We start from the raw sequence: 228,550 nt of genomic DNA on the forward strand, positions 1-228,550 counted from the left end.
CGAGGGGGTGGCCGCCGCCGGCTCGATCCTCGGCACCACCGCCACGCAGATCTTCTCCGACCAGGACTGCCCGGTCTACGCGACCTACCGGTGGCTGGAGTTCTACCACCACGAGTCGTGCGGCAAGTGCACCCCGTGCCGCGAGGGCAACTACTGGATGGTCCGGGTCTACCGGCGCATCCTGTCCGGCCAGGGCACCCAGGCCGACCTGGACACCCTGCTCGACACCTGCGACAACATCCTCGGCCGCTCGTTCTGCGGCCTGGGTGACGGCGCCACCAGCCCGGTGACCTCGTCCCTGAAGTACTTCAAGCAGGACTACCTCGACTATATCGAGGGACGGACCGCGCCGAAGTTGTCCGACAAGCAGTTGGTGGGAGCCCACTAATGACGGACGTTGCCAAGCAGACCGAGACGGTCACCCTCACCATCGACGGCGTCGAGGTCACCGCCCCGAAGGGGGCGCTGCTGATCCGGGTCGCCGAGCAGTTGGGCACCGAGATCCCCCGGTTCTGCGACCACCCGCTGCTGGCTCCGGCCGGCGCCTGCCGGCAGTGCCTGGTGGAGGTGGAGGGGCAGCGCAAGCCCGTCGCCTCCTGCACCCAGACGGTCGCCGACGGCATGGTGGTCCGTACCCAGCTCACCTCCCCGGTCGCCAAGAAGGCGCAGGAGGGGATCATGGAGCTGCTGCTGGTGAACCACCCGCTCGACTGCCCGATGTGTGACAAGGGCGGTGAGTGCCCGCTGCAGAACCAGGCCATGTCGACCGGTCGCAGCGACTCCCGGTTCCACGAGCACAAGCGGGAGTACCCGAAGCCGCTGCCGATCAGCACGCAGGTGCTGCTCGACCGCGAGCGGTGCGTGCTCTGCCAGCGCTGCACCCGGTTCTCCGAGGAGATCGCGGGGGACAAGTTCATCGACCTGATGAACCGCTCCTCCGCCGAGGAGATCAACATCTACCGGGACGAGGCGTACGGTGAGGAGGGCGACGAGGGGGACGTCCCCTTCAACTCCTACTTCTCCGGAAACACCGTGCAGATCTGCCCGGTCGGCGCGCTCACCGGCACCCAGTACCGCTTCCGGGCCCGCCCGTTCGACCTGGTCTCCAGCCCGAGCGTCTGCGAGCACTGCTCGGCCGGCTGCGCCCAGCGCACCGACTGGCGGCGGGGCAAGGTGCTGCGCCGGCTGGCCGGCGACGACCCGCAGGTGAACGAGGAGTGGAACTGCGACAAGGGGCGGTGGGGCTTCCAGTACGCCCGCGCCGTCGACCGGCTCACCACTCCGCTGGTACGCGACGAGCACACCGGCGAGCTGCGCGAGGCGTCCTGGAGCGAGGCGCTCAGCGTCGCCGCCGAGGGGCTGCGCGCCGCCCGGGACACCGGTCAGGGCGTCGGGGTGCTCACCGGCGGTCGACTCACCGTCGAGGACGCGTACGCGTACGCCAAGTTCGCCCGGATCGCGCTGCACACCAACGACATCGATTTCCGGGCCCGGCCGGTGAGCCGGGAGGAGGCCGATTTCCTGGCCAGCACGGTCGCCGGCAGCACCGACGTCACCTACACCGACGTCGAGAACGCCCCGGCGGTGGTCCTGGTCGGACTGGAGCCGGAGGAGGAGTGCCCGATCCTCTTCCTGCGGCTGCGCAAGGCGTACCTGAAGAACAAGCTGAAGGTGTACGCGATCGCTCCGTTCGCCACCCGTGGGCTGGAGAAGCTCGGCGCCAAGCTGGCGCGGGTGGTGCCGGGCGAGGAGGCCGGGGTGCTCGCCGAGCACGCCACGGTCGCCGAGGCGCTCAGCGTCGAAGGGGCGATCCTGATCGTCGGCGAGCGGCTGGCCACCGTCCCCGGTGGCCTCTCCGCCGCCGCCGAGGTGGCCGCCCGTACCGGAGCGAAGCTGGCCTGGGTGCCGCGACGCGCGGGAGACCGCGGCGCCGTCGACACCGGCTGCCTGCCCAACCTGCTGCCCGGCGGCCGTCTGGTCACCGAGCCGGCCGCCCGTGCCGAACTGGGCGAGGCGTGGGACATTCCGGCCGGGGTGATTCCGAGCCAGGCCGGCCGGGACACCGACGGGATCCTCGCCGCCGCCGCCGGGGGACAGCTGGGCGCGCTGGTGGTGGCCGGCGTGGATCCGGCCGACCTGGCCGACCCGAGGCTGGCCGAGCAGGCCCTGGACGCGGTGCCGTTCCTGGTCAGCCTGGAGTTGCGGGCCAGCGCAGTGACCCGCCGGGCGAACGTGGTCCTCCCGGTGGCGCCGGTGGTCGAGAAGGCCGGCAGCTTCCTGGACTGGGAGGGCCGGCTCCGCCCGTTCGACGCGGTGCTGGACACGGCCGCGATGACCGACGGCCGGGTGCTCGACGCGCTCGCCGCCCAGCTGGACGTGCGGTTGGGCACCGGGGACGTGCTGACCGTCCGGCGTGAGCTGGGCAGCCTGCCGGCGACCCGGGTGAGCCGCCCGGCCGCCCCCAGCGTCGAGCCGGGCACGGTCCGGCAGCTCGGTGCCGGCGAGGCGATCCTGGCGACCTGGCACCAGCTGATCGACCTGGGCAGCCTCACCGACGGTGACGAGCACCTGGCCGGCACGGCCCGTCCGGCAGTGGTCCGGCTGGGCAAGGGCAGCGCCGAGGCGCTCGGTGTCGCCGATGGCGACCCGGTCACGGTGGAAACCGACCGCGGGGCGCTGACCCTGCCGGCGGCGATCACCGAGATGCCGGACGGTGTGGTCTGGCTACCCACCAACTCGCCCGGCGCGACCGTGCGGCGCAGCCTGGGCGCGACCTCCGGCGCGGTGGTACGGATCTCCGCACCGGCGGTGGCCGGGTCGGTCGCCGCCGACGCGGCCGGCCGCCCGGGCCCGCTCCTCAACTCCTCCGGGGGTAACCAGTGAGTCAAACGCTCCTTGCCCAGGCGCCGTCGCTGAGCGACTTCGGCCACGACCCGTGGTGGCTGATCCTCGGCAAGATCGTCTTCGCGTTCGTCGTCGCCCTGCTCGGCACGCTGCTCGGCGTCTGGTTCGAGCGGCGGGTCGTCGGCTTCATGCAGGTGCGGCCCGGGCCGAACCAGCTCGGCCCGTTCGGCCTGCTGCAGACGCTCGCCGACGGCCTCAAGATGGCCTTCAAGGAGGACATCCTCCCGCGTTCGGCGGACAAGGTCGTCTATTTCTTCGCCCCGGCCATCTCGGTGATCTGCGCGGTCACCGCGCTGTCGGTGATTCCGTTCGGCCCGATGGTGAGCGTCTTCGGCCACCAGACGCCGTTGCAGGTCACCGACGTGCCGGTGGCGGTGCTGGTGGTGCTGGCCTGCTCGTCGATGGCGGTCTACGGCATCGTGCTGGCCGGTTGGGCGTCCGGTTCGACCTACCCGCTGCTCGGTGGTCTGCGCTCTGCGGCCCAGCTGATCTCGTACGAGGTGGCGCTGGGTCTGTCCATCGTGGCGGTGTTCATGCTCGCTGGCACGATGTCCACCAGTGAGATCGTGGCCGCCCAGGGCAGCGGGACCCAGCTGAGCCTGTTCGGCGTCGACATTCCGGCACCGGGCTGGTACGCGCTGCTGCTCTTCCCGAGCTTCATCGTCTTCTTCATCTCCATCGTCGGCGAGACCAACCGGCCGCCGTTCGACCTGCCGGAGGCGGAGTCGGAGCTGGTGGCCGGCTTCATGACGGAGTACAGCTCGCTCAAGTTCGCGCTGATCATGCTCAGCGAGTACGTCGCGATGGTGACCATGTCGGCCTTCACCGTGACGCTCTTCCTGGGCGGCTGGCACGCACCGTGGCCGATCACCATGTGGTCGGGTGCCAACTCCGGTTGGTGGCCGCTGCTCTGGTTCTTCGCCAAGGTCATCCTGCTGGTCTTCGTCTTCGTCTGGCTGCGCGGCACGCTGCCCCGGCTGCGGTACGACCAGTTCATGCGGCTCGGCTGGAAGGTGCTCATCCCGATCAGCCTGGTCTGGATCGTGCTCCTCGCCGGCCTGCGCACCATCGACGACTGGGACACCCAGAGCCGGATGTACGCCATCGGCATCCCGGCCGGCATCGTGCTGCTCGCCGCGCTGTTCTGGCCGAGCCGCAAGACGGAGCCGAAGCCGACGCTCGTCGAGCAGGTCGACAACCGGCCGCAGGGCAGCTTCCCGCTGCCCCCGATGGATCTCCAGGTACCACCGAGCCCGCGCACCCGGCGCATGGTCGCCGAGCGGGAGCCGGCCAACGCTCCCGCCGGCCAGGACTCTGAGGAGGTGTGACGTGGGCGCGATCACCGGAACGTTCAAGGGCTTCGGGGTCACCTTCTCGCACATGTTCAGGAAGGTCGTCACCACCGACTACCCGTTCTCCCCGCCGAAGCCGGCGCCGCGCTACCACGGGCGGCACATCCTCAACCGGCACCCGGACGGGCTGGAGAAGTGCATCGGCTGCGAGCTGTGCGCCTGGGCCTGCCCGGCGGACGCGATCTACGTCGAGGGTGGCGACAACACCGACGAGCAGCGCTTCTCGCCGGGTGAGCGGTACGCCAGCGTCTACCAGATCAACTACGCGCGCTGCATCTTCTGCGGGCTCTGCATCGAGGCCTGCCCGACCCGCTCGTTGACGATGAGCAACGAGTACGAGCTGGCCCGGGACAACCGCAAGGACCTGATCTTCACGAAGGAGCAGCTGCTGGCGCCGCTGCTGCCGGGGATGGAGCAGCCGCCGCACCCGATGCGCCTGGGTGACAGCGAGAAGGACTACTACATCGGCAGCCTCACCAACCCGGGCACCTCCGCCGGGGCGGAGCGTTCTCCGATGGGGCCGGGCCGTTACCAGATCGACGAGCACCCGGGCGTCACCTTCCCCGGTGCCGAGCAGGCGGCCCAGCGGGCCGCGGCGGAGAAGGGGGAGTCGGAATGAGCACCGCGACGCTGCTCGCCGCCTCCGGCGCGGTCTCCGGCGGCGAGGCGGTGACCTTCTGGATCCTCGCTCCGCTCGCGCTCGCCGGCGCGATCGGCATGGTCGCCGCCCGCAACGCGGTGCACTCGGCGCTCTGGTTGGTGCTGACCATGCTCAGCCTCGGCGTGTTCTACGTGCTCCAGGCGGGGCCGTTCATCGGCATGGTGCAGATCATCGTCTACACCGGCGCCATCATGATGCTCTTCCTGTTCGTCCTGATGCTGGTCGGCCGGGAATCGTCCGACTCGCTGATCGAGGTGCTGCGCGGCCAGCGCATCGCGGCGCTCGGGCTGGGCCTCGGCTTCGCCGGCCTGCTCGGCAGCGGGGTCTACCGGGCCACGCAGGGCAGCGTCCCGGTCGGCCTGGAGCAGGCCAACGCGGGCGGCAACGTGCAGGGCATCGCCCGGCTGCTCTTCACGGACTACGTCTTCGCCTTCGAGCTCACCGCGGCGCTGCTGATCACCGCCACCATCGGCGGCATGATCCTCGCGCACGTCGAGCGGCGCAAGGAGGACAAGCGCGACCAGGTGGCCACCATGAAGGCCCGCTTCGCGCCCGGCAACTACCCCGGTCCGAAGCCCGGCCCGGGTGTCTTCGCCACCTCGTCGTCGGTCGCCACCCCGGCCCGCCTGCCGGACGGGCGGCTGAGCGACCGCAGCACGCCGGACATCCTGCCGGTGCGGGAGCTGACCGCCGAGGAGACCACGCTGAAGGGCACTGAGAAATGAGTGACTTCTTCACGGTCGAGCCGAACTACTACCTGGTCCTCGCCGCGGTGCTGTTCACCATCGGCGCCGCCGGGGTGCTGGTCCGGCGCAACGCGATCGTGCTGTTCATGTGTGTCGAGCTGATGCTCAACGCGGCCAACCTGGCGCTGGTCACCTTCAGCCGGATGAACGGTGACCTCAACGGCCAGATCATGGCGTTCTTCGTGATGGTGGTGGCGGCGGCCGAGGTCGTGGTCGGGTTGGCCATCATCATGGCGATCTTCCGCACCCGACGCTCCGCCAGCGTCGACGACGCCAACCTGCTGAAGTACTAGAGGGGCCCACCGGTGGACGAAATCATGACGTACGCCCAGGCTGCTCCGGCCGAGACCGTCTCGTACGCGACGGCGGACGGGCTGCTGAGCAGCGTCTGGCTGCTGGTGGCGATCCCGCTGGTCAGCGCGGCGATCCTGCTGCTGCTCGGCCGGCGGGCCGATCGGTGGGGCCACTGGCTCGGGGTGGCCTCGGTCGGTGCCGCCTTCCTGCTCGGCCTGAGCTACTTCCTCGGCCTGCGCGGCCTGGAGAACAAGTCGGTCGAGCTGAGCCTCTGGGACTTCATCGCGGTCGGCGGCCTGCACGTGGACTTCGGCCTGCTGTTCGACCCGCTGGCCGGGGTCTTCGTCCTGCTGATCACGGGCGTGGGCTTCCTGATCCACCTGTACGCGGTCGAGTACATGGCGCACGACGAGCGTCGGCGGCTCTTCTTCGCATACTTCAACCTGTTCATCGCGGCGATGCTGCTGCTGGTGCTCGGCAACAACTACGTGATGCTCTACTTCGGCTGGGAGGGCGTCGGCCTGGCGTCGTACCTGCTGATCTCCTTCTGGTACACCAGGCCGGCCGCCGCCACCGCCGGTAAGAAGGCGTTCCTGATGAACCGGGTCGGCGACGCCGGTCTGGCCATCGCCATCTTCATCATGTTCGCCACCCTCGGCACCACCCAGTACGACGAGGTGTTCAACGGCGTCGGCGCGCTGGCCGGCGGCACCGTGCTGGTGCTCGGCCTGCTGCTGCTGCTCGGCGCGTGCGGCAAGTCCGGCCAGTTCCCGCTCCAGGCGTGGTTGCCGGACGCGATGGAGGGCCCGACCCCGGTGTCGGCCCTGATCCACGCCGCGACGATGGTCACCGCGGGCGTCTACCTGATCGCCCGGTCCAACATCATCTTCTCGGCCAACGCCACCCTGCAACTGGTGGTGGTCAGCGTCGGCGCGCTGACCCTGCTCCTCGGCGCGATCATCGGCTGCGCCAAGGACGACATCAAGCGGGTGCTGGCCTGGTCGACGGTGAGTCAGATCGGCTACATGTTCCTCGGCGTCGGGCTGGGCGGCGCGGCGTACGCGCTGGCCATCGTGCACCTGCTGGCGCACGGCTTCTTCAAGGCCAACATGTTCCTCGGTGCCGGCTCGGTCATGCACGGCATGAAGGACCAGGTCGACATCCGCCGCTTCGGCGGTCTGTCGAAGTACATGAAGATCACCTGGCTGACCTTCGGCGCGGGCTGGCTGGCCATCATCGGCCTCTTCCCGTTCTCCGGCTTCTTCTCCAAGGAGCCGATCATCGTCGAGGCGTTCGCCCGGGAGGGCTGGACGGCCTGGCTGTTCGGCGGGGCCGCGCTGCTCGGCGCCGCGCTGACCGCGTTCTACATGACCCGGCTGTTCGTGCTGACCTTCCACGGGCCGAAGCGCTGGACCGAGGACATCGAGCACCCGCACGAGTCCCCGGCGCTGATGACGGTCCCGCTGATCCTGCTCGGTATCGGTTCGCTGGGTGCGGGGTGGCTGCTGGCGACCTCCGTACCGGACTGGTTGACCGCCACCTACGGCCTGGGCGTGCAGGAGGAGGGCCACGAGGCGGTGCTCTCGCACCTCGCGATCACGGTGCTCGCCACGCTGGTCACCGTCGCCGGGGTGGCGCTGGCCTGGTTCCTGTTCCGGGGCGGCACGGCGACCTCGCCGCAGCCGGCCGGGGTGCTGGTCACCGCCGCCCGCAAGAACCTCTACACCGACGCGGTCAACGAGGCGGTCTTCGAGAAGCCGGGCATCTTCCTCACCCGGGCGCTGGTCTACCTGGACAACCGGGGCATCGACGGTCTGATCAACGGACTGGCCGCGGGTGTCGGCGGCGGATCGGGCCGGCTCCGGCGGCTGCAGACCGGCTTCGTCCGGTCGTACGCCACCTCGATCCTGACCGGCGCGCTGCTGGTGGTGGCCGCCTTCCTGGCCGTGCAGGCGGGGTGGTTGGCGTGATCGACCTCAAGAGGCTGTCGGCCTCTCAGGCGGCCGTCGCCGGCGGACCGCACAGTGACGACGGAGGTAAGGCCGCATAATGTCCGACTTCCCGTTCCTCTCGGTGCTCACCGTGGCGCCGCTGGTCGGCGCCGTGGTCGTCGCCCTCCTGCCGCGCAGCCGGCCGACGCTGGCGAAGCAGGTCGCGTTCGGCTGGTCACTGCTGGTGCTGGCGCTGTCGGTGGTCATGTGGGTCACCTGGCAGGTCGACGGCCAGCGCTTCCAGTTCCGTGAGACGTACCCGTGGATCCCGAACTGGGGCGTCAACTTCACCTTCGCCGCCGACGGCATCGCGCTGGTCATGCTGATGCTGATCGCGGTGCTGGTCCCGCTGGTGATCCTGGCCTCCTGGCACGACGCGGAGTCCTCGAAGCGGTCGGTGCCGGTCTACTTCGCGCTGCTGCTCGTCCTCGAATGCACGATGATCGGCGTCTTCGCCGCCGCCGACGTCTTCCTGTTCTACGTGTTCTTCGAGGTCATGCTGGTGCCGATGTACTTCCTGATCGGCAGCTACGGCGGCCACCAGCGGCAGTACGCGGCCGTCAAGTTCTTCCTCTACTCGCTGGTCGGCGGCCTGTTCATGCTGGCCGCGGTGATCGGGCTGTGGGTGGTCGGCGGTAAGACCTTCGACTGGGTGGCGCTGTCGGAGGTGGACATCTCCACCGGCGCGGAACGCTGGCTGTTCCTCGGCTTCTTCATCGCCTTCGCGATCAAGGCGCCGTTCTTCCCGTTCCACACCTGGCTGCCGGACGCCGGTGGTGCGGCGCCCGCCGGTGCCGCCGCGCTGCTGGTCGGTGTGCTGGACAAGGTCGGCACCTTCGGCATCCTGCGGTACTGCCTGCCGCTGTTCCCGGACGCGGCCCAGTGGTTCGCGCCGTGGGCGCTGGCCCTGGCCGTCATCGGCATCATCTACGCGGCACTGCTGGCGGTCGGGCAGAACGATCTCAAGCGGCTGGTGTCCTACACGTCGATCGCCCACTTTGGCTTCATCGGCGTGGGCATCTTCGCCTTCACCACCCAGGCGGGCACCGGAGCGGTGCTCTACATGGTCAACCACGGACTCGCCACCGGCCTGCTCTTCCTGGTGGTGGGCATGCTGATCGCCCGCCGGGGCTCGGCGCTGGTCAGCGACTTCGGTGGGGCGGGCAAGCTGGTGCCGGTGCTGGCCGGGGTGCTCTTCTTCGCCGGTCTCGCCTCGCTGGCGCTGCCCGGCACCGCGCCGTTCGTCTCCGAGTTCCTGGTGCTGATCGGCACGTTCACGGTGAACAAGCCGGTCGCCGTGATCGCCACGCTGGGCATCATCCTGGCCGCGGCGTACGTGCTGTGGATGGTGCAACGCACCACCCAGGGCACGCTCAACCCGGCGCTGACCGAGATCGACGGCATGAAGCGTGACCTCAACCTGCGCGAGAAGGTCGTCGTCGCCCCGCTGATCGCGCTGATCGTGGTGCTCGGCTTCTACCCGAAGCCCGTGACGGACGTGATCAACCCCGCCATCCAGGCGACCATGGAGGACGTCGGCCGGAGCGACCCGGCCCCGTCGGTAGACACCGTCCAGGAGGCGAGCCGGTGAGCGCGAGGAGTGAGCTTGCGAGCCCCGCAGTCGCGAACGAAAGGTTGGTCTGGTGACCGAGCTGGAACTGCCGCCGATCGACTACGCGGCGATCGCGCCGATCCTGATCATGTTGGGCGCGGCGGTGGTCGGGGTGCTGGTCGAGGCGTTCGTGCCTCGGCGGCTGCGACACCCGGTGCAGTTGCCGCTGGCGGTGCTGGCGGTGCTCGCGGCGCTGACCATGGTGGTGGTCAACGCCGACAAGCGGGTGATCACCATCGGGGTGATCGCCGTCGACGGGCCGACGCTCTTCCTCCAGGGCGCGATCCTCGCGCTGTCGGCGGTGGCTCTGCTGCTGCTCGGCGAGCGCGCGATCGAGCGGGGTGGCGCGTTCGTCGCCCAGGCGGCGGTGACCGCCGACTCGCCGGAGGACCGCCGGCAGGCGGAGAGCGCCGGTGGCGCGGGTGAGGTGTACCCGCTGACCACGTTCGCCATCGCCGGCATGCTGATCTTCGTCGCGGCGAACGACCTGCTGACCATGTTCATCGCGCTCGAGGTGTTCTCGCTGCCGCTCTACCTGCTCTGCGCGCTGGCTCGCCGCCGGCGGCTGCTGAGTCAGGAGGCGGCGATGAAGTACTTCCTGCTCGGTGCGTACGCCTCCGCCTTCTTCCTGTTCGGGCTGGCGCTGATCTACGGCTTCACCGCCGGCCTGGGTGACCGGGCCGCCGGTGTGGACTTCGCCACCGTCAACGCGGCCGTGGCGAACTCGACCGCCAGCCCGGTGCTGCTCTTCGCCGGCATGGCGCTGGTCTCCATCGGCCTGCTGTTCAAGGCGGCCGCGGCACCGTTCCACGTCTGGACGCCGGACGTATACCAGGGCGCTCCGACCCCGTTGACCGGCTTCATGGCGGCCTGCACCAAGGTCGCCGCGTTCGGTGCCCTGCTGCGGGTGTTCCACGTGGCCTTCGAGGGGGCCCGGTGGGACTTCACCCCGGTGCTCGGGGCTGTGGCGGTGCTCACCATGGTGGTCGGTGCCCTGTTCGCGGTGACCCAGACCGACATCAAGCGGCTGCTCGCGTACTCGTCCATCGCCAACGCCGGCTACCTGCTCATCGGTGTGCTCGCGCCGGGCAGCGAAGGCCTCTCCGGCACGATGTTCTACCTGGTCGCCTACGGTTTCACCGTGCTGGCCGCGTTCGCGGTGGTGACGCTGGTGCGCGACGCCGACGGCGAGGCGACCCACCTGTCCCGCTGGGCCGGGCTGGGCCGGCGCTCGCCGCTCTACGCCGCCGTCTTCACCTTCGTCCTGCTCGCCTTCGCGGGCATCCCGGTCACCAGCGGCTTCATGGGCAAGGTGGCGGTCTTCGGTCCGGCGCTGGACGGCGGTCAGGTGTGGCTGGTCATCGCCGGCGTGCTGACCAGCATGGTGCTGGCCTTCCCGTACCTGCGGGTCGTGGTGCTGATGTGGCTCTCCGAGCCGGGTGAGAGCACGCCGACGGTGGCCGTCCCCGGCGGGCTCACCTCGGCCGCCCTGGTCATCGGGGTGATCGCCACGCTGGTGCTCGGTGTCGCGCCGGCACCGCTGCTCGATCTCGCCTCCTCGGCGGCCGACTTCGTCAGGTAGGCGACGCCCTGCGATCGAGGGCCGGCCCACGCGCTGTGGGCCGGCCCTCGCCGCGTATCCCCGGTCCGGTGCAGGTAGAACGTGTGTGGCATGGTGGAGGCGTGGTGATTAGGGGTGGCGAGGGTTCAGGTGTCACCGGCTCCGGTGGTCGCCGGAGCCGCTCCGGCACGGCTCAGTTCGGCGCGCTCGGCCTCCACCTCGCCGACCCGCGCAGCGAGGAGTCCGTGCTCGGTGTGCTGGCGGCGGTGGAGACGGAACTGCGGGCCAGCATCGCCAGCGCCGACCCGTTCGTCACCGAGGCGGCCGGGCACCTGGTGGAGGCCGGCGGGAAGCGGTTCCGGCCGCTGCTGGTGGCCCTGGGCGCGCAGTTCGGCGACCCGACGCGGGCCGAGGTCGTCTCGGCGGCGGTGGTGGTCGAGCTGACCCACCTGGCGACGCTCTACCACGACGACGTGATGGACGAGGCGGCGGTGCGCCGGGGGGCGCCCAGCGCCAACTCCCGGTGGACCAACTCCGTAGCCATTCTGGTCGGCGACTATCTCTTCGCCCGCGCCGCGGACGTCGCGGCCGAGCTGGGCCCCGAGGCGGTACGCCTCCAGGCGCGTACGTTCGCCCGACTGGTGCACGGCCAGATCGCCGAGACCATCGGTCCCCGGGCCGGCGACGATCCGGTGGCGCACTACCTGCGGGTGATCGCCGAGAAGACCGGCTCGCTGATCGCCACCAGCGCCCATTTCGGCGCCCAGTTCAGTGGCGCCGGGCCGGAGCACGTGGCGGCGCTGGCCGGCTACGGCGAGACCATCGGGGTGGCCTTCCAGCTCTCCGACGACCTGCTCGACATCGCCAGCGAGTCGACGGAGTCGGGCAAGACGCCCGGCACCGATCTGCGGGAGGGCGTGCCCACCCTGCCGGTGCTCTACGCCCTCGCGTCGGACGACGCGGACGCATCGTCCGTACGGCTGCGGGAGATCCTGGCCCTCGGTCCGCTGACCGACGACGCCCTGCACGCCGAGGCGCTCGGCCTGCTCCGGGAGAGCCCGGCGCTCAAGCGCGCCCGGGAGACCGTCCGCAGCCACGCCGAGGACGCCAGGGCGCAGCTGGCCCCCCTGCCAGAGGGCCCGGCCCGCCGCGCCCTCGAATCCCTCTGCGACCACATCGCCGACCGCACCAGCTGACCCCGCTTTCTGATCAACTGTGTTGATCAAGAAGTTCTGGTCGCCGGAAGCGCGGATCCAGACCAGCACTTCTTGATCAAGACGGGGCAGGTCCGTGCGGGAGGAGGCGGGTGGCGGTGAGCATGAGGGCGGCGGCGACGAGCATGGCGGCGGCGGCCGTGAGCCACATCGCCGGATAGCCGGCGGTGGCGGCGAGGGGACCGAGGGAGAGCGGGCCGAGGCAGCCGCCCGCGTACACCCCGGTCTGAGTGATCGAGGTAGCGGCGGCCGGCGCCTGCGGATGCAGTCGGACCACCGCGAAGTTCATCAGCCCGGGCCAGGACCAGCCGAAACCGAAGCCGAGCACCACACCCACCACCAGCGGCCCCGGGCCGGCCAACGCGAGCAGGCCCAGCCCCACCGCGCCGGACAGCAACAGGGCGGCGATCACCGCGACATGTCCGCCGGAACGACGGTCGGCCACCCAGCCCAATCCGACCCGGGCCGCGACGCAGACGGCGCTGCCGAGGGTCAGGGTGAGCCCGGCCATTCCCGGTCCGAGACCCCGGTCGACGGAGGCGTCGACCACGAAGGTGCCGAGGGCGTTCGCCGCCCCCGCGGCCAGGGTCGCGGCCACCCCGACGAGGACAAGTCCCGGGCTCGCGCTGCCGGTCCTTCCGGCTGGCCGCCGGGTGGACCGGGTGCTGTGTGCGGGTACGACCGGCAGGGCGGCCAGCGCGGCACCGGCCGCGGCCACGAAGGCCCACCGCCAACCGACGGTCAGCGCGAGGGTGGGCACCGCCACACCGGCGAGCAGCGTGGAGAGCGGAATGGCCGCCTGCTTGACGCCGAACGACAGGCCTAGCCGGCGGGGCGGGACGTGCCGGGCGAGCAGGGCGTTGCTGGAGAGCTGACCGAGCGCGTTCGCGGTGCCGGCCACGGCCAGCAGGCCGACCAGCACCGGAAACGAGCGGGCGGCCACCGCCACGGCGAGCAGGCTGCCGGCGGAGACCAGGATGCCCACCCGGGCCACCACGGCACCGCCCCACCGTTCGACCAGCGCGCCGGAGGGAACCGAGGCGAGGGCACCGACACCGAAGTAGACCGCCACGACGAGCCCCAGGCCGGCCGGGGAGAAGCCCAACTCCTCCCGCATCTGCACGGCGAGGCCGCCGACCAGGAAGACCGGCAGGACGCAGGCGATCGTGACGGTGACGGCGACGGCGCTGGCCCGGACGGGTCGTGCGGCGGTACCGGTGGTGTGCGGAGGGGCGATGTTGGTCATGGTGCGGCCAACCTACGCCAGCCACGTTCCGGCGACGGAAAGTGCGATGGCGCTCACATGCGGTATCCGACGACCTTGGATCCTCCACCCGATCAGGCGTTTCGCGGCGGGCCACTTTTTCATATGGTGTAAGTCCCCGGTGGCGGAGGTGGTTGTGCGTGACCCCCTGGCGGAACCTTCGGACCTGATCCGGAGTGTCTCCCGCGCGCTTCGAGTGCTCGAGTCGGTCGGCCGTGCCCCACGCGGTCTGACCGTCAAACAGATCGCCCGTCGCTGTGAGCTGACCGTGGCCACCACCTACCACCTGGTCCGCACCCTCGCGTACGAGGGCTACGTGATCCGCCGGGAGGACGGCACGTACATCGTGGGGCTGGAGGTGGCCGACCGCTACCGCGAGCTGGTCGCCGCGTTCCGCGGCTCACCCGCGGTCGGGGAGAGCCTGCGTCGCGCGGCTCTGGAGACCGGGTGGAGCCACTACCTGGGCCGGTTCGTGGGTGGCCAGGTCGCGGTAACCGCGGTGGCGGAGGGAAACCGTTCGCCGTACCTGGAGGATCTCGTGCCCGGCTTCGACGAGGGCGCGCACGCCACCGCCCTCGGCAAGGCGTTGCTGGCCACGCTCACCGCTGAGCAGCGCCACCGATACCTGCGCGAGTACGGCATGCGGGCGTTCACCAGTGCGACCCTCACCACCCCTGAGGCGTTCGAGGTCGACCTGGCCGCCGGGGAGCGACGCGGGATGCAGTTGGAGCTGGGCCAGTTCCGCCAGGGGGTGGCCTGTGCCGCCGTTCTGGTCAGCCCGGACAAGGACATGGAGCGGCGGACGGTGCTGGCCTGCGCCCTGCCGGCCAGCGAGATGATGACCTCCGCCCGGGTGGTCCGGACGAAACTGCTCGCCGCCGCACGCACGATCGCCGACGGTCTCGCCGCGGACAACTGACCGCCACGTCCAGCCGAGACGGCCCTCTCCCTGGTGGGGAGAGGGCCGTCGGGTCGGCGGCCGGCGCGGTGCCGGGGCGGGGTCAGCTACCGACCGGTCCGCCGTCCAGCCGCCAGGTCACCACGACGCCCGGCTTGGCGTAGTCGCCGTCGGGCCACGTGGAGGCCGGGTTGTCGACCGTGGCCCCGGTGATCTCACCCGGGTGCTGCACGGCCACGAAGACCGAGCGGTTGTCCTCGGTGATGAACGGACCGCAGGTCTCCGCACCGACCGGTACCGTCAGGAACTGCTTCAGATGGCCACGCTCCGGGCCCTCGGTCGCCGTGGCGAAGAGGCCGTCGTTGCTGCCCAACGCGTTGCCGTCGGTGGAGATCCACAGGTTGCCGGTGGCGTCGAAGGCCACGTTGTCCGGGCACGAGATCGGCGAGACCTTGGTCTTGTCGTACCCGGCGAAGTAGGTCGACGGGTCCGCCGGGTCACCGCAGACGATCGGCAGCGACCAGTTGAACGTCTCTGCGGTGTTGTCTCCCCGGTCCTCGACCAGCTCCAGGATCTGCCCGTGCCGGTTGGCGGTACGCGGGTTGGCCTCGTCCGGCGCCGGGTTGTTGCCGACCCCACGGTTGCTGTTGTTGGTCAGCGCCACGTACACCTTGCCGGTGAGCAGGCTCGGCTCGACGTCCTCCGGGCGGTCCATCTTGGTCGCGCCCACCCGGTCACCGGCGAACCGGGTGAAGGTCAGCACCTCGGCGGCGGTCATCCCGTCCACGTACGAGCGGGTGCCGCTGACCAGCTTGACCCAGCGGCCCTTGCCGTTGAAGGCACCGTCGCTGGGCAGGGTGCCGGAGCCGTCGATCTCGCCGGCGCTGGTCTGGTCGAGCTTGGCGACGTAGAGGGTGCCCGACTCCAGCAGCGTCAGGTTGTGCTTGCGGGCGACCCAGGAGTCACCCTTCATGAACTTCTTGTCCGAGACGAACTTGTAGAGGTAGTCGAACCGCTCGTCGTCACCCATGTACGCGACCACGTGTCCGCTGCGCGCGATGATGACGTTCGCGCCCTCGTGCTTGAACCGGCCGAGGGCGGTGTGCTTGCGCGGGCGGCTCTGCGGGTCGAACGGGTCGATCTCCACGATCCAGCCGTGCCGGTTGGCCTCGTTGGGGTGCTTGGCGAGGTCGAAGCGGTCGGCGGCGCGCTCCCACTTGCGGCTGCCACTCGGGTAGCGGGCGGTGGTGCTGATGCCGTAGCGCGCCAGCCGCGCCTTCTCCGCCTCCGGCACGGCGTCGCCGCCGACGAAGTACTGGTTGAAGTTCTCCTCGCCGGACAGCACGGTGCCCCACGGGGTCACGCCGCCGGCGCAGTTGTTCAGCGTGCCGATGACCGTACGACCCTTCGGGTCGGCGGCGGTCTTCACGAACGACGAGCCGGCGGCCGGGCCGGTCAGTTCGAAGACGCTGCTCAGAGCGTCGACGCGGCGGTTGTACGGGCGGCGGCCCGAGGCGACGACCCGCCACTGACCGGTGCCGGAGACCCGCTCGATCTCCACCACCGACATGCCGTGCGCGGCCATCGCCACCTTCACCTGCTCGACGGTGAGCGCGTCCTGGCTGGTGAAGCCGGGGAACATCAGGTCCTCGTTGGTGTACTCGTGGTTGACCACGAGCAGCGCCCGCTTGCCGCCCTTGTCCAGCGGCAGTACGCCGACGAAGTCGTTGTTGTAACCGAACTGCCTGGCCTGCGCGGCGGCGGTCTGCCGGTGCAGGTTGAACGCCGGTGCCCCGGGCACCACCGGGTCACCCCAGCGGATGACGACGGCGTGGTCGTAGCCGTTGGGCACGACGAACGTGTCCAGGGTGTTCGGCGGGATCGGCTTGAAGCTGAGGGCACCGCTGCCCGGACGACGGCCGGCGGCCGCCGGCTGGCCGGCCGGGGGCACCGGGGTCACCGGGGCCGCAGCGGCGGGAGCGGCACCGGCCAGGGCGCCGGCCGCGGCGCCGCTGAAACCGAGCACCAGTGCGCCGACCGCCCCGGCGCGGACCACGCCACGGCGGCTGACCTCGGCGTTCACCACGTCACCGAAGTACGCGTTGTCGGAGGTGTTGGGTACCGGGTGGTCACAGGCGTTGCCGCAGCGGTACAGGCAGGTCATGGCGTCACGGCTGCCGTGGCGGGGGGTGCCCAGCAGCGGGAGCAGCCGAGGACGGTCGCTCATGGGGAGGATCCTCCTGAGGGTCGGTGCACGTCGGTGCAGGTCACCGACGCGTACCCGCCGGACGCTAGGGCGGCGCGGTGAGCGAGGGTCGGCCTCGATGTGAACCAGCGATGAACTCCACCCCTGGGAATCCCGGGTTTGACCTGGGAATGAACCGATCGGCGTGACAGCACGTATCTCTGGTCGTAACACCGCGCCCGCTCGCGCCGAGAGCGAGGAGAGAACCATCAGCGACCACGACGCCCACCTGCTGCGCGCCCTGCATGACGAGCATGCCGAGGCGCTGTACGCGCACGCGCTGCGGCTGGTCAACGGCGACCGGCAGCGCGCCGAGGACCTGGTGCAGGAGACGCTGCTGCGGGCCTGGCGGCATCCGGAGTCGCTCGACCCCCGGCGCGGTTCGGTTCGGGCCTGGCTCTTCACCACCGCACGCAACCTCGCGATCGACGCCTGGCGGCGGCGGTCCACCCGGGTCGGCGAGGTCTACACCGACGAACTGCCCGAGCCGCCGGAGGTCGTCGACGAGACCGAGCGCGCCGTCGAGGCGTGGACGGTCGCGGAGGCGCTCAACCGGCTCAGCCCGTCGCACCGCGACGTCCTGGTGGAGTGCTTCTACCAGGGGCGATCGGTCTCCGAGGCGGCCTCCCGGCTGGGGGTGCCGCCGGGCACGGTGAAATCCCGCACCCACTACGCGCTGCGCTCCCTGCGGCTGGTCCTGGCCGAGATGGGGGTGACCGGATGAACCGTTGCGAGTTCGCGTACGACGACGGGGCGTACGTGTTGGGCGCGCTCTCTCCCGCGGACCGGGTGGCCTACGAACGGCACCTCGTCGACTGCCCGGCCTGCCAGCAGTCGGTCTCCGAGATCGCCGTGCTGCCCGGCCTGCTCGGCCGGTTGGATCCGGCCAGCCTGGAGCAGTTCCTGCCACCGCCGGAGAACCCCCGGGTGCCCGAGCTGCTCAACGCCGCGCGGGACCGCCGGCGCCGCGAGCGGCAGGCCAACCGGCTGCGGTACGCGGTCACCGGGTTGGCTGCGGCCGCGTTCGCCCTGGTGGTCGGCTTCGGGGTGGCCACGATGCTGCCCGGTCAGGGGCCGAACCCGCCGGTGGCACAGGTGCGGATGGTGCAGATGCAACCGGTCGCCGGGTCGGTTCCGGTGCACGCCGAGATCGGGCTCACCGGCACGAACTGGGGCACCGAGGTGACCATGCACTGTGGCTACGACGAGCGGGCCGGCTACGGCAAGGCGAACACCTTCCGGCTGGTGGCACATGCCGGGGACGGTTCGCAGGAGCAGATCGGTTCCTGGCTGGCCGCACCCGGCGACGACCTGCGGATCACCGGGGCGACCCGGTTCACCAACGCCGAACTGGTCCGGCTGGAACTGATCCGCGCGGACGGCACTCCCGTGCTCGCGTACGAGGTCCGCTGATCGGAATCTCAGCGGGTGGTGGCGATCGCCGCCGTGGGTGACACGGTGCCGCCCGGGCGTTGGCGGCGGGTGTGCCGCGCCTGGCGTACGGCGTCGGCGGTGAAGATGATCAGGGCGAGCCAGACCAGGGCGAAGCCGGCCAGGCGGGCCGGCGGCATCGGCTCGTGGAAGATCAGCACGCCGCAGCCGAGCTGGAGGATCGGCGCCACGTACTGGAGCATGCCCAGGGCGGTCAGCGGCAGCCGGTTGGCGGCACCGGCGAAGAGCAGCAGCGGGATGGCGGTCAACGCCCCGGCCAGCACCAGCAGGGCGGTGTGCCCCGCCGACACGTGGCCGAACGCGGCGTCACCGGTGGCGGCGAGCCAACCGAGGTAGCCCAACGCGGGCAGCGACAACACCGCCGACTCGACGAACAGGCCCTCCGCCGCGGGCAGGCCGAGGCGCTTCTTCACCAGGCTGTACCCGCCGAAGCTGAACGCCAGGATGAGGGCGAGGTAGGGCAGCCGACCGTAGTCGACGGTGAGCACGGCCACCGCCAGCGCGCCGACGCCGAGCGCCGCCCACTGCGCCGGGCGCAGCCGCTCGCGCAGCACCAGCACCCCGAGCAGGACCACCACCAGCGGGTTGATGAAGTATCCGAGAGCGGTCTCCACCACCCGGTCGGAGTTGACGCCGTGGATGTAGGTGAACCAGTTCACGGCTATCAGGGCGGCGGCGACGCCGATCCCCGCCAGCGCCCGGGGGCGACGTAGCAGGGCCCGGAGAAAGCCGACGTTGCGCAGGGCGACGAGCAGCAGGGCGACGAACGCGACGGACCACACCACCCGGTGGGCCAGGATCTCCAACGGACCGGCCGGGCGCAGCAGCTTGAAGTAGAGCGGAAAGAACCCCCACAGCAGGTACGCACCAAGTCCGTAGAGGTATCCGAGGCGGAGCGACGTCACGGCTCCACCGTAAGGGGCGTAACCGCCTTTTGATCCTTGCCGGTGAGCGGGCTCACGGCCTGGTCGCGCTGGTCGAGCTCCATCCACCGGTCCGCGTGCACGCTGCCGAAGCCGACCTTCTCGTACACCCCGTGGGCGTCGTTGGTGGCCAGCAGGATCCGCCGTACGCCCAGCTCGGCAAGGTGGTCGCGGGCCGTGCCGGCCAGCCAGGTGCCCAGCCCACGACCCCGTTCGGTCCGGTCGACGTAGACGTCGCAGAGGTAGGCGAAGGTGGCCCGGTCGGTGACGACCCGGGCGACGGCGACCTGACGGCCGTCCGCCGGCCGGTACAGGCCGAACCCGATCGAACCGGCGAACGCCCGCGTCACCGTCGCCCGGTCCCGCCCGAGGGCCCAGTACGCGTCCAGGCTCAGCCAGGTGTGTACGAGATCCAGATCGAGCCGGGCCGGGTCGGTGCTGATGGTGTAGCCGTCGTCGCGGGTGAGGGTGAACACGCCGCCGAAGCTAGTGCCTCACCTGGCCGGGTTCAGCAGCCAATTCCCGCGATATGGCCGGACCGTCCCCGAGCCCCGGCGGTCACCGGTGCGACGGTGACCGCCGGAGGGTGGCGGCGGGTGGAGAGAAGTTCAGTCGCGGTCGAGGATGGCGCCGAGGATCCAGGTGACGATGCCGACGAAGAGCGCACCCAGCACCGCCGCCGGCCAGAAGCCGTCGACGTCGAAGGGGAGCCCCACCTGGTCGGCGATCCAGCCGGTGAGCAGGAACAGCAGACCGTTCACCACCAGCGCGATCAGGCCGAGGGTGAGCAGGTAGAAGCCACAACCGACGGTCTTGATGATCGGCTGGAGCACCCCGTTGACCACACCGAAGATGATCGCGACGAGAACCAGCGTCAGTACCGTCTCGGAGACCGAGTCCGCGTTCAACGAGATGCCGGGAATGACAAGCGTGGCCAGCCAGAAGGCCACCGCCGTGGCGCCGACCCGGATCAGTAGACCTTTCAGAAAACCCATGGCGGGCATGGTGCCACGGCGGGCGCGCGGGCGGAACCCGCGAGATCAACCAGGTCGGCGGGGGCCGCCGCGCCGACGAGCTGCGCCTCGATCGGGGTGTGGGCGACCAGCACCCAGCGCAACGCCCGCCGGTTGATCACGGCGACCATGTCGTGCCGCATCCGGGTCAGCAACTCCGCGGCGTCGCCGAGACCCAGAGCGGTACCGGCGACCGTGGCCTCCGCCCGGCTGAGCGGCTGGAACACCGCCAGGTCGGCTCGGCTCAACGCGTCCGCGTCGGCCTGCGTCAGCTCGTCGCGAACCAGCAGTGTGGTCTGCCAGGCCATGCCGGGCCGCGGACCGGCCGGCGGTGGCGCGTCCAGCACCACGAGCACCGGCGACAGCGGCGTCGCGGGTTCATCCGCGACCGGCCGGCCCGGTGGGGTCAGCGGCACGGTCCCGCCCGGCCTGCCGGTGCCCCGGACGAACCGCTCCCAGGCGTGCGGCCGGAGCGTCTGGACGACCACCCGGGCACCGAGTGCCATCGCCCGCACGGCGACCAGTTGGGCGATGGGCACCCCACCGACGAGCATCAGCCGGGTGCTCTCCGGTCGGAACAACCGGAGGGTGACGGCCTGCCCGTGCCGGTTGGCACCGAGCATCAACCCCGCCGACCCGTACGGCAGCTCCAGCTTCACGTCCTCGGTGCAGGCGGGCGGTGGCGCCCCGGGCAGCGCCAACGGCAGCGTGCCGGCGAGCCCGGCCAACTGCCGGCCGTCGAGCCGCTCCACCGCCGCGCCCGTGGCGGCCACCGCCCGTCGCAGTTGCCGGGCGGCGTCGGACAGCTCCCCGGGCGTCGTCGCGGCGAGCCGTACGGTCAGCCCGTCGGCTGTCGGCCGCTGCGTCCCGCCGTGCAGCGACACCGTGACCGCGGTCGCCGGCAACCTGCGTATCCGGGCCACGAGCTGAGACATGCCGTCGCCGGCCGGCCATCGGCTCAACCGGAAGGTGCTCTGCAGCAGACCACCGCACCGGACCGCCTGCCAGGACTCCCGTACCGGCGGCCCGTCGTGATGGGCGAACTCGGCGAGCACCCGCCGGATCGGCTGCTCGCCCAGCGGTCGTACGGTCACCGGCCGCAGCCGTCGGACGATCCGGTGGACGGTACCCGCGAGGGCCTGCCGTAACGCCTCCTCCGGCCAGCCCGGCAGCCGGGCCACCCGTACCGCCAGCACCGCCCGCTCCCAGCCCGCCAGTCGCCCGTCGTTGAGCTGACGGTAGGAAGCGGTCGCCGCGCCGCCGCCGCTGCCGACCGCCGGTGCCGCCGTACCGGTCAGGAGGAGTTGGACACGTACGGGCGGTGCCTGGTCGGCCTCGACGGGGAGCAACGACCCGGGCCACGGCAGCGACTGCTCGCCGTTACCGAGCAGGTCGGCTGGATCGCCGATCTCCAGCAACGCCACCAGGCCGCCCGGGTCCTCGAGAACCGAGGCCGGGCCACCCGCCAGCTCGACGGGACGGACCTCGGCGTGCGGGTCCACCAGGCCGAGCAGGTCGACCGGCCCACCGCCGAGTCCGGTCGTCCGCCGTCGAGCCAGGTAGCCGACGCCGGTGACCAGCCATTCGTGCAGCCATCGCTGGCGGACGCGGCACCAGGTCAGGGCGAGCACGACCGCCCCCAGCAGCGCTGCGAGGACCGTCCCGAGGGATCCCCGGCCCGACACGGCGACGAGGGCCGCCGCCGTAACCTGCGTGCTGACGATCTGGCCGGCCCGGGGGCGGATCGGCCGCCACCGTCGGCCGTTCCGTCGCGGTGGCGGGTCGGGACGGATCCGGCGCCCGGGACCCGGCGGCGGGGCGGCGGAGCGGGCCTGGATGTCCGGGTGGGCCGGAAGGGAGGTCGTCGCCACCGGACCCTCCCTTGTCAATCACTCATCGCAACCTTGCCGCCGCCCATCGTAATTACCGGCGAGCGATCCCGTTGTCCACAGGGGAGCGCTGCGGGGTAGCAGAAACGCGATGGTGTCGCTACTGTCAGCGACGAGTTCTCGTTGGCCCATCCCGCGTCGTGCTCGCCCTCCGGCGTCGTGGGTGGTGCGTTTCCGCCGTAGGGCCAGCCACGATCGAGGAGACGAGGTGACGTCCGGGGTGTCCCAGACCCAGGCAGAGGCCGCGGTGATGCAGCAGACCGCGGCGAAGTTCGAGCAGACCGACCAGTCGTTGCAGTCGATGCTCAGTGGACTGTTGGCCCAGTTGGAGATCCTCCAGCAGGCCTGGCGCGGGGCTGGCGGTCGATCGTTCGAGCAGGTCAAACGGAAGTGGGCGGAGGACCAGGCCAGTCTGCAGCAGGCGCTGCGGGAGACGGCGGGCGCGATCCGCACCGCCGGCACGCGGTACGACGCGTCGGACACCGAGGCGGCCGCCCGGGTGGCCGCCACCAACCGCGGCGGCATCCAGCTGCCGCTCTAGGCCACGACCCAGGGGAGAAATCCGATGGAACACGGTGTGCTGGTCGTCAATTTCGCCGCGTTGCAGCAGGCCGGCGCGGACATCCAGCGGGCGTTGAACACACTGGACGCGCAGCTCGGTCAGTTGGAGCGTGACGCGGCGCCACTGGTCGCCAGTTGGTCCGGTGAGGCCCAGCAGGCGTACGAGCAGCGGCAGGCGCGGTGGCGCAACGCCTCGCAGGACCTTCAGGTGATGCTGCGCGACATCAAGCTCGCGGTGGACGAGTCCGCAGCCGACTATCTCGACACCGAGAAGCGCAACGCCGTCCTCTTCCAGTGAGCACGGACCCGGGGTGACGCCGGCCGGCAGCGGTCGGCGTCACCCCGCGTCGTCGTCACGGTCGGCCGGGCGCCACCGCCGTCGGATCCCCCGGGGCGCCAGCGCCGCGGCAAGTATCACGGCGGCCACCGTCGGCACCCCGACGCCGGCCAGTTGCAGGGCGTGGGCGCGGGCGGCAGCCCGACGTTCCTGCTGCGCCAGCAGCGCCGGATCGGGCCGGTCCTCGCCGATTCCGGTAACCGGCCGAGTGCGCCGTGTCACCGGGCCGGTCTCGGTCACCGCCCGGTACGGGTTGAGCACCCCCGCGCCGTACCCGCCGCCGGGTGCCGGATCGGTGGTGACGAGGATCCGCCGGATCACCTCGACCGCGTTGAGGTCGGGGCGGTACTGGCGCAGCAGGGCCGCAGTGGCGGCGACGAAGGGCGTGGCGTAGCTGGTCCCGTCGGCACGGTGGTGCCCCTGTCCGGGGGCGGCGATCAGCACGTCGACACCGGGGGCGACCAGGTCCACGTGGGCGCCGGTCTGCGAGAAGTCGGCCCGCACCCCGTCCGCGTCGACCGCGCCGACGCCGAGCACCCCGTCGTACGCCGCCGGGTAGGGGCGCCGCTCGTCGCCGCCGGAGAGGTTGCCGGCGGCCGCCACCACGACCACGTCCCGGCTGACCGCGTACGCCACCGCCGCGCGTACCGCCGGATGGTCCGCGTACAGCACGACGGAGAGGTTCATCACGGCGGCACCCTGGTCGACCGCCCAGCGGACCGCCCGCTCGAACTCCTGGGGCGACGCCGTGCGGCCCGTCCCGTGCCCGTCCACGACCTGCTGTTCACTGACCCGGACCGGCAGGATCCGGGCCTCGGGTGCCAGCCCGCGGAAGGCGGTCCCGTGGCGTGGCGTGGCGGCGATCACGCTCGCCACGCCGGTGCCGTGGCCGACACAGTCGAGGCTGCCGTCACCGTCAGGGTCGAGCAGGTCGATGCCGGCGAGCACCTGCCCGGCCAACTGGGGATGCCGTCGATCCACGCCCGAGTCGACCACCGCCACGACCACCCCCGCGCCGGTGGCCAGGGAAGCGAGTCGCTCCGGGGCGTACCGCTGCTGTGCCCACGGTGTCGCGGAGACCGGGCGGACCGGCGCGGGCGGCGACGCGCATCCCGGAGCGGCCCGAGCCGGCACCGACAGCAGCGCGACCGCCATGACCGGGGCGGCCACCAGGGTCGCGGCCAGACCCGCCAGGAGGGTACGCGGCGAGTGCCGGAACATCGACCGCCTCCGTATCGTGTCGACACCGGAACGGGATGTTATCGGTTGCTGGTGAACCGGACGTGCCACCGCCGGCCTGACATTGTGATCTTGCCATCACCTTGTAGGTTGTATCCGATACCTATGGCCTGTGCCCGGGAGGAGGGGTGGCCGTGACCGACTGGGAGCCGGCCACCGGGGCCGAGGCGGCGATGCGCGACGCGCTGGCCGGCAATGACCAGCAGCTTTACTTCCGGATTCTGTCCGGCGTCGAGCTGTTGCTGCCGGTTTCCGCACAGGCCGCCGCAGGGCGGACACCGGTGGGCTGGGGCACCTGGACCACCGGCGGCCGGACGCACGTGTTGGCGTTCACCTCCGCCGAGGCGATGCGGGCCTGTCTCGGCGAGCATGCCGGGCCCAGCCGACGCACCGGCTACGCCGAGCTCGCCGCGAGCTGGCCGAACCACGAGTGGTGGCTGGCGGTGAACCCGGGCCTGCCCATCGAGGGATACCTGCCCGCCTGGTACGTCTCCCAGTTGTCCCGAGGCGACGTCCGGCTGCCCGGGCGTACGGTGGGCGCCCGCGCGCGGCTCGAACGAGTGGAGGCGCTGAACCGGGCCCGCGAGGCTGGCCCGACGCCGCCCGCTCCGCCCCCGCCGGGCCGGACGACGCCGAGCGCACCACCCCAACCGCGATCGCCGGGCCCGGTCCGACCCAGCCCGCTCGCCCCGGCACCGCCGGTTGTGCCGGCGGCCTTCCAGCTTCCCGAGGTGCCCCCGGCGGCGTCGGGCACGACCGCCGCTCCGCACCGTCCGGAGCCCGCCGGCTGGGTGCCTGGCCGCCCGCCCCCGTCGCATCCCGAGAGCAACGGGGCAGAGCGTGCCGGGGCTGCCGAGAGCCAGCGACCGGGCGGTCTCGGTGGCGCCCGACCGGACGGTGCGGGTGGTCTGTCGCGCCGGCGGTCGACGCCGAGCCCGAGCGAGGAACCGGCGTCCGCCGCTCCGGGCTGGTCGACGGCACCGGAGCGGACCGGGCAACCGTCCAACGGTCGTCCGGCCGACGCCGGCATCGAGCAGGCCGGCCAGCGTTCCTTCTTCGAACCCGCGAACGGTCGTACGGCACATCGCGGTGACCGCCTGGCCGAGCGGGCGGCACCACCGTCCCGGTTCCGGGGTGGTCAGCCGTTCCCGCGGCGAGGGCCGGCCGGTGAGGCGCCGTCCGACGGGCAGAGCCGCGCCTTCGTGTTCAGCGAGAACGACCAGGCCACCAGGGCGCGGCCCGACGCGAACGCGGAGGCGACCCAGCCGCTCCCGTCGCCCGACGGACCGGTCCGGCCGCTGCGGGTCAGCACCCCCGCCGGCTGGGCGGCACCGGGCGGCGGTGACCCGACGGCAGGCAACGGTGGTGATCCGACGGAGGCACTGCCCCGCCGCCGGTCGACGGAGGAGCAGCCGACGTCGGTGGCCGAGCCGGTTTCCGCTCCACCCGCGCCGCGCCGCGGTTTCACGCCGATCGTCATCGAGGGCACCATCATCGAGGCCCGTGACCTGACGCTGACCAACGGCGTCGCGCAAGGCCAGCAGCCGCGCCAGGCCGGCGGCGAAGGGTCGCCGGACGGCGGAGCGGACCACGCGACACGAGCCGCCACCCCCTTGGCACGTCCGGTACCGGAGGAGGCCGCGGTGTCGGCCCCGCCCGTGCCGTCACCGGAGCCGACGGTGCGCATCACGGCCCCCGACCCCGAGCCGACGGTGCGCTTTCCGACTCCCCAGCCAGAGCCGACGGTGTTGGGATCCGGGCCGACCGGGGCGGCTTCGTCAGCGACGCCCGAGACCACCGTCCCGGTCCGGACGGTGACCCCCGAGCCGACCGTCCCGGTTCCGCCGGTCGCCCCCGAGCCGGCTGGCCAACCCTCGACAGCGGCGACGGAGGCCGACGCCGGCACGGCGGCGCAGCCCGCGTCCGTACCGGTGACGAAGACGCCCTCGATGTTCGAGCCGGCCTCGACCGCGCAGACGGCGACCGCGCCGACCGAGACGCCCGCCTCCACCGCGCCGTCGTCGGCGGCTCCACCGGCTGACCCGGCCGGATCGTCGGCTCCCGGCGCGACCGCATCCGCCGCCGTCCCGCCCTTCCAGCCGGCCAATGAGGTGGAGGAGGACCTGTACGGTGCGGCGGGCGCCGGCAGCACGGACACCTTCCTGTCCACCTTGCTGCTGGCCCGGGTTCTCATGCCGGTCGCGGCCGACTCCGCCCCGGGCAGCCGCCCGGGTGACCCGGGATTCGTCTGGCCGACCGTGCAACTGGACGGGCAGACCTTCGTGCTGGCCTACACCTCCCCGCAGCGACTCGCCGACCACGCCGATCCGGCGGCCGAGACGGTGCAGGTGCGGTTCGTCCAGTTGATCCGCAGATGGCCGGACACCTCGTGGTCGTTCGCGATCAACCCCGGCACACCGGTCGGCGCGAAGCTGCCCGGCGAGCAGATCGTGCAGTTGGCGAACTGGGCGGCCGAACTCGGGCTCGGCGACGACGCCGAGGGTGAGCCCGATCCGGCCGCCGAGGCGCCGGCACCGGCGAGCAGCCCATGGCAGGCGGCACCGGCGGCCGACCTGGCCCGGCCGATCGTGATGCAGAAGGCGATCGCCCCGAGCCAGCTCGGCTACTACCTGGAACGCGGCTACGACCGGGTCTCCGGGTTCGTCCACCGGGCGAGCGAGCTGGCGCACCTCACCACGCCGGCCGCCCTCTACCAGGCGCTCGGCCTCAACCACCCCGAGTCGCCCTTCGCGGCGGACGCCGAGCAGATCTACGTGCTCAGGTGGCCGGCTTACCGGCCGAGCCTCTACCGGATCCCGTACGGCGGGCAGAACGAGGCGGCCATGCGAGCGATGGAGGGTTGGGTCATCGAACGGCCTCCGTTCCGGGGCAACGGCTTCGCGCCCGGCGAAGGCAGTGACGTGCTGGCCGAGTTCAAGGTGGACAGCGTACGACTGCCGCACGGCGCCCAGCTGGTACGCATCGACGCCTCGGGCACCGAGCGGCTGATCGCCGTTCTCGACACCGACACGCCCTCCTGGCAAGAGGTCGGTGAGCCGTGATACGTGACGGCTACGTGGCGCGCTGGCGCGGGCGGGAGTACCAGGCCAGCCCCGACGGCGGCGACGTCCGGCTGTACCAGCCGGAGGCGGGCGAGGGGTTCACCGAGGTGCGTCCCGGCCGGCACGTCCGGGTGGTCCCGGCCAAGGAGATCGAGGAACTGGCGTACGTCCGGACGACCTGCACCTGGAAGGGGCAGCCGTTCATCGTGCTGGCCGAGCACGACGGGTGGCTGCGGGTCGAGTACACGGGCGGCCGCTGGCCGGTCGCGCAGGCGATGCGGCTGGAGGCCTTCGACTTCGGCGTCTACCAGGGGTGGGCACCGGCCGGCGAGGTCACCGACGTACGCGAGCAGCGGGTCTGAAACCGACCGGCCGGGTCAGGACTTCGCCCACCGGAGAATCTCGCCGAGCACCAGGTCCGGCGCCTCCAGGTGCGGGAAGTGACCGACGTCGTCGAGCAGCCGCCACTCGTACGGCCCGCTGACGTAACGCCCCGATCCCTGGGCGGTGCGCGGCAACGACGCCAGGTCCCGGGCGCCGTGCAGTTGCAGGGTGGGAGCGGCCAGCGGGCGCTGCATCAGCTTCACGAACCGGTAGCCGTGCAGCCGCAGTACCGATCGGAACGCCCATCGGTAACCCTCCAGCGCGCAGAAGGCGGCCTGTGGGATCCGCATGGCCTCCCGGTAACGCCGCGCGTAGTCGGCGAAGTCCTGGCCGGCCACCCAGCGGTGGCCGCCCCAGCGGCGCAGGATCTCCTGCACCGCCCGGCCGTCATCCCGGGTGAGGAGATGTTCGTACCGGGGCAACTGGAACTTCAGCGCGGGTGTCGACGCGGCGAACTGCCCGCGCGGGTCGGCGAAGATGGCGGCGCGTAGCCGAAGCGGGTGCGGGGCACCGAGCACCACCAGGCGGCGCACCAGGTTGGGGTGGAACGACGCAGCCGTCCAGGCGATCATCCCGCCGGCACCGGTCCCCACCACGGTGGCCGAGCGTTCGCCCAGGGCGCGGATCAGCCCGGCGACGTCGGCAGCGAGGGTGTAGCCGTCGTACCCCCGGGGTGGCTTGTCGCTGGCGCCGTAACCGCGCAGGTCCATGGCGACGGCGCGGAAGCCGGCGTCGGCGACCGCCGGCAGCATCCGGTGCCACGCCCACCAGTACTCGGGAAAGCCGTGCAGGAAGAGCACCATCGGACCGGTGCCCGCCTCCACGACGTGGAAGCGGCTGCCGTTGGCACCCACGAACCGGTGCGTCCACGGCCCCTCGGTGAGCACGCAGGACTCGTCGACGGCATCGCCACGCTGCTCGGTCATGACCGACAGCCTAGGCCCCTGGTGCCGGTCACCCGACCGGGCGCTGTCGGCGGACGCCGCCGCTCGGTCACCCGACCGGGCTCATCTTGAGGATGCTGAGCTGGATTCCCGGGCCGCAGTCCACCTCGGCCGTCGCGGGTGCGGTGGTGACCCGCACCCACGTGCCGGTGACGAAGGTGCCCTTGTCGACACCGTGCAACGCGTACTCCCGGCCGTCGTCGGTGACCAGCGTGTAGCAGGGGCCGCTGCCGCCACGGCTGAGCCGGCCGGCGAGGACGTTCGTCTTGCGCAGCTCGGTGGGTTGGCTCGGCGGTGCCGTCGGGGTGCCGATCAGCGGTGGTTCGGTGGGCGACAGGGTTCTGCCGGTGCGTCCGACGGGAGGCTGCGCGGTGACGCCGTCAGCGGAGTCAGCCGGCGTACTGCCGGCCGTGGCGGGGCTCTGGTCGGCGGTCACGGCGCCTCCGTCCGGCTCGCCGCATCCGGCCAGGACCAGCAGCGTGGCGAGGCAGGCCGCCGGCGCTCGGGTGCGGATGGTGGTGGGCACGAGGGTACGACGTGACCACGGTCGCGCCGGTTCCCGGCGGACCCGGGTCCGTGACCGTGTCAGACGGGTGATGCCCCGTGCAGGTGACCTGCCCGGGGCATCACGTCGCGGTTCAGTGGCTCAGGAGAAACGGACCTTGGTGTAGATGCCGTCCTGCTCCAGCACCTTGATCTTGGTGCCGGTGGCCGGAAGCTTGACGCCGTGGTTCGGCAGCTCCGGGAACCAGTACTGCTTGGTGTCGTCGAACAGCGGCTGCGCGGCCTGCCCGCGGATGTACTGCGGCTGGCTGTTGAGGTGCAGCGTGAACGAGTCCGCCTTCTTCAGGCTGAACGGCGCGTCGTAGACCTGGATGCGGGCCCGCCAGGGCTGCCCGGTCAGGTTGTAGATCGGCCGGGGGTGGGCGTCGATGATCAGGTTCCGGCCCTCGCCCGGGTGCGCGAACGTGTCATTGTCCGCCCACCGGGTGTTCCAGTACGAGATCAGCAGACCCTCCTGGTACGGGTAGTGGTCCACGTAGTCCGGCTTGGTGTTCGCGTACCCGAAGAAGTAGGGGCCGGTCTTGAGGTACTTGTCGTAGGAGATGTACTGCCGGGTGCCCGCGATGTAGTAGTTCGCGAAGCTCCGGGTGTAGCTCTCCTCGACCACCTCGAACCCGCCGGCCAACGTCCAGCCGTCCGCACCGGACTCGGCGCCGTCGGTGAAGACCGTCTCGCCGTCGGCGGTCAGGGTGACCGCGTCGCCGAAGAAGCCGCCCTCGGAGACACCACCGTCGGTCTGGTAGCGCAACCGGAAGCCGACGCTGCCACCGGCCACCTGGTCCAGCGGGATCTCGATGTCGACCCACTCGTCGTCGGAGCTGCCGTCCAGGGCGAACCGGCCGGGGGAGATCTCCTTCAACGGCCGGCCGTCCACGGTGCCGGGCTGCGACGTCCAGCTCTGCCCGCCGTCGACGGAGGTCTCGAAGAAGAGGTAGTCGTAGTCTGCCTCGATGCTGTAGCGGCCCTTCATCGACAGGGTCGCCGACGACTTCCCGGTCAGGTCGAGCGTCCGGGTCATCGTGCTGTTCAGATCGTCGGCGTTGCCCGAGAAGAACTGCTTGTCACCCTCGAACGGCGCACCGTTGTCGAAGGTGTACTCCCGCTCGGGCAGCACCACCACGGCGGCCTGGGCCTCCTTGGTGTTGTACTCCTGGGGTCCGAGGGTCAGCGTCCGCTTCTGCCCGGCGACGATCACCTCGTAGTCGAGCCAGCCGAGCTGGAGCTTGTTCCAGGCGCCCAGGTCGCCGCCGCGCTCGCCGATGCCACCGTCGTTCTTGGCGCCGAGGCGGCTCTGGGCCATCAGCGTCCAGTGCTCGTTGTTGTTGTCCCCGCCGCTGATGACGTTGTAGTCGTCCGGCAGGCCCAGGTCGTGCGCGTATTCGTGGTAGAAGACGCTGCGACCGCCGTTCTCCGGCTGGATGGTGTAGTCACCGATCCAGACGCCGGTGCTGCCGATCTGGGTGCCGCCCGCCGGGAAGTTCGCCGGCCCGGTGCGGCCCTGGTCGGAGGCGTACGCGTACCAGCGGTGGCTCCAGATGGCGTCCTCGCCCTGGATCGGGTCGCCGTCGGCCATGTCGCCACCGGCGTGCACGATCTGGAAGTGGTCGATGTAGCCGTCGGGCTCGTTGAAATCGCCGTCACCGTCGTGGTCGTAACGGTCCCACTGGTCCATCGCCCGCACGTCGGCGGCGATCTCCTCGTCGGTCCGCCCGGCCGCCTTCTGGTCGGCGACCCACTGGTTGGCCGCGTCACGCACCAGTGCCCAGACGTTGTTGCAGACGATCCCGTCGCACGGGTAGCCGCTGGAGCGGCCGTAGCGGGCCTCGTTGTACCGGACCTTGACCCAGTCGGTGACCACACCGTCGACGCTGTACCGGCCCGAGGACTGGGCCTCGTAGTACTGCTTCAACGACTCGTCGCCGGGGCCGGTGCCGAAGTAGAGCTTCCGGTAGTGCTCGGCGTCGTAGTCCGCCTGCCAGACGGTGGAGTTGTCCACCCGCCGGTCCGGCTCGGGGATCTCGTTGCGCAGCGGCCCGTCGAACTTGGTCGGGCCGGGGATGTCCGGGTCGGTGTCCTGGTCGGGGTAGTCCGGGTGCCGGTCGTTGCCGAACTCGGCGAGGATCACGAAGATCCGGTCGGTCTGTTCCCGGGACAGCTCGACGTACTGCTTCTCGGTGGGTCCCTTGCCGCCCTTGGTGGCCTTGGCGTTGCGACCGGCCTTACCGCCTCGGACGGCTCGCTCGCCGACCTTGACCACCGTGCTGCCGTTGATCCGTTCCGCCTTGGCGCGGCCCGAGAGCACCTCGCTGAGGCCCTCCTGACGCAGGGCGCGACGCTTGGCCTCCAGCGGGTTCGGCAGGTCGTGTTCGGCGTGGGCGGGCTCCGCGCTCGACGGGGCGGCCGCCGGTGTCTCCGTCTGCGGCGCGGCGGCGGCGGATGCGCCGACCGCCAGTCCCGATGCCGTCAACGAGAGCCCGAGCAGACCCACTGCGATTTTCCGCACGTGGTACCTCCGGATTGAGGGAACCGGCCCGTCGGGGGTTGTGGGCCGGTGAAAAAGGCCCCCGTGAATGGGGCCACTGGTGAACCTAGGCACTGCTGGGGCTGGTGTGAAGAGCCGGGCCGAGATTTGTTGCAGATTATTGTTGGGACGCGTTTTCACTGTCACATCTCGACGTGGTGTGGCGCGCCCGGGCATGACGAAGGGTGGCGGTCCGCTGTCGGACCGCCACCCTTCGGGCGTACGCCTGTCGTCAGTCCTCGTCGGAGCTGCCGCCGCCCATGCCGGAGGCGATCAGGTCCATCACGGACGAGTCCTGCAACGTGGTCACGTCACCCAGCGAACGGTTCTCCGCCACGTCGCGCAGCAGCCGACGCATGATCTTGCCCGACCGGGTCTTCGGCAGCTCCGGCACCAGCATGATCTGCCGGGGCTTGGCGATCGGACCGAGCGTCTTCGCCACGTGGTTGCGCAGGTCGGCGATGAGCTGCTCACCGGCCTCGCCGGAGATCTCGGTGCTGCCCCGGGGGATGGCGAACGCGACGATCGCCTGCCCGGTGGTCGGGTCGGTGGCGCCGACCACCGCCGCCTCGGCCACCGACGGGTGCGACACCAGCGCCGACTCCACCTCGGTGGTGGAAATGTTGTGCCCCGACACCAGCATCACGTCGTCGACGCGACCGAGCAGCCAGATGTGCCCGTCGTCGTCCTTCTTGGCGCCGTCACCGGCGAAGTAGATCCACGGGCCGGTGCCGTCGCCGCCGGCACCCGCGCCGAACCGGGACCAGTACGTCTCGATGAACCGGTTGTCGTCACCCCAGATGGTGCGAAGCATCGACGGCCACGGCTCACGCAGCACCAGGTAGCCACCGCCGCCGTTGGGCACCGACTGGCCCTGGTCGTCCACCACGTCGGCGACGATGCCCGGCAGGGGCGTCATGGCCGAACCCGGCTTGGCGGCGGTCACGCCGGGCAGCGGCGAGATCATCATGCTGCCGGTCTCGGTCTGCCACCAGGTGTCCACGATGGGCAGTTCGCCGTGACCCACGTGCTGCCTGTACCACATCCAGGCCTCGGGGTTGATGGGTTCGCCGACGCTACCGAGCAGCCGCAGCGAGGAGAGGTTGTACTCGGCCGGGATCTCCTCGCCCCACTTCATCATGGTGCGGATCAGCGTCGGCGCCGTGTAGAGGATGGTCACCCGGTACCGGTCGACGATCTCCCAGAAGCGGCCCTTGTGCGGGGTGTCCGGGGTGCCCTCGTACATCACCTGGGTCACGCCGTTGGAGAGCGGGCCGTACACGATGTAGGAGTGGCCGGTCACCCAGCCGATGTCCGCCGTGCACCAGTAGACGTCGGACTCCGGCTTGAGGTCGAAGACCGCGTGCGAGGTGTACGCCGCCTGGGTCAGGTAGCCGCCGGTGGTGTGCAGGATGCCCTTCGGACGGGCGGTGGTGCCGCTGGTGTAGAGGATGAAGAGCGGGTGCTCGGCGTCGAACGGCTGTGCGGTGTGCTCGGCCGACGCCTGCTCCACCGTCTCGTGCCACCAGTGGTCCCGCTCCGTCCAGCCGACCTCCTCGCCGGTGCGGCGGACCACCAGGACGTGCTCGACCGACGGGCAGTTCGCCACCGCCTCGTCCACGGTCGGCTTCAGCGCCGACGGCTTACCGCGTCGGTAGCCGCCGTCGGCGGTGATCACGACCTTGGCCGTCGCGTCCTGGATCCGGTTGGTCAGCGCGTCGGCGGAGAAGCCGCCGAAGACCACGCTGTGCGTGGCGCCGATCCGGGCACAGGCCAGCATCGCGACCGCGGCCTCCGGGATCATCGGCAGGTAGATCGCCACCCGGTCACCGGCCGTCACCCCGAGGTCGGTGAGCGCGTTCGCCGCCTGGCAGGTCATCCGGTGCAGGTCGGCGTACGTGATGGTGCGGCTGTCCCCGGGCTCGCCCTCCCAGTGGATCGCCACCTTGTCGCCCCGGCCGGCCTCGACGTGCCGGTCGAGACAGTTGTACGCCACGTTCAGCTGCCCGCCGACGAACCACTTCGCGAACGGCGGCCGGGACCAGTCCAGCACCTGGTCCCACTGCTTGGCCCAGACCAGCCGGGCGGCCTGACGCTCCCAGAAGGCGAGCCGGTCGGCCTCGGCCTCGGCGTACGCGTCAGCGGTGACGTTGGCGTCAGCGGCGAGTTCGGCCGGCGGCGGGAACTGGCGCGTCTCGTTCAGCAGATTGGCCAATGCCTCGCTCATGCCGGCACTCCGCTTCGCTTCGTGCCGTCATGAGACACCAGCGCGCTGCGTTGATGATTCGCTCGCTGCCGCTCGCTCATGCGGTGACTCCTCGTCGCTCGGGTGACCTGGGTCTCTCCCGGGCAGGTTAGTCGCGGCGGTCGAGCCAGGCGACCGATCCCCGGCCGGCCCGTCGCCCAACGGCCCCTCCCACGCGCCGAGGTGCAAGGAAGGGCCCCCTGTTAACACTGCGCAGGTCGGTGGTGCGCGTCGCCTACCGGTGGTGCGCGCCGCCTTCCGGTGGTGCGCGCCGCCTTCCGGTGGTGCGCGCCGCCTTCCGGTGGTGCGGGTCGCGTTGCCGGCCACTCCCGCCCGGTCCAGCCGGCCCGGTCGCTAGCGTGACGGGGTGACCGCCGACCCGCTCGCGCCGCTACTCGAACTCGCCGACGTCGCCGACGCCGTCGAGCGCGCCCGTACCCGATTCGACCAGGCGCTCGGGCACCGTGCGCTACGCCGCCACGGCGGGCAGGTCGCCGCCGAGGTGAGTCTGCGCTCCGCGGTGGCCAGCGCCGCGCTGGAGGGCCGCCACCACGAGCGGGAGGCGGTCCGCGCCGGCACCGTCACCGAACCGGTGCTCCAGGGCGCGCTACGCGTGGCCGGGGCCCTGCCCGGGCTCAGCGAACTCTGGCCGAAGGCGCCCCGGCAGGTGCTGGCGAAGCTGCACGTGCTCGCCGCCCGCGAGGTGGTCGCCGAGGCCGAGCTGGGTCGCCCGATCGACGACCCGGTGGTCGCCGCCCGTCTCGACGGGCTGGCCGGACTGGTGGCCGGTGGCACCCGGGTCACTCCGCTGGTGCTGGCCGCCGTCGTACACGGTGAACTGCTCAACCTGCGTCCGTTCGCCGGCCCCTCCGGCGTGGTGGCCCGGGGCGCCGCCCGCCTGGTGCTGCTCTCCACCGGGTTCGACCCGCGCGGCCTGCTCGCCGTCGACGTCGGGCACCGCGAGCGTGAGCCGGAGTACGTCGGCGCGGCCGGCGCCTTCGCCACCGGCACGCCCGACGGGCTGCGATCCTGGCTCCGTCACTACATGTCCGCCATCGAGATCGGCGCCGACCAGCTCACCGCGATCGGCGACGAGGTGCTGACCACCTGATCGGAGCCGGACCGGCCCGCGATGGCGGTGCCGGCGGAAGGGGCCACACCTCCGGCGGCCGGGGTGCGGCCGGGATCAGGCCGGCGAGGCGCTGGCGCGGGTGCGGCGGTGCCGGCCGTACCAGGCGATGCCGATCGCGACCCCGACACCCACGCCGAGCGCGGCCGCGGCGACCGGGACGGCTGGCCGCTCCCGCAGCCGCCGGCCCAGCGGCACCGGATGCCGGAACTCCAACACCGGCCAGGCGTTCTCGACCGCCAACCGGCGTAGCTGCCGGTCCGGGTTGACCACGGTCGGATGACCCACACACTCCAGCAGGGGACGGTCGCTGTACGAGTCGGAGTAGGCGTACGAGTCGGCCAGGTCGTAGCCCCGGACGGCGGCGAGTTCGCTGACCGCCTCGACCTTGCTGGGACCGGCGGCGTAGAACTCCACCTCACCGCTGTACCGGCCGTCGACCACGCCCATCCGGGTGGCGATCACGTCGGTGACCCCGAGCAGCGCGCCGATGGGACGCACCATCTCCTCGCCCGAGGCGGAGACCAGCACCACATCCCGACCGGCGGCCTGGTGCTCCTCGATCAGGGCGGCGGCCTCCGCGTACACGTAAGGGTTGATCAGCTCGTGCAGCGTCTCCGCGACGATCTGGCGGACCTGCTCCACCTGCCACCCCTTGCAGAGAGTGGCCAGATAGTCGCGGGTTCGGGCCATGGTCTGCTCGTCGGTGCCGCCCAGCCGGAACATCAGCTGCGCGTACGCCGACTTGACGACGTCACGCCGAGTGATCAGGCCGTCCCGGTAGAACGGCCTGCCGAACGCCAGCGCGCTCGACTTGGCGATGACGGTCTTGTCCAGATCAAAGAAAGCGGCACTTCGGCCCACGGCGCGAAAGTGTAGCCCGATGGTCTATCGTCGGCGGGTGCCCGGGGCCTGAACAGCGCTCGGACCTGCGGGCCGCCCCCCACGCGCCTGCGAACAGTGACTGCGGTCACACTCTGCGAACAGGATTTCGCAGGGAGTGGAGGCTACACCACTCGACGTACACAGGTCCGCTCAGGCAGACTTGTTCACAGCACGAGCATTCATATCTCGTACAACCGGCAGACCCTCGGCGGTTGCACCCCCCGTGACCGCTGAGCGGGTTCGGCTCGACCCCCCCGGAGCCGAACCTCCGACGACCCCCGTCTCCCCCCGACGGGGGTCGTCCCTTTCCCCGGTAGGCGCTCCACCGCAGGTCACAGGTCATCCCCGCTCCCGTCGGTGGCCTCATCCTGCGGCGTTTCCGGGGTCAGAGGCAGCAGATAGGCAGCAGAGCCGTCGAAGGCAGCTAGGACGCGGGCGGCGTAGTCGTCCGGGGTGTGGGTGTAGCGGTTGAGCGTGGTGGATGCCTGCTCGTGGCCCATCACCCGCTGCACCAGGTTGATCGGCACGCCGTCGGTGACCAGCCAGGTGGCGTATGCGTGCCGCAGGTCGTGGAACCGCATCCCGCCGACTGCCTTGGCTGCGACACAGGCGACCGCTTCGCGCTCGGTGGTGAACTCCGCCGACCACTCGATGCCTTCCCGGTCGGGCCAGAGCGCCCGGTACCGGTGCGGGCCGGCGTTGACGACCTGGCCGAGCAGGCCGGCGCGGACCAGCGAGGGCAGCCAGACCCGGCGGCGGAAGTTCGACCGGCGCAGCGGCCGACCGACCCGGTCGCGGAAGACGAGCGTGCGCGGGTCCGGGTTGTCGGCGGCGGCGTGCAGCCGACGTAGCGCGTCGACGAGGAATCCGGGCAGCGGCACGGTCCGCACTCCGGCGCGACTCTTCGGGTACGGGCGCAGCACGATTCCGCCGTGGGTCTCCTCGGCGACCTGGACGACGCGCAGCGATGCCCGGTCGAGGTCGACCGACGACCAGGTGAGCCCGGCGCACTCGCCCCAGCGGAGCCCGGCTCCGGCGGCAGCGCAGACGATTGCCCGGTGGCGAGGCGGCACGGCCGGCAGCAGCTTGCCGAAGAAGTCTTCCCGGCTGATCGTGACCGGCTTGACGTCGCGGGACCGGTCCCGAGGCAGCTTCACACCCTCTGCCGGGTTGACCGCGATCAGCCGCGCCTGCACGGCGGTGCGGAGGATCATCGAGAGCAGCTGGTAGCACTTGGCCACGGTGGCGGGAGCGAGGTCGCGACCGAGCCCGGTTATCCACTCCTGCACCGACATGAAGTCGACTTTCCCGAGTGGCCAGTCACCCCACTTGGGTAGGACATGCGCCCGCAGCAGCGACACGGTCCGCTCCGTGGTGCGTGCCTCGACTGAGCGGGTAGCGAGCCACTGCTGAGCAAAGTCACCGAAGCGGGTACGCCCGGCGTGCGGGTTGACGTAGGTGCCCCGATTGAGGCTGCCTTCGACCTCCACCAGGTAGGCGTTGGCCTCCCGCTTCGTACGGAAACTCTTCGACTTCTGCTGACCGGCAGGATCGCGCCAGCAGGCACGGAAGGTGCCGGCCGGGGTCTTACGCACGAAGCCCATCAGCGCCCCCGATGGTGCTCGGTGCCGGTGGCGGCGGGTTGCTCGGCGACGCCGTCAAGCCAGGCATGGAAGCGGGTGCGGGGAATCAACCAGCGGCCACCCAGGCGGGTCGCCGGGATGGTGCCGTCGCGGACGAGGGCGTACGTGCTGCCAAGCGAGATGCCCAGCAGCTTGGCGACCTCGCGCACGGTGTAGGTGACCGGCTCGACGACGGTCGTCCCGCTACGAGGGACGAGCCGGACGACCGGAGCCGGGCGGGCGGTGGTGCTCATGACGGACACCGGCTGCGTCCACGGCGTTGCGTGGTACGCCGCCAAGCTTGGATCCACCATCACCGGCCTTGCCGTCGACGAGGGCAGGAAGCTCGGTGACGTCCTGACCGATGCCATCGGGATTACTGCACGGATGCATCCTGAGTGCGACCTGCACCACCCCGGCACTCCGTCAGCAACCACCGCGCTGATCCGGCTCACCGAAGACTCATTGCAGTACCTCGTGCTCGGTGACACGACGGTAATCGTGGAGACCACCGACGGCATCGAGGTCATCAACGACGACCGCGTCGACACGACCGCCCGGACGGAACGCGCTGAGGCCAACCGGTACCCGTTCGGCTCCGCGCAGAAGCAGGCCGCCCTGTTGCGGATGAAGCACGCCGAGCTGGCGCTGAGGAACCAACCCGGAGGATTCTGGGTCGCCGCGGCTGACCCCACCGTCGTCACGCACGCCCTCACCGGACACGTCCCGCTGACCGCAGTCCGACGGCTAGCGGTACTGACCGACGGTGCCGCACGACTGGTCACGATGTTCGACCTCCTCGACTGGCAAGGAGTGCTCGACGTCCTGGACCAGCACGGCCCGACCGAGCTGATCCGTCGGGTCCGAGCGATCGAGGCAGCCGACCCAACCGGCACCAAGTGGCCCCGCAACAAGGGCAGCGACGACGCAACGGCGGTCTACGCGCACTGACCGGCCGCCTGCCGGCAATGTGGTTCAAACTTTCTGTACGTCTTCAAGGCGGCCCTGAACGGGCCGCACGCGCCGCCGCCTGGGCGCGCGTCCGTCGCTCCGCTGGCGCTCCGACTCCGGCCACGCAACACGCCCGGCGGCTGGCGCGGAGAGCGGGTAGCCCGGTGGCCGCCGCATGACGACAGCAGCGTTGACCGGGTTGTGGTGGGCCGGCAGCCGGCCGGGCCGCGCGGCCACGAGCCCGCGCGGCGCAGGACAACGGACGCCGGCCGCGTCGGCGAGCTGGCGGCGGTCGCGGGGTTGCGGTTACTGCGCCTCCGGCGGGGGCGCTCCGGCTCCAGGATGGCCCGGGTCTGTCGGCGGGTTACGGTCCGTCGGTGGTTGCGGTAGGCCACCCCGCCTGCCATCGACCCGGGCAAGCCGAGCAGACCACCGCCCGACCCGCCAGCGTCCGAACCTGTGTCAAGGTCCGCTTGACATGGCGGGCCGGGCGGAGGCCCGCTCCCCGAATGGGCGGGTCGACGGCAGACGGGATGGCTTGGGCGCGCCTACGGAATCTGAACCGGAATCTCGACTACAGGTTGGAGTGGCTCCAGGACGGTGCCGTACTCCCTAAGCACCTGATCGTAAATCTGGGGGTCATTCCTATTGGTAACGGTGACCACGATCGCATATCGGACTGGGTCCGGACTGGCGGCGACTCCGCCACCCTCGCGCGGCACGTAGTGTATATCGAACGAGGGCTGGAAGAGTGACGTACCTCGGAATCTCTGACTCCTATGAAGAACCGTTTCCCACTTGTGCCCTCGCGAGCGCAGTTCGTTCTCCGAGGTGTAATCTTCGCGCTTGAAAAAGGGGGCCGATTTGGGCACTGTCCCATTACGACCGAAACGCTGAGCGTGCGGGCGAAAGGTGACGTCAAGTCCTGCGCGCGTATAGCTTCCTGGATCTTGCGGGTCAGTCTTAGTGGCATAGCAGATCGTTGCCGTAACGAATGTATCACCGCGCAGTTGCTCTGCCGGAAGAGGTATGGGAACCCGCAGTACCTGCGATGGCACCAGAGAGCCCTGATACACGACTCGAACGGAGCCTTCGGGACAGACGACTAGCGAAGAGACATCGTCGCCACAGCGGCCCCAACCGGTTTGTGCTGGACCGTCATCATGTCTCTCGGCTGTGTGAATCAGGAGCGTCTTGAGCGCCAGTGCACCGAGTTGCCGGCCGAAGTGGGCTCTAACACCCATAGCGAGCCGGAGCGCGGCAGGGCTCGCGAAGCTAGTGCCGAGTGTCGGCGCAGGGTCAGGAGCGTCGCTGAGGTAGGTGAAGAAGGGCTCTTGCGCACAGCCCCCGAATGCCATGACATCTGGCTTCACGATTCCAGGCCGGCGGCCAGGTCCAACGCAGCTATAGCTTGCTCTTGCCCAACCTGCCCGACTGCTGTCAGCCGCTCCAACGCTCAGAGCATTAACAGCATCGCTAGGTACCTGGATTCGGGCGTTGCCAGAAGCATGATCCAGTTCGCCGTCGTTCCCCACTGCGACCGTGGCAAGTACGTTGCCAGAGGCAAGGTGCTCATCCAGAACAGCAGTCCAGGTGTGCACCTCGTCGTCTTCAATCGGTCCAGAGGGGCCGAGGCTTAGATTAACGAACTCGTACTTGCCTCGCGCAAGAATCGCGTTTATGCGCTGGAGAACGTCATACAGCTCTACATCGATAACGCCGCTCTCGCGGTCCAGCACCCTATGGTTGTGTACCATCCCAAAAGGGCGAGGCGCAGGTTCGCCGGGCACGAGAGAGCCGAAAAGCGTGGCAGAGGTTACTTGGGTGCCGTGCTGGACGTAATCCGGTTCGGCCTGTAGGAGATCTGGACTCTCGATGCCCGAAGACCACCTTGACAGAACGCTGTCTTTCGCCAACCCGCCGTCGAGGACTGCCGCCACCAGCTCCGGGTCAACGGGATCTTCCTCCGGAGGAGGACAAGGCGCACCGGCTACCGACCGGACCGACCGCTCGATCGGGTGAACGACGCGAAGGCGAGGAATGGGACGTACGACTCGCAAGAAGGAGAACTGGGCTAATCTTGAAAGCGCTTGCGGGGTAGCCGTGATCGGTAGATAGCAGAGTCCGCCTGCGTAAAGCACCCGTGCTAGGTCTGCTTCGGCGCCAATCGCTAGGGCGTATTCCTCAAACGCCTCAGCTACATATCGCGGAGACTGAAGGCCAAACCCATGGAGAACAGCCTCGTACACCCGCTCGCGACCTTGCTTAAGGCTCCCAACACGTATACGGTCATCTTGGTCCGGACTTCGTACAACTTCTATGCGTCTAATTTCGACCGCTGCGGGTTCGTCCGGATTTATGCTGCGGACAAGCCGCGCCCATTCCTCGAAGTCGTCTCTCTGTCCCGCAACATATAACTCGTTGGTGGGCATACGCTCGTTCCCCTCAGACTTGGAGACCGAGGGGACCACAGTGACAGGCCTGCTGCCGACGGCGCGAAGGCCGAAGCTCCCAAGAAGGCTTCTAGGGAAATACGATTTGGCGGTAAAGCTTGGGTGCATCGTGATGATGCCGACAGCTTGGTTTCCCGGACACGCGATCCTGGGCAGGTTTGAGAGCTCAGTAGCAGTCCGGTCGATCTCCGGTGCAAGCCTGTCTAGTGCCTCCGCGAGCGTGTATGGGAGTTCCGCTGCCCCGCCCCGTGGTGGTCGAGCAACGGGACCAGCGAGTCTCTCCCCATGCCCCAGTAGGAATCGAGGCTCCTCTGGCACTCTGCCCCCTTATTCTGAGTGACTTCTGATCCGCTTCCTGATGGTGTCGCGACTCACCCCGGTAAGATCGTGCGCTCTCCGCTGAGATAGGCCTCTATCCAACACGAGGCCAACGGCAACGTCAATACGCTTCTGTGTCGGAAGATCTCGAAGTCGGCTTGCCAGGGCGATCTCTAGCTGTTCTGTAACGGTAGTGTCCGAAATGACGGCTCTACGCTTTACGTTAAGAATCAACCGTTCAACGTCGCTGAATGAGAACCCTTCGAGTGTCTGCGCAAGTCCCGTAAGAAGCTCGACATCTATCGGCTCGCTAGAGAGAAGCTGCGCGAGAGACAGCATAATCGAGGCATGGTCTGGAAGCGTGAAATTAACGACGTTGTCGAACCGTCGCCAAACTGCCGGATCTAGAAGGTCTGGGTGATTCGTGGCGGCAAGTAGCAATGATGTCTCTGGCCAGTCGTCGATTTCTTGAAGCAGGACAGTGACTAAGCGCTTAAGCTCCCCGATTTCGGTTGCGTCATCTCGCCTTTTTGCTACAGCGTCGAGTTCATCCAAAAGAAGGACACACGGAGCGGCTTTCGCGTAGTCAAGGACGCGGCGAACATTTACTCCAGTGCGACCAAGGAGGCTGCTCATAACCGCCGAAAGGTCAAGCACCAGTAGCGGTAGGGCTAGTTCCGATGCAAGCCAGCGAGCCGCGAGCGTCTTACCTACGCCTGGGGGGCCCACAAAAAGGCCTGTTCGGCTTGGCGCGAGGCCTGCCCGGGTCAAGCGAGCCAGATGCTGTCGTTCGTCTCGTATGGCAATCAACCGGTCATGAACGCTCGCGCCGAAGATGGGTTGGATCTCAAGGCTGGCTACGTCGTGTCTCACCAAGGGCAGCCTGCTGTCGAGGTCAACGGGAGCTGGAGCGCCGGATGCCGAGCGGAGTGGAGCATCGCGCCGTGGCGCTTCGCGCAGCAACCCGATCAGGCGCTGGCCAAGTTCCGGCTTAAGCCGACCGTAGCGGCGCGCGAGGCGTTGCACGTACGTCTGTATGTCCTGCTCACGTCCACTGAGAGCCAGACGAGCCAGGTGGACTATATCGTCACCGACGTTGGTCAGCTCGTCCGGAGGAAGGAGGGGAGAAGTAGCTGCCACAACAAGATCCTAGAGCAGCTTGGACTAGATTCAAAGACGGCGCGCCAAAGTAGTCCACCTTACGCTCGGCCATGTGATGCAGGGCGAGGGGGTCTGAGCTACGGGTTGGCGCTCGCTAAGGCCGGGACGACAGGCTGCGGCAAGCCACCGACGTTTGCTCCAGGTTGGGAACCGTTTGCGCCCTGCGGCACACTCGACAAGTAGCCAACCGTCGACGGGCTTGAGAGGCTGGCCTCATGCCACCCCCTAGGGTCTACCGTGCGGTCGGCGCGAACCGCATCACATGCTGGTTGCCGTACGAGGGAGGGTCCAACCGAGCGTGGATCCACGAGGTCCTCGGCTCCCGGATCCGACCCGAGTACAACCGTGAGACGCGGCAGTGGGAGGTCGCCCGGAACCATCTTCTGCCTCTCGTGGATGCACTAGCTGATCGGTTCGGCGAGGTGGACATCCTCCTTGAGTACTCCACCACACAGAAGTGCGACCGCCGGTGCCGAGATGCTGAAGGAGACGACTGCGAATGCTCCTGCCTCGGTGAGCATCACGCTGGCGGCATGTACATGCAGGGCTGGATCCAGGTCGGGCAGACAACGTTGATCCAGCCCGGCAGGAAGTTGAGGCATATGCGGGTTGTGCGGCGATGACCTCCGACCTCTGGCTCCGCGCACTCGGTGGCAGGTGCCCGACAGCAACGCTGACAGCAGCCGGCATGGACGAAGGCGCCCTTCGGCGGAAGCGTGCGGAAGGTCGCCCGAGGTAGCGAACGCGGACAGACGACGCCGGACGATCCGCACAGGTCTCGTAAGCGAGACGTCAAGCAGCGAGGCAGCCAGAAGGCAGCGTAAGCGTCGGTATCGGTCCGCCCCGAACACGAACCGACGACGTCCGGCACCTGCTCGCCGACGCGGACCGCCACCAGTTGGCACGGGCTGACAGCTTGAGACCGCATCCCCCCGACGGGGGTCGTCCCTTTGGGCGGGGTTGTTCCGATGCTCAGGCCGTTCCCGATCCTGCCGGTGCCCGGCCTCATCCTGTGGCGTTTCCTCGGTCAGCGGCAGCAGAGCCGTCGAAGGCCGTCAGCACACGGGTGGTGTGGTCCTCCAAATCGGCCGGGCCGCCTCAACACCAGGGGTCGCCCGGGGCGCAGGTGGCAGCCGCCCAGCTCACCACCAACAGATGGACGAGGAGAAAAGCCGGGACGGCAAATACGGTCGCCAGCCAGGCACCCGGCGATCGCCAGACCGCGACCGCGTTGCCCAGTCGACTTGATCTGCCTCAGTCCACGACGCCTACGGCAACCGCGCATCCGCCCAGCAGGAGCGCAGGGAGTAGAGCTCCGATCGGCAGGTCTGTCAGCTCAGCGAGGCCCGCGCTGACGTACAGCAGCGGAGCCAGACCCATGCAGCAGGCCACGATCGCCAAGGGGTTGTACCTTCGCTGGCTTTCGGAGAGCTGTCCGGCCATCGCACGCATCACCTTCTCTTCGCCGCTCGGAGGCTTCTGGGTGCGCTCTGGTTAGCGGATCACCGCTCGGGCGGGTCTGCTGATCGGTTCGAAGCAGACCAGGGCCCGACCTCGGCGATCAGTCACCACCCAGGGGTGGCCGACGTACGTGTGCTGCCGGTACGACTCGGACGGCCGGAGTACGGCGTACTGCCTGCGGTGCCCGCGGTGGTCCAGCCAGTAGATGATCACCGAACGTGATCGAAGGTTGACGAACTCGATGTTGGTCTCGGCGCCGCCGTTGACCGAGCGCAGCCCGTCCTCCCGCCAGGCGGGCAGGGGGGTCAGGTACTCCGGCTCGGGTGGGCGGGTGGTGGGCGGTGGATCTGCCGACCGGCTCGGCGAGGGGCTGGGTCGAGTGCTCGGCGTGGCCGGCAGGCCCGGAGTGCTGGCGTGGGAGGCCGACGGCGACGGTGACGGCGTCGCGCGGCGGCTGAGTTGCGGGCGGGAGGACGACACTCCGCCGACGGACGACGAAGCGGCCGGGGCGGACGGCGGGAGCGGTCCGGCGGACGCGACTCCGTCCCAGTTGGACCCGGGTGCGGCGGGAGGCGGAGGTATCCAGTCCGAGGGTACGTCCGGGGCCGCGACCGTGGGTGGCTCGGTCGACGGCCAGAGCACGGTGAGCATGAGGCCGAGCACGGCGGCGGCGAGGCCGGCCAGCATCAACCGGTGCGACGTCCGGCCGGGGGCGTGGTGGGCCGGTGCGGAGGCGATTGCGGGCTCCTGCACGGGCGGGAGCGGTGTCACCGGCCGGCCGTCGTCGGCGCTCGGCGCCGGTGGCAGCGCGGGTGGAACCGGGCGTGCCGGCAGCGCGAGCTGCCTGGCACGGGAACGTGGGTCGAACAGCCACGGACCGACCCGCAGCCTCGGCTCGACACGGGCATGTTCATCATCTGGCGACTGCTTCATGACCTCGATCCGGCGAGGAACGCCGTTCCGCCGACGGCACAGGACGTCGATTATGCGTGGTGCGCGTCACGTCCCGCCATGGCTGGTGCGGGTCGAGATGGGCGCGATGTGTGGCCCGTCCGCATAACAGATCAACGACGGTCGTGGGGTTTGTCCACAGAGCGGTTCGTTGTCCACAGGCCAGCCGGTCGGGGCGGCGTTCGGGGCGGCCGCGGCGGCAGGGTTCGACGCAGTGAACCCGCGCCGACTGGTTGGAGGCCGCGATGCCACCTCGTACGTCCGTCCCGCCGCACCAGCGTCTGCCGCTGGTCGTGACCTCGGACGGCGACCTGCTCGACGACCTGCTCCGGCTTGCTGCCGCGGGTGGCGTCGAGGTCGAGGTCGCGGCCGATCCGGCCGCCGCCCGCACCCGCTGGCGACCGGCCCCGCTTGTCCTCGTCGGCAGCGACCAGGCCCAACCCTGTCTACGGGCACGTCTGCCCCGGCGGCCCCGACTGGTCCTGGTGGGGCGGTCCGACGACGTCGAGTCCGGTTGGCAGGTGGCCGACCTGCTCGGCGCCGAACACGTCGCCGTGCTGCCGGCCGCCGAGCCCTGGCTGGTGGACCGGTTCGCTGACTGCGGAGGCGAGGGATCGGCCGCGGCCCAGGCCCGGTTGGTCGCCCTGGTCGGGGGTCGGGGCGGAGCCGGCGCAAGCATCCTCGCCGGTGGCCTCGCCGTCACCGCCGCCCGGGCACAGCTGCGCACCCTGCTGCTCGATGCCGACCCGCTCGGCGGTGGCCTAGATCTGGTGCTCGGTTGGGAGCAGATGGAAGGGCTGCGTTGGCCGGCCCTGACCGGGGCCGACGGGCGGGTCGACGCACCTGCCCTGGTGCGGGCGTTACCCAGCCGGGGCGATCTGGTGGTGCTCTCCTGGGACCGTGGCGAGCTGATCGCCGTGCCGGCCGAGGCGGTGGCCGCCACTCTGGACGCCGCCCGGCGAAGCCGGGACTTCGTGGTGGTGGACCTGCCCCGTCAACTCGACGATGCGGCGGTGACGGCTCTTCAGTCGGTCGACCGGGCGTACGTGGTGGTACCCGCCGAGTTGCGGGCGACCGCCGCCGCGGCCCGGGTGGTCACCGCGGCGGCCCCGCACTGTTCCGACCTGTCCGTGATAGTCCGAGGTCCCGCCCCAGGCAGACTGCGTGCCACCGAGGTTGCCAGGGCGCTCGGCCTGCCGCTGGCGGGTTGCCTGCGGCCCGAGCCCGGGTTGTGCCGGGGGCTTGAGCGGGGCGAGGCCCCGGCGGCCGGTGGACGCGGGCCGCTGGCTGAGCTCTGCCAGCGGATCGTCACCGAGCTCACCGGCCGGCCGGCGGCGGGTGCGGCATGACCGGGGAGAACCTCGCTGCCCGGGTACGGCAGCGGATCGCCGCCACCACGTCGCCGGTCACCCCGGCTGCGATCGTCTCCGCCGTACGCGCCGAACCCGACGCCGCCGTACTCGGTGACAACGCTCTGCTGCGGATCGCCGACCAGGTACGCGACGACCTGGTGGGTGCCGGCCCTCTCGCCGCGTTGCTGGCCGACTCCGAGGTTACGGACGTGCTGGTCAACGGGGCTCGCGTCTGGGTCGACCGTGGGCAGGGGCTGTACCAGGTCCCAGTGCCCGTGGGCACCCCGGACGACGTACGTCGACTCGCGCAGCGGCTCGCGGCCGGGGCCGGTCGTCGGCTGGACGACGGTTCGCCGTGCGTCGACGCCAGGCTGGCCGACGGGACGCGTCTGCACGCGGTGCTGCCGCCGGTGGCGACCGACGGGCCCTACCTGTCGCTGCGTACCTTCCGGCAGCGACCGTTCACCCTGGACGAACTGGTGACCCAGGGTGCGGTGGCCCGGCCGGTGGCGCCGGTGCTCGCCGCCGTGGTGGCGGCCCGCCTCGCCTACCTCGTGATCGGTGGCACCGGCTCCGGCAAGACGACCCTGTTGAACACGTTGCTCGGGCTGGTGCCGACCACCGAGCGGATCGTGCTGGTCGAGGATGCCGCCGAACTGCGGCCGGTGCATCCGCACGTGGTGGGCCTGCAGACCCGTACGGCCAACGTGGAGGGATCGGGTGCCGTCGGCCTCAGCGAACTCGTCCGGCAGGCGCTGCGGATGCGGCCGGACCGGCTGGTGGTCGGCGAGTGCCGGGGCGCAGAGGTGGTCGACCTCCTCGCCGCCCTCAACACCGGGCACGAGGGGGGTGCGGGGACGCTGCACGCCAACACCCCGACGGACGTACCGGCCCGGCTGGAGGCGCTCGGTCTGCTCGGCGGGCTGCCGCGTCCAGCGTTGCACGCCCAGGTGGCGGCCGCCCTCCAGGTGGTGTTCCAGATCCGCCGTACGCCCCAGGGCCGCGTGCTGGAGTCGATCTGTCTGCTGCTGCCGGAGGGGCCGGACCGGCTCGTCACCGCCGTCCCCGCGTGGATCCGTGGCCGAGGGCTCGGCCTGGCGGGCCGGGCGCTCGGCACGCTGATCCGGGGCCGAGACGTGCCGGTACCGCCGATCCTGTGCGAGCCGTGGCCCGGATCGGCGGTGCCGTCATGAGTGGCGGGTGGTGGTGGGCGCTGTCGGTGCTGGTGACAGTGCTGGCATACCGGCTTCGTGGTCGGTTGGTGCCGAGGTGGGCCGCAGCCAGCCGGAAGGTGGCCGACGATCCACTGGTCACCTGGGTTGTCGCCCTTCGCGAGGCGGGCGGTCAGCGTGACGGCGAGGGGCCGCAGAGCCTGCGACCGACCGGTGTCGGATGGCCGGCGGTGACCGGCGCCTCCACCGCGTCCGGTTTCAACGACGCGCAGGTGGGGGCACCGTCGGCTCGGCAGAACGAGCCGCCGGCGCAGACTGCGCGGCGCGTCGTGCCGAATACCGTCGGCCGGGGAAGCGCCCCGGCGGGCAGCAACCCGCTGGCCCGGTTCGACCCGCCGGTCGGGTCGGCCTGCACGGTGCGTCGTCCGGCCGGCGTACACCTGCCGGTGCGGGTGCCCGAATCAGCGACCGCGTCGGTCGCGGCCCGCCCGTCGGGACCACCGGCCTCCCCGACCGCGTCTTCCGCTGCCGGGCCGCCCACGGCACCTACCGCCTCCCGCCCGCCGGGGCCGCGAGGAAGCCGGCGGCCGAACCGGCCCGGCGGCATCACCGGTGGTGCCGTGCCGGGATCAGCACCGGGCGTGGCGGTGTCGGCGGTACGGACGGAAGGTACGTCGGCAGCAACCGGGGATCGGATCGTCGCAAGCGGAACCGGCCACCAGGAGCAGACCGGTCACCGCGTACCGAGGGCGAGTGGACCGACAGCGCGGCTGGCGACGGCACGACGCGTCCTGTTGCTGACCTGCCTGCTCGGCGCGGGGGTCGGTGGGTTGCTCGCCGGTCCGGTGGCGGCCGCGGCACTGGCCGGCTACGGCGGGCTGGGCGTGCGGGCGATGCTCCGCCGAGCAACAGCGGGTCGGGCTGTCCGGGACCGGCGGGAGCGGCTGGACCAGCTGTGCGCTCTCGCCGCGGACCTGCGGGTCGGCCTACCGGTGCCGGTTGCCGCCGCCGTGCTGACCGGCCCATGCCCGCCGGGCACCCCGGCACGACCCCAGCCGGCCCGGACAGCCGACGTCGTCACCGTCATCGGCCGGCCCGTCGGAAGCGTGCACGGCCGGCCGGGCGAACCCGCAGCCGGAGCCGTCGAAGACCGCCTCGGGCGGCTGGCCGGAGCCGCGGTACGACTCGCGGAGCGAACCGGGGCGCCGCTGGCCGAACTGGTCGAGCGGATCGAAGCCGACGCTCGGTCGACGGACCGTGGGCTGGCCGCAGCCGCGGCTCAGGCGTCCGGGGCACGGGCCACCGCCTGGTTGCTGGCTGCCCTGCCTCTGGGCGGGATCGGCCTCGGTTACGGGATCGGGGTGGATCCCCTCCGGGTGCTGCTGCACACCCCGGTCGGCGGCGGTTGCGCGATCGCGGCGGTGGGACTCCAGGTGGTTGGGCTGCTCTGGGCGGAACGTCTCGCGGTCACCCCGAGCGGGGACAGCTGATGTCCGGGTCGACCCTGCTCGTGGGTTCGCTGGCCGGTGCCGCCCTGATCGTCGTGATCGTGATCCACCGTTACCGGCCCCGGCGTCGGCTGCGGCGGCTGTCCCGCCGGACACCACCGGTCGACCAGCAGGAACAGCTTGACAGCAGCCTGCGCCCGAGCGACCCGGCCGGGCGATCGGGTGATGTCCCGTCACGGGCGGCGGCAGCACGGCGGCCGGACCTGGTTCGGCTCGCCGCCGGGCTGTCGGGCCTGGCGGTGGCGGTACTGGTCGAGGGCTGGCCCGGTGTGGTGGCGGCGCTGCCCACGGTGGTGCTGCTCGACCGGCTGCTCCGGCGGATCGAGCCGCCGGACGTGCGCCGTCGTCGGCTGCGGGCCGCCGCCGACCTGCCACTCGCCGCCGATCTGCTGGCGGCGGCGCTGCGGGCTGGATCGCCCGTGGAACGTTCGGTGCTCGCGGTGGCCGACGCGCTCGGCGGCCCGCTGGGCCGACAGCTCGCCCGGGTCGGCCGAACGCTGCAACTCGGCGGCGGGCCGCAGGAGGCGTGGGCACATCTGGCCGCGGTGCCGGGAGCCCACCGCGTCGCCACCGCCGCCATCCGTTCGGCGAGCAGTGGCGCGGCCCTGGCCGGAGCGCTCACCCGGCTCGCCGACGACCTGAGGGTGGACCGGGCCACCGCGCTTGAGGCGGCCGCCCGCCGCGCGGGCGTGCTGATCGTGCTGCCGCTGGGCCTGTGCTTCCTACCTGCCTTCATTCTCGCCGGCCTGGTGCCGGTGATCGTCGCCGTCCTCGGCGACGTGCTCTGACCCCATCGAGAAAGGACGAACACGTGCGCAGAATCCTCGCCCGCCTTCGCGGGGACGCCGGAATGAACACCGCGGAGTACGCGGTGGGAACGCTCGCCGCGGTGGCCTTCGGAGGTGTCCTGCTCAAGGTGCTGACCTCCGACGGTGTGCAGTCCGCGTTGACCGCCGTCATCGACCGGGCACTGAAGTGACCGGGCGCCGGCCGGCCGGTCGCGACCGGGGATCGTTCACGGCCGAGATGGCGGCCGGCCTGCCGGCGCTGGTGCTGCTCCTGCTCACGGGGCTGACCACTATCAACGCGGTCAGCACCAAGGCGGCGTGCCTGGACGCGGCCCGGGAGGCGGCACTCGCCGCCTCCCGGGGCGAGCCGGGCGTCGCCGCGGGACGTCGGCAGGCACCTCCGGCGGGCGCGGAGGTCACCGTCGTGCTGGAGGGCGACCTGGTCCGGGCGACGGTCCGGGCACCGGTACGGGTTCTCGGCGGCAACCTTCCTGCGACCACCGTGCTGGGTGTGGCTGTGGCGGTCGCCGAGCCGGGCGCACCGGAGCCGCAGCCATGAAAGCCATCCGAGGCTGGGGTGCCCACGCTGTTGGCCAGGACCCGGGCCAGGACCGTGACCAGGGCCAAGGCGAGGGCCGGGGTCGGGGCCAAGGTCAGGGCCAGGGGGAGGGTCGGAGTCAGGGCGAGGGTCGCGACCACGGCGAGGGCCGGGGTCGGGGCCAAGGGCGGGGCCGGGGCGCGGGCGGGGGATTGGGCGAGGGGCCGGAGCGTGGCGGGGCCACCATCTGCCTGCTGGCGGTCGGGCTGGTGTTCGTGCTGGGGGGCGTCTCCTGGGCCGGGGTCGGTGCGGCCCGAGTGGCGCGCCAACAGGCCCGCGTCGCCGCCGACTTCGGTGCCCTGGCGGGCGCGGCTCTGGCCCTTCAGGACGAGGAGGCGGCGTGCGCTCGGGCTGCGGAAATCGTCTCCGCGAACGGCGCCCGGCTGGCCTGGTGCCAGCTTGACGGGCTCGACGTCCTGGTCACGGCCGAGTTGACGATGGAACCATTGCCTGGGTTGCGACGGGTTGCCACGGCAACCTCCCGAGCCGGCCCACTCCGCGGCTGACCCCGCCAACCCGAGCCGCCTTGTCGCTGAAGATCTTGGTACGAAACCGCTCCTCCAGGGGCGGTTTCGTACCAAGATCGATGAGTGGTTCGCTGCGAGCGGAGCCGCTCCTAGCGGAGTCGGTCAGCGGCCCTGGAGGGCGTCCAGGGCGACGGCCATGGCGATCACCAGGCGCCGGTCGATCTGCGGGTGCTGAATCTCGACGACGTAGCGGTCGCGCAGGCCCCACTTCTTGATGACGGAGAAGACGGGCTGGCCGCCCGCGACGAAGTCGAAGTGGTACGGCAGCCAGGACAGCGAGTCGACGAACCGGCGGAGCAGCGCCACCGGCATGCTGCGCTCCTGACCGGTGATGTTGGGCAGGCCGGCCTGCTCGACGTGCCAGGTCGAGCGGAGCAGGGACTGCGCGAAGTCCTTGCGGAACAGGCCGATCGGGGTACCGGCGTGGTCGGTGACGTCGTACGTGGCGCCGAGGTCGAGGCGCTGGCGTGCCTTGAAGCCGAGCAGCGGCTGCTGCTTGGAGTCGTCGGTGTAGATCGTCACCTGCTCCTTGAAGGCGAGCCGCTTCTGCTGGGCGAACGCCAGCAGCCCACCCTCGGAGCCGTCCGGTGCGACACTGTGCACCTCGTACTGGTTGACCATGAAACGCACCCGCTGGCGGATGTGGAACTGCTGCTGCGCCTGCAAGCTGTCGAGCTGCATGAGAACTCCTCAACTGTGATGCGCCGGAGTGTCGCACAGCCTGGCAACGGGTGCGTCTCCGGAGCGTCCGTCAGCGGATGCCGTCGACGGTCGCGCGGTGCGTCAGGGTGGTCAACAACTGCTGGATGGTGCGCAGCCGTTCGTTGATCTGATCCAGCCGCTCGGCCTGCGCCAGGGTGGCGAGCGCGCTTCCCAGCGCGATCTGCTGGTTGATGTCGAGCTTCTCCTGGTCGATGGTGTAGAGCAGGTCGACGGTCTCGGCGATGGTGTCGGCCACGGCCTCTCCTCCATGCTGGCAAGGACAACGAACGGCAAGCACGGCGCTCGATGGAAGCGCTCCCATAATCATTGCCCGCCACTGGCGGTTTTCATACCCGGCCGATCACTCGGGCAAATTGGCGAGCACCACGTCAAGCACCCGGATCGCCTCGGGCTTGGACAGCGGGTTGTTGCCGTTGCCGCACTTGGGTGACTGCACGCAGGACGGACAACCGGCCTCGCAACCGCACTCGGCTATCGCGTCACGGGTGGCCCGCAGCCAGGACGCCGCCATGCCGTACGCCCGCTCCGCGAAGCCCGCACCCCCCGGATGGCCGTCGTAGACGAAGACGGTCGGTGCCTCGGTGTCCGGGTGCATCGCGGTGCTGAGCCCGCCGATGTCCCACCGGTCACAGGTGGCGACCAGCGGCAGCAGTCCGATGGCGGCGTGCTCTGCGGCGTGCAGCGCTCCTGGTGCGTCGGCCGGATCCACGCCGGCGGCGATCAGCGACTCCGGGGAGAGGGTGAACCAGACCGCGACGGTACGCAGCTCGCGCGCCGGCAGGTCCAGTGGACGGGTGTCGATCACCTCGCCGGTGGCGATCCGCCGTCGCTGGTAGGAGACCACCTGGCTGGTCACGTCCACCTCGCCGAGGAAGAGCCCGACCGGGCCGGCGTCGACGTAGGAACGCACCGACACCACCGACAGTGAGGTGACGTCACGGGCGTGGGTGGACCAGTCCGGTTCCTCGGGGTGCACCAGCGCGCATCCGTCGTCGAGATCGAGCGAGTCGACCACGTACGACACGCCCTGATGCAGGTAGACCGCGCCGGGGTGGAGCAGGAAGTGCGACGAGCCGCCGTCGACGGTGCCGAGCAGCCGGCCGGTCGCTGCCTCCACCACGCAGACCGGGGTACCGCCCTCGCCGCGCAGGTCCACCTGGGGCCGTTCCCGATGCCGCCAGTACCAGCCGGTCGGGCGCTTTCGCAACGCACCCGCCTCGACCAGCGTCTCCACCGCCTCCTTGGCACCGTCACCGAAGAGTTCCAGGTCGGCCTCGGTCAACGGTGCCTCGGCCGCCGCGCAGGCCAGTTGGGGGCCGAGGACGTACGCGTTGGCCGGGTCGAGCACGGTGGCCTCCACCGGCGCGCCGAAGACCGCCTCCGGATGGTGGACCAGGTAGGTGTCCAGCGGGTCGTCCCGGGCCACCAGCACCGCGAGGGCCTCCTGGCCGGAGCGCCCCGCCCGGCCGGCCTGCTGCCACAGCGATGCCCGGGTGCCCGGATATCCGCAGATCACGACCGCGTCCAGCCCGATCAGGTCGACGCCCAGCTCAAGGGCGTTGGTCGAGGCCAGGCCCAGCAGTTCGCCGTGCAGCAGCGCCCGCTCCAGTTCGCGGCGCTCCTCGCGTAGGTAGCCGGCCCGGTACGCGGCTACCCGGTCGCCGAGCCCCGGCACCGCGTCGTCGAGGCTCCGCCGGGCGCTGGTCGCCACCACCTCGGCGCCCCGTCGGGAGCGGACGAAGGCCAACGTGCGTACCCCGGCGGCGACGGTGTCGGCGAGCAGGTCGGCGGTCTCCCGCAGCGCCGACCGGCGGACCTGGGTGAGATCGGACCCCGCGGCCGGGTCCCCGGTCGGGGACGGGACACCGGAAAACGGCCCCGGCGGCCCGGTGGTGAGCCGTCGGTCCGCCTGTGCCGGATCGGCGGAGGGCTCTTTACGCGGCCCCGCCTGTTCCGATGGCAGCCGCCGATCCGCCTGTGCCGGATCGGCGGAGGGCTCCTCACGCGGCTCCGGCGGGCCCGGGGTGAGTCGCCGATCCACCTGCGCGGCGGTGAACGGTGGCGGCGTGGTGCCGGAGGCGGAGGTGCTCGGCTCCGGGGGCAGCAGCGGCGGCTCCCAGAGGGCGAAGGTCACCCCGGCCCGCGGCGAGGTGTCCTCGGTGACGGCCGACACCGGCAGGCCGGTCAGCCGCCCGGCCGCCGCGGCCGGGTCGCCCGACGTCGCCGACGCCAGCACGAACGTCGGCCCCCCGGCGCGTCCGTACCGGGCGCACTGTCTGCGCAGCCGGCGCAGCACGTGCGCGACGTGCGAGCCGAACACGCCCCGGTAGACGTGGCACTCGTCGACCACCACGTACGCCAGCCGGCGCAGGAAACCGGACCACTGGGCATGGCCGGGCAGGATGCCGTGGTGCAGCATGTCGGGGTTGGTCAGCACGAACCGGGAATGCCGCCGGATCCACTCCCGCTCGGCGCGCGGGGTGTCGCCGTCGTAGCAGGCCGGGCGTACGCCCTCGATCTCCAGCGCGGCGATGGCGCGCAACTGGTCGGCGGCGAGCGCCTTGGTCGGTGCCAGGTAGAGCACGGTGGCGCGCGGGTCGGCCAGCAGCGTGGCCAGCGCCGGCAGTTGGTACGCCATCGACTTGCCGGACGCGGTGCCGGTGGCGACCACCACATGCCGGCGGTCGTACGCCAGACCGGCCGCCTCGGCCTGGTGCCGCCAGGGTGCCGCCACCCCGCGCCGTGCGTACGCCGCGCGGAGTTCCTCCGGTGCCCAGGACGGCCACGGCGCCGGCACTCCGGCCCGGGGCGGTACCCGCTCGACGTGGGTGACCGGGTCGGCAGGGTGCCGCTGGCGTAGCCGACGCAGCAGTTCCCCCGGCGCCGCGACCGGCGGGCCGGCCGGGACGGCGCCCTGCGGTCGCTCGGGGCCGCTGCCGGCGGATACGGTGGCTGCCGAGGTCACGTCCTGCACTCTCGCACTGGTGTTCGGAAATCGGAAATCGGCGTGCCGGGTACGAGTGGGCCGACCCCGGTGAGTCGTCGGCCCGACCACGGGGTAGTGGTTAGATGCCTGGAGAGTTTACGGCTGCCCGAGGGAGGATCGATGGAGCTGTCACTGGCGACCCGTACCGTGGGTGAGCACACGGTGCTCGAGGTCGGCGGTGAGGTGGACGTCTACACCGCCCCCCGGCTACGCGAACGGCTCCTGGAACTGATCGACGCCGGGGCCCGGCACGTGGTGGTCGACCTGGGTCGGGTGGACTTCCTCGACTCCACCGGGCTGGGTGTGCTGGTCGGCGCGCTCAAGCGGCTGCGCACCGCGGACGGCACCTTCGCCCTGGTCTGTGACAAGGAGCCGTTGCTCAAGATCTTCCGGATCACCGCGCTGGACCAGGTGTTTCCGCTGTATCCGACGGTCGAAGCGGCGACCGGCGCCGGCCAGTGATGGCCACCGTCCGGCTCTCCTTCTCGCCCGCGCCGGTGCACGTGCGCACCGCCCGCCTGGTGGGCGTCGCGGTGGCCCGGCGGGCGGGGGTTCGGGAGGACCTGCTCGACGAGGTCCGGCTGGCCATCGGCGAGGCATGCACCCGTGCGGTCGCCCTGCACCGTCAGTACGGCGTCGCCGAGCCGGTGCTGGTGGAGATGTCCGACTCGGGGGCGTACTCGGTGCGGGTGGTGGACCGGGCGCCGATCGAGGCGAGCATCGGTCTGGCCGCGCTCGACGCCGACCAGTTGGCCAACGAGTCGCTGAACGAGGACGACCTGACCACCGGTGTCGGCTTCGCTCTGCTCGCCGGATTCGTGGAGGACCTTCAGGTCCGTCCCGTCGACGAGGGCATCGGCACCGAGGTGCGGATGGTCTGGCCGGTCAACCGCTGAGCCTGCCGGCGACCCGCCGCCGTGATCGTGGCGGCGATCATCGCCGCGACCATGGACCGGGCCCTATATCAGATTTCGGTTCATAACACAGCGACGGAGATCATCCAGACCCGCCGCCACCTCGGTGTGACCTCGAACACTGGGGACGGCTAGAGTACGCGGGTTGTCAGCAAGTGATCCACCCGGCGGCCAGCACAGATGGCGGAGTCGCAGGTTCGTCAGGGGTGGGTCGGCGCGCTTGCGAATTCGCATACAGGCGCCGGGCGGTGCGTCTCCACCGGCCGGCGCGTTGTTCGGCACAGGAGGACACAGATGTCCGACAGCTTGGCCGCCGAAGGCGGCGGCGCCGCCGAGGTAGGCGGCGCGATCTCCCTCACCGGAGCCAATGTCACGTACGTCGTCATCGCCGCGGTGATCGCGCTGGTCGCGCTCGCCTTCGCCGCCGCCTTGACGAAGGCCGTTCTGGCGGCCGGCAAGGGCACCACCAACATGCAGGAGATCTCCGGGGCTGTTCAGGAGGGCGCCTCGGCCTACCTGCTCCGGCAGTTCCGGACCCTGGCGATCTTCGTGGTGATCGCCGTGGTCCTGCTGTTCCTGCTGCCGGTGCACCAGACCGAGGGCAGCGAGACCGCCGTGAAGATCGGTCGTTCGCTCTTCTTCGTGGTCGGCGCCGGGTTCAGCGCCTTCATCGGCGGCGCTGGCATGTGGCTGGCCACCCGGGCGAACCTGCGGGTGGCGGCCGCCGCCCGGGAGCGCGAAGGCGGCCGGGAGTCGGCCATGAAGATCGCGTTCCGGACCGGTGGCGTGGTCGGCTTCCTCACCGTCGGCCTCGGTCTCTTCGGTGCCGCACTGGTCGTGCTGATCTTCCGGGGTGACGCGCCGACGGTGCTGGAGGGCTTCGGCTTCGGCGCCGCGCTGCTGGCCATGTTCATGCGGGTCGGCGGCGGCATCTTCACCAAGGCCGCCGACGTCGGCGCCGACCTGGTCGGCAAGGTCGAGCAGGGCATCCCCGAGGACGACCCGCGCAACGCCGCCACCATCGCCGACAACGTCGGCGACAACGTCGGTGACTGCGCCGGCATGGCCGCCGACCTCTTCGAGTCGTACGCGGTCACCCTGGTCGCCGCGCTGATCCTGGGCCGGGCCGCCTTCGGCACCGACGGCCTGGTGCTGCCGCTGATCATCTCCACGATCGGTGTGCTGGTCGCCATCATCGGTGTCTTCATCACCCGGCTGCGCGCCTCCGACCGCAACGGCCTGACCGCGATCAACCGGGCCTTCTACCTCTCCGCGGTGATCTCGGCGGTGCTGGTCGCGGTGGCCTCGATGGCCTACCTCCAGCCGTCCTGGGCGGCCCAGCTCGGCGACGACTGGCGGACCACGCTGGGCGTGACCGGCGGGGACCCGCTCTTCGGCCCGCGCGGTGTGGTCATCGGCGCGGTGATCATCGGTATCGTGCTCGCCGCCGCCATCCAGGCGCTGACCGGCTACTTCACCGAGACCAACCGTCGCCCGGTGCAGGACATCGGCAAGAGCTCCCAGACCGGCCCGGCGACCGTCATCCTCGCCGGCATCAGTGTCGGCCTGGAGTCGGCGGTCTACTCGGCGCTGCTGATCGGTGCCGGTGTCTTCGGCGCCTTCCTGCTGGGCGGCGGCTCGATCACCCTGTCGTTGTTCGCCGTGGCGCTGGCCGGTACCGGTCTGCTCACCACCGTCGGCGTGATCGTCGCGATGGACACCTTCGGCCCGATCAGCGACAACGCGCAGGGTGTGGCCGAGATGTCCGGCGACATCGACGAGCACGGCGCCCGTACGCTCACCGAGCTGGACGCCGTCGGCAACACCACCAAGGCGATCACCAAGGGCATCGCGATCGCCACGGCGGTCCTCGCCGCGACCGCGCTGTTCGGCTCCTACACCGACACGCTGCGCATCGCGTACGCCGACGCCGGGGTGACCGACGTCGGTGGCGAGATCCTGAACGCGCTGAACGTGGCCAACCCGCAGAACCTGGTCGGCCTGATCATCGGCGCGGCGGTGGTGTTCCTCTTCTCCGGCCTGGCCATCAACGCGGTCTCCCGCTCGGCCGGCGCCGTGGTGATGGAGGTCCGCCGGCAGTTCCGTGAGCTGCCCGGGATCATGGACCGGACGCAGCGGCCGGAGTACGGCAAGGTCGTCGACATCTGCACCCGGGACGCGCAGCGCGAGCTGATGACGCCCGGTCTGCTGGCGATCCTCGCGCCGATCGCGGTCGGCTTCGGCCTCGGCCCCGGTGCGCTGGCCTCGTACCTGGCGGGCGCGATCGGTGCCGGCACGCTGATGGCGGTGTTCCTGGCCAACTCCGGTGGTGCCTGGGACAACAGCAAGAAGATGGTCGAGGACGGCGCGTACGGCGGCAAGGGCTCCGAGGCGCACGCCGCGACCGTCATCGGCGACACCGTCGGTGACCCGTTCAAGGACACCGCCGGCCCGGCGATCAACCCGCTGCTCAAGGTGATGAACCTGGTCTCGCTGCTGATCGCGCCCGCAGTGGTGGCGTGGAGCGTGGGCGACGACCGCAACGTCGGCCTGCGGATCACCATCGCGGTGGTGGCGACGGCGATCGTCGTCGCGGCGGTGGTGTTCAGCAAGCGCAAGAGCGTGGTGATGGGCGACGACGCCGACAGCGGTTCCGGCAGCGCGGACCCGCGTCCGGAGGCGATCAAGGCCTGACCCGTGCGACACACCGGTCCCCGGTCGGCGCTGCCGGCCGGGGACCGCTCGCCTGTCCGGACCCGGCACCGACGACCGGTGCCGACCCGGGGGAGAAGCCGTACGCTGCAACGCATGCGTACGTGCCGGGCGGCAGCCGCCGGAAAGTTCACGGTGGTCCTGGCCACGCTGGTGCTGCTGGCCGCCTGCGGCTCCAGCGGCCCCAGCCCGCGGGCCTGGGCCGCCTCGGTGTGTTCGGCGCTGACCCCCTGGCGGGCGGAGATCAGCAAGCTGACCAACAGCACCAACCAGCAGATGACCGCGCAGACCACTCCGGCGCAGGCCAAGGAGAACCTGGTGCGGCTCTTCAGCGGCGCCGAGCAGGCCAGCGAGACCGCCCGGCGCAAGGTGGAGCAGGCCGGGACACCCGAGGTCGAGCACGGCGAGGAGATTTCCGCCGGCTTCCGTGCCTCGCTCGCGTCGATGCGGGACGCCTACGGTCGGGCCCGGAGCACCATCGAGGGTCTGGGCACCGGTGAGGCCGGCACCTTCTACGACGGCGTGCAGGCGGCGGTGGAAACCCTCCAACAGGAGTACGACGCGAGCGCGCTGGACACCAGCCGGCTCAACTCGGAGGAGTTGAAGCGCGCCTTCGACGAGGTACCCGAATGCCGTTGAGCGGTTCCGGCGAGACACCGGCGGCACAACCGCTGCCGGTGTCCTTCCCACCGCCCGCCGAGAACCCGTCGGCGTACCGCCGCCGGCCGGGCCGCCGCCGAGCCACCTCTGTCGAGCCGGTCACCGGGGCCGACCAGGACACCGCGACCCACCCCACGGTGACGCCCGCCGACGGCACCGGCACCGACCGGCAACTGGTCTTCTTCGGCGCGGAGACCGGCGAGCCCTCCGTGGCCGACCTCGCCGGACTGCTCGCCGGCCCCGGCGAGGTGCACCGGATGGGCGGCACGGCCCGGCTGTCGGTGGTGGTGGACGCCGCCTGGCGGGTGCACGTGCTCGTCGGCGAGCTGGCCCAGCGGGGTGTGCGGGCCAGTTGGGCACCCACCGAGGATCGGCGCTACGCGGTGCGTACCGCGTACACCCGGACGATCGTGCCGCTCGCGGCGGCCTGGCTGCGCGGCCCGACGCAGCATCCGCCCCCCGGTTTCCAACTCGACGGCCGGCGGCTGCGGCTCTGGCTCGCCGCGGCCGGGGTGGCCGACCCACCGGACTTCCTGCTCCACCTCGGCGGCAGCGACCCGGGACGGTGGGCGGCGGTCGGCGCCGCCCTGGCCACGGCCGGGCTGATCGGCGAGTTGACCGAGTCGGGACCGGGCGGTCCCGGGTACCGGATCGCAGGTCCCCGCGGCACGTCGCGACTGGCCGAGCTGGTCGGTGAGCGCCCGCCCGCGAGCCCGCCCACGGCCTGGCCGGTCCGGGTCTGACGCGCGGCCGGCGACCCCGGCCGCTGTCCGATGGGGGACAGCCGGGTGTCGGGGAACACAGGGAGAATCGGCCGGGTTTGACCTCCACCGACGGGCTGCCATGGTCACAGCGACCCGCTCGACACCCTACCCAGGGTGTACGGTGACGCCGTCCGGCGTGACCACAGATCGTCCCGGGCGGATCGCCGCCCGCGAAACCCGAAACACGGACGGCGCGTTACGTTGGACATCCGGACCGCCGGGTACCGGTGGGTCAAGTGCGCCCCAGAGCCGGCCAGGCGCGGCCATTGAGTGGGAATGAGGTCGAAACAGACGTGCCGAGCAACGCTGGAACCACCCGTCTGGTCATCGTCGAGTCGCCGGCGAAGGCCAAGACGATCTCGGGCTACCTGGGCCCGGGGTACGTCGTGGAGGCCAGCTTCGGGCACGTCCGTGACCTGCCCCGCAACGCCGCCGACGTGCCCGCCCGCTACAAGGGCGAACCGTGGGCGCGGCTCGGCGTCGACGTCGACAACGGCTTCAACGCCCTCTATGTCGTCTCCGCCGACCGCAAGCAGCAGATCAGCAAGCTGGTCAAGCTGGCCAAGGAGGTCGACGAGATCTTCCTGGCCACGGATGAGGACCGCGAGGGCGAGGCGATCGCCTGGCATCTGGTGGAGACGCTCAAGCCGAAGGTGCCGGTCCGGCGGATGGTCTTCCACGAGATCACCAAGCCGGCGATCCAGGCGGCGGTGGCCAACCCCCGGGAGATCGACCGGGATCTGGTGGACGCCCAGGAGGCGCGGCGGATCCTGGACCGGCTCTACGGCTACGAGGTCTCCCCGGTGCTGTGGAAGAAGGTCATGCCGAAGCTCTCGGCGGGCCGGGTGCAGTCCGTGGCGACCCGGATCGTCGTCGAGCGGGAGCGGCAGCGGATGGCGTTCCGCACCGCCGAGTACTGGGACATCCTGGCCACCCTCGCGGTGACGAACCCGGGCGAGGGGCCGCGCAGCTTCAACGCCACCCTGGTCGCGTTGAACGGCGACCGGATCGCCACCGGTAAGGACTTCGAGCCGACCACCGGCCGGGTCAGGCCCGGTGCCGGTGTGGTCCACCTCGACGAGGGCGGCGCGCGCGGGCTGGCCGCCCGGCTGGAGGGCCGGCCGTTCTCCGTCACCCGGGTCGAGGAGAAGCCGTACCGGCGTCGCCCGTACGCCCCCTTCATCACCTCCACCCTCCAGCAGGAGGCGGCCCGGAAGCTGCGGTTCTCGTCGCAGCAGACGATGCGCACCGCGCAGCGGCTCTACGAGAACGGCTACATCACCTACATGCGTACCGACTCGGTGAACCTGTCGGACACCGCCATCGCCGCGGCCCGCCGGCAGATCGTCGAGCTGTACGGCGAGCGCAGCGTGCCCCCGGAGCCGCGCCGCTACACCGGCAAGGTGAAGAACGCGCAGGAGGCGCACGAGGCGATCCGCCCCGCGGGGGACAACTTCCGCACCCCGGGCGAGGTGGCCAAGGAGCTGTCCGCCGAGGAGTTCAAGCTCTACGAGCTGATCTGGCGACGCACCATCGCCTCGCAGATGACCGACGCGGTCGGTTCCAGCGTCTCGGTGCGGATCCGGGCGACCACGACCGGTGGCGAGGAGGCCGACTTCGGCGCCACTGGCAAGACCATCACCGACCCCGGCTTCCTGCGGGCGTACGTCGAGTCCAGCGACGACGAGAACGCCGAGGCCGAGGACGCCGAGCGTCGACTGCCGAACCTGGTCAAGGACCAGCCGCTGACCGCCGACGAGCTGGCCGCGCAGGGTCACCACACCCAGCCGCCGGCCCGCTACACCGAGGCGTCGCTGGTCAAGGCCCTGGAGGAGCTGGGCATCGGCCGCCCCTCGACCTATGCGTCGATCATGCAGACGATCCAGGACCGGGGGTACGTCTTCAAGCGCGGCCAGGCGATGATTCCGTCGTTCCTGGCGTTCGCGGTGATCGGGCTGATGGAGCGGCACTACCCGCGCTTGATCGACTACGACTTCACCGCCAGCATGGAGAACGAGCTGGACGAGATCGCCGGCGGCGACCATGCGGCGGTGGACTTCCTCACCGCGTTCTACTTCGGCACCACCAACGGCGCCGGCGACCAGGACATCGCCCGTTCCGGCGGGCTGAAGAAGCTGGTCACCGAGAACCTCAGCGACATCGACGCCCGCAGCGTCAACTCGATCCCGCTGTTCACCGACGACGAGGGACGTGAGGTGGTGGTGCGGGTCGGCCGGTACGGGCCGTACCTGCAGCGTCGGGGGCCCGGCGAGGAGCAGACCCCGGTGGCCGAGGGCGAGGAGGGTGCCTCTCCGGGCGACCGGGCGCCGATCCCGGAGGGCCTCGCGCCGGACGAACTGACCCCGGAGAAGGTTCACGAGCTGTTCCTCGGCGGCGGGGGCGAACGCAAGCTGGGCGACGACCCGGCCACCGGGGAGCCGATCCTGCTCAAGTCCGGTCGATTCGGCCCGTACGTGGCCAGTGGCGAGCGCAAGTCGTCGCTGCTGCGCTCGCAGTCGCCGGACTCGCTCACCTTCGACCAGGCACTCAAGCTGCTCAGCCTGCCCCGGCTGATCGGCGTGGGCCCGGACGGCGCGGAGGTGTTCGCCAACAACGGCCGCTACGGCCCGTACGTCAAGCGTGGTGACGAGTTCCGCTCGCTGGACTCGGAAGAGAAGATGTTCACCGTCACGCTGGACGAGGCGCTGGCGTTGCTGGCCGCACCGAAGACCCGCCAGCGGCGCGCCGCCGCCCCGCCGCTGCGGGAGATGGGCGTCGACCCGCTGACCGAGAAGCCCCTGGTCATCAAGGACGGCCGGTTCGGCCCGTACGTCACCGACGGGGAGACCAACGCCTCGCTGCGGCGCGGCCAGACTCCCGAGGCGCTGAGCCTTGAGGAGGCCTCCGAGATGCTCGCCGAGAAGCGGGCGAAGGGTCCGGCGCCGAGGAAGAAGGCCGCGGCGAAGAAGGCACCGGCCAAGAAGGCTCCCGCCAAGGCCACCGCCGCCAAGGCCACGAAGGCCACCGCCACCAAGGCCACCAAGGCCACGAAGGCCACCAAGGCGACCGCCAAGAAGACCCCCGCCGCCAAGTCCACCCCGACAACCGACTGACCGCGCTCGATCTTGGTCCGAAAGCGCCTCCTGCGGGGCGCTCGCGGACCAAGATCTTGGGTGTCTTCAGCCCAGGAGGGTGGTGAGGTGGGGGGTGGTGAAGGTGCGGTGCGGGTCGAGACGGGCACGTACGGACTGGAAGTCGTGCCAGCGGGGGTAGGCGGGGGCGAGCGAGGCGGCGTCCCGCCAGTGCAGTTTGCCCCAGTGCGGTCGGCCGCCCAGCTCGGTCGCCACCTCTTCGAAGGCGCGGAAGTACGGCTCGTACGGCATGCCGACGTACTGGTGCAGGGCGACGTACGCGGACTCCCGGCCATGGGAGTGGGAGAGCCAGATTCCGTCGGCGGCGGTGAACCGTACCTCGATCGGGAAGAGCACCTTGAACGGCAGGCCGTCGATGATGCGACGTATCGCATCGAGCGCGTCGGGCAGTGCCGCGCGCGGCAGCGCGTACTCCATCTCCAGGAAGCGGACCCGGCGCGGGGTGCAGAAGACGGCGTCCGAGCGACCGGTGTAGCGGCGTTCGCTCAGCGCCCGCGCGGAGAGCGCGCTGATTCCCGGCGCCAGGCTCGGTACCGCGCGGCCGAGCCGGCAGGCCCCGGCGAAGACGGTGTTGGCCAGGAAGTCGTCGTCCAGCCACCCGCGCCAGCGGGAGAGCGGACGGTCGTCAACGGGGACCCGGTCGTTGGTCTTGAGCTGTACCCGTTCGGTGTACGGGAACCAGAAGAACTCCAGGTGGTCGTGGGCGTCGACCAGGCCGGGCAGCTCCGCCAGCACGGCGTCCAGTGCCGTCGGACGCTCGTGTGCCCGCAGGACGAAGGCGTCCACGCAGCGCAGCGTCACCTCGATCAGCACGCCGAGCGCGCCGAGCGAGACGCGGGCGGCGTCGAACACCTCCGGGTGCTCCTCGGCGGAGCAGCGAAGCACCTCGCCGGCCCCGGTGACCAGGGTCAACGCCTCGACGAAGGTGGCCAGGCCGCCGTGGGCCGCGCCTGTGCCGTGGGTGCCGGTGGAGATCGCCCCGGCCACCGTCTGCGCGTCGATGTCACCGAGGTTCGGCAGGGCCAGTCGGTGACCGGCGAGTAGCAGGTTCAGCTCCCGCAGCGTCATCGCGGCCGGTACGGTGACGAGGCGCCGATCGACGTCCACGCGTACGTCGATGGCCAGTCGGGCCAGGTCCATCCGCGGCCCGTCGCTGACCGCGACGGGGGTGAAGGAATGGCCGCTGCCGACCGGGCGGATCCGCTCACCGGCTTCGGTAGCGCGTCGGACCTGCTCGACGACCTCGTCGACCGAGGACGGGCGCAGTACGGATCTGGCCACGCTGCGCTGGTTACCGGCCCAGTTGGACCAGGCGACGGTCTCGGTGGCGGTGCTCTCGACCATGGGCCCGCTCCTCAAGATGAATATGAACCGAATTCATATCAGGAACGTTGTCCCTGGTAAACACCGCAATCGAGGTCCGCTCGTTGTACCGGTAGTCACGGACTCGTGACGTGCAGATATGTTCATCCGTCGAGAGGGGGTGGCGAGTGTCCACTTCAGCCGCCACGACCGGGCCACTGCGTCGAGTACCAGTGCAGGGTCGTAGTGTCGCGCGTGTCCAGCGGATGCTGGACGCCTGCGCCGAACTCGTCGACGAGGTGGGGTACGAGGGGCTGACCACCACCCTGCTCGCCGAGCGGGCCGAGGTGGCGATCGGGTCGGTCTACCAGTTCTTTCCGGACAAGCGGGCGATCGTGCAGGCGCTCACGCTGCGCACGATGGAGTCCTACCTCCAGCGGCTCGACGAACGCTTCGCCTCGGACGACCTGACCCACTGGTGGGACGGGGTCGACGCGGGGATCGATGAATACATCACGATGCACCGCACCGTTCCCGGGTTCCGTACCCTGCACTTCGGCGACGTGGTCGACCTGCATCTGCTCGATGAGCAGCGGGACAACAACGGGGTGATCGCTGACCAACTGGCCCGGGTGCTCACCGAGCGGTTCGGGCTGGCCGACGTGCCGGACCTGCGTTTCCACCTGGAGATCGCGGTGGAGGCGGCCGACGCCCTGATCAAGCTGGCTTTCCGGCGGAAGCCGGACGGGGACGACCGGGTGCTGACCGAGGCGAAGGCATTGATCCGGGAGTACCTGCATCGGCAGGTCAACGCCCGGGACGACGCCGGACGCCGGCCGGTGGTGCAGCCCGCGAAGCCGGCCGACGACCAGATCGTCCCCGACACCGAGCCCGCGCAGCCGGCCGCCCAACCCGCCTGACGGGTACGCCGCCAGACCGACCGGACGCCGCCCCGACCGACCCGGCGACAAGCCGGCCAGCCGGTCGACCGGTCCGCGATACGCCGGACGCGCGGCCAGCCGGCCCGGCGACGAGCCGGTCACGCGGCGAACCGGTCCGGCGACCTGCCGGAGCCGCCGCCAGCCGCTCCGCCGGTCAGAGGAAGGCTCGGCCCTCGCCCCGGTAGGTCGGCACGGTGGCCACCACCGTGTCGCCGTCCACCAGGTGCAGTTCGTTGACCCGCTCACACAGCTCGCCCGACTTCGCGTGCCGGAACCAGACGCGGTCACCGATGCGCAGGTCGGCGGCGGGTGAGCCGGTCAGTGGTGTCTGCACTTCCCCGGCGCCCTCGGCACCGAGCAGGCTGAGCCCGGCGGGCAGCCACGGCCGGGGCAGCCGGCTGCGGTCTGCCGAGCCGGAGGCGATCCAGCCACCACCCAGCACGGTGGCCAGGTCGGGTGCCGGACGGCGGACCACCGCGCAGGCGAAGTAGGCCGCCGGGGTGGGACGCCAGGCGCGGTACGCGTCGAAGAGCGTGGGTCCGTACAGGCCCGATCCCGCGGTGATCTCGGTCACCGCGGGGTCGGCGCCGGTCGCGGCCACGCTGCCGGTGCCGCCGCCGTTGACGAACTCCAGGTCGGCGTGCTCGCGTACGGCGGCGACCGCCGCGCTCCGGCGGACCAGCAGCTCGCGGTACGACCCGCGCTGAACCAGCCGGATGGCGCTGCCGAGCGCCGCTCGGCCGGGAGGGGCGTCGCCCAGCCCAGCTATCTGCGCCTCGTACGACATCAGGCCGACCAGCCGGAAGCCCGCCCGCCCGGCGACGGTGGCGGCCAGCCGGCCGGCCGCCCGCGCGGTGTGCACGGGCGAGCGGCGGACGCCGACGTGCAGACGTCCGCCCAACAGCCGCCACGAGGCGTCCAGGTCGAGGCAGATCCGAAGCTCGGACCGGCGGCCGGGAGGGGACACCGCGTCGTAGTAGTCCAGCTGATCCGGGTCGTCCACCATGAGGGTCACCGCAGCGGCGAGCACCGGATCCGCGCCCAGCTCGGCCAGCGCGCCCCGGTCTACGGTGGGGTACGCCACCAGCACGTCGGCGCTGATCCCGCTCCGGACCAGCCACAGCGCCTCGGGCAGGGTGAAGGCCATCACGGCGTGCCAGCCCGGCCGGGCCAGCGCGCGGGCGACCAGCTCGCGGCTGCGCACCGACTTGCTGGCGACCCGCAGCGGCTTGCCGCCGGCCCGGTCGACGAGCGCGGCGGCGTTGGCGTCGAAGGCGGTGAGGTCGACCACCGCGTACGGCGGGTCGAGGTGCGCGGTCGCCCGGTCCAGCCGGTGGCGCAGATTCTCGCTGTCGGTGGCCACGTGTGCACGCTAACTGTGAAACGGTTAATGCGAAATACCCTCGCATCTGCGTCGCCTGGGTCGGGCTGGCCACGGCGGCCTAGGCTCGGCGAGCAGGCGGTGCAGGGCAGGAAGACCTCCCTGCCGGGTCTAGAGTGTTCCACCGGGGGTGCCCAGCGATGGGCCGGCACGTGGAGGTACGGCCATCGAAAGCCAATTCAACGGCGAGTCGTCCGGCGTGTCGCCGTCCCACCAGCAGTCCGCCGAGGCAACCGGCCCGGTCGCCGGTGGCTCCGGTCCGTCGCCAAGCCAACCCGCCGGTCGGGCGAACCAGCCCACCGCGCCGGGCGGACAGAACCCGTCGGGCGCGCCCGCCGGTAAACCTGATCTGACCGGCTACGGAGCGATCCGCTCCGTGCTGCGCATCCGGCCGTTCCGCCGGCTCTGGATCGTGCTCGGCGCGGCCTCCTTCGGTGACTGGCTCGGCCTGCTCGCCACCAGTGTCTTCGCCGCCGCCCAGGTGGAGGGGAGCACCGCCAAGGGCGCGGCCTTCGGCGGTGTGATCGCCATTCGGCTGCTGCCCGCCCTGCTCCTCGGCCCGGTCGCCGGGGTGCTCGCCGACCGGTTCGACCGGCGCTGGACGATGGTCATCTGCGACGTGCTGCGCTTCCTGCTGTTCGCCTCCATTCCGCTCTACGCCCTGACCGGTGCCAGCGGCGCGCGGGTGGTCAGCTGGGCGGCGATCGCCACCTTCCTGATCGAGACCGTCACGCTGCTCTGGATTCCGGCCAAGGAAGCCGCCGTACCGAACCTCATTCCGCGGGCCAGGCTGGAAACGGCCAACCAGCTCACCCTGATCACCACCTACGGCCTGACGCCGGTCTTCGCCGCCATCGTGCTCTCCTCGCTCGACGGGATCATCCGCGGCGCCACCGGTGGCGAGATGCCCGACTGGGCCCAACCGGCCCAGCTCGCGCTCTGGTTCAACGCGTTCTCCCGCCTGGCCACCGCCGTCGTGGTGGCCTTCGGCATCAAGGAGATCAGCCAGGGGCAGACCGACGAACGGGACCGCACCGAGCAGAGCATGGTGCGTCAGTTCACCGAGGGCTGGAAGTACATCGGGCAGACCCCGCTGGTGCGCGGCCTGGTCCTCGGCATCCTCGGTGCCTTCGCCGGCGGCGGAATCGTGATCGGCACCGCGCGGTTCTTCGCCGACTCGCTGGGCGCCGGTGACGCCGCGTTCTATCTGCTGTTCGGCGCGATCTTCGTCGGTCTGGCGATCGGCATCGGGCTCGGGCCGATGATCGTCCGGGAGATGTCCCGGCGCCGCTGGTTCGGCATGAGCATCGTGCTGGCCAGCGCCTCGGTGATGACCCTGGCCTTCGCCATCCACCTGTCCATGGCGCTGGTCGGCGCGGTCCTGGTCGGTGCGGGTGCCGGCATGGCCTTCCTCTCCGGCACCACCCTGCTCGGCGGCGAGGTCGCCGACGAGGTACGCGGCCGGGTCTTCGCCGTGGTGCAGATCGGTACCCGGGTCGTGCTGATCCTGGCGATCGCGCTGGGCAGCCTGCTGGCCGGCGTCGGCGGATCCCGCATGCTCACCATCGCCGACCTCGGCATCTCCGTGTCCTCCACCCGGCTGCTGCTGCTCGCCGCGGGAGCGGCCGGCATCTTCGCCGGGATCAGCGCGTTCGGGCAGATGGACGACAAGAAGGGTGTGCCGGTCCTGGCCGACCTCTGGGGGTCGATCCGAGGGCGTCCGCTGATGCCGGCCGAGCCGTTCGTCTCGGCCGGGCTCTTCGTGGTCTTCGAGGGCGGCGAGGGCGCCGGCAAGTCGACCCAGCTCGCCAGGCTGGCCGAACGGCTCCAGGGCGAGGGACGAGACGTGGTGGTCACCCGGGAGCCGGGTGCCACCGGCATCGGCGCCCGGATCAGGTCACTGGTGCTCGACACCGCGACCGACGAGGCACCCTCACCGCGCGCCGAGGCGCTGCTCTACGCCGCCGACCGGGCGCATCACGTGGCCACCGTGGTCCGGCCCGCCCTGACCCGGGGCGCCGTCGTGATCAGCGACCGGTACGTCGACTCCTCCCTGGCCTACCAGGGCGCCGGCCGGACGTTGCCGGTCGACGAGGTGTCCTGGCTCTCCTCCTGGGCCACCGGCGGGCTCAAGCCGGACCTGGTGGTGCTGCTCGACGTCGATCCGCGTACGGGGCTGTCCCGGGTCGCCGCGCGCGCGGAGAGCGCCGACCGGTTGGAGGCCGAGTCGATCGCCTTCCACGACCGGGTCCGCTACGCCTTCCTCGACCTCGCCGCCGCCGACCCGAAGCGCTACCTGGTGCTCGACGCCGCCCGCCCGGCCGAGGAGATCGCCGAGCGGGTCGCCCGCCGGATCGAGGAACTGATCGGCAACCCCGACGGGGTCGAACACCCGCGTCCCGCGCACGGTCCGGACACCTCGGTGCAGCCAGAGTTATCCCCGTCGGAGCTGGTGACGACGGAGCGGACCTGATGCCGGACGCCTTCGCCGACCTGGTCGGGCAGGACGAGGCGGTGGACACGCTGCGCCGGGCCGCCGCCGCTGCCGCCGCCGTACTGCGCGCCACCGGCGAGCCCGAGGCGACCGGGGGCGCCGACCCGGGCGGGGGGATGACCCACGCGTGGATCTTCACCGGTCCGCCGGGGTCGGGGCGGTCGGTCGCGGCGCGGGCCTTCGCCGCCGCGTTGCAGTGCGCGTACGGCACCGGCTGCGGCCAGTGTCCCGGCTGCCACACCACCCTCGCCGGCACCCACGCCGACGTCCGGCTGGTGGTGCCGGAGGGGCTCTCCATCGGGGTGAACGAGATGCGGGCGCTGGTGCTGCGGGCGGCCAGCACACCGTCCGGTGGGCGCTGGCAGGTCGTCATCATCGAGGACGCCGACCGGCTGACCGAGGCGGCCGGCAACGCCCTGCTCAAGGCGGTGGAGGAGCCGCCACCGCGTACGGTCTTCCTGCTCTGTGCGCCGTCCACACACCCGGACGACATCTCGGTGACCATCCGGTCGCGGTGTCGGGTCGTACCGCTGCGGCAGCCGGCGGCCGAGGCGGTGGCCGAGGTGCTGGTCCGCCGGGACGGGATCGCGCCCGACGTGGCCCGGTGGACGGCCGCGGCCACCCAGGGTCATGTGGGGCGGGCCCGGCGGCTGGCCCGTGACCCGCAGGCCCGGGCCCGGCGGGAGGCGGTCCTCGCGGTGCCGCGTCGGCTCACCGGGGTGGGTGCCGCCTTCGACGCGGCGTCCGCGCTGATCGAGGCCGCCGAGGCGGAGGCCGAGGCGTCCGTCTCGGAGATCGACGCCGCGGAGCGCGCGGCGCTGGAGACGGCGCTCGGCGCAGGCGGTACCGGTCGGGGTGCGGCCGGCGCGGCCCGGGGAACGGCCGGGCAGCTGAAGGACCTGGAACGGCGGCAGAAGTCGCGGGCGACCCGGGCCCAGCGGGACGCGCTCGATCGGGCCCTGGTCGACCTGGCCGCCTTCTATCGGGACGCGTTGACCATGGCGCTGGGCGCACCGGTGCCGCCGGTGCATGCCGACACGGCGGAACTGGCTGAGGCCGGTGCCCGTAGCTGGCAGGCGGAGGGTGCGCTGCGGCGCCTGGAGGCGGTGCTCGCCTGTCGTGCCGCGATCGAGGCCAACGTCAAGCCGCGGATCGCCGTCGAGGCGATGATGCTCGCCCTCTGGAAGGGCTGACCGGGTTACCCCTGCCCGTCCCGCCGCCCGGACCGTTGTCCACAGCCATCGACAGGCGCAATTCGCGTGCGGTACGGTCCGGTGTGCCGTGGTGACGGTGGCGGCACGCAGAGTGATGAAACCGGGAGGAGTCCGGCGATGCCGCGGGGTGAGATCGATGAGGCATGGATAGAGGAGGCGGTCCGGCGCTACCGCCGCATCGAGTCTCTCCAGGCCGAGTTCGACCAGGCCGTGGCGACGGTCGAGGTCACGGTCCGTTCACCGGACGGCCTGGTGGAGGTGGTGGTCACCGCCGGTGGCCGGATCACCGACGTGCGCTTCCTGGGCCCGCTGCACACCCGGGCACCGCGTGACGTGGCCGACTCGGTACGGGCCGCGGTCGCCGCTGCCGCCGACGCCGCGGAGTGGGCGCGGGAAAAGCTGCACAACGAGACCTTCACCGCGTACCGACCGCTGACGGGGGCCTGAGATGGACAGCCTTCGCGCCCTGGCCGGTCGCCTCGACGAGGCGAGCGCCACGCTCACCGCACTCTCCCGGTCGGTCACCGCCAGCGACCCGGCGCAGGTGGCGTTCGGTGCCGACGCGCCGGGCCGACCCGGCGAGGTCGGACGGGCGCTGCACCGGCAGTGGGTGGCCGCCACCGGCGACCGGGCCCGCGAGGCGCACGCCGCCGCAGCCCAGGTGTCGTCCGTGGCCGCGGCGCTGCGCGAGGCCGCAGACCGGTACTCCGACACCGATTCCGCCGTCTCCCGTCGGCTCGTCGGCGAGGCCTGATGGACCTCCTCGATCGGCTCGCCGAGCCCGGCCTCGACCTGCTCGGGCGGGTCGACGCGCTACTCGCGGCCGGTGCTCCCGAGGGGCACCGGGTCTGGCCGCTGTTGCGCCGGATGCAGGTGCTGCCCGGTGACGCGCTGCGTGGCTTCCTCGACCTGCGACCGGAGCCGTTGGCCACCGCCGGGCACGCCGTGCGCCGGCACGTGCACGGGTACGACCACGCCTGCGCCGCCCTCACCGACCCGGTTCTCTGGTCAGGCTCGGCCGCCATGGCGTACGGCCAGTCCCGGGCGGCGCTGTTGCGGCATCTGGACGAGGGCCCCGAGAGCCTGGTCGGGCGGCTGGAGGCCACCGCCGGCTACGCCGACGCGCTCGCCGACTGGGTGGAAGGCAGCCGGCTCGCCGTCGCCCGGGCGCTGGCCGAGGTGATCGGCTCGGCCGAGGCGGTCGCCGTCGTGGCCGCCACCGGTTCGGTCCGCCGGATGACCCCGGACGCCGGGTCGTCCGGGTCGGGCGCGATCGCCGCCGCCGAGATCGGCGCGCGGGTGCTGGCGGTGCTCTGCGTCGCGTACGACGGAGCGGAGACCCTGTTGCGGCAGTGGTCACCCAGCCTCGCCGAGTCCCCGTGGCGACCGGGGGGTGGGCGGTTCCGCCCGGACACCGGTGGTGGCCCGGCGGGTGGCCGAACGACCCGCATCGGCTGGTGACCATTTGCCACAGGGCGCACGGCGCCGCTCGCGGGCGCCCTTTCGGGCGGTCCGCCGGCGACGCCGTGCCCTTCCCTGCACCCCCCGCAGGTCTGCTCTCCACTCAACGCGCTCGGCCCGTTCTTGTCCCGCCCATGGCCGAGGTTTCAGCCGTCCGGGCCGGCATCGTCGTACCGGTAGCCGGGATGGGGGTCGGTCGAGTCGACAGTCATGGATGGCTGCACGGCGTAGTGACGGCCGGGCCCGACCGGGCGCGCCCCCGCCCGCGCGACGTAGGGTGAGGACATGGGCATGCTCTGCGCGGTCAGCTTCCAGCGGTACGGGCGCCTCTACTATCTCGATCCCGGGGAGCTGCGACCGCAGGTGGGCGACAAGGTGCTGGTGCCCACCGACGACGGCCCCGAGGTGGCGGAGTGCGTCTGGGCGGCGCAGTGGGTCACCGAGGAGACGGCTGGTTTCCCCCGGCTGGCCGGGCTGGCACAGGAGGAGGACCTGCGTCGCGACGAGGCGCTGCGGCGGCGCAAGGCAGAAGCGAAGGTCGCGGCGAAACGGTTGATCCGCGAACACGGCCTGCCGATGAAGGTGGTGGCGGTCGACCACGTGCTCGGCAACGGTGAAAGTGGCGGAGAGCGCAGCACCATCTACTTCACCGCCCCGCACCGGGTGGACTTCCGTTCCCTGGTCCGGGACCTCGGTGCGACTCTGCACTGTCGGGTGGAGCTGCGTCAGCTCTCGGCCCGCGACTCCGCTCGGGTGCAGGGCGGCATCGGCTCCTGCGGGCGGGATCTGTGCTGCGCCACCTTCCTGAACGACTTCGAGCCGGTCACCATCCGGATGGCCAAGGACCAGGATCTTCCGCTCAACCCGCTGCGCATCTCCGGGGCGTGCGGTCGGCTGATGTGCTGCCTCAAGTACGAACATCCGCTCTATCAGAAGTTCCATGAGTCGGCACCGGGGATCGGCTCGCGGGTCTCCACCCCGAAGGGGGAGGGTCGGGTGATCGGCCACAGCGTTCCCCGCGATGCCGTCACGGTCCGCCTCGACGCCGACGGCTCCCGCTGCTCCTGTTCCCGGGCCTCGGTCTGCGGTCCCCGCCAGGCACACGACCAGCACTACGCCCCCGACCCGGGCTGATCATGAGGTTGTTGTCCCTGGTCCGAGGGGCGGGACAACGACCTCATGATCGAACGCTGCGGGTCGGCGCGGTCAGGTGATGGTGACGGGTGGTTCGGCGAGACGTGGGGTGAGCGGAGTGGTCGGGGTCAGCCAGGAGGACTCGGGGGACTGGTCCGGGTTGACCTGCCAGCCGCGGGCCACCCGGTCGACGGCGATCGGGTAGAGGGTGAGCGTGCCGTCCGCAGCGATGTGCATCCGGACGAAGCCCTTCGCGTCCTCGATGCCCTGCCCGGCGAACAGCTCGTTCACGTTCACCCCGAACGAGCTGGCCAGCAGCAGGTACGCGGCGACCAACTGGCTGGCCACCAGCCCGATCACCGGCAGGTAGACCACTGCCGCGGCCACCGCCGGCAACGGCCAGGACCAGTCGTGGAACGGCAGCGCGAGCCAGACCCAGGTGCCGGTGCCAGCCAGTCCGACATGGGCCAACCCGTGCCCGACGCCGAGGATCCAGTGCCGCGCGTGGCGCTTGCCGCTGGAACTGGGCGGCTTCGCGAACAACGCCGCCCCGAGCACCGTCACCAGCACCATCATCACCAGTGGCACGCTGAACAGCCGCTGTTCGGAAGCCTCGGAGCGGAAGTCGGTCACGCCGGCCATGGAGAGCATCAGCAGGGTGTGCAGCACGCCCAGCAGCGTCGAGAAACCCGGGTTGCGGCGCGGCAACCGGCCGAAGATCCCCCAGCCGTACCGGCGGGAGCGGGCGGCGTCGGGGTAACGGCCGGCCAGCTCGTACGTCCGGGACGGGCTGGACCGCCGGGCCAGGGTGTCGCGCGGCGGCACCTCGACGCGCTCGGGCAGCTTGTGCGTCGGGTACAGGTAGGCGCCGCCGCTGCCCGAGGTGACCAGCTGCCGCCCGTCCGGCCCGGCGTACCGCGCGTAGTGGTGCAGATCGCCGGAGATCAGCAGCCGGACCCGGGCACCGGTGGGCGCGACGATGGTCCGGATGAAGTAGTCGATGGAGTCGTACGCGGTGGGCTGGTCGACGGCCTTCACCCAGGCGGGGGCGGGCACCGCCAGGATCACCCGGCTCTGCGGTCCCAGCCTCTTCGCCACCGCGTCGAAATAGGTGAGCTGCGGGTCGTCGACGTACGAGCCGGACTGGTCGTCCAGGCCGAGCAGCCACCAGTCCGCCGGCAGTTCGGCGGCGAAGTACGACCGGGACTGTCCGGTACGCCAACCGCCGAAGTGCCGGTCCCGGGTGCGGACGAACAGCCGCAGGAACGCGGTCAGTCCGTCGTACCAGTCGTGGTTGCCGGGCACCGCGAAGATCGTCGGCTGCTCCGGCGGGGTGGCCGGCAGCGCCGCCTGGTAAGGCCCCTTGCAGCGGTCCTCGTACGCCTCGTACTCCGCCGACGGATAGACCTGGTCACCCCCCATCACCAGGGTCTGCGCCCGGGGCAGCCGGTGCCCGTCCACGGTGATCTCCCGCTGGGCGAGCAGGTAGGCCACGGAGTAGGTGGCGTTGAAGCCGTCACCGAGGTCGGCCACGTAGTCGAGCCAGAGCCCGCCGTCCGGCCCCACCTGTCGGGAGATCTCCGCGTCCAGGGCCTTCTGGAGCTCCCGCTTGTCCAGGTACGCCCCGAACAGCATCGCCAGCAGCGTCCGCAGGCCGGTGCTGATCAGCAGGAACGGCGCCAGCCACGGCACCGGCTTACGCGGGGTGAAACCCAGTTCCAGCGGATCGGTGCTGCGCGGCCGCCGGGATGCCCGACCCCCGGCGGCCTCCTCGGCGTACGGCCCCGGCGGCCGCGCCCGGCCGCCGGCCGGTGACCCGACATCGACCGGTTCGGCGCGAGAGGTGTGCTCGTCGGTCATTCGCCGCAGCCTAGTGCGGCCCGCGTGACCGGACGACCCCGGAAACTCCCCGGCTGCCCGGTTGGTTCGACTCGGGCAATCCCGTTCGGCCGTCGATCGGTGCGTGCCGTACACTTGACCACCGTTGCCGCCTTAGCTCAGTCGGCAGAGCGACGCACTCGTAATGCGTAGGTCGACGGTTCGATTCCGTCAGGCGGCTCGGTACAGAAGCCCAGGTCATCGACCTGGGCTTTGCCGTTTCCGCAGTCGTCGTCCGGGTCAGGTTGCGGGTACGACCTGGACGATGCTCATTCCGCTGGTCGTGTGGTCGCCGTCGACGATCGTGGTGGTCAGGTTGTAGTAGCCCGGTCCGGCGTCGGCGGGAATCGCGATGGGGCTGACGGGCCGATCGTCGGGTTCACCGGAGGCGCGTACCGTCTCGGCCCGGTAGGTGGCTCGCCCGGTGGGACCGGGGGTGGCCTCCATCGCGGCCTTGAGTTCCTCGACCGTCGCGTACGGCCCGGTCAACTCGGCCTCCAGGTCGACCGGACGCGGCGGCGCCGTCGTCGGCTCGTCCGACGTCTCGACCATCCAGTGCAGGGTGAACGTCTGCCCCGGCTGGTACGGCTTGTCGATGTCCGCGGTCTCGCAGCAGGTGTAGGTGACCGGCGGAGCCGTCGGTGTCTCGGTGCGGACGGTCACGCACGCCGTCATGAGCGGCACGACGAGGCAGGCCAGCAGCCAGGCACGGGACACCTTCATGCCCGGATCGTAGGTCCACCTGACAACGGTCCGTCCGGTCGCGCAGCCGCGACGGAGACGGTCAGGTGTAGAGGGTGGCGGCGTACTGGGGGCCGTAGTGGCGTTCCAGATCTGCCAGGGTCTCCGCCGGAGCCTCGACCTCCTTGATCAGACGGGCCCGGCTGGGCAGTGGGTCCGGTGGCCAGGTTTCCGGCTGCCACAGCTGGGACCGGAGGAACGCCTTCGCGCAGTGGTAGAAGATCTGCTCGATCTCGACCACCACGGCCAGCACCGGCCGGTGTCCCTTGACCACCATCTCGTCGAACCAGGGCGCGTCACGCAGCAACCGTGCCCGGCCGTTGATCCGCAGGGTGTCGGTCCGTCCTGGAATGAGGAAGATCAGGCCGACGTGCGGGTTCGACAGGATGTTGCGGTAGCCGTCGGCCCGCTTGTTGCCGGGGCGCTCCGGAATGGCGATGGTGCGGTCGTCGAGCACCAGCACGAAACCGGCCGGGTCGCCCTTGGGGGAGACGTCGCAGGTGCCGTCCGCTCCGGCGGTGGCCACCAGGCAGAACGGCGACGCGGCGAGCCACTGCCGGTCACGCTCGTGCAGCCGAATACGTTCCTTGGCGGCGGCGCGGGGCGCCGGAGTGCCGAGCAGCTCGGTCAACTCGGCCGCCGATGTGATCTCCACCGTCACTGCGTGCCTCCCCGTGGAGTTGACCGTGGTGACGGCACCCAGGGCGGGAAACCGCCACGGTCAGTGTAGTCGCGACCAGCCGTGAGGTTTGTCCCTCGTTGACCGGGGTACCGGCCCAGCGAGCGCCCGCGCGGAGATGCAGTGGAGGCCCGGAGATGGAGAGTCGACTCAAGATCCTGGGTCATCCCGTCCACCCGATGCTGGTGATGTTCCCGTTCGCACTGTTGGTCACCGCCGTGCTGTTCGACATCATCGACACGGTCGGCGGGCCCGATTTCCTCGGCGAGGTGGCGTACTGGAACCTCACCGTCGGCCTGATCGGCGGCCTGCTGGCTGCGGCGGCCGGGACGTTCGACCTGCTCGCCATCCCCTCCGGTACCCGGGCGAAGCGGGTGGCGCTGACCCACGCCGCCGCGAACGTCGCGGTGATCCTGCTCTTCGCCGCCGTCTGGGTGGTGCGGCTGAACGCCGAGTCGCGGGGTGCCGGCGGGGCGTTGATCGCCATCGAGGTGGTGGCGCTCGGCATCCTCGGTGTCAGCGGCTGGTTGGGTGGTGAGCTCGTCGACCGGCTCGGCGTCGGGGTGGACCGGGATGCGCACCTGGACGCGCCGAGTTCGTTGCGGCCGACGGCCGCCAGCCAACGGATGGGAGACGTGCGATGACCAGGCCGGGACGCGGCTGGCGGGGCGGTCAGCAGGGCTGGGACCCGATGGGCGAGTTGCAGTCGCTGCGGGCCGAGCTGAGCCGGCTGGTCGGTGGTCGACCGGGGCCACCCGAGGTGGAAATGGGCGAGACCAGTGACGGTTGGGAGGTGGTCGTCCGGCTGCCCGGCGTCGCTCCCGAGGAGGTCGCGGTGGAACTGGACGACCGCGAGCTGTGCGTACGGGCACGGTCCGAGGCCGAGGTCAACGCCGATCACGGGATCCCTGGAGGCTTCGAGACCCGGGGCTTCGAGTACCGCGTGCAACTGCCGTCGCGAGTGGATCCCGAGGCGATCGACGCGGTGATGGACCATGGCCTGCTGCGGGTACGGCTGCCCCGGGCTAACCGCCCCGCGCCGCGCACCATCACCGTCGGTCGCACCGGCCCGCGGTCCGCCGACTCCGGCGGTGGTACGCCGAGCAGTGTCGACCCGGCGGCGGACCGCGAACTGCACCAGCCGGACGTCGCCACCGGCGATTCCGGCCGGTAGCCCGCCTCGTGGCCCCGGCCCTGCTGGAGGAGGCCGCCGACCGGGTGTCCGACGTGGCCCGGATCGCCGTGCTGCGCGCCAACGCCCTCGGCGATTTCATCTTCGTGCTGCCGGCGCTGGAGGCGCTGCGGGCCGCGTACCCGCAGGCCGAGATCGTGCTGCTCGGCGCGCCCTGGCACGCGCAGCTGTGGCGCGACCGGCCGGGCCCGGTCGACCGGGTACTGGTGGTGCCGCCCGCGCCGGGAATCCGCGCGGCGAACAGCGGTGAGCCGGAGTCCAGCATGGTCGACTTCCTGGCCGCCGCCCGCGTGGAACGCTTCGACCTGGCGCTGCAACTGCACGGCGGCGGTGCCAACTCCAACCCGCTGGTCGCCGCGCTCGGCGCCCGGGTCACCGCGGGGCTGCGCGCCGAGGACGCCCCACCGTTGGACCGCTGGCTGCGCTACGTCTACTACCAGCACGAGGTGATCCGCTACCTGGAGGCGGTGGCCCTGGTGGGTGCTCCGGCCACCACGATCACCCCCGCGCTCACGGTCACCGACTCCGATCGCGCCGAGGCACGGGGCGTGCTCGGCGACCCGGAACGCCCCCGGGTGGCGTTGCATCCGGGGGCCACCGACACCCGTCGGCGTTGGCCCGCCGACCGCTTCGGGCAGGTGGCCCGAACGCTGCACGCCGACGGGTACGAGATCCTGGTCACCGGCACCCCCACGGAGCAGGACGTGGTGGACGAGGTGGTGGCCGCCGCCAGGGTGCCGGTCCGGCCGCAGGTGGGCACGCTCAGCCTGGGCGGGCTGGCCGGCTGCTACGCCGGCTGTGAGCTGGTGATCTCCAACGACACCGGGCCGCTGCACCTGGCCGCCGCCGTCGGCACCCCCACCGTCGGCATCTTCTGGGTGGGCAACCTGATCACCACCGCTCCCGTACTGCGTGGGCGGCACCGGCCGATCACCTCGTGGACGGTGCTCTGCCCGGTCTGCGGGGTGGACTGCACCCCCGGCATCTATCCGCACCGTCCAGGGGACGGCGACTGCCCGCACCGCGACTCCTTCGTCACCGACGTGCCGCTGGCCGAGGTGCTCGAAGCCGCCCGCGAACTGTTGTTCAGGTAAGGAAGGGCCCCTTGTTAACGCCTCGTGTATAGGAAGGGCCCTTTTTAACATCCGGCATCGCCGTCGGCGAGGACGACCTCCCACGCCTCCACGTCGCGCTCGGTGACCGTGGTCGGCGACTCCAGGTGGTAGGCGCCGCTGGGCAGCACGCCAGCGCCGCCGTGGCGCGCCAGCACGGCGAGCTGCGCGGCCACGTCCTCCCCCTGATGTCGCGCCGGTACCCGCTGCCAGAAGTCGAACCCGCCCGAGTCGACCAGCTTGGCCCGGTCGTAGAGCACACAGCCGCCGATCCAGGAGACCCGGTACGCCCGCCAGTCGCCGTCCCGCAGCGCCAGCGACGCGGTGACGTGCAGCAGGTTGGCCGCGGAGTGGATCTGCGCTCGGTCCCACTCGGCGGTGCCCGGCCGGACCCGCTCCGGCACCGGTCGGCCCGTCCATTCCCGGTAGTGCCGATGGGTGTCGGGTCGTACGTCGTGCAGGTAGGACAGCCCGTGCACCGCGTTGCCGACGAAGCCGCAGCCCAGTTCGCCGATGGCGGTCACCAGGCGGCGCAGCGTCCCCGGTTCCAGCCAGACGTCGTCGTCGAGGAAGAGCACGTACCGGGCGGTGGAGGCGGCGAGCAGGAAGCTGCGGTGTTCGGCGAGGCCCCGCCGGGGCAGCCGGCGGGTCAGCAGTACCGGATGTCCCCGGTGGCGCAGCGCCCGGACCATGGTGGCCGCCGCCGGGTGGGCGTACCCCGGGTCGCCGTCGGACTGGTCGCTGACCACCACGCCGAATCCCGGCACGCCCTCCTGAGCGGCGAGCCCGGAGAGGGTGACGGCGAGTTCGGTGGGCCGGTTGCGGGTGGGGACGAGCACGTCGACCAGCCGGTCGACGCGGAACTGTGCGGGCGTGCCGGCGTCGAGCGGTCGGTTCACGGCGCCTTGCCGGTCAGCGGCGGCGCGTCGGCACCGGTGGGAACGGCGGTGCCGGCCGTTTCGGGATCGGGCGTGGACACCCCGGCGGAGGGGGTCGGCCCGATGTCCGCGCCGGTCGCGCCCTCCTGGCCGTACGCGCGGATCCGGTCGATGATCTTCGAGGTGGAGCGGTCCGGCACGTACCCGAGGGTGCGTACCTGGCCGCCCAGCCGCTGCACCAGCGGTGCCTCCGGCACCAGCTCGGGTGGGTAGTCGCCGCCCTTGACGTAGACGTCCGGCCGGACGGCCTCGATCAACGCGGCCGGCGAGTCCTCCTCGAACACCACCACGTGGTCCACGCAGGCCAGTGCGCCGAGCAGTGCGGCACGGTCCTCGACCGGGTTCACCGGCCGGTCCGCACCCTTCAACCGGCGGACGCTGCCGTCGGAGTTGACCGCCACCACGAGCAGGTCACCGAGGGCGCGAGCCTGTTCCAGGTAGCGCACGTGCCCGCGGTGCAGCACATCGAAGCAGCCGTTGGTGAAGACGATCGAACGGCCGGCACGCCGGTGTTCGTCGACGATCTCCGCCAGGTGTCCGGTGTCGACCAGCACCTGCCGGCCGTCGGGCGTCGGTCGGCCCAACGCGGCCAGCAGGTCCTCGCGGCGGCACACGCAGGTGCCGGTGCCGGCGACGGTGCTCGTCGCGGCGAGCTGGGCCAGTTGAGCGGCGGTCGACAGTGGGGCGTCGGCGGCGAGCGCGAGTGTCATCGCCGCCAGGTAGGCGTCCCCGGCCCCGACGGCGTGACTGGCGGGAACGGGCGTGCTGTGACTGCGGGCAGGTTCGCCGTCGGCGCCGCCGACGATCGCGCCCTCGGTGTCCAGGGTCACCGCGACCACGTCCGCGCCGGTATGGGCGCGCAGCTCGGCGAGCCGGGACTCGGCCAGGACGGCCCGGTCCACGCCGGCACCGACCTCGGCGTTGACGGTCACCCCGGTGCCGGTCACGCTGAGCCCGTCGCGGGTCATCGCCACCCGGCTCTCGCCCGGGGTGGGTTCGCCGATCGGCCCGTCGGTACGCCGCGTACCGACGCCGCCCGGTGCCGTCCCGACGGTCAGCTCGGAGGGCCCGTCGGCCGGGTCGACCTGGGGATGCTCCAGGTGCAGTTCGTGTGCACCGATCGGGGTGCCGTCGCCGGCCGGCGGGGTGGCGACGGCAGCGGGGATCGTCGCGCTCGCCGTGGACCCGACCGTGCCCGCGCGGGCGAGCAGTCGGGTCGCCTCGGCGAAGCTCGGGGTCACCACGGTCGGGGCGAGGCCTCGCCAGTCGGCGAGGTCGTGCGCGTCGAGCGCGACCGTCGCGTACCGGTCCCGGTGCTCCACCAGCCAGGCGCGGACCGGTGCGGGTAGGGCACCCAGGCCGTAGTCGCAGACGACCAGCGTCGGTGCCTCGCCACCGCTGGCTGCCCGCAGCTCCTCGCTCGCACAGTCCAGGGCGGTGAGCAGACAGTCCACCCCCGCGTCGGTGAGCGGGTCGTCCGGGTCGCCGGAGTCCTCCCGCAGCAGGATCTGGTCGCCGGCCAACATCCGGCGCTTGACCGGGGTGGGCCGTCCGGCCTGGCTGACCGTCCGGTCCCAGACACCGGCGCGGTCGAGGCAGTCGTGCAGTTCGTCACCGGCCGCGTCGGCCCCGACGGGTGCCACCAGCACCGAGCGCCCGCCCAGGGTGGCGATGTTGACGGCGGTGTTGGCGGCGCCGCCGGCAGCCGAGATACGGCGGCGCAGGGTGAGGACCGGGGCGGGGGCCTCCCGGCACAACCGGTCGGAGTCGGCGAACCGCCACTCGTCGAGCATGGCGTCGCCGATCACCAGAACCGGACGCCCGAGCCAGCTCTGCACGACGTCGGCGAGCCGGAGCTGATCCGCTGCTGCTCGTGCCATGCCGGCGGTTCCCCTTCCGCTGGCGGGGTCAAACCTGCCGCCCGGTCACCCGGCCGCGGTGACGTGCGGTGGGCCACCGCACCGACGCGTTTCGTGATCCCGGTGCCGGGAACGGATACGGACGAACCCCGGAGAGGAGAACGCAATGGCAGCAACGTTGCAGGGCAAGCGGGTCGCCTTCCTGGCCACCGACGGTGTGGAGGAGGTCGAGTACGTCCAGCCGCGTCAGGCCGTCGAACAGGCCGGCGCGACCGTCGAGCTGGTGTCCATCAAGCCCGGGAAGATCACCTCTTTCGATCACCTGGACCCCTCCACCACGTACGAGGTGGACGTCAGCGCGGCCGACGCGGACCCCGCCCGGTACGACGCGTTGGTGCTGCCCGGTGGGGTGGCAAACCCGGACTTCCTGCGTACCGATTCCGACGCCGTCCGGTTCGTGCGGTCGTTCTTCGACGCCGGCAAGCCGGTTGGGGTGATCTGCCACGGCCCGTGGACGCTGGTCGAGGCGGACGTGGTGCGGGGTCGCCGGCTGACCAGCTGGCCCAGCCTGCGCACCGACCTGGTCAACGCCGGTGCGGAGTGGGTGGACGAGGAGGTCGTGACCGACAACGGGCTGGTCAGCAGCCGTAAGCCGGACGACCTGCCGGCCTTCTGCACCAAGATCGTCGAGGAGTTCGCCGAGGGCCGGCACTGACCGGCCGGACCCGGAGCCCGCTTCGGCGGCCCTGCCCCTGGGGGCGGGGCCGCCGGGTCATTTCAGGATGAGGCGGTTGGTCTGTTCGAAGACGTCCAGGTCGGCCAGGGTCTCCAGGACGCTGGCCGAGAGCGGCTGGGGCATCGCCTCGCGGTGGAAGAAGCCCGCGTCCATGGTCTCGTCGGTGACCCGGGCCAGGCGGCCGTCCCACTCCTCGACCCGGAACGCGGTCGTGAAGATCTGGTAGGTGTGGCCGTACATGTTGGTGTGGGTGCGGTCCGGCCCGGTGTAGAGCGCGAAGGCGCTGACCCGCAGGGCCCGCAGCCCGGTCTCCTCGCGTACCTCCCGCACGGCGCAGTCGGCGATCGACTCGCCCAGCTCCATGGCGCCGGCGGGCAACGCCCACTGGCCGTTGTCGGAGCGGCGGATCAGCAGGATGCGCGCCGAGTTGTCGCGTACGACGGCTCGCGCGCCGACGAACATCAGCGTGCGGTCCCCGGCCAGGGCACGCAGCTGCCCGACGTACGAATCAGCCCAGGAGATGCTCACCCGGACAATTTACGGGGGTTCCCAACGTGTGATCGGCGACACTAACTTGTTACCCATGCGTAGCACGATGATGGACGCCCCCCTTCAGGTCTCCCGGATCCTCGAACATGGCGCCACCGTGCATGGCACGGCCGAGGTGGTGACGTGGACCGGCGCCGAGCCACGGCGCAGCACGTACGCCGAGGTCGGGCGGGACGCCGCCCGGCTCGCGCACGCCCTGCGCGCGGAGTGCGGAGTGACCGGTGACGAGCGGGTCGCCACCTTCATGTGGAACAACACCGAGCACCTGGTGGCGTACTTCGCCGTGCCCAGCATGGGCGCGGTGCTGCACACGCTGAACATCCGGCTCTTTCCCGACCAGGTCACCTACATCGCCAACCACGCCGAGGACCGGGTGGTGCTGGTCGACTCGACGCTGATCCCGCTGCTGGCGAAGTCCATCGGCGGGATGACCAGCGTGCGGCACGTGGTGGTGGTCGGTGGTGGCGATCCCGCTCCGCTGCTGGCGGCGTCGGGCGACCGGATCGCCGTACATCACTGGGACGCGCTGCTGGCCGACCGGCCGGAGGTGTACGACTGGCCCGAGCTGGACGAGCGTGATGCGGCGGCCCTCTGCTACACCTCCGGTACCACCGGCAACCCCAAGGGGGTGGCCTACTCGCACCGCTCGATCTACCTGCATTCGTTGCAGATCTGCATGCCGGAGGGCTTCGGGCTCGGGCCGACCGACCGGGAACTGGCGATCGTGCCGATGTTCCACGCGATGTCGTGGGGGCTGCCGTTCGCGGCGTTCCTCTCCGGCGCGTCGCTGGTGATGCCGGACCGTTTCCTCCAGGCCGCGCCGATCGCCGAGATGATCGCCGCCGAGCGGCCGACCCTGGCCGGCGCGGTGCCGACCATCTGGACCGACCTGCTGGCCTACCTGGACACCCACGACGTGGACACCTCCTCGCTCAAGGAGGTGATCGTCGGTGGCTCGGCCTGTCCGCCGTCACTGATGCACGCGTTCGACGAGCGGCACGGTATCGACGTCATCCACGCGTGGGGCATGACCGAGATGTCGCCGCTGGGCTCAGTGTCGCGCCCACCGGCCGGGGCGAGCGGTGACGAGGCCTGGCGCTACCGGTACACGCAGGGCCGGGTGCCGGCCGGGGTGCGGGCACGGGTCGTGGGCCCGTCCGGGGAACCGCTGCCCGCCGACGGAACCTCCGTCGGCGAGCTGGAGGTCCGGGGGCCGTGGATCACCGCCCGGTACGTCGGGGACGACGCGCCGGACCCGGAGAAGTTCCGCGACGGCTGGCTGCGTACCGGTGACGTGGGCACGCTGTCGGCGGACGGCTACCTCACCCTGACCGACCGGGCCAAGGACGTGATCAAGTCCGGTGGGGAGTGGATCTCCTCGGTGGAGCTGGAGAACGCGTTGATGGCCCACCCGGCGGTGCTGGAGGCCTGCGTGGTGGGCGTACCGGACCAGCGATGGGACGAACGGCCGCTGGCGACGGTGGTGCTCCGGGAGGGTGCCTCGGCCACCCCGGAGGAGCTGCGCGAGTTTCTGGCCGGGTCGGTGGCGCGCTGGCAGTTGCCGGAGCGGTGGGCGTTCGTCGACGCGGTGCCGAAGACCAGCGTCGGCAAGTTCGACAAGAAGGTGGTGCGCTCCCGGTACGCCGACGGCGACCTGAATGTGCGGGAACTGGCAACGCCGTAACGTTTTTCGGCGCATCATCGCCGTTGGGAGTAGTGGCCTGCACAGACCTCTCTCCGGTGGGCGGCCCCGGCGTTCGCACCGCGCCGGGGCCGCCCGTTCCTTGCGGGGCGACCCGCAATGCCAGTATTGCGAGACTTGTTCGCCTCTGTCCTTGGGACGGCGAAATCTCCCAGGTCGAACCGCTTAGGCGCTGGCGCTGAGCAGCACCTTCCCGACCACCGAGTCCTCCACCGCCTGATGGGCGGCGGCGGTCGCGGACAACGGAAAGGGGTGCAACGGCAGGCCGGCCTCCTCTCCCACCCGGATCCCGCCCTGAGCGGCCGCCGCCGCGACGTCCACCACCGCCTGCGCCTTGGCCGCCTTCGGCATGGTGTAGACCAGCACGAACTGCCAGCGGGCGTTCGGTGCCATCAACGGTCGGACCGGCAGCGTCACCTCGTCGCCGCCGTCGTCGGCGTACACGCAGACCGCCCCGCCCGGGCGCAGCAACCGCACGTCGGTGGCGGCGTTACGCGCGGGGGAGACCTCCACGATGCCGTGCACCCCGTCGGGTGCGACCTTCCGGACCTCCTCCACCACGTCCTGTTCCCGGTAGTTGATGACCACCGACGCACCGGCCGCCGCGGCCAGCTGTGCCTTTTCGGCGCTGCTCACCGTGGCGATCACGCAGGCGTCGGCCCACGCCGCCAGCTGGATGGCCGCGTTGCCCACCGCCCCGGCCCCGCCCTGCACCAGCACCGTGTGATCGCTCAACGCTCCCGGGCGGAGGCTGTCGGGCAGGTACTCCCCGGCGGTCAGGCACCGGTGCGCGGTCAGGAAGGGAATGCCCAGGCAGGCACCCAGTTCAAAGGACCCGTCACCGAGGCGTACCGCCTGGCGGACCGGGACCACGGTGTACTCGGCGGCGGTGCCCCAGGGGCGCTGCCAGGCGGCCTCCCAGACCCACACCCGCTCGCCGATCAGCTCCCGGTCGACACCCTCGCCGACCGCCTCGACCACTCCGGCCCCGTCCTGGCCGGGCGTCTGCCAACCGGCCGGCAGCGGACCCTGCCGGCGCGACTTCCAGTCCGTCGGATTCACTCCGGACACCGCGACCCGGACCAGCACCTCACCCGGACCGGGTTCCGGCACCGGCCGCTCCACCAGCTCAAGCACCGAGGGATCGCCGGTGCGCTCGTACACCATCGCCTTCATGTCACCGACCGTAGGCGGGCAGCGGACCGCCCGGTGGCGGTTCAGGCCAGTCGGCCGACGACCTCCGGGGTCAGCTCGTCGATCGAGTTCAGCACCGTCGCGGCCAGCCGCCGCGCGTCCGGATCCAGGGGGTACGCGCCATGTGGCACCGCCACCACCGTCATTCCGGCGGCAGCCGCGGAGCGCACCCCGTTGGAGGAGTCCTCCACCGCCACGCAGCGCGTCGGGTCGAGGTCGAGCCGCCGGGCCACGGTCAGGTAGACGTCCGGCGCCGGCTTGCCGCGCTCGGTCTCCTCGGTCGAGAGGGTGCTGCGGAACGCGTCGGTCAGGTCGGTGGCGGCCAGCGCCGCCGCGATCAGCCGGGTCGGTGAGGAACTGGCCAGCCCCAGCGGCCACCGCGCGGCCAGCCGGCGTACCACCTCGACCGCACCGTCGATCACCGGGACCCGGGCCGCGTACCGTCGGGCCATCTCCTCGACCACCTCGGCGGCGACCTGGTCGGCGGTGCGCCGCACCCCCAACTCGTCGCTGAGGTACCGGGCCCACTCCCCGGTACTCATCCCCATCAGCCGGCGCTGGGTGTCGTCCTGCCAGGTGCCGCCGTGCTCTGCCACGTACGCCCGCCGCACCTCCTCCCAGACCGGCTCGGAGTCCACGATCACACCGTCAAGGTCGAAAACCACCCCACCCACCGTCACACCCCCATCCTTCCTCACCCCACCCCCACCCCACCCATCGCGGCGTTGATCAAGAAGTTTCGTCGGGCGAGGGCGAGAAATCAGACCAGAACCTCTTGGTCAACCTTGCAGGGGTGGAAGGCCGATGGGGCTGTCCGGCGGTATGACGGTGTGTGCGGCACGGGCGATCGGGTCGAGCAGCTCGCGCAGGCGCTGTGTCCGGTCGGCGCCGAGCGCCTGCCAGGGACGGGCAGCGGCGAGGTCGGTGGCGTCCTCGATCGCCTGGAAGGCCGCTCGACCGCGGTCGGTCGGCTTTGCCTGGGCGTCCAGCCAGCCGCGGACGGTCAGCCGCTCGCGCGCCTGCGACCACTCCTGCTCCGACCAGCCCCGGCCGAGCAGGTTGGCCGGCGGCATGTCGACCGCCACCCGCCAGGCGAGCGTCTCCAGCGGGTCGAGATCGGCGGCGACCAGCGCCGCGACGTGCCCGTCGCCGCGATGCTCGCGCAGTGTGGTCGCGGCCTGCCAGAGCCGGGCCAGCGGGTACTCGCCGCGCGGCAGGGCCGCGTTGGCCGCGCCCAGGACCCGTCCGGCCGTTCCGAGCCCGTCGGTGGCGGCCTCCAGCAGGTCGGCGGCCTCGGTCAGGTGCCGCTCGGGCAACTCGTAGGTCAACTCGGCGAGCGCCTGCACCGCCCCGGTCAGCCGGGCGCGCAGCGCCTGGTCCGGGGTGGCCAGCTGCCACACCGCCGGCAGGGCCCTGGTCACCATGTGCGGCGCGAAGTTGTAGAAGGCGGCGACCACCGGGGCCGGACCGGTCGGCCCGAGCGGGGCGGCCCGGCCGGCGAAGTAACCCCGCCAGTAGCCGCGCAGCCCGGCCGCCCCGTAGGCGGCGCGGGCGCGTGGGTGGAAATAGGTGACGGCGTGCACCGGTTCGTAGTGCGTCCACATCAACCGGGCGGTCCGCCCGTCCGCGTCCACTGCCGTCACATGCACCTCCGGGTTCGCTTCGACCAGCGTCCCGAACGTGGTGACCGGGACGTTGGTCGAACCTACTGCCGGTCGGTGACCGGCCGGAAGCCATCTGTGGTCAACGGCATCGATGTTCCGTGGCGGCCGGGCGACCCGGCCGGAGGCTCACTCGGCGGCTAGGACGTCCACCACGAAGCGCAGCGGGCCGGCCGGGCGGCCGCCCCCACCGTCGCCGTACGCGTCCTCGGCCGGAATGTCGAGCTGCACCCGGCTGCCGACGGTGACCCCGACCAGGCCCTTGTCCCAACCGGGGATGACCTGACCCACGCCGATCGGGAAGGTCGCCGGCTGCCCCCGCTCCCAGGAGGAGTCGAACTCCTCGCCGTTCTCGTAGAACACGCCGACGTAGTTGGTGGTGATCGACTGGCCGGCCTTGACCTCCGGCCCGGTGCCCTCGATCAACGGGGTCACGGTCAGCTTGGTCAGCTCGCCCTCGCCGCCGGTGACGGTCGGCTTGCTGCCCAGCGCCGGATCCGCGCCCTCCGGCAGTTGCGGGGCGGGCGGCGCGCCCGGCTCGGTGGCCTCCGCCGGGGCGGTCGGCGTACCGGCAGCCTGCTCGGGAGCGTCGTCGCCACCGCGCTGCCCCACGAGCACGAACACGGTGATCAGCACCGCCACCACGGCGACACCGGCGAACGCGCCGGCCCAGGCCTGCCGGCGGCGCTTGGCCTCGGCCGCCTTCTGGGCCGCGAGTTGCTCGGCCAGCCGCCGCCGTGACTTGGTCTCCTGCTCGCTCACGTCCTCGACTCCCTGCTGAGAGGTGTGGGGTGGGTCCGGCCACGGGCAGCCGTCGCCGACACACGGTACCTGGTGTCGGACGCACTTCCGACCATCGATGGCCCCGGCCGACAGGTACTACTGCGCCGATCATGGACCTCGCGTCCCGGTAAGGCCCGCAAAAGGGGCATTCGATCGGTAGGCGGCGCGTGATCGACCAGTCAGGCGGACTTGCGGGGGGTGGTCTTCTTGGCGGTCTTGGCGGGCTTCTTCTCGGCGGCCTTCTTGGCGGGTTGCGCCTTCTTAGCGGTGGTCTGCTTCGCGGCGGCCTTCTTCGCGGGAGCCTTCTTCGCCGGCGCCTTGGCGGCCTTCTTCTCTGCCGCCTTCTTCTGGGCCGAGCGCGCCGACGAGATCGGTGTGGGCTCGGCGCCACCACCGGCCGGTGCCTCGCCGCGAGCCGCCCGGGCCCGCTCCACCGAAGCCTTGAGCGCGGCCATCAGGTCGACCGCGGCGGCGGGTGCCTCCTCCACCTCCTCCGGCTGGACGACCTCACGGCCCTCCACCTTCGCGTCGATGACCTCCTGCAACGCCGCGCGGTAGTCGTCGGTGAACTCGTCCGGATGGAAGTCCCCGGCCATCGAGTCGATCAGCGAGGTGGCCATCGCCAGCTCGGGAGGCCGGATCTTCAGGTCCTCGTCGAGAAAGCCGAAGTCCGGTTTACGGATCTCGTCGGGCCAGAGCATCGTGTTCAGCAGCAGTACGCCCTCGCGGACCCGCAGGGTGGCCAACTGCTCCCGCTGACGCAGCGCCACCTTCACGATCGCCACCCGCTCCGAGTCGGTCAACGCGTCCCGCAGCAGCAGGTACGGCTTGGTCGCGGTGCCCTCCGGCTCCAGGAAGTACGCCTTGTTGTAGAGGATCGGGTCGACCTGCTCGGCCGGCACGAACTCCAGCACGTCGATCGCGTGGGAGGTGCTCAACGGTAGGTCGGAGAAGTCCTCGTCGGTGAGGATGACCATCTCCCCGCCGCCGATGTCGTAGCCCTTGGCGATGTCGTCGTAGCTGACCTCCTCGCCGCAGACCTGGCAGGTGCGCTTGTACCGGATCCGTCCGCCGTCGGCCCGGTGCACCTGGTGGAACCGGATGTCCTTCTCCTCCGTCGCGGAATACAGCTTCACCGCGATCGAGACCAGGCCGAACGACACGGCTCCCTTCCAGATGGCCCGCATGCTGCGCTCCCTTCCCCGGTATCGACCATGCTCGCATCACAGCGAACCGGGCGCGAGGTGTTCCGCCTGCTACTACAGTCGGCCTGTGCCCGGCGCGCCGCTCAAGCCGATGCTCGCGATGACCGGGCAGCTTCCGACCGGTCCCGGTTGGGCGTACGAGTTCAAGTGGGACGGCGTACGCGCGCTGGCCGACATCGCCGCCGGACGGCCGCGGCTGTACGCCCGCTCCGGTGTGGAGATCACCACCGCCTACCCCGAGCTGATCCCGCTCGGCGAGCAGGCCGACGACGTCCTGCTGGACGGCGAGGTGGTGCTCTTCGACCAGGCCGGACGGCCGTCGTTCACCGCCCTGGCCGAGCGGATGCACGTGCGCAATGCCGCGAAGGCGGCCCGGCTGGCGGCCACCGTGCCGGTCACGTACATGATCTTCGACGTGCTGCGGCTCGGCGGCCAGGACCTCACCGGCTGGCCGTACGACCGGCGCCGGGAGGCCCTCGACGGCCTGGCGCTCGGCGCGGCGCGGTGGGCGGTGCCCCCGGTCTTCTCCGACGGGCCGGCCACCTACGAGGCGGCCGGCGAGCACGGCCTCGAAGGGGTGATGGCCAAGCGGGTCGACTCGACCTACCGGCCGGGAGTGCGGTCACCGGACTGGGTGAAGGTCAAGCTGGAGGTGACCGGCGACTTCGTGGTCGGCGGCTGGCGACCCGGCGCGCGGAAGATCGGCGGTCTGCTGGTCGGCGTACCCGGTGCCGATGGACGGCTCGTCTACCGGGGCCGGGTCGGCGGCGGAATCGGTGCCGCCCTCGAACGGGAACTGCTCCGCGAGCTGGAGCCGCTGCGCACCACCGCGTCACCGTTCAGCGGCGATGTGCCCCGGGAGGATGCCCGGGGCGCGATCTGGGTAACTCCCCGGCTGGTGGTGGAGGTCAAGTACGGCCAGCGCACCCCCGACGGGAGACTGCGGTTCCCCCGGATGCTGCGGGTCCGCCCGGACAAACCGGCCGAGGAGGTCGACGATGCCAGCTGACCGGTTCCCGGTCGAGGTGCAGGGCCGCACCCTGGAGCTGTCCAACCTCGACAAGGTCCTCTACCCGGCGGCCGGCTTCACCAAGGGCGAGGTGATCGACTACTACACCCGGATCGCTCCGGTGCTGTTGCCCCACCTGCACGATCGGGCGCTGACCCGGATCCGCTACCCGAACGGGGTGAACGGCAACTCGTTCTTCGAGAAGAACGCCCCCGCCGCGACGCCGAAGTGGGTGCGTACCGAGACGCTGCCCGCACCCGGCTCCACCAAGGGCCGGGAAACCATCGACTACGTGGTCGCCGACGACCTGCCCACCCTGGTCTGGCTGGCCAACCTGGCGGCGTTGGAGCTGCACACGCCGCAGTGGAAGGTCGGCGGACAACCCGACATGATGGTCGTCGACCTGGACCCGGGTGCGCCCGCGACACTGACGCAGTGCTGCCAGGTGGCGCTGCTGATGCGGGACCGGTTGGCCGAGGACGGCATCGACTCGTACCCGAAGACCTCCGGCAAGAAGGGCATGCAGCTCTGCTGCCCGATCGCCGGCACCCAGGACTCCGAGGTCGTCTCCGGTTACGCCAAGCGGATCGCGCAGGAGCTGGAGAAGGCGCATCCGAAGCTGATCGTGTCGAAGATGGCGAAGAACCTGCGACCCGGCAAGGTGTTCATCGACTGGAGCCAGAACAACGCGGCGAAGACCACGGTCGCGCCGTACTCGCTGCGGGCCCAGGCGGTGCCGTCGGTGTCCACGCCGCTCACCTGGGACGAGGTCTCCGCCGGCGCGGCCGGCAAGCGGCCGTCGACCAAGCCGTACACCGCGACCGAGGTGCTCCAGCGGGTGGAGAAGTCCGGCGACCTGCTCGCCCCGCTCGTCGACGGCGGCCCGGAGCTGCCGGTCTGACGGCACGTCAGCTCGCCGGCCAGGTGGTGTAGGAGATCCGGGCGTTGAGGTTGGCCGGTACGCCCAGCCAGGCGTAGCAGTTGACCGAGACCACGGTGTCCACGCCCGAGCGCCACCAGCTCTCCAGGACGCAGTGGCCACGCCCCCGGTCGAACATGCCGGTGTGGGCGTTGACGAAGGCGGTACCGAAACCGGCACCCGTCCCGTGGAGGACAATCGAATATCTGCCGGTGCCGAGCAGTTGACCGCGAGCGCCGCCGTAGCCGGGGAGCGTCGAGTTGTAACTGTCCCCGGGGAGGTGCCCGCCGTTGATCCAATCGCCGTAGAGGGTGCCGCTGGCGAAGCGCGGCCCGGCCGAGTGGCCGAGCAGGTCGACCCGGGTGCCGTAGGTGACCGCGAACCGGGCGTCGACGGGGCTGCCGGCGGCATTGGCGCACCGTACGTTCCGGCTGTCGGGCCAGCCGATCTGGCAGTTCACCGCGCTGCTGCCCATCGCGGTGACGTGCATCATCGGAAAGATCGGCTCCTCCGACTCGCTGGCCGGGTTGGGGTTCATGAGAATGCGATAGTGGCCGGTGCCGAGCCGCTCGTAGGCGATCGGGCCACCGGTGGAGTCGTACCGCAGGCTGGCGGGGATGGTGCGCGGGCCCGTCGGTGCCGCCTGGTCGGTGGTGAACCAGGCCAGCCGGCCCTGGTGGATCTGCTGCCGGTTGGTGAAGGTCGCCACGAACCGGCTGTCCACCGGCGCGCCGGTGGCCGCGAAGCAGCGCACCTGGATGAGCAGATGGTTGCCGCCCAGCAGGCTCCGGTACCAGCTGGCCACCGTGCAGTGCACCGGCCCGCCGCCGTACGCCACCACGTGGGCGACGCCCGTGCTGGTCGCCGCGTGCTGCAGCTCGACGGTGTACGCCCCCGTGCCGGTGCGGCGCACGACGATGTCACCCTCGGTCGAGGACCAGCTGTAGCCGTTGTTCACGACGTATTCCGCCGTGGTCGGCTGGTTCGCCCAGACGGTCGCGACGACCGCGAAGTTGGGCAAGGGATCGGCCACCCCGGGTGCCGGCGGGGCCAGTACCGCGCCCACCATCAGCCCGGCCATCCCGGCGCGCAGCGCCCGACGCCATCGTCCTGCCCGCATGACCAACCTCCCGAGCCGCCTGTCCACATCTGATCGGATGTGCCGGCGGGACTGGAAAGTACGGCAACCCGGCGTCGGGCCGAAACCGTGCCGACCACCGGAGTGAGCGGGCCCGACCGCCTCGACAGGTCGGGGCGGCAGGAGTAAGACGTACGTATGCCTGCCGCCCTGCCCTTGCTGTCCGCCGCCGGCCTCGCCGCACGGGACCAGCCGCTGCTCACCTACCTCGACCACCGGACCGGGCACCGTCAGAACCTGACCGCTGCGGAGCTGGGCGACTGGGCGGCGCGGGCCGCCGGGCTGCTGCGGGACGGATGCGGACTGACGCCGGGCAGCCGGGTGGCGGTGCTGCTGCCGCCGCACTGGCGTACCGCCGCGGTGCTGCTCGGTGCCTGGTCGGTGGGGTTGGAGGTGTCGTTCCGGCCGCGCGCCACCGCCGGGCTGCCGGTGCTGGAGCCGGGTGCGGACCGACCGTACGACGCCGTCCTGGTCACCCCGGAGCGCCTGGACGACTGGCTGGAGGACGTGCCCGACGGGCTGCACCGATACCTGGTCGGCACCGGACCGGAGCCGCTGACCGACGTGCCGGTCGGCTGGCTCGACTGGTCGGTGGAGGTGCTGCGGCACGGCGCCGCCCCGGCCGATCGGCCGCTGCTGCACGCCACCGACCCGGCCAGCCCGGACGGCACCAGCTACACCGAGTTGGGAGCGGTGGCCAAGGTTCTGGCTGACCAACTCGACCTGCGGGCCGGCGACCGGCTGCTGGTCGACGTCGCCGAGCACGACCTGCCGCTGAAGTGGCTGCTCGCCCCGCTGTCGGCCGGTGCCTCGGTGCTGCTCTGCGCCAACCTCGACCCGGATGAGCGGGACGCGGTCGCCGCCGCCGAGCAGGTCACCCGGATCCTCTGACCCACTCCTTTCCCGCGAGGCCAACTACCGAACAGCGAAGTGGCGCCGCGTCCGGAACGCCGCGCCGCCCGGACGGCGCGTCAGTCGAACGACGGCAGGGACGGGCCGAGGACGTCGTCGGCGTCGACGATGGTGTACGCGTACCCCTGTTCGGCGAGGAAGCGCTGGCGGTGGGCGGCGTACTCGGTGTCGATGGTGTCCCGGGAGACCACGGTGTAGAAGTGCGCCTGCCGGCCGTCGGCCTTGGGGCGCAGCACCCGGCCGAGCCGCTGCGCCTCCTCCTGCCGGGAGCCGAAGGTGCCGGACACCTGGATGGCCACCGCCGCCTCGGGCAGGTCGATGGAGAAGTTGCCGACCTTGGAGATCACCAAAGTGCGCAGCGAGCCGGAGCGGAACTCGTCGAAGAGGCGTTCCCGCTCCTTGTTCGTGGTGGAGCCCTGCACGATCGGCGCGTCCAGGTATTCCCCCAGCTGGTGCAGCTGGTCGATGTACGCGCCGATGACCAGCGTCTGCTCCTCCGGATGCCGGTTGAGCAGGGCGCGTACCACCGGCAGCTTGGTGCGGGCGGTGGCCGCCATCCGGTAGCGCTCCTCGGTCTCCGCCGTCGCGTACGCCATCCGCTCGGCGTCGGTCAGGGTGACCCGGACCTCGATGCACTCGGCGGGGGCGATCCAGCCCTGCGACTCGATGTCCTTCCAGGGCGCGTCGTACCGCTTCGGGCCGATCAGGCTGAACACGTCGCCCTCCCGGCCGTCCTCCCGGACCAGGGTGGCGGTCAGGCCCAGGCGGCGGCGGGCCTGGAGGTCCGCGGTGAACCGGAAGATCGGCGCGGGCAGCAGGTGCACCTCGTCGTAGACGACCAGACCCCAGTCGCGGGCACCGAACAGGTCCAGGTGGGTGAAGGCGCCTCCGCGCCGCGAGGTGAGCACCTGGTACGTGGCGATGGTGACCGGGCGGATCTCCTTGCGCTCACCCGAGTACTCGCCGATCTCCTCCTCGGTCAGCGAGGTCCGGGCGATCAGCTCCCGCTTCCACTGCCGGCCGGCGACCGTGTTGGTCACCAGGATCAGCGTGGTGGCCTTCGCCTCGGCCATCGCCGCCGCGCCGACCAGCGTCTTACCGGCGCCGCACGGCAGCACCACCACGCCCGACCCGCCGGCCCAGAACGCCTCGACCGCCTCCCGCTGGTACGACCGCAGCGTCCACGGCTTCCCACCGTCCTTGCCGGCCTCGGCCAGCTCGATGGGGTGCGCCTCGCCGTCGACGTACCCGGCGAGGTCCTCCGCCGGCCAGCCGAGCTTGAGCAGGGCCTGCTTGAGTCGTCCCCGCTCGGAGGGGTGCACCGCGATGGTGTCGTCGTCGATGCGGTTGCCGAGCATCCCGGCCAGCTTCTTGCTCTTGGCGACCTCGACCAGCACCACCCGGTCCAGGGCGCGCAGGACGAGACCGTGCGCCGGATCGTTGGCGAGTTGGAGCCGCCCGTACCGGTCCATCGTCTCGGCCACGTCGACCAGCAGGGCGTGTGGCACCGGGTACCGGGAGAACTTGATCAGTGCGTCCACCACGGCCTCGGCGTCGTGCCCGGCGGCGCGCGCGTTCCACAGCCCGAGCGGCGTCAGGCGGTACGTGTGCACGTGCTCGGGGGAACGCTCCAACTCGGCGAAGGGCGCGATGGCCATCCGGCAGGCCTGTGCGTCGGGGTGATCGATCTCCAGCAGAAGAGTTTTGTCCGACTGCACGATAAGCGGTCCACCACTCACGCCGAAACCTCTCCTCCGTACGGCTGATCCGGCCGCCGGAGCAGGCGGCTGACCTGCCACAGGGCGACCATCCAGTGTTACACGGGAAAACCAGGGGCGAGAAAGTGCTCACCGCGCGCAACCCTGCCGGCACTCCCGAACGTCTAGCAGTAGGGGACGAGTTGTCGAGGGCCGGTGGCCCGGTTGGTCGCAGCCGGGCCACCGTACGCCCTCGCGGTCGTCACGCCGGTCGGTGCCGGTGCGTAGCGCGTTCGATCCACGGTCAGACGGGCCAGGAAGCGGGGGCCGTTCCCGTCAACCGTGGACAGCCAACGGGGGCGAGCGGCGCGCCCGGGCCGTACCGGCGACCCCACCCCTCCTTCTCGCCGTCGGACGCGGCCGGGTAGGCGTGGAGCCGGATCGGTACCCGATGGTGCTGGTCGACAGCCGTCAAGGATGACACTCTTGACGTCGAGGGCCGGACCGTACGGGGGAGGGCGCATGACCGTCGAGCAGGAAGTGATTCCCGAGCGCGAGCACGCCGAGGCGGCCGAACCCGTCTCCACCACCACGGTGATCGCGTACGCGATCCTCGGAATCGTCCTGTTCGGCTGGTTCCTCTTCGGCTGGCTGGTGCTCCAGCAGGGCTTCATCGACTCGGTCGGCGAGGCCGCCGGTACCGGGTTCGCCCTGCTGCTGCTCGTGGCGATCATCGGGTCGGTGCGGCGCAGCCGTCGCTGAACCGGCCGAGGTTCACTTCTCCAGCACCGCCGCGGTGATCCGATGCAGCGCGAAGGTGTGCAGCATCTCGGTCCGCTCGTCCTCCGCGCGCAGGTAGCCCGCGCCGAGCGACACGGGTCGCACCAGCCGGGACGCGGTCGCCCCGTGTGCGTCGACGTAACCGACCCAGACCAGCGCCTTGTCGCGTACCGCCTGCTGGAGTACGGCCAGGGCGTCGTGGTGACTGTGTACGGGAGCCGGCCCGTCGGGCGTCGCGCCCCGCACCGCCGCCGGGGCCCGCCGGGCCGCTCGCGCCGCCGCGTCACCCCGACGGATCTGCTCCACCACGCCGAGCAGGCGTGGCAGCGGCAGGCGTGGGGTGGCGAGCGGGTCGAGCGCCCGGGTCGCGACCGACACCCGCGCCGGTGCCCGTCGGCTCTTCGGCCGGGTCAGTACCGTCGACCCGGTCGCGTCCTCGGCCACCGGGGCGTAGCCGGCCTCGCGCAGCACGCTCAGTAGCCGGCCACCCTGGTACGGGGTGATCAGCACGGTCGGCGCGAGCCGACGCAACGCCAGCGCCTCGACCCGCCGGTCGGCCAGCACCTCGGCCAGCAGCGCCTCGTCGTCGCTGCGCAGGTACGCCCCGGCGGAGCCGATGCGCAGCCCGCCGTGCTTGCGGGCCACGTCGTCGACCAGGTACGTCAATCCCTGCGGCACCGGTGTGCGGGACCGACGGCGGAACAGCTCGTGCAGGTCGTCCGCCGAGTAGCCAGCGTCCAGTGCCCGCCGCACGCTGCCGGTGGTGATCCGGTGCACGCTGGCCCCGCCGGCCGACTCGGGCTCGGCGACCACCTCGAGCTCGGCGGCGAGCGCCGGCTCCGGCGGCCCGGGCACCACCACGGTCAGGTCGGCCTGGACGAGAAAGTGGTCCACCGGGGCGGGCAGCAGCGTGTCCAGCGCCCGGACCGCGCTGCCGGCCTCGCCGTCCTCGGCGTCGGCCCGCAGCCCCAGCGGGTCGTCCGTCGCGCCGTCCTCGCTCGCCGTCGCCTCCGCCAACAACAGCCGCCCGTACGAGGTGAGCGCCCCCAACCCGGTCACACCCAGCGTGGCCGCCTCGGTCAGGACCTCCCGGTGGGCGTTCTCCCGCCCCCGGCTGCGTCGGGGTGCCCGCCACTCCAGCAGCGCCAGCACCTCGTCGACGCTGGGTGCGGCGGCCGGTTCCAGATCCGCGAGCACGCCGAGCACCGCCCGCCGGGCGGCCGGCGCGCCGGCCCGTTCCGCCTCCGCCGACAACACCGTGATCGGTCGGTCCCGGTCGTCACGCTGGCCGACCAACCCGACCTGCCGCGTCATGGTCAGCCAGGCCCGGGCCAACTGCTCCCAGCGCTGAGCCAGCGAACCGGCCCGCCACATCTCGTACCCGGCGGTGGGCAGCACCTGCTGGTCGGCGCCGTACCGGCCGGCGGCGCCGGGCAGTTCCAGCTCACCGGTCAGCCCGGCCGCGTACGCCACCTCCAGCAGCAGCGCGGCGGTCGATTCGTCCAACCCGGTGGCGCGCGCCAACCGGCGCAGGTCGCGTACGCCGATTCCACCCGAACGCAGCACCGGCGCCGGTTCGGCGGCCAACTGCTCCAGCAGCGCCTCGGTGCGGCGTACCACCTCCATGGTCTGCCCGGCCCCGGCGGAGTCGGCGGCCTTCGGCTCGCGCGGCGTGGCGGTCACCGGGGGCGGTCCGCTGCGCAGCGGACCCAGCGGTCCGGTGTCGCGGCGCAGCAGCAGCCCGACCTCCCGGGGCAGCTCGACCATGCCCGCGGTGCCGCCCTTGCCGCCCGAGACCCGCACCAGCAGCCGGTGGTCGACCAACCAGCGGACCGGGGAGCCGGTCGGTGCCCCGCCGTTGGTGTCGTCCGGTGGCAGGTCGTCGTCGGCGCCGACGGCGGGCGCCTGCAACGCGCCGGGTGGCACGCTGCCGACCGGTGGGCCGGCGGCGAGCCGGTCCAGGATGGCCCGGGCCGACGGCGGCGCGGACAGCAGCGTCCGCCGCAGCTTCGCCGGGTCCGCGCAGAGCGCGGCCGTGCGCGGGTCCAGCTCCGTCGCCGGCCGACCAAGACCCGCAGGGTACGGGGAGATCTCGTCGATGCCACCGACGAGCTGGAGGGCGTTCTCGGGGCCGTACAGCAGGAACCGGGCACGCAGCCGGTCGACGGCGGCCCGGACAGCGGTGGGGGCGGGCGGGCGAGGGCCGCTGGTGGCCATGGCGAGGACGTCGTCGACCGAGGTGGTGCCGTCGGCCGGGTCCCGGGTCAACCGGGCGGCGTCCATGATCTGGAGGGTGAACTGGTCCAGCCCGTCCAGCGCGCGCGACACCGAGACGCGGGACTGCGCCCGGATGGCAAGGGCGGCGACGTCGGCGGGGACCGGCACGACGAGGTCGGGCCGTAGCTGGAGGAGCGCGGCGAGGGACTCGTCGGGCAGCGACCGCAGGTGGTCGGCGAGTGAGGTGCTCATCGTCGTTCCACGCTAGCCCGGCCGGGGCCACTCGCGCCCATCGGACGTCCCGGCCGGTCCGGCTGGCCGGGTAGCTTTCCAGGATGCCTTCGTTGACCGTCGGATTCGATCTCGACATGACGCTGGTCGACTCGCGTCCCGGCATCGCCGCGACCTACCGCGCGCTGACCGAGCGGACGGGCGTACCCGTCGACGCCGAGGCCGCCGTGTCCCGGCTCGGCCCGCCGCTGCGCACCGAGATCGCCCGCTGGTTCCCGCCGGAGCAGGTCGAGGAGGCGGTCCGGGTCTACCGCGAGCTGTACCCGGCGTACGCGATCACACCGACGGTGCCGCTTCCCGGCGCGGTGGCGGCCATCGCCGCGGTACGCGACCGGGGCGGCCGGGTGCTCGTCGTCACCTCCAAGGTCGGCAGGCTGGCCCGGCTGCACCTGGATCACCTCGGGCTGCACGTGGACGAGCTGGCCGGCGACCTGTTCGCCGAGGAGAAGGCGACGGCGTTGCGGGCGTACGGCGCGACCCACTACGTCGGCGACCACGTGGCGGACATGGTCGCCGCCAACGCGGCCGGGCTACCCGGAATCGCGGTGGCCACGGGCCCCTGTTCCGCCGACGAGCTGCGCTCGGCGGGCGCGGCGACGGTGCTGGCCGATCTCACCGGATTCCCGGCGGCACTCGACGGCATGATCCGGCTAGCCTTGAGGCAGTAGACGGCTCAAACGAAGCAGGGGTTCTCAGGTGCCTACGGGTCGAGTGAAGTGGTACGACGCGACCAAGGGATACGGGTTCGTCACCAGTGACGAGGGTGGCGACGTGTTCCTGCCGAAGGGCGCGCTACCGGCGGGTGTCACCGATCTCAAGGGCGGCCAGCGGGTCGACTTCAGCGTGGTGGACAGCCGGCGGGGTGCGCAGGCGATGGGGGTGAAGCTGCTGGACGCTCCGCCGTCCGTGGCGGAACTGCGCCGACGTCCCGCCGAGGAGCTGCACGGCCTGGTCGAGGACATGATCAAGGTGTTGGAGGCGAAGGTCCAGCCCGACCTGCGCCGGGGCCGCTTCCCGGACCGCAGGACCGCGCAGAAGATCGCTCAGCTGGTCCACGCGGTCGCCCGCGAGCTGGAGGTCTGAGGCACGAGCCCGGCGTCGGCGGCCCGGCCGAGCAGCGCCTCGACGGCAGCGAGACCCGCCTCACCCAGATCGGCGGTGAACTCGTTGACGTAGAGGCCGATGTGCCGGTCCACCACGTCGGGCTCCATCTCCTGGGCGTGCGCCAGCACGTACGCCCGACTGGCCCCCGGATCGGCCCAGGCCCGCCGTACGGAGTCCCGGATCCACCCGGCGGCCTCCTGCGGGTCGACCACGCCGCGACGGGCCAGGATGGCACCGAGCGGGATCGGCAGTCCGGTGTCGGACTCCCACCACTCACCCAGGTCCACCAGGGCGGTCAGGCCGTGCCGTGGATAGGTGAACCGCGCCTCGTGGATCACCAGCCCGGCGTCGTACCGCCCGGCGGCGACACCCGGCATGATCTCGTGGAACGGCACCACCTCGATCCGCTGTGGTGTCCGCCCGGCCGCCCAGAGCCGGAACAGCAGGTACGCCGTGGTCCGGTCACCGGGCACCGCCACGGTGGCACCGGTGAGATCGTCGCGGTCCGGCCCGTCGCCGGTCGCCCGGTCGGGCCGGGTCAGCACCAACGGCCCGCAGCCCCGGCCCAGCGCACCCCCGCAGGGCAGCAGGTGGTAGTCCTCCAGCAGCCACGGCAGCGCGGCGTAACTCACCTTCACCAGGTCGAACGCTCCGCGCTCAGCGGCGGTGTTGGTGACGTCGACGTCAGCGTACGTCACCTCCACCGGCGGAGCACCGGGCACCTGCCCGTGCACCAGCGCGTGAAAGACGAACGTGTCGTTGGGGCAGGGCGAGATCGCCAGCGAGAGCGTCACGCCCCCACCGTAGCCCCGCCGACTCCACCCGCTCCCGCCTCGCCTCGCTCCTTTCGCCTGGCGCCGGCCACCGCGACGACCGATCACCGTCCACGGGTCGCCCACCTGTGGCGCTTGTGGCGATCCGTCTACGCCCTCAGCTCGACAGGGCGCGCTCACCACACCCGGACCCTGCCGTCGGGCACAGCTCGCGAGGGACGAAGCCCGCGGGTTGTCCACAGACCTATCCACAGGTCTTCGACCGGTGTTGAGGGATCTTCGAGAGCGTTGGGAGCATCGGTGGATGGGGGAGCACCTGGATGGGTTGCCGGATCTGGGGTCGATGCTGCGGGCGTTACGTCGGCAGGCCGACCTGAGCCAGCGTGAGCTGGCAGAACGGTCGGGCGTGCCGCAGTCGACCGTGGCGCGGATCCAGGCGGGGCGGTCTGCGGATCCCCGGTTGCGGACGGTGCAGCGGTTGGTGAGGGCGGCGGGCGGGACGCTGCGGGTTCCCGAGGTGACCTATGACCTCGACCGTGACCGCCGGGACGAGCGGCGACTGCGGGAGCGGCTCCGCGATGCGGTACGGATCCGTCGTCTCACCGAGGGCGTGCCGGACGGATGCTGGCGGCTCGTGGCGGAACTGCCCGGCGGCGACGTCGTCGGCGAGCTGCGCGCCCATGAACGCAGCCTCGACCTGCTGCTCGGGGAGGACCTGGGCGATCGCCGCGAGGTGGTGCTCGACGGCGTGCTGGTGGCACCCGGCTCCGCCTGCTCGGCATCGGGCGGCGGCTGGTGGCCCGCCTCGCGGAGGAGACCCGCCGGGCCGGCTGGCACACCATCTGCGCCACGGCCGAGGTCGGCGGCATCGGCTTCCTTCTCGCGTGCGGTTACCGCATCGAGTGGAGCCGGCCGCAGAGCCTGCGGCTCGACCAGCCGGGCGCGCGGGACGGCGTCAGCGTAGGGCGGCGGCGGCAGCGGTGAGGGCGGTGAGGGCGTCTCGCATGCGCCAGGCGTCGCGGTCGCGGGGACCGATCGGGTTCGAGACGGTACGCAGCTCGACGAAGGGCACGCCGGCCTGGCTGGCGGCGACCGCCACGCCGTACCCCTCCATGGCCTCGGCCACCGCGTCCGGGTGCCGCCGAACCAGCTCGTCGGTGCTGGCGGTGGTGCCGGTCACGGTGCTGACGGTCAGCACCGGTCCCACCGTGGCGGCCGGCAGCGCCGTGCGCAGGGCGGCCAGCAGTTCCGGATCGGCGTCGAGGGACGTACCACCACCGAGCAGTTCGGCCGGCATGCCGAGCTCGTCGACCGGGATGAAGCCCTCGGGTGACTCCGCGCCCAGGTCGGCGGCGACGGCCCGGGTACCGAGCACGGTGCCGCCGACCGCAACCCGGCCGGGGAAGCCGCCGGCGACTCCGGCACTCACCACGGCTCGGTAGGGGCGGCCGGCCACCTCGGCGAGCGCCAGCAATCGGGCCGTCGCCGCGCCGGCGACCGCCGGACCCACACCCACCGGCAGCACCGCCACGGTCGGGTCGGCGAGGCCGGCCTGGATAGCCTCCGCCTCGGCGGGAACGGCGGTCACCACGAGGAGATCGCTCACGTGACCGAGCCCGGTGAGCTGCGTCGCGTCTCGTCGTCTCCACCGCTCGAACCGGTCACCGCCGAGGACGGGCGGTAGATGTGGAAGCCCGGTGGCGCCATCCCCGGCTCCTCAGGATCGTGCTCGCCGTGGAAGGGGGCCGGAGACGTGGGGGCGGTGGCTTCGGCGGCCCGCACGTCCCTCTCGGTGCGCTCCCTCTCGGCCCGTTCCTCCTCGGCCTGCTTCTCGGCCTGCTGCTCGGCGGTCAACTCGTCGTCGGTCAGCGGCCGTCCGAGCAGCTTCTCGGCCTGTAGCCGCCGGGCCATCACCAGGCCGCGGGCGGCGGCGAGGGCACCGACACCGGCGGCGACTGCGATGCCGATCCGGCCGTCGAAGGGTACGAGCCCCAGCCCGCCACCGGCGACGAAGGCGAGCATCAGCACGGTCTCGGAATGGGCGAACGAACTGGCCCGCAGCCGCTCCGGGATGCGCTCCTGGATCGAGGCGTCCACGGCCAGCTTGGCGATGCCGCTCATCATGGCTGCGACCAGGCAGAGCAGGGCGACCATCGGCAGGGAGAAGTTCAGCACGGTGAGGATCGCCACCCCGGCGACGATGACCATGCCGCTGGACTGGAGGGCCGCCGGTCGATGGATGCGCAGCCGGGTACCGATCGCGGTGGCCAGGAAGGTGCCGACGGCCAGCGCCCCGCCGACCAGGCCGAGTGCCCCCTCGTCACCCAGGTCACGCCCGAAGACCACGGTGGTCAGGTCCCCCGCCTTGATGGTGAAGGCCAGGAAGAGCAGCAGGAATCCGTAGACCCCGCGCAGCGTGGCCGCGCCGATCAGCGTCGAGATCACCAACCGGCCGGCCGGCCGGCCCCGGCCCAGCGGTCGTTCACCGCCGCCCCGCCGCAGCGCCCGTAGCGGTCGCGGTACCCGTTCCGGCGGTTCGGAGTCGGCCTTCGGTGGGAGCCGGAGGGAGATCACCATGCCGACCAGGAAGATCACCGAGGCGACGCGCAACGGCCACTGCGGTCCGAACCAGAAGGCGGCCAGGCCGATCGGGGCGACCAACGCCCCCGCGACCGTGCCGTACACGCTGGCCCGGGCCCCGACCTGGGACAGACCGAGCCCTTCCGGCAGCAACCTGGGTACGGCGGCGGACCGGGCCACCCCGTACGCCCGGGAGAGCGCCAGCACGCCGAAGGCCGCCGGATAGAGCCCGAAGCCGTGGATGTAGTCGGAGATCAACCAGGCCAGGAACGCCCGGCCCAGCATGGTCGTGGCCAGGGCGTACCGGCGGCCGTGCCGGAAGTGGTCGAGCAGCGGGCCGACCACGGGGGCGAGCATGGCGAACGGCACCATGGTCACCAGCAGATAGAGCGCGACCTTGCTCCGTGCCTCGCCGAGCGGCACGTTGAAGAAGATCGTCCCGGCCAGCCCGATGGCGATCAGCGTGTCCCCGGCGCAGGAGATCGCGTGCAGGTCGAAGAGGCGGACCATGCCGGTCTCCCCACCGGCGCCCCGGGCCCGGGCCCGCGCGGCACTGCGGGTCACCCAGCGGCCGCTGCTGACCGACCCGCGCAGCAGCAGCCGCGTGGCGCGGATGCCGGTGCCGACGGTCCGCCCGAGGAGGGACCGCTCAGCGCGGGAGAAGAGCGGCATGGCACCCATCCTGAACCATCTGCCCGAGCGATGCCGCGCCACCGGCGCAGAACACCTCTGGGGAGTGCCTCACAACCGACCCCACCGATGGGGAACAATGGTCGGGTGACCAGGCCCGCCTCCGCCCGCGCCGCCCGTCTTGACCAGGTCTGCGCCGCCGCCGTCGAGCTGGCGCGCGCCGGCATCACCGAGGTGGGCCCCGACGACGTCGGCGACCACCTCCAGGCCGTCGCCGAGGGCGACCGGCTCGTCACCCACTACTTCGAGTGCCGGCTGGCCGGCTACCGGGGCTGGCGGTGGGCCGTCACGGTGACGCGGGTGCCGCGCAGCCGTACGGTGACGATCTGCGAGACCGTGCTGCTGCCCGGGCCGGACGCGTTGCTCGCGCCCGGCTGGCTGCCCTGGCAGGAGCGGCTGAAGCCCGGCGACCTCGGCCCCGGTGACCTGCTGCCGACCCCGCCGGACGACGAGCGGCTCCAACCCGGCTACCTCCTCTCCGACGACCCGGTGGTCGAGGAGACCGCCTGGGAGCTGGGGCTCGGCCGGCCCCGGGTGATGTCGCGGGAGGGGCGGATCGAGACGGCGCAGCGCTGGTACGACGGCGATCACGGTCCCTCCGCGCCGATCTCCACCTCCGCGCCCGCCGCCGCTCGCTGCGGCACCTGCGGCTTCTACCTGCCGCTCGCGGGCAAGCTGCGGCAGTGCTTCGGTGTCTGCGGCAACTTCTACGCGCCTGACGACGGTCGGGTGGTCAGCGCCGATCACGGCTGCGGCGCCCACTCGGAGACCCTGGTCGAGGCCGAGACTGCGGTCGACGAGATGCCCACCGTCTACGACGACAGCGCCGTGGAGCCGATGGCGGTCAGCCGGGCGCCCGGGTCGGTCGAGAGCGGTGAGCCGGCGGAGCCGTACGGGCACTCCTGACCGAGGTCGACCGCCGCCGGCTCAACCGGCGGCGGCGCGACGGCGACGGCGGTTGGCGTCGTGCCGCATCATCACCGCCAGACCGGGGAAGCCCCACAGGAAACCGGCCAGGCAGATCCAGAGCCAGTCCTCCTGGCCGCTGGCGACCAGCCGGTCACGGAAGAGCAGCAGCACCAGCCCGGCGACCGCCCAGGCCGCCATCCCGGCCAGCGCGAACGGCACCATCGGCGGGTCGAGCGGCTCGGGGCGGGGTGGTGGGGTCGGCACCCGGTCAGGGTACGCGACCCCGCTTTGCCGCAGGCCGGTCATCTGCGACGATGCGCGCGACAACCCGATGATCCGCTGTGAGGTTCCTGATGGCAGTAGCGCCGCCCGACAACGGCACCCCGCCCGATCCCGGCCGGCCACGCAACGGCTTCGACCGGTACTTCGAGATCTCGGCCCGCGGCTCGACGCTCAGCCGCGAGGTACGCGGCGGCCTGGCCACCTTCTTCACGATGGCGTACATCGTGGTGCTCAACCCGCTCATCCTCGGCAGTGCCGTCGACGGTGACGGCAAGAGCCTGCCGATCCCCGCGATCGCGGCGGCCACCGCCCTGATCGCCGGTCTGCTGACCATCCTGATGGGCGCGGTCGCCCGGTTCCCGCTGGCGCTCGCCGCCGGTCTCGGCATCAACGCCCTGGTGGCGTACGAGATCGCGCCGGAGATGACCTGGGCCGACGCGATGGGCCTGGTGGTGATCGAAGGTCTGATCATCGCGGTGCTGGTGCTGACCAACCTGCGTACCGCGGTGTTCCGCTCCGTGCCGACCCAGCTGAAGACGGCCATCGGCGTCGGCATCGGCCTGTTCCTGACCATCATCGGCCTGGTCAACGCCGGTTTCGTCCGCCGGATCCCGGACGAGGCGAACACCACCGTCCCGGTCGGCCTGGGCATCGGCGGCCGCCTGGTCAGCTGGCCGATGCTGGTCTTCGTGCTGGGTCTGCTGGTGACCCTGGTGCTGGTGGTACGCCGGGTCAAGGGCGCCATCCTGATCGGCATCCTCGCCTCCACGGCGTTGGCGATGGTCGTCGAGGAGATCGGTTCGATCGGCCCGTCCGTGGTGAACGGTCAACCCAACCCGGCCGGCTGGTCGCTGAACGTCCCCGTCCTGCCGAGTGACCCGTTCCAGGTGCCGGACCTGTCGCTGCTCGGTCAGTTCAACGTGCTGGGGTCGTGGGAGCGGGCCGGCTGGCTGGTCGTGCTGATGTTCATCTTCACGCTGCTCATCACCGACTTCTTCGACACGATGGGCACGATGGTGGCCGTCGGTCAGGAGGGCGGCATGCTCGACGAGCAGGGCACCCCGCCGCGCGCCAAGGAGATCCTGCTGGTCGACTCGATCGGCGCTGCGGCCGGTGGCGCGGGCAGCGTCTCCAGCAACACGTCGTACATCGAGAGTGCCGCCGGTGTCGCGGAGGGGGCCCGGACCGGCGTGGCCAACCTGGTGACCGGAGCACTGTTCCTGCTGGCCATCTTCCTGGCGCCGCTGGTGGTGGTCGTCCCGTTCGAGGCGGCGTCGGTCGCGCTGGTGGTGGTCGGCTTCCTGATGATGACCGCGGTGCGGACCATCGACTGGTCCGACTACGAGATCGCGATCCCGGCCTTCCTCACCATCGTGCTGATGCCGTTCACCTACTCGATCTCCAACGGCATCGGGGCGGGCCTGATCGTGTACGTGGTGGTCAAGCTGGCCAAGGGCAAGTCCCGGGAAATCCACCCGCTGCTGTACGCGGTGGCGGCGCTGTTCGTGGTGTACTTCCTGCGCGGTCCGATCGAGACGCTGCTCTTCTGACAGCCCCCCGGGTCGGGCGTGTGGTCCGCGCGGCGCGGACCATGCGCCCGACCCCGGAGCAGGAGGAACGTCGGGGTGAGCATGGTCATATCCGCTGCGGCTCGGTCAGCTAATTAGTTAGGCTAACTATCGTGACGGAGCGGACGGTGACGGCTCAGAGCATGCCACCGGCGCAGCTGGCCCTTCAGCTGCGTGATGCGATCACCCGGTTGAACCGGCGGGTCCGCCAGGCCCGGCCGGTAGGTGACCTCACGGTCACCCAACTGTCCGCGCTCACCAGCCTCCGGCTGGCGGGCGCGCTCACGCCGCGGGAACTCGCCGACGTCGAACGGGTGCAGCCACCGACGATGACGAAGATCGTCGCGAAGCTGGAGGAGCGCGGCCTCGTGCGGCGCACCCCGCACCCGACCGACGGCCGGCAGGTCATCCTCGCGACAACCGAGGGGGGCCGGGCCGTGCTCGACCAGTTCGAGCGGGTCCGGGACGAGTGGCTGGCCCGCCGGCTGGCCGAGCTGAGTGACACCGACCGGGAAACACTGCACCAGGCCGCGGAGATTCTCCAGCGACTCTCCCGCGCCTGACGCCGCGCACACCTGGTGTGCCCCGCGCCGTGCCGTCCGTCGTTGACGACGCGTACGACCGCGAGGAGGCGCACCAAGAGTGCAGGCACGGCTGAGCACGATGTTCCAGTCCCTACAGGTCCGCAACTACCGGCTTTTCGCGTTCGGGCAACTGGTCAAGCTGATCGGTGTCTGGATGATGTTCATCGCCCAGGACTGGCTGGTCCTCGAGCTTTCCGGCGACTCGGCCACGGCGCTCGGTGTGGTCGTCGCCCTCCAGTTCACTCCCGTACTGCTGCTCACGCTGCTCTCCGGCCGGCTCGCCGACCGGTACGACAAGCGGATGCTCCTCTTCGTCGCCAACGCCTTCTGGACCGTGCTGTCGTTGGCCATGAGCGTGCTGGTGCTCACCGGGCTGGTTCAGCTCTGGCACGTCTTCGTCTTCGCCGCACTGCTCGGCGTGGCCAACGCCGTGGAGACCCCGGTGCGGCAGGCGTTCGTCTCCGAGCTGGTCGGCACGCCGCTGCTGCCCAACGCGCTCTCGCTCAACGCGGCCGTGTTCAACTCGGCCCGGATCGTCGGGCCGGCCGTGGCCGGTCTGGCCATCGCCGCCTTCGACGTCGGGCCGGTCTTCCTGTTCACCGCCCTCAGCTCGATCGCGCCACTGGTCACGGTGATCCGGATGCGTCCGGCGGAACTGCACCGGGACCCGCTGCCGCCGCGTGACGAGCGGGCCGCCGCGACCGTGCTCGACGGGCTGCGGTACGTCGGCCGCCGTCCCGATCTGCTGCTCCCGATGGTGGTGATGTCGGTGATCGGAATGTCGCTGTTCAACTTCCAGTTGACGCTGGCGGCTCTGGCCAAGACCGTCTTCAACACCGGAGCGGCCTCGTTCGGCCTGTTCAGCACCACTCTCGCCGTCGGCGCGCTGATCGGTGCGCTGGCCGGGACCGGGCGGCGCAGCCGTCCCTCGGTCTGGTTGGTGCTGGGTGCCGCGATCGGCTGCGCCGCCTTCGGCACGCTCGTCGGGTTGGCCCCCGCGTACTGGATGGTCGTGGTCCTGCTGCCGCCGACCGGCTTCTTCATGGTCTATTTCGCCCAGGCGGCCAACCAGCGGGTGCAACTCGGCACCGACGCCGCGTTCCGGGGACGCGTGATGGCGCTGTGGGTGCTGGTGTTCCTGGGCACCAATCCGGTCGGTGCGCCGATCATCGGTTGGGTGGCGGAGACCTTCGGCGCCGGCGCCAGCATCTGGGCCGGTGGGCTGCTCTCGCTGACCACCGCGCTGCTCGCGTTGGCCTGGCAGTTGCGCCGCGCCGGGGCCCGGCTGCGGTTCCGGATCCTTCCCCTGCCCCGCTTCTACGTCACCGAGGTGTGAGCGATCGAGAGGTGGGGCGGCCTACCGCCCCACCTCTCGGCGCACGCGACCCGGCGAATGCGGAAAATCGGTTACGTCACGGTGCGCATCGGCATAGCTTCGGTGGGTGGAGGTCCTACGCTTACTGCTCCTGGCCGTGGCGCTGGCCGGCGTGGTCTTCGTGCCGGTGCTGATCGCGCTGGTGGTGTGCACCGACGAGATCGTCGACCGACTGACCTGCGGGTACGGCGAGTGGCGGCAGCGACGTCGGGAACGGCACCTGATCGCCCGGCTGAACGAGGCCGCCGACGCGGTCGAGGTCGCCGGCCGGGTCGACCTCGACGCGTTCGACCGGGTCGACCGGCGGCCACTTGAGCAGATCGCCGCCGATCTGCGGTGCCTGCGCCGGGAGCGGGCCGGCGGCAGCAGACCGGTCGTGTGGCACAGCGGTGTGCTCGACGCGTACGACGACCGGCTCCGCCTGGCCTGCCGGGCCCTGGGCGTCACCGAGCACCTGGCCGAGCTGAGCGGGCTCGACCGGCAGATCGAACGGGTGCGGATCGAGGCCGAGCTGGACGCCGCCGGCCTGCGGCTGCCCGCCGCCCGGCCCGGGCAACCCGAGCGGAACCACTAGCTCGCACCGCACCATCTGCCACCCTGTTGCAGGTGCGACTCTTCACCGCTGTGTGGCCGTCGGCCGACGCCATCGCGCACCTGACCGCGCAGCTGGCCGGGTTGCGGCTCGGGGTGGCCGCGGCCGCCGGCACCAACGTACGGCTGGTCGACGCGGCCCGGGCCCATCTCACGCTCGCCTTCCTCGGCGAGGTCGACCCCACGCGCCTGCCCGAGGTACGGCAGGTCCTCCGGGGCGCGGTCGAGGCTGCACGCGACGGCGTCGTGGCGGGCCCGTTCGCCGAGGCGTGGGACGGCCCGCCCGTGTTGCGGCTGGCCGGTGGTGGCCGGTTCGGCTGGGGTCGCAGCACCGTGCTCTGGGTCGACGTGCAGGGTGACGTCACCCGTCTGGGTGCGCTGGCCGGTGCCGTCCGGACCACCCTGACCGCCGCCGGGTTTCCCGGCGACGAGAAGCCGTTCCGGCCGCACCTGACCATCGCCCGTCCGGGCGACCGGCTGCCGCACGCAGACATCGAGGCGGACCTGGCCGCCCTCGACGACTACCTCGGCCCACCCTGGCCGGCCCGGGAACTGGTGCTGGTGCAGAGCCGGCCCGGACCTCCGGCGCACTACCACCGCCTCGCCGCCTGGCCCCTCTGAGCCCGCCTCAGCCGGCCGGTGCGACCAGGCCGCTCTCGTACGCCGCCACCACGAGTTGCGCCCGATCCCGGGCGTGCAGCTTGGTCAGCAGCCGACCGACATGGGTCTTCACCGTGGCCATGCTCAGACACAACTGTTCGGCTATCTCGGTGTTGGACAGTCCTCGACCGATGAGGGTGAGCACCTCGCGCTCCCGCTGGGTGACCACGTCCAGGTTGGGGGACGGCGTCCGGCCGGGATGCGGACGGCGGGTGTACTCGGCGATGAGTCGCCGGGTCACGCTCGGGGCGAGCAGCGCGTCGCCACCGGAGACCACCCGGATCGCGGAGACGAGGTCGGCCGCCGCCGCTCTCTCCCAGCCGGACACGATGGCGGTCGCACACCCGCCCCTCACCCACCCCGCCCTGACCCCACCCCCGACTGCGCGTCGATCTTGCACTTTTGGTCGCTGGGATGTCCGTTATCAGACTGATGTCCCGGCAGAAAGTGCAAGATCGGCGCGACGGCGGAGGTGCGGCGGGGTGGGGTGGGTCAGGAGGACTCGCGGGCGGCGGGGCCGGTGCCGAAGAGGACGTCGTCCCAGCTGGGGAGGCGCTTGCGCGGCTTGCCGCCGGCCTCGGTGGACTCCGTGGCGCCACTGGCCGGCGCGTTCGTCCGGCGTGGCCGCAGCACCGCCAGCGACGGGACGGCCGGGACCTCCTTGGGCGCGTCCGAGTCGTCGTCGAACGCCGAGCCCTGACCACCACCGAGCAGCGCCGCAGCGCCACCGGTGACCGCCCGCTGGCGGGGCGCGTCCTGATTGCCGGCCGACGCGGCCGGCGAACGCGGGTCGAGACCGCGGCCCGAGGTCGAGCCGAGCGGCCGGTCGAGGGAGGCGAGCAGGGCGTCCCGGCCTGCTCGGATCGGGTCACGGCCCGCGCGGCCGGGCTCGGCGGGCGACGGCAGCCCGTGCCCACCCCGGCTCGGCTCGCCGCGCGACGGGCCGGGCAGGGCGTGACCGCCCCGTTCCGGTGCCGGCTCCTGGCCCAGGATCGGCGTCGGGCGCTCGGCGCAGAGATACTGCGCCATGTCGTCGTGCGGGGTGACCGACTGCCGGGTCTTGTCCAGATCCCAGATCGCCTGGGCGGTGGCCTTGCCGGACGGCCAGGTGGCGACGATCCGCCAGGTGCCGTCGTCCCGGCGCCACGCGTCCCAGGAGATCTTCTCGGTGTCGATCCCGTGCTGCGCGAGCCGGCCGTTGACCACCTCGGCCAGCGGCGTCGGCTTCTCGGCGCCCTTGAGCCGGGTGCGCCGGGCGTGCTGGGCGAGCATCGCGCGCTCCTGGAGTACCGGCCCGGCGTAGCGGAGCACCCGGTCGACCGGCACGCCGGCGATCCGGGCGACGTCCTCAGCGGACTCTCCGGAACGGATTCTGGCCTGGATGTCCCGAGGAGACAGGGACGGCGCCGGGTCGGCGGCGGCCGGTGCGACCGCGAGCGTGGGCGTACCCGGCTCGGCGTGCAGCACTCCGGCGACGCGCTCGTCTATGGGTAGGGCGAGCAGCCGCCCGACCTCGTCGGCGAGCACCAGGGCCTGGCCGTCCTCGGAGAGGGCGACGAAGCGTACTGGGCGCATCGCGTTGCCTCCGTCCCGCTTCGCTGGCCGTACGCCACGAGCCGGCCACCCGGGGCGTTGCGCTCCACGGTACGCCCATCCGTCGCCCGGTGGGAGACGCCACGCCCGGGGATGTCCCGCTGAGCAGGCCGATCCGGTCTGCCACCCGGCTGTGTGACGGATCAGTTGTGGGGGCGAGCCGTGGTGCGGCGCGCAGTTCCGCACTCGCGCGTGGTCGGGCCGTCCATCGTGTCCCGCCGGTGGCGAGTTCACCAGAGCGCGGCGCCACTGGTGAGAGGCGCCGCGCTCCGGTGGTGCGTCGTGGGCCGGTTACAGCCGCTCGACGACGTAGTCGATGGACGCGGTCAGCGCCTCGACGTCAGCCGGCTCGACGGCCGGGAAGAGAGCGACCCGCAGCTGGTTGCGGCCCAGCTTGCGGTACGGCTCGGTGTCGACGATGCCGTTGGCGCGCAGCGCCTTGGCGATCGCGCCGGCGTCCACCCCGTCGGCGAAGTCGATGGTGGCGACCACGTTGGAGCGCAGCGCCGGGTCGGTGACGAACGGGGTGGCGACGGACGAGCGCTCGGCCCAGCCGTACACGATCGCGGCGCTCTCGGCGGTGCGCTTGGCGGCCCAGGCCAGCCCGCCCTGGGAGTTCATCCAGTCGGTCTGCTCGGCGGCGAGGAAGATGGTCGCCAGCGCCGGGGTGTTGTACGTCTGCTCCAGCCGCGAGTTGTCGATCGCGGTGACCAGGTCGAGGAACGCCGGGATGTATCGGCCCGACCCCTTGATCTCGGCGGCCCGCTCCAATGCGGCCGGGGACATCAGGGCCAGCCAGAGCCCGCCGTCGGAGCCGAAGCACTTCTGCGGGGCGAAGTAGTACACGTCGGTCTCGCCCACGTTGACCTCAAGCCCGCCGGCACCGGAGGTGGCGTCGACCAGCAGCAGCGAGCCGGGGTCGGCGCCGGCCACCCGGGTGATCGGCACCGCGACACCGGTCGAGGTCTCGTTGTGCGGGGTGGCGTAGACGTCCACGCCGGCCTCGGCGACCAGGGACGGTGCGCTGCCGGCGTCGGACTTGCGGACCGTCGGCTCGCCGAGGAACGGTGCGTCCTTGACGGCCTTGGCGAACTTGGCACCGAACTCGCCGAAGCTGGCGAACTGGGCCCGGTCGCGGATCAGGCCGAACGTGGCGACCTCCCAGAAGGCGGTGGTGCCACCGTTGCCGATGATCACCTCGTAGCCCTCGGGGAGGGAGAAGAACTGGGCGATGCCGGAGCGCAGCCGGGCCACCTGGTCGCGGACGGTCTTCTGCCGGTGCGAGGTGCCAAGGTAGCTGGTGGCCACCTCGGCGAGCGCGGATACCGCCGCCGGACGGACCTTGGACGGCCCGCAGCCGAATCGGCCGTCGGCGGGCTTGATCTCGTCAGGAATCCGGATGGTCGGTGCGTCAGCCACGGTGTTCAAGATCCTTCCGCATGGGTCGGGGCCCGGGTGAGCAGAATGGGCGCGGACCGGCGGCGGGGACGTGCGCGGTCGCACGGCGAGCCTGGGTCGGAGCCCGTCCGGCAGCGCTGCCGGACTTCATCCTTGCACCAGTCGCCGCCGGTCCGGGCACTGCTCCCACGCTGAACCGTGAGGCGTCCGCCACACCCCAGCCCAGCGCCTCACAAGCGGAGTGTTAAGAAGGGGCCCCTTCTCTACGCCAGGCGTTAAGAAGGGGCCCTTCCTTGCATCTCAGACGTCGTGGGGGACGGCGTCCCAGCCGTCGACCTCGTGTGGCTTGCGGCTGCCCGGACCCACGTAGCGGGCCGAGGGGCGGACCAGTCGCTGGAGCTTCTTCTGCTCCAGGATGTGCGCGCTCCAGCCGCCCATCCGCGCACAGGTGAACATCGAGGTGAACATGTGGGCCGGCACCTCGGCGAAGTCGAGCACCACGGCGGACCAGAACTCGACGTTGGTGGCGAGGACCCGGTCCGGCCGGCGGGCCTGCAACTCGGCGAGGGCGGCCTTCTCCAGGGCCTCGGCGACCTCGAAGCGCGGAGCGCCCAGCTCCTTGGCGGTGCGGCGAAGCACCCGGGCACGCGGATCCTCGGCCCGGTACACCCGGTGGCCGAAGCCCATCAGCCGCTCACCCCGGTCGAGCACCCCCTTGACGTAGCTCTCCGCGTCACCGCTGCGCTCGACCGCCTCCAGCATGCTCAGCACCCGTGACGGCGCGCCGCCGTGCAGCGGGCCGGAGAGCGCGCCGATGCCCGAGGAGATGCAGGCGGCGGCGTCCGCACCGGTGGAGGCGACGATCCGCGCGGTGAAGGTGGAGGCGTTCAGGCCGTGCTCGGCGGCCGAGATGAAGTACGCGTCGACGGCCTTGACGTGCCGGGGGTCGGGCTCGCCGCGCCACCGCTTCATGAAGCGCTCGACGATCGTCTCCGCCTTGTCGATCTCCTTCTGCGGAACCGCCGGCAGGCCGAGGCCGCGTGCGGACTGGGCGACGAAGGAGAGCGCGGTGACCGACACCCGGGCGAGGTCCTCGCGGGCCTGCTCGTCGGAGATGTCCAGCAGCTGCTGCAATCCCCAGTACGGGGCGAGCATGGCGACGGCGGACTGCACGTCGACCCGGATGTCGCCGGAGTGCACCGGCACCGGGAACGGCTCGGCCGGCGGCAGGCCCGGGCCGAACCGGCCGTCGACCAGCAGCGCCCAGACGTTGCCGAAGGAGACCTGGCCGATCAGGTCCTCGATGTCGACCCCTCGATAGCGCAGCGCACCGCCCTCGCGGTCGGGCTCGGCGATCTCGGTTTCGAAGGCTACGACGCCCTCAAGTCCGGGTTTGAAATCGGCCATCTCACTACTCCTGGTGTGTGGTCGGTGCGCCCGCCCGGGCTCGGTGTCCCGGCCCCGGCCGGGTGAGCGCCTTAGGCGACCCTCAGGGATGTGTTCGTGACATCTTGCCTGCTGGTGACCGGGTGCGCGAGACGCTGTCGATGTGCGCCTGACGACATCCCGCTTGCCGGGCTCCTCCCGACACCGATAAGACTGGGCCGGACGGGCTGGTCGCCGGGCGCGTACCGGCCCGACGGGGGAGGAGCGGGAACGTGATGGGGGACACACCGGAACCGGCCGCCATGCGGCACGAGTACGCCGCCGGGTCCGGCCTGACCGAAAGTGAACTGGCCGCCGACTGGTACGCCCAGTTCGACCGGTGGTTCGCCGACGCGGTCGCCGCCGGGTTGCCGGAGCCGAACGCCATGGTGTTCGGCACCGCCGACGCCACCGGGCGACCGAGCGCACGGACGGTGCTGCTCAAGGGGTACGACTCGGAGGGTTTCCTGCTCTTCACCAACTACGACTCCCGCAAGGGCGTCGAGGTGACCGCCAACCCGTACGCCAGCCTGGTCTTCCCCTGGTTCCCGATGCAGCGGCAGGTGATCGTCGCCGGACCGGTGGCACGACTCGACCGGGCGGAGACGGAGGCTTACTTCGCCAGCCGGCCGCGCGGTTCGCAGCTCGGCGCCTGGGCGAGCGCACAGTCGTCGGTGCTGTCCGACCGGGCCGCCCTCGACGACGCGTACCGGGCCGCGGCGGAGCGCTTCGCCGACGTGGACCCGATTCCCGCCCCGCCGCACTGGGGTGGGCTGCGGGTGCGGCCCGACTCGATCGAGTTCTGGCAGGGTCGGGCCAGCCGGCTGCACGACCGGCTGCGGTTCCGCCGTAGCGGCGGGAGCTGGGTCGTGGAGCGGCTGGCGCCGTGACCGTCAGCAGTACGGACCGGCCGCGCGAGCAGCGCCGCTGGGCGATCGATCTGCGTCCGCTGCGGGTGCCGGCGTACCGGCGGCTCTGGGTCGGCAACGCCATCGCGATGTTCGGCTTCCAGTTCACCGCCGTCGCGGTACCGGTGGAGATGTACGCGCTGACCCAGGACTCCTTCTGGGTGGGTCTGCTCGGTGTGGCCGCATTCGTGCCGCTGCTGGTCTTCGGGCTCTGGGGCGGCGCGGTCGCCGACGCCATCGACCGACGGCGGGTGCTGCTGGGTGGCGCGGCCCTGCTCTGGGTGGCCGTGCTGGGGCTGCTGGCCCAGGCGCTGCTGGGGGTCGGCAGTCCGGTCCTGCTGCTGGCCCTGGTGGCGCTGAGTTCGGTGGCGTTCGCCATCGCCGGCCCGGCCCGTGGGGCCCTCGTGGCTCGGCTCGTCCCGACCGAGCTGGTGCCCGCGGCCACCACGCTGAACTTCACCACCGCGATGGCCACCGCGGTCCTCGGCCCACTGGCCGCCGGCCTGATCCTGGCGTTCTGGGAACTCGGGGTGGCGTTGCCGGTCGCGTACGCCGTGGACGCGACGCTGCTCACCGCGCTGGTCTGGGCGGCGGTGCGGCTGCCGGCCATGCCACCGGAACCCGATCCGGAGGGCGGCCCCCGACAGGCCGGGCTGCGCAGCGTCGTGGACGGCATCCGCTACCTGGCCGGCAGCCCCGTGCTGCTGCTCTCCTTCGCCATCGACCTGATCGCGATGGTGTTCGCCTTCCCTCGGGCGCTGTTTCCCGAGGTGGCGACCGAACGGTTCGGCGGCGGCGCGGCGGTGGGCTGGCTCTACAGTTCCATCGCGATCGGCTCGCTGCTCGCCGGCCTGGTCTCGGGGTGGATCGGCCGGGTCCGCCGGCAGGGGCTGGTGCTGGTGCTCGCCGTCGTTGGCTGGGGAGCCACGGTCGCGCTGGCCGGGCTCGCCCGCCAGCTCTGGCTGGTGGTCGTACTGCTGATCCTGGCGGGAGCGGCCGACCTGGTCAGCTCGGTGGTACGGCAGTCGATGCTGCTGATCTACGCGCCGGACCGGATGCGCGGGCGGCTGCAGGGTGTCAACACCGTCGTGGTGACGGGTGGTCCGCGCCTGGGCGACCTGCGGGCGGGTGCGATGGCGGCCGGCTTCGGCAGCGGAGTGGCCTGGGTCGGTGGCGGTGTCGCGGCGGCGGTTCTCGCGGTGCTGCTCGCGGTGGCGTTCCCGGCGTTGATCCGCTACCGGTCGCCGAGCGGGGACGGTGAGCACGAGTCCGGCGGGGGTCGCCGACCGCAGCGAGCGAACAACCGCACCGACGGCTAGGGTCTGGCGACATGGACAGCCGCGATCCGCTTCCCCTGTCGGGAGCGCAGTGGAGCATCTCAGCCGCCGGTCACGAGGCGGTCATCGTCGAGGTGGGCGGCGGGCTCCGCGCCTACCGCCAGGACGGGGTCGAGCACCTCGACGGGTACGCGACCGACGAGCTGTGCCCGGGCTCGGCGGGGCAGGTGCTGGCACCCTGGCCGAACCGGATCCGCGACGGCGTCTACTCCTTCGGTGGCCGGTCGATGCAGCTGAACCTGACCGAGCCGGAGCGGCACAACGCCATCCACGGCCTGGTGAACTGGGCGTCGTGGCAGTTGATCGAGCAGCGGCCGGACGAGGTGACGGTCGGCTACGACCTGCTGCCGCAGCCCGGGTACCCGTGGCCGTTGCGGCTGCGTACCCGGTGGAGCGTGGCCGCCGACGGGCTGCGCGGCGAGCACGAGGTCACGAACGTCGGCACCGAGCCGGTGCCGTTCGGGTTCTCCGTGCACCCGTACCTGCGGCTGCCGGGGGTGGCCGTGGAGGACATCGCGCTACGCGTACCCGGCCGGACCCGGCTGCTGCTGGACGGCCGGCTGCTGCCGGTCGGCGCGACCGTGGTGGCCGGCACCGAGTACGACTACACCGAGCCGCGCCGCATCGGCGAGGCGGTGCTGGATCACGCCTTCGGGCAGGTGGCGCGGGACGACGACGGCGGTTCCTCGGTGACGCTCAGCGGACCGGACACCTCGACCGGGCTGCGGATCTGGGCCGACGCCCAGTTCGGTTGGTGGCAGGTCTTCACCGGCGACACGCTGACCGGCGAGCGGTTCCGCCGGTCGGTGGCGGTGGAGCCGATGACCTGCCCACCGGACGCGTTCCGGTCCGGCCGGGATCTCATCACCCTGGCCCCGGGCGACACCTGGCGCGGGAGTTGGGGCATCCGCCCGGGGGTCTGACCGACCGGTCACGGACCGGGCGGGGCGAGCGAGGAGAACGGCGTGGAGTTCGCGGAGGTGGTCCGGCGGCGCCGGATGGTGCGCAACTACGACCCGGACCGGCCGGTGCCGCCGGAGGTGCTGGAGCGGTTGCTGGAGCACGCGGTGCGGGCCCCGTCGGCCGGGTTCTCGCAGGGCTGGGGCTTCCTGGTGCTGGAGTCGCCGGAGGACCGGGAGCGCTTCTGGGCGGCCAGCACGCCGGAGGGCGGCGGGACGGGGCGGTGGCTGACCGGCATGCGCCGCGCCCCGCTGATCGTGGTGCCGCACGCCAACCGCTCGGTCTACCTGGAGCGGTACGCGGAGCCGGACAAGGGCTGGGCGGACCGGTCGACCGACCGTTGGCCGGTGCCCTACTGGTACGTCGACACCGGCTTCGCGGCGCTGCTGATGATGCTGACCGCCGTGGACGAGGGGCTGGGTTCGTGCTTCTTCGGCATCCCGCCGCAGCGGTTGGAGTCCTACCGTGAGGCGTTCGGCGTGCCGGAGACGTACCACCCGATCGGTGCCCTCACCATCGGTTACCGGGCCCCTGACCACCGGTCACCATCGTTGCGTCGCGGCCGCCGCCCGGTCGACGAGGTCGTCCGGCGCGGACGGTGGAGCTGACCCGAACCGGTGGCTTCGTCCGGTTGAGAACCGGACGACCGGTGGTGAAACTGGCATCAGGGAGCAGAACGTGGGGTGCGGGGTCCGGCTACGCTGGCACGGTCATCGGCGCCGCAGGTCGCGGCGCCGTGCCGCGACCCGGCCCGGAGTCGTGGTACCGGCCGGCCACGGGGAGGGGAGCGTGCCGTCGTGATCTTCAGAGCGGTCCGGGACGGGCGTCCCTATCCGGAACACAATCTGACCCTGAAGCAGTGGGCCGAGATCCCACCCCGTCCGCTGCGCCTGGATCAGCTCATCACCACCAAGCGTGAGCTGGCGCTGGACAAACTCCTCGCCGAGGACTCCACCTTCTACGGCGACCTCTTCCCGCACGTGGTGCAGTGGAACGGCGGGCTCTACCTGGAGGACGGCCTGCACCGGGCGCTGCGCGCCGCACTGCAACAGCGCAACCAGATCCACGCTCGGGTGTTCGTGCTCGCCGAGGCGGTCGAGTGACACCGGTGGACCTGCTCGACCTGGATTCGTCGCTGACCGATGAGGAGCGGCAGATCCGCGCCGTCGTGCGCCGGGTGGTCGACGACCTCGTACGACCGCACGTCGCGGGCTGGTACGAGGCGGGCCAGGTGCCGGCCCGCGACCTGGCCCGGGAGTTCGGCAAGCTCGGCCTGCTCGGCATGCACCTGACCGGGTACGGCTGTGCCGGCTCGACGGCCGTCGCCTACGGGTTGGCCTGCCTGGAACTGGAGGCCGGTGACTCCGGCGTCCGGTCACTGGTCTCGGTGCAGGGTTCGCTGGCCATGTACGCGATCTGGCGCTACGGCAGCGAAGAGCAGAAGCAGCGCTGGCTGCCGGCGATGGCGGCCGGTGAGGCGATCGGCTCGTTCGGGCTGACCGAGCCGGATCACGGCTCCGACCCGGCGTCGATGGCCACCCGGGCGCGCCGCGTCGGCGACGACTGGGTGCTCAGCGGCAGCAAGATGTGGATCACCAACGCGCCGATCGCCGATGTCGCGGTGATCTGGGCGCGCACGGACGAGGGCGTGCAGGGCTTCGCCGTACCGATGGACGCGCCCGGGGTGACGGCGCGCGAGATCACCCGCAAGATGTCGCTGCGTGCCTCGCTGACCGGGGAGATCGTCCTCGACGACGTCCGGCTGCCGGCGGAGGCGCAACTGCCCGGCGCGACCGGGTTGAAGGCGCCGTTGAGCTGCCTGACCGAGGCCCGGCACGGCATCGTCTGGGGCGCGCTCGGCGCGGCCCGGGACTGCCTGGAGACCGCCCTGACGTACGCGTCGACCCGTACCCAGTTCGGCCGGCCGCTGGCCGGCTTCCAGCTCACCCAGGCCAAGCTCGCCGACATGGCGGTCGAGTGGAACAAGGGCTACCTGTTGGCGCTCCAGCTCGGCCGGCTGGCCGACGCCGGAAAGCTGCGTCCCGAGCAGGTCAGCGTGGGCAAGCTCAACAACGTACGGGAGGCCCTGGCCATCGCCCGGCAGTGCCGGACGATTCTCGGTGCCAACGGCGTCTCCGGGGAGTATCCGGTCATGCGGCACGCCAACAACCTGGAGAGCGTGCTGACCTACGAGGGCACCTCGGAGATCCATCAGCTGGTCATCGGGCAGCGGCTCACCGGCGTCTCGGCCTTCGCCTGACCCGGTCCGGGTTCGACTGACGGACTCAGCGAGCGGCTGTCGTACGAGGGGCTTACCGTCATCAGCAGAGACCGCGTCTGACGAGGACGGTGAGGGCGATGGCACGCGACGGCGACATCAACGAGCCCACCAGCGAGTTTGCCGACCACCGGTCGGGTCATGTGCTCACGGACGCCCCGGACGCCCCACCGCAGGCCCCGCCATCCGGTGGCGGGGCGGCCCGTGCCCTGCTGTGGGTGCTCGGTGCCGCGGCCCTCGCGGTGGTGCTGCTGTTCGGCGTGCAGACGGCCGGGATCCTGCCCGAGTTCCGCAACCCGTTCACCAAGGAGCAGACCGACCGCAGCCAGCCCGCGCTGCTGGAGTCGATGCAGGACCTCAGCCGGTACGTCGCGGCCGAGGGCAACTTTCAGGTGGTGGTCGACCTGCAGAACGACCGGCGCAACGTGCCGGACTGGCTGCTGAACCAGCGGACCTTGTTCGTCGGGTCGGGCAGCGTCGAGGCGTACGTCGACTTCGGCACCCTCACCGAGGGGGCGATCGTCCAGTCGGCCGACGGGAAGTCGGTCGAGATCAAATTGCCGGCGCCACAACTGGCCGAGACCAACCTCGACCTGGAGAAGAGCTACGTGTTCGCCGAGGAGCGCGGGCTGCTCAACCGCGTCGGTGACCTCATCGGCGGTGACCCGAACCGGCAGCAGCAGGTCTACCAGCTCGCCGAGGACCGGATCACCGCGGCCGCCCGGGAGAGCGGGTTGAGCGCCCGGGCCGAGGAGAACACCCGCAAGATGCTGGAGGGGCTGCTCCGCTCGCTCGGCTTCGACCAGGTGACCGTCACCTACACCGCCCCCTGACGGAGACGCCGACCCCGCCCGCTTCGTCGTAGAGCCTCGCGGGCGGGCGGCGTCGTGGCGGGAATCGGGCGGGGCAGCGGGTCAGCGGCCGGCGACGAGGTAGCGGTCCTCGTTGGGCATGATGATCCAGAGCGCCAGGTAGATGATCACCTGGGTGCCCGGCAGCAGCAGCGACAGCAGGAACAGCAGCCGGATGAGCCCGGCCGAGGTGCCGAACCGCTGCGCCAGCCCGGCGCAGACCCCGGCGAACATGCGCCCCTGCCGGGGCCGGACGAGTTTGCGACTCATGGGTGTCACTTCCCCTCTGCGGCGGTCCGCCGCTCCTGGAATCAACGCTAGGCACGGGCGGCCGTCCCGCCCTCGGTCCCAGGGATGAACGCCACCGCGCCGACCCGTAGGTGCATACCCGCGCAGCCACCCGACGACGCCTCCCACCTCGGTTCGGCACGGGTGTCGACCGGTTGGTGACCCGAACGCCAGGGCGGGGGGTGGTCGGGGGAGTAGGCTCGCCGGTCGGGCGCCCTCACCCGGGCGTGACCAGGGCCGGGCCACACCCGGGAACGGCCATGAACCGGCCGGCTCCGGCGGAGCCGACCATAAACGGCAGCTGTCCGGTGACACCGGCGGTGGCGAGGAAGTGCAGTCATGATCAGCGTGTTCGACCTGTTCAGTGTGGGCATCGGGCCGTCGAGCTCGCACACCGTGGGGCCGATGCGGGCGGCGCGTACCTTCGTCGCCGGGCTCAAGGCCGACGGTCTGCTCACCGGTACCGCCCGGGTGCGGGCCGAGCTGTTCGGTTCCCTCGGCGCCACCGGGCACGGGCACGGCAGCGACCGCGCGGTGCTGCTCGGCCTGGCCGGTGAAGCCCCGGAGACGGTGGACACGGACAGCGTCGAGGCTCGGGTGGACCGCATCCGGACGGAGCACCGGCTGCTCCTGCTCGACACGCACGAGATCGACTTCGACCCGGAGCGGGACCTGACGCTGCACCGTCGCCGGTCGCTGCCGTACCACCCGAACGGGATGATCTTCTCGGCGTACGACGCGAGCGGGTGCGAGGTGCGGACGCGTACCTATTACTCGGTCGGTGGCGGGTTCGTGGTGGACGAGGCGGCGGCCGGGGCGGACCGGATCAAGCCGGACAGCACCCCGGTCCGGTACCCGTTCCTCACCGGCGTGCAACTGCTCGACGTGACCGCCACGACCGGGCTCTCCATCAGCGAGGTGATGCTCGCCAACGAGCTGTCCTGGCGGGCCGAGGCGGACGTCCGGGCCGGGCTGCTCGACATCTGGCGGGTGATGCGCGAGTGCGTCGAGCGCGGCTGTACCCGTGACGGCACCCTGCCGGGTGGCCTGAAGGTGCGCCGCCGCGCCGCCGAGCTGCGTCGCAGCCTGGAGGCCGACTCCGCCGGGCTGACCGGCGGCACCCACGCCCCGGCCGCAACCACGCTCGCCGGGCCGGCCGCGGCCACGGCCGGCGATCCGCTGCACGTGATGGACTGGGTGACGCTGTTCGCGCTGGCCGTCAACGAGGAGAACGCGGCCGGCGGTCGGGTGGTGACCGCCCCGACGAACGGCGCGGCCGGGATCATCCCGGCGGTGCTGCACTACTACACCCGGTTCGTGCCGGGCGCCTCCGACGACGGGGTGGTGCGGTTCCTGCTGGCGGCCGGCGCCATCGGAGTGCTGTTCAAGGAGAACGCGTCGATCTCCGGTGCGGAGGTGGGTTGCCAGGGCGAGGTCGGCTCGGCCTGCTCGATGGCGGCCGCCGGGCTGGCCGAGGCGTTGGGTGGCACACCGGCCCAGGTGGAGAACGCCGCCGAGATCGGCATGGAGCACAACCTGGGCCTGACCTGCGACCCCGTCGGTGGCCTGGTGCAGATCCCGTGCATCGAACGCAACGCGGTGGCTAGCATCAAGGCGATCACCGCCGCCCGGCTGGCGTTGCGCGGCGACGGGGTGCACGCCGTCTCGCTCGACAAGGTCATCAAGACCATGCGGGAGACCGGCGCCGATATGAAGGTCAAGTACAAGGAGACGGCGCGCGGTGGCCTGGCCGTCAACGTGATCGAGTGCTGAGCGCTCGTGGGGCGGCGTTCACCGGCTGCTAACCTGTCGTCCGTTCAAGGCGACCGGCAGTGGGGCGGCGGAGGCGAGGCGGGAGACGGCGGTGACCTCTGGCGTCGGAGCTTTGTGGTCGCACCGCAATTCGCTGCGCATCCTGGTCAGACGCGATCTCGCGGTCAAGTACCAGCAGTCGGTGCTGGGCTACCTCTGGTCGTTGATCGAGCCGCTGGGCATGGGCGCGATCTACTGGTTCGTCTTCGGCGTGCTCTACTCCCGCGACACGAACCGGTATCTCGGCGAGGCCGCCGGGTCGTACCCGCTGTTCCTGATCACCGGGATCTTCGCCTGGATGTGGACCAGTTCGGCGCTGAGCGAGGCCACCCACGCCCTCACCGGCCAGGCCAGGCTGATCACCACGATGAACGTGCCCCGGCAGGTCTTCCCGATCGGCCGGGTCGTCGGCCGTTTCGCCGAGTACGCCGCCGGCCTGCCCATCCTCGTCGCCATCGCGATCTGGTACGCGGCCGACGGTCAGATCGAACCCGGCTGGTCGCTGCTCGCCCTGCCGCTCGCGGTGCTGGCGCAGGCGATCCTGCTGATCGGGCTGGCGTTGCTGCTGTCGGCGTTCAACGTGCTGATGCGGGACGTGGAACGGTTCATGCGGCTGGTCATCCGGGTGCTCTTCTACGCCACGCCGATCATCTACCCGCTGAGCCTGGTCCGCGACTCCGGCCTGCCGGGCTGGCTCAGGCTGGGCTACGAACTCAACCCGCTGGTCGGCATCTTCCAACTGCATCACGCGGTGTGGTACCCGGACGAGTTTCCGGGCGCCCGGATGCTCGCCACCACCGTCGGCATCAGCCTGCTGCTGCTCGTGGCCGGCTGGTGGGCGTTTCGCCGGCTCGAACCCGCCGTGCTCAAGGAACTCTGATGGGTGAGGCGATCATCGAGGCGGAGGGCCTCGGCATCCGGTTCGTCCGCAACCGCCGCCGGCAGTTGCGGCTGCGGGAACTGTTCATCCACCGGGGTACGCGAGGTGCCTCGGACGGTCGGTTCTGGCCGCTGCGCGACGTCTCCTTCTCGGTCGCGCCGGGGGAGACCGTCGGGGTGATCGGCCGTAACGGCACCGGCAAGAGCACCCTGCTGCGGCTGATCGCCGGGGTGCTGATCCCCGACGAGGGTCGGATCCGGGTCTCCGGTGATGTCGCGCCGCTGCTGGAACTCTCCGCCGGCTTCTCGAACGACCTGACCGGACGGGAGAACCTGTACCTGGTGGGTGGCCTGCACGGGCTGTCGACGGCCTACCTGAAGCGGCACTTCGACGAGATCGTCTCGTTCGCCGGTGAGCAGGTGGAACGGGCCATCGACACCTCGGTGCGGCATTACTCGTCCGGCATGAAGGTCCGGCTCGGCTTCGCGATCATCTCTCACCTGCCGCACCCGATCCTGCTGATGGACGAGGTGACGGCGGTCGGGGACGCCGAGTTCCGGGCGAAGTGCTACACGACCATCGATCGTCTGCTCGGGGAGGGGCGCACTCTGGTGCTGGTGTCACACAACGAAAAGGACCTGACCCGGTTCTGCCGTCGAGGACTCTTCCTCGACGCCGGCCGGCTGAGCGTCGACGGCACGATCGCCGAGGCGCTGGCCGCGTACCACGACGCGGTGCCCCGGTGACCCTCGCGATCGTGCTCGCCGCCGGCTCACCGGCCGGGAGCCTGCCGACGGGCACCGGCGAGACGGTGGGCGAGCGGCTGGCCGCCCAGTGGCGGCGGGCCGGCGTGGCGGAGGTACGGGTCGCCGCCGACCTGGACGAACTGGCCGACCTGGCCGGCGCGGCCGAGGGCCCCGTGGTGGTGAGCGGGGTCGACCTGGTGGCGCACACCGCCGTACTGCGGCATCTGGTGACCAGCCCGGTCGGGCCGACCGTGGCGCTGGTGCTGACCGACCCGCCTGGCGGCGGCCGGACGGCGGTACGCGAGGAACGTGGCCAGGTGGTCGACGCGGACCGCGCCGAACGGCTGGGCGCGGAGGCGACCGGCATCTTCGGTGGTGCGGTGCGGGTCGGCCGGGACGACGTACCGGCGCTGGTGGCCGCCGCCCGGGCGGTGGCCGCCGGTCGGCTGCCGGCCGTCGCGGGCGGACCGGCGACCGATCTGGAGGTGCCCGACGCGGGCCGGGTGGACGGCGTCGAGCCGGACCGGTTGACCGCCCGCGCCGAGGTGGCGGTACCGGTCGTGGACCGGGTGTTCGCCGCGCTGTCGGCCCAGGGCACGCTGGTCTTCGCGCACCGGGTACGCCTGCTCGTCGCGCACCGGGTCGACGACGCCGCCGGGCTGGACCGGGCGGAGGCGGCGGTGGCCGTCGTCGACGAGGACCGGGCCGAGCTGCGACTGTCGGTGAAGGAGAAGGACGACTTCTTCACCACCTACTTCGTCAGCACCTGGTCGCCGTACGTCACCAAGGCCTGCGCCCGGTCGGGGCTGAGCCCGACGGCGGTGACCATGCTGTCGGTGGCCTTCGCGGTCGCCGCGGCGGCGATGTTCGCCGCCGGTGGCCGACCGCTGCTGGTCGCCGGCGCGGTGCTGCTCTACCTCGGCTTCGTGCTGGACTGCGTGGACGGTCAACTGGCCCGCTACACCCGCAACTTCAGCGCCTGGGGCGGTTGGCTGGACACCATGGCCGACCGGGCCAAGGAATACCTGGTCTACGCCGGCCTCGGCTTCGGCGCGACCCAGGCCGGGTTCCGGTACGGCTGGGCCCTGGCGATCGCCGCGATGACGTTGCAGACCGTGCGCCACATGACCGACGCCTGGTACGGCGTCCTGCACGACGAGGCGGCCCGACGGCCGAAGCACACCGGGACCGGTGGCGGCATCGGGGACCGGCTGAACGCGGCGTCGGCCCGGGTGCAGGCGGACACCGGCTCGGTGTCGTACTGGCTCAAGCGCACCGTGGTCTTCCCGATCGGGGAACGGTGGGCGTTGATCTCGCTGGCGGTGGCGCTCTTCGACCAGCGGATCGCGCTGCTGGCCGTGCTGACCTGGGGTGTGCTGGCGTTCGCGTACACCGGTGCGCTGCGTACGCTGCGGGCGCGCTGGATGTGGGTACCGGTGCTGGACACCCTCGACGCGACCCTGCACCGCGACGACGGCCCGCTGGCCGTCCGGCTGCCGGTGCTGCGTCGTCCGGGGCCGCTGGTGCTCGCGGTGGTCGCGGCGCTCGGCGCGGCGGTGCTGGTGCTGGTGGCCGCGATGGCCGGTACGGGCAGCGGGAGCGCCACCCCGTCGTGGCTGCGCTGGATCGCGGTACCGGTGGCGGTGCTGGTGCTGCTGGTCGGGGCGGCGGGGGCTCGGGCGGCGCACAACGGGCCGCTGGACTGGCTGGTGCCGGCCGCGCTGCGGGCGGCCGAGTTCCTGCTCGCCATCGCGGTCGGGCTGATCGGCGGGGCACCACTCTGGCTGATCTTCGGGTACCTCTTCGTACTCACCCTGCATCACTACGATCTGGTCGCCAGGCTGGAGAAACGGCAACCGGCGCCGCCGCTGCACGCGGCCACCCTCGGCTGGGAGGGCCGCTCGGCGGTACTGGCATTGGCGGCGATCGCCGGAATCGTGAGTATTGGTCTGGCTACACTCGGTTTCTACCTTCTGGTGCTCTTCGTGGGAAGCGTGGTGCTGGCCTGGTTCGTCCAGCCGAGCCGGGCCACGCGGGTACCGGCGGGCGCGGGAGGTCGCGCGACGATCTGACGGGGGCCGGGACGATGACGCTGATCAGCTTCGTCGTACCGGCCTTCCGGGTCCAGGGCTACCTGCGGGAATGCCTTGACTCGATCCTCGCCCAACCGGTCGCCGACATCGAGGTCATCGGGGTCGACGATTGCTCGCCCGACGGCAGCGGCGACATCCTCGACGAGTACGCCGAGCGCGACGACCGGGTGACGGCCGTGCGGCTGGACCGCAACGTCGGGCTCGGCCCGGCCCGCAACGTCGGACTGGACCGGGCCGTCGGCGAGTACGTCTGGTTCGTCGACGGTGACGACTGGCTCACGGCGGACTGCCTGGTCGAGGTGGCCGCCCGGCTGCGGGAGACCCGGCCGGACGTGCTGCTCGTCGACCACGTACGCGCGCACTGGGACGACACGGTGACCCGCAGCGCGATGGCCGAGGTCTTTCCCGTTCCGCCCGGGCCGGTCACGTTCCGGCTGGCCGAGCGGCCGGAGACGGTGAAACTGCTGCACACCGCGTGGAACCGGCTGGTCCGTCGGCAGTTCCTCGCCGACGTGGGGCTGCGCTTCGCGCCCGGCTGGTACGAGGACGTCTCCTTCAGCTATCCGGTGCTGCTGGCCGCCGACCGGATCGGGGTGCTGGACGCGGTCTGCGTGCACTACCGGCAGCGGCGGGCGGGGGCGATCACGAGGACCCGGGGCGAGCGCCACTTCGAGGTGTTCGAGCAGTGGCACCGGGTGTTCCGAGAGCTGGACCGCCTCGGGGCCGAGGACCTGCGACCGGTCATCTTCGAACGGATGATGTGGCACTACCTGGTGGTGCTCGGCAACGGCGACCGGATCGGGCCCGAGCTGCGGCCGACCTTCTTCGCCCGGGTCGCCATCGAGCACGCCCGGTTCCGGCCGCCCGCCGGGCACCGGGTGCCCGGCGGGGTGGAGGGGCTCAAACACCGGCTGGTGGCCGGCGGTAGCTGGCGTACGTTCAGCGCGTTGCGGACCGCGAGCCGGGCGGGGGAGACCGTCCGCCGGGTCGCCGCCGGGACCCGCCGACGGGTGCTGCCCCGGGCTCGGCGCGGCGTGCGGCTGGCGCGTGACGTCGCGCTGCGCCAGTACCAGCGGGCTGAGCGGCGCCGGCCGGTGGAGGAGAACCTGGCCGTCTACGCCGCGTACTGGTACCGCGGCTACAGCTGCAATCCCGCCGCCATCTACGAGGCGGCCCGGCGGTTGGCGCCGCAGATCCGGGGCGTGTGGATCGTCCGGCGGGACCGGGTGCACACCCTGCCCGAGGGGGTGGAGTACGTCGTCGCGGGTACGGCCGCGTACCACCGGGTGCTGGCCCGGGCCCGGTGGCTGATCAACAACGTCAACTTCCCGGACTCGGTGCGCAAGCGGCCGGGCACGGTGCACGTGCAGACCCACCACGGCACCCCGGTCAAGGTGATGGGGCTGGACCAGCAGCGCTATCCCCTGGGCGCGGCCGGCATGGACTTCGCCGGGCTGCTGCGCCGGGTGGACCGGTGGGACTTCAGCGTCACCTCGAACAGCTTCTCCACCCAGATGTGGGAACGCGCCTATCCGGCCGGGTACACCACCTTGGAGGTGGGATATCCGCGCAACGACCGGCTGGTCACCTCCACCCCCGAGGACGTGCTGCGGCTGCGTGCGGAGTTCGACGCCGGCCTCGGCGAGCAGGTGGTGCTGTACGCGCCGACGCACCGGGAGCATCTGCCCCGGTACCGGCCGCCGTTCGATCCGGAGCGTCTGCTGGCCGCGCTCGGCCCGGCCGGGCTGCTGCTGATGCGCAGCCACTACTTCCACGACCGGGAGCGGCGGCTGCCGCCGTCGGACGCCCGCTGTCGGCTCCTGGACGTGAGCGCCCACCCCCGGGTCGAGGATCTGTACCTCGCCGCCGACGTGCTGGTCACCGACTACTCGTCGGCCATGTTCGACTACGCCGTCCTGGACCGGCCGATCGTCATCTACGCGCCGGACTGGGACACCTATCGACTGACCCGGGGTGTCTACCTGGACATCGTCGCCGAGCCGCCCGGCCCGGTGGCTCGGAACTTCACCGAACTGCTCGACGTGTTCCGCTCCGACGCGTGGCGCGCACCCGCCGCCGAGCGGGCCCGGGCGCGTTTCCGGGATCGGTTCTGCGCTCTGGAGGACGGGCACGCCGCCGAGCGGGTGGTGCGCCGGGTGTTCCTCGGCGAAACCTCCGGATGATCTGGAAGTTCCGCGCAATCGCCGCTACTCGATGGAACGTAATAGGTCTGTCACGATTTAAACATGGCACGTTTACCCGATGTGCCGCCCGCATGATCCTGGTCACAGTCATTCGGGGTTCCGACAAGCTGGGGGAGGGGACGGTGACCACCGTCGCGCTCAAGGACGTCACGAAGGTCTTCCGCGACGGCACGGTCGCGGTCGACAGCATCAATCTTGACGTGAACGACGGCGAGTTCATGGTGTTGCTGGGGCCGTCCGGCTGTGGCAAATCGACGGTCCTGCGGATGGTCGCGGGTCTGGAGGATCCAACCTCCGGCGCGGTCATGCTCAACGGGGAACTGGCAAACGACCTGCCGCCCCGAGAGCGGAGGATCGCGATGGTCTTCCAGGATTTCGCTCTTTATCCGCACATGAGCGTCAACGACAACATCGCTTTTCCGCTCAAGCTGGCCGGCGTCGAGCCGACCCCGCGCGGCGAGCGGGTCACCGACGTGGCCAGCGCGCTCGGCATCGGTGACGTGCTGGCCCGGCGTCCCAGTCAGCTCTCCGGCGGTCAGCGACAGCGCGTCGCGATGGGCCGGGCGATCGTCCGCCGCCCGGGTCTGTTCCTGATGGACGAGCCGCTGTCCAACCTGGACAGCGGGCTGCGCGCGGAGCTGCGGGCGGAGATTTCCGGCCTGACCCGGGAGCTGGGTGTCACCACCATCTACGTGACACACGACCAGGCCGAGGCGCTGACCATGGCCGACCGCGTCGCCATCATGCGCAAGGGCGTTCTCCAGGACGTGGGCACGCCCACCCAGGTGTACGGCCGGCCGGCGACCCTCTACGTGGCCGCGTTCCTGGGCAGTCCCCGGATGAACCTGCTGGAGGCGTCGGTCTACGTCCACCTCGACCGGTACGTCACCCTCACGCTCGGGGAGCAGGCGCTCTACCTCCCCTGGGACGACATCCGCAGTCGGGCCGTGGCGCACTACCACGGCGAGCGGATCGTGGTCGGCATGCGGGCGGAGGCGCTCACCCCGGTCGCGCCGGACACCCCCGGCGACGTGCTCCAGGGTCGGATCCGCTACCTGGAGCACCACGGCCACGAGTCGCTCGCCTTCCTCGACATCGGCGCGACCGCCATCATGGTGGACGACATCGGCGCCCCGGCGGACTCGGAAACCCCGCTCGGTCAACGCGGCCTGCGCCGGTTCGGCCAGGTGATGCAGCGGATCACGGGCCGGGCCAGCGAGCCGACGACACCACCGGCCAACGGCACCCGGACCAGCGTGCTGCACGACCCGGGCCGCCACCACCGCCGCCCGGCCGAACTCGCGGTCCGGCTCGCGCCGTACCCCGCCGTCACCGCCGGCCATCCGCTCGCGGTCCAGGTACGCATGGACGCCCTGCACTTCTTCGACGACAGAGGCGACCGCATCGACGTCGGCTGGCGCTGAGGTGCAGGGAAGGGCCCCTTATTAACGCCTCCGGTAGAGGAAGGGCCCCTTATTAACAAGACCCAGCGGGCGGGTCGTTGATCGCCCGGCGGTAGGGGGACCAGGCGACGAAGCGCGTGAAGAGGTCGCGGGGCGCGGGGGCGTCGTCGGGGTTGAGGCGGTAGAGGTCGCGGGTGGCCTCGTAGAACAGGCCGGCAAGGTAGATCGACAGGCCGATCTCGTTGCGGCCGTACTCGACCTTGAGCTGCAGCCGGGCCAGAGAGCAGGGCCACGGCTGGCCGCAGGCCCGGCAGCACCACATCGGACGCACCGGCGTGTGCGGCGTTTCATGCAGGGGGTACGCCCGGGGCCGCGCGGGTGCCGGTCCGTCGCCGGGCTGAGGGAGCTGATGGCTGATCACCGGCCGGCCCGATGGCACGCCGGTCACGTCGGGCCGCCCCGGGACCTGGGACTGTGCATGTCAACCTCCTCGCAGGCGGCGGTGCCGGGCCGTCGGCCGGGAAGCCGGGGCGGGCGTGGACTGGCCCCGGGGTCCGTCTCGACGGGGGAAGCCGGACGGACCCCGGGTACGGAACCCCACGATCTGCCGCAACCCGGGGTATCCGTTACGTGACAGTCTGGTGAGGACAGCACTAGCGTTGGAAGGCGATCCCGCCCTACCAGCCCGGCCGTACGACGCGGCCGGCACCGACGTGCAGAGGTGTGCAGATGGATCGGATGCCCATGCTGGAGCTGTTCGCCGGTGAGTTGCGCCGACTGCGGACGAAGGCCGGCCTCTCTCAGGAGGCGCTCGGTGAGCAGATCAACTACTCGGCGTCGCTGGTGGCCTCGGTCGAGCAGTGTCGCCGTGCGCCCCGGGAGGAGTTCACCCAGCGCTGCGACGAGGCGCTGGGCGGCGAAGGGCTGCTGGGCCGGATCCGGGAGGCGATCCTCAAGGAGAGCCTGATGCCGTGGTTCCGGGAGTGGGTGACGATCGAGCAGGAGGCGACCGCGCTGTGCAGCTTCGAGCCGCTGGTGGTGCCCGGCCTGCTCCAGACCGAGGAGTATGCCCGCGCGCTCTACGAGGGGGCGAGTCACCTCGTCGGCGACCAGGTCGAGCAGCCGCTGGCCGCCCGGCTCGACCGGCAGAAGGTGCTCGACCGGCCGAACCCGCCGCTGCTGGTGGCGGTGCTCGACTACACGGTGCTGGAGCGCCCGGTCGGTGGCCCGAAGGTGATGCGGGAGCAGTTGCGGCACCTGGTGACGGTGGGCAACCGAACCCGGGTGCACCTGCACGTGGTGCCCAGGGGTGTCGGTGCCTATCCCGGGCTCAACGGCGCCTTCGTGATCGCCACACCGCCGGAGGGCGACGACATCGCCTACCTGGACAACCAGTTGAAGGGCTCCATCGTGGAGCGCACTGTGGACGTAAACTCGCTGCGGCAGCACTGGGAGTCTGTCCGGGCCGAGGCGCTGCCCCACGGGGCCACCCTCAAGATGATCTCGGAGGCGGCGGAATCATGGACCTGACCGGCGCGATCTGGCGCAAGAGCAGCCGCAGCAGCGGCAACCAGGGCAACTGCGTGGAGGTTGCCGACAACCTGCCGCGGGTGGTGGGCGTGCGCGACAGCAAGGACCGGCAGGGCCCGGTGCTCACCTTCACCCCCGACACCTGGCGCGCCTTCGTCGAATTCACCAGACGGCACTGACCCCGGTCCGCGAGAGGGCACTGACCCGGGTTCGCGAGGCGACGCTGATCCGGGTTCGCGAGGCGACGCTGATCCGGGTTCGCGAGGCGACGCTGATCCGGGTTCGCGAGGCGACGCTGATCCGGGTTCGCGAGGCGGCACTGACCCGATCTGTGGCAGTCCAGCTGCCCCGGTGTCGGCGTGTCGGCTACCGGCACTGCCACGGAGCGGTCCTTGCCGGTCAAGTTACTGGCGGGTAGCGTCTGGGTATGACCATCGACTCGCGCCAGGTGGCGGCCGGCATGCTTGAGGCGGTGCCCTTCGCCCGTACGCTCGGTTTCGAATTTGTCGAGGTGGCCCCGGAGGCGCAGGGCTCGGTCCGGGCGGTGGTCCGACTGCCCGACTCGCCGGCCACCCACAACCACGTCGGCGGCCCGCACGCCGGGGCCATGTTCACCCTCGGCGAGACGGCCTCCGGTGCGGTGGTGCTCGCCGCGTTCGGTCACCTGCTCGACCGGGCGACGCCGCTGGCGGTGCGGGCGGAGATCGCGTACCGCAAGCTCGCCATGGGACCGGTGCGGGCCACGGCGCGGCTCGGCCGCCCGCCGGCCGAGGTGGTCGCGGAGCTGGAGGCCGGCGAGCGACCCGAATTCCCGGTACGCGTGGAGATCGCCACCGAGGAGGGCAAGCCCACCGGCGAGATGACCGTCACCTGGACCCTGCGCCCCCACTGACCCGCGCGCCTGTCCCGACCCCCGGCAGCCCGTCTGGGACACGGCGCCGCGATATGCGGCATCTCGGGCCCTCGCGCCTCGATGCCGCCCCGACTTGCGGCATCCTGGGCCATCCCGTGCCGGTGTTGGTGCGACTTGCGGCATCCTGGGCCTTCCCCGTCGGTGTTGCCCCGGTGGGGATCTCGGGGCGTGCCGCGCCGGTGTCGGCCCTACCTGCGGCATATCGAGCCCAGCCCAGCCCAGCCGCCCAGCCCAGCCAGCCAGCCCAGCCCGGCCGCCCAGCCCAGCCAGCCAGCCCAGCCCGGCCGCCCAGCCCCGCCAGCCCGGCCGCCCAGCCCCGCCCAGCCCGGCCAGCCCGGCCGCCCAGCCCAGCCCGGCCGCCCAGCCCGGCCAGCCCGGCCGGCCCGGGCCCGGCAGGTGGTGGCCTGGGGAGCGACGTCGACCCGTTTGACGGCGTGCGCTCGCTGGCCGGCTCGCGTTCTGCCTTCCGCCGCCGCTGAGGGTCGTCGATGTTGCCGGGTTGGGGTCGGGCGTGCTGGAATGGCTCATATCGCCGCAGCGCGGGGGCAAACGCGCTGAGAACGGTCAGTACGGGAGTAATGCAGTGCCCGCAGCGCACCGCTCTGGCGGACGCCTGCGCGCCACTTCGCCGGGCCAGTTCCATCCCGACGGGCACATCCGGGCAGGTGTCCCGCCGCACGTACCTGGTACGTGTCCTCGCGACGGTCGACGCGTTCGACGGCTGGCACGCACCGGAGGCGTCCCAGCGGTCCACAGCGCACAGAACCGGCGACGAGGTGAGAAGCGATCATGATTTCCCGGGAGAGTTTCGCGGGGTGGCTCCGGCACCGCTACGTATGGGCGGCGGCGATCCTGCTGACGGTGTCGGCCGGCGCTGTCGTACTGGTCAACGCGGTCGGCTCCGAGTCCGAGCCGCCGGATCTGCACGGGCAGATCGTGAACCGGATGCGTACCACGTTGGAGCAGGCCGACCCGGAGCAGCACAACCACGCCGGGCACGAGGTCCAGCAGGTGGCCAACGGTGAGGAGACCAAGCCCGCGGTGATCTGCGGGGTCCACGTCTACGGCTACGAGCCGGCCGAGGCCGCCGTGCTCGCCGACGTGCAGACGGTCTACGGCTTCCACCTCTGCGGGGTCGCCGAGCAGGGGCGTACCTGGGACTGGGCGGTCAAGCTGGCCGGTCCGGTGATCGTGGACATGTCCACCGAACCGGTGGGCATCCAGGTGGTCGAGGCGACCGAGGACACCATCTTCATCGACCGGCTGCGACAGATGTTCCCGCCCAAGTACGCGGAACTGGCGGAGAAGGAGGCGCTGGGCGCGACCGAGATGGCCGACCTGCGCCGCCGGTACGACGCGGCGGCTGGACTCTGAGGACGCTGGGCGGCTCGACGGGCACGGCCGGCTGACCGCGCCCGGCTCCCGTCGCGCCGCTGCCAGCTGTGCCCGGAGCCCGCCGCTGCCGGCCGCACCCGAACCCGTGGCGTCGCTGCCGGCCGCGCCGGTATCCACGGAAGTGCGTTTGCCGGCACGTGCCTGCGGATAGATTGATACGATGCTCGGCCTGCCTGATCATGTGACCGCTGTTCTGTTCGACCTCGACGGTGTGCTCACGCAGACCGCCCGGCTGCACAACGCCGCCTGGACCGAGACGTTCGACGACTACCTGCGCCGACGGTCGGACACCACGGGTGAGCCCTACCGGCCGTTCGATCCGGGGCCGGACTATCACCGGTACGTCGATGGTCGCCCCCGTCTGGACGGGGTACGCACCTTCCTCGCCTCGCGCAACATCAGCCTGCCGGAGGGGTCGCCGGAGGATCCGCCGGGTGCGCAGACCGTGCACGGCCTCGGCAACCAGAAGAACACCCTGGTGCTGGAACGTATCCGCACCATCGGGGTGGACGTCTACCCCGGATCGGTCGCGTACCTCAAGGCGGTGGTCGCGGCGGGGCTGCGACGGGCGGTCGTCACGGCCAGCGCCAACGGTCGCGAGGTGATCGCCGCCGCCGGCCTGGAGCCGATGCTGGAGGAACGGGTCGACGGGCTGACCGCGCGGGCCGAGGGACTGCGCGGCAAGCCGCACCCGGACACCTTCCTCGCCGGGGCGAAGCTGCTCGGTGTGGCGCCGGAGCAGGCGGTTGTCATCGAGGACGCGCTGGCCGGCGTCGAAGCCGGCCGGGCGGGCGGGTTCGGGTACGTGATCGGGGTGGACCGGGCCGGCCAGGCCGACGAGCTACGCGCACACGGCGCCGACGTGGTGGTCGACGACCTCGCGGACCTGCTCGACGCCGGACGGCCCGAGTGATCCGGGAGCGGGCGTACCCGGTCGAGCCGTGGCACGTCCGGGAGACCCGGCTGGACATGGACGTGCTGGCCCAGTCCGAATCGGTGTTCGCGCTCTCCAACGGGCACGTCGGCCTGCGTGGCAACCTGGACGAGGGCGAGCCGCACGGGCTGCCCGGCACCTACCTCAACTCGTTCTACGAGCTGCGGCCCCTGCCGTACGCGGAAGCCGGGTTCGGCTTTCCCGAGTCCGGTCAGACCATCGTCAACGTCACCAACGGCAAGCTCATCCGGCTGATGGTCGACGACGAGCCGCTCGACGTGCGCTACGGCGAGGTGCTCGCCCACGAGCGGATCCTCGACATGCGTGCGGGCACCCTGCACCGGTCGCTGCACTGGCGCTCGCCGGCCGGCCGCGAGGTCCGGGTGAACACCACCCGACTGGTCTCCTTCCGGCAGCGGTCGGTGGCCGCGATCCGGTACGAGGTCGAGGCGGCCGACGGCAAGCCGCTGCGGCTGATCATCCAGTCGGAGCTGGTGGCCAACGAGACGCTGCCGCCGCAGAGCCGCGATCCGCGCGTCGCCGCGGTGCTGGAGTCGCCGTTGCAGGCGGAGGAGGAACTGACCACCCCCGCCGGAGGGCTGCTGATCCACCAGACCAAGGTCTCCGGGCTGCGGGTCGCTGCCGCGATGGATCACGAGGTGACCTCGCCCGCCCGGACCGTCGTCGGCTCCGAGGGCTACGAGGACTGGGTGCGTACCACCGTGGCCTGCGTGCTGGCGCCCGGGCAGACGCTCCAGGTGGTGAAGTACCTGACCTACGGCTGGTCCAGTCGGCGCTCCCTGCCGGCGCTCCGCGACCAGGTCGGAGCCGCGCTGGCCGCGGCGAAGCTGGACGGCTGGGACGGGCTGGTCCGCGAGCAGCGGGAGTACCTCGACGAGTTCTGGGACGCCGCCGACGTCGTCGTCGACGGTGACCCGGAGGTGCAGCAGGCGGTCCGGTTCGGTCTGTTCCACGTCCTACAGGCGGGTGCGCGGGCGGAACGTCGACCGATCTCGGCCAAGGGGCTCTCCGGCCCCGGGTACGACGGGCACGCCTTCTGGGACACCGAGATGTTCGTCCTGCCGGTGCTGACGTACACCCATCCGGCCGCGGTGCGGGACGCGCTGTACTGGCGCCACTCCACGTTGGAGCAGGCCCGGGAACGGGCGCGCACGCTCAACCTGGCCGGTGCCGCCTTTCCGTGGCGCACCATCGAGGGTCCGGAGTCGTCGGGGTACTGGCCGGCGGGCACCGCCGCGTTCCACATCGCGGCCGGCATCGCCGACGCGTTGCGCCGCTACGTGCTGGTCACCGGGGACCGGCAACTGGAGCGGGAGATCGGGCTGGAGTTGCTGGTGGAGACCGCGCGGCTGTGGCGCTCGCTCGGACACCACGACCGCGAGGGCGCCTACCACATCGACGGGGTCACCGGCCCCGACGAATACACCGCCGTCAAGAACGACAACATCTACACCAACCTGATGGCGCAGCGGAACCTGCGGACCGCCGCCGAGGTGGCGATGCGGTACCGCGACGAAGCGTTCCACCTCCGGGTCACCGACGAGGAGGCCGCCGCGTGGCGGGACGCGGCCGCGGCCATGCACATCCCGTACGACGAGGAACTCGACGTGCATCAGCAGGTGGAGGGATTCACCCGGTTGCAGGAGTGGGACTTCGAGGGCACCCCGCCGGACAAGTACCCGTTGCTGCTGCACTACCCGTACTTCGACCTGTACCGCAAGCAGGTGATCAAGCAGGCCGACCTGGAGTTGGCCATGCACTGGCGGGGCGACGCCTTCACCGACGAGGAGAAGCTGCGCAACTTCCTCTACTACGAGCGGCGCACGGTCCGCGACTCCTCACTGTCGGCCTGCACGCAGGCGGTGCTGGCGGCGGAGGTCGGGTACACCGACCTGGCGCACAGTTACCTGCGCGAGGCCGCGTTGATGGACCTGCACGACCTGAACGAGAACACCCGCGACGGCGTGCACATGGCCTCGCTCGCGGGTGCCTGGATCGCACTGGTCGCCGGGTTCGGTGGCCTGCGGGACCATGACGGGATCCTGTCGTTCGCGCCGCGCCTGTCCAGCCGGCTCAACGGTCTGGCGTTCTCGCTCCAGTGGTGCGGCATGCGGCTGCGGGTCGACGTTCGCGGCCACGAGACGACGTACGCCCTGCACCACGCCGCCCCGGACGCGGTCATCGAACTGCGCCACCACGGCGAGCCGGTACGCGTCACCTGCGACGAGCCGGTGACGGTACCGAATCCGCCGCCGCGCACCGATCTGCCGGTGCCGGAGCAGGCACCCGGCCGTGCGCCCCTGCTCCGGCTGCCCGAGAACCCGGCCTGAGCCGCGCTCAGATGGGCTCGCCCTGGGAGGGGCGACCGGTGGCGTCGTGGGGCGTCCTCGCCCGAGGATCGTCGGCCGAACGCGCCTGGGCCGCGTCGTCCGCCCAGTCCCGTCCGCCCCGGTCGTCCTGTTCCCGCCGCTCACGTTCGGCGGCGGACTGCACGGGCTCACGCTGGTGATGCGCCATGACGGTCCTCGCGATCTGTCGGCGGCGCCGGTGACGCCGGTCCGGCTGCGGTCGCCCGTCGGCTACCCGGCGCACCCCGGCGCAAACCCTGCACCGGAGCGGCGTGCCGGCGAGCCGGCCGGGTATGCGGCCTGGGACAGCCACTGGAGGGCGAGATGGACGTACGCGGCGAAGCGGCGACGATTCCGGCGGGTGAAGCGCTGCTCCCGGCCGACCTGCTGGTGCCGGCGGAGCCGGTGGGAGCGGTGCTGTTCGCCCACGGCAGTGGCAGTTCCCGACACAGCCCGCGCAACGTCGCGGTGGCTCGACACCTCAACGGCGTTGGGCTCGGCACCGTCCTGGTGGACCTGCTCACCGAGGCCGAGGACCAGGTGGACGCGGTCACCGCGGAGCTGCGTTTCGACATCGGGCTGCTCGCCGACCGGCTCGCCGGGATCGTGGACTGGCTGGCCGCCGAGCGGCCCTTCGGGGCGAACCCGATCGGCCTCTTCGGCGCGAGCACCGGAGCCGCCGCCGCGCTGGTCGCCGCCGCGCAACGGCCGGATCTGGTGCGCGCCGTCGTGTCCCGGGGCGGCCGTCCGGACCTGGCCGGTTCCGCCCTCAGCCAGGTACGCGCCGCCACCCTGCTCCTGGTGGGTGGTCTCGACGAGCAGGTCATCGCCCTCAACGAGCAGGCGCTCGACCAGCTGACGGCGCGAGCCGAACTGCGGGTGGTTCCCGGCGCCACGCACCTTTTCGAGGAGCCGGGCACCCTGGAACAGGTCGCCGAGGCGGCGGCCGACTGGTTCCGCCACGAACTGCGGGGATGAACCGCTCCGGGGGTGTCAGACGAGCGCCGAGGCGGGGCCGGAGTCCGGCGGCGCGTCGGGGGTCGGATCCCGCTCGGATCGTTCCGCGGCGTCCTGCCGTTGGCGCTGCACGCTGTCGATGACCCGCCAGACGACGGCGGTGATCGGGACCGCCACGAAGGCACCGGCGATGCCGGCGATGAGGGTGCCGGCGGTCACCGCGAGCAGGATCACCACCGGATGCAGCCGTACCTGGCGCTTCATCACCAACGGTTCCAGCAGGTTGCCCTCGATCTGCTGAACGGCGATCACGGCGGCCAGGGTGAGCAACGCGGTGGTGGGACCGTTGGCGGCCAGCGCCACCAGCACCGCGACCGCCCCGGCCACGGTGGCGCCGACGATCGGTACGAACCCACCGATGAATGTGATCATCGCCAGCGGGAACGCCAGCGGCACCCCGAGCAGCACCAGTGCCAGGCCGATGCCGAGGGCGTCGATGCCGGCGATCATCATCGTGCCCCGGGTGTACGAGCCGAGGGTGCGCCAACCGACCCGGCCCGCCTCGGCGGCGATCTCGCGGTTGCGCCCGGCCGCGCGGCGTAGCGTCCAGTGCCACATGCCCCGGCCGTCCTTGAGCAGGAAGAACAGCAGTACCAGGGCGAGCAGGGCGGAGCCGAAGACCTCGGCCACGGTGCGGGCGCTGGCGACCGGATCCACCTCCTGTTGACTGACCGCCTGGCGCAACTGGGCGAGCAGCCCGTCGAGCTGCTGGTCGGTGACCGGCAGGGTGGAGGTGACGAAGTCGCGGGTCCGTTCCAGCCCCTGCCCCAGCTCGTCACCCAGCTCGGTGAACTGGTCGGCGGTCAGACTCCACACCAGCACGCCGGCACCGCCGAGGACGCCGAGCAGGAGCAGGACGGTGAGCAGGGCGGCGAGTGCGGCGGGCAACCGCAGCCGGCGCAACGCGAGCTGCACCGGGTCGAGCAGCGCGGCGAGGAAGAGGGTCGCGGCCACGGCGATGGCCAGCGGGGTGACCAGCAGGGTGATCCGTGCCAGCAGGTAGAGCCCGGCGGCGATCACCACCAGGCAGGCGCTCCACACCACCGCGGACCGGACCAGCCAGGGCAGGGCGGCCCAGGCCTGGCGCGGTCCGGCGCCCCGGTCCGCCGTCTCCTCGGGCGTACGCCCGGTGTCCCCTGCGGCCACGTCGGCCCTCCTCGATGTCCGCCGAGGTGGGTACCCGGCCGGCGTCCTCCCGACACCGCTTTTACGCTAGGTTCCTGGTCGCCGGGGCGGAGGCCGTTCGGCTCGCGTGCCCGGTTCAGTACGCGGCGACCGCCGCCCGACCGACGACGGCCGGGATCTCCCGGGTCTGTTCGGCGGCGGCGGGCACGCCCAGCGGCAGCAGGGACTCGCGCTCCTCGGCCGTCGGCAGCAGCGCGGCGAGCGCCTCCTCGCGCAGGCTGCGCGCCGCGGCGGCGGCGAGTTCGGCGGCTCGCCAGGCGGCCTGCTCTCGTTCCCGGGCCGCCCGCTGCCGGGCGCGCAGGTGTTCGAGTACCGCCCGACGCAGCATCAGCTCCTGCTCGACCGGGTGCAGCGTGGGATCCCAGCCGCGGTGCGCGAAGACGTCGCTGAGCTGCTCCACCGACAGCTCCCGCCGCCAGTACGCGTCCAGGGCGGCCCGGTGCAGCCAGCGCTCGCGGTCGGCGTACTCGGCGGGGGTGCGGGGAGTCTGCGGCAACGGCATGCCGGCGGCACCGGAGAGCCGCCGCACGTCCGCCTCCGCCGCCTCGTACACCCGCCAGACCTGCTCGGCCTCCTCCTGTGCGGTGAGCCATTCGTCGCGGTGCCGCCGGGCCGTCGCTTCGGCCCGCTCCGCGGCGACGGTGACCTCCTCGGCCCAGCGCTCCTGGTCGCGCCGCTGCTCGGAGCGTTCCGAGCGGCTCGGTAGCGCCGCCTCGCGGATGCGGGCGCCGGCGTCGAAGCGGAACAGCCGGGGTCGCAGCAGCAGCCCGGCGACGGTGAGGGTCACCACGCCGAGCAGGCCCAGCCAGATGGCGGCGGCGCGGGGGGCGTCGAGCAGGACGGTGGAGAGGGCGGTACGCATCATCAACACCTCGCGGTCGGATGAGGGTCGTCGACTGTGGTGGGGGCGGGTTGTGACGGCTGGCCGGGCGGCCCCGGCAGATCACCTGCCGACGGGCCGACGTGTTGGTCGGTGGCCGCTGGACCCGCCGCCGCTGGCGTGGCGGCGCGGGGTGCTGCGGCGTCACCTGGCTCGATCATCTGGCCGAGCCGCCGTCGGTCAGGCGGTTGGTGGGCCGCGCCGAGTCGCCTCACCCGCGCGCATGGCGGGAACCGTGGCGACGAGGTGAGCTGCCGGGGCGGCGTCGGCATGTCCGGTCGGGACCGGCGTGGTGGTCGCCGGCTCCCGCCAACCCTGGTCGGCGTCGACCGCCCGGACGGGCTGGACCTGAGACCGGAGGGCGACGGTCGGGGTGAACGTCGAGCCGACGGTGACCGTTGCGGCGGGCGGCGGCGCGGCGGCGGACCGGGCCGGAGGATCGGCCGCGACGGCCCCACCGAGGCCCACGGCGAGCACGAGCGAGGCCAGCGCCAACCGGGTCATCTCGCGTAGCGCGCACAGCGTCGCCGGCCACATCGGACGGGCGAACGCGAGAGACGGCACGAACCCAACCTATCCCGCCGTCGGGGTGCCCGCAGTGCCGTGCCCGATCGCGGCGGGTGAAGCGCGCCACGTCCGACCGGGACGATCGGGCGAGGGTCCGCTCAACGATCGGCGGTGCCGGTCACCGGCTCCTTGGTGAACAGGGCCAGCAGATCGCCGACCTGGTGGTCGGCCTCCGCCGGGTGGCGGAACCGCCCGGACGGGTTGAGGGTGTACTCGTTGCGTCGGCCGACCCGGGTGCGATGCAGGTAACCGCCGGCCTCCAGGTCGGCGACGATGGCCTGGGCGGCACGCTCGGTGACGCCGACCTCGGTCGCCACGTCGCGGAGCCGTGCGGTGGGGTTACGGGCGATGGCGAGCAGGACATGTGCGTGGTTCGTGAGAAACGTCCAGTTCCGGGTGGTTTCCCGTCCGTCGTTGCTTGCCATGTCCGCCATCGTAGGACCTGCCGTTCGGGTTCTCCGGGTCGCGCCGGCTGCCGGGCGTACCGCTCGACCGGGCGCAAGCGTCGACGGGATGCATGAAATGCATATCACGTATAGCTTGACGTGCGTTATGCCGCGTGTGACCGTGTTGGCAGCCCGTGACCAGCGTCGGCCGGGATGACCAGGCATTCCCTCCCAGAGAAGAGGTGCAGCCGGATGAGTCGACCCGGAACGCTCGGCCCGCAGCCCGGACCGGAACGCGAGCTGCTCACCGCGGACCTGCCCGGCGCCCCGCAGCAGGCCCTCGCCGAGTTGGTCGCCGGCAACCGCCGGTTCGTCACCGACGCCGTCCGGCACCCCAACCAGGATGCCGGCCGTCGTGCCGCAGTCGCGGCCGAACAACACCCGTTCGCGGTGATCGTCGGCTGCTCCGACTCCCGGCTCGCCGCCGAGATCATCTTCGATCGCGGACTGGGTGATCTCTTCGTGGTCCGCACCGCCGGGCACACGGTCGGACCGGAGGTGCTGGGCAGCGTGGAGTACGCGGTGGCCGTGCTGCGTACGCCGCTGGTGGTGGTGCTCGGGCACGACTCGTGCGGTGCGGTGCAGGCGGCCCGCGACGCGTTGGCCACCGCCACCACGCCCGCCGGCCATCTGGGTGCCGTGGTCGACGCCGTGGTGCCGAGCCTGCGCCGGGCGCAGGAGGCCGGGGTGCAGGACCTGGACGGGATCGTGGACATCCACATCGCGCGTACCGTCGAGACGATGCTGGCCTCCTCCGCGACTCTCGCGGCGGAGGTGGACGCCGGGCGGTGCGCGGTGGTCGGAATGTCGTACCGGCTGGCCGCCGGTGAGGTGCGGGCGGTGGCGGCGGAACCCGCCGACCTGGCCGGTGCGATGGTGTCCGCGCCCTGAACGCGCCGACGTTCCGGCCAGTTTCTGACCTCTGAGCGCCAGCCACCTGGCGCGGACCGCCTCATCCACCCGACGAGGGCCGCCCCGCCTGCTGGCGGGACGGCCCTCGGTGCGTCGCGTCGGGCGCTCAGAGCAGTGACACGTGGACGTGATCGGTGTGGTTGGACGGGCCGCTGTAGGAACTCCAGCCCGTCGCCGGGAACCAGATCTGCCGGTTCCAGATCACGTAGTAGACGCCCAGCCGGTCGGCGTTGCGGACCAGGAAGGCCGCCAGGTTGTTGCCGTAGATCCGGGTGTCGTTGTTGTGCCACGGGCTGAAGCCGCTGTTCTGCAACGACCAGTCGCAGGCCCGGCCCTTGGGGTGCTCGAACTTGTCGCCCGGGCGGAAGCAGCCGACGAACCGGTTGAAGCCGGCCCGCTTCACCTCCTTGTACATGTGCAGTGTCCGCGGGGTGATGCAACCCGACGTGGTCGGGTCGTTCTGGCTGCACGACTCCGGCTTCCAGCCGCCGTCCGCCGCCCGGTTCGGTGCGATCCGGGCCACCGGCGAGGTGGCGTCCACCAGGCCGCCGGTCAGGCCGACACCGCCGACCAGCCGGAGCGACTTCTCCGCCTCGCTCTTCTTGCGCGCCATGTCGTTGGTCAGCTTCTGCTGCTCGCGTACCTCGACGTCGAGCGCGAGCTTGGCCTGCTCCGCACGGAGCTTGATGGCGTTGACCTCACCAAGCTTCTTGTCGTTGACCAGGTTCAGCTCGTCCAGCGCCGAGGCCCGGTCGATGAACGAGTCCGGCGCGGTGCTCTGCAACAGCATGGCGATCGCGCCGACCCGGCCCGTCCGGTACGACTGGGTGGCGATCTGGGCGACCTGGGGGGAGAGCGCCTCCAGGTCGGCCTGCGCGCGGCGTACCTCCACCGCGAGTTGGAGCTGCCGCTTCTTGGACTTCTCGAGCTTGGCCTTGGCCTTGGAGAAGTCCCGGTTGGTCGCCTCGATCAGCTCGTTCAGCATCGGCGGGTCGTCGTCGTGCTGGGCGGGCTTGGGGTTGCTCGGCGCCGCCGTCGCGGGCATCGGTCCGCCGAACACGGCGAACGCGGCGAACACGGCCACCACGGGTGTCAACCAGCGGCGTAGGGGTGCCGTCACTGTTTTCCCTTCCATCGACCGCCGACCGGGTTAGCTGACGGGTTCGGGACGGAAGTGGCCCCTACCGCTTTCGCGGATTCACCCCACGTACCTGGGTCCCCGGCTCGCCTGGCGGCGATTGGGCGGTGGCACCGCAGGCGCCGCTGCGCGCCTTCGGCGGTGACCGGCAGTGAGGTTACCCGACAGTCCATCTGTGCTTCTACGCCCCGAACCCGACTAGATGCGTCATTTCGTAATCGCGTTGAGTGACCAGTGACACGGTTTGAAGCCGCATCGGCAGGGGCGGTCACGCTGAGGAGTGTCACCATGTGGTGTCCGTGCTCCTGTCCGGGTCGGGCCACCCCGAGCGGGTGGCGGGGGATGTGTTCCGGGTGGGTGGGGTGCTGAGGGCGTGGAGCGCCTCGGCCCGGTCCGTCGCCGGCCGGGGTACTACGGGGGTGGGCTCACCGGCGGGTGCGTTCGCGTCGCCGCTGGCGTCGCCGCGCCCTGCGGTGGTGACCAGCGCGGCCAGCGCGGTGGTCAGCGGTACGGCGGCGATCAGACCGAGCGTGGCCACCACGCTGCGGACGATCTCCGTGGTGAGGAACTCACTGGTCACGATCTGCCCCAGCGCGCGGGAGTCCGCGGTCAACAGGAGCAGCAGTGGCAGCGAGGCGCCGGCGTACGCCAGCACGATGGTGTTCACCACCGAGGCGATGTGCGCCCGCCCGACCCGGGTGGCCGAGCGGTACAACTCGCGACGGGAGAAGTTCGGGTTGGCGTGCCGCAGTTCGGTGACCGCGGCGGCCTGGGTCACGGTGACGTCGTCGAGCACGCCCAGTGACCCGATGATGATGCCGGCCAGGAGCAGGCCGTGCAGGTCCACGTCGGCGCGGAACATGGACAGTGTGGTGGCGTCCTCGCTGCCGAAGCCGGTCAGGTGGGTGGCCCCGGTGGCGGCCAGCCCGAGCAACCCGGTGAGGACCAGACTGGCGAGCGTCCCGAGCACGGCCACCGAGGTCTGTGCGGATATGCCGTGCGTCAGGTACAGCACCACGAACATGATCAACGAGGCGCCGACGATGGCGACGAGCAGCGGCGGCTGCCCGGCGCTGATGCCGGGCAGCACGAAGGTCAGCAGGATGGCGAAGCTGGCGGCCAGGCCGCCCAGCGCCGCCAGGCCCCGCAACCGCCCGAAGGCCACGATGGCGGCGGCGAAGAGCACGGCCAGCCACACCAGCGGCTTGCCGCGCTGGTGTTCGGCGATGTTGTAGGTGCTGATCGAGGGGTCCGCCGGGTCGATCAGCGAGACCAGGATGATGTCGTCGCCGACATCGATGCGAGGGGCGCCCGGACCGGCCGGGATGGGCGTCTGCACATCCTGGCCGGCGTCCGGGCCGGTCTGCACCCGGACGGTGACCGTGCCACACGGCCCCGCCGCTGTCGTCGGGGTGCCCTCGGGCACCGCGGGATTGGGCGGGCAGGGCTCGCTGACCACGCGGGTGACCGTGCCGTGGTAGCGGGGGGTGTCGTCGGCGGCCTCGGGACGTGGGGCGTCCCGGGGCCAGAGCACGATGGCGGCGACCAGCGTGGCGAGGAAGAGGGGGACCACCGTCACGACGAGGATCCGCCGCACCCGGGGCGGGGTGGGCGGAGCGGAACGGGTGTGATCGGCGCCCATTCAGTGTCTCCCAACGATTTCAGGGCTGAGTACGTGTCGATGGGCGAGACGGTTCAGTCTCACCGGACGACCGTGGCGAAGGGCGGCCGGATCGGCCTGAATGTGGCGGGGTGACTGCTTACCGTGAGCGACAGGTTGGCGCGCGACGGTCGCGGGAACGTGCGCCCGACAGCGGGCTCGGGCCGCGAGGCACGGATTTCGGCTGGCCATCGTGTGCGAATGGTAGCCAGCCCGACATCGCGACGCAGGTCGCGCGGGTCTGTCGGCGGGTCGGGTGCGGCCTAGCCGCGCTTCATGAGGCGGCCCACGGCGGCCATCATCTCGGTCGCCATCTCGTCGGCGCGCCCCTCGGCGGCACCCTCGTGCATGCAGTGCCGGGCGTGCCCGTCCAGTAGACCGAGGGCGACCTTGTCCAAGGCGGCCTGGACGGCGGAGATCTGGGTGAGCACGTCGATGCAGTAGCGGTCGTCGTCGACCATCTTCTCGATGCCGCGTACCTGACCCTCCACCCGGCGAAGCCGGGCGAGCAGCTGGTCCTTGCTTGCGGTGTAGCCGCGGATCGGTGCGGGTGTGCTCATGACGGCAAGAATAGCCTACCCCTGGGGGGTATGGTACGGTCGACGCATCGGATACCCCCGGCGGGTATCGCGACCGGCTGCCCGGCCCGCTCCGGCCGGGCTTGGGAGAGGAGAGTTCCGTGGTCACCACGACGTACCAGGTGCAGGGCATGACCTGCGGGCACTGCGTCAACGCGGTCAGCACGGAGATCGGCGCGCTCGAGGGCGTCCAGGACGTTCAGGTCGACCTGGCCGCCGGTCGGGTCACCGTCACCAGCGACCAGCCGCTCTCCGAGGACGCGGTGCGCGCCGCCGTCGACGAGGCCGGATACGAGCTGGCCGGCGCCTGAGTCGGTCAGCGGACGACCCGAGGAGTCAAGCATGAACACGGCGACGAAGCTGAGCGGCTTCGCACTCGGCCTCGCGGCGGTGTTCGGCGCTGCGTACGGGGTGGGACAGGTGAGCGGTCCGGTGAGCGTCGCCACGGCCGGCCACGACAGCGGGGTCGCCGACCACGGCGGTGACCTCCGTGACGAGGGCGGAGCCGGCCACGGCGAGCAGGCGGCCGGGCACCTGCCCGGCGGTCTGCTCGTCTCCGACCGTGGCTACACCCTGGTGCCGGTCGAGGCGCCGGCGGGTGAGTTCGCCTTCCGGATCAGCGGGCCCGACGGCCGTCCGGTTACCGGATACGACGTCACCCACGACGAGCGGATGCACCTGATCGTCGCCCGCCGCGACCTCTCCGGTTTCCGGCACGTTCACCCGAGGATGACCGAGGACGGCACCTGGCGGATCGCCTCGCCCCTGGATTCCCCCGGGGTGTGGCGGGCCTTCGCCGACTTCAGCCCCACCGGGGGCGAACCCTTGACGCTCGGCGTCGACGTGACCGTCCCCGGCGAGTTGGCCGAGCGGCCGCTGCCCGCTCCGGCGAAAAGCGCGACCGTCGACGGTTACACGGTCACGCTCGCCGGTACTCCGCAACCCGGGCGCACCGCGACGCTGACGCTGACCGTCAGCCACGACGGCGTGCCGGTCACCGATCTGGAGCCGTATCTCGGTGCCTACGGTCACCTGGTGGCACTGCGCCGCGGTGACCTGGCCTACCTGCACGTGCATCCCGAGGGCGCTCCCGACGACGGGCGGACCACCCCCGGCCCGCAGGTGAGCTTCGCCACCGAGTTCCCCTCGGCCGGCACGTACCGGCTCTACCTCGACTTCCGCCACCGGGGCACGGTGCGTACCGCCGAATTCACGGTGCACGTCGGTGAGCCGGGAGACACCACCGCACCGGCGGGCGAGCAAGGCACCCCCGAGCCCGAGGACGGGCACGGCACACCCGGGCACGGGCACGACTGACGGGACCAGACATGAGCACGAGCCGCCACCTGACCACCGCACCGCACCTGATCGACTTGGCCATCGGTGGGATGACCTGCGCGTCCTGCGCCGCCCGGATCGAGAAGAAACTGAACCGGATGGAGGGCGTGCAGGCCACCGTCAACTACGCCACCGAGAAGGCGACCGTCTCCTACGCCGACCCGGTCACCCCGGACGACCTGGTCGCCACGGTGGAGAAGACCGGTTACCGGGCCACCCTGCCGCCGCCGCCCTCGCCGGCCGAACCGGCGGCCGCCGCCGAACCGGTGGACCCGCTGCCCGCCCTGCGTACCCGGCTGTGGGTCTCGGTGGCGCTGAGCGTGCCGGTGATCGCGCTCGCCATGGTGCCGGCCTGGCAGTTCACCTACTGGCAGTGGCTGTCGCTGACGCTGGCCGCCCCCGTGGTCGCCTACGGCGGGCTGCCCTTTCACCGGGCCGCGCTGGTCAACCTGCGTCACGGTGCCGCGACCATGGACACCCTGGTCTCCCTGGGCACGCTGGCCGCTCTGGGATGGTCGGTGTGGGCTCTGTTCCTCGGCACGGCCGGTACGCCGGGGATGACCCATCCGTTCAGCTTCGACATCGGTCGTACCGACGGCGCCGGCAACATCTACCTGGAGGCGGCCGCCGGGGTGACCACCTTCATCCTCGCCGGGCGCTACTTCGAGGCGCGGGCGAAGCGGACCGCCGGCGCGGCCCTGCGGGCCCTGCTGGAGCTGGGCGCCAGGGACGTGTCCGTGCTGCGGGACGGGGTGGAGACCCGGGTGCCGATCGACCAGCTGGCGGTCGGGGACCGCTTCGTGGTGCGGCCCGGCGAGAAGATCGCCACCGACGGGACGGTGGAGGAGGGTTCCTCGGCGGTCGACGCCAGCCTGGTGACCGGCGAGTCGGTGCCGGTGGAGGTGGGTGCGGGCGACACCGTGATCGGTGGTTGTGTCAACGCCGGTGGCCGGTTGGTGGTGACCGCGACCCGGGTGGGGGCGGACACCCAGCTCGCCCAGATGGCCCGGCTGGTCGAGCAGGCGCAGAGCGGCAAGGCGGCAGCGCAGCGGCTCGCCGACCGCATCTCCGGGGTGTTCGTGCCGATCGTGATCGCCCTGGCCGCCGGCACGCTGGGTTGGTGGCTGGGTGCCGGCGCCGGACCGGCGGCCGCGTTCACCGCCGCCGTCGCGGTGCTGATCATCGCCTGCCCGTGCGCCCTCGGCCTGGCCACGCCGACCGCGCTGCTGGTCGGCACCGGCCGTGGTGCGCAGCTCGGCGTCCTGATCAAAGGGCCCGAGGCGCTGGAGTCGACCCGGCGGGTGGACACCGTCGTGCTCGACAAGACCGGCACCGTCACCACGGGCCGGATGACCCTGCTCGAGGTGACCCCCGCCGAGGGCGAAGGACGCGAGGAGGTGCTGCGGCTGGCGGCCGCCCTGGAGAGCGGCTCGGAGCATCCGGTCGCCCGCGCGGTGGTGGCCGGTGCGGCCGAGGTCGGCCCCCTGCCGCCGGTCACCGACTTCGCCAACGTGGCCGGGCTCGGCGTCGCCGGCACCGTGGACGACCGCGAGGTGCTGCTCGGCCGGGCCCGGCTGCTGCGTGAACGGGGCCTGGTCGTACCGGACGAGATCCTGCGGGCGGCGACCGGCGCCGAGGCGGCGGGACGTACCGCAGTGCTGGTCGGCTGGGACGGCCGGGCCCGCGGCCTGCTCGCCGTGGCCGACCAGGTCAAGCCGACCAGTCGGGAGGCGGTCCGGCGGCTGCGCGCGCTCGGCCTGACCCCGGTGCTGCTGACCGGTGACAACGCCACCGTCGCCCGGTCGGTGGCCGCCGAGGTGGGCGTCGACGAGGTGATCGCGGAGGTGCTGCCCACGGAGAAGGTCGAGGTGGTCGCCCGCTTGCAGCGGGAGGGCCGGGTGGTGGCGATGGTGGGAGACGGGGTCAACGACGCCGCCGCCCTGGCGCGGGCGGACCTCGGCCTGGCGATGGGCACCGGCACCGACGTGGCGATCGAGGCCTCCGACCTGACCCTGGTGCGGGACGACCTGCTGGCCGCGGTGGACGCCATCCGGCTGGCCCGCAGCACCCTTGGCACCATCAAGGGCAACCTGTTCTGGGCGTTCGCCTACAACGTGGCAGCCCTGCCACTGGCCGCCGCCGGGCTGCTCAACCCGATGATCGCGGGGGCGGCGATGGCCTTCTCCTCGGTCTTCGTGGTGGCCAACAGCCTCCGGCTGCGCCGGTTCCGCCCGGTTTCTTGAATTGATCCGATTGGCCGACGCCGGGCTGGGTACCTGATTACCCGTAGCGACACGAACCCCGGGAGGTTGACATGGGCGTCGAGGACAAGTTCGACAACACCGCGGAGAACACCGGCGGCAAGGTCAAGGAAGGTGTGGGCCGCGCCACCGACAACGAGCGGCTGGAGGCCGAGGGTCGCGGCGACCAGATGAGCGCCAACCTGAAGCAGGCCGGCGAGAAGATCAAGGACGCGTTCCGCAAGTAGTCCGGTACGTGACGCGACCGCCGGGCCGGCCCACGCCGGCCCGGCGGTTCGCGCATGTGCTCAGCGAGCCCGCAGGCAACTCAGGCGACCGGCGGCCGACCGGCGGTCAGGCGCAGGGTGAAGCCGTCCGCGTCGCGGTGGTGCGTCACGTGGTTGCACGACTGGTGGGTGATCCACAAGCCCAGCCCACCGGGCTCCCCGTTGGCCGACGGGAGCAGTCCCGCGTAGGGGTCCTCGGGGCCGGTGCCGGCGTCGCTGACGGTCGCCACGATGCGGTCCGTACCCGCCCACAGCCGGAAGCGGACCGGAGGGAGGCCGTGGCGCAGGCCGTTGGTGACCGTCTCGCTGACGGCGACGACGAAGTCGTCGAACTCGTCGTCGCGTAGCCCGCCCTGCCCTGCCTGGTGCACCGCCGCGCGCGCCTGCGCCGCAGTCGGGCCGAGCAGATCCACCAGCGGGGGAGCCGCCTGGATCGGGTCGGGAAACATCGGGCGAGCCTGGCGCAGGAACGTCTCCGGGGCGACGTAGTCGACACTGGGCACGTGTCGCCCGTCGGGCACGGCGAAGCACGGGTGGGTGGCGGCGACGTCCGCCAGCACCCCGGGTGCCGTCGTCCGGGTGTCGTACGCGCACATGCTCCACAGCGGCCAGTCGTCGTACGCGTGGTTTATCGCCGACTCGTACCGCGCCCACCAGTCCCAGGTGGGACCGAGACCGACCGACGGCACCTCCCCGATGATCCGGATCTGGGTGGCTCCGTCGGCGACCAGATCGGCGAGGAGCCGGCGGTACATCCGGACGGCCGCGGTGGGCCGACCGTAGACGTCACCACCGGACAGGAACTCGACCTTCGTGTCATCGGGTAGCGCGGCACGGACCAGGTTGCCGGTGCGCTCGCCGAGCGCCACGAAGGTGGGTTCGTTCGCCTCGACGCCGCCGACCAGGAACGGCACCACGACGGCGAGGAGTTCCTCGTCCGAGCCGTAGCAGAGCGCCTCGTGGAAGTAGCCGGTGCGCCCGGCCGCCGGACCAGTCCTCACCGGGCCACCTCCACCCGCAGCGAGGGCAGGTCCAGCAGGGCGGCGAGCCGTGCCACGCCCGAGCGGGCGGCCCGCAGCACGACGGTCGCGTGCCGGTCCCGGGCGTACTCGTTCAGGTGGATGAGTGCCCGGTGGTCGAGAAAGCGGAGCCCGTCGGCGTCCAGCACCAGCTCATGATCGACGGGCCGCAGATCCGCGCGGTCCAACGCGCCGCGGAACAGGTCGTGGTTGGAGGGGTCGAGTTCCCCGGCCAGCGCCGCCTGCCCCTGACGCGGCGGCGCGGCGTACAACCGGAACAGCAGATCGCCGAGGTTGTGCTCCGGGTGCAGGCAGGCCAGCTCGGCGACCGCCCGTTCGCCGAGCTTCGAGCGGTCGTACGCGCACATGGCCCGGAACGCCTCGGTGCGCATCATCTCGTTGATGCGCTGCTCGTAGCGGGCGAACGCGTCGCGCTGGGCGGGCGTGCGGACCAGCTCGGTGGCGTCGGCCGCCACCCGCAGGCCGGCGTAGCCCTCCGCGACCGCCTCCCGGGTGGCCCTGCGGTAGGCCATCACCTGGCTCGCCGGGTCGATCACCGCCATGCTGGTGTACGCGCCGTCGAGCGAGCGGACCTGAGCGGCGCCCGTCAGCAGCGCCTCGGAGAGATCCCGGAGACCGAGGAGTCGGTCCCGGACCGGCTCGGCCGGACCGGAGACGACGAACCAGACCTGCTCGCCGGCGGCCAACCCGCCGCGCAGGAACTCCACGGCATGGGTCAGGAACCCGGCCGGGTCGTCGAACGCCCAACACAGGTGCCCGTGTCGTCGGCCCTGGTCACTCAGCACGGCACTCCGCTCACTCACGTCACGTGCCTCATCGGTGCAGTCTACGGCGTCGTCCGGCCCGGACCCGATGCGCGGCGTCTTCGATTGTCGGTCCCGTCCGGGAACCAACCGGTGGGTTCGTCCGACCAATAGGGCGATGACAGCCGTGACCGACGACATCAGCGGGTACGCGCTCGCCGCGGGGCGGGGGGACCACGCCGCCGCGGCGGCGTTCGTCCGGGGCACGCAGCACGACGTACGGCGGTTCCTGGCCCATCTGCCCGGCGTGCGGGAGGTCGACGACCTGGTCCAGGAGACGTACCTGCGGGCCTGGCGGGCGCTGCCGTCGTTCGGTGGCCGGTCCACCGCACGAACCTGGCTGCTCGCCATCGCCCGTCGGGTGGCCGTCGACCAGGTGCGCGCCGCCACCTGTCGGCCCCGGACCGCGAACCTGGTCGACTGGCAGGCCGCCGCGGAGGCCACGCCGGCCGGAACGCGCCCCGGGGTGGACGAGCAGGTGGTGCTCCGCGGGTTGCTCGACGGTCTCGCGCCCGAGCGTCGGGAGGCGTTCGTGGCCACTCAGCTGCTCGGTCTGTCGTACGCCGAGGCCGCGCAGGTGTGTGACGTGCCGGTCGGCACCATCCGGTCCCGGGTCGCCCGGGCCCGCGAGGACCTGGCCGAGGCGATCCGACCGGCCGCCCGCGCGGCTGATCGGCCCGACGCCGTCGGTTGAGGTGCCCCCTGCGGGCTGTCAGGCGACGCGCCGCTGGTCGCGGTCCCGGCCGCCGCTCTGGGTGACGCCGTGCCGGGCCTGGGCGGAGTAGGGCGGTAGCAGACGCAGCGGGGTGGGCTCGTCGACCTCGTCGAGGCGCAGCCGCCAGCGGGAACGTTCCGGCCGGTGCCGGTCGGTGGGGTCGCCGGGCCGGCGGGAGCTTCGCGCCAGCAGCACGGTGATCAGGTAGCCGACCACCAGAAACCCGTGACTCACCAGCCGTTCCACCGCCACCTGCGAGGCGACGAGGTCGTTGACCGACAGCAGCACGAGGGTGACCACGAAAGCGCCAAGCATCGGCAGCAGCCCCGACGGTGAGGTCCGACGCAGGGCGACGAAGAGGAAACCGGCACCCACCGCGACGTTCCAGGCGGCGGACTCGTGCCACAGGTGCTGGCCGGTGGCGTGCAGGTGTTCGGCCACCTCGGCCCGGCCGACCTGCGCCAGCCCGAGCACCAGCTGGACCGCACCGAGCAGACCCAACGCCGCACGCAGGCCGTTGACCAGGATGGGTCGCCCGGGGGTGGCGGGCCACCAGCGACGCGGGACCACGGCGCCGACGAGCAGGCGCCGACGGCGAGGCGGCGGTGCCGCGGCGAGGATCGCCTCGGTGAGGTCGGGCAGCGGGGACACCACCTGGGTACGTGCCCGGCGGGTCACCTTCGCCGCCGCGTCGAGCCAGCTCCGGCAGCCGGCGCAGGTCTCCAGGTGCGCGTCGACCGTGCGCTGCTCGTCCGCCGTCGCCTCACCGTCCAACTGCGCCGACAGAATCTCCCGCCACTGCTCACACCCCATGTACCGATAGTCGCTCCCCGGCCCGGCATGGTTCCCGGCCGGGTCCGGCGAAACCACCGCTGCCGAGGTCAGGAGCCTCCGCGGCCGGCCCAGGCGTGCAGCGCCTCGCGGTCGCCTGCGCCGTCGAGGTTCAGCGCCGCCTCGATGAGCGCGAGGTGGGTGAACGCCTGCGGATAGTTGCCCAGTGCGGTGCCGTCGGCGGCGAGCTGCTCGGAGTACAGACCGAGCGGCCCCGCGTACCCCATGAGCTGCTCGAAGACCTTGTGGGCCTCGTCCCGCCGGCCGGCCAGCGCCAGCGCCGAGACCAGCTCGAAGGAGCAGAGCAGGAAGGCGCCCTCCTCCCCGGGCAGGCCGTCGTCGGCGTTGTAGCGGAGCAGCAGGCCGGGGCCGATCTCCAGTTCCTCCCGCAGTCGGTCGATGGTGGCCAGCATCCGGGGGTCGTCGCCCGGCAGGAACCCGACCAGTGGGATGCGCAGCAGGGAGGCGTCCAGCTCGGTCGAGCCGTACTGCATCACGAAGCTGCCCACCTGCGGATCGAACCCGCGTTCCAGAACCTCGGCGTGCACCGCGTCGCGGGCCGTTCGCCACCGTTCGACGTCCGCCGACCGGTCGCCGAGCAGCTCCGCCAGGCGAATGCCCCGGTCCAGGCAGACCCAGGTCATCACCTTCGCGTTGACGTAGTGCCGGCGTGGACCGCGCACCTCCCAGATGCCGTGGTCCGGCTCGTGCCACCGGTCGGCCATGACGTCGACGTGCCGGTGCAGCAGTGCCCACTGCTCCTCGGTCAGCTCACCGGTGAGCTGGTGATACGCCAGCGCGGCGTCGAGAATGTGCCCGTACGTGTCGAACTGCACCTGCTCGGCGGCCTCGTTGCCGATCCGCACCGGCTGCGAGCCGGCGTACCCCTCCAGGTGTGGCAGTTCCCGTTCCTCCGCCGTGGCGCCGTGGATGCTGACCAGCGGCGTCAGCAGGTCGCCGGTGCAGATGGAGATCAGGAAGTGCAGGTACCGTCGGCCCTCCTCGGCGTGCCCGAGACGGAACAGCGCGAGCAGCAGCAGCGCCGCGTCCCGGTGCCAGGCGTAGCGGTAGTCCCAGTTGCGCACCCCGCCGATCTCCTCGGGCAGGCTGGTGGTGGGCGCGGCGATCAGCGCACCCGTCTCGTCGAAGGAGAGCCCGCGCAGCACCAGCGCACTGTGCCGGACGGCGTCGGCGCCGAAACCGGTGTAGTCGCTGCGCGCCGACCACGCCTCCCAGGTCCGGCAGGTGCGCCGGAACAGCTCGTCCGGGTCGGTGAGCCCGGCCGGGTCGTCGCCGTAACCGAGCAGCAGCGCGGTGGTCTGCCCGGCGGACAGCTCCGTGGTGAACCGCAGGGTGCCGTCGGTCACCTCGCCGGCCAGGTCGCACTCGACGCGGAGCGGAGTCTCGGCTGCCCGCCAGCTCCCGTCGGCCCGTTCCCAGGTCACCTCCTTGGCGCCGTACCCGACCCGGGGCCGCACCCCGACGGTCAGCCGGACCGTGCCCTGTTCGACGGTCACCCGCCGCACCAGCAGCTTGTCCGCGCGCAGTGGCTGTTCGGCGTCGCCGGGCGCCACCGCGAGGAAGTCGTGGACGAGCGCGGTTCCGCCGGGAGTGCCGTACCGGCTCTCCAGCACCAGCGTGCCCGGCAGGTACCGCCGGCTGGGCTCGGGGCAACCGGGCACGGTGAGATCGAGGGCCCCGCCGCTGCGACGGTCCAGCAGCCGGGCCAGCACGGCGTCACCGGCGAAGTGCGGCACGCAGAACCACTCGACCGCCCCGTCCGCGGCGACCAGCGCCGCGGTGTGGGTGTCGGAGAGGAAGGCGTACGAGTCGATCGGGGGATAGGTCATCGCAGCTCCGGAAGGACGTGGGTGCCGAAGTGGTCGAGGAAGGCGGCCTGGTCCCGCCCGACGTGGTGCAGGTAGAACTCGTCGACGCCCAGCTCGGCGTACTCGCGCAGCCACTGGACGTGCCGGTCGGAATCGGCGGAGATCAGCACGTGTTCGCGCATGTCCTCGGGACGGACGTACCCGGTGGCCTCCGCCAGGTCGTCCGGCATGGCGAGGTCCCAGCCGGCGTCGCTGCCGAGGATCGCGGTGCGCCACTGCGTGTGCGCCTCCCGCAGGGCGGTGTCCTCGTCGCCCGCCCAGGACACGTGCACCTGAAGCAGCACCGGGCCGCCGCCACCGGCCTCCCGGTACGTACCGATCACCTCACGTACCTTCGGCAAGGGCTGGTTGATGGTGATCAGGCCGTCGGCCCAGGAGGCCGCCCAACCGGCGGTGGCCGGGGTGACGGCGGCGGCGTACAGCGGTGGGGGTTCGGCCGGCCGGGTCCACAGCACCGCCCGGTCCACGGTGACCAGCCCGCGGTGGCTGACGCACTCACCGGCGAAGAGCGCCCGGATCACCTCGACGCACTCGCGCAGTCGGGCGTTGCGTTCCGGCTTGCTCGGCCAACGTTCGCCGGTGATGTGCTCGTTGAGCGCCTGCCCGCTGCCGAGGGCGAGCCAGAAGCGACCGGGGAACATCTCCGACAGGGTCGCGGCGGCCTGGGCGACGATCGCCGGGTGGTAGCGCTGTCCGGGCGCGTTCACCACACCGAACGGCAGCTCGCTGCCGGCCAGCGCCGCGCCCAGCCAGGACCACGCGAAGCCCGACTCACCCTGCTCCGGGCCGAACGGCGCGAAGTGGTCCGAACACATCGCCCGGTCGAACCCGGCGTCCCGGGCCAGGGAGACCAGCCGCAGCAGCTCGCTCGGCCGGAACTGCTCGTGGGAGGCGTGGAAGCCGTAGGCCGGCATGTCAGCGTCCCGGCAGGCTGCCGAGCAGAACCGCCCGCGCCGACCGCTGGGTGAGGCCTTCGGCGACGCTGCCCAGCAGACGGTCACCGATCCGGTGCCCGTGTCCGTGCCGGCCGACCACCAGCAGGTCCACGTCGCGGTCGTCGGCGACCGCCAGCAACGCGTCGACGGGGTGACCGGTGACGATCGCGGTGGTGGGTCGGGGCAAGCCGTCGGGCAGTTCGGCGGCCCGTTCGTCGATCATCCGGCGGGCCTGCTCCTGCTCCCGCCGGGCCTCGGCGTCGGAAAGGTCGGGGCTGGTCACGGTGACCAGGACGAGTTCACTGGTACTTCCGGTGAGGGTACGGGCGACGGCTCGCAGCGCCCGGTCGGAGTGCACGGAACCGTCCACGCCGACAAGCACGCGTAGCCCGGTACCGACCGGCTCGGACGGTCGGTGGCGTACGTCGACCATCTGGGGACGGGCCCGACCCCGCTCGACCGCGATCGGCACGAACAACGGTCCCAGCAGCCCACCCACCAGATACCAGAGCAGGCTGCGGTGCCCGCCCCGGGTGACGAAGACCGCCGCCGTGCCCAGGCCGATCGCCAGCCACAGCACCGCGACCAGCGCCACGTACCACCACTCAGACACGACGCACTCCACCGGCGGATCGGGTCATCAACACGGACATCAGGAGGTGTTCGGCCATACCTACGACTACCCAGCCAGCGCTGGGGTAAGCGCGCGGTTCGTCCGTCGCGAGGAGGTTGTCGGTGTCCCGTCCGTTCGTGAACTGGTCCGGCAGCCTCACCTTCACCCCGTCCGGTTACGCCGAGCCGGGGGACGAGGACGAGGTGCGGGAACTGGTGCTGCGGGCCCGGGAGTCGGGGACCACGCTGCGGCCGGTCGGCTCGGGCCACTCGTCGAGTCCGTTGGTACGCACCGACGGCACCCTGGTCAGCCTGCACCGGATGGCCGGCGTGGTCGACAAGGCCGGCGACCGGGCCACGGTCCGGGGCGGCAGCCGGCTCAAGGAGCTCGGCGAGGGCCTCTACGACGCCGGGCTCGCGATGGAGAACCTCGGCGACGTGGACTACCAGTCCATCGCGGGCGCCACCGCCACCGGTACGCACGGCACCGGCCTGGGCTTCGGCAATCTCTCCACCCAGGTGTCGGAGGTACGCCTGGTCACCGGCACCGGCGAGGTGCTGGACGTCTCGGCGACCAGCAACAGCGAACTGCTGCCCGCCGCCCGGCTCTCGCTCGGCGTGCTGGGCCTGGTGACCCAGCTCACCCTCGACCTGCAACCCCGGTACGAGCTGCGCCGACGCTCCTGGTGCGCCCCGATCGAGTGGACCCTCGATCACCTGGCCGAGTTGCAGTACACCAACCGCAACATCGACTTCTACTGGTACCCACGCAGCGACCTGACCCAGATCCGCACCATGAACCGGGTGGACGACGCGTCCGCAGGGTCGATGTGGGCGGCCCGCCGGGTGCCGGAGCTGAAAGGCTGGCGCGAGCCCAGGGAGGTGGAGGTCGGGCCGACCCACGACACCATCCCCCAGGATCGGGAACTGCGCTTCGAGGAGATCGAGTACATGCTTCCGTCGGAGGCGTTCCCGGCCTGCTTCGCGGAGGTCCGGCGGCGCATCCTGAGCCGGCACCGGCGCACCGTGGGCTGGCGGGTGCTGGTGCGCAGCATCGCCGCCGACGACATCTGGCTCAGCAACGCGTACGGTCGCCCCACCACCACCATCGCCTGCCTGCAGAACACCTCGTTGCCCTACGAGGAGTACTTCCGCGACATGGAGTCCGTGTTCCGGCAGTACGGCGGTCGGCCGCACTGGGGCAAGAAGCACTGGTTGACGGCCCGCGAGCTGCGTCCGCTCTTTCCCCGCTGGGACGACTTCCAGGCGGTCCGCCGTCGACTCGACCCGGACGGGGTGTTCCTCACCCCCGACCTGGCTCTACTGCTGGAGGAGGCGTGATGGCGCAGGTGTGGGCGGTGCCGGGTGGACACGTCCCGTTCGGCGGCAGCGGCGACGGCGAGCCGGAGTTCACCAGTTTCGACAAGCTGTGCGTGCTCAACACCAGTGACTCCGAGGCGGAGGTGACGCTCCACTTCTACTATGAGGACGCCGAACCGGTCGGGCCGTACCGGTTCGGCGTCGGTGCCCGACGGATCCGGCACGTACGGGTCAACGACCTGATCGATCCGGAGGCCGTCCGCCTCGACCGCCCGTACGGCTGCGTGCTCAGCTCGCCGGTCCCGGTGGTGGTGCAGTTCCTCCGGCAGGACACCCGGCTGCCGGGCACGGTGGCGATCACCGGCACGATGGCCCACCCCGTCGAGTAGCGCGACGGCCGGGGCGGTCCGGGGACGTCGCGGCAGCTTGGCGCGTCGCGCACCGGGTATCCCGGCCCATGCGGATCTCGGTGCGGGTCATCCGAGGTCGCGCCACGGCCGCCGCCCGGCGCGGCTACTTCCGCCTGCGTCAGAACGTGCTGCTGGCCTTTCAGGGCGGCCTGGCCGCGGCGCTGGCCTGGGTGATCGCCGAACGGGTCCTGGGCAATCCGGACCCCACCTTCGCTCCGATCGCCGCGGTCGCCGTGATCGCCACCGCCATCGGACGGCGGACCCGGCGCACCGTCGAACTGATCGGCGGCGTGATCGTCGGCGTCCTGATCGGCGACCTGCTGGTCGACACCGTCGGGACCGGTGCCTGGCAGACGTTCGTGATCGTGTTCGGGGCGCTGCTGGTCGCGGTGGCCGTACGAGGAACCGGCGCGTTGGTGACCCAGGCCGGGGGCGCGGCGGCGCTGATCGCCACCCTCACCCCGACCACGCCGGACCTCGTCCTGCCCCGGACGGTCAACGCCCTGGTCGGCGGCGCGACCGGACTGCTGGTGGTGCTGGTGCTCGCACCCATGAACCCGACCCGCAGCGTCCGCCGGGTCGCCGGGCCGGCGTTGGACACCTTTGCCCGGCACATGACGGCGACCGCCGAGGCGCTGGCCCGGGGCGATGCGCACCGGGTGACGGCGGTGCTGGACGAGATGCGAGCCGCCGAGGGGCAACTGCGACAGGTCGGCGACGTGGTGACCGCGGCGGAGGAGGTGGTCCGTTTCTCGCCCCTGCGGTGGCGGCGGCGGCGGGCGCTGGCCGCGTACGGTGCCGGCGCCGAGCATCTGGACCGGGCGTTCCGCAACAGCCGTGCGTTGGTCCGTCGCCTCAGCTCGGCGCTCCGCGACCACGAGCCGGTGCCGCCGGGCCTGCCCGCCGCCATCGAGCACTTCGGGCAGGGCGTGTGCCTTTTGCACGAGGAGTTCCTGTCGATGCGGGAGCCGGTGCGGACCCGGGCGCGGGTGCTGCGCGCCGTCCACGAGGCCGGCGAGGCATGCCGACAGGAGATCGGATTCTCCGGCACGATCGCGGTTTCCCAGCTGCGGACCATCGCCAACGACATGCTGCGGGCCACTGGTGTGCCGAGCGAGGAGGCCCGCCGGCTGGTCCGGCGGGCCGCCGCCGGCCACTGACTCCGGAGCGACCGGCAGCAGGGCGGCACAGTCCCGCCGGTCCCGCTGCCGGTCGCGCTGCCGGTCGCGCTCACCCCAGCAGGTCGCGGCGCCGGTGACCGAACCGCCCGAGGGCGGCGGCGACCACCGTGATCCCGATCATGATTTTCGACGCCGTCCAGTGGGGCGGCTCGGCCGGGACGGCCGCGAGATGGGTGAACGGTGAGATCGCCGCCACCCAGCTCGGAAGGTCGGCGCTGTCGGCGAGCACCTGGAGCAGGAAGCCGCCGACCGAGGGCAGCGCACCGATGGCCGCGGTGGCCCGGGGCAGCCAGCCGATCGCCAGCAGCCCCGCGCCGAGGCAGAGCAGCACCACCGGCAGCACGTTCCAGGTGCCGGCCAGCGCGGCGGGCAGGGACAGCGGAGCGTCGACCACTCGGGCACCGGACCAGGTCGCCACCGCCGCCACGGTGAGCAGTACGGCCACTCCGGCGAGGGTGGCCAGCGTCTCGGCACCGAGCAGGCGGTTGCGGCTGAGCGGCTGTGCGTACAGCGACGTCAACCGGCCGTCCGTCTCGGCCGCCACGAACTCGGCGAGCCGGACCACGGCGAAGAGCCCGACCGGCACGGCGAGCAGGACGAACAGGGAGGCGGTGTAGCCGCGCACGCTGCCCAGCTCGGCGAAGCCGGCGTGGGCGGCCAGTTCGGCGAAGCGCGGATTGTCCGCCAGGAAACGGGTCATCGACTCCGCGAGCAGACCGATCAGCAGGAAGTACGCGCCGATCCCGGCCGACCAGCCGGCCAACGGGCGCAACAACCGACGTACCGCGAACTCCTCGGCCGTGCCGAGCAGCCACCGTCGGGGCGGCCGCCCGGCGGGTGCGGCGACCAGACCGCCCCGCACGTCGCGTCGCCCCGCCAGCGCCATCGCCACCGCGGCCGGCACCACCGCCGCGCCGGCGAGCACCAGCAGCGGCAGCAGCCGGTCGTCGTGGTAGGGGCGGGTGAGGGCGAGCAGACCGTACGGCGACAGCCAGCGCAGCCACCCGAGTGCCGCGACGCCCTCGCCGACCATCCGGGCCAGCAGCCCGACACCGAGCACGGCGAGGGCGACGCCGCTCGCCCCCACCCGGGTCGGCATCACCTGCGCGGTCAACAGCGCCACGGACACGGCGAAGAGCGCGATCAACGCGAGACCGGCGGAATACCGCAGCGCACCGGCCGCTGGTGTACCGGCCGCGACGAGCACCACAGCGGTGGCCGCCCCGGCCACCACCACGGCGGCGCACAGCACGGCGAGGTGCCGACCGAGCACGGCCGACACCGCCAACCGGCCGGCGAGCAGCAGATCCCACCGGCCGCTCTCCTCCTCGCCCCGGGTGACCCGGGTCGTGACCAGCACCCCCCACACGGAGAGCAGGACGGCCAGCACGGTGCCGGTCCGCCACACGGTGAACCCACCCGGGGTGTCCAACGCGAACGGCTCGCCGAAGAGGGTGCGGATCGCCGGGTTCTCGGCGAGCGCGGCCAACGCGGCGGCGTCGAGCGCGGTGCCGGCCGTGCTCTCGTACCCGGCCACGACGATGGCGGTGGTGCCGGCCGCGACCGCGGACACGACGAGCGCGCCCCGGCGGACCTGGCGCAGGGCGAGCCGGCTGACGGCGGCTGCGGCGGTGCGGGTTCCGGCGGAACCGATGGTGGTGGTCACCTACCGTTCTCCCCGTAGTAGTCCAGGAAGATCTCCTCCAGGGTGGGCTCGCGCATGGTGAGGGCGGTGATGTCGGCCCCGGCCAGTGCCCGCATCGCCGGGCCGGGTGGCCCGGTGAGGGTGAATCGCAGGGCGGCACCGTCGACCTGGACGCCGTCGACCCCCTCGACCCCGGTCAGCTCCGGCGCAGGACCGGTGAATCGCACCAGGACCTCGGTGCGGTGCAGCCGTCGCAGTTCGGGCATGGTGGCGACGTCGACGAGGCGTCCGGCGCGCAGGATGGCCACCCGGTCGCAGACGGCCTCCACCTCGGCCAACTGGTGGGAGGAGAGGAACACCGTGCTTCCGGCGTCGCGGGCCTCGGCGACGGCACGACGGAACTCGCGCTCCATCAGCGGGTCCAGGCCGGCGGTCGGCTCGTCCAGCACGAGCAGCGGGGCGCGGGTGGCGAAGGCGGCGACCAGCGCCACCTTCTGCCGGTTGCCGGTCGAGTAGGCGCGTCCCGGCTTGGACAGGTCGAGCGCGAACCGCGCCACCAGTTCGTCGCGGTAGGCGAGGTCAACGCCCGGCCCGGTCGAGCCGAGCAGCTCCAGGATCTCCGCGCCGGTCAACTGCGGCCAGAGCGTCACGTCGGCCGGTACGTACGCGATCCGCCGGTGGGCGGTGGCCACGTCGGCGGCGTCGGTACCGAAGATCGACGCCTGCCCGGCGGTCGGTCGGGCCAGGCCGAGCAGCAAGCGGATGGTGGTGGACTTGCCGGCCCCGTTGGGGCCGAGGAAGCCGAACACCTCACCGGCGGCGACGGTCAGATCGAGATCGTCGAGGGCGAGCAGGGAACCGTAGCGCTTGGTCAGCTGGGTGGCGCGGATGGCGGGCGGGTGCACGGCGGCCTCCGGGACGTTGGGGACACGACCGCCGACCAGGCTTCCCGGCACACCATGCTCACCGTAGTCCCGCACGGCAACGGCGGGAAGCCGGCAGATTGGCGGTGGGACGACGTTCAGGCGACGAGCGCGACGGTCATGACGGCGTACGTGCCGAGCAGCACGATCCCCTCGAAGCCGAGCCGCCCCCAGCCGCACGCCTGACGGACGAGCAGCCCGCCGAGCAGGGTGGCGGTCATGAACAGCGCGGTGGCGGTGACGAAGAGTTCCTCCGTACCGGCGGCGTGGTAGATCGACCCGCCCCGGTACGCGATGTCGCCGACGACGAGGTTGAGCGCGTCCAGACTGTTGCCGCCGAGGACGGCCGCGATCGCCAGGGTGGGCGCGCCACGCCGGACGGCGGCCACGGCGGTGACCGTCTCCGGCAGCGCGTTGACCGCGCCCATCAGGCTCGCGCCGATGAATCCCGCGCTGAGCCCGGTGACCAGCAGAAGACTCTCGGCGGCGAGCGCGATGACCCATCCGCCGCCGGCCACCAGCAGGCCGACCAGGGCGAACCGGCGCCACAGCCAGGCGGAGCGCCGACGATCCAGGTCGCCGTGCTCGTGCGGGACGTCGGGCAACGTCTCGGCGGTGGCGACGGCCTGCCAGGGCGGGCTGGCGCCGGCCCTGCGCACCAGATGCAGGCCGCCGACATAGCAGCCGACCATCGCGTACGAGGCGGGATGCAGGCCGGCCACGGTGGCCCCGGGCGCGAAGCTGCCCAGTAGGGCGAGCGACAGCAGGGCGATGAGCAGCGCACCGAAGAGCACGTTCGACAGCGATGCCGCCGCGTGTTCCAGGTTGGCCCGCCGATGGAAGGCGTCGGCCACGGCAACCGCGGTGGTCTGCGCGGCGATGCCGCCGACCGCGTTGCCGTAGCCGAGCTGGGGCTGGTCGCCGGCCGCGGTCACCGCCGTCATCACGATCCCGGACAGCGAGGTGGCCATCCCGAAGAAGACCGCCCCGAACAGCGCCTCACCCCAGCCCGTACGGTCGGCGAGGGTGTCGCCGAGCGCGACCAGCCGGACGCTGCCGAGCACGGTGACCGTCCCGGCGAGCAGGAACAGGCCGATGCTCCAGCCCAGCGGCCACGGAGGCGTCAGGACGTGCGCCACCGGCCGGGCATTCCCGGAAAGTCCCGTCCGAACCCGGGTTTCACCGACCGGCCGGCCGGCGCGGCCGCACGACCGCCAGCGGCCCGTCCGACATCCCTCGCGGGGTCGCTCAGCCGCCCGACCGGACGAGGACCGACGGTGACTCGTCACCGGTGCCGGCCGGTGGCGCCGATGGCGGGGCCGCCGGGACGGCGTCCGCTCGTCGACGTTTCACGGCCGGATGCTCCGGGTCGCCGGTCTCGCCGCGCCAGTGGGCCAGCCGTCCGGCCCGGGCGACCGCCCGCAGACGGCGCTCCGCACGTTCCCGGACGTGCGGCGTGGTGACCACGAGCAACTGGTCCCCGTGGCGCAGTCGGGTCTCCGGTTCGGGCACGAAGGCGGTGCCGTCGCGGACCACGAGGGTGATCGCGGCCGGTGGAGGCAGCCGCAGCTCGCGGATGTGCACGCCGTGCAGCCGGGAGTCGGGCTCTACGTTGAGGTGCAGCAGGTCCGCGTCGATGGCGTCCAGCGGTGCCGACTCGACCTGGAGGTCCGGGCCGATCCCGGCTGAGCTGAGCCGCAGCCGCGTGGCCAGCCACGGCAGCGTGGGAGCCTGCACCAGGGTGAAGACCACGACCAGCACGAACACGATGTTGAACAGCTGTTCGCTGCCGCCGACCCCGGCCACCACGGGAATGGTGGCCAGCACGATGGGCACGGCACCACGCAGCCCGGCCCAGGACAGCAGCACCTGTTCGCGGAACGGAATCCGGAAGGGCAGCAGCGTGACGAGCACCGACAGCGGCCGGGCGAGCAACAGCAGCACCAGACCGACCGTGAGCGCGGGCAGGATCGCGGCGGGTAGCTCGCTGGGGTTGGCCAGCAGGCCGAGCATGACGAACAGCCCGATCTGCGCGATCCAGCCGAGCCCTTCGGCCACCGACACGGTGGCCCGACGGTGGGCCAGGCGGGCGTTGCCCAGGATCAGCGCGGCGAGGTAGGCGGCGAGGAAGCCACTGGCCTGGGCCAGCCCGGCGGCGGCGAAGGCGAGGATGCCGCAGGCGAAGGTCGCGATCGGGTAGAGGCCCGAGGCGGGCAGGGTGAGCCGGCGCAGGAACCAGACTCCGGCGGTGCCGATCGCGACGCCGACCGCGCCACCGACGCCGAGCTGGTAGACCATCTGTACCAACAGTTCCAGTGGGCTCGTCGCGGTCAGGTTGGTGGCGCTGAAGGCGAGCACCAGGATGACGGTGGGTGCGTCGTTCAGCCCCGACTCGGCCTCCACCAACCCGGCCAGCCTTCTGGGTAGCGGCAGGGTACGCAGCACCGAGAAGACGGCCGCCGCGTCGGTGGAGGACACCACCGCCCCCAGCAGCAGGGCCAGTTGCCAGGAGACGTCGAGCAGCAGGTGCGCACCGAGGGCGGTGACCCCGACGCTGATCAGCACGCCGACGGTGGCGAGCGCGGTCGCCGGGGCGAGTACCGGCCGGATGTCGGAGAACCGGGTGGTGAGGCCACCCTCGACCAGGATCACCGCGAGCGCCGCCGTGCCCAGCGCCTGGGCCAGGGCGGCGTCGTCGAAACGCAGGCCGAGCCCGTTCTCCCCGATCAACAGTCCGACGCCGAGGTACGCCAGCAGCATCGGCACGCCCACCCGGGTGGCCACCCGCGCCGCGGTGACGCTCACCAGCACGGTCGCTGCCGCAGCGATCATCAGCAGGTAGACCTCCTGCAGGGTCATCCCGGAACCCGTCCCAGCCGCCGTCCACCCATGCTTCCGCTCCCTCAAGCTCGCACCGCAGTTGGGGACGACGCCGGCCCCGCCCCCACGGGCCGCACAGCCGTCGCCCACCCGGCTCTGCCGGACGGACGACCCGTGCCACGGCGTGTCCGCCGCTCACGTTACCGGGCGACCTGGTGTCGAACGCTCAGCGTGACGGTGAGCCGAAGTGCGGTGGGACTCGCGGACCGCCTGCGGGGGTGGGTGTCCGAGTGAGCGACCATGACCCGGCCACGCGTACGACGAGGAGAGCGGGAGTCGGCTCATGAGCGGCGGAACAGCACAGGGGACCGATCGGCTGGAGGCGTGGGAGCGGGTCAGCGCCGCTCCGCTCACCGTGCTGTCCGTGCTGTTCCTGGTGGTGTACGCGGCACCGATCCTGCGTCCCGACCTGGACCCGTCGTGGCGGGCCGCCTGTGCCGCCACGACCGTGGTCGTCTGGTTGCTGTTCTGGGCCGACATCGTCGTACGGCTTCGGCTGGCCGGTGATCGACGGAGGTTCCTCCGGGAACACCTGTTCGATCTCGTGGTACTGGCGTTGCCGATGCTGCGACCGCTGCGTGCCGTACGCCTGATCATGGTGGTGCTGACCATCAACCGCCGCACCGAGGTGTGGGCACGCGGCCGGCTGGCGGTGTACGTCGCCGCCACCACGGCGCTGCTGGTGCTGGTCTCCGCGCTGGCCGTGCTGGACGCCGAACGACTCGCGCCCGAGGCCAACATCACCACCTTCGACGACGCGTTGTGGTGGTCGACGGTGACCATCACCACCGTCGGCTACGGGGACCACTACCCGGTGACCACCATGGGACGGTTCGTCGCTCTCGGCCTGATGATCGGTGGTATCGGGCTGATCGGTTTCGTCACGGGTTCGCTGGCGACCTGGATCGTCGAGCGGGTCTCGGCCGGCGCCGACAAGCCGGCGGCGGCCACCGCCGACGACCTGGCCGCGCTGCGTGCCGAGATCGCCGCCCTACGGCGGCGGCTCGACGCCGACCCGGCCGAGCGGAGCGGCGGCTGAACGTCACCGCTCAGCTGAACGTCACCGCTCGGCTGGGGCGTGATCAGGCGTTCCGGCCTGCCGGACGGGGTTCGTCCCGGAAGATGGTGGGCGCGGCGTCCGGCCGGCCGCCGGTGCGGAGGCGGCGATCGGGCCGGCGGCGCGGGTCCGGTTCTCTGATCGTCGGCGGGGTGACGGTGACGCTCGAACAGTCGGCTGGAACGTCGCGATCCGAAGAACACCACGGCATGTCCGCCCACGAGGTGGTGCTGCTGCTGGAGACGGATCCGCAGCGCGGTCTGAGCGACGCGGAGGCCGCCCGGCGGCTGGAACGCTACGGCCGCAACGTGCTGCCCGCCGCCGGTGGTGGTGGCCTGCTGCGTCGGATCCTGCGGCAGTTCCACAACCCACTGATCTACGTGCTGATCGCCGCCGGTCTGGTCACCGCGGTCCTCGGCGAGTACGTCGATTCGGCGGTCATCTTCGGGGTGGTGTTGATCAACGCCGCGATCGGGTACGCCCAGGAGTCACGGGCCGAGGCGGCGCTGGAGAGCCTGCGGTCGATGGTGCGTACCGAGGCACGGGTGATCCGCGACGGCGAGCAGCGGACGATCTCCTCCGAGGAACTGGTCCCCGGTGACCTGGTGGTGCTGGAGGCGGGCGACAAGGTTCCGGTGGACCTGCGGTTGGTCCGGCTGGCCGAGTTGCGGGTCGACGAGTCGGCGCTGACGGGTGAGTCGGTCCCGGTCGACAAGCTGGAGGCGGAGCTACCGGTCGGCACTCCCGTCGCCGACCGGCGCAACATGGTCTGGTCGGGCACCCTCGTCGCGGCCGGCAGCGGCGCCGGGATCGCGGTGGCCACCGGCGCCGAGACGGAACTCGGGCAGATCCACCGCCTGGTCGGCACGGCGGAGGCGCTGGCCACGCCGCTGACCCGCAAACTGACCAAGTTCAGCAAGATGCTGACGGTGGTCATCCTGGTGTTGTCGGCGGTGACCTTCGCGGTCGGCCTGCTCCGCGGCCAGGACGCGGTCGAGACGTTCACCGCGGCCGTGGCGCTCGCCGTCGGCGCGATACCCGAGGGGCTGCCGGCGGCGGTCACGATCACGTTGGCCATCGGGGTGACCCGGATGGCCCGCCGCCGGGCGGTGATCCGTCGCCTGCCGGCGATCGAGACGCTGGGCAGCACGACCGTCGTCTGCTCCGACAAGACCGGCACGTTGACCGAGAACCAGATGACGGTCCGAGCGGTCTGGACGCCGGACGCCGGGTTCGAGGTGACCGGCTCCGGCTACCGGCCGGAAGGGGAGATCCGCGACGACGGCCGGGGCGGCGAGGCGCTGCGCTGGTCCCTGCTGGCCGGTGCCGGCTGCAACGACGCCCGGGTACGCGAGCAGGACGGCGAGTGGCTGCTGGCCGGCGACCCGACCGAGGGCGCCATGCAGGTGGTCGCGGCGAAGGCCGGGATCGACCATGACCGGCTGTCGGCCGACTATCCGCGCCGGGACACCATTCCGTTCGACTCGAAGCGGCAGTACATGGCGACGCTGCACGACGAGCGGGCCACGGGCCGTGCGGTGGTGCTGGCCAAGGGCGGTGTCGAGCGGATCGTCGCGATGTGCCGGGGCGAGATGGGCGCCGACGGGGAGATCCGCCCGCTGCGCGCCGACGACGCCCTGCGGGCGGCCGAGGAGTTGGCCGGTCGTGGGCTGCGGGTGCTCGCCACCGCCGTCCGACCGCCGGACGGCCCGGACGACGGTTTCGACGAGGTCGCCCTGCCCGGCACCCTGGTGCTCACCGGACTGCAGGCGATGCTCGACCCGCCCCGCAGCGCCGCCGCCCCGGCGGTACGGGCGTGCCACACCGCGGGCATCGACGTCAAGATGATCACGGGGGACCACGGGGCGACGGCCGGCGCCATCGCCGGCCAGCTCGGGCTGCTCGACGCCGACCGGCGGGACACGGTGGTCACCGGCACGGACCTCGACGGGCTGCCCGCCGAGAGGTTCGCCGAGGAGGTCGACCGCGCCACCGTCTTCGCCCGGGTCTCCCCCGAACAGAAGCTCCGGCTGGTCGAGACGCTTCAGCAACGCGGTCACGTGGTCGCGGTGACCGGCGACGGGGTCAACGACGCCCCGGCGTTGCGACAGGCGAACATCGGCATCGCGATGGCCCGCTCCGGCACGGAGGTGGCCAAGGAAGCGGCCGACATGGTCCTCACCGACGACGACTTCGCCACCATCGAGGCCGCGGTGGAGGAGGGACGGGGGGTCTTCGACAACATCACCAAGTTCATCGTCTGGACGCTGCCGACGAATCTCGGCGAAGGACTGGTGGTGCTGGTCGCCATCGTGCTGGGCGCCACCCTGCCGCTGCTGCCCACCCAGATCCTCTGGATCAACATGACCACCGCGGTCCTGCTCGGCCTGATGCTGGCCTTCGAACCGAAGGAGCGGGGCATCATGCAACGGCCACCCCGCGATCCGGCCCGGCCGCTGCTGACCGGTGCGTTGGTGATCCGGATCCTGCTGGTGGCCGCGTTGCTGGTGGCCGGCGCGTGGTGGGTGTTCCGCTGGGAGTACGCAAACGGCGCCGACGTCGCGCAGGCGCGGACCGCCGCGCTGAACCTCTTCGTCGCGGTCGAGACGTTCTACCTGTTCAGTTGCCGGTCGCTGACCCGTTCAGCGTGGCGGATCGGCTTCTTCTCCAACCGCTGGCTGCTGCTCGGCGTGACCGCGCAGGCCCTCTGCCAACTCGCCATCACGTACCTGCCACCGATGAACACGATCTTCGGCACCGCTCCGATCGGGCCGGACGTGTGGTTGCGCATCCTGGCCGTCGGGGCCGTCGCCGCCGTCGTGGTCGCCGTCGACAAGCGGTTGCGCCACAACCTCGGCTGAGCTGCTTCACCGGGCAGGTTGAAACCGGTCACAGTGAGAGGACGGCGTGCGCGACGGCGAAGTAGATGATCAGACCGGTGGCGTCGACCAGGGTGGTCACCATCGGTGCCGACACCACGGCCGGGTCGATGCGTAGCCGTTTGGCCAACAGCGGCATGGTGGCACCGACCGTGGCGGCCCACGCGCAGATCACCACCAGGGAGATCCCGACGACGAGGGCGATCTGCCCGCCGACCACCACCGCGCCGACCGCCAGACCGACCAGTGCCAGCATCGTGCCGAGCAGCAGACCGACCCGGGACTCCCGCCAGATGACCGCCGGCAGGTCCGAGCCGCGCAGCTCGCCGAGGGCGAGGGCGCGTACCGCGGAAGTGGTGGCCTGTGCCCCGGCGTTGCCGCCGGTACCCACCAGCAGCGGAATGAACAGGGCCAGTGCGGTGACCTGTTCCAGGGTGGTCTCGAAAACCTGGAGGACGTTCACGGTGAGTACCGAGGCGATGATGAGCAGCAGCAGCCAGGGCGCCCGGGAGCGGGCCAGCCGCCACACGCTGACCGCCATGTAGTGGCCCGGCCACGGCGCGGTACCGGCCTGACGGGCCACGTCCTCGGTGTCCGCCGCCTCGATGATCTCCACGGCGTCGTCGATGGTGAGCAGGCCGACGAGCCGGTCCTCGCTGTCGACCACCGGCAGGGCCAGCGTGTTGGTCTCCCGCATCAGCCGCGCGGCGTCCTCGGCCGCGTCCGTGGCGCGTACCCGGGGCACGTCGGCGCCGACCAGCTCGGCCACCGGCGCGTCGGCGGGACTCAGCACCAGGTCGCGCAGCTCCACCACGCCGACCAGGCAGCGACCCGTGTCGACCACCGGCAGCACGTAGACCGTCTCGGCGGCGGCACCCTTCTGCCGTACCACCGCGAGGGCCTCGGCGGCGGTGAGCTGCCGGGGCAGCGCGACCGTCTCCGGCGTCATGATCTGCCCGACCGACCCGGCGGGGTAGCCCAGCAGTTCGGCGGTCATCTGCCGTTCGTGCGGTGACAGCCCGGCCAGCACCCGCTTGGCGACCTTGGCCGGCGCCTCGGTGAGCATCCGGGCCCGGTCGTCGGGGTCCATCCGCTCGACCAGATCGTGGAACGCCAGGTCACGCAGGCCCATCAGGATGCTCTGCTGGTCGACCGGCTCCAGTTCCTCGAAGACCGCGAGGGCGCGGTCCTTGTCCAGCAGCCGGAACGGCACTCCGGCGGCGACGCCGTCGAGCCGGGCGAGCGCGTCGGCGATCTCGTGTGGCGGATGCTCGTCGAGCCACTGGCGGATCAGACCCAGGTCGTTGCGCTCGACAAGCTGCTGCAAGGTCATTCGATCACCTCCGCCGGCTGCGCCGTCATCGTCGGGTACCCGGAACCTGGCCGGCTGGATGATCCAAACCTACCCGCCGTACGTCGACGGCGAACCCGGTGAGGTCAGGCCCACAGCGCCTCGGCGAGGGTGACCCCGACGAACGCGGCACCCAACGCGGCGACGACGCTGACCCCGGCGTTGACCAACGCGTAGAAACGAGCACCGTCCTCGAACAGTCGAACCGTCTCGTAGCCGAAGGTCGAGTAGGTGGTCAGCGCTCCGCAGAGGCCGATGCCGAGGAGGGCGACCAGAGTCCCGGGTACCGCACCGACGGCGGCGCCACCGATCAGGATCCCGAGGATGAGCGAGCCCACCACGTTGACCGCGAAGGTCCCCCAGGGGAACACGGAGTCGTGACGCGTCTGCACCGCCCGGTCGATCACGTAGCGCAGCGGCGCGCCGAGGGCGGCGCCGAGCGCCACCAGGAGCACGGTCATCCGGCGCTCCGGAGCCGGCGCACGCCCGTGGCCAGGCGGGTCAGGGTCATGCCCAACCAGACGGCGGCGAGGGCGGCGGCGAGGGTGCCGGCGAGATACAGCAGCCCGGTCCGCGCCGCGCCGGCCGCCACCGCCTGCTGCACCTCGACGGCGTACGTCGAGAAGGTGGTGTAGCCGCCGAGAACACCGACACCCAGGAAGGGCCGGACCAGCCGGGGGGCGGTCCACGCCTCGGTGATCAGCACCATCAGTACGCCGATGAGCAGGCAGCCCGAGACGTCGACGGCGAAAGTGGCCCAGGGGAAGCCGCGCGGCGGGTGCGGAAAGGCCACGGCCAGCCCGTGTCGCACCACCGCGCCGACCATGCCGCCGACGGCGATGGTGCCGAGCAGGCTGACGGTCCCGCCCCGCAGTTCGGCGCGTTGGCGGGGGACATGCAGGTCGACATCCGGGTCGATCGGCGGTCGCTCTGGTCGCACGGTCGCTCCCTACCAGCAGATGTGCCCTGGCAGGGACCGTTGGCGGCGGACGCCGCAGTTGTCCCGCTGCACAGCGGGGCGGCGGGCCCCACCGCCGCGGGCACCGTCGCGGGGTGCCCGTGGCGAGGATAGCGCCGCGACCGGGCCACCGCGCACCGGCGCGGGTAGGGTTCCGCCGGTGACCGTGCTGCGCTCCGTGCTGCTGTTCGCCCTGGCCGCGGTCGCCGAGATCGGTGGCGCCTGGCTGGTGTGGCAGGGCTGGCGGGAACACCGGGGGCTGTGGTTCGTCGCCGCCGGGGTGCTCGCCCTCGGCGCGTACGGCTTCGTCGCGACCTTCCAGCCCGATCCGAATTTCGGCCGCATCCTGGCCGCGTACGGTGGCGTCTTCGTCGCCGGCTCGCTCGCCTGGGGGATGATCTTCGACGGCTTCCGCCCCGACCGGTGGGACCTCACCGGCGCCGCCATCTGCCTGCTCGGCGTCGCCGTCATCATGTACGCCCCGCGTGGCGCCTAATCACTTACCACTACGGTGACGCGATGCGCGTCCTGTTCGCGAGCCTGGCCTCGGTCGGGCACACCTACCCGCTGATTCCCGTGGCCAGGGCGGTTCGCGACGCCGGGCACGAGGTGTACTTCGCGGCCGGCGAGGCAGTACACGCCCCGTGTCGTGGTCCGGCCGTGGGTTCCGCAGGCTGACCTGCTGCGGTACGTGGACGTGGTGGTGCATCACGGCGGCAGTGGCACGACGCTCGGTGCGCTCGCCGCCGGCGTACCGCAACTGGTCCTGCCACAGGGCGCGGACCAGTTCGCGAACGCCGAGGCGCTCTGCGTCGCGGGCGCCGGTCTGCGGCTGACCCGGATGAGGTGAGCGTGGACGCCATCACGGCGTACGCCCGCCGGCTGCTACCCGGCCGCAGTGACCATCGGGATGCGGCGTGGATGCTGGCCAGGGAGATCGCCCGCATGCCCTCGCCCGAGCAGGTAGCCCGCCGACTGCCGGAGTACGCCGGGGGACGGTGATCGGGACGCTGTCCGGTGCCGGGCGGTTCGGCGCGCCGACAGGGCTGGACCACTGCCGCATCGGCGGTGACTATAAGTAGCTGGTCGGTCGCCTTTGGCTATCTCGGCGGTTTCCGTTCCTCGGCGGCGGCGCCGCCGTCCGGCGGGGGCGACGGCCAGTTGTCGCCGACCCCCGGGAGGTACCCCCATGGCCGCCACGTCGACCCGGCGTCGTGACCGAGCGCAGCAGGCCGGATCGTCGGGCGGAGAATCGGTGCTCCCCGAGATGCGGGCCATGTGGTGGGAGACGGGGATGCGGGCGCGGACCCAGGCCGGTCTGCTCGCCGTCTTCGCCGAACTGCCCAAGCTGATCTGGGCGGCCCTGCGGATCAGCTGGCGGGCCGACCGGTCACGTACCTCGGTGGTCGCGGTGGCGACGGTCGGTGCCGGCGTGATGTCGGCGTTCGGCCTGCTCGCGACGCAGCGGGTGCTGGTGGAGTTGTTCGCCGGCGGCCCGACCGGGGACAAGGTGGTGGCCGCGCTGCCGGCGCTCGCCGTGCTGGCTGCCGCGACCGCGACGCGTTCCGGCATGGCGATCGCCACCGGGTACGCGCTGAACGGACTGACCCCGAGGGTGAGCCGGGAGGTCGAGCGAGGGCTGTTCGAGGTGACCACGGCGGTGCGACTGGAGGCGTTCGACGCCGACGCGTTCGCCGACGACATGGAACGGGCCTCCCGGGGCACCGATTCGGCGGTCGACCTGGTGCCCGCCTCGATGAACCTGCTCGCCGGGCTGGTGGGGGTGGTCGCGGTGACCGTCGCCGTGGTGGTGATCCATCCGCTGCTGCTGCCGGCGCTGCTGGTGGCGACCGTGCCGAACGCGTGGGCGTCGCTGCGGGCGGGACACCTGCGGTACCAGACCTACATCGCCGGTTCGGTCCGGCGACGCCGGATGTGGCTGCTGCACCGGCTGATGGCCGAACGGGCCTCGGCGCCGGAGTTGCGCTCGTACGGGCTGCGCCGGTTCCTGCTGGACCAGTACGACCGGGTGATGGCGGTGGAGACCGACATCGAGCTGGCCCTGGCCCGTCGGGTCACCACGACGGTCACGGTGGGTTCGATGATCGGCGGCGTCGCCACCGCCGTGGTCTACGTGCTGCTCGGGTTGCTGCTCATCGACGGGCAGATCCCGCTCGCGGCGGCGGCGACCTGCGTGATCGCGGTACAGGCGGCGCAACGTTCGTTGGCCGTGGTGACCTTCCAGATGGACCGCGTCTACACCGAGGGCCAGCACTTCCGCGACTACACGGGGTTCATGACCCGGGCCGCCGCCTATCTGCCGGAGCAGGTGGAGGCGGCACCACCGGACCGGCTGCGCGTGCTGACCGTGGACGGGGTGAGCCTGCGCTATCCGGACCGCGACACCCCGGCGGTCGATCGGGTGACCCTGACCGTCGAGGCGGGGCAGACGGTGGCCTTCGTCGGGGAGAACGGTTCCGGCAAGAGCAGCCTGGCCGCGATGATCGCCGGCCTGCGTACGCCCAGCGACGGGGTGGTCCGTTGGAACGGGCAACCGTTGCCGGAACTGGACCGCGACGAGTTGCGCGCCCGCATCGCCGTGGTGACCCAGGAGTACCACAAGTGGCCGTTCACCGCCGCCACGAACATCGCCATCGGCGACATCGACGCCGAGGCCCGACAGGACCGTATCGAGGAGGCCGCCGCCCGCGCCGTCGCCGACGAGATGATCCGCGAACTGCCCCACGGGTACGAGACGCTGCTCGACCGCACGTTCGCGAAGGGGCAGGATCTCTCCGGTGGGCAGTGGCAGCGGATCACCGCCGCCCGGGGGTTCCTCCGCGACGCGGAACTGCTGGTGATGGACGAGCCGTCGTCCGCGCTCGATCCGCGGGCCGAGGACGCGCTCTTCCAGGCCATCCGTGATCGGCGTGGCCGCGCCACCACCATCCTGATCACGCACCGACTGGCCAACGTGCGGCACGCCGACCGGATCTTCGTGCTGCACCATGGTCGCCTGATCGAGGAGGGAAACCACGACGAACTCGTCGCCGCCGGTGGCCGCTACGCCGAACTGTTCACCCTCCAGGCCGCCGGCTACGCCGACACCGACCGTCCCGCACCGCGACAACACCCGTACCCGGCCCCGGGGTGATCCGGCAGGACCGACCGGCAGCCGCGCGGATCGTCGCCAGTACCGTCCGGTCAACGCGAGCGGGTGGAGCGACGGCCGAGTGTGGCCAGGGCGACGCCGATGGTCAGCAGCACCAGGGCGAGGGCCAATGGCGCAACCGGGCCGGAGCGGGATCCGGTGACCGGGAGGGGCTGTTTCGACGGATGCGGGCTGGGCGTGGGGCTGCCGGTCGGCGCCGGCAGGACCTCGAACGTGACCCGGGTCGACCCGGCCGGCGCGGAGGCCGCCGGTGCGTCAGGCGTGCCGCCGCTCGGTGCCACCGCGGCGCTCACGGCCGTCGACGGACCGAGGGCGAGTGCGACAGCCACCACCAGGCCGACGGCAGGCGCGAGGGCCCGACCCCCGGGCACCTGGCGGCCCGGCCCGGCAGACCTCGCCCTGCGAACTCGGACCACCATCACGACCTCCAAGCGGGCGTACGGGACCGGTCCCGGGTCGCGGCTGTCGGGACCCGATCGAGCGTGAGTGAAACGCGAATCTCATCCTATATGTCCATTTGTGGAGGAAGTTCGGGTTTCGTCATCTCGGGCCGGTGCCGCTGCGGTCCGCCACCCCCGTGCCGGGCTGGCCCGGCCACGCTCACCGCCCGGGGTCGCCTCCGCTGGCGATCCGGCGACGCAGCAGGAGCGCCCCGGCGGCGGCCACCAGTACCAGCACGACCCCGCCGCCGGCCAGCAGCGCCATCGTGCCCGGGCCACCCGACGAGTCGCTCGCGGCCGGGCTGGCCGCCGCGGCGGAGGTGGTCGGCTCGACGCTCGGCGTCGCCGGTGGTGGCTCCACCGGCTCGCTCGTCTCCGGCGTGGGGGTGGGTTCCGCGGTGGCGGCCGGGTCGGCCACGGTGAAGGTGTACGAGCCCTGCACCGGGTGCCCGTCAGCGGAGACCACCCGGTACGCGACCGTGTAGACGCCGTTGGCCAGCGTCGACTCGATGGCGACGGTGCCCTTGGTGCCGCTCACCTCCGGCTCGCCGGTGGGCACCTGCTGCTTCTCGGCGTCGCTGAGGGTGATGGTGGTGAATGACGGGTTCAGCTTCTGCATGAACTCCAGGGTGATCCTGCCGGGCGCCTTTCTGAGTTCGGCGTCCTGTGCGGGAGTGGCCTTGCGCAGCACGTTGTGGGCGTACGCCGGCGGGACCGGCCCGACCAGCAGGGCGACGACGGCCAGCGTGGCGGCGACCGCGCCGGCGGAGGACAGCCGGCGGAGGCGGATGGACATGTGGTCATTCTCCTCGTCAGTCGAGCAACTGCTGGCCGACCCAACCACCCTCAGGACAGCCGGGTGGGACGGCGAATACAGCGGAGCCGATGGGAGTGGTCCACTCGTTGAGCAGATCCCGCTCGGCGAGCCGGCGCTGGATGGGTAGGAACTGGGTGGCGATGTCGGCCTGGTAGGCCGCGAAGATCAGCCCGCTGTCCGCGGTGCCGTCGGCGGCGGGTACGCCATCGTAGTTGTAGGGGCGGCGCAGGATCCGGAACCGGTCGTCGGTGACGTGCGCCCGGGTGAGGTGGGAAAAGTCCGGGATCACCGTCAGCCCGTCAGGGCCGAGCGCCGCGAAGTCCGGCTCGTCGTGTTCGAGCGTGCCGGTCAGCGGGGAACCGCTGTCGAGCCGCCGACCAACGGCCAGTTCCCGGTCGGTGCGACCGAGCAGGTCCCAGGTCTCCAGGTTCATGCTGATCCGTCGAACCACCAGCGTGGTGCCGTTGCGCAGCCAGTCAGGGCCCTCATCGATCCAGACCGCGGTCTCCACCGGTCTGCCCGGCTTCGGGTTGGCGGTGCCGTCGAGCTGCCCGAAGAGGTTGCGTTGGGTCCGGCCCGGCTCGGCGCCGGCCGCCCGCCGGAAACCCTGCTGTACCCACCGCACGGTGGCGAACGGTCGGCTGTCCTTGATCAGGACCCGCTGGGCGTGCGCGACGGTGATCGGGTCGTCCGCGCAGATCTGCGCCAGCAGATCCCCGCCGGACCAGCGGGGTTGCAGCCGGTCGATCGGGAACGGGGGCAGCTCGACCACGGAGGGTGGGCGGCGGTCCTCGAGACCGGCGGCGGCGAACAGGCCCGGACCGAAGCCGAAGGTGATGGTGAGTCGGGCCGGCAACAATCCCAGCTCGGGCTCGGTGTCGGCGAGCGCGGGACGACCCTGGGTGAGGCGGGCGGCGTCGTCGGAGAGCAGTCGCAGCAACCGTCCGAGGGTGGCCCGGTCGCTGCCCGGTCGCAGGGTGAGGGCGACGAATGCGGCGTGTGCCTGGGGCTCGGTGACGACCCCCGCCTGCCGTTCGCCGTGGAACGGCTCGACTGCCTCGCCGACAGCCGCCACCGGTGTCCGTTCCGGCTGGCGTTCGGACGGCTTGGCGCGGGTGGTGGCCACCGCGGCGGCACCGGCCAGCGTGCCACCGGCGGCCAGTGCACCGCCGGTGAGCAGGCCGCGCCGGCTCACCGGCCGGCCGGTGGGTGTCACGGCGCTGGGCTGTGGCTCGCCGGCGTGGGGGAGGCCGGCTCACCGTGTCCGGGGGCGTAGCTCTCCTGTGCACCGGTGAACGGCTTTGCCACCGCCCGGAACGTCTGGCTCCGGCCGTCGGCGAAGGTGAGGGTGAAGGTCAGTTCGTCACCGGCTCGCACCGGCCGGGCGAGGTCCATCAGCATCAGGTGGTCGCCGCCCGGCTCCAGCTTGTACTCGGTCCGTGCCTTGATCAGCACGCCGCCCTGCTTGGCCCGCATGACCATCTTCCCGTCCGCCATGGCCATCTCGTGCACCTCCATCGGCGACACGTCGGCGGTGGCGCCGGTGATCGTGACGTCGCTGTCGCTGTCGTTGACCAGCGTGGCGAACGCCGCGGTCATCCCCTCGTCGGCGGCCTTCACCCACGGGTCGCGTACGCCCAGCACGCCGGCCTCGACGGTGGCGTCGGCGGCGGCCGTGGCGGACGGCGTGGGGGTGGCCGACGTGTTCCCGGATGAACCGCAGGCGGCCAGCGACACAATGAGGACAGCCCCGGTGAACAGAACCGCCGGGCGCAGCAGCTGGCGAGGTAGGGCGCTGGACATTTCTGTTCCCCTCGAAGAGCGATGTCATGAGGTTGGTCGGTCGGTGCCGCCCGGAAGTTCCACCGAGCCAGAGTTGCCCCGGTCACCCCCACGTCCTCGTCGTGGCCGCCGACCGAACCGGCGGAGCGGTTACAGTTCGGCCGTGTCCGGGCGACAGCAGGTACGGGTCTGGTCCCCCTCGGTCGACGGGATCACCGAGGTGCTGCACGCGAGGTTCACCGACCACGCCTACCCCATGCACACCCACGACAGCTGGGCGCTGCTCGTGGTCGACGAGGGGATCGTCCGATACGACCTGGACCGCCACGAGCACGGGGCGTTCCGGCAGGTCGTCACGCTGTTGCCGCCGAACGTGGCGCACAACGGCGCACCGGTCACCTCGCAGGGATTCCGCAAGCGGGTCCTCTACCTGGCCGCCGGGCAGCTCGGCGAACGTCTCACCGGCCGCGCCGTGGACCGGCCGACCTTTGACGACGGACCGCTACGTCAGCGGATCGACCTGCTCCACGCTCGGCTGATCGAGCCGGGCGACGAGTTCGCCGCCGAGGTGCACCTGGCCCTCGTCGTCGAGCGGCTGCGGGCCCAGTTGCGCCACCGGACGCCGGTCGTCGCGCCGGTTCGGGATCCGAGGATCGCGTGGCGCCTGCGCGACCTGCTGGACGAACGCTTCGTGGCGGGGATGACCCTGGCGGAGGCCGCCGGTCTGCTGCACGCTCACCCGACCTACCTCGTGCGCTCCTTCTCCGCGGCCTTCGGCATCGGCCCGCACCAGTACCTCGTCTCCCGCCGGGTGGATCTCGCCCGCCGGTTGCTCCGCGAGGGCGTACCGGCCGGGGAGGCGGCCGCCACGGCCGGCTTCCACGACCAGTCGCACCTGAGCCGGCACTTCAAGCGGATTCTCGGCTTCAACCCCGGCCAGTACGCCCGTCAGCGGCGGGTCACGGGTGCATCCGGGCACCCTTGAGGACCTTGTCCACGGCATTCTTCGGGCCGTACACGGCCAGACCGACGAGGTCGAGCTGGTCGCGTCCGACGGCACGGACCGCCGCCCGGTTGTCGCGGTCGTTGCCGGTGCGGAACAGGTCCGCGGTGAAGACCGACAGCGGCAGCCCGCGGGCCACGGCGCGCTGGTGGGCGGCGGTCATCGTCTCCCTGGTGCCGGCCAGGACCAGCACGGGCTGCCGGAACATCGGCAGGTAAGGGGTGTCGTCCGCGTCGGCGTACGGCTCGCCGATCACCTCGGGTGCGACCTGGCCGATGCCGCTGACCAGGAACGCGGTCATGTTCACCCGCTGCCAGGTCGGCAGGTCGTCACGGACCAGGACTGCGATCTTGGTGTCGAAGCGCACGGGATCGGTGGCGGTTTCCATGCCGTCGAGTCTGGGCCGGGTGGCCCTCGCCGGTCTTGTACGAAACTTCCCTGCTCCGGCCACTCACTCCGGTGGGCGCAGTTCGACACGACGGAGCAACTGGGCGTTGAGTGCGACCACGATGGTGGAGGCCGACATCAGCACCGCGGCGACCGCCGGGCTCAGCGCCACGCCGGCCCAGGCCAGGACCCCGGCGGCGAGCGGCAGCGCGACCACGTTGTAGCCGGCGGCCCAGGCCAGGTTCTGGAGCATCTTCCGGTACGCGGCCCGGGACAGTCGGATCACGCCGGTCACGCCGCGTGGATCGGACGAGGCGAGCACCACCCCGGCCGACTCGATCGCCACGTCGGTGCCGGCGCCGATCGCGATACCCACGTCCGCGCGGGCCAGCGCGGGCGCGTCGTTGACCCCGTCGCCCACCATGGCCACCCGCAACCCGCGTCGTTGCAACTCCGTCACGGTGTCGTCCTTCTGCGCGGGCAGCACCTCAGCGAAGACCTCGTCCTCACCCGGACGGAACCCGAGGTCGGCGGCGACCGCCTCGGCGACCGGACGCGCGTCCCCCGTGATCATCACGATCTTGCGGATGCCCTGGGTGCGCAGGTCGGCGACGGCCTGCCGGGCCTCCGGGCGCACCTGGTCGGCCAAGGCGAGGGCACCCAGCACGACGGCCCGGTCGTCGCGCAGCCGCAGCAGGTAGAGCACCGCCGCGCCGCGGCGCGACCAGTCCTGTCGGTTCTGGTCGAGCTCGCCCGGGACCGCGACGTCCAGCTCCCGCAGCAGCGCCGGGCCGCCGACGGCGTAGGTCACCCCGTCGACCTCGGCACGTACCCCGCGACCGGTCAGCGAGTGGAATCCGGTCGCCGTGCGTGGCTTCCCCTGCTCGGCGGCGGCGGCCACGATCGCCCGGGCGAGGGGGTGCTCGCTGTCGGCCTCCACCGCCGCCGCGATGGCGAGCACCTCCGGTTCGGTCGTGCCGGTGCCGGCGGCGACGTCGGTGAGGACGTGCTCGCCTCGGGTCAGCGTGCCGGTCTTGTCGAACAGCACCGTGTCCACCGTGCGCATCCGCTCCAGGGCCAGCCGGTCCTTGACCAGGATGCCGCCCTTGGCGGCCACCGCCGTGGAGAGCGCGATGACCAGCGGGATGGCCAGGCCGAGCGCGTGCGGGCAGGCGATCACCAGCACCGTCACCGTACGCACTACCGCCTCGTCCACATTGCCCAGCAGCGACCAGACCACGACGGTCAGCACGGCGGTCGCGGTGGCGATGTAGAAGAGCCAGGCGGCAAACCGGTCCGCCAGCACCTGAGCCCGGCCACTGGACTGCTGTGCCTGAGCCACCAACCGTTGGATGCCGGCCAGCGCGGTGTCGTCGCCGACCGCCTCGATCCGGACCCGCAGCGCCGCGTCGGTGGCCACCGTGCCGGCCACCACCCGGTCACCGGCCGCACGCGGCACCGGCCGCGACTCACCCGTGATCATCGACTCGTCCATCTCGGCCCCACCGTCGACCACGGTGCCGTCCGCCGGTACCCGTGCACCGGGTCGGACCAGGACCACGTCACCGACGCCCAGGTCCGTCACCGCCACCCGGTGCGGCTGCCCGTGCGGGTCGAGCCGTTCCGCGTCGTCGGGCAGCAGAGCCGCCAGCGCCGACAGCGCGCCCCGCGCCTGACCGATCGCCTTCATCTCCTGCCAGTGGCCGAGCAGCATGATCGTCACCAGCGCGGCCAGTTCCCACCAGAAGTCCAGGTCGAAGGCGCCGAACGAGGTGGCGAGCGACGCCACGTAGGCGACCGTGATCGCCATCGCGATCAGCAGCATCATCCCTGGCGCGCGGTCCCGGACCTCGCGTACCGCGCCGTGGAGGAAGGGCCAGCCACCGTAGCCGAAGACCACCGTGCCGAGCACCGGACCCACCAGGCCGATCCCGGGAAAGTCCAGCTGGTAGCCGAGCCAGTCCATCACCATGTGACTGGTGACCACGATCGGCACGGTCAGCGCCAGGCTCAACCAGAACTTGCGGCGGAACACCGCCGGATCGTGTCCGGCGTGCTTGTCGTGTCCGGCGTGCTTGTCGTGGCGGCCGTGCCGCTCCTCGTGATGTCGGGTGTCGTCGTGGGACATGTCATCGCCTCCCACCCATCACCATATACCCCACGGGGGTATTCATCGGGTGATGTCTGTCGCCCGCTGCGCGCGACTGGCCAATAACAAGATCGGTCGGTCCGGACGTCCTCCGTTCCTCCATTCATCCAAGACGATCGGATGAACTTGTTTCGCTGTCGTGTTTCCGGTTGATGTCCGAGACGCCAGTCAACCCTTGGACGGGCGCGCAGGAACCTAGAGGTGAACCGATACATCGTGGTAGGAATGCGCTCTGACGTGGGCAGGGATGCCCACACTCCACCATGTAACCGGCGTGCCCGTCGGTTCCTGCTGAGATCAATGTCGATGAGGCAAGGGGGCGGAGTACGCCGGTGACACGTGCGACAGCGGCAGTGCCTACCCATGCCGAAGCGCGCCGGGGATGGCTGGCCCGGGGCAGCATCGTCCGTCTACTGCGGTTACTGGTGGCCGTACCGTTGATCGCCGTGGTGGGCTTCGCCGGTTTGGCCCTCGAGGGAACGGTCCGGCAGGTGCTCAACGCGGGCACCGTGCACGACGTCGTCACACTCTCCACCCAGGCCGGCGCGTTGGCCCGCGCCCTACAGGCCGAACGCGTGATCGCGGCGGTCGAACTGACCACCCAGAGCCAGGCCGCCAGCGCCGCCTTCGACGATCAGGTGGGACGTACCGACTCCGCGATTGTCGAGTTCCAGCGACTCAGGGCCGAGGTGACGGCCGACAACTCCGCCCTGGAACGGGTCGATGCCGGCCTGACCGCGCTGGGCACGGTACGCGAACAGGTTCGCTCCAGCCCTCGTGCCACCCTCTCCGCGATCGCCTTCAGCTACCGCATCCTCGTCGCGGACCTGCTCGCCTTCCGCGCGTCCGTGGCCACCGACACCTCGACGCGCATCGCCGACGACGTCCGGGCCGCGGCGGCCATCTCCGAGGCCGGTGAGGCGATCGGTCAGCTTCAGGTCATCGTGCTGCGTAGCCTCGCCGGGGGTGAGCTGACGCCGGCCGGACAGCAGGAGATCGTCGGCGCCCAGGCCCGGTACGCCGAGGCCAGCAACGCCTTCCTGGCCCTGGCCGAGCCGGGCTGGGCGGCCAGCTGGGAGCAGATCGGTACCGACCCGCCGGTCGTCGCCGCGCAGCGGCTTCTGGACCAGGTCGGCCGGACGCTGCCCGGTGGACGGCTCGCCGTGGACTCGACCCCCTGGGTCGAGGCGACCGACGGTTGGGTCAGCCGGATGTTCCGGATCCAGAGCGACGTGGACGCCGCCGTGGCCGACCGGGTGTCGGCAGAGCGGGGGCAACTGCTTCGCAACGCGCTGTTGCAGAGCGTCGGCATCTTCCTGGTCCTGGCGCTCACCGCGGTGCTCACCGGTGTGGTGGCTCGCCGAATCACCCGCCGACTGCGGTCCCTGCGCAACACGGTGACCAAGGTCGCGTACGACCGGCTGCCGGCCGTGGTGCGGGAACTCAGCGCGGCCCCGCCCGGCAGTGTCCAACCCGATGAGGTCGCCGACCGGTCGGTGTCGGAGTTCCGGATCACCGGTTCCGACGAGATCGCCGAGGTGGCGACCGCGACCCGGGCCCTGCACCGGGAAGCGGTCCGAATCGCGGGTGAACAGGCGGTGATGCGAGCCAACATCGCGGAGATCTTCGTCCATCTGTCCCGACGCGAGCAGCGGCTGGTCGACGCGATGCTCGCCCAGGTCGACGAGGTGGAGCGCGACGAGGCCGACCCGGAGCGGCTCCAGCAGCTCTACCAACTGGACCATCTCGCCACCCGGATGGCCCGGATCAACCAGAGCCTGCTGGTGCTCGGTGGCTCCGGCATCTCCCGGGTACGCCAGGAACCTGTCCCACTCGACCACGTGCTCCAGGCCGCGCTCTCCCAGATCGAGCACTACACCCGGGTCCGGATCGGCACAGTGGACAAGGAACTGTCGATCGCCGGCACCGCGGTGGACGAGGTCGTGCACCTGGTCGCCGAGCTGCTGGACAACGCGACCGGATACTCCCCGCCGGAGGCGGAGGTACTCGTCACCGGGCACGCACTCACCGACCGGGCGATCGTGCAGGTGGTGGACCAGGGCGTCGGGCTCTCCAGACAGCGGTGCGAGCAGCTGAACGCGGCGCTCGCCAACCCGTCGGCGGTCGACGTGTCGGGCGTGCGGGCCATGGGCCTCACCGTCGTCGCCCGGCTGGCCGCCCGGCACGCCGTCAAGGTCGAGCTGCGTCCCGGACCAACCGGTGGCACTGTGGCCGAGATCGTGTTGCCGGCGGCGATCGTGGTGCGTCGACCGATCGAGCAGCCGGAACCGCCCGCGCCCGAGCTGCGCCGAACCCGGCCCTCCGCCGCCGGAGGCCGGCCGGCTGTGGCCTCCACCGCCCGCGCCAACGGTCCCGTGGCCGGCTTCGACACCGCCATGCCGAGCGCCGGGAGGGCCCCGGCCGGCGTCGGCGCGCGTGCGAGCGCCCCGGCGGCGTCCAGCTCGAAAGCCTCGCGTCCGGTGCCCGCGCCCCTGTTCCAGCCAGCGGTCCAGTCCAGCTCGCCGGTGCCGGTCGGACCGACGGTGAACGGCTGGTTCAAGACCGCCATGGACGGCGACTCGGTTGCCGTCATCTGGCCGGCCGACGCGGGCGAGAAGTGGGCGGCCACCACGACCGCACTGTCCACCCAGGTCGGGTTGCCACGCCGCGTGCCGCAGCCGCACCTCGTCCCCGAGGCGCAGCAGCCGAGCGCTGACCCGCCACGGAAGCTGGACCCGGCGACCGTGGCGGCCGCGATGTCGGCGTACGCCAAGGGCGTCGCCGGGCACCGGGCCCCCAACTCCTTCTGACGCTGATAGTCCAACCCCTCCCCGATCTGGAGCGACGCCGTGACAAGCCCGAACGACCTGAGCTGGCTGTTGCAGAACTTCGTCAGTCGTATCCCCGAGGTCAGCCATGCCCTCGCCATCTCCACCGACGGGCTGGTCCTGGCGCACAATCACGGCCTGCCCCGCGACCGGGCGGATCAGCTCGCCGCCACCGGAAGCGGGCTGATCGCCCTGCTCGTGGGCGCCGCCCGGTTCTTCGAGGCGGGCACGGTGATCTCCAACGTCACCCAGATGGACGGCGGCTTCATGTTCTGCATGTCATTCAGCGACGGGGCTTCGCTGCTCGTGCTCGCCAGCCCCACCTGCGACGTCGGCCAGGTCTCGTACGAGATGACCGACCTGGCGAACCGGATGGGAGAGGTGCTGACCCCGGCGGTGCGCTCCCAGCTCCTGGGGATGCTGTGATCGCCGCCCACCCCGCCCGACGCGCGGCCCGGCCCGGTCGCCGCCTCCTCGCGGCCCTCCTGGCCGGTGTGCTGGCGATCGCCGCCGCCGGGTGCGAGGACCGGTCGGCGCCGGAGCGTCAGACCATCCGGATTGGGATGATCACCAACCTCGCCGGGTCGCTTCAGGCACCGGGCTCGGAGCTACGCGACGGCTTCCAGCTCTACCTGGACATGCGCGACGGGAGGTTGGGCGGTCACCCGGCCGAGCTGATCGTCGCCGACGAGGGTTACGAGCGCGACGTGACCGTCGAGTCGGCCACGACACTGCTGGAACAGGAGCGGGTCTCCGCGATCACCGGCATCATCAACGGCGGTAGCGTCGCCGCCATCCTCCCGCTCATCAACAAGCACAAGGTGCCGCTGGTCGGGGCGCTCGGGCGCCCGGCGTTGACCGACGTGACGTACGTCTGGCACACCAACCTGATCTCCGTCGAGCCCGGCGTCGCCATGGCACCGTTCGTCAAACAGGAGGTAGGACAGGGCACGGTCTACGCCATCGGGCCGGACTTCCAGAGCGGTCGGGACGAGCTGCGCGGATTCGTCGAGACGTTCACCGAGCTAGGCGGGCGGTTGGCCAACCCCGGTGGCCGGGCCGTCTTCAGCCCGTTCCCGGTAACCGAGGACTTCGGGCCGTACCTGAACGAGATCGCCGAGTCCGGAGCCGCCGCGGTCTACTGCTTCTTCGACGCCCAGAACGCCATCACCTTCGTCAAGCAGTACGCCGAGTCCGCCGTCGCCGACCTGCCGCTCTACGCCGCGGGCTTCGTGACCGAACCGGCGAGCCTGGTCGAGCAGGGAGACGCGGCCGAGGGCATCTACAACGGCCTGAACTACTCACCCGACCTCGACAACGCGGCCAACCGGGAGTTCGTCGCCGCCTGGAACGCGACCTACCCGGGACGGGTACCCACCTCGATCGTGATGGCGTCGTACGACGCGGCGGCCGTGCTGGACCGGGCGATCGCCGCAGCGGGCACGAACCCCAGCCCGGAGGCGATCAACACCGCGATCGCCGGGCTCGGGCAGCTCAACAGCCCACGGGGGCCGTGGCAGTTCGCGAAGGCCACCCACGCGCCGATCCAGAAGTGGTACCTACGCCAGGTCCGGCGGGACGGCCGGGCACTGACGAACGTCGTGGTGTCGGAACTGGCCACGCTCGGCGGCTGAACCGACGCCACCGCACGGCAGGAGCGGGTAGGCCGGCCCTACCGGCTGCGTTCCACGACGTACTCGGGCAGGCCGAGCAGGAAGCGGCCGTCCTCGGTCTCGGCCGCCGGACCCAGCGCCCGCTGTCCCTCCCGCCACGAGGCGGCGGCCAGATCCCGGGCGCTGCGGCGGGCCGACTCGACGCAGTCGTACGCGAGCAGTCTCCCGTGCAGCCAACGCACCTCCGCCGCCGTGCGTTGCGCCCTGGTCCGGCCCAGGAAGGCGACCAGCCGTTCGCGCTCCTCGCCGGTGCACCGCTGCATGAAGTCGATGAGGATCAGCGTCCGCTTGCCCTCCCAGAGGTCGCCCGCGATCTCCTTCCCGTACCGGGCGAAGTCCCCGACGAGGTTGAGCGCGTCGTCCTGGATCTGGAACGCGGCACCCAGATACCAGCCGTAGCGGTCGAGGACGTCGACCGCATCGTGCTGACCGGTGGCGACGAGGATGCCGGTGCGGCACGGGTAGATGCAGGTGTACCAGGAGGTCTTCTTCAGACACATCCGGTAGTAGTCGTCCGCTTCGAGGTCACACACGTTGTCCCGGATCCAGCCGACCTCGATCGCCTGCCCCTCCAACGAGTGGCGCAGCATGAGTTGGGTCTCGTCGAACAGCCGCCACGCTGTTCCCGAGCCCAGTGCCCTGCGGTTCGCGGCGAGCCGCTGCAACGCCAGCAGGTTCGTCATGTTTCCCACGTTGAGTGCGACACCGACCCCGTACTCACCGTGCAGGGTCTGCGCTCCGCGACGCTGCTCGCTCTCGTCCTGGATGTCGTCGTGGATGAGGAACGCGTTGTGGAACAGTTCCACGGTCACGGCGGCGTTGAGCCCCACCGACGGGGTGCCGCCGAAGGCCCGACAGGTCGCGAGGCAGAGCGCGGCACGCAACCCCTTGCCCCATCGGCGCGGGTACTCGGTCACCAGGTCGTACAGGTAGTGCGGTCCGCCCGACGGCACGTCAGCGAGCAGCGCGTCGATCGCGAGGGTGCGATAGCGCTCCAGCATCTGCGTGACATGGCCATGAGCCACGCCGGTGTCGGACACGTACGGGCTACCTGTCCGACGGGGTCTTCTTCTGCGGGGTGGCCGGCGTGAGCCGGTCGACCAGCCCGTTGGCCACGTCCGGCACCAGCCGTGCGAGGTTGAGCACGCCGTCGAGGGCGTCGTGCGCGTCCGACGTGTACCGGCGGATGACCTCACCACGCCGGTCGTCGGACATCTTCAACTGCGCGGCGACGGTGTCGATGAGTGCGTGCCCGTCGGTGCGAACCCGCGTCACCAACTCGTCGAACGCCTCCGGGTCCACCTTGCGGTCGGCGGTCAGCCTCTCCTCGAGCCGCCGTGCGCTGGCTATCCCGGCCGCGAGCTCCTCCTCCAGCACGCTGGCCGCGTGCGTCACGGTCTCGGAGGTCTCCTCGGCCACCTTCTCGAAACGCTCATCGCTGCGCTCACGCCCACTGCTCTCCATGGGGAGAAGTGTTGGTGACCCGGCGCACGACCGGATAGAGATGTGTCCAGATGGTGACTCAGAGTGTTCGTACCCGACACCGCTCGACCGGCGTCTACGCGCGGCTCCGCCGCAAGGCGCGCCGTAGCGGAACGGCGGTCAGCGGTTGAGGTAGGCGGCCAGGCCGCCGAGTTCCTCGCTGGCGATGAAGACCGCCCGTACGTTGAGGATGGCTTCCTCGACGTGGCGGGGGCAACCCCACGCCGAGTCGCCCCACGAGTCGGCGATCTTGATTTCGGCCGGTGCGGTACATCCCGGGGCACCACCGAGTTGGCACTGCTCGGGGTGCGGCGTGGCGGCCTGCGCCGCCGCTGCGGCACGCATCTGAGCATTCAGTTCCGCGGCGGTGGCGGCACGCTGCTCGGCTTCGGCGCGAAGTTCCCGCTCCGCGCGTACCGCCTTGGCGAGTTCGTCATGGGCCGCTTTGGCGCGTGCCTCGGCGGCGAGTTTCGCCTGCTCGATGTGGTGGCGCTCGATGGCCAGCGCCGCGGTGTCGGCGAAGACCCGGGCCAGCGCGAGGTCGGTGTCCTGGGGAACCCGCGGGGTGCGGTGATACATGGCGAAGGTGCCCAGCAGGCTGCCGTCGCGGGCCAGGATGGGCGTGGACCAGCAGGCGGCCAGTCCGACCCGCCCGGCCAGGTCACGGAAGTCGGCCCAGAAAGGATCGGTGCCGATGTCGGTGACGATGACCGGCTCCCGCCGGTGGGCGGCCGTACCGCAGGACCCGACGCCCTCACCGGTGGCGATACCGTCGATCGCCTCGTTGTAGAAGTCCGGCAGGCTGGGCGCGGCACCGTGGCGCAGGTGCCGGCCGTCGGGGTCGGCGAGCAGCACCGAGACGAGCATCTCCTGCGGGGCGAGGTTCTCGATGCAGCGCGCCATCCCGTCGAGCACCTCGGCCAGCGGTGCCTGGCGGGCGATCTGCTCCAGCATGGCGCGGTGTTCGGCCATCAACCGTTGGGCCTGCTTGACCTGGGTGGTCTCCACGCCGATCACGCGGATGCCGGTCACGGCACCGTCGGCGCCCCGGCGCGGCTCGTAGGTGAAGTCGAAGTACGCTTCCCGCGCGTCCGGCCCGGTGCCCAGCACCACCCGGGCGTCCCGGCCGGTGTGCGGTTCACCGGTGCGGTAGACCTGATCCAGTAGCGCGATGAAACCCTGGCCGGCCAGCTCGGGCATCAGCTCCACCAGCGGGACACCGGTCCGGGCCCGCTGCTCGCCGATGGCGGCGAAGAACGCCGGGTTCGCCGTCTCCAGCACGTGCTCCGGCCCGGACAACGCTGCGAAGACGGCGATGGACTGCCCGAACAGCGTCCGCAGATCCTCCGCTGCCTCACCCGTCCTCGCCGGATCCGAAGCAGTGGAAAGGTCCCCTGGTACCGCCGTCATCTTTGTCGTTCGCCTCTCGTCTGCCGCGCGGAAACGGTCCCTGGTGCACCAGTCGGATGACGGTGGCCGCAGGCCAGGGCAGTGCCTCAGTCCGCGGGTGCAGCGTACCGGTAGCTGACTCCGGCGGCAGCGATGCGCAGGCGGCTGTCGCGACCTCCCGGCAGCGACGGTTGGTGAACTCCACGCGCCGATCGGGCGCATTCGGTCTCAGCGGTTGACGGCGTTGGCCACCAGGGCTTCGGCCACCTCGCGCAGCTTGCGGTTGGTGTCCTGGGACAACTTCGCCAACAGCGTGAACGCCTCGTCGGCCGAGCATCGCCGCTCGCCCATGATGATTCCCTTGGCCTGCTCGATCACGGCCCGACTGCGCATCGCCTCCTGCATCTGCCGGGCCATCACGGAGGCACTGTCGTAAAGGTGTGCGTTGGCGAGCGCGACAGCGGCGTACGCGGCGAACTCCTCCGCCAGCTCGATCGCCGCCTGATCGAAGGCACCTGTCGAGGTGCCGTACAGGTTGAGCGCGCCGGTGACCGCCTCCTGGAGCGGCAGGCCGATCGACAGTGAGCTGCCGATCCCCGCCGTCCGCGCGTGTGCCGCCCACTCCGGCCACCGCTGTTCGTCGGACATGTCGGGAAGGGAGACGCTCACGGCGCTGACCGCGGCGTCCAGGCAGGGACCGTCGTCGTGCTGGTACTGCCACTCGTCCAGGTCCCGAGCCAGGTCGCTGGTGTGGGCAATAACCCTGTTCGCGCCGGCCTGGACCAGAGAGACGGACACGTGTGCACTGCCCGGGACGGCCCGATTGGCCACCTCGGCGACGCGTTTGACTACATCGGCGAACTCGACCTCGTCGAGCCGGATCCGGCCCAACTCGGCGAGGGCTTCGCCGGGGTCCGTCCGCGGGGCTTCCATGAGCGGGTCCTTGTCAGTTCGGGCCGGCGAGATTGCCGACGGGGCCAACGTACCCAGGGTTGGCGCAATCAAGAGCGACCTGGCGGGTGATGCCTACCCGATCGGCGTATCTTTGGCTCCGGGTCAAGACATGCGCCCTCCGCGCCCCGGCAGACACGGCCGGGAGCGTCCTCGAACCGCAAGGTGGGGAGGTGCCCATGTCGCATGAATTGTCGGATTTCGGCTGTCACCACGTCTCCACCTCATCCGGCTCGTCCGGCCGGGACGAGCCGATAATGCAGCTGAGCTGCGAGGTCAGTGGAGACGTCACCCGAGTGACGGTCGTTGGCGAGATTGACCTGAGCAACGCTCACCAGCTGGCGGCGCTTCTGGAGAACATCGTCGTGGCAAGGACCCCACTGGTGGCGGTGGACCTCTCTGCGGTGACCTTCTTCGGCGTCTGCGGCATCAACGTACTGCTACAGGCACGGCGGCAGCTGCCCGAGCGGGGCGGGCGGTTGATCCTCCGCCACCTCTCGCCAGCGGTGCGCCGGGTCCTCGATGTGATGGATGCGCTCACCGGGTTCGAGATCGTCGAACGTACCTCGGTCACCGCCGTCGACCGAGGCCTGGTACGTCGCGTCAGCCCGACCCGTACCGGGCCGTAGAGTTGTCCCCTGACTGACGCCCCGGCCGGGCGTCACGAACGCGCGTCAAGAAGCGGCGCCGGCCCGATCCGACGGATCGGGACATCGGTCCGTGACTGCGGACCGTCCCGCCACCCGCCGTCCCGCCCCCTGGGTCGACGGCGCTTCGCACAAGGACGTCAGCCCATGCCGCAGGACCACCCCGACCTCGCCACAGCCTTAATCAGACTGGGGCGGATCAAGTACGAGGAAGTCGACCTCGACGTGGTGTTGTCGATCATCGCCCAGGTCGCCAAGGACACGATCCCCGGCACCGCCGAGGTCTCGGTCACCCTGGTGCAGGGGGCCGAGGCGTACACCGCTGCCCATACCGGTGACCTGGCGTTGACGCTCGACCAGTGGCAGTACGAGCACGGTCGCGGCCCATGCCTGGACGCGGCGACCACCGGGGCCGCCATGCTGGTGCCGGACATGACGGCGGAGAGCCGCTGGCCGGAATGGGCGGGCCGGGCACACGATTCCGGTGCCGCCAGCTCACTCTCGATCGGCCTGCCCATCCAGGAGGCGATGGTGGGTGCGCTCAACATGTACGGCGCGGCACCGGGGGTCTTCAACAACCAGGTCGAACTGGCGCAGACGCTGGCCGGGTACGCCGCCATCGCACTGGCCAATGTCCACCTTTATGAAAGCACCGCGACCCTGGCCCAGCAGATGCAGGAGGCGATGCAGAGCCGGGCGGTGATCGAGCAGGCCAAGGGCATCATCATGGGGCAGCGCCGGTGTTCGGCCGAGGAGGCCTTCGCCATTCTGGCCCGGGTGTCCCAGGATTCCAACCGCAAGCTGCGGGAGGTCGCCGAGTCACTGGTCGAGCGGGCAGTCAAGGGGCGCGACTGACTGCCCCATCCGGCCCGACACTACCCATCATCGGTGTGCCGCCCGGGGTCACCAGATCAACAGCTGTCGCTCGTGGGTGGGGAGGTCGTGGGTCGCCGCCGACGAGCTCGAAACTTCCCAGGGCGCCGGCCGCGGCGAGGACGTAGGTGACGCACGGCGCTGGGTCGCGCAGGAGAAGCGTGGCTCCACAGGTCGCGGCGATGCGCTTGGCCTCAAGTAGTGCGTGCACGCTGTACGCGCTGAAAAACCGCACCGCGGCGAGGTCCACCGCGATCACCGGTGCCGGTGGGTGACAGACGGATTCCACCAATTCGGTGAGCAGGTGGGTGTTGCTCATGTCAAGCTCACCCGCAACGCTGACCAGTTTCGTCGAACCCTGACAGGTCAGGGTCAACGACATGATCGGCTGACCGAACCCATCGCTTCCCGGATCGGATCGACGGCCTATGGGGGTACGGGATGGCCTGTTACCTGACATGGCGCGCCTCCGCGATCCGCCGGCAGCCCACCCGTGCGGTACGACGCGGCACGGAGAAGGCACTGGAGGGCACCTGTCTTGACCCGTGGCATCCTTCTACCCTCGGCGGCCGGCCCCACACCTCATGGACATGCGGGCGTGAGCACGTTGGCAGACTGACGGCCGCGAACCGGGTCTGTGGACTGGCGTCACCACCCAGGGCTCCGGCCATCGATCCTGGCAGGAGGAGTGGCGATGGACCGAACCTCCGGTCCATACCGCAGTGCTTCGGTACCCACGGGAGTCGGCCCGATTCGACCCTGACCTTCCCGCGCTTGAGGACGGGACATGTTGCTGCGTCTGACCCCGCGAGCATCGTTGCCGGTTCGTGCACGTCCTGGAGCCCACTGTCGTCTACCACTCCATCGCGACCGAGGCCAGCATGGTCGGCGCGACCGTCGGCGATGGGCATGCTCTCACCCACTTCGGGACGCTCACCGGACAGATGTTGTGTCGCTGGCCCGCCCGCACGCCCAAGGCGCAGCACGGCTCTACATCGTTGCCTGGGGGAGCGCTCACCATGATCATCGAAGCTGTGCGCGCGGTGTGTGCTCTCCAGCGGGCACCAACCGAGGCGGCCGACCGCCGGTCGCAACCGGGGGTTCGTGTGCTCCGGCTGTGCTCCTGGGCTGCGACAACGGCGCTCCGGGAACGTGGGTGAACGGGGGCCACTCCCTGCCACCCCAGGTGAAGCCCCAGGTCGCTAGACTAGGCCCTCGCGCCCTCGTAGCTCAGGGGATAGAGCATCGGTTTCCTAAACCGTGTGTCGCAGGTTCGAATCCTGCCGGGGGCACCTGTGCTCATCTGTTCGACGCAGGCAGGGCCCTCAGGGACCCGAGCATGACAGTCATCGAGAAGGTTGCCTGGATCCATCCTGAGGACGGCGCGATCCTCAGTTCACGGTCGCGCGGTAGGGATGTCTACTACATCCCGGGCGGGAAGCGAGAGCCCGGCGAAGGCGACGTCGAGACGCTCGTCCGCGAAGTTCCGGAAGAACTCAGCGTGACGATCACGCCCGACTCCGTCGAGTACGTGGGTCATCTGCACGAGTCGGCACGGATGCGTCGAAGGCGGCGTCTACGCCGACGAAAGGGCGGAGTGACGGCGATCACACCGCGTCGGGACCCGTTGCGGGTGGGCCCGTCGTCTTACCGGGTGTGAGAACAGGCATGGACGCGGCCGACGAGGGTGAACTCGTACGCCGAGTGGCCCGTGGGGATCGGCGGGCGTTCGACGAGCTGTACCGGCGTACGGCGCCCTGGCTGGAGGTGCGCCTGCGCCGCCGGTGTGCCGATCCCGACGTGGTCGCGGAAGTGTTGCAGGAGACGTACCTGACGGTCTGGCGGGCCTCGGGAAGTTTCGCCGGTGCCTCGACGGTGAGCGGGGGCGGGGCGCAGGGAAGCGCGGTCGGTTGGCTGTGGACCATTGCCGCTCACCGTCTGGTGGACGCGTTCCGGCGGCGGGCGCGCCGGGCGCGGGTGCCGCAGGTGCAGCTCATGCCCAGCACGGCCCCGGCCGCCGAGGACGAGGTGATGGCCGCCCGGGTGGGACAGGAGTTGGAGCAGGCCCTGCTCGTCCTGCCGCCCGAGGTCCGTGCCGCCCTGCGGGCCACGGTCCTCGACGGGCTCTCCATGCGGGAAGCGTCGGTCCTGCTGGGCGTGCCGGAGAACACCGTCAAGTCCCGTGTCCGCCGTGCCCGGATCGCCCTGCGGGAGGCCCTGTCATGACGACCATCCATCCCACGACCACCCAGATCGAACGGTACGCCGCAGGGGATCCCGGCCTCGACGAGCCAAGCGTCTGGGCGATCGAGGTGCATCTGGAGGGCTGTGCCGACTGTCGTGCCCGGTTGGCCGGTAGCACCACCGTCGACACCCGGGCCCTGATCGAACGGGTCGCGGTGAACCTGGACCGGGAGATCGCTGCCGCGCCGGTGCCCTCCGGTCGTACCAGGTCCTTCTCCGTGCTGCGTCACCGCTGGTTCGCCGGGACGCTGATGCCGTGGCTGGCCATGACCGCCGCCGTGCTCGCCTGCGCGGTCCTGCTCGGTGAACTGCGGACCGGGCTGCCCTCCCTGGTGCTGCTGGTCGCACCACTGGCGCCACTTCCCGGCGTGGCGGTCGCCTGGCACCGCCGGGCCGATCCGGCCTGGGAACTGATCGCCGCCACTCCCGCCGCCGGTCTGACCACGCTGCTGCGGCGTACCGCGGCGGTGCTGGCCTTCGTCATCCCCGCCCTTGCCCTGGCGGGTGCCCGTACCGGGGTGTCGTTGGCCCTGATGCTGCTGCCGTGCCTGGCCTTCACCGCCGCCACGCTGCTGCTGGGGACGTTGGTCGGCGTACGCCGGGCCGCGATCGGACTGATCGCGATCTGGACGCTGGTCGTGATCGCTCCCAGTCTCGCCGCAGCCCGGATGCCGGTGGTCCTGGCTGCGGACAGCGCCGGCATCTGGGCGCTGGCCACGGTGCTGCTGACCGTCATGGCCCTCGTCCGGGTCGACGGCTTCCGGCGACTCTCCCACCACGACTAGGCAGTTGCCGCGGTCGAACTCGCGCTACGGCGTCTGCGCCGCGCTGACGATTACCGAAGGAGACGATGATGATGCGTGCCGTGAGTGCGGCCGAGACGGCCGTCACCACTCACCCCTGGGCGGTCCACGCGCAGGGTCTGCGGGTCCGGGCGGGGCGGCACCTGGCCGTGGACGGTCTTGATCTGGCCCTGACCGGCGGGGTGCACGGGCTGCTCGGCCCGAATGGGGCCGGGAAGACCACCCTGATGCGGTCCCTGGCGACCGTCCTGGCGCCCGCCGGCGGGCGGCTGACGCTGCTCGGGCGCTCGGTCGACGGCCGATCCGATCTGCGCTCGGTCCGCCGCGCCCTGGGTTACCTGCCGCAGCATTTCGGCTTCTACCCGCGGTTCACGGTCCGCGAGTTCGTCGGCTACATGGCCTGGCTCAAGGAGATGCCCAAGGCGGGTATCGCGGCGGCCGTGCAACGGTCCATCGATCGGGTCGGGCTGACCGCAAAGGCCGACGCCCGACTGAAGACCCTCTCCGGTGGCATGCTGCGCCGGGCCGGCATCGCACAGGCCATCGTCAACGATCCGCAGCTCCTGCTGCTCGACGAGCCGACCGTCGGCCTCGACCCGGAGCAGCGACTCGACTTCCGTGAGTTGCTGCGCGATCTCGGCACCGACAGTTGCGTGCTGGTCTCCACCCATCTGGTGGAGGATGTGGTGGCGGCCTGCACCGACGTGGTCGTGCTCAACGAGGGCCGACTGGTGTGGCAGGGGACTCCCGAGGGCCTGACCACGCAGGGCGACCAGGGCGACGCCGGTGACAGCCCGGCCGAACGCGGCTACTCCGCCGTGCTCCGTCGGCACCGCGCGGAGGCTGCCCGATGAACATCCTGGGGATCGAACTGCGCCGCTCCGCCGCGCTCGGTGCCGGCCTGCTCACGGTGGTGATCGGGGTCGGCGCGCTCTATGCGGCAACCGGCCGCTGGTCGAGTGGCTGGATGGCGTTGGCCATGACCAGCCGGGAGTACCTACTCCTGCTGTGGCCGTTGGCCCTCGCCGCAGGCGCCTGGCAGGGCCGCCGGGAGCACCGGGCGAAGGTGGGCGAACTGTTCACCACCACCGCTCGGCCGCGTGCCCAGCGGATGCTGCCCACCCTCGCCGCGATGGCCCTCACCCTCACGGTCGCCTACCTGCTGATGACCGTGGCGGGCATCGGCTGGATCGTCAGCACCGCCCAGCACCGGCCCCTGCTGAACTTCGCCGTCGTCACCGGGGTCGGTGCGTTGTCCCTGATCGGTGCGGCGTGGCTCGGGTTGGGCATCGGACGTCTGCTTCCCGCCCTGGTGACCGCTCCGGCGCTGGCGGTGGCCGGCGTCCTGCTGGTCTTCCTCAGCGTCATCCGTACCCCGGACTGGCTGGCGGCGGCGATTTCTCCGGTCCACGGCACGGTTCCGTTCCACGACTACCAGACGATCGACAACCGGGTCAGCGGTGCGCTCGCGATCTCGATGGCCGCGCTCGCCGCCGCCGGTCTGCTGCTGTTCGTGGCCGGTGGCTGGCGTGCCCGTACGGCGGCGTTGGTGCCGGTGCTGCTCGGGTTCACCGTGGCGGTTGCGGTCGTCCCCCGGGACGAGAACGTGCTCAACTGGCCGGTCGATCCGGTCGCGCGGGAACTGGTGTGTACCGACGACACACCGACGGTGTGCGTCAGCCGGGTGCACGCCAACGTGCTTGAGGCGTTGACCCCGTTGGCCCGGGAGGGCCTGACGGCGTTGGCGAAACTGCCTGACGCGCCGACCGCCGTGCACGAGGACACCCGCGTGGTCCTGTCCGGCGAACTCGAAGCGCCTGAGGACGGCGCTGTCAGGATTCCGGTGCGGATCGACAGACGTGGCGGGCTCGCCCACCCGGCCGCCGTTGTTCCCGAGGTGGTCAGAGGGCTGGGTGTCCCGTACGACGGGGAGTGCCGGAACCGCGACGATGTGGTCGAGCGGGCGGCGGCCTACTGGCTCCTGGGCCGCGAGCCGCAGTCTGACGTCGGCGTCATCCCCGGAATGATCGAGGAGGATCCCGAGATCAACGCCGAGGCGGTCGCGCTGTGGCAGGGACTGCGTGAACTCTCCGACGACGAGGCTCTGGCGCGGGTCACGGCGGTCCGTAACGCCCTCCGGGCCTGCGAGGACGTAACCGGCATCCTGTCCGGGAGTGCCCGGTGACCTGGACGATGCTGTACCTGCGCTCGCGGCGCGTACCGCTGGCCCTGGCCGCGGCCGTCGGTGGCGCGGCAGTGGTGTGGGCGCTCTGCCTGGGCCTGACCAAGGAACGGGACGTCACCGCGATGGTGGTCGTCATGACCGTCCTGCTGATGGTCGCGGTGTTGTCGCCAACCCTCGCCGGTCCCGACGAGAACCTGGAGCGGACCGCGTCCCTGCGTTGGCCCTGGTGGCGCGCGGTGCACCTGATCGCCGGCCTGCTGGTCGTCCTCGCGGTCCTGTTCGCCACCCTGCACACCGGTGCCCGGTTCGGGCCGGCCGCTCTGGTGGCCCGCGACGCCGCCGGTCTGCTGGGGCTGACCGCCCTGTGCGCGACGGTGGTCGGTGCCGCCAGATCGTGGTTCCTACCGGTGGGCTGGACCACCGTCGCGGTCATGTACCCCCAGCAAGGTGCCTGGGGCGCGACCGCGACCTGGCAGGGCCAGCCACCGGACAGCGGCGCCGCAATGGTGACGGCCGTGGTACTCGCCCTCGGCGGGCTGATCACCTACTCGATCGCCGGGCCGGCTCGCCGAGAGTCCTCCGAACAGGCCACCTGACGAGGGATCACGTCATGATCCTTCCGTTGCTATGCTGCGGCCTCCATGTGCGTGAGGGCGCCGCAGCGGGGGACTTCGATCAGGGCGCTGCCGTTCCACCTCACCGCCTTTCTTGTGGTTCCTGAGGAGGAACGGTGGCCCCATCCGGGCGACGGTCCGTCACGCGGACGACACGCAACTCTGCTGCCCTGGCCATGGCCGTGTGTCTCGTCGGCACGCTCGCGGCCGTACCCGCGCCGGCGGCCGCGACGCCGCCGCCTGCGGGGGAGCTGGTACTGCCCGCCGCCCAGCGGTTCATTCCCCGGGCCACCCAGATCCTCAACGCCGGCAGCACCGGCTTCCTCTGGGCGCAGGAGGGAGACGACCGCCTGCTGTGGACGGAGTACGCCACCGGCGTGGCCACCGCCCTCGATCAGCGGCTGCCCGCCCCGGTGCGGTACGACTTCGGCGGTTGGTGGCCGTCGGCCGCCTCTTTCCACCCCGGCTGGTACGGAGCGGGCTCCGACACGGTCGCCGTCTACTCGACCGAGCCGTCGCCACGGGTGACCCTGTTCCGGGGCGCCTCCGGAGGCAGCACCGTGCCGTTGCCCGAGGGCCGCTCCTATCAGGGCACCTTCGGCGACACGGTGCTGACCCGCACCGATGAGCTGACGTACCACCTGCTGCGCGGCGGTGCCGACACTCCGGTGACCGGGCTCCCCGCCGACCTCACCGAGGTGGCGGTCGAGGACGGTGACGCCACCTCCGTCCTGTTGCGGTACAAGACGGCGGACCAGGTGGACCAGTGGCGGCACTGGGGCCTGGTGGACGTCGCCAGCGGCGCCTTCACCGAGCTGCCCGACCGGCCTGACCCGGAGAACGGCTGGGAGGTCAGTGGCTTCCGGCTCACTGCCGACTCGGTGCTGCGACTGCGCAGCGGCCGGTCCAAGCTGGATGTTCTCGACCGCAGCGACCTGTCGGTGGAGCCGCGCACCGTCGACACGGGCTTCTTCTCCTATGAGGCGACCCACGGCATGGTCGGCTCCACGCTGCTCTCCGTGGAGCCGGTCTGGCCGGGCAACAACATCTACCGGGGGCAGCCGCTCTGGGCCCAGCGGACCGATGTGAGCGGCGCGCGGCGGTCCAAGGTCATGGATCCGGCCGCACGCCAGATCGTCCAGGCGCCGGACGGCTCCGCGCTGGTAGCGGGCGCACACCAGTACGTCGAACAGGGCGACCTGGACTGGGGGATCTACCGGATCGCCCTGGCTGCCGACGGCTCCGCGCAGCGTCACCGGGTGACACCGGTGCAGCCGATGCCGGCGCAGATCCACGGGCTCGCCCTCGGCAGCGGCATCCTCAGCACCGCCGACAGCAGCACCGCGTACTCGCCCAGCGACGTATTCGGCGCGTACCGCAGTACCTGGTTGACGATTCCCGCCGCCGGCGGCACCCCGGCGGTCGAGGGGTCCACCTTGGACGGGCTGGTCAGCGGTGACGACGGCTCGTGTCTGACGGAGAAGGAGTCGCGCTGCATCCGGATGTTCGCCGACGGCACGGGTTACCACGGCCGCGAGGAGCCCACCGACCGCGACCTGACGGTGCTGTACGCCAACGGTGACGGCGCCTGGGGCCCGACCATCGACACGAAGCACTATGCCCCGACCCTCACCGACCTCTCCGGTCGGTACGCCGTGATCGACGGCGGGACGCGGAGCACGCAGTACATCGGTGAGTTCCGGTACGGAGCCGATGGTGTCGTCCTCCAGCAGCGGGAGTGGGTCGGCGCGGCCGTCTGGGGCTCCACGCTGTGGAGCGGCTCCGCGTCCTCCGGAGTGGTGACCGCCACCCAACTGCCGGGCAGGACCGTGGTGGAAACGTTCACCACCAGCAACGGGTGCGTCGCCACCCGCCTGCAGGCGGTCGGCCGCTGGGTGCACTGGGCCTGCGTGGACTACCTCGGCTACGAGTTCGGCTCGGGGGTGTACGACCGGGTGACCAAGCGCCACCTCGCCGCACCGGCGCGCAACGTGCTCCTCGGCGACGGATACCTCGTCGAAGAGGTCAGCGGCCCGGACGGCGGCCTGCGGCTGATCGACCTGCACGGTGAACGGCCCACCCGGATGCTGGTCGGCGCGGACGACCTGGGTCCGGATGGGCCGCGTACCTCGTGGACGGTGGACCGGTTCGGCGGTGCGGTCGCCTACGCCGACACCCAACAGCGGGTCCACATCGTGCCGACCGGAATCCCGGCTTCCGCGCTGAGCGTCATCGATGCCACCGTGTCGGGCTCGGCCGCCGCCTGGTCCGGCACCTGGTGGCTGTCGAAGCCCGCCGCGTCCTGGCAGCTCAGCTTCCGTGACGCGGCCGGCAGGACGCTCCGTACGCTCTCCGGTTCGTCTGCCCGCGGTGTGTTGAGCGCCTCGTGGGACGGCAAGGACGCGGCTGGCGGTGCCGTCGCGGACGGCGCCTTCACCTGGACGCTCACCGTCCAGCCCGCGGACGGTGTGGGCGGTGCCCTGAGCGTCGCCGGCCCGCCGCTCGCCGCGCCTGCGCCACCCGCGCAGCTCAAGGCGACGAAGGCGCCGTCGATCTCGGGCACCCTCGCGGTCGGTTCGACGGTGAAGGCGGTACCCGGTACCTGGAGTCCGGCGGCCACCTCGTACGCGTACCAGTGGTCGGCGAACGGTACCGCGATCAAGGGGGCGACCGGCGCCTCTCTGAAGATCGCGGCGTCGATGGTGGGCAAGCGGCTCACCGTCCGGGTGACCGCGAAGCGTAGCGGGCACCCGAACGGCGTGGCGACCTCGGCCGCCTCGGCCAAGGTCGCCAAGGGCAAGGCGCCGAAGGCGACGAAGAAGCCGTCGATCAGCGGTACGGCCAAGGTAGGCCGTACGGTGAAGGCCCTGGTCGGCGCGTGGTCGCCGAAGGCCGACTCGTACCGGTACGAATGGCGGCTGAACGGCAAGCTGATCAAGGGCGCGACGGGCAAGACGCTGAAGCTGAAGTCGTCGATGCGCAACAAGAAGCTGACCGTCACCGTGATTGCCCGGAAGGCGGGCCATGTGGACGGCAGGGCGACCAGCAAGGCGGTGACCGTCCGTCGGTGACGTCAATGGCGGCCGCGCCTGACGGCTGGAGGGTTGTCAGGGGAGTTGGGTGGCGGCGGTCACCACCTGGTCGACGAGGCCGTAGTCCCGGGCCTCCTCGGCGGTGAACCAGCGGTCCCGGTCCCAGTCCCGCTGGATCTCGGCCAGGGTCCGCCCGCTGTGCTGGGCGATCAACTCCTGCATCGTCCGCTTCACGTGCAGCATGTTCTCGGCCTGGATGGTGATGTCGGAGGCGGTGCCGCCCATGCCACCGGAGGGCTGGTGCATCAGGATCCGGGCGTGCGGCAGGGCGTACCGCTTACCAGCCGTGCCGGCGCAGAGGAGGAACTGGCCCATCGAGCCGGCGAGCCCCAGGGCAAGCGTCGCCACGTCGTTCCGGACGAAGCGCATCGTGTCGTAGACCGCCATGCCCGCGCTCACCGAACCGCCGGGTGAGTTGATGTAGAGGGTGATGTCCCGCTCCGGGTCCTCGGCGGCGAGCAGCAGGATCTGGGCGCAGATCCGATTGGCGATCTCGTCGGTCACCTCGCTGCCGAGAAAGACGATCCGCTCCCGCAGCAGCCGTTCGAACACCTGGTCACCGAAGGTCCGCTGTCCGTCATCGAGCATCGTGATCATGGCGTCCACCTCCACCCGCCGGTGGACGACGCAAGCGTCCGGGGACCGGCACCTCCAGCCTGCGCCGCGCCGGTGCCGCCCATCCAGCGGTTCTGCCCCGGGCAGATCCGCCGACGGCATAACGGCGGGCAGTCAGCCCCGTCCGGGCCGGTCCGTGCGGCCGGACCAGTCTGCTCGTCAGCCTGACTTCAGGGTGAGATCCTGCCCTCAGGAAATGCCGACGGCCGCGCGGCTGGTCGGAACTCGGCGGGCATGGGATCGTCTGAGCGCCCTGGCCCGGCGCGGCGGGGCGGCCGACCGGCGGCCCGGTGACCTGTCACGGAGCAGTGGCCTTCGGGTGACGAGATGGACCGGACCGGTCTGATCGGCGAAGGCGATCACTCTGATCCCGCCGACCGGGGCGTCGTCCAACCCGGCGGTCGGCCCGGTGTCGCCGAGCCGCACCATCGAGCGGCCCCACCCGCCGCCGAACCCGCCGTCGGCCAGGTGGCTGCCGCCCATCGCACCGGTCAGGTCCGACCCGAAACCGACGCTGTTGAGGCGGGCGACGGGCTGGACGGACCCGTCCGTGCCGCGTCCGGCGCTCGTGGCCGTCGGGTTGCCGGGCCGGGTGGTCGGCACCCAGCTGCCCGGACCGCTGGCGGGCAGTCGGCGTTCCACCCGCCGCAGCTCGTCGCGGACCTCTTCGAGCAGGTCGGAGAGGTGGAGATCGAGCGCCCGGCAGATCGCCGCGAGGACCTCGGAGGAGGCCTCCTTGCGGCCACGCTCGACCTCGGACAGGTACGGCACGGAGACCCCGGCGGCCCGGGCGACCTCCCGCAGCGTGCGGCCCTGACGCTGGCGCTCGCGGCGCAGCACCGCGCCGATCACCCGTCTCAGCAACGACATGCGGGCCTCACTCTCGCCGTTCCTGCGCTGACCGTCCCATCATGCCCGTCCGCCGGCCGGCCCGCCGTACCCTGCCCGTTGCGCGCCACCCGGCCGTGCGGTTCCCGGGTCAGCGGCTATGTTGTGGACGTGCAGGCGATCGAGGCGGGGCAGGCCCCCTGGTGATCCACTTTCCCGCGCAGCGGCGAGGCCCGCTCAGCGCCCTGAGCCTACGGCTGGCCGCCGCCGTCGGGCTGGTGCTCGCCGTGGTGGCCGTGGTCTACCTCGAACGGGACCAGTACGCGGACAACAACGAAGACGGCCTGACGCTGCTCGACTGCTTCTACTACGCGGTGGTGTCCCTCTCGACCACCGGCTACGGCGACATCGTGCCGGTGACGCAGGAAGCCCGGCTGGTCAACGTCCTGTTCATCACCCCGGCCCGGGTGCTGTTCCTGATCATCCTGGTCGGTACCACCCTTGAGGTCCTGACCGAGCAGTACCGGACCGGCCGTCGCCTGCACCGGTGGGAGAGAAAAGTGAAGGACCACGTCATCATCTGCGGCTATGGCACCAAGGGGCGTAGCGCGATCTCCGCGCTGATGGAGAACGGCCTGGACAAGTCGCGGATCGTGGTGGTGGAGCGCGACGGCCCGGCGTTGCGCCAGGCCACGTCGAACGGGCTGGTCGCCATCGAGGGTTCGGCGACCCGCTCGTCCGTGCTCAACCAGGCCCATGTGCGTACCGCCAAGGCGGTGATCATCGCGACCGACAGCGACGACGCGTCGGTGCTGGTGGCGTTGACCGTACGGCAGCTCACCGCCGGTCAGGTCCGGATCATCGCCGCCGCCCGGGAGGCGGAGAACGCGCCGCTGCTCAAGCAGAGCGGCGCGCACCACGTGATCGTCTCGTCGGCGACCGCCGGCCGACTGCTGGGGCTGTCGACCTCCGCGCCGCCGTTGATCGACGTGGTGGAGGATCTGCTCACCCCGGGCCAGGGCATGGCGCTGGCCATGCGCTCGGCCGAGCGCCACGAGGTCGGCAAGTCGCCACGCGAGCTGGACTCGCTGGTCATCGCGCTGGTCCGGCGGGGCAAGGTGGTCACGCTGGCGGACCGGGCCGGCGCGGTCGTCGAGACCGGGGACATGCTGGTGCACGTCCGCGACGACCGGCCCACCGCGAACAACCTGCCCTGACGCTGGGCTCGGGTCAGCCGACGATGGTCCAGGTGTCGCCGCTGCCCAGCAGGCCGGCAAGCTGCTGCTCCGGCGTCTCGCTGACGGTGGCTCGGGCGTCGGCCAACTGACCCTGCACCACGCTGTCGTACGACGGCCGGCGCACCGAACGGAACACCCCGATCGGAGTGTTCCGCAGGTCGAAGCCGGGCAGCCGGGACAGCGCGAACGCGTATGCCGGGTCATCGACCGTGGCGTCGTGCACGACGATGTCCTCCGCTGCCGTCGCCGCGGTCTCGCGGACCTCCAGGCCGAAGCCACCGGGCGGGTGCACGACGCAGAACTGCCCGTCCTTGCCGAAGGTGATCGGCTGGCCGTGCTCCAGACGGATCAGGTAGTCGTCGCGGGTGCCCGGCTCCTTGAGCTGCTCGAACGCCCCGTCGTTGAAGATGTTGCAGTTCTGGTAGATCTCCACGAAGGCCGAACCCTCGTGCTCGGCGGCGGCCCGTAGCACCGATTGCAGGTGCTTGCGGTCGGAGTCGATGGTCCGGCCGACGAAGGTGGCCTCCGCGCCGAGCGCCAGCGAGAGGGGGTTGAACGGCGCGTCGGCCGATCCGACCGGCGTCGACTTCGTGATCTTGCCGACCTCGGAGGTGGGGGAGTACTGGCCCTTGGTCAGACCGTAGATCCGGTTGTTGAACAGCAGGATCTTGAGGTTGACGTTGCGGCGCAGCGCGTGGATCAGGTGGTTTCCGCCGATGGAGAGGGCGTCACCGTCACCGGTCACCACCCAGACCGACAGGTCCGGCCGGGAGACCGACAGGCCGGTGGCGATCGCGGGCGCCCGCCCGTGGATCGAGTGCATCCCGTAGGTGTTCATGTAGTACGGGAAGCGCGACGAGCAGCCGATCCCGGAGACGAAGACGATGTTCTCCCGGGGGATGTTCAGCTCCGGCATGAACTGCTGGACGGCGGCGAGGATCGCGTAGTCGCCGCAGCCGGGGCACCAGCGCACCTCCTGGTCGGACTTGAAGTCCTTGGCGGTGAGCTTGAGGGCGACGGGCTCAGACATTCTTCAGGACCTCTTCCAGCATCGTCTCCAGCTCGGCGGCGGTGAACGGCAGACCGCGGACCTGGTTGTAGCCGATCGCGTCGACCAGGTAGCGACCCCGGATCACGTGGGCGAGCTGGCCGAGGTTCATCTCGGGGATGACCACCCGGTCGTAGGAGCGCAGCACCGCGCCCAGGTTGGCCGGCATGGGGGCCAGGTGCCGCAGGTGCGCCTGCGCGACCGGCAGACCGCGCTGCCGCAGGGCTCGGCAGGCGGCCCCGATCGGGCCGTACGTCGAGCCCCAGCCGAGCACCAGCACCCGGGCGTCGCCGTCCGGGTCCTCCACCTCCACGTCCGGCACCGGGATCGTCTCGATGCGGGCCGCCCGGGTCCGCACCATGTAGTCGTGGTTCGCCGGGTCGTACGAGATGTCGCCGGTCTTGTCGGCCTTCTCCAGCCCGCCGATGCGGTGTTCCAGACCCGGGGTGCCGGGCACCGCCCACGGCCGGGCCAGGGTCTGCGGATCGCGGAGGTACGGCAGGAAGGTGGTGCCGTCCTCGCCGTTGGGTGCCGTGGCGAACTCGACCCGCAGGTCCGGCAGGGACTCCACCTCGGGCAGCAGCCACGGCTCGGAGCCGTTGGCGACGTAGTTGTCCGACAGCAGGATCACCGGGGTGCGGTAGGTGAGTGCGATCCGTGCCGCCTCCAGGGCCGCGTGGAAGCAGTCGGACGGGGACTTGGGCGCGATCACCGCCACCGGCGCCTCGCCGTGCCGGCCGAACAGCGCCATGTTCAGGTCGGCCTGCTCGGTCTTGGTCGGCATGCCGGTCGACGGCCCGGCCCGCTGCACGTCCACGATCACCAGCGGTAGTTCCAGCGCCACCGCCAGGGAGATGGTCTCGCTCTTGAGCGCGACGCCCGGACCGCTGGTGGTGGTCACGCCCAGCGCGCCACCGTACGAGGCGCCCAGCGCCGCGCCGATCGCCGCGATCTCGTCCTCGGCCTGCATGGTGGTGACACCGAACCGCTTGTGCTTGCTCAGCTCGTGCAGGATGTCCGAGGCCGGCGTGATCGGGTACGCGCCGAGGAAGACCGGGAGACCGGAGCGGACACCAGCGGCGACGAGGCCGAGCGACAGCGCGGCGTTGCCGGTGATGTTGCGGTACGTCCCGGGCGGCATCTTGGCCGGCTTGACCTCGTACCGGACGGCGAAGTCCTCGGTGGTCTCGCCGAAGTTCCAACCCGCCTTGAAGGCGGCGACGTTCGCCGCGACCAGCTCGGGCCGCTTGGCGAACTTGCGCTCCAGGAACCGCAGGGTCGACTCGTACGGCCGGGAGTACATCCAGCTGAGCAGACCCAGCGCGAACATGTTCTTGGCCCGTTCGGCGTCCTTCTTGGACACGTCGAGTTCGGCCAGCGCGCCGATCGTCATCGAGGTGAGCGCCACCGGGTGCACCGCGTACCCGGCGAGCGTGTCGTCGTCGAGCGGGCTGCTCGCGTAGCCGACCTTGGCCAGGTTGCGCTTGGTGAACTCGTCGGTGTTGACGATGATGTCCGCGCCCCGCGGCAGGTCGGCGAGATTCGCCTTGAGCGCCGCCGGGTTCATCGCGACCAGCACGTTCGGCGCGTCGCCGGGGGTCAGGATGTCGTAGTCGGCGAAGTGCACCTGGAAGCTCGACACGCCCGGCAGGGTGCCGGCGGGAGCCCGGATCTCGGCGGGGAAGTTGGGCAACGTGGAGATGTCGTTGCCCAGTTGCGCGGTCTCGGAGGTGAATCGGTCTCCGGTCAGCTGCATGCCGTCGCCCGAGTCGCCGGCGAACCGGATGACCACCCGTTCCAGTTGGCGGATCTGCTTGCTCACGGCCGCACCTCGCTACGTCGCGCGCCGTGGCGCGGCCGGCTGAACTGGATGGTGACCTCGCCTTGCTCGGCCACGAGACCTCCTTGACGCGCCGCTGCACCGGCCGTCCGTGAACGTCCGGCCCGCCTGTCCTTCCCTCACCGAGAGCCTACGTCGAATCGAGGGCCCACCCCGCCCGGAGGTCCGCCGACTGGGATCGGAATGTGAGGGTTTATGTGGTCACTTGCGGTGTTTCGCCGGCACCGCCGTAATCCATATCACCGCACGTCCCAGCCCGGCCGGTCGTGGGTCCGAGCCGGCCGCCGAGCCCGGAACCAGATTCCGGCCTCCGGTCCCGCACCGTCCGCCGGATCCGCCGGCCCGGTCCGGTCGGCCGCACCGGCCACCTCCGCGATCGCGCTCCTGGCCGGCGCGGCCCGGCGACGCAGCCTCGCGACGGCCAGCCCGACGACGAGGAGCACCAGCAGCACCGAAACCGCGATCAGCAGCACCGCCGTGCGCTGCCTCGACGTGAGCGCCGTGCCGTCGTCGGGCGCGGCCCCGGCGGGGCGCAGGTCCGAGGTACCCACCGGGGCGGGTGGCGGCACCACCACGGACTCCTCCGACGCCGTCGCGGTGATCCGGAAGCTGAGCTGCATCCGCCGCCCGGCACCCTGGCGTGGGTCGAGGCGGCCGATCACCGCGCCGGACAGCGGCGCGGCGCGCTGCGCCTGCGGCGTCGCCGTCATCGGCAACCGCAGCTCGCCGGTACGCCCCGACCGGACCGGACCGAGATCACAGCTGGTACGTGTCGCGGCCACCGCGACGCAGCCGGCCGGCGGCACCGGCACGGTGACCCCGGCGGGCAGCAGCACGTCGACCCGGCCGGTGGCGTCGACGCGCCCGGTGTTGCCCAACCGGACGAGAAGTCCCTCGCTGACGCCCTCGGCGTCGAAGGTGACCTCGCCGGCCGACATGGTGATCCCGGGGGTCGGTGGGCCGGGCGGGAAGAGCACGGCGAAGCCCTCGTCGTCACTCGCCGTGCCGGCCTCGCTGGAGGCCGTGACGCGTACCGAGCCGGCCAGCGGCATCCGGCGCCAGGCATCGCCGTCGACCCGTATCCGGAGCCTGGTGCTGAACCGCGCGCCGGGGGCGGTGGTCCACTGGCCGCACTGGTACTCGCGGCTCCCCGCGGTGGCGCAGCCGTCCGTGCCGGCGTCGCCGAGCCCGGGCGGCAGGGAGTAGGTGAGGCGCACGCGGGCGCTCGCCGTGCCGGTGTTGGTGACGGTCACGTTCAGGGTGGCCACCGTGCTGGCGGCGTACCAGTAGCCGGTGGACAACGTCAGGTCGCCGGTGGTGACCTTCACCCCGGACGAGACGGGGGGCGCCACCGTGGGCGCGGGCGGCCGGGGCGGCGGGGAGTAGGTGGTCCGGGGCGCGGAGGGGGTGGCGGGCGGCAGGCTGCTCGGGGTCGGCCCGCCGGTGCTGGCACCCGGCGTGGGCCCCGTCGACGGTGACGCGGGCGCGCTGGTTTCGACGGGCGGCTCCACGGTGGGCGGGGGTGAGGTGGGCTCGGGCTCGTCGGTCGGCTCTGCCGGCGGGCTGTACGGACCCGGCTCGGCGGCCCGGCTCACCGGCGGCACGGCCGCCACCGCGCCCGGCCCGACGGCGAGCCCCGCGCCGATCGCGATGCCGAGGGCGCAGGCGGACGCGAAGGTACGACGCCAGGCGCGTCGTCCGTGCAGGCGGCCCATGGATCCTCCGGTGCCGATGGTGGTGGTCCCATGTTGGTCAGCAGTTGCCCTGGGACACTAGTCCCAGGTGAAAGAAGTTCGCGACGCGGCGGTCCGGCCGGGACGGTAGGCTGACCGACCGTGACCGGTTACCTGGGCTCGTACGCGACGCTCGGGCTGTTGCTGCTCGTCGGCGTGCTGTTCCTCGTCGTGGCGTTCGCCGCCAACCGGGTGCTGCGTCCCGCCCGACCGGCCGACCCGCCCGGCAAGCGCGCCACCTACGAGTGCGGCCTCGACCCGGTGGGCGGCGACTGGGCGCAGATGCAGATCCGGTACTACGTCTACGCGTTCCTCTACGTGCTGTTCGCGGTCGAGGCGGTGTTCCTCTTCCCCTGGGCGGTGGTCTTCGACCGGCCCGGGTTCGGGCTGGTCACCGTGGTGGAGATGGCGATCTTCGTGGGTGTCCTCGCGCTCGGCCTGCTCTACGCCTGGCGGCGCAACATTCTCCGCTGGACCTGACCTCCGGTGGCCCGGCCGCCGCTCAGGCGAGACCGCGACGGCTGATCCTGGGCGGGCGGTCTCCCCGGATGGCCGCGACCATGTCCAGCAGGCGCCGGGTGGGACGGACCTGATGGGCGCGGAAGACCCGCGCGCCCAGCCACGCGGAGACCGCCGTCGCGGCGAGCGTTCCCTCCAGCCGCTCGGCCACCGGCAGGTCCAGCGTCTCGCCGACGAAGTCCTTGTTCGACAGCGCGACCAGCACCGGCCAACCGGTGGCGGCCAGTTCGCCGAGCCGCCGGGTGATCTCCAGCGAGTGACGGGTGTTCTTGCCGAAGTCGTGCGCCGGGTCGATGAGGATCCCGTCGCGGCGTACTCCCAGCGACACCGCACGCTCGGCGAGCCCGGTCACCGTCGTGACCACGTCGGCCACCACGTCGTCGAAGGCCGCGCGGTGCGGCCTGGTACGCGGGCTGAGCCCTCCCGCGTGCGAGCAGACCAGGCCGACCCCGGTCCTCGCCGCCACCTGGGCCAGCGTCGGATCCGCCCCGGACCAGGTGTCGTTGAGCAGGTCCGCGCCGGCCGCCACGGCCTCCACCGCGACCTCGGCCCGCCAGGTGTCGATCGAGATGACGACCTCAGGGAACGCGGCCCGTACGGCGGCGATGGTGCCGACCGTGCGGCGGATCTCCTCGGCGACGTCGACCTCGGTGCCCGGCCCGGCCTTCACCCCGCCGATGTCGACGATGTCCGCGCCCTCGTCCACCGCCCGTTCCACCGCCCGCAACGCACTGTCGGCCTGGTAGGTCGCCCCCCGGTCGAAGAACGAGTCCGGGGTGCGGTTGACGATCGCCATCACCACCAGGTCGTCGGGACCGAATCGCCGGCCCCCGAGCCGCAGCACCTCGGCCACGCCACCTCCCTGAACGCCACCTGTCGTCGACCGGTCCCCCGCCGCCCCGGTGACGCTATCCGGTCGCCGGGGTGGACCCGTGTCCGGTACGCCGCGCCGGGTGGGGTCGCTCTGTTCTCCTCGGCGTGCCACGATCAGTGCATGGGTCAGCTTCTGCTCCTGCTGGTCGTGGCGGTCACTGTCGCGGCGGTGGTTTTCGGCGTGACGGTGCTGGTCACCGGTCGGGATCCCGGCCTGGTGCCGGTGGAGGCGGACGGGCGGGCGGTGCCGCTGCCCGGAGACCGTCCGCTGCGCGAGTCCGACGTGGGCGAGGTGCGCTTCGACACCGCGCTTCGTGGCTACCGGATGACCCAGGTCGACCAGGCGATGCGCCGGGCGGCGTACGACATCGGTTACAAGACCGAGCTGATCGGAGTGCTGGAGGCGGAGATCGCGGCGCTGCGGGACGGGCGGACGGCCGACGCCGACGCGCTTCGACAGGCCCGCGAACAGGCGGCCAACGCGACCGAGGCGGCGACCTCGCCGTCCGATGGTCCGGCGGCGGACAGCGTCATGATCGACCTTTCGGCCGACGATCCCGCGCTCGCCCGCCCCGGTCCGGAACCCGTCACCGGGCCAGGGACGGAGCCGGAGCCCGCCGCGGCGACCGCCGCGTCCACGGAGCCCGCCGGTCGCGACGCCCGCCCGGCCACCGAGCCGACTGCCTCCGACGCGGAGCCGACCGACGGGACCGAACCCGGCGCGTCCACCGGTCCGACCACCGGCGGGGAGCCGACCGACGGCGGGGCGCCGGAATCCGGTTCGCGTGGCTCGGTGGTCCGGTCGGAGTCCGCGTGAGCGGCTCGGACGGCCCGGACGACCTCCGCGAGGCCGCCCAACCGGGTGCCGGCGAGGTCACCGCCACGGTGATCGTCAACGCGCCGGCGGAGAAGGTCTTCGCCGCCCTGCTGGCCTGGGAGCGGCAGTCCGAGTGGATCCCGTTCACCACCGTGCGGGTGGTGGAGGGTGACGGTGGCGAGGGGAGTCTCGTCGAGGCGATCACCTCGCTCGGCCCGGCGGTGCTGCGGGACCGGATGCGGGTGGTCCGGGTGGACGCGCCGTACGAGATCGGCGTGGTGCACTGCGGCACGCTGCTGCGGGGGCCCGGAGTGCTGCGGTGCACACCGCTGGAGAGCGGACGCAGCCAGGTGGTCTGGCACGAGTGGTTCCACCTGCCGGGTGGCCCGGCCGGGCGGGTGGCGTGGCCGGTGCTCTGGCCCGGCTCCAAGTTCAGCCTCACCCAGGCGTTGCGCCGGTTCGCCCGCCAGGTCGAGCAGGGCCGCCTGCCCTGACCGTGCGCGGGGCTGGCCCGGCCTGTCGGACGTTGGGCCTAGCCTTGACGGCGTGACTGAACTGGTGATCGGCGCCGACGGGCTGGCCCGGTGCGGCTGGGGAGCCAGCACCCCCGACTACGCGGTCTACCACGACACCGAGTGGGGCCGCCCGCTGCACGGAGACGACGCCCTCTACGAGCGGATGACGCTGGAGGCGTTCCAGTCCGGGCTGTCCTGGCTGACCATCCTGCGCAAGCGGCCGGCCTTCCGGGCGGCCTTCGGCGGGTTCCGGATCGACACGGTGGCCGGCTACGGCGAGGCCGACGTGACCAGGCTGCTCGGCGACGCCGGCATCGTCCGGAACCGGGCCAAGATCGAGTCGGCGATCGCCAACGCCCGCGCCGCCCAGCAACTGCCGGAAGGATTGTCGGCGCTGCTCTGGTCGTTCGCCCCGCCGCCGGGTCGGGCCCGGCCGGGCTCCGCCGCTGACGTTCCCGCGCTGACCGACGCCTCCACGGCCATGGCCAAGGCCCTCAAGAAGCGGGGCTTCCGGTTCGTCGGCCCCACCACGGCGTACGCGCTCATGCAGGCCACCGGAATGGTCGACGACCATCTCGCGGGCTGCCACGTCGTGTCCGCTCCGACGGGCGTGATGGGATGAGGGCATGACGACCGACACCGCATACCGGGTGAACGGGGCGAGCCAGGCGGACGGCGCGGGAACCTGGGCCGTGCTCCTGCCCGCCGGACGGTACGACGCCGAGCGGCTCGTCCACCACGACACACTTGAGTTGACCGGGCTGGACGGCACCGACCTGCCCCGCCCCGGTGACCAGGTCGCGGTGCTGGCTGACGAACCGCCGCGGTTGGTGGCGGTGGGCCGGGTCGTGGGCCAGGCCGCTCGTCGTCCGGAGGATCCGGACGACCCGCAGTCCGACCGTGCTCCGGACGCGCTGGTGGTGGCCTACACCCGGCGGGCCTTCGACGAGCCGGTGCCGGCCGACGCGCTGGTCCTCGGCGGGCCGGTGACCGCGCTCGACGCGGCGACGTTCCGCGAGCTGGTCGACCGGCTCGGCCCGGCACCGCAGCGTCGCTCCTGGCTGGTCAGCCTGGACCTGCCGATCGAGGCCGACTCACCGGCGGAGGCGGTCCGGCTGTTCTGGGCGTACGTGCAGGAACTCGGTCCCCGGGAGCTGCCCGCCTTCGTCTCACCCTCCGGTGACGAGCTGGCCATGCAGGCGTTCGTGCTCGGTGCGGAGGCGAACCAGGATCCGGAAGAGGACGACTGACCGGCCGGCGACGGCTCAGCGGCCCTCGAAGACCGGCTTCTGCTTGTTGACGAAGGCCATGGTGGCGGCACGGTGGTCCGTGGTCGCGCCGCAGATGGCCTGGGCCTGCGCCTCGGCGGCCAGGGCCTCCGTCAGGGTGCCGGCGTCGGCCACGGAGAGCTGGCGCTTGATCGCCCCGTAGGCCACGGTCGGGCCGGCGGCCAGGCGGGCGGCCAGCTCCTGTGCGGTGGGCAGCACCTGCTCGTCGTCGTCCACCATCCGGTTGAGCAGCCCCAGCCGGCAGGCCTCCTCGGCGCGTACCGGCTCGGCCAGCATCAGCAGCTCGATGGCCTTGGCGTGGCCGACGAGCCGGGGCAGCGTCCACGAGGCACCGGTGTCGGCGGCCAGGCCGACCTTGGCGAACGCCATCAGGAAGCTGGTGGACGGGCCGCCGATGCGGATGTCGGCCAGGAACGCCAGCGAGGCACCGGCCCCCGCGGCCATGCCCCCCACCGCGGCCACCACCGGCTTCGGCAGGTTGGCCAGCCGGGCGGCGATCGGGTTGTAGTGCGCCCGGACGGTGTCCAGGGGGTTGCCGTCGCCCTGTTCGAGGGTGGTGACGTGCTCGCGCAGGTCCTGACCGGCGCAGAACGACCCGCCCGCACCGGCGAGCACCACCGCCCGGCAGCCCCGGTCGGACTCCAGCTCGGCGAGGGTGTCCCGGAGCGCCTCCTTCAGCGCCACGTCGAGCGAGTTCATCGCCGTCGGGCGGTTCAGGGTGAGGGTGACGACCGCGTCGGTGCGGTCGACGAGCAGCGGCTCGGTCACGTCTGGCGACCCTTCTGTCGGGCTATCCGGTGTCCACCGTCGAGACACTGCTCGACGTACCGATCGGCGGCCGGCCGTAGCCGGGCCGCGTGCCGGTCGAAGAAGCTGGCTGCGGCGGTGCCGGGCCAGCGTTCGGGCAGCAGCGCCGGGGGCAGCTGCGGATCCCGGAAGAGGAAGGTACGCCATGCGTGCACCAGCCGGAACCGGGCCGCGTACGCCTCCTCGTCCCCGCTGCGGGCGTTCACGCCGGTCAGCAGCGTCCGCTGCTCGGCGACGAACTGCTCGTACGCCCGGCCGATCTCGGCCAGGTTCCAGGCTCGGCGGACCAGCCCCATCGCGCCCGGCGTGCCGGCGGCGTGCGCGGCGCTGAACCGCTCGAAGCGTACGCCCGCCTCGCTGAGCAGGAGGTCGACGTCTTCGGCCGGCCGGGTGGCCACCCAGGTCTGCTCGTCCAGCGTGCCGTAGCCGAGGTAGCGCAGGTTGGCGGCGAGCCGTTGGCGGTCCCGCCGCGCGCTCGGCGCGTCCAGCACCAGCAGGTCGAAGCGCCCGTCCCAGGTGACCCGGCCGGTGCGGTAGATGCGGGAGGCGGCATCGTCCAGTCGGCGGGCCGCCTTCGGTGTGATCGAATATCCCGGCCCGGAGGTCAACCTGATCGGTTCGAGCCAGCCCTGGCGCACCATCCGGGAGACCGCCGTACGCACGGCGGGAGGCGCGATCCCGAGCGGCGCCAGCAGCTTGACCAGCGCGGCAACGGGTGCGCGGCCACCCCGGGGCCGGAGGTGGTCGCCGTACAGGTCGAAGAGTGCCGACCGTGCCTGCATGACCGCACATTGTGACAGGCCATCTAAGGATAAGCTAGATGCTGTTACATCAATGCTGCTTCGGTTTGGGTCCGGCGGTGTTCATCAGGGAAAATCGTCGGTCGACACCCACGTGCAAGTTGCGGGTGGTCATGGCGAAGTGGCTGTGGGGCAACCCACCGACCCTGGTGTAGGTCTGAGGGGAGACAACATGGCGGCGATGAAGCCGCGGACGGGCGACGGTCCGCTGGAAGTCACCAAGGAGGGCCGGGGCATCGTCATGCGGGTCCCGCTGGAGGGCGGTGGCCGGCTCGTCGTCGAGATGACTCCCGACGAGGCGACCGCTCTCGGTGACGCGCTGAAGGCGGCCGCCGGCTGATTGAGGCCGGTCCGTCGGCGACGCTCGCCGCCGCGGACGGTTCGTCTGGTCCCTGGCTCTGAGCCACCGGTCCCACCGGTGGCTCAGAGCCGTCACACCATCGCGCGGGCCACGCCACCGCGCTCTTCTCCAGGAGGTACGGCCCCGCGTGCTCGCCATCCGTCTGACCGCCGAGCCGGAACGGCTCGACACCCTGGCCCTGCCCGTGCGGCCGGCCACCGACGACGCGCCGGCGGAGCCGGTCCCGACCGCAGTGACCCCACCCGACGGGATCGCCGACGAGGTGGCCGCGCTGGTTCCGGCGGCACGGTTCAAGGGCCGGGCCGGCGACGTGCACCCGCAGCTTCGCCCCGGGCGCACCCCGGGAAAGCTGCTGCTGTTCGGGACCGGTGGGGCGGACGAGGCGGCCTGGCGGGCGTGCGGTGCGGCGCTGGCCCGGAGAGCCAAGGATGAGACTCATGTCACAATCGCGTTGCCGGAGGGATGCCTGCCCGAGGCGGTGCGTGGTCTCGTAGAGGGGCTGCTGCTGGGTTCGTACCGGTTCCGGCTGGGCGACGACTCCGACGCCCCCGCGCTGACCGGCGTCGACCTGGCGGTTGCCGAGCCGGAGGCGTACGAGCGGGCCGTCGAGGTCGCGCGGACCACCGCGCGGATGACCCGACTGGCCCGGGACCTCACCAACATGCCCTCCTCGGTGAAGAACCCGCAGTGGTTCGCCGGGCAGGTCACCGAGGCCGTGGCCGACCTGCCCGGGCTCGCGCTGCGGGTCCGCGAGCCGGAGCAGCTGGCCGCCGAGGGTTTCGGCGGAGTCCTCGCGGTCGGTGGGGGATCGGCCAGCGGCCCGCGGCTGGTCGAGCTGGACTGGCACCCGTCGGACGCCCGCACCCACGTGGTTCTGGTCGGCAAGGGCATCACCTTCGACACCGGTGGCATCTCGATCAAGCCGGTACCGGCGATGAAGCTGATGCGCAAGGACATGGCCGGTGCCGCCGCCGTCGTCGCGGCCACCCTCGGCGCCGCCGCCCTGCGGCTGCCGGTCCGGGTGACCACGCTCGCGCCACTGGCCGAGAACATGGTCAGCGGGGCCGCCTTCCGGCCCGGCGACATCGTCCGGCACTACGGCGGGCTGACCAGCGAGACGACGAACTCCGACGCCGAGGGTCGGCTGGTCCTCGCCGACGCGCTGGCGTACGCCGTGCAGGAACTCAAGCCCGACCTGCTGGTCGACCTGGCCACCCTGACCGGGGCCAACGCGGTGGCGCTGGGCACCCGCACCGGCGCCCTCTACAGCGACAACGACCAGCTCGCCGAGGACCTGCTGGCCGCCATCGAGGCGGCCGGCGAGTCCGCCTGGCGGATGCCGCTGCCCGCCGACTACGTCGAGCACCTCGGCAGCGACCTGGCCGACCTGCACAGCGCCCCGACGCAGGGCGGCGGTTCCGTGCTGGCCGCTCTCTACCTGCGCGAGTTCACCGGCGAGCTGCGCGACCGTTGGCTGCACATCGACATGTCCGCTCCCTCCTGGTGCGAACGTGACGACGCGGAGCTGACCAGGGGCGCGACCGGCTGGGGCGTACGCGGGCTGCTTCGCTGGTTGGCGACGCTGGGCTGACAGGGGTTCGGAGCCACCGCCGGAAGCGGCGCTGACGCCCTGGGTGTGATCCCCTCAGCAGCGCACCGCGGCGAGCAGCCCGTCACCGACCGGCAGCAGCGCCGGGATCCAGTGCTCCGACTCGCGGATGGCCTTCACCGTCTCCCGTACCGTCACCGTCTCCGCGTCGCGGGCGGCCGGGTCACCGATCCGGCCGCCGGCCAGCGCACCGTTGAGCACCAGCACCCCGCCGGGCCGCAGCAGCCGCAGCGCGGCGTCCACGCAGGCGGTGAAGCCGGTCACCTCGGCGTCGACGAAAACCAGGTCGTACGCGCCGTCGGCGAGCCGGGGCAGCACGTCCAGGGCCCGACCGGTGATGATCCGTGTCCGGCCGGCGACGAATCCTGCCTCGGCGAAGATGCGCCGGGCGATCCGCTGATGCTCCACCTCCAGATCGATGGTGGTGAGCACCCCGTCGGCGCGCATGCCGCGCAGCAGCCACACCCCGCTGACACCGGTGCCGGTGCCGATCTCGACCACCGCGCGGGCGTTGCCGGCGGCGGCGAGCAGGCGCAACGCGGCACCCGCGCCCGGGGTGACGGCTTCGAGACCGACCTCGCGGGCGAGGCTGCGCGCGGTCCGCAGGACGAGGTCCTCGGTGACGTACGACTCGGCGAACTGCAGGGCCGGGTTCGTCGAACTGCCGGAACCGGCGACCGTGGCGATGGGGCACCTCCGGGCGACGAGCATGATGCGCAGGGCGGTTGGGCACTGTGACTCTAGAGGCGGTCCGCTCCGAGCGCAGCGGGGCATCCACCCGCGGTGACAACCGCTGACCCCACGCGGCGCATCCGTGCAATCCTGGAAGCGGTATTCCGTCCGCGCCCGGCAGCGCCGAGCGCGGCTCGTGGATACCGGGGGACGGGAGTGGGAGGCACCGAGTGACCGACGGCTGGGACTGGCGCCAGCCTGGCGTGAGCGGAGCACCGGCGGGACAGCCGGCAGCCGGTCATCCGCCGGGCGGAGCGTCGGCGACACCGCACGACGGCGGGCATGTCGCGTCGCCGTGGTGGTCCGACGCGCTCGCCGATCCATGGCGGGATCCGCACGCGCCGGCCGCGGTGGTGCTGCCCGCGGCGCCGGTGGCCGGTACCGAGCCGGAACCGGTCACCGATCCGGATGCGCCCGGCCGGCCGAGACTGCACCAGCTGCTGGTGATTCCGCTGGTCACCGCCCTGCTCGCCGGCGCGCTCGGTGGTGCGCTCGGCTATGCGTTCGCCATCCGAGGTGGTGCGGGTGGCGCGGTGCTCGGCACGGCTCCCGGCACGACGCCCACCCTCGCCCAACGCCCGCCGGAGTCGCTGGCCGGTGTGGCGGAACGGGTGCTGCCCAGCGTGGTCACCGTCCGGGTCGCCGGTCTGGGTGGCACCAGCGAGGGCTCGGGCTTCATCGCCAGCGCCGACGGGCACGTGATCACGAATGATCACGTGGTGGCCGGCGGCACCGGAAAGGCGTCGGTGATCTTCAATGACGGAAGCTCGGCGGCTGCGACGGTGGTGGGCCAGGACGCGGAGTCCGACATCGCAGTGATCAAGGTCTCCCGTACCGGGCTGCGCCCGGTCGAGTTCGGCGACTCCGACGCCCTGGCCGTGGGCGACCCGGTGCTGGCCATCGGCTCCCCGCTCTCGCTGGCCAACACGGTCACCGCGGGCATCGTCAGCGCCCTGGACCGGACGATGCACGCCGGCGAGCCGGGCGGCCCCACGCGCTACTACGCCGCTATCCAGACCGATGCCGCGGTCAACCACGGCAACTCCGGCGGCCCGTTGGTCGACGCGGCCGGGCGGGTCATCGGCGTCAACTCCACGATCAAGTCCCTGGTCGCCGAGGGTCAGGAAGCCGGCAACATCGGCCTCGCCTTCGCCATCCCGATCAACCAGGCCAAACGGATCACCCAGGACATCATCGGCACCGGTAAGGCCCGCCGCACGGTGATCGGTGCCCAGGTCGGTGGGCCCGGTTCGGGCACCAACGGCTCCGGGGTACGGCTCGCGACGGTCGAGCCGTCGGGGCCGGCCGCCGGTGCGGGGCTGCGCGCCGGTGACGTGATCCTGAAGCTCAACGGCCGCCCGATGACCGAGCCGACCGACCTGATCGCCCTGGTCCGCAAGTATGCGCCCGGCTCGGTGGTGACCGTCGAGTACCGCCGGGGCTCCACCCGCCAGAACGCCTCGGTGACCCTCGCCGCGGACGCGAAGTGACCTCTCACCCTCTTCTGGCGGGGCCACCGACGTGCGTACTCTGGCTGCGGTAGCCGGGGGAGGAGGCCGAGGGTGTTCGAGAACCTGAACGTGTGGGAGGTTGGCGCGCTGTTGCTGCTGGCGCTGCTGATCTTCGGCGACCGGCTGCCCGCGGTGATCAGTGACGGGCTGCGGATGGTGCGCAACCTACGCAACATGGCCCGCAGCGCCACCACGGACCTGAGCAAGGAGCTGGGCACCGACATCCAGCTGGAGGACCTGCACCCGAAGGCGTTCATCCGCAAGCACCTGCTCAGCGAGGAGGACGAGCAGGCGATCCGGAAGCCGTTGCAGGGCGTCTACGACGACCTCCGCGCGGACGTCACCGGCGTGCACAACGAACTCAAGGACGTCGCCAACGCGGCGGATCCGCGCCGGCCCGGACCGGCCCCGACGAGCACCGCCAGCCCGGCACCGGCACCCCGCGCGGTCAGCTACGACGAGGTCACCTGAGAGCCGCCGCCCGCCGCCGGTGGACGGCGGGTCGCGCCACGCGCCTGAAATGAACGGGAAGTCCGTCGCCCCGGTCTCAGCGTCCGGCCGGCTTGAGGCCCAGCGGCTTGCCGAGCAGTGACTCGCGGCGCAGCGCGAGCCGGTCGGCCACCTGGCCCAGCGCCTTCGCCGCCGGTGAGTCCGGCTCGGCGAGCACGATCGGGTTGCCCTCGTCGCCCGCCTCCCGGACCCGGGTGTCGAGCGGCACCTGACCCAGCAGCGGCACCTGCGCGCCGATGGTCTGCGTCAGCGAGTCGGCCACCGTCTGGCCGCCGCCAGCTCCGAAGATCTCCATCCGGGAGCCGTCGGGCAGCTCCAGCCAGGACATGTTCTCGATCACGCCGACCACCCGCTGGTGGGTCTGGAGGGCGATCGCGCCGGCCCGTTCGGCCACCTCGGCGGCGGCCGCCTGCGGGGTCGTGACCACCAGGATCTCGGCGTTCGGCAGCAGCTGGGCCAGGGAGATCGCCACGTCGCCGGTGCCCGGGGGCAGGTCGAGCAGGAGGACGTCGAGATCGCCCCAGTACACGTCGGCGAGGAACTGCTGCAACGCTCGGTGCAGCATCGGGCCGCGCCACACCACGGCGGCGTTGCCGGCGGTGAACATCCCGATGGAGATGACCTTCACACCGTGCGACTGCGGCGGCATGATCATGTCTTCGACCCGGGTGGGTCGGCCGTCCGCACCGAGCATCCGAGGCACCGAGTGCCCGTAGATGTCCGCGTCCACCACGCCGACGGACAGCCCCCGCGCGGCCAGCGCGGCGGCCAGGTTGACCGTCACGCTGGACTTGCCCACCCCGCCCTTGCCGCTGGCCACGGCGTACACGCGGGTGCGGGAGCCGGGCTGGGCGAAGGGGATCACCGGTTCCTCGGTCGCGCCCCCACCGCGCAGCTTCGCCTGGAGCTCCTGGCGCTGCTCGGGGCTCATCACGCCGAACTCGATCTCGACGCCGGTGACCCCGTGCACCGCGCCCACCGCCGCGGTGATGTCCGTACGCAGCTTGTCCTTGAGCGGACACCCGGCCACGGTCAGCAGCAGCTCGACCCGGACCACACCGTCCTCACCGATCTCGGCGGAACGCACCATGCCGAGTTCGGTGATCGGCCGGCGGATCTCCGGGTCGTTGACGGTGGCCAGGGCGGCCTGGATGGCGTCGTTGACGGTGCTGACGGGAGCTGACATGCCCGCAATGCTACGTCGGAAGGGGCCTGCGACCGCTGTCGGTCGCAGCGGTGTGAGCGAGTCGATCAGCTCTCCGGGCGGCGGCCGCTCGCTGCGTCGTGACGACCGTCACCCGGTAGGTCGCCGTCCACCTCGTCGCGGGGCTCCGTCAACCCGTCACCGCCGTCCCGGGCGGTCGGGTCGTCGCGGTACCGGCGCTCCAGCCGGTGTCGTCGGTGCGCCGCCTCGTCCAACTCCTCGGCCAGTCGGGACAGCTCCGAGCGGACGAAGTCCCGGGTGGCCACCTCGCCCAGCGCGATCCGCAGCGCGGCGATCTCACGCGCCAGGTACTCCGTGTCCGCCTTCTGCATGGCGGCTCGGCGCCGGTCCTCGTCCATCGCCACCCGGTCGCGGTCGGACTGACGGTTCTGCGCCAGCAGGATCAGCGGGGCCGCGTACGACGCCTGGATGGAGAGCATCAGGGTGAGGAAGGTGAAGGTGTACGGGTCGAAGCGCAACGCCGCCGGGGCGAGGGTGTTCCACACGAACCAGGCGGTGATCACCAGCGTCATGTAGACGATGAAGTTCGCCGTGCCCATGCCCCGGGCGATGGCCTCGGCCCACCGGCCGAAGGTCTCCTGGTCGACCCGCGGCAGCTTCAGTCCCCGGGGCTCCCGCGGCAGGTCCAGCCGCTCCGCCCGTCGTTGCTCAGTCATCGCCACCGTCCGTCGCCGCGTCCGGAACGGTCGAGGTCATCGCCCGGTTCGGGGCACTGCTCGTCGCCGCGTCCCGGTCCCGCCAGTCCCGGGGCAGCGAGTGATCCAACACGTCGTCGACGGTGACCGCACCCACCAGCCGGTTGTTCCGGTCGATCACCGGCATGGCCACCAGATCGTAGGTGGCCATCCGACGAGTGATCTCCGGCAGTGGGGTGGTCGGGCGCAACGGATCGATGTCGTTGACCACCACCCCGCCGAGCAGATCCGCCGGTGGTTCGCGGAGCAGCCGCTGGAAGTGCACCATGCCCAGGTAGCGGCCGGTGGGCGTGGCCATCGGCGCCCGGACCACGAACACCTGCGCGGCGACGGCCGGGGAGAGCTGAGGTTCCCGGATCCGGGCCAGCGCCTCGGCGACGGTCGCGTCCGGAGGCAGGATCACCGGTTCGGAGGTCATCACGCTGCCCGCCGTGCCCGGGGTGTACTTCAGCAACTGCCGCACCGAATCGGCCTCGTCCGGCTCCATCAGATCGAGCAGCACGTCCTGTTCCGGCGGGGGCAGCTCACCGAGCAGGTCGGCGGCGTCGTCCGGATCCATCTCCTCCAGGATGTCGGCGGCCCGCTCGCGACCCAGCGCCGCCAGAATCTCGACCTGGTCATGCTCGGGCAGCTCGCTGAGCACGTCGGCGAGCCGCTGGTCGTCCAGGGCCGCCGCCACCTCGTTTCGTCGGGCGTCGGGCAGATCCTGCAACGCGTTGGCCAGGTCGGCCGGCCGCATGTCCTCCAGCACGGCCAGCAGGTTGGCCGTACCCCGGGTCTCCGCCACGCCGCTGAGCCCGCGTACCTGATCCCATTCGACCTGGTGCAGGTTGCCCCGGCGAGCCAACCGGCCCGTCTGCTCGCGGACGGCCACCCGGGTCAGCGACCACTCGCCACCACGGCTGCACTCCATCGCCACGTCAACCACCGCCGCCGCCCGGCCCTCCGGGGCGACCTGCACCCGGCGGTCCAGCAGCTCCTGAAGGACGAGCAGCTCGTTCGGGCGCTTCTCGAAGCGGCGCAGGTTGAGGGTGCCGCTGCCCAGCACGATGGCGTCGGCGTCGATCGAGGTGATCCGGTTGATGGACAGGAAGATCCGCCGGCGCATCGGCATCTCGGCCACCAGACCGACGACCTCGGGCGGCCGTTGGCTGGCACGCAGCCGAGCCACCGCGTCGCGTACCCGGCCCACCTGGTCGCCGTTGGGGTCGAAGACGGCGACTCCGGCGAGTCGGGCGATGTACACCCGGGTCGGCGTGCTCACGGTCACCAGCCTAGGGGGTGGGTCGTCGCCCCGGCCCGAGTCGTGGCGAGGCTCGGCAGTGCCCCCGACAAGCGCCGTGAGGGCCTAGTGTCTATCAACATGTCGACCTTGGCTTACGAGATCGTGGACGTCTTCACCGACCGTCCGTACGCCGGGAACCCGCTCGCGGTGGTCTTCGGCGCCGAAGGGCTGGCCACCGAGCAGATGCAGGCCCTGGCCCGGGAGTTCAACCTCTCGGAGACGGTCTTCGTGCTGCCCGCCACCCAGGTCGGCGCCACCTACCGGGCTCGGATCTTCACGCCGGTCGAGGAGCTGCCGTTCGCCGGACATCCCAGCGTCGGCGCGGCGGTCACCGCCGCCCGCCGGGGCATGTTCGGAGTGGGGCAGGTCACCCAGGAGTGCGGTGCCGGGGTGCTGCCGATCGAGGTGACCGACGGTGCCGCCGTCCTGACCGGTGGCAGCCCCACCCTCGGACCTGAGCTGGAGCCGGAGCCGCTGCTGGAGATGGCGGGCCTCGGCGCGGAGGACCATCTGGGTCCGGCTCCCCGGGTCGCCGGCTGCGGCCTGGAGTTCCCGTTCCTGCCGGTACGCCCCGACGCCCTGGCTCGGGCTCAGGTGAACCCGGTGGCGGCGGGGCGGTACGGCGTCGAGCATGTCAGCGTCTTCTCCTGGAACGCCGCCACCCAAACCGCGCATGCCCGGGTCTTCGTTCCCGGTCTCGGCGTGCCCGAGGATCCGGCGACCGGGTCGGCCGCGCTCGGCCTCGGGGTGTGGCTGGTCGCCAGCGGCCTGCTGCCCGGCGAGGGACGGTCGTCGTACACCGTCCGGCAGGGCGTCGAGATGGGCCGGCCGTCCTCGCTGGCCTGCACCGTGACCGCGGCCGGTGGGGTGGCGGTGGGTACGACGGTGGCCGGTCAGGTCATGCCGGTGGCGCGGGGGGAGATCCTCGTCCCGCCGTTCGTCGGCTGACGGGCGGCGCGGACCGGACCGGATGCGAGAGGATGCCGCGGTGACCGACGAGCGCGAGAACCATCCCCTGGTCGACGAGGCGATGAAGAAGGCCTCGGTGGCCTGGGTCGCGGTGGCCGGCGGTCCGCCGCTCGCCCTGTGGTGCGTGCCCCTGGAGGCGGCGTTGTTCGTGGTCAGCGGTCCCGGTGAGCAGTCCGCACCGGGGCTGGCCGAGGCTGACGAGGCCCAGGTCACCCTGCGCGGTGACCACGGTGGTCGGATCGTCACCTGGCCGGCCCGGGTGAGTCGGGTGGCACCCGGCACGGAGGAGTGGGACACGCTCGCCCCGCTGGTGGGGGCGAAACGGCTGAACGCCCCCGGACCGACCGCGGACCTGGTGGCCCGCTGGGCCGCCGACGGATGCGCCCTGGTCCGGCTCGCCCCGGTCGGCCAGCCGGCGCACGGCACCGAGCTGCCGGCCGGTTCGCTGGCCGAGCCGCCCCGACCGACGTCGGCCGTGCGGGCCACCCGTCGGCCCTTCCGGCTGCATCGTGTCCGGCGTCGCTGAGGCGCGACGGGGTAGGGCTACGCCGGTGCACCGACCGGGGTGGTGGTCTCCTCGACCAGGTCGACGACCTCGCCGAGGGAACCCAGGCTCAAGCCCGCCCAGTCCACCTCCATGTTGAAGACCAGATGGTCGACGAGGTCGGGCGAGGCCAGCCGGGCGGCGCTCATCCCGGCGCGGTGCGCGCCGGTCAACTCCTGGCTGCCGCCGTCGCCCACGTAGAGGCAGTCCTGCGGAGACAGGCCCAGCCGAGCGCAGGCGGCCAGGTACAGGGCCGCGTCCGGCTTGCAGCGTCCCACCTGCACGGAGAACACCCGGACGTCGAGCAGCGGGGCGATCGCCAGCTCCGGCAGGAACATGGGCAGCTCGTGCGTGCAGTCACTGATCACACCGGTGCGCACGCCCCGCCGGCGTAGCGCCCGCAGGGTCGGCACGGCCTCGTCCCGGACCCGGGTGTCCGCGCGTACGGCCTGGTGCCGGGCGGCGACGGCAGCGCGCACCGCCTCCTCCGAGGGGCGTACGCCGGCCTGCTCGCACACCCACCGCAGGGTCGCCTCGACGCTGTCGAAACGCCCGCCGGCACGTTCGTAGAAGCTGCGGTCGAGCACCTCCGTGAAGGTGCCCAGCGGGCAGCCGAGCAGCTCGGCGGTGCGGAGGTGACCCTCGCCACGCTGGACCGGACGGGTCAACGTGCCGAAGAAGTCGAACAGCACCGCCTGGAACCTGGGCATGGGAGATGACTCCGGGCGGGTGAGGGAGCCCCGGCGAGGACGCGCATGATCGTAACCGAACGCTGACGGAAAGTGGTGACCGGACCTCGTGTGAAGATTGCACCTCGTGGTCCCTGAACCTCATCGCCCGTCCCCTGACCTGCTGACCGGCGCGGCTCTGGCCGTGGCCGTCCTCGCCGTCTCGTCCTCCGCGCCGCTGATCGCCTTCGCCGCCGCGCCCGCCCTGGCTGTGGCGTTCTGGCGCAACGTGTTGGCGGTGGCCGTGCTGAGCCCGTTCGCGCTGGCCCGGCGGCGGTCCGAGTTCCGGTCCCTGGCCACCGGCATCGGCCGTCGCGAGGGCATGTTCTGCGTGCTGTCCGGGGTGGCGCTGGCGGCGCACTTCGCCACCTGGATGCCGAGCGCGAAGCTCACCTCGGTGGCCGCGGCGACGGCCCTGGTCGCCACCCAGCCGGTCTGGCAGGGGCTGATCGCCCGGGCGCAGGGCCGCCGGCTGCCCGTGGGTGTCTGGGCCGGCATCGGGGTGGCCGTGGTCGGGGCCGTGCTGGCGACCGGAGCGGACTTCACGGTCTCCGGCCAGGCTTTCGCCGGGGACCTGCTGGCGCTGGCCGGTGGCCTGTTCGCGGCGGTGTACACCGCGCTGGGCGAACGTGCCCGGGTGACCGTCAGCAACGCCACCTACACCACCATCTGCTACGGGGTGTGCGGGGTGATCCTGCTGGTGATCTGCCTGGTCGGTGGGGTGCCGCTGACCGGCTTCGACACCGGCACCTGGCTGGCCGTGCTCGCCCTGGTGGGTGGGGCGCAGCTGCTCGGCCACTCGATGTTCAGCTATGCGCTGCGGCGGGTCTCGGCCACCACGGTCAGTGTGCTGATCCTGCTGGAGGCCCCCGGTGCGGCGGTGATCGGCTGGGCGTGGCTGGGCCAGCTGCCCGACCCGGTGACCCTGCCCGGTCTGTCGCTGCTGCTGGTGGGCGTCGCCGTGGTGGTGCTGTCCAGCGCCCGTACCGCCCGGCGTACGGCCCGGGTCAGCACCGCGGTGCCGGCGGACGCGAGCCCGGTCCGCGACTGAGGCGCGGCCCCACCGGTCACACGTCGTGTACCTCCAGCACCCGGGTCGTCGGTGCCGCCTCGCCCAGGTCCGCGCGTAGCGCGGTCCGCTCCGGATCGGTCAGGAACGACTCGTAGCCGGCCCGGGTGTCGAACCGGATGACGTGCACCTCGGTACGCCCGTCACCGGTGCGCAGCCGCCGCTCCAGCCGGCCGCCATGGCGGGGCAGCAGGGCGAGCACGGTGTCCTCGTACCGTTGCCCGGCCTCGACCGCACCGTCGGCCAGCTCCACCAGCGCGACCAGGCGCACCGCAATGGCCGGTTCCTCGTCCTTGCCGGGCACCCGCAGGTCGGTGCCTTCCTCGACCGTCATGGCGCGGAGTGTCGCAATGTTTCCCGACCGTGGCGACCCCGGTCGTCGATGCCGGAGGGGCCGTCAGTCCGGCATGCCGACGGCGGCGGCGCTGGCCGCCCAGAGTCGTGCCGCGAGTCGCGGGTCGGCCGCCTTCGGCCACGGGCGGCGTGGCCGGCAGTCGAAGTAGTAACCACCGTCCCGCAACCGGGACCGGTCCTGGTTGGCGAGCCACACGAGCGTCTGCGCCCCCTTGACCGGACTGCGGAACGGCAACACACGCATGCCAACGGCGACGATCCGGCTCTCGTTGCCGAAGCGCGTCCGCACCACGCCGGGATGGAAGCAGTACGACTCGACCTGCGGCCACCTCCGCGCCGCCTCGGCGGTGAAGAGAATATTCGCCTGCTTGCTGGTGCCGTACGCGGACAGCGGGCGGTAGCGGCGCAGCGGTGCGTTCAGGTCGTCCGGATCGAGCGCGCCGCTGCGGTGCGCGCCGGAGGCGGTCACCACCATCCGGCCCACCCGGTCGGCCAGCAGGTTGGCGAGCAGGAAGGGCGCCAGATGGTTGGCCTGGATGGACAGCTCGAAACCGTCGACGGTGGTGACCGGCTGCAAGACGATCGCGCCGGCGTTGTTGGCCAGCACGTCGATCCGGTCGTACGCGGCGCGTAGCCGCTCGGCCATCTGCCGCACGTCGTCGAGGACGGCGAAGTCGGCGCGGAAGACCGCGGGTCGCTCCCCGGAGGCCTCACGCACCTCGTCGGCGGCGGCCCGCAGCCGGGCCGGATCCCGGCCGACCAGCACCACCTGGTCACCACGGCAGGCCAGGTTGATGGCGGCGGCCAACCCGATGCCCGAACTAGCTCCCGTTATCACGACCAGTCGACGGCCAGTGACATCTTCCACAGGTCCATTCACCGCGGTCACGGCACGAGGTTACCGTGGCGTCACAAGCACCTTTGGGATCGTTAAGTGAGGGGCGGCGGATCGGCCGCGCCCGGAAGGAGCGCAGTCGATGGCCGTTGTTGGGCGTTCCCGCCGGTCCTGCCTCGCCGTGCCCGGATCGAGCGTCAAGATGCTCGGCAAGGCCCAGGGCCTCCCGGCCGACCAGGTCTTCCTCGACCTGGAGGACGCGGTCGCCCCGCTGGCCAAGCCGGACGCCCGCAAGAACATCGTGGCCGCGCTCAACGAGGGTGACTGGGCCGGCAAGACCCGGGTGGTCCGGGTCAACGACCTCACCACCCCGTGGACCTACCGGGACGTCATCGACGTGGTGGAGGGTGCGGGGGCCAACCTCGACTGCGTGATGCTGCCGAAGGTGCAGAACGCGGCGCAGGTGCAGTGGCTGGACGTGACCCTCACCCAGTTGGAGAAGACCCTCGGACTGGAGGTGGGCCGGATCGGCATCGAGGCGCAGATCGAGAACGCCGCCGGCCTGGTCAACGTCGACGCCATCGCCGCCGCCTCACCCCGGGTCGAGACGATCATCTTCGGACCGGCCGATTTCATGGCCTCGATCAACATGAAGTCGCTGGTGGTCGGTGCCCTCATCCCCGACTACCCGGGCGATCCGTACCACTACATCCTGATGCGCATCCTGATGGCCGCCCGCATGCACGACAAGCAGGCCATCGACGGGCCGTTCCTGCAGATTCGGGACACCGACGCGTTCCGTGAGGTGGCGAAGCGATCGGCGGCGCTCGGCTTCGACGGCAAGTGGGTGCTGCACCCCGGGCAGATCGACGCGGCCAACGAGGTCTACTCGCCGGCCCAGGCCGACTACGACCACGCCGAACTGATCCTCGACGCGTATGAGCACTACACCTCGGAGGCGGGTGGCCGGCTCGGTGCGGTCATGCTCGGCGACGAGATGATCGACGAGGCGTCCCGCAAGATGGCCCTCGTGATCGCCGCCAAGGGTCGGGCGGCGGGCATGACGCGCACCTCGACCTTCACTCCGCCGGCCGAGTAGCCGCACGGTTCTCGTCCGCCCGCCCCGACCTCGGCCGGGGCGGGCGTCGCGATCAGGTGGACGAGTTCGCGATGGCGAAGGCGATCGCGACGGCGTACCCGATGAGCACCAGGGCGAGCAGGCCGGTGAGGATCCAGCCGACGATGATGGCGGCCTTGGCCATGCCCTCGCCGCTCTCACCGGTCTCCCGGATCTGACGCATGGCCACGTGTCCCATGATCGCGCCGATCGGGGCGGTGATGCACGAGCCGATCCCGATCAGGGAGAGCACCAGGGCGACGATCGCCATGGAGTTCGTCTTCTGCTGCGGGTAGCCGTACCCGGGCGGGGGGTAGCCGTAGCCGGGCGGCGCCGGCGGATAGCCGGGCTGGGCCTGCGGGTAGCCACCGGGCTGGGCGGGCGGGTAGCCGGCGGGCGGGTACGGCGTGGTGGCCGGATCCGACTTCATGCCGGCGTAGGGGTCGGCGACCGGCTGGTACGGGTCGTACCCGACGGGCTGCGGTGGCACCGACTGCGGAATCACCGGTGCGGTGGGGTCGGCGGGCGGGCTGGAAGGCTGGCCGGTCGACGCGGGGTCGGGCCAGCCGCCGGACGGCGGGGGCTGTGTCATCGGGCTTCTCTTCCGTCGCGATGTTGTGGCGCAGTCAGGGTAGTCACCGCCGCGCACTCCACGACGCGCCCGGCACCGGGCGCGCGTTGCCCGACAGCGGCGGTAGGGGGCAGGATCTCGGCATGGGGATTGACGCGCGTGCGGCGGACCGTTCCGGCAGCAGACCGAGGCGGGACGTGAGTCGGCCGGCCATGAGCCGGCGTCCACGCTCGGTCGCGGCACCGGAGCATGGCGACCAGGACGAGCCGGCTCCGCTGCCCGAGCCGGTGACGATGCGGTTGGACGGCAAGGTCGCGCTGGTCACCGGCGCGGGCAGCGCGGACGGCATCGGGTACGCCACCGCTCGCCGCCTGACCGACCTGGGCGCCCGGGTGGCGATCGTCTCGACCACGCGGCGCATCCACGACCGGGCCGGTGAACTCGGGGTCACCGGCTTCGTGGCCGACCTCACTGACGAGTCGGAGGTCGGCGCGTTGGCCGACGCCGTCACCGAGCAGCTCGGCGATGTCGAGGTGCTGGTCAACAACGCCGGTCTGGCCAGCCGGGCCAGCCCGGAGGTGCTGCGCCCGGTCGCGCAGCTCAGCTACGACGAGTGGCGCGGCGAGATCGACCGGAACCTGACCACCGCCTTCCTGTGCAGCCGGGCCTTCATCGGCGGGATGGCCGAGCGCGGTTGGGGCCGGATCGTCAACCTGGCCGCCACCGCCGGCCCGGTCAACGCGCTGCCCACCGAGGCGGCGTACGCGGCGGCCAAGGCGGGCGTGGTGGGCCTGACCAGGGCGCTGGCGATGGAGATGATCGCCGACGGGGTGACGGTCAACGCGGTGGCGCCGGGCACCATCTACACCGCGGCCTCGACCATGGCCGAGATCAAGCAGGGACTGGGTACGCCGGTGGGGCGTCCTGGCACGCCGGACGAGGTCGCCGCGGCGATCACGTTCCTCTGCTCACCGGCCGCGTCGTACATCACCGGGCAGATGCTGGTGGTCGACGGCGGCAACAGCGTGCGGGAGGCCCAGTTCCGCTGAGTGGGGGTCAGGTTCTGGTGCCGTCCGAGCCGGCCCAGATCGCCAGCGCCAGCCACCCGCAGCAGGCCAGCAGGAAGAGGCCGGTGAAGATGTAGCTGAGGATCAGGCCCCAGTTGGCGAGCTGCTCGCCGTCCTCGCCGCTGGTACGCAGCTGTCGCTTGGCGAGGTGCCCGAGGGCGATGCCGGCGGGGGCGAAGACGAAGGCGAAGACCAGCGACAGGATGGCGAGCACGTTGGTGCCGCGTCCGCCGCCCTGACCGGCCGGCGGCCCGTACTGACCGTAGGGCACCTGCGGGGCGTACGGCGGTTGCTGTCCCCACTGCTGGCCGTGCGGCGGCTGCCCCGGATGTTCGTACGACGGCTGTCCGTAGGCCGGCTGCCCGTGCGGCTGGTCGCCCGGCTGCTGTCCGTACGGCTGCCCGTACTGTGGCTGCTGCCCGCCGGGCGGTGGCTCGTAGGGCGACGGTGGCTGGTCCGGCTCCGGTGGCTGCCCCACGCTCTCCTCCTCCGTCCCGCCCGTGCGGCCGTCCGCCCTGGTGGGGAAGGCCCTCATTGCGGGACGCTACCCGCAGCGGTGAACCTTTTCACAGCGGTTGTGTGGACTGGTCACCTTGGCCGCCGCGGTCAGGGCGACCGATACTGATCGAGCGTTTAGTTACCAATGAGTAAGGCGCCGATTCCCCGGAGGCTGAGATGGCTCGACTCGCCCAGACGCCCGGCCTGACCGACGAGCAGCGGTCGATCCTGGAGACCGTCCGGGAGTTCGCGGACAAGGAGATCATCCCGCACGCGCAGCGCCTGGAGCACGCCGACGAATACCCGGCCGACATCCTCGACGGGATGAAGGAGATGGGCCTGTTCGGGCTCACCATCGCCGAGGAGCACGGTGGTCTGGGCGAGTCTCTGCTGACCTACGCGCTCGTGGTCGAGGAACTCTCCCGAGGCTGGATGTCGATCTCCGGCATCGTCAACACGCACTTCATCGTGGCGTACCTGATCTCCCAGCACGGCTCCGCCGAGCAGCAGGCCCGACTGCTGCCGAAGATGGCCACCGGGGAGGTGCGCGGCGCCTTCTCGATGTCGGAACCGGAGTGTGGCTCCGACGTCTCGGCGATCAAGTCGAAGGCGGTCCGGGACGGTGACCGCTTCGTCATCAACGGCCAGAAGATGTGGCTGACCAACGGTGCCTACTCGTCGGTGGTGGCCACCCTGGTGAAGACCGACACCGGCGCGGACTCCGTCTACGGCAACATGAGCACCTTCCTGCTGGAGAAGGAGCCCGGCTTCGGCGAGACCGCCCCCGGCCTGACCATCCCCGGCAAGATCGACAAAATGGGCTACAAGGGCGTCGAGACCACCGAGATGGTGCTCGACGGCGTCACCGTCCCCGACAGCGCCGTCCTCGGTGGAGCCGACCAGATCGGCCGGGGCTTCTACCAGATGATGGACGGCATCGAGGTCGGCCGGGTCAATGTGGCCGCCCGAGCCTGCGGCATCTCGATCCGCGCCTTCGAACTGGCCGTCGGGTACGCCCAGCAGCGCCGGACCTTCGGTCAGCCGTTGGCGAAGCACCAGGCCATCGCCTTCAAGCTGGCCGAGATGGGTACGAAGATCGAGGCCGCGCACGCCCTCATGGTCAACGCCGCCCGGCTCAAGGACGCCGGCCAGCGCAACGACGTCGAGGCCGGGATGGCCAAGCTGCTCGCCTCGGAGTACTGCGCCGAGGTCGTCCAGGAGGCGTTCCGCATCCACGGCGGATACGGCTACTCCAAGGAGTACGAGATCGAGCGGCTGATGCGGGAGGCTCCGTTCCTGCTCATCGGCGAGGGCACCTCGGAGATCCAGAAGACGATCATCTCCCGAGGCCTGCTCCGCGAGTACAAGCTCTGAGAGGTAAGGAAGGGCACCTTATTAACGCCTCCGGTAGAGCAGGGGCCCCCTCTTAGGGCGTGTTTCATAAGTGGGTGCGGAGCCAGCTGTTGATGGCGGCGATGGTGATGGTGGCTTCGTAGCGGACGGCGAGTTTGTCGTAGCGGGTGGC

General features: G+C 71.7%; 213 protein-coding genes, 2 tRNA genes, 4 pseudogenes and 1 riboswitch (1 of these 220 running past the window's edge). Of the genes and pseudogenes, 124 read left to right on the forward strand and 95 right to left on the reverse strand.

The genetic code is table 11. The annotated features are described in order from the left end of the window. From nuoF to SM447_RS05900, 10 genes are all read left to right on the forward strand, one after another. On the forward strand, positions 1-388 hold the 3' portion of the coding sequence (gene nuoF, locus SM447_RS05855) for an NADH-quinone oxidoreductase subunit NuoF (protein WP_474571677.1). The gene continues 929 nt to the left of window position 1, outside the view; the window shows 388 of its 1,317 coding nt (coding positions 930-1,317); its start codon lies beyond the left edge, outside the window; it ends in the stop codon at positions 386-388. Then, positions 388-2,883 (forward strand): NADH-quinone oxidoreductase subunit G, encoded by a 2,496-nt coding sequence (locus tag SM447_RS05860; protein ID WP_474571678.1) that lies wholly within the window; start codon positions 388-390, stop codon positions 2,881-2,883. Before nuoF ends, SM447_RS05860 begins: the two co-directional genes overlap by 1 nt. Then, on the forward strand, positions 2,880-4,232 hold the full coding sequence (gene nuoH / locus SM447_RS05865; RefSeq protein ID WP_474571679.1) for an NADH-quinone oxidoreductase subunit NuoH: 1,353 nt from the start codon (positions 2,880-2,882) through the stop codon (positions 4,230-4,232). Before SM447_RS05860 ends, nuoH begins: the two co-directional genes overlap by 4 nt. A 1-nt stretch (position 4,233) precedes the next feature. Then, positions 4,234-4,875, forward strand: coding sequence for an NADH-quinone oxidoreductase subunit NuoI (nuoI, locus tag SM447_RS05870; protein WP_474571680.1), 642 nt, complete (start codon positions 4,234-4,236; stop codon positions 4,873-4,875). Further along, positions 4,872-5,642 (forward strand): NADH-quinone oxidoreductase subunit J, encoded by a 771-nt coding sequence (locus SM447_RS05875; protein WP_474571681.1) that lies wholly within the window; start codon positions 4,872-4,874, stop codon positions 5,640-5,642. Before nuoI ends, SM447_RS05875 begins: the two co-directional genes overlap by 4 nt. After that, the gene (gene nuoK, locus SM447_RS05880; protein WP_474571682.1) at positions 5,639-5,956 is read left to right on the forward strand and encodes an NADH-quinone oxidoreductase subunit NuoK; all 318 of its coding nucleotides are present in this window, start codon (positions 5,639-5,641) and stop codon (positions 5,954-5,956) included. The genes SM447_RS05875 and nuoK overlap by 4 nt, the downstream gene beginning before the upstream one ends. A 24-nt stretch (positions 5,957-5,980) precedes the next feature. Further along, a complete protein-coding gene (gene nuoL / locus SM447_RS05885) occupies positions 5,981-7,927 on the forward strand; it encodes an NADH-quinone oxidoreductase subunit L (protein WP_474571898.1) in 1,947 nt (648 codons plus the stop codon). A 79-nt stretch (positions 7,928-8,006) separates the two neighbouring features. Then, the gene (locus SM447_RS05890) at positions 8,007-9,539 is read left to right on the forward strand and encodes an NADH-quinone oxidoreductase subunit M (protein WP_474571683.1); all 1,533 of its coding nucleotides are present in this window, start codon (positions 8,007-8,009) and stop codon (positions 9,537-9,539) included. A gap of 52 nt (positions 9,540-9,591) precedes the next feature. Next, the gene (nuoN, locus tag SM447_RS05895; RefSeq protein WP_474571684.1) at positions 9,592-11,142 is read left to right on the forward strand and encodes an NADH-quinone oxidoreductase subunit NuoN; all 1,551 of its coding nucleotides are present in this window, start codon (positions 9,592-9,594) and stop codon (positions 11,140-11,142) included. 101 nt (positions 11,143-11,243) lie between these two features. Beyond that, complete coding sequence (locus SM447_RS05900; protein WP_474571685.1) at positions 11,244-12,317, forward strand: polyprenyl synthetase family protein; 1,074 nt, start codon at positions 11,244-11,246, stop codon at positions 12,315-12,317. Between the two features lie 76 nt (positions 12,318-12,393). Here SM447_RS05900 and SM447_RS05905 read toward each other — a convergent pair whose 3' ends face one another. Continuing rightward, positions 12,394-13,581, reverse strand: a complete 1,188-nt coding sequence (locus tag SM447_RS05905) for an MFS transporter (protein WP_474571686.1) — start codon at positions 13,579-13,581, stop codon at positions 12,394-12,396. 154 nt (positions 13,582-13,735) lie between these two features. Between SM447_RS05905 and SM447_RS05910 the strand changes: the two genes are divergently transcribed. Next, positions 13,736-14,518: an IclR family transcriptional regulator gene (locus tag SM447_RS05910; RefSeq protein WP_474571687.1), complete on the forward strand. Its 783-nt coding sequence runs from the start codon at positions 13,736-13,738 to the stop codon at positions 14,516-14,518. An 82-nt stretch (positions 14,519-14,600) separates the two neighbouring features. Here SM447_RS05910 and SM447_RS05915 read toward each other — a convergent pair whose 3' ends face one another. Beyond that, a complete protein-coding gene (locus SM447_RS05915; protein ID WP_474571688.1) occupies positions 14,601-16,724 on the reverse strand; it encodes a PhoX family protein in 2,124 nt (707 codons plus the stop codon). Positions 16,725-16,971: 247 nt separating this feature from the next. Here SM447_RS05915 and SM447_RS05920 point away from each other — a divergent pair, with 247 nt between their 5' ends. Both SM447_RS05920 and SM447_RS05925 read left to right on the forward strand, forming a co-directional pair. Next, complete coding sequence (locus SM447_RS05920; protein ID WP_232511229.1) at positions 16,972-17,466, forward strand: sigma-70 family RNA polymerase sigma factor; 495 nt, start codon at positions 16,972-16,974, stop codon at positions 17,464-17,466. Then, complete coding sequence (locus SM447_RS05925; RefSeq protein ID WP_474571689.1) at positions 17,463-18,155, forward strand: anti-sigma factor family protein; 693 nt, start codon at positions 17,463-17,465, stop codon at positions 18,153-18,155. Before SM447_RS05920 ends, SM447_RS05925 begins: the two co-directional genes overlap by 4 nt. 8 nt (positions 18,156-18,163) lie before the next feature. On the opposite strand, the gene rarD is transcribed toward SM447_RS05925, so the two are convergent. The 4 genes from rarD to eccE form a co-directional block, all read right to left on the reverse strand. Then, the gene (gene rarD, locus SM447_RS05930; RefSeq protein WP_474571690.1) at positions 18,164-19,099 is read right to left on the reverse strand and encodes an EamA family transporter RarD; all 936 of its coding nucleotides are present in this window, start codon (positions 19,097-19,099) and stop codon (positions 18,164-18,166) included. Next, a complete protein-coding gene (locus SM447_RS05935) occupies positions 19,096-19,593 on the reverse strand; it encodes a GNAT family N-acetyltransferase (protein WP_474571691.1) in 498 nt (165 codons plus the stop codon). The genes rarD and SM447_RS05935 overlap by 4 nt, the downstream gene beginning before the upstream one ends. A gap of 132 nt (positions 19,594-19,725) precedes the next feature. Continuing rightward, positions 19,726-20,112, reverse strand: a complete 387-nt coding sequence (locus SM447_RS05940) for a phage holin family protein (RefSeq protein ID WP_474571692.1) — start codon at positions 20,110-20,112, stop codon at positions 19,726-19,728. Next, positions 20,100-22,001: a type VII secretion protein EccE gene (eccE, locus tag SM447_RS05945; protein WP_474571693.1), complete on the reverse strand. Its 1,902-nt coding sequence runs from the start codon at positions 21,999-22,001 to the stop codon at positions 20,100-20,102. The genes SM447_RS05940 and eccE overlap by 13 nt, the downstream gene beginning before the upstream one ends. A gap of 238 nt (positions 22,002-22,239) precedes the next feature. Here eccE and SM447_RS05950 point away from each other — a divergent pair, with 238 nt between their 5' ends. After that, positions 22,240-22,560 carry a WXG100 family type VII secretion target gene (locus SM447_RS05950; RefSeq protein ID WP_474571899.1) on the forward strand — a complete coding sequence of 107 codons (321 nt, stop codon included), beginning with the start codon at positions 22,240-22,242 and terminating at the stop codon, positions 22,558-22,560. Between the two features lie 24 nt (positions 22,561-22,584). After that, entirely contained in the window at positions 22,585-22,878 is a 294-nt protein-coding gene (locus SM447_RS05955; protein WP_474571694.1) for a WXG100 family type VII secretion target, read from the forward strand. Between the two features lie 39 nt (positions 22,879-22,917). Here the strand turns inward: SM447_RS05955 and mycP are convergent, their stop codons facing one another. Further along, entirely contained in the window at positions 22,918-24,138 is a 1,221-nt protein-coding gene (gene mycP / locus SM447_RS05960) for a type VII secretion-associated serine protease mycosin (RefSeq protein ID WP_474571695.1), read from the reverse strand. 152 nt (positions 24,139-24,290) lie between these two features. Between mycP and SM447_RS05965 the strand changes: the two genes are divergently transcribed. Together SM447_RS05965 and SM447_RS05970 are read left to right on the forward strand one after the other, a co-directional pair. Further along, the gene (locus tag SM447_RS05965) at positions 24,291-27,218 is read left to right on the forward strand and encodes an SseB family protein (RefSeq protein ID WP_474571696.1); all 2,928 of its coding nucleotides are present in this window, start codon (positions 24,291-24,293) and stop codon (positions 27,216-27,218) included. Continuing rightward, entirely contained in the window at positions 27,215-27,580 is a 366-nt protein-coding gene (locus SM447_RS05970; RefSeq protein WP_474571697.1) for a hypothetical protein, read from the forward strand. The genes SM447_RS05965 and SM447_RS05970 overlap by 4 nt, the downstream gene beginning before the upstream one ends. Before the next feature lie 15 nt (positions 27,581-27,595). Here the strand turns inward: SM447_RS05970 and SM447_RS05975 are convergent, their stop codons facing one another. The 4 genes from SM447_RS05975 to acs form a co-directional block, all read right to left on the reverse strand. Beyond that, the gene (locus SM447_RS05975) at positions 27,596-28,528 is read right to left on the reverse strand and encodes an alpha/beta fold hydrolase (RefSeq protein ID WP_474571698.1); all 933 of its coding nucleotides are present in this window, start codon (positions 28,526-28,528) and stop codon (positions 27,596-27,598) included. 67 nt (positions 28,529-28,595) lie between these two features. After that, positions 28,596-29,072 (reverse strand): DUF5818 domain-containing protein, encoded by a 477-nt coding sequence (locus tag SM447_RS05980; RefSeq protein WP_474571699.1) that lies wholly within the window; start codon positions 29,070-29,072, stop codon positions 28,596-28,598. Between the two features lie 120 nt (positions 29,073-29,192). Continuing rightward, positions 29,193-31,598, reverse strand: a complete 2,406-nt coding sequence (locus SM447_RS05985; RefSeq protein WP_474571900.1) for an immune inhibitor A domain-containing protein — start codon at positions 31,596-31,598, stop codon at positions 29,193-29,195. A gap of 265 nt (positions 31,599-31,863) precedes the next feature. Next, on the reverse strand, positions 31,864-33,858 hold the full coding sequence (gene acs / locus SM447_RS05990; protein WP_474571700.1) for an acetate--CoA ligase: 1,995 nt from the start codon (positions 33,856-33,858) through the stop codon (positions 31,864-31,866). A 385-nt stretch (positions 33,859-34,243) separates the two neighbouring features. Here acs and SM447_RS05995 point away from each other — a divergent pair, with 385 nt between their 5' ends. Further along, positions 34,244-34,987, forward strand: coding sequence for a Fic family protein (locus tag SM447_RS05995; RefSeq protein ID WP_474571701.1), 744 nt, complete (start codon positions 34,244-34,246; stop codon positions 34,985-34,987). Positions 34,988-35,062: 75 nt separating this feature from the next. On the opposite strand, the gene SM447_RS06000 is transcribed toward SM447_RS05995, so the two are convergent. From SM447_RS06000 to SM447_RS06010, 3 genes are all read right to left on the reverse strand, one after another. Further along, complete coding sequence (locus SM447_RS06000) at positions 35,063-35,869, reverse strand: HAD family hydrolase (RefSeq protein ID WP_474571702.1); 807 nt, start codon at positions 35,867-35,869, stop codon at positions 35,063-35,065. Positions 35,870-36,222: 353 nt separating this feature from the next. Continuing rightward, the gene (locus tag SM447_RS06005; RefSeq protein WP_474571703.1) at positions 36,223-37,494 is read right to left on the reverse strand and encodes a tyrosine-type recombinase/integrase; all 1,272 of its coding nucleotides are present in this window, start codon (positions 37,492-37,494) and stop codon (positions 36,223-36,225) included. After that, on the reverse strand, positions 37,494-37,766 hold the full coding sequence (locus SM447_RS06010; protein ID WP_474571704.1) for a helix-turn-helix domain-containing protein: 273 nt from the start codon (positions 37,764-37,766) through the stop codon (positions 37,494-37,496). The genes SM447_RS06005 and SM447_RS06010 overlap by 1 nt, the downstream gene beginning before the upstream one ends. Here SM447_RS06010 and SM447_RS06015 point away from each other — a divergent pair. Further along, positions 37,765-38,463 carry a hypothetical protein gene (locus SM447_RS06015; protein WP_474571705.1) on the forward strand — a complete coding sequence of 233 codons (699 nt, stop codon included), beginning with the start codon at positions 37,765-37,767 and terminating at the stop codon, positions 38,461-38,463. The genes SM447_RS06010 and SM447_RS06015 overlap by 2 nt on opposite strands. Before the next feature lie 548 nt (positions 38,464-39,011). Here SM447_RS06015 and SM447_RS06020 read toward each other — a convergent pair. The 3 genes from SM447_RS06020 to SM447_RS06030 all read right to left on the reverse strand — a co-directional run bounded on the left by SM447_RS06020 (position 39,012) and on the right by SM447_RS06030 (position 44,609). After that, positions 39,012-41,234: a S8 family peptidase gene (locus SM447_RS06020; RefSeq protein ID WP_474571706.1), complete on the reverse strand. Its 2,223-nt coding sequence runs from the start codon at positions 41,232-41,234 to the stop codon at positions 39,012-39,014. A 9-nt stretch (positions 41,235-41,243) separates the two neighbouring features. Continuing rightward, the gene (locus SM447_RS06025) at positions 41,244-42,374 is read right to left on the reverse strand and encodes an AAA family ATPase (protein ID WP_080643644.1); all 1,131 of its coding nucleotides are present in this window, start codon (positions 42,372-42,374) and stop codon (positions 41,244-41,246) included. Between the two features lie 1,515 nt (positions 42,375-43,889). Beyond that, entirely contained in the window at positions 43,890-44,609 is a 720-nt protein-coding gene (locus SM447_RS06030) for a VHL beta domain-containing protein (RefSeq protein ID WP_474571707.1), read from the reverse strand. A gap of 491 nt (positions 44,610-45,100) precedes the next feature. On the opposite strand from SM447_RS06030, the gene ssd reads away from it, so the two are divergent. The 7 genes and pseudogenes from ssd (at position 45,101) to SM447_RS06065 (ending at position 50,731) form a co-directional block, all read left to right on the forward strand. Then, positions 45,101-46,156, forward strand: a complete 1,056-nt coding sequence (gene ssd / locus SM447_RS06035) for a septum site-determining protein Ssd (protein WP_474571901.1) — start codon at positions 45,101-45,103, stop codon at positions 46,154-46,156. Next, on the forward strand, positions 46,153-47,352 hold the full coding sequence (locus SM447_RS06040; RefSeq protein ID WP_474571708.1) for a TadA family conjugal transfer-associated ATPase: 1,200 nt from the start codon (positions 46,153-46,155) through the stop codon (positions 47,350-47,352). Before ssd ends, SM447_RS06040 begins: the two co-directional genes overlap by 4 nt. 668 nt (positions 47,353-48,020) lie before the next feature. Next, positions 48,021-48,821 (forward strand): annotated as a pseudogene (locus SM447_RS06045) (type II secretion system F family protein); the annotation flags it as partial. Next, positions 48,821-49,627: a type II secretion system F family protein gene (locus SM447_RS06050; RefSeq protein ID WP_474571709.1), complete on the forward strand. Its 807-nt coding sequence runs from the start codon at positions 48,821-48,823 to the stop codon at positions 49,625-49,627. The pseudogene SM447_RS06045 and the gene SM447_RS06050, both read left to right, overlap by 1 nt. 62 nt (positions 49,628-49,689) lie before the next feature. Further along, complete coding sequence (locus SM447_RS06055; protein WP_205808979.1) at positions 49,690-49,818, forward strand: DUF4244 domain-containing protein; 129 nt, start codon at positions 49,690-49,692, stop codon at positions 49,816-49,818. A gap of 47 nt (positions 49,819-49,865) precedes the next feature. Then, on the forward strand, positions 49,866-50,186 hold the full coding sequence (locus tag SM447_RS06060; RefSeq protein WP_474571902.1) for a TadE family type IV pilus minor pilin: 321 nt from the start codon (positions 49,866-49,868) through the stop codon (positions 50,184-50,186). Positions 50,187-50,377: 191 nt separating this feature from the next. After that, positions 50,378-50,731 (forward strand): Rv3654c family TadE-like protein, encoded by a 354-nt coding sequence (locus SM447_RS06065; RefSeq protein ID WP_474571710.1) that lies wholly within the window; start codon positions 50,378-50,380, stop codon positions 50,729-50,731. Between the two features lie 123 nt (positions 50,732-50,854). Here the strand turns inward: SM447_RS06065 and SM447_RS06070 are convergent, their stop codons facing one another. From SM447_RS06070 to SM447_RS06080, 3 genes are all read right to left on the reverse strand, one after another. Further along, the gene (locus SM447_RS06070; RefSeq protein WP_474571711.1) at positions 50,855-51,433 is read right to left on the reverse strand and encodes an LURP-one-related family protein; all 579 of its coding nucleotides are present in this window, start codon (positions 51,431-51,433) and stop codon (positions 50,855-50,857) included. Between the two features lie 70 nt (positions 51,434-51,503). Next, positions 51,504-51,710: a hypothetical protein gene (locus SM447_RS06075; RefSeq protein WP_474571712.1), complete on the reverse strand. Its 207-nt coding sequence runs from the start codon at positions 51,708-51,710 to the stop codon at positions 51,504-51,506. Between the two features lie 105 nt (positions 51,711-51,815). After that, a complete protein-coding gene (locus tag SM447_RS06080; protein WP_474571713.1) occupies positions 51,816-54,440 on the reverse strand; it encodes a DEAD/DEAH box helicase in 2,625 nt (874 codons plus the stop codon). A gap of 141 nt (positions 54,441-54,581) precedes the next feature. On the opposite strand from SM447_RS06080, the gene SM447_RS06085 reads away from it, so the two are divergent. From SM447_RS06085 to topA, 6 genes are all read left to right on the forward strand, one after another. Then, positions 54,582-54,923: an STAS domain-containing protein gene (locus SM447_RS06085; protein ID WP_099847876.1), complete on the forward strand. Its 342-nt coding sequence runs from the start codon at positions 54,582-54,584 to the stop codon at positions 54,921-54,923. Beyond that, a complete protein-coding gene (locus SM447_RS06090) occupies positions 54,920-55,357 on the forward strand; it encodes an ATP-binding protein (protein ID WP_474571714.1) in 438 nt (145 codons plus the stop codon). The genes SM447_RS06085 and SM447_RS06090 overlap by 4 nt, the downstream gene beginning before the upstream one ends. A 312-nt stretch (positions 55,358-55,669) precedes the next feature. Next, the gene (locus tag SM447_RS06095; protein ID WP_474571715.1) at positions 55,670-58,069 is read left to right on the forward strand and encodes a sodium-translocating pyrophosphatase; all 2,400 of its coding nucleotides are present in this window, start codon (positions 55,670-55,672) and stop codon (positions 58,067-58,069) included. A gap of 114 nt (positions 58,070-58,183) precedes the next feature. Next, the gene (locus SM447_RS06100) at positions 58,184-58,726 is read left to right on the forward strand and encodes a hypothetical protein (RefSeq protein ID WP_474571716.1); all 543 of its coding nucleotides are present in this window, start codon (positions 58,184-58,186) and stop codon (positions 58,724-58,726) included. After that, complete coding sequence (locus SM447_RS06105; protein WP_474571717.1) at positions 58,717-59,490, forward strand: hypothetical protein; 774 nt, start codon at positions 58,717-58,719, stop codon at positions 59,488-59,490. The genes SM447_RS06100 and SM447_RS06105 overlap by 10 nt, the downstream gene beginning before the upstream one ends. 314 nt (positions 59,491-59,804) lie before the next feature. Continuing rightward, the gene (gene topA / locus SM447_RS06110) at positions 59,805-62,624 is read left to right on the forward strand and encodes a type I DNA topoisomerase (RefSeq protein ID WP_474571718.1); all 2,820 of its coding nucleotides are present in this window, start codon (positions 59,805-59,807) and stop codon (positions 62,622-62,624) included. A 66-nt stretch (positions 62,625-62,690) separates the two neighbouring features. Here topA and SM447_RS06115 read toward each other — a convergent pair whose 3' ends face one another. Beyond that, positions 62,691-64,007, reverse strand: a complete 1,317-nt coding sequence (locus SM447_RS06115; protein ID WP_474571719.1) for a D-arabinono-1,4-lactone oxidase — start codon at positions 64,005-64,007, stop codon at positions 62,691-62,693. Between the two features lie 224 nt (positions 64,008-64,231). Here SM447_RS06115 and SM447_RS06120 point away from each other — a divergent pair, with 224 nt between their 5' ends. Continuing rightward, positions 64,232-64,885: a TetR/AcrR family transcriptional regulator gene (locus SM447_RS06120; protein ID WP_474571903.1), complete on the forward strand. Its 654-nt coding sequence runs from the start codon at positions 64,232-64,234 to the stop codon at positions 64,883-64,885. A 175-nt stretch (positions 64,886-65,060) separates the two neighbouring features. Here SM447_RS06120 and SM447_RS06125 read toward each other — a convergent pair whose 3' ends face one another. Further along, on the reverse strand, positions 65,061-66,269 hold the full coding sequence (locus tag SM447_RS06125) for an amino acid deaminase/aldolase (protein ID WP_474571720.1): 1,209 nt from the start codon (positions 66,267-66,269) through the stop codon (positions 65,061-65,063). Positions 66,270-66,663: 394 nt separating this feature from the next. On the opposite strand from SM447_RS06125, the gene tmk reads away from it, so the two are divergent. The 6 genes from tmk to SM447_RS06155 all read left to right on the forward strand — a co-directional run bounded on the left by tmk (position 66,664) and on the right by SM447_RS06155 (position 72,590). Next, entirely contained in the window at positions 66,664-68,760 is a 2,097-nt protein-coding gene (tmk, locus tag SM447_RS06130; RefSeq protein WP_474571904.1) for a dTMP kinase, read from the forward strand. Continuing rightward, entirely contained in the window at positions 68,760-69,974 is a 1,215-nt protein-coding gene (locus SM447_RS06135; protein WP_474571721.1) for a DNA polymerase III subunit delta', read from the forward strand. The genes tmk and SM447_RS06135 overlap by 1 nt, the downstream gene beginning before the upstream one ends. Before the next feature lie 138 nt (positions 69,975-70,112). Further along, a complete protein-coding gene (locus SM447_RS06140) occupies positions 70,113-70,442 on the forward strand; it encodes a YbaB/EbfC family nucleoid-associated protein (protein ID WP_474571722.1) in 330 nt (109 codons plus the stop codon). 1 nt (position 70,443) lies between these two features. Further along, complete coding sequence (locus tag SM447_RS06145) at positions 70,444-70,749, forward strand: hypothetical protein (RefSeq protein WP_474571723.1); 306 nt, start codon at positions 70,444-70,446, stop codon at positions 70,747-70,749. Further along, the gene (locus SM447_RS06150; protein WP_474571724.1) at positions 70,749-71,456 is read left to right on the forward strand and encodes a hypothetical protein; all 708 of its coding nucleotides are present in this window, start codon (positions 70,749-70,751) and stop codon (positions 71,454-71,456) included. The genes SM447_RS06145 and SM447_RS06150 overlap by 1 nt, the downstream gene beginning before the upstream one ends. 285 nt (positions 71,457-71,741) lie before the next feature. Then, entirely contained in the window at positions 71,742-72,590 is an 849-nt protein-coding gene (locus tag SM447_RS06155; RefSeq protein ID WP_474571725.1) for a PSP1 domain-containing protein, read from the forward strand. Between the two features lie 72 nt (positions 72,591-72,662). On the opposite strand, the gene SM447_RS06160 is transcribed toward SM447_RS06155, so the two are convergent. Then, complete coding sequence (locus SM447_RS06160; RefSeq protein WP_474571726.1) at positions 72,663-74,450, reverse strand: metallophosphoesterase family protein; 1,788 nt, start codon at positions 74,448-74,450, stop codon at positions 72,663-72,665. A 126-nt stretch (positions 74,451-74,576) separates the two neighbouring features. Between SM447_RS06160 and SM447_RS06165 the strand changes: the two genes are divergently transcribed. Further along, positions 74,577-74,649 (forward strand) — tRNA-Thr (locus tag SM447_RS06165). A 59-nt stretch (positions 74,650-74,708) separates the two neighbouring features. Here the strand turns inward: SM447_RS06165 and SM447_RS06170 are convergent. Together SM447_RS06170 and SM447_RS06175 are read right to left on the reverse strand one after the other, a co-directional pair. After that, positions 74,709-75,191, reverse strand: a complete 483-nt coding sequence (locus SM447_RS06170; RefSeq protein ID WP_474571727.1) for a hypothetical protein — start codon at positions 75,189-75,191, stop codon at positions 74,709-74,711. 61 nt (positions 75,192-75,252) lie between these two features. Further along, the gene (locus SM447_RS06175; protein WP_474571728.1) at positions 75,253-75,870 is read right to left on the reverse strand and encodes a pyridoxamine 5'-phosphate oxidase family protein; all 618 of its coding nucleotides are present in this window, start codon (positions 75,868-75,870) and stop codon (positions 75,253-75,255) included. A gap of 155 nt (positions 75,871-76,025) precedes the next feature. Here SM447_RS06175 and SM447_RS06180 point away from each other — a divergent pair, with 155 nt between their 5' ends. Genes SM447_RS06180 through SM447_RS06190 form a run of 3 tightly spaced genes read left to right on the forward strand, consistent with a single transcriptional unit; the run spans position 76,026 to position 78,174 of the window. Next, a complete protein-coding gene (locus SM447_RS06180) occupies positions 76,026-76,532 on the forward strand; it encodes a DUF2231 domain-containing protein (protein ID WP_474571729.1) in 507 nt (168 codons plus the stop codon). Continuing rightward, positions 76,529-77,062, forward strand: coding sequence for an Hsp20/alpha crystallin family protein (locus tag SM447_RS06185; RefSeq protein WP_474571730.1), 534 nt, complete (start codon positions 76,529-76,531; stop codon positions 77,060-77,062). The genes SM447_RS06180 and SM447_RS06185 overlap by 4 nt, the downstream gene beginning before the upstream one ends. 8 nt (positions 77,063-77,070) lie before the next feature. After that, positions 77,071-78,174 (forward strand): glycosyltransferase family 9 protein, encoded by a 1,104-nt coding sequence (locus SM447_RS06190; RefSeq protein ID WP_474571731.1) that lies wholly within the window; start codon positions 77,071-77,073, stop codon positions 78,172-78,174. Positions 78,175-78,218: 44 nt separating this feature from the next. Here the strand turns inward: SM447_RS06190 and SM447_RS06195 are convergent, their stop codons facing one another. Together SM447_RS06195 and rfaE2 are read right to left on the reverse strand one after the other, a co-directional pair. After that, on the reverse strand, positions 78,219-79,091 hold the full coding sequence (locus SM447_RS06195) for a glycosyltransferase family 2 protein (protein WP_474571732.1): 873 nt from the start codon (positions 79,089-79,091) through the stop codon (positions 78,219-78,221). Continuing rightward, positions 79,088-81,010, reverse strand: coding sequence for a D-glycero-beta-D-manno-heptose 1-phosphate adenylyltransferase (gene rfaE2, locus SM447_RS06200; protein ID WP_474571733.1), 1,923 nt, complete (start codon positions 81,008-81,010; stop codon positions 79,088-79,090). Before rfaE2 ends, SM447_RS06195 begins: the two co-directional genes overlap by 4 nt. A 145-nt stretch (positions 81,011-81,155) precedes the next feature. Here rfaE2 and SM447_RS06205 point away from each other — a divergent pair, with 145 nt between their 5' ends. After that, on the forward strand, positions 81,156-81,704 hold the full coding sequence (locus SM447_RS06205) for a type 1 glutamine amidotransferase domain-containing protein (RefSeq protein WP_474571734.1): 549 nt from the start codon (positions 81,156-81,158) through the stop codon (positions 81,702-81,704). 57 nt (positions 81,705-81,761) lie between these two features. On the opposite strand, the gene SM447_RS06210 is transcribed toward SM447_RS06205, so the two are convergent. Then, positions 81,762-82,253: an NUDIX domain-containing protein gene (locus tag SM447_RS06210; protein ID WP_474571735.1), complete on the reverse strand. Its 492-nt coding sequence runs from the start codon at positions 82,251-82,253 to the stop codon at positions 81,762-81,764. A gap of 55 nt (positions 82,254-82,308) precedes the next feature. Here SM447_RS06210 and SM447_RS06215 point away from each other — a divergent pair, with 55 nt between their 5' ends. Further along, positions 82,309-83,958, forward strand: a complete 1,650-nt coding sequence (locus SM447_RS06215) for a fatty acid--CoA ligase (RefSeq protein ID WP_474571736.1) — start codon at positions 82,309-82,311, stop codon at positions 83,956-83,958. Positions 83,959-84,141: 183 nt separating this feature from the next. Here the strand turns inward: SM447_RS06215 and SM447_RS06220 are convergent, their stop codons facing one another. The 5 genes from SM447_RS06220 to ku all read right to left on the reverse strand — a co-directional run bounded on the left by SM447_RS06220 (position 84,142) and on the right by ku (position 88,801). Next, complete coding sequence (locus SM447_RS06220) at positions 84,142-85,152, reverse strand: NADPH:quinone reductase (RefSeq protein WP_474571737.1); 1,011 nt, start codon at positions 85,150-85,152, stop codon at positions 84,142-84,144. Positions 85,153-85,193: 41 nt separating this feature from the next. Beyond that, positions 85,194-85,850 carry an HAD family hydrolase gene (locus SM447_RS06225; protein WP_474571738.1) on the reverse strand — a complete coding sequence of 219 codons (657 nt, stop codon included), beginning with the start codon at positions 85,848-85,850 and terminating at the stop codon, positions 85,194-85,196. A 99-nt stretch (positions 85,851-85,949) separates the two neighbouring features. Then, the gene (locus tag SM447_RS06230) at positions 85,950-86,774 is read right to left on the reverse strand and encodes an SCO6745 family protein (RefSeq protein ID WP_474571905.1); all 825 of its coding nucleotides are present in this window, start codon (positions 86,772-86,774) and stop codon (positions 85,950-85,952) included. Between the two features lie 186 nt (positions 86,775-86,960). Further along, complete coding sequence (locus SM447_RS06235) at positions 86,961-87,593, reverse strand: FKBP-type peptidyl-prolyl cis-trans isomerase (RefSeq protein WP_474571739.1); 633 nt, start codon at positions 87,591-87,593, stop codon at positions 86,961-86,963. A gap of 200 nt (positions 87,594-87,793) precedes the next feature. Further along, positions 87,794-88,801: a non-homologous end joining protein Ku gene (gene ku / locus SM447_RS06240; protein ID WP_474571740.1), complete on the reverse strand. Its 1,008-nt coding sequence runs from the start codon at positions 88,799-88,801 to the stop codon at positions 87,794-87,796. A gap of 85 nt (positions 88,802-88,886) precedes the next feature. Between ku and ligD (SM447_RS06245) the strand changes: the two genes are divergently transcribed. After that, complete coding sequence (gene ligD / locus SM447_RS06245; RefSeq protein ID WP_474571741.1) at positions 88,887-89,828, forward strand: non-homologous end-joining DNA ligase; 942 nt, start codon at positions 88,887-88,889, stop codon at positions 89,826-89,828. Next, positions 89,818-90,729: a non-homologous end-joining DNA ligase gene (ligD, locus tag SM447_RS06250; RefSeq protein ID WP_474571742.1), complete on the forward strand. Its 912-nt coding sequence runs from the start codon at positions 89,818-89,820 to the stop codon at positions 90,727-90,729. The genes ligD (SM447_RS06245) and ligD (SM447_RS06250) overlap by 11 nt, the downstream gene beginning before the upstream one ends. Before the next feature lie 7 nt (positions 90,730-90,736). Here ligD (SM447_RS06250) and SM447_RS06255 read toward each other — a convergent pair whose 3' ends face one another. Then, positions 90,737-91,867: a hypothetical protein gene (locus tag SM447_RS06255; RefSeq protein ID WP_474571743.1), complete on the reverse strand. Its 1,131-nt coding sequence runs from the start codon at positions 91,865-91,867 to the stop codon at positions 90,737-90,739. Between the two features lie 156 nt (positions 91,868-92,023). Between SM447_RS06255 and SM447_RS06260 the strand changes: the two genes are divergently transcribed. Then, positions 92,024-92,776, forward strand: coding sequence for a TIGR03089 family protein (locus tag SM447_RS06260; RefSeq protein ID WP_474571744.1), 753 nt, complete (start codon positions 92,024-92,026; stop codon positions 92,774-92,776). 80 nt (positions 92,777-92,856) lie between these two features. Here the strand turns inward: SM447_RS06260 and SM447_RS06265 are convergent, their stop codons facing one another. Then, on the reverse strand, positions 92,857-94,536 hold the full coding sequence (locus SM447_RS06265; RefSeq protein ID WP_474571745.1) for a DNA repair helicase XPB: 1,680 nt from the start codon (positions 94,534-94,536) through the stop codon (positions 92,857-92,859). A 480-nt stretch (positions 94,537-95,016) separates the two neighbouring features. On the opposite strand from SM447_RS06265, the gene SM447_RS06270 reads away from it, so the two are divergent. Next, positions 95,017-95,256, forward strand: a complete 240-nt coding sequence (locus SM447_RS06270; protein ID WP_474571746.1) for a hypothetical protein — start codon at positions 95,017-95,019, stop codon at positions 95,254-95,256. Between the two features lie 12 nt (positions 95,257-95,268). Here SM447_RS06270 and SM447_RS06275 read toward each other — a convergent pair whose 3' ends face one another. Then, positions 95,269-97,743 (reverse strand): helicase-associated domain-containing protein, encoded by a 2,475-nt coding sequence (locus SM447_RS06275; RefSeq protein ID WP_474571747.1) that lies wholly within the window; start codon positions 97,741-97,743, stop codon positions 95,269-95,271. A gap of 83 nt (positions 97,744-97,826) precedes the next feature. Here SM447_RS06275 and SM447_RS06280 point away from each other — a divergent pair, with 83 nt between their 5' ends. Together SM447_RS06280 and SM447_RS06285 are read left to right on the forward strand one after the other, a co-directional pair. Then, entirely contained in the window at positions 97,827-98,450 is a 624-nt protein-coding gene (locus tag SM447_RS06280) for an HAD family hydrolase (RefSeq protein WP_474571748.1), read from the forward strand. A 28-nt stretch (positions 98,451-98,478) separates the two neighbouring features. Then, positions 98,479-98,865, forward strand: coding sequence for a cold-shock protein (locus SM447_RS06285; RefSeq protein ID WP_474571749.1), 387 nt, complete (start codon positions 98,479-98,481; stop codon positions 98,863-98,865). On the opposite strand, the gene SM447_RS06290 is transcribed toward SM447_RS06285, so the two are convergent. Next, on the reverse strand, positions 98,826-99,680 hold the full coding sequence (locus SM447_RS06290; RefSeq protein WP_474571750.1) for a 1,4-dihydroxy-6-naphthoate synthase: 855 nt from the start codon (positions 99,678-99,680) through the stop codon (positions 98,826-98,828). The two genes, SM447_RS06285 and SM447_RS06290, sit on opposite strands and share 40 nt — an antisense overlap. A gap of 283 nt (positions 99,681-99,963) precedes the next feature. On the opposite strand from SM447_RS06290, the gene SM447_RS06295 reads away from it, so the two are divergent. Then, the gene (locus tag SM447_RS06295) at positions 99,964-100,623 is read left to right on the forward strand and encodes a helix-turn-helix domain-containing protein (RefSeq protein ID WP_474571751.1); all 660 of its coding nucleotides are present in this window, start codon (positions 99,964-99,966) and stop codon (positions 100,621-100,623) included. On the opposite strand, the gene SM447_RS06300 is transcribed toward SM447_RS06295, so the two are convergent. Continuing rightward, complete coding sequence (locus tag SM447_RS06300; protein ID WP_474571752.1) at positions 100,615-101,265, reverse strand: futalosine hydrolase; 651 nt, start codon at positions 101,263-101,265, stop codon at positions 100,615-100,617. The two genes, SM447_RS06295 and SM447_RS06300, sit on opposite strands and share 9 nt — an antisense overlap. Before the next feature lie 236 nt (positions 101,266-101,501). Next, positions 101,502-102,911: pseudogene (locus tag SM447_RS06305) on the reverse strand (MFS transporter); the annotation flags it as partial. Positions 102,912-102,998: 87 nt separating this feature from the next. On the opposite strand from SM447_RS06305, the gene SM447_RS06310 reads away from it, so the two are divergent. After that, positions 102,999-103,835: a DUF3027 domain-containing protein gene (locus SM447_RS06310; RefSeq protein ID WP_474571753.1), complete on the forward strand. Its 837-nt coding sequence runs from the start codon at positions 102,999-103,001 to the stop codon at positions 103,833-103,835. 21 nt (positions 103,836-103,856) lie between these two features. On the opposite strand, the gene SM447_RS06315 is transcribed toward SM447_RS06310, so the two are convergent. After that, entirely contained in the window at positions 103,857-104,102 is a 246-nt protein-coding gene (locus SM447_RS06315; protein WP_474571754.1) for a DUF2530 domain-containing protein, read from the reverse strand. A gap of 89 nt (positions 104,103-104,191) precedes the next feature. Between SM447_RS06315 and SM447_RS06320 the strand changes: the two genes are divergently transcribed. The 5 genes from SM447_RS06320 to thpR all read left to right on the forward strand — a co-directional run bounded on the left by SM447_RS06320 (position 104,192) and on the right by thpR (position 108,859). After that, complete coding sequence (locus SM447_RS06320; RefSeq protein WP_474571755.1) at positions 104,192-105,670, forward strand: NCS2 family permease; 1,479 nt, start codon at positions 104,192-104,194, stop codon at positions 105,668-105,670. Positions 105,671-105,801: 131 nt separating this feature from the next. Further along, positions 105,802-106,251, forward strand: coding sequence for a MarR family winged helix-turn-helix transcriptional regulator (locus tag SM447_RS06325; RefSeq protein WP_474571756.1), 450 nt, complete (start codon positions 105,802-105,804; stop codon positions 106,249-106,251). A 79-nt stretch (positions 106,252-106,330) separates the two neighbouring features. Beyond that, positions 106,331-107,608 carry an MFS transporter gene (locus tag SM447_RS06330; RefSeq protein ID WP_474571757.1) on the forward strand — a complete coding sequence of 426 codons (1,278 nt, stop codon included), beginning with the start codon at positions 106,331-106,333 and terminating at the stop codon, positions 107,606-107,608. A gap of 106 nt (positions 107,609-107,714) precedes the next feature. Further along, positions 107,715-108,221, forward strand: a complete 507-nt coding sequence (locus tag SM447_RS06335; protein WP_474571758.1) for a hypothetical protein — start codon at positions 107,715-107,717, stop codon at positions 108,219-108,221. 32 nt (positions 108,222-108,253) lie between these two features. Then, on the forward strand, positions 108,254-108,859 hold the full coding sequence (gene thpR, locus SM447_RS06340; RefSeq protein ID WP_474571759.1) for an RNA 2',3'-cyclic phosphodiesterase: 606 nt from the start codon (positions 108,254-108,256) through the stop codon (positions 108,857-108,859). 7 nt (positions 108,860-108,866) lie between these two features. Here the strand turns inward: thpR and SM447_RS06345 are convergent. The 4 genes and pseudogenes from SM447_RS06345 to SM447_RS06360 all read right to left on the reverse strand — a co-directional run. Beyond that, a pseudogene (locus tag SM447_RS06345) lies at positions 108,867-109,208 on the reverse strand (response regulator transcription factor); the annotation flags it as partial. A 182-nt stretch (positions 109,209-109,390) separates the two neighbouring features. Further along, the gene (sepH, locus tag SM447_RS06350; RefSeq protein ID WP_474571760.1) at positions 109,391-110,473 is read right to left on the reverse strand and encodes a septation protein SepH; all 1,083 of its coding nucleotides are present in this window, start codon (positions 110,471-110,473) and stop codon (positions 109,391-109,393) included. 309 nt (positions 110,474-110,782) lie between these two features. Beyond that, positions 110,783-111,910, reverse strand: a complete 1,128-nt coding sequence (gene serC / locus SM447_RS06355; RefSeq protein ID WP_474571761.1) for a phosphoserine transaminase — start codon at positions 111,908-111,910, stop codon at positions 110,783-110,785. Between the two features lie 279 nt (positions 111,911-112,189). Beyond that, positions 112,190-113,296, reverse strand: a complete 1,107-nt coding sequence (locus SM447_RS06360) for a citrate synthase 2 (RefSeq protein ID WP_474571762.1) — start codon at positions 113,294-113,296, stop codon at positions 112,190-112,192. A 254-nt stretch (positions 113,297-113,550) separates the two neighbouring features. On the opposite strand from SM447_RS06360, the gene pdxH reads away from it, so the two are divergent. The 7 genes from pdxH (at position 113,551) to SM447_RS06395 (ending at position 119,630) form a co-directional block, all read left to right on the forward strand. Then, the gene (gene pdxH, locus SM447_RS06365; RefSeq protein WP_474571763.1) at positions 113,551-114,204 is read left to right on the forward strand and encodes a pyridoxamine 5'-phosphate oxidase; all 654 of its coding nucleotides are present in this window, start codon (positions 113,551-113,553) and stop codon (positions 114,202-114,204) included. Continuing rightward, positions 114,201-115,541 (forward strand): MFS transporter, encoded by a 1,341-nt coding sequence (locus tag SM447_RS06370; protein WP_474571764.1) that lies wholly within the window; start codon positions 114,201-114,203, stop codon positions 115,539-115,541. Before pdxH ends, SM447_RS06370 begins: the two co-directional genes overlap by 4 nt. Before the next feature lie 11 nt (positions 115,542-115,552). Continuing rightward, positions 115,553-116,482: an aldose 1-epimerase family protein gene (locus tag SM447_RS06375; protein WP_474571765.1), complete on the forward strand. Its 930-nt coding sequence runs from the start codon at positions 115,553-115,555 to the stop codon at positions 116,480-116,482. A gap of 42 nt (positions 116,483-116,524) precedes the next feature. Beyond that, positions 116,525-117,127 (forward strand): nitroreductase family protein, encoded by a 603-nt coding sequence (locus SM447_RS06380; RefSeq protein WP_474571766.1) that lies wholly within the window; start codon positions 116,525-116,527, stop codon positions 117,125-117,127. A gap of 189 nt (positions 117,128-117,316) precedes the next feature. Continuing rightward, entirely contained in the window at positions 117,317-117,622 is a 306-nt protein-coding gene (locus SM447_RS06385; RefSeq protein WP_093404142.1) for a type II toxin-antitoxin system VapB family antitoxin, read from the forward strand. Continuing rightward, positions 117,619-118,779 carry an acyl-CoA dehydrogenase family protein gene (locus SM447_RS06390; RefSeq protein WP_474571767.1) on the forward strand — a complete coding sequence of 387 codons (1,161 nt, stop codon included), beginning with the start codon at positions 117,619-117,621 and terminating at the stop codon, positions 118,777-118,779. The genes SM447_RS06385 and SM447_RS06390 overlap by 4 nt, the downstream gene beginning before the upstream one ends. 98 nt (positions 118,780-118,877) lie before the next feature. Next, positions 118,878-119,630: a DUF4230 domain-containing protein gene (locus SM447_RS06395; protein ID WP_474571768.1), complete on the forward strand. Its 753-nt coding sequence runs from the start codon at positions 118,878-118,880 to the stop codon at positions 119,628-119,630. An 81-nt stretch (positions 119,631-119,711) separates the two neighbouring features. Here the strand turns inward: SM447_RS06395 and SM447_RS06400 are convergent, their stop codons facing one another. After that, complete coding sequence (locus tag SM447_RS06400; RefSeq protein ID WP_474571769.1) at positions 119,712-119,918, reverse strand: PspC domain-containing protein; 207 nt, start codon at positions 119,916-119,918, stop codon at positions 119,712-119,714. Positions 119,919-120,275: 357 nt separating this feature from the next. On the opposite strand from SM447_RS06400, the gene SM447_RS06405 reads away from it, so the two are divergent. From SM447_RS06405 to SM447_RS06430, 6 genes and pseudogenes are all read left to right on the forward strand, one after another. Continuing rightward, a complete protein-coding gene (locus SM447_RS06405) occupies positions 120,276-121,709 on the forward strand; it encodes an L-serine ammonia-lyase (protein WP_474571770.1) in 1,434 nt (477 codons plus the stop codon). Positions 121,710-121,800: 91 nt separating this feature from the next. Then, positions 121,801-122,628 (forward strand): ABC transporter permease, encoded by an 828-nt coding sequence (locus tag SM447_RS06410; protein WP_474571771.1) that lies wholly within the window; start codon positions 121,801-121,803, stop codon positions 122,626-122,628. Between the two features lie 140 nt (positions 122,629-122,768). Continuing rightward, positions 122,769-123,374 (forward strand): annotated as a pseudogene (locus tag SM447_RS06415) (ABC transporter ATP-binding protein); the annotation flags it as partial. Continuing rightward, positions 123,371-125,446: a DUF5941 domain-containing protein gene (locus tag SM447_RS06420; RefSeq protein ID WP_474571772.1), complete on the forward strand. Its 2,076-nt coding sequence runs from the start codon at positions 123,371-123,373 to the stop codon at positions 125,444-125,446. The pseudogene SM447_RS06415 and the gene SM447_RS06420, both read left to right, overlap by 4 nt. 14 nt (positions 125,447-125,460) lie before the next feature. After that, positions 125,461-127,650, forward strand: a complete 2,190-nt coding sequence (locus tag SM447_RS06425; RefSeq protein ID WP_474571773.1) for a bifunctional glycosyltransferase/CDP-glycerol:glycerophosphate glycerophosphotransferase — start codon at positions 125,461-125,463, stop codon at positions 127,648-127,650. 143 nt (positions 127,651-127,793) lie between these two features. Next, complete coding sequence (locus tag SM447_RS06430; protein ID WP_474571774.1) at positions 127,794-129,095, forward strand: ABC transporter ATP-binding protein; 1,302 nt, start codon at positions 127,794-127,796, stop codon at positions 129,093-129,095. Positions 129,096-129,147: 52 nt separating this feature from the next. On the opposite strand, the gene SM447_RS06435 is transcribed toward SM447_RS06430, so the two are convergent. Continuing rightward, positions 129,148-129,495 carry a hypothetical protein gene (locus tag SM447_RS06435; protein ID WP_474571906.1) on the reverse strand — a complete coding sequence of 116 codons (348 nt, stop codon included), beginning with the start codon at positions 129,493-129,495 and terminating at the stop codon, positions 129,148-129,150. A 308-nt stretch (positions 129,496-129,803) separates the two neighbouring features. Here SM447_RS06435 and SM447_RS06440 point away from each other — a divergent pair, with 308 nt between their 5' ends. From SM447_RS06440 to SM447_RS06465, 6 genes are all read left to right on the forward strand, one after another. After that, positions 129,804-130,604: a helix-turn-helix domain-containing protein gene (locus SM447_RS06440; RefSeq protein WP_474571775.1), complete on the forward strand. Its 801-nt coding sequence runs from the start codon at positions 129,804-129,806 to the stop codon at positions 130,602-130,604. Continuing rightward, positions 130,595-130,783 carry a DUF397 domain-containing protein gene (locus SM447_RS06445; protein WP_474571776.1) on the forward strand — a complete coding sequence of 63 codons (189 nt, stop codon included), beginning with the start codon at positions 130,595-130,597 and terminating at the stop codon, positions 130,781-130,783. The genes SM447_RS06440 and SM447_RS06445 overlap by 10 nt, the downstream gene beginning before the upstream one ends. Before the next feature lie 248 nt (positions 130,784-131,031). Continuing rightward, positions 131,032-131,496, forward strand: coding sequence for a DUF4442 domain-containing protein (locus SM447_RS06450; protein ID WP_474571777.1), 465 nt, complete (start codon positions 131,032-131,034; stop codon positions 131,494-131,496). A gap of 810 nt (positions 131,497-132,306) precedes the next feature. Beyond that, entirely contained in the window at positions 132,307-132,891 is a 585-nt protein-coding gene (locus SM447_RS06455) for a hypothetical protein (protein WP_474571778.1), read from the forward strand. 181 nt (positions 132,892-133,072) lie between these two features. Continuing rightward, on the forward strand, positions 133,073-133,825 hold the full coding sequence (locus SM447_RS06460) for an HAD family hydrolase (protein WP_474571779.1): 753 nt from the start codon (positions 133,073-133,075) through the stop codon (positions 133,823-133,825). Continuing rightward, positions 133,822-136,197 carry a glycoside hydrolase family 65 protein gene (locus tag SM447_RS06465; RefSeq protein WP_474571780.1) on the forward strand — a complete coding sequence of 792 codons (2,376 nt, stop codon included), beginning with the start codon at positions 133,822-133,824 and terminating at the stop codon, positions 136,195-136,197. Before SM447_RS06460 ends, SM447_RS06465 begins: the two co-directional genes overlap by 4 nt. A gap of 7 nt (positions 136,198-136,204) precedes the next feature. Here the strand turns inward: SM447_RS06465 and SM447_RS06470 are convergent, their stop codons facing one another. After that, entirely contained in the window at positions 136,205-136,384 is a 180-nt protein-coding gene (locus SM447_RS06470; RefSeq protein ID WP_474571781.1) for a hypothetical protein, read from the reverse strand. 155 nt (positions 136,385-136,539) lie between these two features. Between SM447_RS06470 and SM447_RS06475 the strand changes: the two genes are divergently transcribed. Then, positions 136,540-137,193 (forward strand): dienelactone hydrolase family protein, encoded by a 654-nt coding sequence (locus tag SM447_RS06475; protein ID WP_474571782.1) that lies wholly within the window; start codon positions 136,540-136,542, stop codon positions 137,191-137,193. Positions 137,194-137,208: 15 nt separating this feature from the next. Here SM447_RS06475 and SM447_RS06480 read toward each other — a convergent pair whose 3' ends face one another. The 4 genes from SM447_RS06480 to SM447_RS06495 form a co-directional block, all read right to left on the reverse strand. After that, complete coding sequence (locus SM447_RS06480) at positions 137,209-138,378, reverse strand: AI-2E family transporter (RefSeq protein WP_474571783.1); 1,170 nt, start codon at positions 138,376-138,378, stop codon at positions 137,209-137,211. 115 nt (positions 138,379-138,493) lie between these two features. Then, a complete protein-coding gene (locus SM447_RS06485) occupies positions 138,494-139,282 on the reverse strand; it encodes a hypothetical protein (protein ID WP_474571784.1) in 789 nt (262 codons plus the stop codon). 195 nt (positions 139,283-139,477) lie between these two features. After that, positions 139,478-139,861, reverse strand: coding sequence for a hypothetical protein (locus SM447_RS06490; RefSeq protein ID WP_474571785.1), 384 nt, complete (start codon positions 139,859-139,861; stop codon positions 139,478-139,480). 101 nt (positions 139,862-139,962) lie between these two features. After that, the gene (locus SM447_RS06495; RefSeq protein WP_474571786.1) at positions 139,963-140,298 is read right to left on the reverse strand and encodes a helix-turn-helix transcriptional regulator; all 336 of its coding nucleotides are present in this window, start codon (positions 140,296-140,298) and stop codon (positions 139,963-139,965) included. Positions 140,299-140,502: 204 nt separating this feature from the next. Between SM447_RS06495 and SM447_RS06500 the strand changes: the two genes are divergently transcribed. Further along, on the forward strand, positions 140,503-141,201 hold the full coding sequence (locus tag SM447_RS06500) for a carbonic anhydrase (RefSeq protein ID WP_474571787.1): 699 nt from the start codon (positions 140,503-140,505) through the stop codon (positions 141,199-141,201). A gap of 127 nt (positions 141,202-141,328) precedes the next feature. Here SM447_RS06500 and SM447_RS06505 read toward each other — a convergent pair whose 3' ends face one another. From SM447_RS06505 to SM447_RS06515, 3 genes are all read right to left on the reverse strand, one after another. Next, a complete protein-coding gene (locus SM447_RS06505; RefSeq protein ID WP_474571788.1) occupies positions 141,329-142,342 on the reverse strand; it encodes a coiled-coil domain-containing protein in 1,014 nt (337 codons plus the stop codon). Positions 142,343-142,345: 3 nt separating this feature from the next. Then, positions 142,346-142,477: riboswitch (cyclic di-AMP (ydaO/yuaA leader) on the reverse strand. A gap of 166 nt (positions 142,478-142,643) precedes the next feature. Then, positions 142,644-144,002, reverse strand: coding sequence for a YibE/F family protein (locus SM447_RS06510; protein ID WP_474571789.1), 1,359 nt, complete (start codon positions 144,000-144,002; stop codon positions 142,644-142,646). A 281-nt stretch (positions 144,003-144,283) separates the two neighbouring features. Continuing rightward, positions 144,284-144,580: a metal-sensitive transcriptional regulator gene (locus tag SM447_RS06515; protein WP_474571790.1), complete on the reverse strand. Its 297-nt coding sequence runs from the start codon at positions 144,578-144,580 to the stop codon at positions 144,284-144,286. Positions 144,581-144,699: 119 nt separating this feature from the next. On the opposite strand from SM447_RS06515, the gene SM447_RS06520 reads away from it, so the two are divergent. The 4 genes from SM447_RS06520 to SM447_RS06535 all read left to right on the forward strand — a co-directional run bounded on the left by SM447_RS06520 (position 144,700) and on the right by SM447_RS06535 (position 148,424). Further along, complete coding sequence (locus tag SM447_RS06520) at positions 144,700-144,909, forward strand: heavy-metal-associated domain-containing protein (protein ID WP_474571791.1); 210 nt, start codon at positions 144,700-144,702, stop codon at positions 144,907-144,909. 31 nt (positions 144,910-144,940) lie between these two features. Next, positions 144,941-145,915 carry a hypothetical protein gene (locus SM447_RS06525; protein WP_474571792.1) on the forward strand — a complete coding sequence of 325 codons (975 nt, stop codon included), beginning with the start codon at positions 144,941-144,943 and terminating at the stop codon, positions 145,913-145,915. An 11-nt stretch (positions 145,916-145,926) separates the two neighbouring features. Further along, positions 145,927-148,179, forward strand: coding sequence for a heavy metal translocating P-type ATPase (locus SM447_RS06530; RefSeq protein WP_474571793.1), 2,253 nt, complete (start codon positions 145,927-145,929; stop codon positions 148,177-148,179). A gap of 71 nt (positions 148,180-148,250) precedes the next feature. Next, positions 148,251-148,424, forward strand: coding sequence for a CsbD family protein (locus SM447_RS06535; RefSeq protein WP_474571794.1), 174 nt, complete (start codon positions 148,251-148,253; stop codon positions 148,422-148,424). Between the two features lie 80 nt (positions 148,425-148,504). Here SM447_RS06535 and SM447_RS06540 read toward each other — a convergent pair whose 3' ends face one another. Beyond that, positions 148,505-149,464 (reverse strand): anti-sigma factor RsbA family regulatory protein, encoded by a 960-nt coding sequence (locus SM447_RS06540; RefSeq protein WP_474571795.1) that lies wholly within the window; start codon positions 149,462-149,464, stop codon positions 148,505-148,507. Next, a complete protein-coding gene (locus SM447_RS06545; RefSeq protein WP_474571796.1) occupies positions 149,461-150,306 on the reverse strand; it encodes an MEDS domain-containing protein in 846 nt (281 codons plus the stop codon). Before SM447_RS06545 ends, SM447_RS06540 begins: the two co-directional genes overlap by 4 nt. 118 nt (positions 150,307-150,424) lie before the next feature. Here SM447_RS06545 and SM447_RS06550 point away from each other — a divergent pair, with 118 nt between their 5' ends. Next, on the forward strand, positions 150,425-151,000 hold the full coding sequence (locus tag SM447_RS06550) for a sigma-70 family RNA polymerase sigma factor (protein ID WP_474571797.1): 576 nt from the start codon (positions 150,425-150,427) through the stop codon (positions 150,998-151,000). 18 nt (positions 151,001-151,018) lie between these two features. On the opposite strand, the gene SM447_RS06555 is transcribed toward SM447_RS06550, so the two are convergent. From SM447_RS06555 to SM447_RS06570, 4 genes are all read right to left on the reverse strand, one after another. Further along, a complete protein-coding gene (locus SM447_RS06555; RefSeq protein ID WP_474571798.1) occupies positions 151,019-151,834 on the reverse strand; it encodes a zf-HC2 domain-containing protein in 816 nt (271 codons plus the stop codon). A 68-nt stretch (positions 151,835-151,902) separates the two neighbouring features. Then, entirely contained in the window at positions 151,903-153,702 is a 1,800-nt protein-coding gene (locus tag SM447_RS06560; RefSeq protein ID WP_474571799.1) for a glycoside hydrolase family 15 protein, read from the reverse strand. Beyond that, positions 153,699-154,655, reverse strand: coding sequence for a TIGR03885 family FMN-dependent LLM class oxidoreductase (locus SM447_RS06565; protein ID WP_474571800.1), 957 nt, complete (start codon positions 154,653-154,655; stop codon positions 153,699-153,701). The genes SM447_RS06560 and SM447_RS06565 overlap by 4 nt, the downstream gene beginning before the upstream one ends. A gap of 1 nt (position 154,656) precedes the next feature. Then, positions 154,657-155,289 (reverse strand): universal stress protein, encoded by a 633-nt coding sequence (locus SM447_RS06570; protein ID WP_474571801.1) that lies wholly within the window; start codon positions 155,287-155,289, stop codon positions 154,657-154,659. Between the two features lie 122 nt (positions 155,290-155,411). On the opposite strand from SM447_RS06570, the gene SM447_RS06575 reads away from it, so the two are divergent. The 3 genes from SM447_RS06575 to SM447_RS06585 all read left to right on the forward strand — a co-directional run bounded on the left by SM447_RS06575 (position 155,412) and on the right by SM447_RS06585 (position 158,178). Further along, complete coding sequence (locus SM447_RS06575; protein WP_474571802.1) at positions 155,412-156,629, forward strand: D-arabinono-1,4-lactone oxidase; 1,218 nt, start codon at positions 155,412-155,414, stop codon at positions 156,627-156,629. After that, complete coding sequence (locus SM447_RS06580) at positions 156,629-156,997, forward strand: sensory rhodopsin transducer (protein WP_474571803.1); 369 nt, start codon at positions 156,629-156,631, stop codon at positions 156,995-156,997. The genes SM447_RS06575 and SM447_RS06580 overlap by 1 nt, the downstream gene beginning before the upstream one ends. A 68-nt stretch (positions 156,998-157,065) precedes the next feature. Next, positions 157,066-158,178, forward strand: a complete 1,113-nt coding sequence (locus tag SM447_RS06585) for an FUSC family protein (protein ID WP_474571804.1) — start codon at positions 157,066-157,068, stop codon at positions 158,176-158,178. A gap of 70 nt (positions 158,179-158,248) precedes the next feature. Here SM447_RS06585 and SM447_RS06590 read toward each other — a convergent pair whose 3' ends face one another. From SM447_RS06590 to SM447_RS06605, 4 genes are all read right to left on the reverse strand, one after another. Continuing rightward, positions 158,249-159,865: an ABC transporter permease gene (locus tag SM447_RS06590; protein WP_474571805.1), complete on the reverse strand. Its 1,617-nt coding sequence runs from the start codon at positions 159,863-159,865 to the stop codon at positions 158,249-158,251. Beyond that, positions 159,862-160,800, reverse strand: a complete 939-nt coding sequence (locus SM447_RS06595) for an ABC transporter ATP-binding protein (RefSeq protein WP_474571806.1) — start codon at positions 160,798-160,800, stop codon at positions 159,862-159,864. Before SM447_RS06595 ends, SM447_RS06590 begins: the two co-directional genes overlap by 4 nt. A gap of 65 nt (positions 160,801-160,865) precedes the next feature. After that, positions 160,866-161,906, reverse strand: coding sequence for a sodium:calcium antiporter (locus SM447_RS06600; protein WP_474571807.1), 1,041 nt, complete (start codon positions 161,904-161,906; stop codon positions 160,866-160,868). A 109-nt stretch (positions 161,907-162,015) separates the two neighbouring features. Next, the gene (locus SM447_RS06605) at positions 162,016-163,626 is read right to left on the reverse strand and encodes a potassium/proton antiporter (protein WP_474571808.1); all 1,611 of its coding nucleotides are present in this window, start codon (positions 163,624-163,626) and stop codon (positions 162,016-162,018) included. A 304-nt stretch (positions 163,627-163,930) separates the two neighbouring features. Between SM447_RS06605 and SM447_RS06610 the strand changes: the two genes are divergently transcribed. Both SM447_RS06610 and SM447_RS06615 read left to right on the forward strand, forming a co-directional pair. After that, positions 163,931-164,686, forward strand: coding sequence for a potassium channel family protein (locus SM447_RS06610; protein WP_474571809.1), 756 nt, complete (start codon positions 163,931-163,933; stop codon positions 164,684-164,686). Between the two features lie 227 nt (positions 164,687-164,913). Further along, entirely contained in the window at positions 164,914-167,565 is a 2,652-nt protein-coding gene (locus SM447_RS06615) for a cation-transporting P-type ATPase (RefSeq protein ID WP_474571810.1), read from the forward strand. A 28-nt stretch (positions 167,566-167,593) separates the two neighbouring features. Here SM447_RS06615 and mgtE read toward each other — a convergent pair whose 3' ends face one another. From mgtE to crcB (SM447_RS06630), 3 genes are all read right to left on the reverse strand, one after another. Beyond that, a complete protein-coding gene (mgtE, locus tag SM447_RS06620) occupies positions 167,594-168,916 on the reverse strand; it encodes a magnesium transporter (RefSeq protein ID WP_474571811.1) in 1,323 nt (440 codons plus the stop codon). Positions 168,917-169,020: 104 nt separating this feature from the next. Further along, entirely contained in the window at positions 169,021-169,395 is a 375-nt protein-coding gene (gene crcB / locus SM447_RS06625) for a fluoride efflux transporter CrcB (protein WP_474571812.1), read from the reverse strand. After that, positions 169,392-169,874 carry a fluoride efflux transporter CrcB gene (gene crcB, locus SM447_RS06630; protein WP_474571813.1) on the reverse strand — a complete coding sequence of 161 codons (483 nt, stop codon included), beginning with the start codon at positions 169,872-169,874 and terminating at the stop codon, positions 169,392-169,394. Before crcB (SM447_RS06630) ends, crcB (SM447_RS06625) begins: the two co-directional genes overlap by 4 nt. Positions 169,875-170,052: 178 nt before the next feature. Between crcB (SM447_RS06630) and SM447_RS06635 the strand changes: the two genes are divergently transcribed. From SM447_RS06635 to SM447_RS06655, 5 genes are all read left to right on the forward strand, one after another. Continuing rightward, entirely contained in the window at positions 170,053-170,388 is a 336-nt protein-coding gene (locus SM447_RS06635) for a YnfA family protein (RefSeq protein WP_474571814.1), read from the forward strand. Positions 170,389-170,411: 23 nt separating this feature from the next. Continuing rightward, entirely contained in the window at positions 170,412-170,570 is a 159-nt protein-coding gene (locus tag SM447_RS06640) for a hypothetical protein (protein WP_474571815.1), read from the forward strand. Then, positions 170,542-170,742, forward strand: coding sequence for a glycosyltransferase (locus tag SM447_RS06645; protein WP_474571816.1), 201 nt, complete (start codon positions 170,542-170,544; stop codon positions 170,740-170,742). Before SM447_RS06640 ends, SM447_RS06645 begins: the two co-directional genes overlap by 29 nt. Positions 170,743-170,744: 2 nt before the next feature. Next, entirely contained in the window at positions 170,745-170,894 is a 150-nt protein-coding gene (locus SM447_RS06650) for a hypothetical protein (protein WP_474571817.1), read from the forward strand. Positions 170,895-171,168: 274 nt separating this feature from the next. Next, positions 171,169-173,046 (forward strand): ABC transporter ATP-binding protein, encoded by a 1,878-nt coding sequence (locus SM447_RS06655; RefSeq protein ID WP_474571907.1) that lies wholly within the window; start codon positions 171,169-171,171, stop codon positions 173,044-173,046. 50 nt (positions 173,047-173,096) lie between these two features. Here SM447_RS06655 and SM447_RS06660 read toward each other — a convergent pair whose 3' ends face one another. The 4 genes from SM447_RS06660 to SM447_RS06675 form a co-directional block, all read right to left on the reverse strand. Beyond that, positions 173,097-173,396 carry a hypothetical protein gene (locus tag SM447_RS06660; RefSeq protein ID WP_474571818.1) on the reverse strand — a complete coding sequence of 100 codons (300 nt, stop codon included), beginning with the start codon at positions 173,394-173,396 and terminating at the stop codon, positions 173,097-173,099. 268 nt (positions 173,397-173,664) lie between these two features. Further along, positions 173,665-174,300: a copper resistance CopC family protein gene (locus tag SM447_RS06665; protein WP_474571819.1), complete on the reverse strand. Its 636-nt coding sequence runs from the start codon at positions 174,298-174,300 to the stop codon at positions 173,665-173,667. Between the two features lie 16 nt (positions 174,301-174,316). Continuing rightward, entirely contained in the window at positions 174,317-175,516 is a 1,200-nt protein-coding gene (locus SM447_RS06670; protein ID WP_474571908.1) for a Dyp-type peroxidase, read from the reverse strand. A gap of 17 nt (positions 175,517-175,533) precedes the next feature. Further along, positions 175,534-176,124, reverse strand: a complete 591-nt coding sequence (locus SM447_RS06675; protein WP_474571820.1) for a copper chaperone PCu(A)C — start codon at positions 176,122-176,124, stop codon at positions 175,534-175,536. Between the two features lie 142 nt (positions 176,125-176,266). Here SM447_RS06675 and SM447_RS06680 point away from each other — a divergent pair, with 142 nt between their 5' ends. Then, on the forward strand, positions 176,267-177,088 hold the full coding sequence (locus tag SM447_RS06680; protein WP_474571821.1) for a helix-turn-helix transcriptional regulator: 822 nt from the start codon (positions 176,267-176,269) through the stop codon (positions 177,086-177,088). Here SM447_RS06680 and SM447_RS06685 read toward each other — a convergent pair. Beyond that, entirely contained in the window at positions 177,063-177,494 is a 432-nt protein-coding gene (locus SM447_RS06685) for a DUF2000 family protein (RefSeq protein WP_474571822.1), read from the reverse strand. The two genes, SM447_RS06680 and SM447_RS06685, sit on opposite strands and share 26 nt — an antisense overlap. Before the next feature lie 63 nt (positions 177,495-177,557). Next, positions 177,558-179,621, reverse strand: coding sequence for a copper-translocating P-type ATPase (locus tag SM447_RS06690; RefSeq protein ID WP_474571823.1), 2,064 nt, complete (start codon positions 179,619-179,621; stop codon positions 177,558-177,560). A 446-nt stretch (positions 179,622-180,067) separates the two neighbouring features. Between SM447_RS06690 and SM447_RS06695 the strand changes: the two genes are divergently transcribed. Genes SM447_RS06695 through SM447_RS06705 form a run of 3 tightly spaced genes read left to right on the forward strand, consistent with a single transcriptional unit; the run spans position 180,068 to position 184,104 of the window. Next, entirely contained in the window at positions 180,068-182,452 is a 2,385-nt protein-coding gene (locus tag SM447_RS06695; protein WP_474571824.1) for a sensor histidine kinase, read from the forward strand. A gap of 39 nt (positions 182,453-182,491) precedes the next feature. Further along, positions 182,492-182,896: a roadblock/LC7 domain-containing protein gene (locus SM447_RS06700; protein WP_474571825.1), complete on the forward strand. Its 405-nt coding sequence runs from the start codon at positions 182,492-182,494 to the stop codon at positions 182,894-182,896. Then, complete coding sequence (locus SM447_RS06705; protein WP_474571826.1) at positions 182,893-184,104, forward strand: ABC transporter substrate-binding protein; 1,212 nt, start codon at positions 182,893-182,895, stop codon at positions 184,102-184,104. The genes SM447_RS06700 and SM447_RS06705 overlap by 4 nt, the downstream gene beginning before the upstream one ends. A 38-nt stretch (positions 184,105-184,142) precedes the next feature. Here SM447_RS06705 and SM447_RS06710 read toward each other — a convergent pair whose 3' ends face one another. From SM447_RS06710 to SM447_RS06725, 4 genes are all read right to left on the reverse strand, one after another. Continuing rightward, a complete protein-coding gene (locus SM447_RS06710; protein ID WP_474571827.1) occupies positions 184,143-185,183 on the reverse strand; it encodes a polyprenyl synthetase family protein in 1,041 nt (346 codons plus the stop codon). A gap of 7 nt (positions 185,184-185,190) precedes the next feature. Continuing rightward, entirely contained in the window at positions 185,191-185,607 is a 417-nt protein-coding gene (locus SM447_RS06715) for a hypothetical protein (protein WP_474571828.1), read from the reverse strand. Between the two features lie 138 nt (positions 185,608-185,745). Next, complete coding sequence (locus tag SM447_RS06720) at positions 185,746-187,035, reverse strand: GAF domain-containing protein (RefSeq protein WP_474571829.1); 1,290 nt, start codon at positions 187,033-187,035, stop codon at positions 185,746-185,748. Positions 187,036-187,242: 207 nt separating this feature from the next. After that, the gene (locus SM447_RS06725) at positions 187,243-187,947 is read right to left on the reverse strand and encodes a GAF and ANTAR domain-containing protein (RefSeq protein ID WP_474571830.1); all 705 of its coding nucleotides are present in this window, start codon (positions 187,945-187,947) and stop codon (positions 187,243-187,245) included. A 275-nt stretch (positions 187,948-188,222) separates the two neighbouring features. Here SM447_RS06725 and SM447_RS06730 point away from each other — a divergent pair, with 275 nt between their 5' ends. Continuing rightward, the gene (locus tag SM447_RS06730) at positions 188,223-188,594 is read left to right on the forward strand and encodes an STAS domain-containing protein (protein ID WP_474571831.1); all 372 of its coding nucleotides are present in this window, start codon (positions 188,223-188,225) and stop codon (positions 188,592-188,594) included. 165 nt (positions 188,595-188,759) lie between these two features. Next, positions 188,760-189,467, forward strand: coding sequence for a GAF and ANTAR domain-containing protein (locus tag SM447_RS06735; RefSeq protein ID WP_474571832.1), 708 nt, complete (start codon positions 188,760-188,762; stop codon positions 189,465-189,467). Here SM447_RS06735 and SM447_RS06740 read toward each other — a convergent pair. After that, positions 189,451-189,867: an STAS domain-containing protein gene (locus SM447_RS06740; RefSeq protein WP_474571833.1), complete on the reverse strand. Its 417-nt coding sequence runs from the start codon at positions 189,865-189,867 to the stop codon at positions 189,451-189,453. The genes SM447_RS06735 and SM447_RS06740 overlap by 17 nt on opposite strands. A gap of 837 nt (positions 189,868-190,704) precedes the next feature. On the opposite strand from SM447_RS06740, the gene SM447_RS06745 reads away from it, so the two are divergent. From SM447_RS06745 to SM447_RS06780, 8 genes are all read left to right on the forward strand, one after another. After that, positions 190,705-190,777 (forward strand) — tRNA-Arg (locus SM447_RS06745). A gap of 47 nt (positions 190,778-190,824) precedes the next feature. Then, complete coding sequence (locus SM447_RS06750) at positions 190,825-191,145, forward strand: NUDIX hydrolase (protein ID WP_474571834.1); 321 nt, start codon at positions 190,825-190,827, stop codon at positions 191,143-191,145. Positions 191,146-191,153: 8 nt separating this feature from the next. Next, entirely contained in the window at positions 191,154-191,711 is a 558-nt protein-coding gene (locus tag SM447_RS06755) for an RNA polymerase sigma factor (RefSeq protein ID WP_474571835.1), read from the forward strand. Next, positions 191,708-192,514, forward strand: a complete 807-nt coding sequence (locus tag SM447_RS06760) for a hypothetical protein (RefSeq protein WP_474571836.1) — start codon at positions 191,708-191,710, stop codon at positions 192,512-192,514. The genes SM447_RS06755 and SM447_RS06760 overlap by 4 nt, the downstream gene beginning before the upstream one ends. Before the next feature lie 68 nt (positions 192,515-192,582). Next, positions 192,583-193,386 (forward strand): ABC transporter ATP-binding protein, encoded by an 804-nt coding sequence (locus SM447_RS06765; protein WP_474571909.1) that lies wholly within the window; start codon positions 192,583-192,585, stop codon positions 193,384-193,386. Further along, positions 193,383-194,717, forward strand: a complete 1,335-nt coding sequence (locus SM447_RS06770) for a hypothetical protein (RefSeq protein WP_474571837.1) — start codon at positions 193,383-193,385, stop codon at positions 194,715-194,717. The genes SM447_RS06765 and SM447_RS06770 overlap by 4 nt, the downstream gene beginning before the upstream one ends. Further along, the gene (locus tag SM447_RS06775; RefSeq protein ID WP_474571838.1) at positions 194,714-195,313 is read left to right on the forward strand and encodes a hypothetical protein; all 600 of its coding nucleotides are present in this window, start codon (positions 194,714-194,716) and stop codon (positions 195,311-195,313) included. Before SM447_RS06770 ends, SM447_RS06775 begins: the two co-directional genes overlap by 4 nt. A gap of 194 nt (positions 195,314-195,507) precedes the next feature. Further along, on the forward strand, positions 195,508-198,402 hold the full coding sequence (locus SM447_RS06780) for a FlgD immunoglobulin-like domain containing protein (RefSeq protein ID WP_474571839.1): 2,895 nt from the start codon (positions 195,508-195,510) through the stop codon (positions 198,400-198,402). A 36-nt stretch (positions 198,403-198,438) separates the two neighbouring features. On the opposite strand, the gene SM447_RS06785 is transcribed toward SM447_RS06780, so the two are convergent. Both SM447_RS06785 and SM447_RS06790 read right to left on the reverse strand, forming a co-directional pair. Then, complete coding sequence (locus SM447_RS06785; RefSeq protein ID WP_474571840.1) at positions 198,439-199,020, reverse strand: ClpP family protease; 582 nt, start codon at positions 199,018-199,020, stop codon at positions 198,439-198,441. Between the two features lie 207 nt (positions 199,021-199,227). Next, on the reverse strand, positions 199,228-199,908 hold the full coding sequence (locus SM447_RS06790) for a helix-turn-helix domain-containing protein (RefSeq protein WP_474571841.1): 681 nt from the start codon (positions 199,906-199,908) through the stop codon (positions 199,228-199,230). A 161-nt stretch (positions 199,909-200,069) separates the two neighbouring features. On the opposite strand from SM447_RS06790, the gene SM447_RS06795 reads away from it, so the two are divergent. Continuing rightward, positions 200,070-201,083, forward strand: a complete 1,014-nt coding sequence (locus SM447_RS06795; protein WP_474571842.1) for a potassium channel family protein — start codon at positions 200,070-200,072, stop codon at positions 201,081-201,083. 13 nt (positions 201,084-201,096) lie between these two features. Here the strand turns inward: SM447_RS06795 and SM447_RS06800 are convergent, their stop codons facing one another. The 3 genes from SM447_RS06800 to SM447_RS06810 form a co-directional block, all read right to left on the reverse strand. Beyond that, a complete protein-coding gene (locus tag SM447_RS06800; protein ID WP_474571843.1) occupies positions 201,097-202,134 on the reverse strand; it encodes a 2-oxoacid:ferredoxin oxidoreductase subunit beta in 1,038 nt (345 codons plus the stop codon). Then, positions 202,127-203,974: a 2-oxoacid:acceptor oxidoreductase subunit alpha gene (locus tag SM447_RS06805; RefSeq protein WP_474571844.1), complete on the reverse strand. Its 1,848-nt coding sequence runs from the start codon at positions 203,972-203,974 to the stop codon at positions 202,127-202,129. Before SM447_RS06805 ends, SM447_RS06800 begins: the two co-directional genes overlap by 8 nt. Before the next feature lie 257 nt (positions 203,975-204,231). Beyond that, positions 204,232-205,707 (reverse strand): hypothetical protein, encoded by a 1,476-nt coding sequence (locus SM447_RS06810; protein ID WP_474571845.1) that lies wholly within the window; start codon positions 205,705-205,707, stop codon positions 204,232-204,234. 120 nt (positions 205,708-205,827) lie between these two features. Between SM447_RS06810 and SM447_RS06815 the strand changes: the two genes are divergently transcribed. After that, positions 205,828-206,205, forward strand: coding sequence for an NADH-quinone oxidoreductase subunit A (locus SM447_RS06815; RefSeq protein WP_474571846.1), 378 nt, complete (start codon positions 205,828-205,830; stop codon positions 206,203-206,205). A 22-nt stretch (positions 206,206-206,227) separates the two neighbouring features. Here the strand turns inward: SM447_RS06815 and folP are convergent, their stop codons facing one another. Further along, positions 206,228-207,097 (reverse strand): dihydropteroate synthase, encoded by an 870-nt coding sequence (gene folP, locus SM447_RS06820; RefSeq protein WP_474571847.1) that lies wholly within the window; start codon positions 207,095-207,097, stop codon positions 206,228-206,230. Between the two features lie 141 nt (positions 207,098-207,238). On the opposite strand from folP, the gene SM447_RS06825 reads away from it, so the two are divergent. From SM447_RS06825 to SM447_RS06840, 4 genes are read left to right on the forward strand one after another with little or no spacing between them, the layout of a single operon-like run. Further along, positions 207,239-207,934 (forward strand): DivIVA domain-containing protein, encoded by a 696-nt coding sequence (locus SM447_RS06825; RefSeq protein ID WP_474571848.1) that lies wholly within the window; start codon positions 207,239-207,241, stop codon positions 207,932-207,934. Beyond that, positions 207,931-208,428 carry an SRPBCC family protein gene (locus tag SM447_RS06830; protein ID WP_474571849.1) on the forward strand — a complete coding sequence of 166 codons (498 nt, stop codon included), beginning with the start codon at positions 207,931-207,933 and terminating at the stop codon, positions 208,426-208,428. Before SM447_RS06825 ends, SM447_RS06830 begins: the two co-directional genes overlap by 4 nt. 52 nt (positions 208,429-208,480) lie before the next feature. Continuing rightward, complete coding sequence (locus tag SM447_RS06835; protein WP_474571850.1) at positions 208,481-209,071, forward strand: DNA-3-methyladenine glycosylase I; 591 nt, start codon at positions 208,481-208,483, stop codon at positions 209,069-209,071. A 4-nt stretch (positions 209,072-209,075) separates the two neighbouring features. Next, entirely contained in the window at positions 209,076-209,699 is a 624-nt protein-coding gene (locus SM447_RS06840; RefSeq protein ID WP_474571851.1) for a hypothetical protein, read from the forward strand. A 15-nt stretch (positions 209,700-209,714) separates the two neighbouring features. On the opposite strand, the gene SM447_RS06845 is transcribed toward SM447_RS06840, so the two are convergent. Together SM447_RS06845 and SM447_RS06850 are read right to left on the reverse strand one after the other, a co-directional pair. Continuing rightward, the gene (locus SM447_RS06845) at positions 209,715-210,506 is read right to left on the reverse strand and encodes an enoyl-CoA hydratase-related protein (protein WP_474571852.1); all 792 of its coding nucleotides are present in this window, start codon (positions 210,504-210,506) and stop codon (positions 209,715-209,717) included. Beyond that, positions 210,503-211,327, reverse strand: coding sequence for a PaaX family transcriptional regulator (locus tag SM447_RS06850; protein WP_474571853.1), 825 nt, complete (start codon positions 211,325-211,327; stop codon positions 210,503-210,505). Before SM447_RS06850 ends, SM447_RS06845 begins: the two co-directional genes overlap by 4 nt. Positions 211,328-211,517: 190 nt before the next feature. Here SM447_RS06850 and SM447_RS06855 point away from each other — a divergent pair, with 190 nt between their 5' ends. Both SM447_RS06855 and SM447_RS06860 read left to right on the forward strand, forming a co-directional pair. Further along, positions 211,518-211,685: a DUF3117 domain-containing protein gene (locus SM447_RS06855; protein ID WP_013283866.1), complete on the forward strand. Its 168-nt coding sequence runs from the start codon at positions 211,518-211,520 to the stop codon at positions 211,683-211,685. Between the two features lie 148 nt (positions 211,686-211,833). Next, complete coding sequence (locus SM447_RS06860) at positions 211,834-213,297, forward strand: leucyl aminopeptidase family protein (RefSeq protein WP_474571854.1); 1,464 nt, start codon at positions 211,834-211,836, stop codon at positions 213,295-213,297. 54 nt (positions 213,298-213,351) lie between these two features. Here the strand turns inward: SM447_RS06860 and SM447_RS06865 are convergent, their stop codons facing one another. Further along, positions 213,352-214,026 carry an O-methyltransferase gene (locus SM447_RS06865; RefSeq protein ID WP_474571855.1) on the reverse strand — a complete coding sequence of 225 codons (675 nt, stop codon included), beginning with the start codon at positions 214,024-214,026 and terminating at the stop codon, positions 213,352-213,354. Between the two features lie 191 nt (positions 214,027-214,217). Between SM447_RS06865 and SM447_RS06870 the strand changes: the two genes are divergently transcribed. Both SM447_RS06870 and SM447_RS06875 read left to right on the forward strand, forming a co-directional pair. After that, entirely contained in the window at positions 214,218-215,537 is a 1,320-nt protein-coding gene (locus SM447_RS06870; protein WP_474571856.1) for a S1C family serine protease, read from the forward strand. Between the two features lie 72 nt (positions 215,538-215,609). Continuing rightward, positions 215,610-216,029 (forward strand): twin-arginine translocase TatA/TatE family subunit, encoded by a 420-nt coding sequence (locus tag SM447_RS06875; RefSeq protein WP_474571857.1) that lies wholly within the window; start codon positions 215,610-215,612, stop codon positions 216,027-216,029. A gap of 76 nt (positions 216,030-216,105) precedes the next feature. On the opposite strand, the gene SM447_RS06880 is transcribed toward SM447_RS06875, so the two are convergent. The 3 genes from SM447_RS06880 to SM447_RS06890 all read right to left on the reverse strand — a co-directional run bounded on the left by SM447_RS06880 (position 216,106) and on the right by SM447_RS06890 (position 219,252). Next, complete coding sequence (locus SM447_RS06880; RefSeq protein WP_474571858.1) at positions 216,106-217,254, reverse strand: Mrp/NBP35 family ATP-binding protein; 1,149 nt, start codon at positions 217,252-217,254, stop codon at positions 216,106-216,108. A gap of 65 nt (positions 217,255-217,319) precedes the next feature. Further along, complete coding sequence (locus SM447_RS06885; RefSeq protein WP_474571859.1) at positions 217,320-217,949, reverse strand: DUF1003 domain-containing protein; 630 nt, start codon at positions 217,947-217,949, stop codon at positions 217,320-217,322. Further along, positions 217,942-219,252 carry a magnesium transporter MgtE N-terminal domain-containing protein gene (locus tag SM447_RS06890; RefSeq protein ID WP_474571860.1) on the reverse strand — a complete coding sequence of 437 codons (1,311 nt, stop codon included), beginning with the start codon at positions 219,250-219,252 and terminating at the stop codon, positions 217,942-217,944. Before SM447_RS06890 ends, SM447_RS06885 begins: the two co-directional genes overlap by 8 nt. 99 nt (positions 219,253-219,351) lie before the next feature. Here SM447_RS06890 and SM447_RS06895 point away from each other — a divergent pair, with 99 nt between their 5' ends. Together SM447_RS06895 and SM447_RS06900 are read left to right on the forward strand one after the other, a co-directional pair. Next, complete coding sequence (locus SM447_RS06895) at positions 219,352-220,221, forward strand: PhzF family phenazine biosynthesis protein (protein WP_474571861.1); 870 nt, start codon at positions 219,352-219,354, stop codon at positions 220,219-220,221. A 22-nt stretch (positions 220,222-220,243) separates the two neighbouring features. Next, on the forward strand, positions 220,244-220,768 hold the full coding sequence (locus tag SM447_RS06900; RefSeq protein ID WP_474571862.1) for a hypothetical protein: 525 nt from the start codon (positions 220,244-220,246) through the stop codon (positions 220,766-220,768). A gap of 17 nt (positions 220,769-220,785) precedes the next feature. Here SM447_RS06900 and SM447_RS06905 read toward each other — a convergent pair whose 3' ends face one another. Further along, the gene (locus SM447_RS06905) at positions 220,786-221,496 is read right to left on the reverse strand and encodes an HAD family hydrolase (RefSeq protein ID WP_474571863.1); all 711 of its coding nucleotides are present in this window, start codon (positions 221,494-221,496) and stop codon (positions 220,786-220,788) included. 106 nt (positions 221,497-221,602) lie between these two features. Between SM447_RS06905 and SM447_RS06910 the strand changes: the two genes are divergently transcribed. After that, the gene (locus SM447_RS06910; protein WP_474571864.1) at positions 221,603-222,565 is read left to right on the forward strand and encodes a DMT family transporter; all 963 of its coding nucleotides are present in this window, start codon (positions 221,603-221,605) and stop codon (positions 222,563-222,565) included. A gap of 16 nt (positions 222,566-222,581) precedes the next feature. Here the strand turns inward: SM447_RS06910 and SM447_RS06915 are convergent, their stop codons facing one another. Next, the gene (locus SM447_RS06915) at positions 222,582-222,917 is read right to left on the reverse strand and encodes a hypothetical protein (RefSeq protein ID WP_474571865.1); all 336 of its coding nucleotides are present in this window, start codon (positions 222,915-222,917) and stop codon (positions 222,582-222,584) included. Positions 222,918-222,980: 63 nt separating this feature from the next. Further along, entirely contained in the window at positions 222,981-223,805 is an 825-nt protein-coding gene (locus SM447_RS06920) for an SDR family NAD(P)-dependent oxidoreductase (RefSeq protein WP_474571910.1), read from the reverse strand. 109 nt (positions 223,806-223,914) lie between these two features. On the opposite strand from SM447_RS06920, the gene SM447_RS06925 reads away from it, so the two are divergent. Beyond that, the gene (locus SM447_RS06925) at positions 223,915-224,871 is read left to right on the forward strand and encodes an HpcH/HpaI aldolase/citrate lyase family protein (RefSeq protein WP_474571866.1); all 957 of its coding nucleotides are present in this window, start codon (positions 223,915-223,917) and stop codon (positions 224,869-224,871) included. A gap of 52 nt (positions 224,872-224,923) precedes the next feature. Here the strand turns inward: SM447_RS06925 and SM447_RS06930 are convergent, their stop codons facing one another. Further along, positions 224,924-225,481, reverse strand: a complete 558-nt coding sequence (locus SM447_RS06930) for a DUF4190 domain-containing protein (RefSeq protein ID WP_474571867.1) — start codon at positions 225,479-225,481, stop codon at positions 224,924-224,926. A 122-nt stretch (positions 225,482-225,603) separates the two neighbouring features. Here SM447_RS06930 and SM447_RS06935 point away from each other — a divergent pair, with 122 nt between their 5' ends. Then, positions 225,604-226,509 carry an SDR family NAD(P)-dependent oxidoreductase gene (locus tag SM447_RS06935; protein ID WP_474571868.1) on the forward strand — a complete coding sequence of 302 codons (906 nt, stop codon included), beginning with the start codon at positions 225,604-225,606 and terminating at the stop codon, positions 226,507-226,509. Between the two features lie 7 nt (positions 226,510-226,516). Here SM447_RS06935 and SM447_RS06940 read toward each other — a convergent pair whose 3' ends face one another. Next, entirely contained in the window at positions 226,517-227,062 is a 546-nt protein-coding gene (locus SM447_RS06940; RefSeq protein ID WP_474571869.1) for a DUF4190 domain-containing protein, read from the reverse strand. Between the two features lie 140 nt (positions 227,063-227,202). On the opposite strand from SM447_RS06940, the gene SM447_RS06945 reads away from it, so the two are divergent. After that, positions 227,203-228,399 carry an acyl-CoA dehydrogenase family protein gene (locus tag SM447_RS06945; RefSeq protein ID WP_474571870.1) on the forward strand — a complete coding sequence of 399 codons (1,197 nt, stop codon included), beginning with the start codon at positions 227,203-227,205 and terminating at the stop codon, positions 228,397-228,399. Positions 228,400-228,550 lie beyond the last annotated feature (151 nt).

This window comes from Micromonospora aridisoli (genome assembly GCF_056150025.1).

Coding starts and splice junctions, on each gene's coding strand:
- mgtE (WP_474571811.1), bottom strand. CDS start 168,916: ATGACCTTGCAGCAGCTTGTCGAGCGCAACGACCTGGGTCTGATCCGC.
- SM447_RS06885 (WP_474571859.1), bottom strand. CDS start 217,949: ATGACTGAGCAACGACGGGCGGAGCGGCTGGACCTGCCGCGGGAGCCC.
- SM447_RS06525 (WP_474571792.1), top strand. CDS start 144,941: ATGAACACGGCGACGAAGCTGAGCGGCTTCGCACTCGGCCTCGCGGCG.
- SM447_RS06730 (WP_474571831.1), top strand. CDS start 188,223: ATGCAGCTGAGCTGCGAGGTCAGTGGAGACGTCACCCGAGTGACGGTC.
- SM447_RS06740 (WP_474571833.1), bottom strand. CDS start 189,867: ATGTCGTTGACCCTGACCTGTCAGGGTTCGACGAAACTGGTCAGCGTT.
- SM447_RS06930 (WP_474571867.1), bottom strand. CDS start 225,481: ATGACACAGCCCCCGCCGTCCGGCGGCTGGCCCGACCCCGCGTCGACC.
- SM447_RS06850 (WP_474571853.1), bottom strand. CDS start 211,327: ATGCAGGCACGGTCGGCACTCTTCGACCTGTACGGCGACCACCTCCGG.
- SM447_RS06515 (WP_474571790.1), bottom strand. CDS start 144,580: ATGAGCACACCCGCACCGATCCGCGGCTACACCGCAAGCAAGGACCAG.
- SM447_RS05955 (WP_474571694.1), top strand. CDS start 22,585: ATGGAACACGGTGTGCTGGTCGTCAATTTCGCCGCGTTGCAGCAGGCC.
- SM447_RS06720 (WP_474571829.1), bottom strand. CDS start 187,035: ATGACGGCGGTACCAGGGGACCTTTCCACTGCTTCGGATCCGGCGAGG.
- SM447_RS06215 (WP_474571736.1), top strand. CDS start 82,309: ATGCGTAGCACGATGATGGACGCCCCCCTTCAGGTCTCCCGGATCCTC.
- SM447_RS06455 (WP_474571778.1), top strand. CDS start 132,307: ATGATTTCCCGGGAGAGTTTCGCGGGGTGGCTCCGGCACCGCTACGTA.
- SM447_RS06295 (WP_474571751.1), top strand. CDS start 99,964: ATGGGGGAGCACCTGGATGGGTTGCCGGATCTGGGGTCGATGCTGCGG.
- SM447_RS06555 (WP_474571798.1), bottom strand. CDS start 151,834: ATGGGGTGTGAGCAGTGGCGGGAGATTCTGTCGGCGCAGTTGGACGGT.
- SM447_RS06360 (WP_474571762.1), bottom strand. CDS start 113,296: ATGGCCGATTTCAAACCCGGACTTGAGGGCGTCGTAGCCTTCGAAACC.
- SM447_RS06780 (WP_474571839.1), top strand. CDS start 195,508: ATGGCCGTGTGTCTCGTCGGCACGCTCGCGGCCGTACCCGCGCCGGCG.
- sepH (WP_474571760.1), bottom strand. CDS start 110,473: ATGCGCCCAGTACGCTTCGTCGCCCTCTCCGAGGACGGCCAGGCCCTG.
- ligD (WP_474571742.1), top strand. CDS start 89,818: ATGCCAGCTGACCGGTTCCCGGTCGAGGTGCAGGGCCGCACCCTGGAG.
- SM447_RS06565 (WP_474571800.1), bottom strand. CDS start 154,655: ATGCCGGCCTACGGCTTCCACGCCTCCCACGAGCAGTTCCGGCCGAGC.
- SM447_RS05875 (WP_474571681.1), top strand. CDS start 4,872: ATGAGCACCGCGACGCTGCTCGCCGCCTCCGGCGCGGTCTCCGGCGGC.
- SM447_RS06085 (WP_099847876.1), top strand. CDS start 54,582: ATGGAGCTGTCACTGGCGACCCGTACCGTGGGTGAGCACACGGTGCTC.
- SM447_RS06880 (WP_474571858.1), bottom strand. CDS start 217,254: ATGTCAGCTCCCGTCAGCACCGTCAACGACGCCATCCAGGCCGCCCTG.
- SM447_RS06445 (WP_474571776.1), top strand. CDS start 130,595: ATGGACCTGACCGGCGCGATCTGGCGCAAGAGCAGCCGCAGCAGCGGC.
- SM447_RS06675 (WP_474571820.1), bottom strand. CDS start 176,124: ATGTCCAGCGCCCTACCTCGCCAGCTGCTGCGCCCGGCGGTTCTGTTC.
- SM447_RS06550 (WP_474571797.1), top strand. CDS start 150,425: ATGACAGCCGTGACCGACGACATCAGCGGGTACGCGCTCGCCGCGGGG.
- SM447_RS06735 (WP_474571832.1), top strand. CDS start 188,760: ATGCCGCAGGACCACCCCGACCTCGCCACAGCCTTAATCAGACTGGGG.
- SM447_RS05915 (WP_474571688.1), bottom strand. CDS start 16,724: ATGAGCGACCGTCCTCGGCTGCTCCCGCTGCTGGGCACCCCCCGCCAC.
- SM447_RS06610 (WP_474571809.1), top strand. CDS start 163,931: ATGAGCGGCGGAACAGCACAGGGGACCGATCGGCTGGAGGCGTGGGAG.
- SM447_RS06765 (WP_474571909.1), top strand. CDS start 192,583: ATGATGCGTGCCGTGAGTGCGGCCGAGACGGCCGTCACCACTCACCCC.
- SM447_RS06760 (WP_474571836.1), top strand. CDS start 191,708: ATGACGACCATCCATCCCACGACCACCCAGATCGAACGGTACGCCGCA.
- SM447_RS06755 (WP_474571835.1), top strand. CDS start 191,154: ATGGACGCGGCCGACGAGGGTGAACTCGTACGCCGAGTGGCCCGTGGG.
- SM447_RS06140 (WP_474571722.1), top strand. CDS start 70,113: ATGCCGCGGGGTGAGATCGATGAGGCATGGATAGAGGAGGCGGTCCGG.
- crcB (WP_474571812.1), bottom strand. CDS start 169,395: ATGACCGTGCTCCTGGTGGCGCTCGGCGCCGCCCTCGGCGCGCCGCTG.
- SM447_RS06095 (WP_474571715.1), top strand. CDS start 55,670: ATGTCCGACAGCTTGGCCGCCGAAGGCGGCGGCGCCGCCGAGGTAGGC.
- SM447_RS06180 (WP_474571729.1), top strand. CDS start 76,026: ATGGAGAGTCGACTCAAGATCCTGGGTCATCCCGTCCACCCGATGCTG.
- SM447_RS06690 (WP_474571823.1), bottom strand. CDS start 179,621: ATGTCCCACGACGACACCCGACATCACGAGGAGCGGCACGGCCGCCAC.
- SM447_RS06120 (WP_474571903.1), top strand. CDS start 64,232: ATGCTGGACGCCTGCGCCGAACTCGTCGACGAGGTGGGGTACGAGGGG.
- SM447_RS06470 (WP_474571781.1), bottom strand. CDS start 136,384: ATGGCGCATCACCAGCGTGAGCCCGTGCAGTCCGCCGCCGAACGTGAG.
- SM447_RS05860 (WP_474571678.1), top strand. CDS start 388: ATGACGGACGTTGCCAAGCAGACCGAGACGGTCACCCTCACCATCGAC.
- SM447_RS06925 (WP_474571866.1), top strand. CDS start 223,915: ATGGCCGTTGTTGGGCGTTCCCGCCGGTCCTGCCTCGCCGTGCCCGGA.
- SM447_RS06230 (WP_474571905.1), bottom strand. CDS start 86,774: ATGTGGACGCACTACGAACCGGTGCACGCCGTCACCTATTTCCACCCA.
- SM447_RS06585 (WP_474571804.1), top strand. CDS start 157,066: ATGCGGATCTCGGTGCGGGTCATCCGAGGTCGCGCCACGGCCGCCGCC.
- SM447_RS06010 (WP_474571704.1), bottom strand. CDS start 37,766: ATGAGCACCACCGCCCGCCCGGCTCCGGTCGTCCGGCTCGTCCCTCGT.
- SM447_RS05905 (WP_474571686.1), bottom strand. CDS start 13,581: ATGACCAACATCGCCCCTCCGCACACCACCGGTACCGCCGCACGACCC.
- SM447_RS06060 (WP_474571902.1), top strand. CDS start 49,866: ATGGCGGCCGGCCTGCCGGCGCTGGTGCTGCTCCTGCTCACGGGGCTG.
- SM447_RS06785 (WP_474571840.1), bottom strand. CDS start 199,020: ATGATCACGATGCTCGATGACGGACAGCGGACCTTCGGTGACCAGGTG.
- SM447_RS06615 (WP_474571810.1), top strand. CDS start 164,914: ATGTCCGCCCACGAGGTGGTGCTGCTGCTGGAGACGGATCCGCAGCGC.
- SM447_RS06725 (WP_474571830.1), bottom strand. CDS start 187,947: ATGGAAGCCCCGCGGACGGACCCCGGCGAAGCCCTCGCCGAGTTGGGC.
- SM447_RS06375 (WP_474571765.1), top strand. CDS start 115,553: ATGGACAGCCGCGATCCGCTTCCCCTGTCGGGAGCGCAGTGGAGCATC.
- SM447_RS06895 (WP_474571861.1), top strand. CDS start 219,352: ATGTCGACCTTGGCTTACGAGATCGTGGACGTCTTCACCGACCGTCCG.
- SM447_RS06275 (WP_474571747.1), bottom strand. CDS start 97,743: ATGAGCACCTCACTCGCCGACCACCTGCGGTCGCTGCCCGACGAGTCC.
- SM447_RS06685 (WP_474571822.1), bottom strand. CDS start 177,494: ATGGAAACCGCCACCGATCCCGTGCGCTTCGACACCAAGATCGCAGTC.
- SM447_RS06255 (WP_474571743.1), bottom strand. CDS start 91,867: ATGCGGGCAGGACGATGGCGTCGGGCGCTGCGCGCCGGGATGGCCGGG.
- SM447_RS06580 (WP_474571803.1), top strand. CDS start 156,629: ATGGCGCAGGTGTGGGCGGTGCCGGGTGGACACGTCCCGTTCGGCGGC.
- SM447_RS06260 (WP_474571744.1), top strand. CDS start 92,024: ATGCCTGCCGCCCTGCCCTTGCTGTCCGCCGCCGGCCTCGCCGCACGG.
- nuoK (WP_474571682.1), top strand. CDS start 5,639: ATGAGTGACTTCTTCACGGTCGAGCCGAACTACTACCTGGTCCTCGCC.
- SM447_RS06935 (WP_474571868.1), top strand. CDS start 225,604: ATGGGGATTGACGCGCGTGCGGCGGACCGTTCCGGCAGCAGACCGAGG.
- SM447_RS06510 (WP_474571789.1), bottom strand. CDS start 144,002: ATGGGCGCCGATCACACCCGTTCCGCTCCGCCCACCCCGCCCCGGGTG.
- SM447_RS06905 (WP_474571863.1), bottom strand. CDS start 221,496: ATGCCCAGGTTCCAGGCGGTGCTGTTCGACTTCTTCGGCACGTTGACC.
- SM447_RS05925 (WP_474571689.1), top strand. CDS start 17,463: ATGAACCGTTGCGAGTTCGCGTACGACGACGGGGCGTACGTGTTGGGC.
- SM447_RS06945 (WP_474571870.1), top strand. CDS start 227,203: ATGGCTCGACTCGCCCAGACGCCCGGCCTGACCGACGAGCAGCGGTCG.
- SM447_RS06485 (WP_474571784.1), bottom strand. CDS start 139,282: ATGATGCGTACCGCCCTCTCCACCGTCCTGCTCGACGCCCCCCGCGCC.
- SM447_RS06015 (WP_474571705.1), top strand. CDS start 37,765: ATGACGGACACCGGCTGCGTCCACGGCGTTGCGTGGTACGCCGCCAAG.
- SM447_RS06205 (WP_474571734.1), top strand. CDS start 81,156: ATGGCAGCAACGTTGCAGGGCAAGCGGGTCGCCTTCCTGGCCACCGAC.
- SM447_RS06425 (WP_474571773.1), top strand. CDS start 125,461: ATGACGCTGATCAGCTTCGTCGTACCGGCCTTCCGGGTCCAGGGCTAC.
- SM447_RS06825 (WP_474571848.1), top strand. CDS start 207,239: ATGGGTCAGCTTCTGCTCCTGCTGGTCGTGGCGGTCACTGTCGCGGCG.
- SM447_RS06770 (WP_474571837.1), top strand. CDS start 193,383: ATGAACATCCTGGGGATCGAACTGCGCCGCTCCGCCGCGCTCGGTGCC.
- SM447_RS06070 (WP_474571711.1), bottom strand. CDS start 51,433: ATGCAGCTCGACAGCTTGCAGGCGCAGCAGCAGTTCCACATCCGCCAG.
- SM447_RS05890 (WP_474571683.1), top strand. CDS start 8,007: ATGTCCGACTTCCCGTTCCTCTCGGTGCTCACCGTGGCGCCGCTGGTC.
- SM447_RS06440 (WP_474571775.1), top strand. CDS start 129,804: ATGGATCGGATGCCCATGCTGGAGCTGTTCGCCGGTGAGTTGCGCCGA.
- SM447_RS06280 (WP_474571748.1), top strand. CDS start 97,827: ATGCCTTCGTTGACCGTCGGATTCGATCTCGACATGACGCTGGTCGAC.
- SM447_RS06005 (WP_474571703.1), bottom strand. CDS start 37,494: ATGGGCTTCGTGCGTAAGACCCCGGCCGGCACCTTCCGTGCCTGCTGG.
- SM447_RS06150 (WP_474571724.1), top strand. CDS start 70,749: ATGGACCTCCTCGATCGGCTCGCCGAGCCCGGCCTCGACCTGCTCGGG.
- SM447_RS06310 (WP_474571753.1), top strand. CDS start 102,999: ATGGGGAACAATGGTCGGGTGACCAGGCCCGCCTCCGCCCGCGCCGCC.
- SM447_RS06800 (WP_474571843.1), bottom strand. CDS start 202,134: ATGTCTGAGCCCGTCGCCCTCAAGCTCACCGCCAAGGACTTCAAGTCC.
- SM447_RS06665 (WP_474571819.1), bottom strand. CDS start 174,300: ATGTCCATCCGCCTCCGCCGGCTGTCCTCCGCCGGCGCGGTCGCCGCC.
- SM447_RS06535 (WP_474571794.1), top strand. CDS start 148,251: ATGGGCGTCGAGGACAAGTTCGACAACACCGCGGAGAACACCGGCGGC.
- SM447_RS06405 (WP_474571770.1), top strand. CDS start 120,276: ATGATCAGCGTGTTCGACCTGTTCAGTGTGGGCATCGGGCCGTCGAGC.
- SM447_RS06135 (WP_474571721.1), top strand. CDS start 68,760: ATGCCGGACGCCTTCGCCGACCTGGTCGGGCAGGACGAGGCGGTGGAC.
- SM447_RS06865 (WP_474571855.1), bottom strand. CDS start 214,026: ATGCTCGTCGCCCGGAGGTGCCCCATCGCCACGGTCGCCGGTTCCGGC.
- SM447_RS06270 (WP_474571746.1), top strand. CDS start 95,017: ATGACCGTCGAGCAGGAAGTGATTCCCGAGCGCGAGCACGCCGAGGCG.
- SM447_RS06810 (WP_474571845.1), bottom strand. CDS start 205,707: ATGGGCCGCCTGCACGGACGACGCGCCTGGCGTCGTACCTTCGCGTCC.
- SM447_RS06495 (WP_474571786.1), bottom strand. CDS start 140,298: ATGGCGGACATGGCAAGCAACGACGGACGGGAAACCACCCGGAACTGG.
- pdxH (WP_474571763.1), top strand. CDS start 113,551: ATGGGGGACACACCGGAACCGGCCGCCATGCGGCACGAGTACGCCGCC.
- SM447_RS06530 (WP_474571793.1), top strand. CDS start 145,927: ATGAGCACGAGCCGCCACCTGACCACCGCACCGCACCTGATCGACTTG.
- SM447_RS06475 (WP_474571782.1), top strand. CDS start 136,540: ATGGACGTACGCGGCGAAGCGGCGACGATTCCGGCGGGTGAAGCGCTG.
- SM447_RS06750 (WP_474571834.1), top strand. CDS start 190,825: ATGACAGTCATCGAGAAGGTTGCCTGGATCCATCCTGAGGACGGCGCG.
- SM447_RS06640 (WP_474571815.1), top strand. CDS start 170,412: ATGCGCGTCCTGTTCGCGAGCCTGGCCTCGGTCGGGCACACCTACCCG.
- SM447_RS06395 (WP_474571768.1), top strand. CDS start 118,878: ATGGCACGCGACGGCGACATCAACGAGCCCACCAGCGAGTTTGCCGAC.
- SM447_RS06100 (WP_474571716.1), top strand. CDS start 58,184: ATGCGTACGTGCCGGGCGGCAGCCGCCGGAAAGTTCACGGTGGTCCTG.
- SM447_RS06400 (WP_474571769.1), bottom strand. CDS start 119,918: ATGAGTCGCAAACTCGTCCGGCCCCGGCAGGGGCGCATGTTCGCCGGG.
- SM447_RS06320 (WP_474571755.1), top strand. CDS start 104,192: ATGGCAGTAGCGCCGCCCGACAACGGCACCCCGCCCGATCCCGGCCGG.
- SM447_RS06605 (WP_474571808.1), bottom strand. CDS start 163,626: ATGACCCTGCAGGAGGTCTACCTGCTGATGATCGCTGCGGCAGCGACC.
- SM447_RS05940 (WP_474571692.1), bottom strand. CDS start 20,112: ATGGGTTTTCTGAAAGGTCTACTGATCCGGGTCGGCGCCACGGCGGTG.
- SM447_RS06655 (WP_474571907.1), top strand. CDS start 171,169: ATGTGGTGGGAGACGGGGATGCGGGCGCGGACCCAGGCCGGTCTGCTC.
- SM447_RS06940 (WP_474571869.1), bottom strand. CDS start 227,062: ATGAGGGCCTTCCCCACCAGGGCGGACGGCCGCACGGGCGGGACGGAG.
- SM447_RS06500 (WP_474571787.1), top strand. CDS start 140,503: ATGAGTCGACCCGGAACGCTCGGCCCGCAGCCCGGACCGGAACGCGAG.
- SM447_RS06155 (WP_474571725.1), top strand. CDS start 71,742: ATGGGCATGCTCTGCGCGGTCAGCTTCCAGCGGTACGGGCGCCTCTAC.
- SM447_RS06460 (WP_474571779.1), top strand. CDS start 133,073: ATGCTCGGCCTGCCTGATCATGTGACCGCTGTTCTGTTCGACCTCGAC.
- SM447_RS06715 (WP_474571828.1), bottom strand. CDS start 185,607: ATGGAGAGCAGTGGGCGTGAGCGCAGCGATGAGCGTTTCGAGAAGGTG.
- SM447_RS06900 (WP_474571862.1), top strand. CDS start 220,244: ATGCGAGAGGATGCCGCGGTGACCGACGAGCGCGAGAACCATCCCCTG.
- SM447_RS06115 (WP_474571719.1), bottom strand. CDS start 64,007: ATGGTCGAGAGCACCGCCACCGAGACCGTCGCCTGGTCCAACTGGGCC.
- SM447_RS06450 (WP_474571777.1), top strand. CDS start 131,032: ATGACCATCGACTCGCGCCAGGTGGCGGCCGGCATGCTTGAGGCGGTG.
- SM447_RS06560 (WP_474571799.1), bottom strand. CDS start 153,702: ATGACCTATCCCCCGATCGACTCGTACGCCTTCCTCTCCGACACCCAC.
- SM447_RS06160 (WP_474571726.1), bottom strand. CDS start 74,450: ATGACCGACGAGCACACCTCTCGCGCCGAACCGGTCGATGTCGGGTCA.
- SM447_RS06145 (WP_474571723.1), top strand. CDS start 70,444: ATGGACAGCCTTCGCGCCCTGGCCGGTCGCCTCGACGAGGCGAGCGCC.
- SM447_RS06055 (WP_205808979.1), top strand. CDS start 49,690: ATGAACACCGCGGAGTACGCGGTGGGAACGCTCGCCGCGGTGGCCTTC.
- SM447_RS06840 (WP_474571851.1), top strand. CDS start 209,076: ATGACGACCGACACCGCATACCGGGTGAACGGGGCGAGCCAGGCGGAC.
- SM447_RS06170 (WP_474571727.1), bottom strand. CDS start 75,191: ATGAAGGTGTCCCGTGCCTGGCTGCTGGCCTGCCTCGTCGTGCCGCTC.
- SM447_RS06915 (WP_474571865.1), bottom strand. CDS start 222,917: ATGACGGTCGAGGAAGGCACCGACCTGCGGGTGCCCGGCAAGGACGAG.
- SM447_RS05975 (WP_474571698.1), bottom strand. CDS start 28,528: ATGACCGAGCAGCGTGGCGATGCCGTCGACGAGTCCTGCGTGCTCACC.
- acs (WP_474571700.1), bottom strand. CDS start 33,858: ATGAGCGAGGCATTGGCCAATCTGCTGAACGAGACGCGCCAGTTCCCG.
- SM447_RS06040 (WP_474571708.1), top strand. CDS start 46,153: ATGACCGGGGAGAACCTCGCTGCCCGGGTACGGCAGCGGATCGCCGCC.
- nuoL (WP_474571898.1), top strand. CDS start 5,981: ATGACGTACGCCCAGGCTGCTCCGGCCGAGACCGTCTCGTACGCGACG.
- rfaE2 (WP_474571733.1), bottom strand. CDS start 81,010: ATGGCACGAGCAGCAGCGGATCAGCTCCGGCTCGCCGACGTCGTGCAG.
- SM447_RS06050 (WP_474571709.1), top strand. CDS start 48,821: ATGTCCGGGTCGACCCTGCTCGTGGGTTCGCTGGCCGGTGCCGCCCTG.
- SM447_RS06790 (WP_474571841.1), bottom strand. CDS start 199,908: ATGTCGTTGCTGAGACGGGTGATCGGCGCGGTGCTGCGCCGCGAGCGC.
- mycP (WP_474571695.1), bottom strand. CDS start 24,138: ATGTTCCGGCACTCGCCGCGTACCCTCCTGGCGGGTCTGGCCGCGACC.
- SM447_RS06220 (WP_474571737.1), bottom strand. CDS start 85,152: ATGAAGGCGATGGTGTACGAGCGCACCGGCGATCCCTCGGTGCTTGAG.
- SM447_RS06185 (WP_474571730.1), top strand. CDS start 76,529: ATGACCAGGCCGGGACGCGGCTGGCGGGGCGGTCAGCAGGGCTGGGAC.
- SM447_RS06855 (WP_013283866.1), top strand. CDS start 211,518: ATGGCGGCGATGAAGCCGCGGACGGGCGACGGTCCGCTGGAAGTCACC.
- SM447_RS06105 (WP_474571717.1), top strand. CDS start 58,717: ATGCCGTTGAGCGGTTCCGGCGAGACACCGGCGGCACAACCGCTGCCG.
- ku (WP_474571740.1), bottom strand. CDS start 88,801: ATGCGGGCCATCTGGAAGGGAGCCGTGTCGTTCGGCCTGGTCTCGATC.